Here is a 196,648-nt window from a genome sequence, read left to right on the forward strand (position 1 = left end):
TGCGCGATGCGATGCCAGACTACCTGCACGATCCTCTCACGTTCGCATTCCGCACAGGATGGCGTATAGGAGCCGTCAGAGGATTGCGCTGGAGTTCAGTCGATTACGACAACCGAATGATCACGCTTGAGAGGAGCAACAGCAAGAACAAAAGGCCTTGGCTTCTGCCTCTGGATGATCCAGAGCTGTTCGCCGTCATCGAACGCGCTTGGCAGCGCCGTCGACTGGACTGCTTGCATGTCTTTCATCATGAGGGTCGTCCCTTGGCTGAAAGCACCTTTAGGAAGTATTGGCCAAAAGCCACCGCAGAAGCAGGCCTCTCCGGACTGCTGATTCACGATCTCCTGCGCTCTGCAGCGCGCAATCTGGTGCGCGCAGGCGTTCATGAAAATGTTGCAATGGCAATCACCGGTCACAAGACGCGCGCGATCTTCGACCGCTACAACATCATCGCTGAGGACGATCTGCGCGAAGCTATGCGCCGTCAGAGCGCGTACCTGGCAGCGCAGACGAACCGCCCCAAAGTGATGCCGATCAGGGAGGCCTGTGATCAAACTGTGATCGAACCGCGCGCATTTCGCCGCACGCTGATGCCTGCGAGTCGAAGAAAAGCTCCCGCAAATGAAGCGGTTTCTTGCGCAGCAATGCGTGCCGATGCAGATACTTTCGGACTCAAAATCCTCCGTGGGCAACCACGTGCGGGTTCAAGTCCCACCCTCGGCACCACCCCACGACGTTTTGCGATTTGTGATCGACCTACGAGCCGGGGATTTCTGGCAGCCCTTGCCGGATGCGGGCGGAGAAATCGGGGGAGTCATCTGAGGCTTTTGCTTTGTCGGTGATGTTGCTGCGTGCTTTGAGCTCCGCGAAGGGCAGGCTCGTCTCGATCTGTTCGCGTTCGTACAGGAGTTGATCGAGGTGGCCGTTTGCGAGCAGTCTCCAGTCGAGGCGCCGGCCGGCGCCGATGTTTTGCGCGTGGCCTCTGATCGCCGTCGTGCAGTTCTGCGTCAATGCGTTGTACCACTCTGGATGATCGGCGAGCCGGTTCACCTGGTCGAGGTAGTCAACCAGCAATGCCCGCGCATCCGCGGCGGGAACGCGGATCCGATACAGATAGACCTGCTCACCGCGGTAGTTGGTTCGCAGCCCGACCAGGTCGCGTTCGTCGGCGACGACATAGTACAGCTCGTACTGGCGGAAGAAGCCGCGAACGGCTGAGTAGGATTCGCCTTTCTCTTTGCGCGTCTCGATCGAGATGGCCAGGTGTTGGCCGTCGTCGAAGTCCCAGCTGACGATCGTGTGGGCGATTTGGGTCGGTCCCCAAAACGACAAGAACAGGTCCAGGCCACGAATCCTGTCGAGATCGTAGGTCCGCGTCTCCCAACGCTCGTCGTAGTCCGATTCCGATCGATATTTGAAATTCCGCACGTTCTCGATCGTGACGCGGTTGCTGTCAAAAGTCGCGCGCGCCGTGCGGGCGACATCCGGAGTCCAATCGCGGGCGTTGCTCGCCGGAATCGACGTCCACCAGAGTGCGACGACAATCACCGGGAATAGCGCGACCGTGAGGCCTCGCAAAAACGGGTGAACGATAGCCGCCAAAATTATCGAGACCAGCGCCACTCCCGCAGCAATCGCCCCCGCGAGCACGCGCGAGTGTGGTCCGTCAAACCAGATCGCCATCACGCCCCATGCGACCGCGGCAGTGACAATCACCGACATCGCGATCGTCGCGAGCAAGCGGACTGCGCGCCGGAGCATCAGTGGATTCCCGCGTGCTCGTAGAGGATGCGGCGGACTTCCTCGATCGTCTCGGGCGTGGCCTGCGTCGAGTGCCCCGAACGTACGACCAGCTCAGACTCGACGCCGTCGATGTGCGCGCTCTTGTACTCGACGACGCCATCGTCGCCTTCCTCGACCGGCCCCGATCCTTGCACAGGAATGATCGAGTGCGCGTGCACGCCGGGCGCGATCGGCAACGAGGAGAGCGCCTTGATGAAAGGATTCGAGCCATCCATGTTGTCCAGCGCGGTCGGTATCGTGAAGGGAGTTCCCATCATGCTGGGCTCGCGAAGCTTCCCGATCGCAATCGCGGACTTGGCAAGACTGCCCGGCAGGTTGATAAATTTGTTTCCGAACTTAACTATCGGATTGCTGGCCATGTAACTGCCGCGATGCGGTGTCGCGATGAAGATCACGCGTGTCACGTACGGCTGTGGTTTGAAGAACATCGCGCGCGAGGCCAGGTCGCGCGTCTCGGGATCGAGTTCCGCCTGGTCAAACGGGACCGACGTGACATTGTTCCAGAAGCGATTGCCGCTATCGACGACCATCATCTTCGTCAGAAGCCCACCCTGGCTATGGCCGATGACTACCATTTGGTTGAGCGCAGGATCCTTGTCTTCTGGATCGAGGTCTTTGCGCGCGGCGATCAGCGATTCCCGCAAACGCATCGCAGACAACGCGATCGGATTGCCGCTGTTATACATGAAGAACCAAAGCTGATAGTGCGAGGCGATCGCGGGATCGCCGAGCAGCTCGTTCGCCATCTCAGCCCATCGCGCGGGGCTCGACGCCGTCCCGTGAACGAACACCACCGGAATCATGTTCGGGTGGTATGGATGCAACATGTAGAGCCCGTTGACGTCGCCGCCGTTGCCAACGCCCAGAAAAGAAAAGTCCCCCTGACGAAAGCCGGCGAGCTCGAAATCCCAAATCGGCGCACCTTCCAGCCGATAGGCGAGCGCGGCGCTGGGGTCCGACTCGAGGGGCACGGAATAAGAACCGACTTGCACCGCAGCCGTCCTGTCCTCGTCGTAAAGTTCCACGGTGCCGTGCAGACGCCCATTGCTCATCGCGAGGCGCGGATTGTCGAAGCGCACGAAAGCGGTGACCGGCACTTTCGCATTCGCCGGAATCCATTGGCTCCCAGGGCTGCCCGGCAACGGCTCGACTCGCGCCGAGAGCGCCGCACCAATACCTGGTCTGCGGTAAGTGTTGCGCAGCCCGCGAACCTCCAGGTCCGCGAGCGACACGAACTTCGTCAGGTGATTTCCGCCGTAGTTGAATCCTTGAGGCTCGATACTCAAATTGAGCGACGCAAAGGGCAAACTCAGTTGACGCTCACTAAGGTCAACTTCCTTTCCGTCCTTTGTCGCAAGTCCCAAAGCGATGCCTCGATTGTAGAGGTCAACCGCGAGCCGCAACCGTGGATCGTAAGGACCAGGCGCGTCGGCCGGATCTGCCGGAAACAGGAACGCGTACGCATAGGCGGCGGATGCCAGGTAATAGGATTGATTCCCCGAGTCTTCCGCATACGCAAACGAGAGCTCGGATAGCGCGAACAGCCGGTTGCGTTCGTCAGGTTTGCCAAGTCCTGAATTCAACTCGGCTAGGACTGTCTGCGGATCGCTTTCGAAGCGGTCGCTAAGCGCGGTTCGCTCCAGGAGCTGCGTCGAGTAGTCGCTCGACTTGCCCGTCGAGAGCACATTCGCGTTGAGCTCGCGATGCGCTGCTTGCTCGCCGAGTCGCGTGACCCCGACCGGTGTGGCGCAACCGCCGCTGAATAAAACTACGAATGCTAGAACGACACTCCAGATGCCTAGCGACAGGTCTGCCCGTAGTGGCGCGCCAGAGACTTGCGTATCGGTCGAAAGCAACTGACTTCTCATCGAGCGTTTTGCCGTGAATTCCGGACTGCTCAACTATGCACGATTTTGAGTTCTCCAGATAACCCGGCGGCCAAGCAATTTTCTATGCTCGCAGCTTCTGGTTTGCCCATACTTGGGGGATGAACGGCGAACGAATCGCAGTCACGATGCGTCAGCCCGCGATCATTGCCGCAGTATGGATCTGCGCGCTCCTGATGTTGGCGGGTGCCGCGACGAAGATGCCCGGACAGTGGCACCGCCGCGACTTCTCGAACTACTACGAATCGGCGTGGGCGCTCCGCCATGGAATCGATCCGTACTCCGCGCTCTTGACGCCGATCGGCGCACAGCTCGGCCTCGAGACCGGCGGCCTGCTGCACGCTTCCGAGACGCCGCCGTTTCTGCTTTGCTTCGAACCTCTCGCGCGGTTGCGGCCGCGCGCCGCTTTCTGGATCTGGACCGCAATCAATTTTTCCGCATTGGCAATCGCCATGTATCTGTTGCTTGCGCATCGACGCGGACTCTCCGGTCGCACCGCGTGGCTGCTAGCGGGACTGCTTCTGATGTCCGCGCCGGTGAGTTTGAATTTTTTACTGGGGACAATCGCAGCTCATCGTCCTGGCCCTGATGGTAGCCGCGATGCGCGCGATGGAACGCGACCGCGACGGCACGGCAGGTCTGCTGATCGCAATCGCCGGACTGTTGCGTGCGTACCCCCTTCTGCTCGTCGGCTATTTTGTCATCCGTAGAAAATGGCGGGCGGTTGTGCTCGCGACGACTGGAATCGCGGCAGGAGTGTTAGTAACAGTCGCCGCCTTGGGCTCAACCCAAACTCTCAGCTTCGTTCACGGTGCATTGTGGCTCACTGACTATTCAGTAGTGAACCGGGTGGACAATCTTTCGCTCGGACCATTCGTATCGCGGACATTCTGGGCACTCACGGGTACCGCGTCCGGCTCAGCGCACGACTGGATCAGACGCGCCTGCATCGCCGTCGGGGACCTAATAGTACTCGGAGTGACTATTCGCGCGACACTGGCCGACGCGAACCGCGGCGATCCCGACTGGAGAATCTACTCACTGTGGATCGCGACCTCGCTCATGCTGACGCCCGTCGGATGGCATCACTACCTGGTGTTGCTGGCTATTCCGTTCGTGCAACTGGTCGCGTCCGCAGCGGATGGGCGGTCAAGCTCGCGGGCCGTCTGGATGGCTGCGTTGTCCTATAGTCTCGGCGCGTTTTCGCTCCGCGTCTTCAACCGCTTCCTGGTGCCTCCCCCAACCGCGTTTCAGCTCAGCTTCCCATGGCTCGTGCGCGCGCTAGAGGAAACGAGCTTCATCGCTTTACTCACGGGATACATCGCGTCTTATTGGTTCGCGACTGACCACGCCCGCGCTTTGCCCGCAATTCAGCCAACGACCGTAGCCGTGCGACCGCTCACGCTCGATCCGCGTTCCCTCACAGCCCCAGCATCCTCCGCAACTTCACCGCACTGAATCCCAGCATCGTTTCGTTGCCGACGCGAATTACTGGAACCGCGCGAAAGCCCATGCTGGCCAGCTCGTTGATGAGCGAAGGATCCTTGGCGATGCTCTTTTCGACGAAGCTGACGTTGTGCTGCGTGAGAAACTCTTTCGCCTGATGGCAGGCCGAGCATCCCGTATTGGTGTAAATCACGACTTCCATGGGACCTCCTTTTTTCGGCCGCGCGATGCACGCATCGGCGCACACTCTCCGCCACACGCCTCGACCATCTTGCGCAGCGTGAGCCTTAGCCGCAGCAGCCGATCGATCTCCTCGTTCATCTCAGTCAGTTTTGCTTCGGCCTTTCGCGTGACTGGACCGCATTCCGCCGTCGATTTCACGCCTTGCGAAAGCAACTCCTTGATTTCCTTCAGCGTAAATCCGAGCCGCTTCGCGTCGCCGATGAACCGCAGCCGGTCGAGCACGTCGTCGGAGTAGCTCCTGTAACCCGATAAGCTTCGCCGCGGTTTTGCGAGCAGCCCTTGCCGCTCGTAGAACCGCAGAGTGTCTATACTAACTCCCGCCGCAATAGCGACTCGGCCAATCGTCATCCGCGCCTCACGATAGACCCTTGACTATGGTCCAGAGTCAAGCGTGTCGATTAATTCTCCGGCAACGCGGTCACGTACTCGAAGTCCAGGGCCTGATGGTTGATTCCGCGCGTGGGCGGTGCGATCCAGCTCGCGAATTGACCGGGCGCGGTGACAGGCTTCATAAGCGACGCCACGAATTCGCGGTCGGCCTGCGTCGGTATCCACTCCGCTTTGCGCCGCTCCCACTCTTCATCCGGGATAATCGGTCCATCCGGCGTCACGTTGACCCCCGCGAACTCTCCGATCGAGCGCCGAAACCCCCGATGCGGCAGCTTGAGCTCAAAGCTGACCCCGGCTTCCCGAATAACCTTGTTCCATCGCGCTAGAGCCCGCTCGCAATCGGTGATGTACGAGTCGCGAAGAGTCTCATTCAACGCGATCAGCGCCGGCTGTTCGGTTTGGATGATTACCCCGTTGTCCGGCTTGAATACTCTGTAGCCGCTTTGCGTCAGTTGATGGTCGTCCTCGCGGTCGGTCTCCTTGAAGCGGCCTTTCAGACCCGCGCTGTAGTAATTGGCCGCATTGGTCGATAGTTCCGAGCCGAACAAGTCGAGCGATACTGAGTAATGAAAGTTTATATACTTTTGAATGAGAGTCAGGTCGATGCCGCCATACTCACTTACTATGTCGGTGTTATGCTCTTTCATCAATTGACAAGTGCGGGCAATCACGCGGCTCACTCCCGATTCGCCGACGAAAAGGTGATGCGCCTCCTCGGTCAGCATGAAGCGGCAGGTGCGCGCCAGCGGATCGAATCCCGATTCGGCCAGGCTCGCGAGCTGATACTTGCCGTCGCGGTCCGTGAAATGCGTGAACATGAAGTACGACAGCCAATCGGGCGTCTTCTCGTTGAAGGCGCCGAGGATGCGGGGGTTGTCCGCGTTGCCCGACCGCCGCAGGAGCAGCGCTTCGGCCTCTTCGCGGCCGTCGCGTCCGAAGTAGGCATGCAGCAGGTAGACCATCGCCCACAGATGGCGTCCTTCTTCGACGTTGACCTGGAAAAGATTGCGCAGGTCGTAGAGCGACGGACAGGTCCGGCCCAGATGCCGCTGCTGCTCGACCGACGCGGGCTCGGTGTCGCCCTGCGTGACGATCAGGCGGCGCAGGACTCCACGATGCTCGCCCGGCACTTCGCGCCAGACCGGTTCGCCTTTGTGCTCGCCGAACGGAATCTTGCGATCGGGCTCGGGGTCGGCCAGGAAAATGCCCCATCGATAGTCAGGCATCTTGACGTAGCCGAATGTCGCCCAACCTTGTGCGTCAGTCGAAGTCGCAGTCCGCAAATATACCTCGCAGCCCTGGAATTTCTCAGGGCCCATCTCGCTCCACCATTGCAGGAACCCGGGTTGCCACGCCTCGAGCGCGCGCTGCAGGCGGCGGTCTTCGGCTAGATTCACGTTGTTGGGAATTCGCTCGGAATAGTTTATCGGCATCAGACTCTCCTCGGATCGAATTCCGGCCGCGCTCCTGTGCCGTAGAGTTTCAACGCGCCTTTTTCACCGACCGCGTTGGGACGCTGGAAGATCCAGTTTTGCCAAGCCGACAGACGGGCAAATATTTTCGACTCGAGCGTCTCCGGCCCGCCGAATCGCAAAGACGCTTCCATGCCGGTCAGCGCGTCCGACGAAAAGGCCGCGCGTTCTTCGATAGCGAGACGAACCTCGTCGTCCCAGTCGATATCGTCCGGCGTGAAGGTCACGAGGCCCAACCCATCCGCCTGCGACGCATCGATCTGCTCGCCAATCCGGCCGCGCAACTTCTCGACGTGCTCCGGTTCGCCCTGAAATCTGCTTGCCAGCCGAGTCAAGCCGTTGCACATCGGCATCGCGCCAAAGTTCATTTCCGTCAGCCTGATATTCGCCGGCAATGACTCATCACCTTCGCGCAATCCGCTCAGCATGTACGTGCGGTCCGAGGCCAGCGCGAGCTCGAGCAGAGTTCCGCAAAAGCACGACCCCGGCTCGATCAACGCGAAGATCGATCGCGAGCTGACGTCGAGCCGCTTCAGCGTGCGCTTCAGGTAGAGGCGAATCTCACGCACCAGCCAGTCCTCGGCGTTCGCGGCGAGGAACGCGTCGTGCGACCTCACCAGCGCCGAGTCGCCCCGCGTGCGGAAGATCCACGTCCGCAGGGTTTCCTCGTTGAACCGCAAATGCAGAATCGCGTCTTCGAGTTCGCGCGCTATCGCCAACGGCCAGAAGTCCGCGCCGATTGAATGAGCCTCTTCGACGTTGCGCGGCGCCGGCTTTTCTGGAGCCTCGACCACAAACGTCGCGGTTGAATTGTCGCGATCGATCTCGATCGTCAGGTGCGCATACTTGACCCTTCTCTCTTCCACCTCACGCGATAGCCGGCCGAGCGATATTCCGCGCGCATGCGTAGCCACACCCGAACGCGCCGCAAACTCGAGCGCTCTTTGCGACGCCGACTCAATCAGTCGCGAGCGGGGAACGACTTCATCGACCAATTGCCATTCCTCGGCGCGCTTGCCCCGCACTCCTTCCTCGGTCGCGCAGAAAAAGTCCGCGCGGTCGCGCCGAACGCGGCGCTTGTCGACCAGCCGAGTCAATCCGCCCGTGCCCGGCAGCACCCCGAGCAGCGCGACCTCGGGCAGCGACACACTCGTCGAGCCGTCGTCGGCCAACATTATATAATCGGTCGCGAGCGCGAGTTCGTAGCCGCCGCCCGCGCACGCTCCGCCGATAGCAGTCATGTAGTACTGGTCCGAGTTGAGCGTAGCGTCCTCGATCGCGTTGCGAGTCTCGTTGGTGAATTTGCAAAAATTTACTTTGAACGGATGACTCGACAGGCCAAGCATCCTGATGTTCGCGCCGGCGCAAAATACGCGCTCCTTGCCCGACGTGACGATCACGCATTTTACTTCGGGATGCTCGAAGCGGATGCGATTCACCGCGTCGTTGAGTTCGATATCGACGCCGAGGTCGTAGGAATTGAGCTTCAGCTCATAGCCCGGCGCGAGTCCGCCGTTTTCGTCCACATCCATCAAGACCGTCGCGACCGGCCCGTCGAAGTTCAGACGCCAATGCCGATAACCGGAGGGCTCCGTTCGAAAGTCGATCATCGCGAAATTCTCCCGCCTGGAAGAGATGCCTTACGTACAGTATAGACCGTGCGTGAGCATCCGATTCAACAATCGGCTCGCGTCACGCAACCCGCCGCAACACGACCATTGCATGTCCGGCCACGTGAACCCGCTCCTCGAACAAGTGCGGTTGTGCGCGATCCGGCGCCGTCGCATCCCCGGTATCGAGCACGACCGTCCACTGCCGCCCCCACTTCTTCGGCGGCAGCTTGAATTCCATCGCCTCGCGATACGAGTTGAACATCAGGAAGAAGCTGGCGTCGGTGATTTTGACGCCGGCGCCGTCGCGTTCAGTCATCGCGTTTCCGTTCAGGAACGCGCCCAGCGTTTTCGCATATCCGACGCCCCAGTCGGCGGAGGTCATCTCGGCGCCGTCGGGCCGAAACCATTCGAGATCTTTCCGCCGGGCGCCCCTTGCCGGATCGCCCGTGAACCATCTCCTGCGCCGGAAGATCGGATGCGCGCGGCGGATCTGAATCAAGCGCCGCGTGAAATCGATCAGCGTCGCGTCGGCGCTCACCCAATCGATCCATGAAATCGGATTGTCCTGGCAGTACGCGTTGTTGTTGCCGCGCTGCGAACGTCCGAGCTCGTCGCCCGCCGTGATCATCGGTACGCCCTGCGACAGCAACAGCGTCGCGAGGAAGTTGCGCTTTTGCCGCTCGCGAACCGCACGAATTGCGGGATCCTCGGTCGGCCCTTCGACGCCGCAGTTCCACGAGTGATTGTTGTTGTCGCCGTCGCGATTATCCTCACCGTTCGCCTCGTTGTGCTTGTCATTGTGCGAAACTAGATCGGCGAGCGTGAAGCCGTCGTGCGAGGTGACAAAGTTGACGCTCGCGAGCGGTGCGCGGCCGTCGGCGCGGTACAGATCCGAACTGCCGGTGACCCGCGACGCGAATTCGCCCATCGAATAGTTCGCGCCCCGCCAGTAATCGCGCACGCCGTCGCGGTACTTGCCGTTCCATTCCTTCCAGTTGACCGGAAAATCCCCCACGCGATAGCCGCTATCGCCGACGTCCCATGGCTCCGCGATCAGCTTGGCCGCCGATATCACGGGGTCCTGCGCGATCGCCGCAAAAAACGGGCTGCCCGCGAATTCGCCGCGTGGACCGCGCGCAAGCGTGGTCGCAAGGTCGAAGCGAAATCCATCGACGTGCATCTCGAGTATCCAGTAGCGCAGGCTTTCCATCACCATTTGGAGCACCCGCGGATGCGTCGTATCCAGTGAGTTGCCGGTGCCGGTGTAATCCTCGCATCGGCCACTGCCGTCAGCGCGCAGCCGATAGTAACTCGCGTTGTCGATCCCGCGAAAACAAATCGTCGGCCCGTTCTCGTTTCCTTCCGCCGTATGGTTGTAAACAACGTCGAGGATCACCTCGATCCCCGCACGATGGAACGCCTTCACCATCGACTTGAATTCGGTGACCGAACTGCCCAGCGCGCTCCCGGATGCAAAGCGGATGTCCGGCGCGAAATTGCCAATTGAATCGTATCCCCAATAGTTCGTCAGCCCGAGTTTCTTCAGGCGGTGTTCGGGAAATGTCTGGTGCACCGGCATCAACTCGATTGCGTTCACGCCGAGCGAGGTGAGGTGCTTGATCACGGCCGGCTCCGCAAGCCCCGCAAATCTGCCGCGAATCTTGCGCGGCACTTCGGGATGCATCGCGGTCATCCCCTTCACGTGCGCCTCGTAGATGACGAGGTCCGACCACGGAATCGCGGGTTTGCGATCGCCCTCCCAGTCGTACGCCGGATCGACCACCACGCACTTGGACATTGCGCGCGCGCTGTTCCGCGAATCCAGAAGAGGCGCGGTGCCAACGGTGACCGAGCGATAACCCATCATCGAATCGTGCCACCGAGGAATTCGATCGAGCGTGTGCGCGTACGGATCGAGCAGCAGCTTGGCCGAGTTGAAGCGATGCCCCGCGGGAGGATCGTACGGACCGCTCACACGATAGCCGTAACGCTGGCCGGCGCGAACTCCGGGAACGTAGGCGTGCCAGACGTGTTCGGTGCGCTCTGCCAGCGGTATTCGAGCAATCTCGGTATTGCCGCCGATGCCCCCGAAGAGGCAGAGCGTCGCGCCGGTCGCATGTTCGGAAAATATCGCGAAGTTCGCACCCGCGCCGTCGAAGGTGGCGCCGAGCGGATACGGCGCGCCGGGCAGAATCTCAAATCTGGTTTTCGGCATGATGAAAATGTCACTAATGGCAAGCCGCAACGATAGTGGCAACCGTTGCGGTTGTTCCGGCGGCTCGCGCTACAATCGGGGCGGCTTGCTCATGCGCTTCGTCGATTTCTACTTCGATTTCTCCAGCACCAATAGCTACTTCGCCGCGTTCCTGTTGCCTGAGATTTGCGTCCGCAACGACGCGCGCGTGAACTGGATGCCGGCGCATTTCGCCGCACTCTTCCGCGGCACCGGCTTCGACGTGATGGCCATGACGCCGCCTAAGGCGCGTTACCTGTGGCGCGATCACGCGCGCTACGCGGAACTGACGAGGTTGCCGTTCAAGAAGCCCAGCCGCTTTCCGATCAAGACGTCGTCCGCCCTGCGCGCGGTCCTGGCCGCTGGTCACACAACTCAGGTGGACGATGACGGCGTTTCGCGCGAGCGCGCTCAGCGCACGCTCTCGCAGGCAATCATGCGCGCTTACTGGGAACGCGACGAGGATATCAGCGACCGCGACGTGCTGGCTTCGATTGCCACGAGCGCCGGTTTCGACGGCGAGAAGCTTATGCCTCTTGCCGATGCGAAGTCGACTCGCGACGAACTCGCCGCATTGACCGAGACTGCGGTTGCGCGCGGCGTCTTCGGCGCGCCCACCTTTTTCGTCGGCGACGAGATGTTCTGGGGCAAGGACCGCCTCGATTTCGTCGAACGATGGCTCAAGCGACCGGAATGACTGCCTTTTTTCTCGGCAAATGCCCGCTCTCGCGGCCCGGCGCGAGTGATTCGACCAAACGCCCCGACGACCTGAGCGCGCCAAAGCGGCATCAAAGCCGTCCTACAGTTCGTAGCTAAAGACTTGACAGGTTGTAGGTAAAGTTAAACAATACGACCCATGACAGCGTCGGGGATAGCAATATCGCGCAACAAGACTCCACAGGTCACAACACGGATGACTAGCGCCGAAGAACTCGAGATCCTGCCGCTCCCGTGGCCGGCGCCCGGAGCCGATTTGCGCCTGGCGCGCCGCCCGCACCGCCATCGATGCGTCAACTGCCCCAGCCATTATCTGTGCGCCGGACCGGACGAGACCGGCGAATGCGTGCCGCTTTGCGGCCCGTGCTTGTGGGTCGAATTGGGCTCACAACTGAAAATGTATCAGTCAATGGCGAATGAAATCGATCGGCGCCGCCGCAAGATCGAGGAACAGATTGGCTCCGCTGAATGCCGGCGGGCGCAGATGCTCCGGCGCAATCTGCTGCGCGACAGCAGCGTGGTCGCCGGCTTCGGGCGTGTCGTTCTTAAGCGCGAGGAAAGTGGCTCGAAGGCGAGCGACTGAATTTTTGACTATTGCGCGCCAGGGACTGTGTACCTGAACGCGATTTGATTTTGGCCGTGATGGTAGAGGGGATCAAATGACTTCGGCAGCGCCGGATTGGACCCCGGTAGCCTCGAAGGACGCGTCAGCGTCGCTCGCGACGCGTACCGATTGCGGGGCGGCCAGCCGGAACTTTCGGACACTTCCGGCTGGTTCGTCGTCGTATGTTTGGTTCAAAAATGCGCTGGTCGCGTTGCAAAAACGCCCCTTCGGCGAGTTTTCCACACTACCCTTGGTATGGCCTTTGATTGCATTGACTATAGGTGGTGTGGCATACGGTTTGCTCGACTTATTGTCCGTAGATGGGTATTGAAAAGCATCGCGAGTCACCTAATATAGGGCGCCGGTCATGCCAGCCAGCCTGGCATTCGCCCAAGTAGTATTTAATGAGCGCAGCCCTCACTTCATCGCCAGCCATCGCCAAACGGATCCCGCGCGAACCGGACGCGCTGGTAACTCGCGAAGTCGATCATCTCGTTTCCAAGTTGCTCGGCGAAATCAAGGTCCCCTACGCCTCGCTCGGCACCCGAGTGCTCAATCAGCTTTCCGATCTTAAGAAGATTCTCTCCGCCGACTACGCCGACGTCCCCGCGCTTCCATCCAGGACCCTGGCCAGGGATTTGGCGCAGATCGTCGAGAAGGACATCAAGCAACACATCCCGACTTACGGCAGCTTGGAGGATCTCGGCAGCCCGCAACTGCTAGGTCACCTGGGTAAATTGTTCGGTCCGCGCGAACTCGAATTGCGTGCCGAGCCTTATACCACCGGCGCCGGCCTGTCACTGCGCGGATTTTATTGCCGTGCCGAAGTCGGCGAAAAAAGCAAGTTCGTGATTTTCGTCAACACCGCGCATCATCGCGGCGCGGTCGGCGCGACCCTGGGCCATGAACTCGGCCACTTCATCTACGGCTCGTTGGTCGGCGAGAAGGCCGCCCACACTGCCTTTATGGAAGGCGCGTTCGCCAATCACCTGGCCGAAGAGGACGAACTGTTTGCCGACAGCCTCGTCGCGCTCGCAGCCTACAGTCCGGAATCGATCAGAAAGATCGGCGGCATCACGCATCTCAAGCCGGGTTCCTCGGACGATCTGTTCAACAGCATAAAGTACGCCTACGACAGGATTGGAACGCGTTACGACCTCGACCTGAGCAAGGGCAAGATGGGGGCGGCGTTGCGCGTCCGCTACCTCACCTCGATGGCGCACTTCTTCAAGCTGCGCTGCGCGCTCCACAAGACGGCCGGAATCTGAGCTTCGAAAAAAGGGGACAAGGCGGGCGCTCGCCGAAGCCAGGCGGGCGCCATCGTTTTTCTCGGCTCCAGGCTTGCTCGCGCTCAATCTGCGTCTACTTCAACTCTCCGCTGCTGTAGTTCAGGATCTTCCGCGCCACGATCAACATCTGCATCTGCTGTGTTCCTTCATAGATGTCGTTGATCTTCGCGTCGCGCATCCACTTCTCCAGCTGCAGCCCGCGCGAATAGCCCAGCGGTCCCAGCATTTCGACCGCCTTCTGCGTGACCTCGGTCACCACCAGCCCGGCCTTCGCCTTCGCCATTGAAGCCTCGAGGTGGTTGGGCTTGCCCATATCGAGCATCCAGGCCGCGCGCCACGCAAGCAGCCGCGTTGCCTTGAGATTGGCTTCCAGCGCGATGAAGTCACGTTCGACCGCGGAAAGCCTGGTCGGGGCGATTCCGTAGCGGATCGGCACGCCATGTTCACTCAGAAACTCGCGCACGCAATCCAGTGCCGCGCGCGCCACTCCGATCGACATCGCTGCAACGATCGTGCGGGTGGTATCGAAGGTCGGCATGATGTCGCGAAATCCCGTGTCGCGCGCAATCTCCGCGCTGCCCAAAAGATGGTCCGCGGGTATGCGGCATTTCTCGAACACCAGCACCGCGGTGTCGGAAGCGCGGATTCCGAGCTTTTTCTCCACCCGGCTCACCGTCATCCCAGGCGTGTGATGCTCGACCACGAACGGCTTGATGCCAGCGCGGCCCGCGCTCGGGTCGATCGTCGCCCATACCACGACGAAGCCCTCCGACTTCTCAGCCGCCATCTGACCTGAGGTGCAAAACATCTTGGCTCCGTTGAGCACCCAACAGTCGCCGTCGCGCGTTGCCGTGGTGGCCATCGCGGCCGGATCGGAGCCGCATCCCGGCTCGGAGACTGCCATAGCGCTCCACTTCGGTCCGCCCTCCCGGAAGCGTTGCAGGAATTTTTCTTTCTGTTCGGGCGTCCCCGAGGCCGCTACCGCAGCGCCGCCCAGTCCGGCGTTGGGAATCGAAATGAACAACCCGGCATCGCCCCAGCACAGTTCCTCGGCAGCCAGTACCAGTCCGAGATTGACGACTTTGCGCGGCGATGTGCCGCCGCCACCCGACGAAGCCTGGTCGCGTCCGACGCGCAGTTGCAGGTTGCCGGCGCGCGAGGCGGACCACATCGTTTCATAAAAGCCCCAGGGCTTTTCGCCTTCCCGCTCGTCGAACTCGCGCGAGAGGGGACGCATCACCTGCTCCGCCACCGCGTGATACATGCCGCACAACCCGGCTTCCCGCGGTTCCCACTCGAATTCGATCAATTTGACTCTCCGCTAACCAACGGCAGATGGGTTACCACTTCGATATTCCTCTGGCTAGAGCGCCTCAAACATCGCGTTGAAAAGGAATCGCGGTGCGCCGTCAACGATGCACCCGTCTTTCCATTTACCTTCTAACAGGGACGAAGTCCCGCATCTCTTCTTTTCTTAACACCGGGTGCAGGGGTCACCCCTGCCCAAGGAAGTGTGAAACCCATGGTGGGTTTCACATAAAAATGGATTTATTCTCCGGCGCGATCGCGTAGGAGAATGTTCTACAATGCCGCGAACATCGCGTTGAACAGCGACGAGGCCCGCCCGTCGATCAGCGCGTCCGAACCCATCTGGTTCATCGTGTAGCCAAACCCGACGCGCGCGTCGGGATCGGCAAATCCGATCGAGCCGCCCGCCCCCGGATGCCCAAACGTGCGCGGATTCGGCCCGAGTGGCGCCGCCGGCTGATTGAGCGCAAATCCCAGTCCCCATCGCGACACGACGCCCAGCACAAGGTCGGGTCCGTTCGCCTGTTCCGTATGCGCGCGCTTGATACTCGCCGGCGTCAGCACGCGATAACCGTTCAGCTCGCCGCCGGTCGCGAGCGCGCCATACAGCGCCGCAAGCGCGCGCGCAGTCGCATGGCCGTTGGCAGCGGGAACCTCCGCGCCGCGCCACGCGCGGCTGTTGACCAGCGCGGGATCGACCACTGGCCGCGGATTCGCGATCGCCTTGTACGTCATCGATTCCGGATCGGCGCTCATCGTCGCGATTTGATCGGGCTTGCCCGGCTGTGGCGGCGGCGCGCCGATCAGTTCCGCGATTCGCGGATCGAAGCTCGCGTCCACGCCGATATGAATATCGAGCTTGAGCGGTCCCGCGATTTCCTCGCGCAGGTAAGTGCCCGGCGTCTTGCCCGTGATTCGCCGAATCACTTCGCCGACCAGATAGCCGAACGTGATCGCGTGATAGCCGTGCTTGGTGCCCGGCTCCCACCACGGCTCCTGCGCCGCCAGCGCCGCGCACATCACGGGCCAGTTCGTGTATGCGTCCATCGGCAACTGCTTGCGCACGGCCGGCAGCCCCGCGCGATGGCTCAGCAGATAATTTACGGGAATCTTTTCCTTGCCCGCCTGCGCAAACTCGGGCCAGTACTTAGCCACCGGCGCATCAAGATCGAGCTTCCCCTGATCGACCAGCCGATGCGCACACATCGACGTGATCCCCTTGGTAGTCGACCAAACATTGACGAGCGCATCGCGCGTCCAGGGCTTGGTCTTAGCCTTGTCTGCGTACCCTCCCCAAAGATCAAAAACCGTTTTCCCATCAACGACAGCAGCAACCGCCGCCCCAACCTCGAGCTCATGCTCAAAGCTATTCGCAAAAATGTCACGCACGCTGCTAAATCGCGGATCACAGGTACCTTCGATCTTCACGGACATATCTCTCTCCTCGTCGATCAAGCCTCCACATACCATGCAATCTGGATCGCCACCAAGTCGCAGCTAAGGTGACCGTTGCCCTCTGGTTCCCTCGCTCGTTCGGAAGAGGGCTGCGGTGAGGAACCGTTGTGTCCGGATCTTCTCCTCTCCCTGTGAGACCCGGGTTCAGGGATGAACTGTTCAGCCTGACCGCGCCGCGCTCGACGTGTCTAGCATCCCGTTGTGCATGACACTCACTACCTGATGCGAACTTCCTTGCCGCTGGCCGCGATCCACCATCGGACGACCTCCGCTCTCGAAATATTAATTTTTACGGAACGAAGCTACGCTTGGTGGTGCTTTGATCGATCAACCACAACAGGTGGTAGAAAATGCCCCTCGCCGCACGATCTGCCTTCGCCATTTGCTGCGGTTTCCAATCAGGCGGGCGGGCTCGTATACTTCCGGACGCGTAACTGATGCCATCATCGACCACTTTTGCCCGCGTTAGTCGCGTCGCAAGCCGGATGTACGGACGGCTGTTCTCGGCGAATCCCTATCCGCTCTATAGATTCCTGCGCACGCGATATCCGCTGCTAAGGACGCCGATCGGGTTCTGGATTTCCACGCGCTACGACAACTGTCTCGACGTGCTGCGCGATAAGCGATTTCTCGCGTTCGATCTCAACGCGCTCGACGCCTTTCCGCCTGACGACGGGCTCAAGTCGATGCGCGAGGCGCTGAAGCACGCGATCGTTTTTCGCAATCCTCCCGACCACACCCGCTTGCGCCGGCTGATGACCACGTTCTTTTCGCCGCCCGTCGTTAACGGCTTACAGCCGCGGATTCAGAACATCGTCGATTACCTGCTCGACGCGGTCCAGGCTCGCGGCTCGATGGATTTGATCAAGGACGTCGCGTTTCCATTTCCGATCGACGTGCTTGCCGAGGTGATGGGCGCTGACGAAGCCGACAAGCCGATGTTTCGCGACTGGATGCGCACGCTTGGCGTGCCGCTCGACCCGGTTATCAGCGCGAACGATCCCGGCGTGGAAGTGCGCCAGGCGATCGCGGACGTGCGGCGCTACTTCTCGGAACTGGCCGCCGACCGCCGGATACATCCGCGCGAAGATCTGATCAGCATCATGGTGGCGGCCGAAGGACGCGGCGACCTGCAGACCGAGGAGGAACTCGTCTTCAGTGCGATGTTCACCCTGCTGGCCGGCCACGAGACCACGATGAACATGATCGGGAACGGGATGCTGGCGCTGTTCCGCAATCCCGACGCGTTGGCGCAATTGCGATCAGACCCGTCGCTTATCGAATCCGCGCTCGACGAGTTCCTGCGCTTCGACAGCCCGGTGCAGGTGACTTTTCGTACCGCGAGCGAAGATATCGAGCTGGGCGGCAGGACGATTCCGCGCGGCGAGCACGTGGTTGTCTTTATGGGCGCCGCCAATCGGGACCCGCTGCGATTTGCCGATCCGGACAAGCTCGACATCGCGCGGCCCGACAACCATCACCTGTCTTTCGGCGCCGGACCCCATCGATGCATCGGCGAAGTGCTCGCCAAGGTCGAAGGGCGGATCGCGTTCGAAACGATTCTTCGCCGGATGCCCAAGCTGGCGCTCGCCGATCCGAATCCGAAATGGCGTCCCGCGATGAGCCTGCGCGGCCTGCAGTCCTTGCCGATGACTTTCTGACGCCCCGCGGCGCGGAGATACGCGAACCCTAACCCCTAACCCCTTCCCGCGCGGGAAGGGGAACCGGTAGCAGAGAAGTCTTCCCCCAACCAAGTTCCAAACAGGGACGAAGTCCCGCATCTTCTCTTATCACTGGGTGCAGGGGTCACCCCTGCCCAAGGAAGCGTGAAACCCACGGCCGGGTTTCACATTAGATCAAGTGATTTACCATTCCCCTACAACGATGCGTAGACGGCGTCGATTAGCGCGGTCGCGCGCTGATCGATCAGCAAGCTCGTCTGCATCTTGTTCATCGTGTAGCCGAAGCCAATCTTCGCCTCGGGATCGGCGTATCCGAGCGAGCCGCCCGCACCCGGATGGCCGAACGACTTCGGATTCGGCCCGAGCGACGCGCCCGGTTGCGACATCATGAAGCCCTGCGAGAAGCGCGTGTTGAGCATCAGCAAGGCGTCGGGGCCGTTGGATTGCTCGAGCGAGCACTTCGCGATCTCGTCCTTCGACATCACGCGAACGCCGTTCATTTCGCCGCCGCGCGCGAGCGCGCCGTACAACTGCGCCAGCGAGCGCGCCGTGCCGTGCCCGTTCGCCGCGGGAATTTCGGCCGCGCGCCACTCGCGCGTGTTGACCACTCCCGGCCTCATCCCGCCCGGCGGATTCATGAATGCCTTGGCAGCCATCGATTCGGGATCCTTCATCACCTCGGGGAACATGTTCGGCTCGCCCGGTGTCGGCGGCGGCGCGGCGATCATGTCCGCGGTTCGCGCGTCATGCTTCGCGTCAAGACCGATATGAAAATCCGCACCGAGCGGACCGGCGATCTCGTCGCGCAGATACGAGCCCGGCGTCTTGCCCGAGATGCGCCGAATCACCTCGCCGACCAACCAGCCAAAAGTCAGCGCGTGATAACCGTGCCTGGTGCCCGGCTCCCACCACGGCTCCTGCTCGGCGAGCGCGGCCGTCATCGTGTTCCAGTTGAAGAGCGCGTCGTCGTCGAGGAGTTTGCGCACGGCGGGAAGACCCGCGCGATGACTCAACAGATACCGCACCGGCAGCTTGTCCTTGCCCGCCTGGGCGAACTCGGGCCAGTACTTCGCCACGGGCGCGTCGATGTCGAGCAGGCCCTTGTCGGCGAGGCGATGCGCGCAGATCGCGGTGACGCCCTTGGTGGTCGAGTAGACGTTGACGAGCGTGTCGCGCGTCCACGGCTTGGTCTTCGCCTTATCAGCATGTCCCGCCCAGATATCCACGACGCTTCTACCGTCGAGCATAACTGCCGCGGCGGCGCCGACCTCGTTTCGCTTCTCAAGATTCTCGGCGAACGCGTCCTTGACACGATTGAACTTAGGATCGCAGGTGCCTTCGATTTTCACCGCCATGAACAATCTCCTTGTCGAGAGCCGCGCCGTCGCGGCGAGCACTTGTCATATCACGCACATGAAATCAGGACCAAAAGGCGGGCTGCCTTACGCGATCGCGCCGCCGCAGCTCGAGCCCGCGCCCGCGGTGCATCCGAAACAATGCGAGGCGGTCGCGATGCGCGCGCCCACAAGCTCGCCGACGTCGTCGATATCCCAGATTGTCGACACGGCGCTGCCGCCGAGCGGGATTTCCAGCATCTGGTTGAAGTCGCAGTCGTAGAGCCGTCCGTCCCATCCGACGCTCACCAAGTCGCGGCACATCAGCGCTTCCACGGTCGCCGGGTTGAAGTGATTCACCAGCAGGCTCATGTACGCGGAATGGTTGCCGGCGCTGCGCAGTTGGTTGGCGAAGCGGGCGATCGGCATGTTGGTAATAGTGAGCAGGCGATCGAATACGATCCCGAAATTGCGCGCGAGCTCGTCGCGATACTGCGCTTCAAGCTCGGCCTGCGGCGGTGGAAGCGCCGCGCCGATCGGGTTGTACACGAGATCCAACCGCAGCTCGCCGCGCCCGAATCCGGCTGCATTGAGATGCTTCAACGCCGCGATGCTCTTGTCGAACACCCCCGCGCCGCGCTGACGATCCGTGTTCTCCGCCGTGTAGCATGGGAGCGAACAAACCAACTCGACGCCCGCGCGCCGATAGAACTCCAGCAGCCATTCCATGCCGGGTTCCAGCGTCACCGTCAGGTTGCATCGTACGATAACCGTGCGGCCGAGCGAGCGCGCCCGCTCCACCAGCATCGCGAAGTTCTCGTTCAGCTCCGGCGCGCCGCCGGTGATATCGAGCGTCTCGACTCGAGGACTCGCCGCCAGCACGTCGAGCACTCGCGCCGCCGTCGCACGCGTCATCCGCTCGGTCCGCCGCGGGCCCGCATCGACGTGACAGTGATGGCACGCCTGGTTGCACAGCTTGCCGACGTTCACCTGTATCGTTGCGGGCGATTTACGGCTGAGCGCGCGAATTCCGTGACGCGCCAACGTCGCCTCGAAGTGCGGGCCGGAGAGTGACTCAGGTGTCGCCGCCATCGCGCGATTCTAACACGCGCATCGCGCGGGCGTCACTGGCAAATCGCAGCCTGGTCGAATTTACGCGCTCCGAATCGCGCCAGGGGCAACTCGATTTCGTACGCCGGCGCAGTTTCCTTTGTGACATCGGCTAAGTTAAAGAAAGCGTTCATGAAGAAAAAAGAAAGCGAAAAGAAAAAGCCAAGCGAACGAACCTATCGCGGCGGATGCCACTGCGGACGCGTCCGCTTCGAGGTCAGGGGCAGTCTCGAGCGCGTCTCGGAATGCAACTGCTCGATTTGCACGAAGAAGGGCTACCTCCACTGGATCGTCGAGCGGACCGCGTTCCGGCTGCTTACGCCGTCCGACAATATCGCGGCGTACAGCTTCAACACGAAAACCGCGAAGCATCTCTTTTGCCCGAATTGCGGCGTCGCATCGTTTTATATTCCGCGCTCCGACCCCGAGGGCATCGACATCAACGTGCGATGCCTTGAAGGTGTGAATCTCAGCAAGCTCGAGCACACCCATTTCGATGGGCGCAACTGGGAGAAAGCCTTTCAGGAGCGCGAGCGAGTCGCGAAGTGAGGTCGAAGCCAGATTGATGGCGACGCTGGGTTTTCTGCGCCGCGATTTTGAAGTGTTCGCGATCGAAGGATTCAGCGCGCGCCTCGCGAAGATCGACGAACTGATCAACCCGCGGCTGAAAAGGCTGGGCAACGAGCTGGCGCCGGAACTGTCGCGAACACTGCGCATGGAATTCTTTCCGCACGTCGCCAAACACATGCGGCGCACAGCGAATCCTCCCGCTGAGACCTGGGTGGCGTTCGGCCCATCGCGCACGGGATACAAGCGCCACGGATATCTCGCACTGTGCATCTCAGCAGCGGGCATCCATGCGCGCGCGGTGGTGAAGACCGACGCCGACCAGCGTCCCGAGATGGCGCAGGCGATCAAGTCGAAGTCGGCTGACTTGGAGAAATCCTTTAGCGGGACGAAGATCCAGCAGTACCAAAACTGGGACTGTCGCGAATTGCCGCGGTCAATCGCTGCCGCCGCCGTCTTCTTCGACGGGCTCGCGGACGCGCTCGCGAGGAAATCCGGCGGCATCGACGTCGGCTTCGGATGGCCGGTGCGCGACGCTCTGACAGTCGATCGCGCCGAAGTGTTCGACGCGTTCCGCGAGCTCGAACCCCTCTACCGCGTGCTCTGCTCGGTCGCATCGTGACGTTGCGCGTCGCAACATTAGATAACGACCAATTGCTGAGCCGCGAGGGAACGATCACCCGGCTGGCATATTCCTGCCTGCTGATGGTGGGCATCAACAGTGGCTGGCTCGGCCCGTTTCTCCCGCAGATCTCTCGTACCGCTCATCTGCCGATCGAACGCGCCGGCTTGATCGTCAGCGCCTCGGCCGCCGGTTACTTCATCTCGGTGCTGATCGCCGGCGAGATCAATCAATCGCTGAGCGCGCAGAAAATCCTTGTCGGCGCGATGGTGCTGTTCACAGCCGGTCTGGCGGGACTCGCCGTCGCTCCCGGACTCGCGGGACTGCTGAGCGCCGGATTTCTGATCGGCTTGGCCAACGGCGGTATCGACATCGGCGCCAATGCCCTCATCGTCGAGCTCAATCGCGAGCGGCTCGCCTCCGCGCTCAACTACCTGCACGTGCTGTTCGGCGTCGGCGCATTGCTCGGACCTCTGATCGTGAGCGCCGCCTTCGCCAGTCGCGTGCCGTACTGGTGGGTGTTCGGCGGCGGCGCGATGGTCTGTGCCGCTATCGGACTTCGTCTGGGAACGACTCCGGCGCACGAAGTTCGCACGGCGCCGGCGCCCGGGGACGGCAAAGGACTCATCTCGATGCTCTCGCGTCCGCTGATTTGGGCGATCAGCGCAGTGATGTTCCTTTACGTCGGCGCCGAGATCGGAATTGGCGCGTGGCTCTTTCTTTACCTGCGCACGGCGAGCGCTTTGGGCCCGATGCTCGCGTCGTCGGGCGTCTCGCTGTATTGGCTTGGATTGGTATGCGGGCGCGCGTTCGGCGGACGATTAGGGCACCGCATCGCATTGCCGCGATTCACGATGCTGTCCTCGGCCCTATCTGCAGTTGCACTGCTGATATTGATCGCGGTCCCCACGGCAGGTGTTCTCGCCGCGACTTCCATCTTCCTTATCGGCTTCGGCTACGGCCCGGTCTTCCCCAACATGATCGCAGTTGGCGCGGCGCGGTTCCCAACCGAGGTCGGCAGGATGACATCGATCGTAGTAGCGGCCGGCGCGCTTGGCGCAATCCTCGCGCCGTGGATCATGGGCCATGCGATCGCCGACATAAGCCCGCGCGCAAGCATGGAAGTCGCACTGGCAGCCACGCTCGCAATGGCCGCACTAGCGCTCTCGCTACGCACGCTTGATCCCAGCCCTCTATGAAGCGGCGGCGGCAAACACTATTGTAGATGAATTGCTCAGCCGCGATTTTCGGCGCCCGCGTCGGGAAAACGGCCTCCAAGAAGGGATTCATGGCGAACAAAGGAAACTGCAAAGCGAAAGATTGCGCGCGCGAAGCGGTCGGCAGGGGCTACTGCCGGCAGCATTTCCGGCTCTGGAAAGCCGGCGAGATGCCCAAGGCGCGCTACAAAACCTGCACCTTCGAGAAATGCCGCAAGCATCGCCACGGCACCTCGAGCCTGTGCGACGAACACTTCAAGGCCAAGCACGGCAAGGCGGCCGAAGCGGCGGCAGCGCCCGCAGCCGAAGCGGCGCCCGCCGAGGCTCCGGCTTCCTGATATCGCGATAGCGTCCGCATCGCGCCCGCGTCGCGCGGGCAGCGTGAAAAAGTGACTTCCGATGGCTAACCTAATCATCGTGGCTGGAGCAGCGGGCCGGATGGGGCGTCTGCTGGTCGCGCTTGCGTCGCGCGATCCGGCGCACAAAATTGTCGGCGCGCTCGAAGCGCGTGGTAACAGCGCGCTCGGCACCGACGCCGGCGAGCTCGCCGGCGTGGGCAAGCTCGGTGTGAAGATCACCGACGACTATGCGTCGATCGCAAAGCCCGACACCGTCACGTTGGACTTCACAACCGCCGCCGCGTCGATGGAACATCTCGAAGTCGCATCGAAAGCGGGCGCCGCGATTGTCATCGGCTCGACCGGTTTCACGCCCGAGATGGAAGCGCGCGCGCGCGAGCTGGCGCAGAAAACGCGCACCGTGATCGCACCCAATATGAGTATCGGAGTCAACGTGCTTGCAAAGATCGTCGCCGAGGTGGCGGCGATCCTCCCCGACTTCGACGCCGAAGTTCTCGAGATTCATCATCGCACCAAGATCGACGCGCCCAGCGGGACCGCGCTTTCGCTCGGCAAGGTGATCGCGTCGGCGCGCGGCGTGGAATTCGCGCCCAATGCGGTCTTCGGCCGCGAAGGAATCACGGGCGTCAGGCCCGATGGCAAGATCGCGGTGCTCGCGATGCGCGCAGGCGACGCGGTCGGCGATCATACCGTGATATTCGGCGGGCAGGGCGAACGCCTCGAGCTCACACATCGCGCGCAGAGCCGCGACTCGCTCGCGCGCGGCGCGCTTCGTGCCGCCGGCTGGCTGGCAGGCCAGAAGCCGGGGCTCTACACGATGCGCGACGTGCTCGGAATTTAATCTCTCTTCTCACCCGTTCCCCTTTCCACCATTTGAAGGGGAACGGCAAAGTCCGGTCCCCCTTTCCGCTCGGGAAGTCTCGCGTTGCTCGCGTCGTCAAGATGACAAACAAGTGCGATGAGACCGCAACCTGATGAGGCAAAAGTGGCGCGCGAGGCGCGTCTGTTGGATCTGATCGCGCGTCTCGTCCACAAGCTGTGGATTCGCGTCATCGGCGCCATTTGAAAAGCCTTGGTCGGGCAGCCGATGATACTCTCTCGTCCGTGCTGCGCTGTAGGGAGGGGAAATGTCCTTCGCGTCAAATTGGCTAGAGGAATTAGTCGCGGAATGGCTCGAGCTTGAGGGATATCTGGTCATGATGAGACCTCCAGTGCATCTTCCCGGTTCGCACGGCGGACGTTTCGAACCCGACGTAGTCGGTGCGCGAATTCGAGAAGGGAAACTCCAAATTCGTCATTGCGAATCAACTGTGGCGTTCGCAGGGAATCCCGAGTACGAGGAGCAGCGGGTCAACAAGAAGTTTCAGCTACCACTCAAACAGCGAGTATATGAGCTGTTCTGTGTTCAGTTCGGAATTCAGAAAGACCCGGGCTATGACTACGCGCTGAACTATGAGACCTGGGCAGTTTATGGTTACGCGTCACGACCCGTAGAAGCTCGCTTGGGGGCGATTCAGGGTTTGATCCTTAAGAAAGTAGACGATCTGATCGCAGATGAGGTTATCGAAAGCCTTGCCAACTGGGGCGAGGAGCGTCAGACCGACCAGTACGCCACCCTCGATCCCACAAGACAAGTGGCTGCTCCAGATGCTCGATTACTTGGTAGTCAGAAGCAATTACACGTGGGGACCAAGAGGAGGAAGCGAAAAGGTTTAGGTGGCGAGAAAAGCATAGCACGAAGTGGAGACTAGGCGGGAATGGCCTACAAGACGCACGGAAACTTCGCATCTACGTCAGACCGGCTTGCGAAAATCTCCCTCTTCTATCACCGCGAGGCCGAGCGCTGCGCGAATAGTCGGGCCTATTTCGCCGCGTGCATCCTCACTGGCGCGGCGCTCGAAGCGTTCTTGCTGTCGATGTGTTACGTAGAAGACCGTGCGGTTAGGCGCACGCTAACCCATAAGAAAAAGAAATTCAGATCCAAGAGGAACAGATTTTTCGAGTTCAATCTATATCAGCTTATCAGCATTGCTGGTGAGCTGAAGTGGATTCCGGCCAAGGAAATTCGGTTGAACGGACGTAAGACGACTCTGGAAGAATTGCTGCACGCCGCAAGGCAGACAAGAAACACGATCCATCCTGCCGTGTGGGCCAAGGAAGGCGGACCGAGTAGGGCGCACAAGTCGACCTACGAATTCGTCTTCGAGGTCTTCGACGTGACGCGGGAATGGCTGCTCCACCCTGTGCACACTAGTCTGCGCCGCTCGCTATACCGATCAGAGATGATCAAGGGCTCTGCCGAGTCCTTAGTCCTCGAGCCTGTCGCGCCGGAAATTGCGGGCGCTCTTGTTGACACTCATGACTGAAGCCACATCGGTTATCCTGGGCGCGCTGGTCGGCGCGGTGGCCGGACTCGCGGGCGGCGGATTTGCGGCCATCGCTTCATTACGCGCGAGCCAATTGGCAGCGCGCGCCCCTTTGGGTTCGATTTTGCACGAGATCAGCAATGCGCTGATAGGAATGAACGCAACGAGAAACACACCGTCATACTGGGAGCCCCGCCGAAAGTTCGAGCGGAGATGGCAAGAATTCTCAATCCAACAGCGAATCCTCTGCCCGAGTGAGAGGATCTCGAGCCTCATGGACCTCGTGCGCGCAATCGGGAGGAACGAGTCAGACCCTCCCGAGGCCCTTTTGAATCTGGCTGGCCAGACGATGGAAAAGATTACGCAGATGGTTGGTGCTTATAGTAATTCTCTCTTTCGATTTCGGGCTCGGAGAGAAGAAGCCCGAATCATTCGGCGCTGGTTAGCAAGCGAGCAAGCTAAATTGCTCAGCGAAGTGGTCCGAAAACAACTCGCAAAATTGGAATAAGAAACAACGAGTCATCGCGCTCTCTTCCGACGACGCTGAGCCGAGTACGCTTGCGCCGCGGGACTTCCGTGAAACTGCCGGAGCGTCTCTTCCACAGGCTTTGGATTTACGTCATCGGCGTCATTGTAGGCTCGCCCGCTGCCCGAGATCCTTCTTTGCGCTCGCGTCGCTCGCTTCGTCAGGATGACAGATGAGACGCTCTAAAGATGCGACGTGTGACTAGGCTCGTGCTCAGGCGGCACGTGCGGCGCGGGCGGCGGTTCGCCCATCTCGGCGCCTTCGTGATCGAGCATCGCCCATCGCTCGACCAGCTTGACGCCGAGTCCGCGATGGCCGCGGATGAAGTAGGTCGCCATCGCGATCAGCGCGAGGATATTTCCCGCTACGATCTTCCACCATCCTAGGACCTCGAGCGCCGACTGATCGATCAGCGAAACGAACCCAACAAAGAAAACTTCGAACACCGCCAGCAGCAGCAGCGCGCCGAGCACCATGAACGGTTCCCACTCCGAGGCGGCGAGCAAAATCGCGAGCGCCAGCCCGAACATGACGAACGCGAAGAAGTGCAGAATCGAGTAGCCGAGCACCAGCGGCAGCGTCGCCTGGATGCCGTCGCTCACACCCGCGCTACGAAAGACCATCGCGCCGAGAATCGTCGGCGTGTGAAACGAATTGCCCGAGGCGAGGTCGTAGGCCATGAACCAGATGGCGACGACGATCCCGCCCACCAGTCCGGCCGTGATGCCTTCGCGTGCGACCGCGATCCAGCCGCCGAGCAGATCGAACGCGAGCCTGGGATGTCGCCAGAAAAAGTACGAAAGCATCGCGCCGGTCGCCAGCAGGTTGCCGACGATGATGCCCCACCACGTGAGTTCCACCATCACGTTCGGCCCGAGGAACAGCACCACCGCGATGAAGAACACCTCGAAGGCGACGAAAAAAATTGCCAGCGAGAAGAGCAGCGACGATTCGGTCTCGCAGGCTTCGAGCAGCAATCCTCCGGCGATGCCGAACGCGATGAAGGCAGCGAAGTGGATCAGCGAGTATTCCAGCGCCAGCAGCCTCAGCCCGTGTTGAACCTCGTGACTGTGCGAGCCGTGAAGAATCGTCGCCGCCAGCAGCGCGGGCGTTTCCAGCGCGTGGCCGCGAATGACGTCGAAGATCAGAAACCAGAAGGCGACGACCAGCGCGCCGAGTAGCCCCGCGACCGCTCCATCGATGATGATCCGCGTCCTCGAGTGTTCCATCTTCCTCGTCACGCGACGGCCCGGACGGACCCGAAAACAACCTCGTGCTACTCAACTAGTAACGCACAAGATCCGCACCCGGCAAGCGTCACGAACGCGCCCGCACGATGCGCAACTCCGGCGTCGAAGCGGGCACGACAGGAATGTCGCGGTCTTCGCGCTGCTGCCATTTATAGAAGATGAAGGTGAAGACGATCATCAGGTAGGTGCCCTGCCCGATCCACATGATCAGGCCGCCGAGCACCTGGTCCTCGAGCGGCTTGAGGCCCCATCCGTGCGCGCCCTCGGTGTACCACGGATAGATCACGCGGGTCGCGAGCGTGATCGGCGCGGCGACCGCGGTCATCGGGATCATCAGGAGGAACAGGTAAAGGATTTGCGCCGGGTACGGCAGGCGTGGCAGCTCTGGGAGAGGACTCAGGATCGGCCACCACAGCAGAATGCCGGACACCATGAAGAGCAGATGCAGGAAAATGTGAAAGTTCTCGTCGCGGCACATGCGATCGAAGATCGGCGGAAAGTGCGCGCTGACGAAGACTGCCGAGAAAATCAGGAACGCGACGACCGGTTGCGTGAGTAGACGTGCGACGGGCTTGATCGGTTTGCTGAGTACCCACGGCCGCAGCATCCAGCCCGGCGTGCCGAGCAGAAGCAGCGGCGGAATCACGAACGTCTGCATCAGATGCTGCAGCATGTGCATCGAGAAGATCCGCGCGTCGGCGAGCTCGTCAAGCTCGCTGTGCGCGTAGAGGATCGCGCCCATAGCCACGGCGAACCACATCGCCTGACGCCGCGTCGGTCTGCGGCCGGCCGCACGGCATGCGCCAAGGTAAATCGCGATCAAGATCGCGACGCCTATCCGTATGCTCGGATGTTCTCCGAAAATATCCATTGCCAAACGAGCCGCTATCCGAGCGGCGCCATGTGATTCGACAGATACGCGAACAGCAGGATCAGCGAGACGAGCAACAGCGTCGCAATCATCAACGGAAAGATGAACACTCCCGTCAGCAGCCATCCATCGTACTTCAAGTGCATGTAGAACATCGCGACCAGCGCGAACTTGGCCGCGGCCAGCACGATCAACACCGGCACCAGCACGGGACGGAGCGCGTGCACGTAGAAGACCGTGATCTCCATGGCAGTCAACACGACCAGGAACGCGGCGATGATCAGATACGTCGCCGCTCCGGGATGATGAACCTGCCCGCTGTGGGCGTCCGCAATATCGCTCATGCTCCAGGCACCGCCTGCATCAGATAGACGAGAGTAAAGATGATGATCCACACGACGTCGACGAAATGCCAGTAAAGCCCCGCGAGCTCGACCGACGTCGCGCGCGACTTGCCGAGGTTGCCCGTCATCGCAGCGACCAGCAGCACCGACAGCCAGAGGACTCCGATCGCAACGTGCGCGCCGTGAACCCCGACCAGCACAAAGAACGACTGTGAGAACAGGTTGGTCGTGAGTCCCATGCCCTCGTGCATGAAGCTCGTGAACTCATAAACCTGGCCGCAAAGAAAAATCAGCCCGAAGAGTACCGTGCCGCCGAGCCAGATTCGCTCCCATCGTTTGTCGCCGCGCTGCGTGGCCGCGAGCGCCAGCACCATCAGCAGCGAACTCATTAGCAGGATGTAGGTGCTGAATGAGGTCAACGGGATGTTGAGAATTTCCGGCCCCGGTCCGGTGACGCTGCGCGCTTTGTAAACGATGAAGGTCGAGATCAAGCTCGCGAAGAACACGCACTCCGAGCCGATGAATGACCAGATGCCAATTTTGCGCACGTCGATTCCGCCCGACGACGGCGCATGCTCCGGATCGTGCGACTCTTCGCCGAAGTCCGCGTACTCGAATCCCATCCCGATAATCGACAGCACTGCGACCACCGCACCGATGATGACGATGCGATACCAGTCGATGATTAGACCGAGGCCCATCATGCCCACGCCGAGACTCAGCACCAGCGGGTAGATCGAAGGCGCCGGCATGTGAATGTGCTCGACGTCGAGCGGCTGACCGGGATGCGGTTGCGACGGTGCCTGCCCCGACATATACGCTGCGACGCCGCGCGAGCCGGCTCGCCCGTATTTGATTATCCACCATGCGTCGCGGCCGCGGATTTGCGGAATCGTCGCGAAGTTGTACGCCGGCGGCGGCGACGGCGTGGACCATTCGAGGCTGCGTCCGTCCCATGGATCGGCGGGCGCGCGCTCTCCGCTGACGAGACTTTTGAAAATGTTGAAATAGAAAAACAGGAACGCGATGCCGAGGATAAACGCGCCAACGGTCGCGAGCTGGTTGAGATGCGTCCAGCCCATGTCGGCGCCATACGTGTACGTGCGCCGCGGCATCCCCCACATCCCTAGAAAGTGCATCGGGAAAAACGTGATGTTGAATCCGACGACCGTCAGCCAGAAGTGCCACTTGCCCAGCCGCTCGCCGAGCATGCAGCCGGTGACCTTCGGCCACCAATAATAGAATGCCGCCATGATCGCGAACATCACGCCGCCGAACAGCACGTAGTGAAAGTGCGCGACAACGAAGTACGAGTCGGTCTGCTGGAGATCGATCGGCGCCGACGCGTGCATGATTCCGCTGAGTCCGCCAATAGTGAACTCGAGGATCATCCCGAGCGCGAAATAGAATGCGGTCGTCATGCGCAGCGAGCCGCCCCAGACGGTCGCGATCCAGCTGAAAATTTTCACGCCGGTGGGAATCGCGATCAGCATCGAGGTTACCGCGAACGCCGAATCCGCGACCGGCCCCATCCCCGTCGCGAACATGTGATGTCCCCACACGCCGTACGACAGGAATGCGATCAGGCAGATCGAATACGCCATCATCGGATAACCGAACAGCGGCTTACGCGAGAACGCCGGAATGACTTCCGAGATGATGCCAAAGGCCGGCAGCGCCATGATGTACACTTCGGGATGTCCGAACAGCCAGAACAGATGCTGCCACAAAATCGGCGTCGCGCCGGCGGATACGATGTAGAAATGGGTGTCGAAGAAACGATCGAAGAGCAGGAAAATCAGTCCGATCGTGAGCGGGGGAAACGCGATCAGAATCAGGATCGACGTCACCAGTAGTGACCACATGAACATCGGCATGCGCATATAGGTCATGCCCGGCGCGCGCATTGCGATGATCGTCGTCAGAAAATTCAGGCCTGTGAGCACCGTCGAGGTGCCCGACACGAGCAGCCCGATCACCCACCAGTCGATCGCGAGACCCGGCGTGAAGTAGCGCTCGGTCAGGTTCGCGTAGCCGAACCATCCCGCATCGGGAAGGCCTCCGCGAATCCAGCCGAGATGCAGCAGGATTCCCGCGACCAGCGCCATCCAGAAGCTCAGTGCATTGAGCCGAGGGAACGCAACGTCGCGCGCGCCTATTTGCAGCGGAATCATGAAGTTGCCGAAAAATCCGAGCAGCAACGGCATCACGACCAGGAAGACCATCGTCGTCCCATGCATCGTGAAAAACGCGTTGTAGACCGCCGCCGACAGTGCGTGATTGTCGGGAGTCCACAGCTGTACGCGAATCGCCATCGCTTCGAGTCCGCCGAACGTCATGAAGAATAGCGCACTGGCGAGATACATCACGGCGACGCGCTTGTGATCGATCGTGGTGAGCCAACCGACGATTCCGCCGCCTTCGAGGTAGCTCGGCTGATGCACTGGCAATGGTTTCGGTTGCGCAGCCATTCGGCGCTCCCTATTTCAGACTCTCGAGATACGCGACCAATGCGTTCAGCTTCGGCCCCGGTAGCAGCAACGGCGGCATGTTCGCGCCCGGTTTGATTTCCTGCGGATTCTCGATCCAGTTCGCGACATTCTCGGGCGTGTTCTTCAGTACCCCGGCGGCCAGTGTGGTGCGGCTGCCGAAATGCGTCAGGTCAGGTCCGATGTATCCTTTTGAGACGCCCCGGATCATGTGACAGGTTGTGCACGGACTGTCGGCGAAAACCTTCGCGCCATCCGTCGCCAACTGATCGCTCGCCGGAGTCGTGACAGGCCCCGCCAGCTGGTCTCTATCCCACTTCGCGAAATCATCCAGCGAATCGACGAAGGTCCGAAAGCGCATGTTCGCGTGCGACAGGCCGCAAAACTCCGCGCATTGCCCCGGATACATTCCCGGCACGGTCGCGACAAACGTCAGCTCGTTGATTTGGCCGGGCACCACGTCGCGTTTGCCGCCAAGTTGCGGCACCCAGAAGCTATGGATGATGTCGGCGGATTCCAGCGACAGGCGAATCGGCCGGTTGACGGGAATATGCAGCTCATTGCCGGTCTTGGCGCCGTCCGGATAGTCAAACTCCCACCACCATTGATGCGCGAATACTTTGATCTCGAGCGCGCCCGCGGGTGCGACCGCCGGCTGCGAGCGAAAGATCGTGCGTATAGTCGGCACCGAGATCATCAACAACACCAGCGTAGGGCCGAGCGTCCAGGCAATCTCAAGGCCCAAGTCGGACGACGCGGTCGAGGCAGGCGCCGCTTCGCCCACTCGCGAAGAGAACACAAACACTGCGAGGATAAACGCGGCTACTACGATCGCCAGGATGATCCCGTCCCAGACCGTCACATCTATGAAAAGACTATGAATCCACTGCGCCAGATCCGACTTCGGCGCGAGAGTCGTCATCGGGCGGTCGGCGTCCGAGCATCCCGAAATAGCCAATGCAATAGCCACTCGCATAGCTATCGAGGGGATCGAGTACCTATTTGAACCGCGCCCGATCATTCCGCGCCGTCTCCAAACGGCTCTCCGGAGGTCGCCGCCTGCGCGACGCGGTTCAGTCCCGGCACCGCCGAAATGAGGAACGCGCCAAGGAAGGCGATCGAGATCAAAAATTGCGTCAGCCCAAACGGAATCGCGTCGAGCGAGAGCGACGGAACTACCAGTACGTAGCGTTCCAGCCACATCCCGACGAGTCCCAGTCCTGCCACCGAGCCGAGAATCAGTGGCCTCTTCTTGGCGCGCACGCTCATCAGCGCCGTGAACGGAATCAGCCAGATTAAAGCGAGGCACGCCACGGACAGCGGCGACCACGGCATGTGATGTACTCGCTGAACGACAAAGAAAGTCTCGACCGGCAGATCGCCGTACCAGATCACGATGTACTGCGCGAACACGAGATACACCCAGAACACCGAGAACGCGAAGACCATTTTGCCAAAATCGTGCATCACGATGGGATTCGTGAAGAGGTTGTTCTCCCCCAGCCGAGCGCGCAGGACGACCGCTGTGAGAGCCATCGCGGTCAGCGCGCTCCAGAAAGCGCCGGCGAAAAAATACCAGCCGAAAAGCGTGCTGCGCCAGACCGGCGCGAGCGACATGACGAGATCGAATGAGATCAGCGTGTAGACGACCGCGAACAGCACCGCGACCAGCGGGGCAAGCACTCGTATCGAATGCGGTGGCAACTCAATGTCGTCGGTCGCGATCGTCCAGGCACGCGCGTCATCGCCGCGCGAGACGCGAATGAACGCGAAGCTCGCGGCCGCCATCACCCCAAGCCCGATTCCATCGCGCGCAAAAAGAAACGGAGTGTTCAGCCATGCTGCCTTCTGCGCTATCGGATGCGTCACCCACGGAAAGATCGCGCTTCGGCCGAAGTACAATCCAAAAAAAAGAAAAAATCCGACCCACAGGAATGGCGCGAAGGCTTCGCCGAGGCGGTACAGCGTCGAACCGCCCCACTTCGCCTGCGTCAGGTAGAACGCCGCGGATGCGACGACTCCGCCTTGCGCGACGCCGAGGAAGAACAGCAGATTGACGAGATAGGCCTCCCACGCGATCGCGGCAGCGCCTCGGATTAACGCCGACGCGAACGCGATCACGCCGATAGCGATCATCGCACCTGCCACGGTTTGCAGCGTCATATCGGCCACCGACTCGACTGCCTGCGGCTTCGCGGCTGCGCGCTCGCGATGCGCCCGCTTTGGATTGGTGCTCATCGCTGTTTACTGGACACCTTCACGAACGATCTCTTCCGCCCCCGATTCCCTCATCATCGACTCGACGCGCGCCGCTTCCGCCTCGTCGCATCGAACCATGATCCCAAATCGATCCTCGCCGAAGCGCCCGTTGTATCCCGGTGCGATCTCTGTCGCGGGAATCCCCGACAGCATCAGCACTCCCAGGAAGCCAAAGATTCCGCCGAACAGGACCATCAACTCGAAGCAGATGATGATGAACGGCGGCCACGACAGCAGCGGCTTGCCACCGGCGTCGAGGCGCCACTCGTAAGTCGTTCCGATCGTTATCGCGAGACCGGTAAGGATGCCCGAGATTCCGCCCATCAGCACGATCCATCTCACCGGGCTCTTTTTCCGGCCGATTGCATGTTCGATTCTGTGGCTTGGAATCGGCGAGAAGGTGTTGAAGTCGCCGACTTGCGCCGCGCGAAGCTCCTCGATCGCATGCGCGCATTGTGCGTCATCGGCAAACGAACTTATGATCGCAATCGTGCTCATGCGGCTTTGACCCGATCCATCTTCAGCGCCTTGCGCAGCCAGACGATCCCCTCTTTCAGTTCCGTCATCGAAATGATCGGCAGGAACCTAGAAAACAATGAGAACAAACCGAGGAACCACGCGAAGCTGCCGATTGTGATCATGATTTCAGTAACCGATGGACGGTAGCTCGCCCACTGCGAAGGCTCGAAGTTCGCCGTCAGCGAACCCGCGATAATCACGAAACGCTCGAACCACATCCCGATGTTCACGAAGATTGTGATTACCCACAGCGCCCGCAGGTTAACCCGGATGCGCGGTGAGAATAACAACAACGGGATTACGCAGTTGCACAACACCATTACCCAGTACATCCATCCCCACGGCCCGAAGTAACGCATGTGGAAGGTCATCTGTTCGATCGGATCGCCCGTGTACCAAGTCATGAACGCTTCAGTGATGTACGCATACGAGACGACCAGCGAGGTCAGCAGCACGACTTTTGCGAGATTGTCGAAATGCCACTCCGTGAGCAAATCCTCGATCCCCAGCAGCCTGCGCATCGGGATTAGCAGCGTGATAACCATCGCGACTCCGGAAAAGATCGCGCCGGCGACGAAGTACGGAGCGAAGATCGTACTGTGCCAGCCGGGGTTTATCGCCATCGCGAAATCCCATGACACGACCGAGTGCACCGACAGCACCAACGGAGTCGCCAGACCGGCCATTAGCAAGTACGCCATCGAGTAATGGCGCCACTGGCGATCGGTACCCTGCCATCCCATGGCCAGCACCGTGTAAAATTTCTTGCGCCAGCCGGTCGCGGCCTCGCGCGTGTTCGCGATGTCGGGAATCAGTCCCATCGTCCAGAACAGCGAACTGATCGTCAAATAGGTACTTACTGCAAAAGCGTCCCATACTAGTGGCGACCGGAAATCGGGCTGTAGGTATCGCTGATTGGGGTATGGCAATAGCCAGTAGAACAACCACACGCGGCCTAGATGGATTAGCGGGAACAGCCCCGCAGTAGCTACTGCAAATATAGTCATCGTCTCAGCGGCACGGTAAACCGCGGTGCGCCACTTGGTGCGGAACAGGAACAAAATCGCGGAGATCAGCGTCCCCGAGTGCGCGATACCGACCCAGAAGACGAAGTTAGTAATGTAGATTGCCCACATCACGGGTTGTTGAAGGCCCGTCACCCCCAGCCCCGAGTATATCTGCCGCAACCAGAACCCGGCCGCGATCGCCACCAGCGTGAAGCAGAATCCGATCCACGCCCAGTACGCCATGCTCGCCGGTTCCATGATACGCAGCACGCTGCGGTCGATGTCGCGGTAACTTGGCTCGATCGGTATTTTTGGCGCCGCTGCCACTCAGGCCTTGCCTTTCTCGCGATAGAGATCGCGCAGATAGGTGATTGCCGGTTGCGTGTTGAGTTCTTGCAGCGCGCGATAGTTGCGCAGCTTGTTGTCATCGCGCCGCCGCATCATCGCGCTCGCAGGATCGTTGCTGTCGCCGAAGGTGATTGCGCGCGTCGGACACGCCTGCTGACACGCCGTGACGATTTCGCCGTCGCGCAACTGGCGGTCCTCTGTCTTCGCGTTGAGCTCGGCGAACTGGATTCGCTGCACGCAGAACGTGCATTTCTCCATCACGCCGGCGCCGCGCACCGTCACGTCGGGATTGAGTTGCAGGTTGAGCGGCGCGGGCCACTCCGGCACGAACCAGTTGAATCGGCGCACCTTGTACGGACAGTTGTTTTCGCAATAACGCGTGCCGACGCATCGATTGTAAATCTGGCCGTTGAGGCCTTCCTGAGTGTGATACGACGCGAACACCGGGCAGACCGGTTCGCACGGCGCGTGATCGCACTGCTGGCACAGCATCGGCGCGAGGTACAGTTGCGGCGCCTCCGTAGCTTCCCTTTCATTCGGGAAGTAGCGCTCGATCCGAATCCACGACATGATTCGCCCGTTATCGACCCCTTCCTTGCCGACCCACGGAACATTGTTCTCCGCGTAGCACGCGGTCACGCATGCGCTGCACCCGGTGCACGCATTGACGTCGATCGTCATGCCCCATTTGTGCCCCGCGTATTTCCACCGCGGGTACATCTCAAACGGCCCGGTGACCTCTTCCGCCTCGCTTTTCGGGATCTCGCCGCCCGCGAGCTGCTCGATACTCATCGCCTCGACAATCGAGCGCCCCATCATGTCGCTCTTGCCCAATGGCGAAACGAGCTTGCGCTTCTCGCCCGTCGCGCGCGCTATCACTGCCGCATAAGTCGCACCCGCTGCCAGTATCGCCCACGCATTTGCGCCGACGTCTTTCGCATAACGGCCGTACGCGCGATGGCCTTGCCCAATCGGCACCGCGATAACGCCGGGGCGCACTGTGCTCTCGACCAGGACTGGCGCCTCGATCACGCCGTGCTCAGTTTTGATCTCAATGATGTCGTCCTTGGCAACTCCCAGCTTGCGTGCGGTCTCGGGGTGTATCTCGGCCCAGCTGTCCCACACGAGCTGCGTGACCGGCTCCGGCAATTCCTGCAGCCAAGGCTTGTCCGCGCCGCGCCCGTCGTAAAGAAAAATGTGCGGATATGCGTACACCGAAAGATCCATCTGCGCCGCGGTCGGAACGGGCGCTTTGAACGGAGACGTGTCGAGCTTGAGCGCGGATAGATGCTGCTCCTCGAACAGTCCGCCCTCGCGCCGGACTTTCGTCCAGAAATCTTTGGGATCCGTGCTGTCCGCTTTAGAAGCCAGCGCGAGCCATTCAGCCTTGACCGCCTCTGCGGTGTTGGCCCATGGAATTTTCGCGCTCGATGACTTGGCGGCGGCCGCGAGCAGGATGTCGCCGACCGGCTTGCTGTCGAACACCGGCTGCATCACCGGCTGTCCGAGTCCCCGAATTCCCGAGCGCGGCGCCGTGTCGCGCCATGATTCGAGTGGATGATGCGCCGGCAAAATAAGATTCGCCATCGCAGCCGTCTCGTCCGGCACTCCTCCCGCCCACACGACGAGCGGCACTTTTTGCAGCGCCTCGGCAATTCGCGCCGACGCGGGCATTGTGAACACCGGATTCCCGCCCGCGATGAACACCGCATCGATCTCGCCGCCGCGCATCGCGTCGATCACCGCGTCCACTTCATCCGGCGTATTGGTGTCTTCGGCCGGCGAGCCTTCGAAGAACATTATAGTCTTGCTGAAATTGCCGGTGACCGAATTGAGGATCATCGCGGCAAGATGCGCCGACGAGTCGTCCGTGCCTGCGATCGCCAACGCACCGTCCGCCTTGCCGAACGTCTCGCCGAGTTGCGTGATCGTCTCGACCGGCACTCCGGTGCGCGCGCTCGTCGCGGCGGGATCGAAATTCTCGACCGCCTTGCCGAGCGCCGCGAGATCGAAGCCCGAGTTCTGCGAAACTTTGCCCTGCTTGAGCAGGACGTTGAGCACACTCCAGGCAACGTCGGCTTGCGCTCCAGGAGCCGTCGCAATCCATTCGTCGCACTTCGACGCCGTCATGCTGAGCCGCGGGCCAACGTACGTCGCGCGTCCGATAGTCAGCGTGCCGCGCCGCTTCTGCGGCGTGCGGAACAGCGAATATTGGCGCGCGAGTTCCACCGGTGATTGCCACGTCTCAAGAAAGTCCGCGCCGAAGGAAATCAGCACTACGGCCTGATCGATTCGATAGGCAGGCAGATCGCGACGGCCAAAGAGTGTCTTCGCCGCAACCCGCGCCGGTTCGTTGTTGATTGCCTCGTAAAATATCGCGCGCGACGAATTGTGCGCGCCGACGAACTCGAGTGCGATCTTTCTGAACGTCGGCCCCTGCGGCGCACCGAAGAACGCGACGCGATCCTTGCCCGCCTTCAACGCCGCCGCCAGCCGCTCGCCGAGCATCTTCTCAGCCTCGTCCCACGACACAGTTCGCAACGTACCGTCACCGCTGCGAACCTGCGGATGCGCCAGCCGGTCCGGACTATACAGGCCTTGCGGGGCAGCCTGCCCTCGCGCGCACAAAGCGCCCTGCCCAATCGGATCCGCTGGATTTCCCTCGAGCTTGACGACGCGCCCTTCGCGGATTCGCGCTACTACGCCGCATCCTGCCGGGCACTCCGCGCAGGTCGTCGCAAAAAAACTCGGGACACCAGGGACTACGTTCTCGTCGGGCACCACGTACGGAATCAATTTGCGCGCTGCGGGCTCGCAGCCGGGGAGCGCCGCCGCCGCGCCAGCAGTCGCGGCCAGCTTGATGAACGCTCGCCTGGATATCGACGGTCCTTCGCGCATCCGATTCCTCACTCAGTGATGACAGCCCACGCAGTCGAGCGTCGCCTTTTTCTCGGTATGACAGTCCACGCAAAATCCCATGTTGATCTCATGCACCGGCACGACACGATCCATCGTTTGCACCGGGCCGTGACAACTCTGGCATTCGATACCCGCATGAATATGCGGTCGATGCGTGAAGCGCACGAAGTCAGGCAGTGTGTATACGCGATTCCACTGGATCTCGAACGCTGCCGGCGTATCGTCCGTCCACGGCCGCATCACCGGCTGGATTCCCCCGCCCGCAATCCCGTTGCCGTGACATCCCACGCATCGCGCGACTGCGGGAATCCCCGGTTCCGACGATCGCCCCGCATAGGCATGGCAATACTGGCAGGGAATTTTGTTCACTCCGGTGTGTACCCGATGGCTGAAAGGTATCGGCTGGACGACGTCCGCCCGCGGCGCCCACGGCCGCTGCGAGAGAGCAATGGTTGCCGCGCCCAGAACGAGCATCGAGATGGCAAGCAGCAGCACTATCCGGTTTATGCTCACGATCAGGCTTGTGAATAATCCCAAAGAGCGCCACTGCGCCACCACGCGATAGTTAAAATTTCTAACAATACGATCGTTCTCAATCAAGTAAAGTTAATGCTACCGGCTGTACGCGACCCTCAGATCGTCGCGCCCGCCTGTGGATTCCCATTGTGCGAGAACGACGATTTATTGCGGCAGGTAGTTCCGGCGGTGTGGAAAGTATGTTACTTACGAGTAGTTCATCGTGGTCTAAGGCTGTTTCGACAGGTGCAAATCAAGACTGCTTCCCGACTAAGATTTTTGCCGCCCTACCTTTTCGCGGAACTTGACCGCCTGAAGAAGGAGGTCGCGAGCAAAGGCGTTGACGTTATCAGTCTCTCGATTGGCGACCCCGACCTGCCGACTCCGCGCCACATCGTCGAGTCCCTCAAGCGCGCCGCCGACGACCCCAAGAACCACCGTTATCCTGACTACGAAGGACTGCCGCAATTTCGCGAGGCCTCCGCGCAATGGTACCGGCGCCGTTTTGGCGTCGGCTTCGACTCTCAGCGAGAAGTCTGCGCTCTGATTGGCTCCAAGGAAGGTATCGCTAACTTCTCGACCGCCGTCGTCGATCCCGGTGACATCGTGCTGATTCCCGATCCCGGTTACCCAGTCTACTACTCGGGATGCGTCTTCAACGGCGGCGAACCGTATTTTCTGCCGCTCAAAAGAGAGAACGCATTCGTTCCCGATCTAGCCACGATCCCCGCTGAGGTCGCGCGCCGCGCGAAGATGCTCTGGCTGAACTATCCCAACAATCCTACAGCGGCGACCGTTGAGCTTTCTTTCTTCTGGGACGCCGTCAAATTCTGCCTCAAGCACGACATTATCCTCGCGCACGACAGCGCCTACTCCGAAATCGCCTACGACGGTTATCGCTCGCCAAGCGTTTTCCAGGCCGACGGCGCGCGGGATTGCGCCATCGAATTCCACTCGCTCTCCAAAACCTTCTCGATGACCGGGTGGCGCGTCGGTTTCGCAATCGGCAACGCGGATTTGATCGGCGCGCTCGGCAAGGTCAAGACCAACATGGATTCCGGCGTCTTCCAGGCCGTGCAGGAAGCCGCGATCACCGGGCTGGAAGGCGGCGACGGCGACAAGCTTGCCGAGTATTGCGCTATCTACAAGGAACGCCGCGACCTGCTCGTCACAGCGCTGCGCGCGCTCGGCCTCGAATGCGAGAATCCGCGCGCGACGTTCTACATCTGGACCAAAGTTCCGCGTGGCTACACCTCGGTTTCATTTACCGAGCGCGTATTGAAGGAAGCCGGTGTCGCTATTACGCCCGGCTCCGGGTTCGGCAAGGGTGGTGAGGGATGCGTCCGCTTTTCGCTCACGAGCGGGCGGTTGGTCGAGGCGGTGGACCGACTAAAAGCGCTACGGTTGTAACGGCGGGGATGCCCAATCGGGCTTTCATCGGAATAGGCAGTAATCTAGGCGATCGAGCCGCCAATTATCGCGAGGCGATTCAACGGATCGCGTCGATCCCGGACACGAGGGTCGTGCGCCAATCCTCGATCTACGAGACCGAGCCGATGGGCGATCTCAAGGGCGCGTTCCTCAACGGCGTCATCGAAGTCGAGACCGAGCTATCCGCCGAAGTCCTGATGCGCCGCCTGCTCGCACTCGAGCGCATCATGGGCCGCAAGCGCGTCAAGGGACGCAAGCAGACGCGCGGCAAGTACCGCCCGCGAATCATCGATCTCGATTTACTGTTCTTCAACAAAGAAACCATCGACACGCGTATTCTGAAAGTGCCGCATCCGCGCCTTCATGAGCGCCGCTTTGTGCTTGCCCCGATGAGCGAACTGGCGCCCGCGCTCATCCATCCGAAACTCAACGCGTCCATTTCCGAAATGTTGGCGGGACTCAAGTCGCCATTTCGTGTTACCCTTGCGAGAGCGGACCTGCTGAGGCCGCAACCCACGAAAAAAGAGGCATCCCGATGAAATACTTTATCGATACAGCAGAAGTCGCCGAGATCCGCGAGGCCGCCAGCTGGGGACTAATCGACGGCGTCACCACCAATCCATCGCTGATGGCGAAAACCGGACGTCCATATCACGACGTGCTGAAGGAGATTTGCGAGATCGTCGACGGCCCAATCAGTGCGGAAGTAGTAGCGACTGAAGCGTCCGCGATGATCGATGAAGGCGAGAAACTCGCCAAGCTCCACAAGAACATCGTCGTAAAATGTCCGATGATAGTGGAGGGCCTCAAAGCCACCCACGCTCTCGCCAAGCGCGGCATCCGCGTAAACGTAACTCTGATCTTCACCCCGCTCCAGGCATTAGCGGCCGCAAAGGTAGGCGCCTCGTTCCTGTCGCCATTCATCGGACGCCTCGATGACATCGGCCAGGACGGCTTCGAAATCGTAGCGCAGATGCTGCAAATCCTCTCGAACTACGACTACCCAGCCGAAGTCCTGGTAGCCTCGGTCCGCAACACAACTCACCTCCTGCGCGCAGCCGAAGTAGGCGCCGACATCGCAACAGTCCCGTTTGCAGTGCTCAAACAGACGCTGCACCACCCGCTGACAGATCTGGGCCTCGAACGCTTCCTGGCCGACTGGCGCAAAACCAACCAGAAGATCTGAATCGCGCGGCTCCGCGTCCGCAGCGCTCTTTGCCTCGCCCGTGAACCTGTATGGACCGGAGTGAGACGAACTCCGCAAGGATGGTACTAGTTCAGCGTGCGGCCGCGGATTCCGCCTGGAACGCCTTTGAGCTCTGGCTCAGCTTTGGCATTACGTGCTTGCCGATCAGGTCGATTGTCTGCATCACCTTTTCGTTGCGGCACCGCGCCGACCTGCACCAGCATCAGGAGCAAATCGATTCCTGCCGATTCGTAAAACTTTGCGACCTTCAGGCAGTCTTCCGGATCGCCGACCATCACGGCGCCCGCTTCGATCCGCTTGTCCAGATCCGCGAGCGACATCCGGTAGTCGCCGATTGCAACCGCCTACTCCGCCATCTTCTTGTAGTACTCATAGCCCTTCACTTCCTGCTTGGCGAAAGGCGTGAACAGCTCCGCAGCTTTGCGCGTGGTGAAATCGATCGCGTCCTTCGCGGTCACCTTGGCTTCCTCGCGCGTCGGCGCGCATACGCACACCGTCGCCGCGGCCGTGCGATCGTTCACGAACGCGCCGACCGGCTCGCAGGTGCTGATCGCTTTCTTGTAAATCGCGATCAGCTTGTCGAGCATCCCCGGCTCGGAAATTCCAAAGCCGAGCGCGCCGATTCCTTTCTGACCCGCGATTTCCCAGGTCGAAGGCTGCGTCGCCGCCACCCACATCGGCGGATGCGGTTTCTGGATCGGTTTGGGGATCACCTCGCGCTCCGGCATCTTGAAGAACTTGCCGTCGTGGCTGAACGTCTCATTCATCCACATTTTCGGGATCGCCGCGACCGACTCTTCCCACATCGCGCGCGAATCTTCCGGGTTGACCTGGAAGCCGCCGAGTTCCTGCTCGGTGATCGAGCGGCCCGAGCCGAATTCCACGCGCCCATTCGACATGATGTCGAGCGCCGCGATTCGCTCTGCCACCCGCACCGGATGGTTGAACGGGATCGGCAGCAGGCAGATGCCGTGGCCGAGCCGAATCCTGCTCGTCACCTGGCTGAGCGCGCCGTACCAGACCTCGGGCGCCGACGAGTACGACCATTCGCTGAGAAAATGATGCTCGACCGTCCAGACCGAATGGTAGCCGAGGCGGTCCGCGAGTTTCACCTGCTCAGTCGCCTGCTGGTAGATGTCGTACATGAAGCCGGGGTAATGCGGGCGGCTCCGCTGAAGCTCGTACTGCAGCGCAAATTCCATCGACTCGTTCCTCCGTCAGTATTTCAGGCGTGCGCCGCTTCCGGGCGCGCGGCGGGTTGTGCTGCCGTGATTCCGCCCGGCGTTTTCCACGAATGAATCTCGCCAAGCGCGTGACGGCCGATGAGATCGATCGACTTCATGATGCGATCGTGCGGAATACCGCCGTACTGCAGAAAAAATAAAACCTGGTCGGCGCCAAGCTCGCGATAACGCTTCGCGACGCGCACCGCCTCGTCAGCCGCACCGACCGCGATCAGATCGCCGTCTTTCAGGAAGTCGTAGTAGTCGAGCGTGAACTTCGCCGGATCGAACTTCGACGCGGTCTTCAGATACTTGTACGAGTCGTCGGTCTTGCTCGCCGCCGCCACGCTCGACACCAGCTCGAAACCCTTGCGCACGTACCACAACACCGCTTCGCGCGCGATATGCTCGGCCTCGTAAGGGTCGTCGCCGACGAGACCCATGATGTTCATCGAGACCTGGTTGTTAATCGTCTGCCCAACCGGCCGCGCGTTCTTGATTCCCGCGCGATAGACGTTGATTCGCTCCGCTACTTGCGCGAGCTCGACGCCGAGCGTGAAGCAAAGCACCCCCAGCCCGCGCTCCGCGGCGAGCTCGAACGTGGTGGGATTCGTCGCCGCGACCCAGATCGGAGGATGCGGTTTTTGAATCGGCTTCGGAATCACGGAGACCGGCGGCTCGACGGTCCAGTACTTGCCATGCATCGTGAACGGATCTTCGCGCCACATCCGAGGGATCGCCTCGACCGCCTCGGCCCATCGCGGCCGTGTCTCTTCGGGGCGCACGCCGAAACCGAGTAACTCGTCCATCGTGGTCGCGCGCCCGGTGCCGAACTCGACGCGCCCGTTCGACATAATGTCGAGCACCGCGATCCGTTCCGCAACGTGGATCGGATGGTTGAACGGCAGCACCACGACGCCGTGGCCGACCCGAATCTGCCTGGTGCGCTGCGTAACGCAAGCGAGGAAAACTTCGGGCGCCGAGCAGTACGAAAATTCGTTCAGGAAGTGATGTTCGACGGTCCACACCGAGTCGAAGCCGAGCCGATCCGCCAGCTCGATCTGCTCCATGGTTTCCCAGAACACACGATATTCGTGATCGGCAGCGTGCGGCTTGACCGACTCGATTTCGTAAATGAGTCCCGCCTTCACTTGGCGATGCTCCATTGGCGCATGAACTCGCGCGCCTGTCGGTGCAGCGAGCGGCGCAAATCGAAGCGCGGCCCGTGCAGATACCAGAGCATCGCGAGTCCAAGGTAACTCGAGAAAATCTGCGTCGCCGCCCAGCCCGGATCGAGCGCCGCGTCAAAAATAAGAAGCCGCTGCCCGCGCTCGACCAGTTCGCGAAAGCTCGCGATGCCGTGCAAGTTCGCCTTGCGCATCGAGCGCAGCACGCGCGGCCCAATCTTGTGCGACTCGAGCGCGATGATCAGCAGCAGCCGGCTGACCCACGGATTCTTCTCGTTGAGCGCCGCCATGGTATCGAACATCCGCCCGAACTCCGCGCGGAACTCGACCGCATTCGTCGCGTGCGCCGATTTCTCGAAAACCAGTTCCCATTCACCAAGCACCTTGGCGACGACCGCGATGAAGAATTCTTCCTTGTCGGCGAAGTGCCAATACAGCGCGCCCTTGGTGACGCCCGCCGCGCGCGCGATTCGCGCCAGCGAGGTGCCGCGATATCCGTACGACGCGAACAGATCCATCGCCGCATCGATCACCACCTGGTCGAGCGAGCCGCGCCGACGCACCGGCTGCGGAGCCGGCGCCGCATTCTTGCGAGCTGGTGAAATCATTCTGAACGATCGGTATGGTGAGGCACTGCGGGTGCAAAGGTCAAGGGCGAGGCGCAACTGCGAGGTGAAACAAGCGCGCCTCAAATTGAAGCGCGCAACTATCCTGCGACGGATACTATTCCGATTCCGCGTCCGCGCTGTCGGACGCAGGTGACTAGACTATCAGGTGCGTCAGTTCTGGCTGGAAGTGCCGCCGTCCGGACCTTTCATGTTTCGCTCCAGGCACCAGCGATCTATCACCTCGGCGTTGAAACGCCAGTCGGTGCCGATCCTGAATCCCGGAAGCTCTCCGCGACGCAGCAGCTTGTAGATTGTTGATGGATGCACGCGCAGATATTCGGACAATTCCTTGACCGTCATCACGCGCGGCAAGCTATACTTTGCTTCATTAGCCATGATATCTCCCGGTAACGTAAGCCCCGTCTGCCGCCTACTGCCTGGATTTGATGCCTTTTTTCGCATCGTTCAACTGATGGTTCATCCGCCCCTTACGCCCACCATGAGTCTCTTAGAAAGTCTCAAAATCATCGCTGGCGGTCAAGAGCAGCCTAAGAGGATTTCTGATACTTTTCGCTATTTTTCCTTATTTTGCTATGTAGGAAGTCACTTCTTACTTGCAAAGATATCCATACAAAATGCACGTCAAAGCTCTAAACTGCCTCTGCGAGCCTTGAAATGATCATAAGTATGTCAAATCTGCGGAGAATCTCAATTGCACTCATTTTTACTACATTTGCTCATGTTGGTCCAGCCCAGGCCCAGCTAGCGCTAACCAGCCCGGCGATCGCTCCCGGAGCCGCGATTGCCGCGGACTTTGCATGCACTGGCGCCGACCAATCCCCCGCACTCGCGTGGAGCAACGCGCCGCAATCGACAAAATCGTTTGCGTTGATCTTTGAAGATCCCGACGCTCCCGGTGGCACATTTATTCATTGGGTGGCGTACAATATCCCGGCTCGCGAAACCTCACTGCCCGCAGGCGTGCCGCAAACCACTGAAATTGCGGACGGCGGAACAAATGGAGTCAACGGCTTCGATCATCTCGGCTACAATGGACCGTGTCCACCACCGGGGAAAATGCATCACTATCATTTCCGTCTCTTCGCGCTTGACTCGGCGTTGACTCCCGGTGACAAAGCAGATGCGGCCGCCGTCGAGTCCGCGATGAGAGGTCACGTCCTCGCGACAGCGGAATTGGTCGGCACATTCGAACGATGAGGTAAAGCGGATTCAACGATGAAGACGGTACTCAAAATCCTGGGTGGAGTGATTGTGCTCGCGGTTGTCGCGATCGTCGGATGGCACTACTATCAACTACGTCGCGCGCTGCAGGCCGGCCTCCTCACCGAGGACATCACGCATGACGGCGACGTCTGGAAGGCCGACTTCACCGCGCGCATCCCGGCTCCCGAGCAGACCGTGTTCGACACGATTCGCAACGTCGAAAACACTCACAGCGACCAGGTCAAGTCAGTGCGTGTCGTGTCGCAGAGCGGAAATAAAAAGACTGTCGACATGGATATCGCGGGACCGGGCGGACAGGTGATTACCACCGAGCTCCAGTTCGAGTACCTGCCCGACGAGAAGAAGATCGTTTACAACACCGTCAACAATCCGATGCTCGAGACCCATGCCGTGTACCAGCTTTCCGATGAAGGGGCGAGCACGTTTATTGACTACCATCAGAACACCCATATGCTGCAGTCGCTTCCTGTCCCCGACGGCGTGATCAAGCAGGTCATTCGCGGTATCTTTGTCTCGCAGCTCGAGACCTTGAAGCGCCAACTCAACATCAAGACCGCGAACGATCCCGACAACGACGACGACTGAGCATCGGTCCTCCTTTTCGCGCGAGCATCAGGATGAACGAAATCGACGCGCAGCTGGCCCTCGGCGTCGAGCTGTTCAATAGCGGCGAATTTTTCGAAGCGCACGAAGCGATGGAAGATGCGATGAATCTGCTCGAAGACGACACCAACGATTGGGACTTCTGCCTCGGGCTGCTGCGCGCGTCGGTCGCCAATCACAAACTCCGCGACGGTGAACTGTCCAGCGCTCGATTGCATCTGCGCGCCGCGCTGAAATTTCTCGCGCCATATCCCGACCGCCATCGCGGCATCAAGCTCCGAGAGTTTCGCAGCGCGCTGACGGCGGAACTGGCGCGCCTCGATTCCCCGGCAACCACCGTCATCCCGCCGCGCATCGAGCTCGAAGGCTGATGATTCCCTTCTCCGCGGAATTCGTGGCGTCCGCATTCGCGCTCGACGGATGCCCGCGATGGAAACGCGCGGAGGTCGCGCTCGCGGGCCGATCCAACGTCGGCAAGAGCTCGCTGCTCAACGCGCTAGCGGCAGTTAAGGGCCTCGCGCGCACCAGCAAAACTCCCGGCCGCACGCGATGCCTCAACTTCTTCGCGGTCGGCGGCACGCTCGCGCTGTGCGACCTGCCCGGCTTCGGCTACGCGAAAATGAGTCACGAGGACGCGGCCAAGATCGCGTCGATGATGCACCAATATATCCACGGCCGCGCCAACCTCGCCGCCATCGCGATTCTGATCGACTGCCGCCGCGGTCCTCAGCCCGACGAACTTGATCTGGCTGCGATGGCCACAGAGCGCGGCATCGAAGTCATTCCAGTCGCGACCAAGTGCGACAAGCTGCGCCGCTCGGACCGCGCCCCCGCACTCAAACGTTTCGACTCGATGCACGTTGCGCCGATTTTCTGCTCGGCAACTTCCGGCGAAGGAATCGACGACCTGCGCCGCCGAATCCTCGCCGTTGATCGCTCCGACCACGTCAAACGCGCGGTGGCGCGATGACTCCCGAAGTCTCGGTGATCATTCCGACCTACAATCGGCGCGCGATGCTGCTCGAGGCGATCGATTCCGTTCTCGCCCAATCGGCTAACGCGCTCGAGTTGATAGTCATCGACGATGGCTCGACCGATGGAACTGCGGAACACCTGACGCTGCTCGCCAAAAACATTCGATTCGAGCACATCGATCATCGCGGTCCCGCGGCGGCGCGAAACCGCGGCGTCGCGATGGCGCGCGCGCCTTTGATCGCATTCCTCGATTCCGACGATCTGTGGGCGCCGGCCAAGCTCGAACGCCAGCTCGTGTTCATGCGCACGAATCCCGCCTGCGCGATCTCGCAGACCAACGAAATCTGGATCCGCAACGGACGCCGCGTGGCTCCCGGAGTCCGCCATTGCAAGCGCGCCGGCGATATTTTTATCGACTCGCTCCGCACCTGCCTGATCACCACCTCTGCGGTGATGATGCGGATCGATCTCTTCCGCTCGTTGGGCGGCTTCGACGAGATCATGACCGCCGCCGAAGACTACGATCTGTGGCTGCGAATTCTCATCGACCATGACGCCGGCCTGCTCGACGAGCCGCTGGTCACGCGCCGGGGCGGGCGCCCCGATCAGCTCTCGGCGAAGACTCCCGCCCTCGATCGCTTCCGCGTTTTAGCGCTCGCAAAATTGCTCGCCGGCGACCGGCTGTCTCCCGCGCGGCGAACCGCAGTCGTCGAAGCGCTCGCCGAAAAATGCCGCATCTACGCGCGCGGCCTCCGGCGGCGGGGCAGAATCGATCAGGCTTGCCTGTACGAATGGGTCGCCGACCACGCGCACGGCTGGGATACGCGCCCGGTTCCTGAAATCGGATGCGCACTTGAATCGATGCAATCCATGCTTCGCGAATTTCCACATGAACGCTGACGAGATCGACGCGCAGATTCGGGCGATCGCTGCCGAGCGACGGCTGCCGCCGAGCCATCTAGAGCGATGGCTCGCGATGGACCAACCATCGCGCGCCGCGATGCTCGAAATCGCCAACACATTGCGGCTTCGCACCGGGCAGTTGGTTGCCGCGCTCGACACGCTCGAAGAGATCGCTGTGCGCGAGCACGTCACTGTCGCCGCCGTTCTCGACCATCCCGAAATTCGGCGCATCTCCCGCCGTTCCGGCTCCGCGCCGTCGCGCGCGAGCGCGCTCCTGGAGCAACTTCGCGCGCTTCGCTACCCGCTCTTAAAAGAAATGCAGGACGATCTGCGCGCTGAAGTCTCGGCCCTGAACCTTCCACGCGGCATTTCTCTGGACTTGCCCAAAGAGCTTGGCTCTGATGAGCTCACGGTTTCGCTTCGGGTGCGGAGTGGCGCTGAACTGGCGCATCTGCTTGAAGCGCTCGATCGAAAGCGCGCCGGACTGACGCGGATTGTTGAAATGCTCGGCGGCAAACGTGAAAAGAATGAAATTTGATCTCGACGCCGTCCATGTCGAAGGGGAATGCGCCGATTCCGCACTCGCGACGCGCGTCCTTCGCGCGCTTCCGCGCGACGTGCCCGTGACGCATCTACCCGACGCGCGCGGAGCTACCAAGCCTGTATCCGGCGCGCGCGATCCGTTCGGGGCCGGCAAACGCCGGCTTGTGATCGCGCGCCGCAAGACTCCGTTCCTGATACCGTGTCCCGCTGGTTCCTCGAAGTTCGCATGCTGCGGATACCTCGTACTCACGCTCGCGTCGAACTGCCCGATGGATTGCTCGTACTGTTTTCTGCAGGAATATCTGGCTGACAATCCCAGTTTCCAGGTGTATGCGAACTACACCGATTCATTCGACGAGCTTGACCGGCTCGCCGACAACGCGCGCGGGCGCAGCTTTCGCGTCGGCACCGGCGAGCTGGCGGATTCGCTCGCGTTCGACTCGCTCACCGCTATCAGCCGCGACCTGATCAATTTTTTCGCCGCGCGCGAAAATCTGACGCTCGAGCTCAAGACCAAGACCGACGAAATCGGAAATCTTCTTGCGATGGACCCCCGCGGCCGCGTGCTGGTCTCGTGGACGCTATCGCCGGACGCCGTCTATCGCAGCTCCGAGCATCTCACCGCCTCGCCCGCGGCGCGAATCGCGGCGGCGCGCGCCGTGCTCGACGCCGGCTACCGCGTCGCGTTCCATTTCGATCCGCTGATCGCGTATCCCGATGCCGAGCGCGACTACCTGCTGTTGATCGACGATCTGCTGGACAACGTCCCGCCCAAGCAAATCTCGTTCATCAGCATGGGCGGCCTGCGGATGACGCCGCGGTTGCGCGGTGCCGCGCGCAGCCGTTTTCCCGGCGATCCGATGCTATGCGGCGAGGACGTGCTCGCGTCCGACGGCCGCTTCCGAACCTTCACGCCGTTGCGGCTGAGTCTCTACCGCACGCTTGCCGAGCGTTTCCGAAAGGTGGGCGCGGAAATCCCCGCGTACCTGTGCATGGAACCGGCCAGCGTCCACGAACACGTCTTTGGCGCGCCGCCCTCGAGACCGGCTACAATCGGCGAGCGCCTCGCGCGCGGATAAGATGCCAGGACGAAAAAAATCTACGGCACGCCCAAGTTCGATCGCCGCTTCAAACGGAAATCTGCGCGGCTCGCGCGCGGCGATCGACCGGCCCATCGGCGTCTTCGATTCCGGCATCGGCGGACTCACCGTGCTGAAAGCGCTGACTGCGGCCCTGCCCAACGAAGACTTCATCTATCTCGGCGACACGGCGCGGCTCCCCTACGGCACGAAATCCAACGAGGTCATCGTCCGTTACTCGAAGGAGAACACCAGCTTCCTGCTGGCCAAGGGAATCAAAATGCTGGTGGTCGCGTGCAACACTTCCAGTGCGGTCGCGCTCGACGCGATCGCGTCGGACACGATGGTGCCCGTCATCGGCGTGATCGAGCCGGGCGCGCGCGCGGCGGTTAGGGCCTCGCGCAACTTGAAGATCGGGGTGATCGGCACCGAGGCGACGATCGCGTCGGGCGCGTACACACGCGCGATCCAGCGGTTAAGCCCGCGCGCGGAAATCTACACTCGTGCGTGCCCGCTGCTGGTGCCGCTGGCCGAGGAAGGATGGACCGACAACGCGGTGGCGGAACTGACCGTCGCCCACTACCTCGAGAGCCTCAAGCAGAGCGGCATCGACACGTTACTATTGGGATGCACGCATTATCCTCTGCTGCGCGAAATGTTCGCGCGAATTCTTGGGCCCCGCGTTAAGATCGTGGATTCCGCGACTGCGACCGCCGCCGACGTTCGCGATCGGCTGCGGACGCTCAAGCTCGCCAGGCGCATCGGCCACGGCAGTCAGAGTTTCTTCGTCACCGAGACTCCCGACCGCTTCGTCCGCGTCGGCCGCAGATTTCTGGGCCCGCAGGTAGAGTCCGCCGTCCGCATTGAGCGCTAGCGAAGCCCCTCTCCTGTCGTCCGATTTCCCGATAAGATGATTTCCAGCTAAACTTGCGGATCACATCGCGCCCATAACCTAACCTCAAACTTGCCGCATAAGTCGCTCATATAAGATGGCTTCAGCTTTTTCCCTCGTAGCGCGAAAAATCTTCGGCTCGAAGAACGAACGCGAAATCAAACGCCTCCGCCCTGACGTGGACGAGATCAACCGGCTCGAACCCGAGATCTCCGCGCTGAACGACGACGCACTGCGCGCCAAGATCGCCGAATGGAAGGCGAGCATCAGCGCGATCGAAGAGCGAGAGCAGCGAGACGAGGCGATGCTCGAAATTCTGCCGCAGGTCTTTGCCGTCGTGCGCGAGGCCTCGAAGCGGACCATCGGCCAGCGCCACTTTGACGTACAGCTCATCGGCGGGATGATCCTGCATCAAGGGCGAATCGCCGAAATGAAGACCGGCGAGGGCAAAACGCTCGTCGCGACTCTGCCCGCCGTGCTCAACGCGCTGTCGGGACGCGGCGTACACGTTGTAACCGTCAACGACTATCTGGCGCGGCGCGACTCCGAATGGATGGGGCGAATCTACAGCTTCCTGGGCCTGACCGTCGGCGTCGTCGTCCACGGCCTGACCGACCAGGAGCGCAAGGTCGCCTACCGCGCCGACATCACTTACGGCCAGAACAACGAGTTCGGCTTCGACTACCTGCGCGACAACATGAAGTTCAATATCGAGGACTACGTCCAGCGCGAGCACAATTTCGCGATCGTGGACGAAGTCGATTCGATTCTGATCGACGAGGCGCGCACGCCGCTGATTATTTCAGGAGCGTCCGAAGAGTCCACTGATACATACTACGTTGTCGATCGCGTGATCCCGCGCCTCAAGCCCGAAGAGCATTACACCATCGACGAGAAGATGCGCACCGTTGCGCTGACCGAGGACGGCGTGACGCGCGTCGAGCAACTGCTCGGCGTCGAGAACCTGTACGACCCGCGCAACATCCTGCTGCTGCATCACGCCAACCAGGGACTTCGCGCGCACACGCTGTTCAAGCGCGACGTCGATTACGTCGTCAAAGAAGGCGAGGTGATCATCGTCGATGAATTCACCGGGCGGCTGATGCCGGGACGGCGATGGAGCGACGGGCTGCATCAGGCGGTCGAGGCAAAAGAGAACGTCAAGATCGAGTCAGAGAATCAGACACTCGCGACCATCACGTTTCAGAACTACTTCCGCATGTACAAGAAACTGTCGGGGATGACCGGCACGGCCGACACGGAAGCGGTCGAGTTCAAGGAAATCTACCACCTCGATGTAGTCGTGATTCCGACCAATCAGCCGATGATCCGCATCGACAATCACGACGTCGTTTACAAGACCGAAGTCGAGAAGTTCGACGCCGTGATCGAGGAAATCGCCGACTGCCACGAACGCGGCCAGCCAGTGCTGGTCGGCACCGTCTCGATCGAAAAATCCGAACGCGTCGCCGACAAGCTGAAAAAAACCGGGATCAAGCACTACGTGCTGAATGCCAAGAATCACGAGCGCGAAGCGGAAATCGTCGCGCAGGCGGGCCGCTTCGGTGCGGTCACGATTTCGACCAACATGGCCGGTCGCGGCACCGATATCGTGCTCGGCGGAAATCCGGAGTTCATGGCGGCGGCGGACGCCGGGACCAAGGAACCGACCGATCCGAATTTTCGGGCCGCGCTCGCGAAGTACGTCGAACAGTGCAAGGCCGAGCGCGAGAAAGTACTCGAGGCCGGCGGCCTGCACATCCTCGGCACCGAGCGTCACGAGTCGCGCCGAATCGACAACCAGCTCCGCGGCCGTTCGGGACGCCAGGGCGATCCAGGCTCGTCGCGATTTTACATGTCGCTCGAAGACGACCTGCTCCGCATCTTCGGCGCCGACCGGCTCAAGGGCCTGATGGGCCGAATCGGGATGGAGGACAACGAGCCCATCGAGCATCGATGGATTTCGCGCGCGATCGAAAACGCGCAGAAGAAGGTCGAGGCCCACAACTTCGACATCCGCAAGCATCTGCTCGAATACGACGACGTCATGAACAAGCAGCGCGAGGTGGTTTACCATCGCCGGCGCGAGCTGCTCAGCGGCGCGTCGCTCAAGGCGGACGTGCTCGACATGTGCGACGCGCTAATCGAGGAAATTGCGGCGGCGCACGGGAACAACGAAATCGATCCCGCGGAATGGGACTGGAAGGCGATCGACGACGCGTTTTTCAAGCAGTTCAAGTTCCGTCCCGGCTTCAGCGCGCAGATCGAGGTCGGCGGCAATCCGATCCACGGCTCCGACGATCTGATCGAGATTGGTTCCGAGCGCGTGCATCAGCTCTACGATCAGCGCGAGACGGAATTCACCGAGCCGGTGATGCGCCAGATCGAAAAGATCGTGATGCTGCAGACGCTCGACTCGCTGTGGAAAGACCACCTGCTCGCGATGGACCATCTGAAGGAAGGAATCGGGCTGCGCGGCTACGCCCAGGTGAATCCGCTGGTCGAATACCAGAAGGAAGGGTTCACGATGTTCGAAGCGCTTATGGCGGTGATGCAACAGGACGTGGTCGAAAAAGTTTTTTCGGTCCAGGTGCAGCGCCAGCAGGACGTCGAGCAGATTCAGCAGCCCAAGCCGCAGCGCGTCGTGATGAGCCACGGCGGCGAGACCGAAGTGCCGCCGGCGGCGACCCCCGTCAAGCGCGAAGCCGAAAAAGTAGGCCGCAACGATCCATGTCCGTGCGGCTCCGGCAAGAAGTACAAACGCTGCCACGGCAAGTGACGCAGCGATTCGCATTCAGATGAAAGTCGCACTCGAGCCCGCCGCTGTGCGCGGATTTCGATTCGCGGGCGTCAGCGCGGGCCTGAAGACCAAGGCGGGCGCGCTCGACTTGGGTCTTATCGTCGCTGATCGCCCGGCCGTCGCGGCGGCGGTGTTCAGCGCCAATCGCGTGAAAGCCGCGCCCGTCTATGTAACGGCGGATCGCGTCAAATCGGGCTGTTTGCTGGCAGTCGTCGCGAACTCAGGATGCGCCAACAGCTTCACCGGCGTAGCGGGGATGCAACTCGCGCGCGATTCATGCGCGCACGTCGCGCAACTTCTCGGATGCGCGCCGGAGCTCGTCGTTCCGTCCTCGACCGGCGTGATCGGCCATCTTTACGACTTCGCGAAATTCAAAACCGGCGCTGCCGATGCGGTACGGTCGCTGCGTGAAGACGGGCTTTCCGATTTCGCGCATGCGATAATGACTACCGACACGCGGCCCAAGACCGCCTCGACGACCTTCAAGGCGGGCGGCTCGACCCTCACGCTCGCCGGCGCAGTAAAAGGCGTCGGGATGATCTCGCCGAAGATGGCGACGATGCTGGGGTATCTCGTGACCGACGCCGCGATCTCTCCCGCGGCGCTCAAGCGATCGCTCAAGGCCGCACTGCCCACGAGTTTCAACGCGATCACCGTTGACGGCGATATGTCGACCAACGACACGGTGATAATCATGGCAAGCGGCGCCGCGGAAAATCGTGCATTCGGCGCGCGCGATCAGACCACATTCGATCGCGCGGTTTCGGAAATTTCGGCGGCGCTCGCGCGCGAACTCGTGCGCGACGGCGAGGGCGCGACCAAGCTCGTCACCGTCGAGGTGCGCGGCGCTCGCAATCCCGCGGACGCCGAGCACGCGGCCCGTCAAATCGCTAACTCGCCGCTGGTCAAGACTGCGTTCTTCGGATGCGATCCCAACGTCGGGCGAATCCTGATGGCCGCTGGATCGTCTGGCGCGTACCTTGAGTCCGACAAGCTGGTGCTGTGGATTGGCGGCGTGAAAGTCGCCGCGCACGGGCGGCTGCTGACCGACGCGCTGCCCGACGCGGGCGCAGCGATGAAAGCGCGCGAATTCATGGTGCGGCTCGATCTGCGATTGGGGAAATCGACCGCCACGATTCTGACTTGCGACCTGAGCTACGATTACGTGCGAATCAACGCGGAGTACACGACCTGAACGGAGGCGATTTTCGATGGCAAGCTTCATCAAAGTTGCGAAGGTGGCGGACCTGCCCGAGGGCAGCGGCAAGCTGGTCGCAGCCGGCGGCAAACAGATCGCACTGTTCAACGCTGGTGGAAAATTCTTCGCGGTCGACAACACCTGCAAGCATCGTGGCGGCCCGCTCGCGGAGGGCGAGCTCGACGGCACCACCATCACCTGCCCCTGGCACGGATGGAAATACGACATCACGACGGGCGCGAACCTCGACGACCCGAGCGTCAAGCTCGGATGCTACGCGGTGAAGGCCGAGGGCGACGACATACTCGTCGAAGCATGACGCGTGCGCCCCGCGTGATTCAGCGCGCGGCAAACATGCGGCCCGCGATGTACGTCGCGCCCGCGGCTGCCACGCCGACGAACATGCTTTCGAGTCCGCTGCGCCACCACGAACGGCTGGTGATGATCGTCTTCAGCGCGCCCACTGCGAACAGCACCGCGACCGTCGAGATTGCGGAAACTTTCAGAGCCTGCCCCGGTTCGAAGAAAACATACGCCCACACTGGCACTGCCGCGCCCGTGAGATACGACAACCCGACTGCCGCGGCGGACCGGACCGGGCTGTCGAAGGAATCCACGTTGAAACCCAGCTCCTCGCGCATCATCACGTTGCTCCATCGCTCCGGGTCCGACGTGATGTGCGCGACGATCTGCTCGAGCAACGGCCCCGCGAATCCCTTGTTTCGATAGATGCTGCTGATCTCGTCGCGCTCGCGTTCGGGCCATCGCCGGATTTCGTCGCGCTCGCGTTCCACCTCGCTTTGATAAAACTCGATTTGCGAACGCGCTGAGATGAACGCCGCGAGTCCCATCGCAACGGCGCCGCCAAGCATCTCCGACAGCCCAGCCATCATCGCCGCGTTGCCGGTGACGAATGCGCCCGCGACGCCGGAGGTAACGGCAAACGACGCGACCAGTCCGTCGTTCAGCCCGAGCATCACGTCGCGCACCCAGCTTCCGCCGGCGGCGTGGACCTGCTCGGTGTGATGGTCGTACTCGCGGCTGAAGATTGAAAAAGCCACTACCGGGTCCCCCCGGCGAGGGGAGCCACGACCCGCTCCGTGGCCGGCGCACTGCGGCGCTTGCGGCGATCGATCGAGTCGCGCGCCGCTTTGACCTCGGCGATCATCTTGCGTGCGCCCGCGCGGTCCGGCCGTTGCCCAAGGTAGGAATAAAAGAAGTCGAGCCGCGCCGCGCGACAGAGAAATCGCCCAATGCTGCGATCGAGATGCACCAGGTTTCGAATTCGCCGATCCCACGAGACGTTAGCTGCGTGACGAAAATCCTCGAGGTCGATAAAGTACATGTTGAAGCCGCCGGATTTGTCGTCCTCGACCATGATGTTGGTCTCTTGCAGATCACGCGTATAAAGGCCGGACTCGTGGAGGCGCCGGATCTGCGCGGCCACCGTGTCGGAGATTTGTTTGCGGCGACGCACGTTGCGTCCCTTGATTTCCCCGGGACCAAGCATGAAGCGGCTCAGTGAATCGGCGTTAATGAGCGCGCGGCTGACGAGATAGGACGCTCGAATCGCGCCCGCTTTGTACGAATCCATCGCCGCGAGCGGTTCCGGATGCGCGATGCCGTGCGCTTTCAGCATCGCAGCGCCGGCGAGCGATCGCGCGACGCGAGATCCGCGGATTCGCGCATAGACGCCGCGGCTCCATGAGGAAATCTCGACGCGCTTTATGAACGCGGGGCCCGCGCCGGGGACATCGATGAATCCTGCGCGCGTGCGGGCTTCAGATTTAAGCACGCGAAATCCTGGCGACGCCATCAACTCGTCGGCGCGCTCGACGACTGCGCGCCACTCCGGCGAGCGCGCATAGAGAACTACCGTGCGCATGCGCGATCAAGCCTAACCCTTTCGCGCGCCGATGGCATCGGGGGCGTGGGCGCCGGGCAGAGCCGACCGGCTACTTTTTGGGTTCGACGATTAGCGAACCGCCGATATGCGCTGGATGCAACTGACATGAAAACGGGAAAACTCCCGCCTTGTCGGCGACGAACGTGATCGTCTTGGGCTCGCCGCGCGTCACAACTTCGGTGATGTTGTAGGCCGGGATCGTAAAGCCGTGTTGATTTACCGCGCCCGGCACGAGGTTCTTGAGTGTGAGCTTTACCTTGTCGCCCTGCTCAACCGCGATTACGCTGGGCAGCCAGATTTTCGCGTCATCAACTTCGACCGACACGAGCGTGAAGCTCCGGGTGCCGGGCTCCTCCATCGCTGGCGCCGGGGCAGCGGCCGCGGAGGGTGCTGCGCCTTGCGCCATCGCGATTCGGTTCGCGCCCAGAAGCATCGACACTGCCACGGCCGCAATCGCGCCCATCGTTTTCAACATTACCTTAGTCATCGAAATTATCTCCTTGTTCAGCAGGTCATCAGAATCTATCACGACAACGGCGAGACTCAGCCATTAAATCGTTTCGCGAGTTTTGCCCATTCGGCGTCATCGGTCCCCGCGCGATACGGAAGATAGAACGCAACGCGATCGAGCAGCCCGTCGTAGCGCTCCCGCACCTTGTCCGCGATTTCGTCGAACGTGCCCGAGACCGTGTACACGTCGAGCATCTCGTCCGTGATCTCTTTCGCCATCGCGACCCACTCGCCCTTGGCCGCCTTCTCGTTCAGCCGCTGCGCGACGTCACCCCATCCGTGCGTGTCGAGCACGATCTTGTAGGTTCGCGTCGAGGCATAGAACGAGATCTGCTGGCGGACGGCTTCGCGCGCTTTTTTAATTTCGTCCTGGTTGCGGCCGACGATCACGAACGCCGTCGATTGGATCTCGAAGTCCTTGCGCGAGCGCCCGGCCTTTTTCAGACCCTTCTCGACATTCGGCAGCACGTATTCGCGCAGGTACTTGGGCGAGTTGAACGGATGCGCGTGCAGGCCTTCGCACAGTTCTCCGGCTAGCCGGATAATATGTTCGTTCACGCCCGCGATGTGGATCGGCACGTTCGGGAAGTTGTGCCTCGCCGGCGTGAAGAATGGCGTCATCAATGAGAAGTTGTAGTACTTGCCCTGGAACGAAAGCTTCGCTCCGCCCTCCGACCAGCATTTGAAAATCGCGCGCAGCGATTGCAGGTACTCGCGCAGGCGCGGCACCGGCGCTTCCCACTTCGTGCTGTAGCGGCGCTCGATATGACCCTTCACCTGCGTGCCGAGCCCGAGGATGAAACGGCCCTCGGAAAGTCCCGCGAGATCCCACGCGGTCGCCGCCGTGATCATCGGGCTGCGCGGAAACGCGATCGCGACCGACGTTCCCATCTTGATTCGCCTGGTATGCTCCGCGATCAGCGCGGCCGGAAGGAAGCCGTCGTTGCCGGCCTCGGGAATCCAGATCGCATCGAATCCCGCAGCCTCAGCCGCGCGCGCAGCGGCCGGAACATCGCGCAAGTTGCGCGTCGAGAGACCAGTGTCGAGTTTCATAATTTTCGCTCCCGCGTGAATTTTTCGACGAGCGGGCGGAATCGTAACAAAGCCCGCGCCAAACTGGCAAAGCCGGCGGCAGATAGAAAAGAGTGCGCTCAGCGGCGCGCGGCTGCGCGACGGCGAATCACGTCGAGCGCGCGGCTCGGGTAGTCGCTGATCAATCCGTCCACGCCCATGTCGAGCAGCTCCGACATCTCGGCTTCCTCGTTCACCGTCCAGACGTGCACTTCGACTCCGAGTCGATGCGCGAACTCGACACTTTCAGGCGTCACGAGCTCCCACGATTCGTGCCGGTGCGGGATTTCGACCGCGTCGGCGGGCGGCCGATAGTTGGCGTCGCGAGTCCCCATCGCATTGATGAACACGCCCGATTCGAGGTACGAGAAGTTGGTGGGGATCTCCGGCGCTACCCTGCGCACTTCGTCGAGCGGTTCCTGCTGCTCGCTGGCGACGAGCACGTTTCGGCGCATCCCGGCGCGATCGATCACTGCGAGCATCGGCGCGACCACACTCGGCGCGATCTGCTTGACCTCGATTATCATCCGCAGTTGCGGAAACGCCGCGAGCACTTCGGCCAGGCGCGGCACGCGGATTCCCTTGTCTCTGAATGGAAACGTGATGCCGTCGAGCGTGAACATCCGGCCCGCGTCGGCTGTCGCCAGGTCCGCGTATGTCATCTCATGGATGACGCCGGCGCGACCGCAATTGCGCTCGAGATGATCGTCGTGACTGACAACAACTTCGCCGTCGCGCGTCGTGTGAATGTCCAATTCAAGATACTGAACGCCGAACGCGGCGGCAGCCGCAAATGATTCGAGCGTATTTTCGGGATGCGTACCGGCGGAACCGCGATGCCCAAAGACGCGCGGCAACGCGGGCGTGAAGAAATCGGTGTCGAGATGTTCGCGCATTTCAGATTGCGACACGTCGTGATCTCAGCAGTAGCCGGGGAAATTACGAACTGGCAATGGCGGAAAAGGTTTTAGCGAAACCGGTAAGACGTTCAGATCAAAGCGCGCCGTCGGAGCTGTAGCGGCTGCTCGAGATTCTCTGCCCTCGTACATGCCTGATTCTTCCCAGGCTGCGATCGAGCGTCACGTGATACATGTCGCCAAACTTCGAGATCGCGGGCTTGCGCTCGCCCGCCGCGATGAAATGGCTGCCGAGGTCCGGCAATTCGGCCAGTGCGGACTGGTACTGATCCTTGATCTCGTCGAATATCGCCTTCATCCGCGGCGACACCGCGTGATTTTCGCCGAGTTTCTCGGTCAGAGGATTAACCCATGCGCCGTCTTTTTCCATCGCGAAGTGGAGATGCGGTCCGGTCGAAAGGCCGGTCGAACCGACATTCCCGATGACCTGCCCGATGTGAACGTAGCCGCCCGGCTTCACCTCTGGACTGATCTTCGACAGGTGACCGTAGATGCTGACCATCTGATGCTGATGCTGGATGCGAATGCAGTTGCCCAGCTCGCCCTGCCATCCCGCGCTTATGACGCTGCCATCGGCCACTGCCTTGACCGGCTCGCCGTATTTGGCGACCAGATCGACGCCCACGTGCGGGCGGTACTCGTGCAGGATCGGATGATAGCGATGGAAGGTGAAACCAGACGAGATGTACTGGAAATTGAGCGGGAACTTCAGCGACTGCGGACCGAGCGCGTGGCCTTGTTCGTCATATAGATGAGGGCGACCGTGCTCGTCGCTGAACGAGATCGCCGTCAGTGTGCGACTGCCAAAGCGGATTTGCGCCGCCTGCACGTCGCCGACGAGCGTGTACGAGCCGTCACGGCTGATCTTCTCTTGGTAAATCAGCTTGACTGCGGACCCCGGCGCGAGCCGGTTCAGATCGTGGCGGTCCGAAAACGCATCCTGCAGCGATTCGACGATTGGCTTGGGGATACCGTTCTCGGCGGCCGCGCGCTGGAAGTTGTCCTTGACCGCAAAAGTCATCTTGATAGGACGAATGTAATACTCGATGGGCCGAATGGCGGCCTTCAACACGCCCGCGCCGAGGCTCGCGCCGATGACGGTGCTATTTTCGTCGAGGTCGTACTTGAGGCCGCGCATCTCGCCGGTCTCGGGATCCTTATATAGCGTCAGCGGATGCCCACTCTGAAAATACCGGTTGGCCGTGATGCGCTGGATGTACGATGCCCATTGATGCGCATCGCCCGGCTCCATCCCAGCTTCGCGAAGATAGCTCTCGATAGGTGCGGTGCGGTCGAGCATCGTGCTGATTGTGATCGACGGGGGAGCGGGTTCGGCGGATTCGGGCTGCTCGACTACGTCGGGACCGTCCTTACCGGCGTCCAGTTGGGAGCTGAGCGTATCGAGCGGTGAGGAAAAAGGCTGTGGATTTGCTTGGAAAAAAAGGAACAACGCCGTGGTGGTCGCAATCAGGGCAACGACCAATCCCACCAGCGCGCGTGGATATCCCACGAAGCTTCTCCCCCGAGCCGCCATCGTTAGCGAAGCTAAGTGATTTGACTACCCAACGCAACCCCAGCATGTCCTCTGTTTGCACATCCTGTTACGGCAGCGACGCGAATTCACGCGTTTTCGGTTACAATGGGCACAGATAAACTGGGTCGCGGGTGACAAGCTCCTTACGGACAGTTCCGCGCCGCTCGGTAGCCCTCCCGCTCGGCAGGCTCGCGGCTCGGAAACAGGACCCGATTCTCCGGCGCCATCGTGTCGTAGCTGCCGCATCCGGGCCACGCGTAAATCTTGCTTCGTCGATTGCCGATAATTTGGAGGGCGAGCGTCTTCGACGAAGGAAGCGGTGCAAGGTACGGATTCGCCGGATTCCTCACATCTTTAGGACCGACGGGCTGCGTCCAGATTTCATTCAACAGGCTTGCCAGCCTGAACCCTGCCTTCGCAAGCTGATGGCCCGCGGTCGCGTCGGCATGTTCGAGGTAAGAGGAGTCCAGTTCGATGGCTCGCCCCAAGGGATTGAGGCAGACATTGACTGTGGGTTGGCAGGGTTCGACGGGGATGCGCAGCGCACCGTAGATATCCGAACGCGCCAATTGATTCGATTCCCAAGCGATATCGTCCGCGGCAATCCATGAATCGGCCTCTCGCTCCTCCGCGTAGGTTCGTTCCAGCTTGTGAGCCGTCGTCTCGGGCCTTCCGGAATCGATGCTGTATTCGAGGCGGCGTACTATAGTGGTGTCCCAGACCGCGTGAAGATTTTTCGCCCGCGAATCTACCTCTATACAATTGCCGCCCTCGTCGGCGTCGGTCGCCGCATGCAGGGGTTGATGGATGTCGCCGACAAAGTGGATCAGGAACGCCAAATCTCCGGCGGCGCCGAAGTGGTCGTAGTTCCCATCTTTCAGGCGCTTCGAATATTCGTCGATTTTTCCGGTAACGCAGTTGCCGCCGGGGCATCGCGCCGCCACGTCCGTTCGCCGGTCCTGCAGACAGATGTCGATGAAGTGCCAGGGCTCCGTCCGACGATCTTCATCGCGGAACTCGGTATCCGGCCGGATAGAAGCCGCCTCCATAGCAGTCGCAATCGCTCTTTTTTCGCCGGACGCGCCAAGGATGCTCGCCACATGACTCTGCGCCGCGGGCGTGAGATTGTCCGCCGCGATGACCGCTACGATTTTGTGCCCGTCAGTCCCCCAAGCCGACGCCGATACGGGACAGAGAACCGCCAGTACTACAATTGCAATCCAAGGCGCCGGTGAACGCATGCGGTATCATAGCACCAACGGTCATGAAAATTTGTTACCGTCATCGGCCACGTATGAACGCTGAACATCAACTGCGCGCGATGCGAGTGGACGGGACCACCGATGGCGATTGCTGCACTTGACCTTGGGCGGCGGCGAATTGGGGTCGCTGTTACCGACGCGGCCTCGATGGGGGCGCATCCGCTCGGTATCGTCGAGCGGCGCGCGCTCAAGCACGACCTCGACGCGATTGCTGCGATGCTGCGCGACCGTGACGTAAGCACTATCGTCGTCGGGCTGCCGCTTAACATGGACGGCAGCGAAGGGCCTGCTGCGCGCGTTGCGCGGAAGTTTGCCGAGCGCCTGTGCGAAGGGCTCCGCGTCAGCGTCGAGATGTTCGACGAGCGGCTGACGAGCTTCGAGGCGCGCGATCGCCTCGAAGACCTGCCGGTCGGGAAGGGAAAGCGCAAAACAGGCATCGACGCGCTTGCGGCAGTCGTTATTCTCGAAGGCTGGATGCAAGCGCATCGCGACAAAATCCCGCCCGCTCCCAGTTAGCGTACTGCACCCGTCGCGGGCGTCGCCTCTCGCGAGTCAAGCGACCTCGCGAGTCACCGCATGCACCGGCGCGGTCGGCGCCGCAGGGACTATCTCCTTCGGCACCCGCGCGATCAACTCGCGCAGCGTCTCCTTAATCCGCGACTTCATCAAGCCCACGTCCGGCATCAGATTCGGCTCCGCCATCAGCCCCAGGTAGAGATTGCGATTGTAGCTCAGGATGGCGACGCCGTAGCCGAGCGTTGCGGTGAGCGGAATCATGCCGACCGTCTCGGCCATCTGATGGCCCGCAAGATAGACCGGCACCGGCGAACCCGGGACGTTGGTCGCGATGAAGTTGATGCCCGTGCCGACCATAGGCGCGAAGCGCGCGAGCCGCGGCGCCGCGCCAGCGAGCCGTCCGGCACCTTCGATCGCCGAGGTCAGCAGCCGCGAGGCCGTCCCGAGCGTGATCGGCGGAACGTAGTCGAGGACAGCCAGCAGGTTCTCGAACGCGAGCGCCTCCTTGTTGGCCTTGATCTGCGAGGTTTCCTCAATGACGGCCTCGAGTCGATCGACGGCATTCATCGTCCGGGCGTCGAACTCGGGGAACATCATCGAGACGCGGTTGCCGAGCTTTCCGTATTCGTCTTTCGCGCGCACGTTCACCGGACATCCGATTCGGAGCGGCCGCCCCTCAGTCGGGCATCCGTGAAACGCCAGGTAGCGCGCGGCGCCCTCGCTCAGGATGGCCAGCACCAGGTCGTTGACGGTGCCGCCGAAAGTGGCGCGGATACGCACAACGTCACGGAGCGGGAATTGCAGCCAGGCCATGGTGCGTGCAGCGGTCACAGTCGCCGTGTTCCATGGGGCAGCTACGATCGGCTGACTGAATCGCCGGAAAGTCTGCACAGCCGCCGCCGGCGCGGACACGTCCGCGTCGAAATCGCGGAGATGTGCGATCGTGCCGGCTGCCTGGCGGGCCAGTTCGATTCGCGAGCGGGTGAAGTCGGAAAGCGCCGAGGCAACTTGTTCCGCGCGGCCGGGCAGCGGCGCGGGCTTCCAGGGCTCGTCTGGAGGCGTCGGCGCGGGAGCATCGGGACGCGTGCTCGTTGTCACGGCGAGCAGTTCCATTCCTGAAACTCCGTCCGCAAGGCAATGATGAATCTTGGTGAGGATCGCGCTGTGGCCGCCTCTCAGGCCAGTGAACAAGTGGAGTTCCCACAACGGCTTGCCGCGATCGAGCGGCTTTTCATAGACCTGCATCACTTTCTTCATCAGCACCGCTTCGGACGAGTCTGGCGGCAACTCGTGGCAGAAGAGGTGATTCGCAAGGTCGAAGCCGGGATCGTCCTCGAGGCTCGGATGGGCCAGGTTGAACGGCGCGAACACGACGCGCTGACGATAGCGCGGCAGCAGATGCATCCGCGCTTCCATGTGCGCAAGCAGGCTCCTGAATTCGATATGGCTGCGGAACGTCTCCATCATCGCCATCGTCAACGGCCCGTTGGCCGCCTCGCCATAGAGGAACGACGCATCCTGAGTGCTGAGCCGGAACGATTCTTTGGATGGCGTCACAGCTGCTGCCTCCTCGGCGGCGGGCTTCGCGCCGCCAACTCGCGACAAGCTCGCGAGCAATTCACTTTCCCTTTGCTTCCCGAACACAGAGACGCAAGAGCCACGCCAAAAGCATCGCGGAGGGTAGTAGAAGTCAAAGAAAAAAATGAGTCGGCAACGGTTGGATCTGCAGCCCGCACGCGATGCGTGCCCGTCCTACGGCCAGCTCAGGTGGCTCCGATGGCGACAGGATGTAACCGAACGAGTCATATAACCGTCGATCGCAAAATCCGTAGCCGCAAACTCGGGTTGATGAAAAATTGCGGCGTGAACGATATCCTCGGATTAGATGAAGCTGGCGGCTGCAATTCTTGTAATCGCGATCATCATCGGCGCGTCGTACGCTGCGTTCTCATATTACTGGCTTAGCCCCACTGAAAAATTCGCGCCGCCGCGCGAAGTCACGATTGAAAAGGGCGAGTCGTTTCGACAAATCGCCCGGGCGCTTGCGGATGCCGGTGTCGTTCGCAGCGAGCTCGCGCTGCGCCTGTACGGCCGGATGAGCCAGACCGCGAGCCAAATCAAGCCCGGCGACTATGCATTCAAAGGCGGCGAGCGGATTCCCGACGTGATGCGCCATCTGGTCAGGGGTGATTTCATCGTCGTGACGATTACGATTCCCGAAGGCCTGACGGTCCATGAGATTGCGGAGCGGGTGGCGCAGACGGGCCTGGTCTGCGAGGACGAATTCGAGAATGCCGCGCGCGACGGCGCGATTGTCCGCGCGCTCGGCCTGATGCCGCTCGGCGCGGAAGGCTACCTGTTTCCCGCGACCTACAAATTTTCACCGCATGCGAAGACCAACGACGTGCTCGCCGCGATGCTCGCGCGGTTCTACCAAGTGCTGACGCCGGATGTAGAGGAGCGCATGTTCGCGGTCGGCCTCGACGCGCGCCGGCTGGTCACGATGGCCTCGATCGTCGAGAAGGAAGCAAAGGCGCCCGCCGAGCGCCCTCTCATCGCAGGTGTCTTCTACAATCGGCTGCGGCTTAAAATGCCCCTGCAATCCGACCCGACTGCCGAGTACGAGCTGGACGGCGCCAGGGAGTCGGCCGCGAGCGCGGTCCATACGACGTCGGCCTTTAACACGTACGACTTCACCGGCTTGCCGCCGGGGCCGATCGCGAATCCCGGCCTCAAGTCGATCGAAGCCGCGCTACATCCGACGCAGACCGACTATCTCTATTTTGTCGCGCGCGAAGGCGGCACTCACGTCTTTTCGAAGTCGTACGACGAGCATCGGCGCGCGATCGCGCTCGAACGGAAACTGGCGCCCGCCAAACCAGCCACAACGCCGGTGAAATAAGGTCCTTCGAGCCGCCGATTGAACGGTCGCATCTGGGTCAAGTACGCTATAATTTCATCCTGTGGACAATCCGGTCGAGACAATCGGCACTGCCAGCGCGCGGATAGCGAGGCTGGCCGCAATTCGCATGATGTTGTGCGCGGTAGCGCCGGCGCTCACCGCGATTGCACTCGGGTTGTTGCTCGAACCGATCGGCGACGTGACCTGGGCGCGATACGGATACGCGCTCGCCCCCGATCGCGCCAACGTGCTGAGCCTCGCATTAATCGGCGCCGGCATCGCAGTGCTCGTCGCCGGGTCGGTCATGGCATTTCGCGCGTATCGGCGCGCCAACGACTTCGTCGCGGCCGCCGCCGAGCTCGATGATCGCCTGGAATGCGACCAGGAGATCGTAACGTTCGCCACGCTGGCCGATCCGTCGGCGCCGGAGAGCAGCCGGGCGCGGCGTACACCGCTGTTCCCGGTTTTGTGGCGGCGCGCGATCGCGATGTTCGTCGGCCTCGACGTGCGCCGCGAATTCAGACTCGAAGTCGGCGAGCCGCTCAAGCGCTCCTCGATTTTTGCGGGCGTGGTCGCGCTCGCGATGGTGCTTGCGACACTCGGACTGGTGCGTGCGCCGACGCCCGAGAATACCGAGGCCGCCAAGCTGCGCTCGATCGCCGAGGAGATCGCCAAAACCGCGACGAGTTCCGACGATACCGTTCTGGCAGACAAGATTCGCCAGGCCGCCGACGCGCTGGAAAATTCCAAGCTGCCGCCCGAAGAGAAAAAGAAGCGCATCGAGGATGCGATGCGGGAGGCTGACAAGGCCGCACAAAAGCGCAACAACAGCCAGTCCGGAAAGAATCAAGGCACCGGCAAATCAACGGCCCAGAGTGGAAAGGGCAACGGCAAGGGCCAGGGTAACTCATCGGGCTCCGGCAGCGGCGAGGGCAAGAGCGGCACTGGAGTCGGACAAAACGCGGGCGGCAACAACCCGGGAGCGGGCAAAGGCGGCACGGGCAAAAATTCAGGCAAGAACGACGGCGGCAAGGGGTCGGCGAAGAACGATCAGAACAAGGGCGACCAATCGAACATCGAGCTTCAGAACGAACTCGCCAAGGCCGAAGCGCAGGTCGAGACCGCCAACGCGAAAAATCCCGGCCCCGAGAGCAAGCCCGGCAACGACAAGAACCAGGGCGGCGCCAACAAGCCGGGCGAGAAAGTCGATCAGAAGAGCGGTAGTCAGCCCAATCCCAACCGGCCCGGCGAGATTCCCAAGCCCGGCGCTAGTGGCGATCGTAATATTCCGTCCGCCGGCGGTAATCCCAAAAATAACAAGGACCTGGGATCGAACATGGGCGATACGCATCTTGGCGAGATGCCGACTTCAACCAATGCGCAACGCTTCCTGAAGCCCGGCGAGAAAGGCTCGACGGTTGATATAAAGGACGCGCGTTACGTCATGTTCCGGCTGCCGGGTGCGCCCACTTCTGGCAACGGCGGAAAAACTGTCCTCGACACCGATCGGCCCACGGCGACGACGGCTTACGTCAATGCTCCGCTCGCGCCGACCAGCGACAACGCGCCGCCCGACGAACGACAACTGGTACCGCCTCGATATCGCGACATGATTCACTAGGAAAATTCATCAAAGGAAGGACAACGGATGGGAGCGGCTCCTCAACAGGTTTCACCCGACCAGCGGGTGGCGGATTTTCGCAAGATTTTTTCGCGCGCCGAGAGCGAAGTTGCGCGCGTAATTGTCGGCCATCGCGACGTCGTTCGTAAGCTGCTGACCGCGCTGTTTTGCGGCGGCCACATCTTGATCGAAGGCGTGCCGGGACTCGGCAAGACGCTGATGGTCAAGGCGGCCAGCGAAACGCTCGGTCTCAGCTTCAAGCGAATCCAGTTCACGCCCGACCTGATGCCATCCGACATCATCGGCACCCAGGTGCTGACCGAGGCCGACGGCCATCGTGAGTTCCAGTTCAAGCCCGGCCCGATCTTCGCACACATGGTATTGGGCGACGAGATCAATCGCGCCACGCCGAAGACGCAATCGGCCGTGCTCGAGGCGATGGAAGAGCATCAGGTCACCGTGTTCGGCACCACCTACGTGCTCGATCCTCCATACATAGTGCTGGCGACGCAGAATCCAATCGAGCTCGAAGGAACCTATCCACTGCCCGAGGCGCAGATGGATCGGTTCATCTTCAAAGTCGTGATGGGCTCGCCCAAGCCCGACGAACTGCGCGAAATCCTCGACCGCACCACCGGCACGACGCATAACAAGATTCAGCCGCTGTTCGAGCCGGCGCGCGCGCCGCAGGCTATCGAGGACCTCAAGGCTCTAGTGCGCGAGGTGATGGTGGCCGAGCCGCTCGAGCGTTACATCATCAGCGTGATCGGCGGATGCACTCCCGGTGGACCCGGCGCGATTCCCGAGGTCTCGCAATATTTGCGCTTCGGACCGAGTCCGCGCGGTGCGCAGGCGCTGATTCTATGCGCCAAGGTTAACGCATTGCTCGCGGGCCGCGTCAGTGTGAGTTACGACGATATTGACGACGCCATCATCCCCTGCCTGCGCCATCGCTTGCTGCTCAATTTCCAGGCCGAGGCCGAGAGCGTTTCCGCCGAATCGATCCTCGAGCAGGTGATAAAGCGGCTCAAGAAGCCGCGCACGTAGCCGATGTTCGGACTGCCGGATGAGTTTACGCCGGGATTTCTTGCCCGGCTCGAAAAGCTCAGGATCAGAACCCGCCAGCGCTATGCCGGGCTCGGCCGGGGCATGCACCTGTCGCCCAAGCGCGGCTCGTCGCTCGAGTTCAACGATTTTCGCCACTACTCGCCCGGCGACGACTTCCGCTACATCGACTGGGGCCTCTACGGGCGCAGCGACAAACTTTACATCAAGCTGTTCCAGGAAGAGGAAGACCTGCTCACGTACATCTTCGTCGATGCGAGCGCGTCGATGGGTTATCCGGCGGGCGACCGCAAATTCGAATCCGCGATGCTGACCGCGCTCGCGCTCGCCTACGTCGCTCTCGCCAGCGGCGATCGCGTGATGCTGCGCGTGCTCGGCGGCAAGGGCGCGAAGGTCAATCCGTCGTTCGTCAACGGGCGCCATCGAATCGTCGAGCTTGCGCGGCGCCTTCATGATCTCAGGCCGGGCGGGCAGTTCGACTTCGCGACTTCCCTCGCCACCGAGCTGCTCTCGATTCGGCGCGCCGGCAAGGTGTTTATTGTTTCCGACTTCCTGATGCTGCTCAACTCGGTCACGCGCGGCCTTGGGATGTTCACAGCCGCTTCGATGGATCTCACTGCTGTGCAGATTCTCGGCGGGCGCGAGCTTAATGGACAGGGCCTCGACGGCGACGTCGAGGTTGTCGATTCCGAATCGGGCGAGCGGCTGCGCGTGTCGATCGGCGAGCGCGAACGTACGCAGTATCGCGACACGATGCTACGCCTGACGCGCGAAATTAAATCGTTCTGCCTCAAGCGCGGGCTGCATTACGCGCTCTACACGACCGACCAGGATTTCCAGCAATTTTTCGTCCGCGCCGTGCGCGACCTCGGTCTGGCGCACTGAAGAGTCATCCGATGGGACTCCTATACCCAGGCGCGCTCGCATTTTTCGCTCTCATCCCGGTGCTCGTGCTGGCGTATCTGGCCAAGGAGCGGCCGTCGCGCGTGACCGTCTCGAGCGTGCTGGCGTTCCGTGCACTGCGCGGTTTTCGGCGCGAGCGTTTCGGCGGATGGCCGCGGCTGGATTGGATGTTCTTCGCCGAGGTTTTGATCCTGAGCCTCGTGGTGCTGGCGCTGGCGGGTCCGTTCATCTGGAAGAGAACCGCGCCGCTCGCAGTCGTGCTCGACAATTCCGCCGCGATGCAGGCCGCGACGCGCCTAGGCAAGAGCCGTTTCGACATCGCGCGCGAAAAGCTCGACGCCGAATTGTCGGCTGAAGATGGCGGCGGCGAAATTTCCGTTTATGTCACCGCGCCGCAGCCGCGCCGCGTCGCGCCGCCGTTCAGCACGCTGACTGAGGCGCGTCTCGCGCTGTCGCGAATCAAGCCGACCGATGCGCCCAACGATCAAACGACGCTCGAAAACTTTCTCAGCAACCTCGCCTCGGAAGCGCGCCTCGCGAAGGTGATTTTCGCCGGCGCCAACGCGCTCGCCGCTCCGGTCCCCGCCCGCATTCATCCGATTGCGGTGGGTGACGCCGTCGCGAACGTCGCGATCGGCTCGTTCTCGCTGCGGCGCGAAGTCCTTGGCGCGGAAGCACTTCACGCCAGTATCACTATCGCCAACTTCAGCCCCGATACCCGCACGCTCGACCTCGTCGTGACAGGCGACGGCAAGGAAGTCGCCCACGCCAAGGAGGCGCTCGGCGCGCGCGAGACTGCGACGCTCGAGTTTCCCGCGATCCCGCCGGCGCGCATCTACGAGGCCAAACTCGCGCCGGACGACGCGCTCGCACTCGACAACGTCGCTTACGCGACGGCGGGCTCGGTCAAGAATGTGTCGATTCTCTTCATCAGCCCGACGCCCGCCGATGCCGAGGGACTGAATTCGATCCCCGGCGTCGCAGTCACCGCAAAAAGCCCCGATTCCTATTCGCCCGACGAACTCGGCACCTACGATCTCGCCATCTTTGAATACGCCGCGCCCAAGGAACTGCCCGGCGTGAACACGATGCTCGTGATGCCGCCGCCCGGCGATCCCGTTTTCGGGTTGACAGTCACGCCGACCGCGAAGGTGGAGATTGCGGGATGGCGCACGACCGACACGCTCACCGACTCGGTGAATTTCAGGCTGCTCAGCCTGCGCGGCGGCGAGTATTTCGGGGCGCACCCGTGGATGAGTCAAGTCGTGGGCGGCAATGGCGGCGCGCTAGTGCTGAAGGGCGAGCGCGGGGCGCATCGCTTTGTCGCGACCGGCTTCAACCCGTTCCCATATCTCGGACGCCGCAACCTGCCGATGTCGGTACTGACGCTCAATGCGATCAGCTATCTCGCGGGACTGGGCGGCAGCAGCAGCGGCTACCGGACGGGACAGCCGTGGCTGGTGCCCGCGGGTGTCGCGCGCGTGATACTGCCGTCAGGAAGAAAAGTCGGCGCACATCCCGGCACGCTTTTCACCGATGTGTCGGAGCAGGGAGTCTATGAGCTCGTCGGCGCCGGCGGAGCACAGACCCCGCGCGCGGTGAATCTTGCCGACCTGACCGAGTCCGATCTCTCCAGCTCGCCGTTGCTCAAAGTCGAGGCCGCAAACTCGGGTTCCACCGCCGAGCCGGTGATGGAAAAATCCTCGGTCAGCGACTACCTGCTTTTCGCGATCATCGCGCTGACGGCTCTGGAAGCGCTTATCCTCTATCGGCGCCACCGCACAATCGAGGCCGCGCCGTGATTCCCGCCGGCATGCCGCACGATCTAACGTTCGCTCATCGTGAGGTGCTGTACCTGCTCGCGATTCCCGCGGTCGTCTTGCTCTGGGGTCTTATCAACGCGCGCGAGCTTCGGCGCGTGTTTGCGCCGCTGATGCGCGCGATAGTGCTCGCTCTGTTCGTCGTCGCGCTCGCAAATCCGCAGCAAGTGATGCATTCGGAGGGCGCGGCGCGGCCGGCAATCGTCGATGCGAGTGCAAGTATCACGCCTGCCATGCGGGCGTGGACGCTCAAGCTGCTCCGCGACGACCTGGGGCTGCGCGCTGGAGATCCCGCGTGCATGTTCGCAACCGATGTGGCGCCGCAATCGATCGGCGGCGTCGAATCGGCTTTTGCCAACGGAACCGGATGCGCCGAATGCGGGCCCGGCGCGACCAATCTCGAAAGCGCGCTTTACCGAATCGCCGCGGATCCCGACGCGCACCGCGGCCCGGTCGTGATGGTCACCGACGGATGGCAGAATCGCGGCGACGCCGACCGCGCGGTAAGCGCAATCGTCAACGCCGAGATTCGCCTCGACATCTTCACGCCCCCCGGCGCGCGCTCGATTCCCAACGTCGCGATGACGGCGCTGTCGCTACCGCCTGCGCTCGAGAAAGCCGCGCCGTTCGAGCTCGGCGTCACGATGGAAAATCTCAACGACGCGCCGGTGACCGGTACAATCGCAATCGAGCGCGACGGCGCGCTGATCGATGAGCGCAAAGTGACGCTGGCGCGCGGCTCGCAGCGCTTCGACTTCCCCGTGCGTACCGAAACCGCCGGCCTGGTTTCGTACTCCGCGACCTATAAGCCCGACAATCCCGCGCTCGACGCGTACCTCGAAGACGACTCGCTAAAAGGATGGGTGGGAGTGGGCACGCGGCGCAAAGTTCTGATTCTCACCGACAGCGCCCGCGACGCGAACTATCTCGGCATCGTCGTCAATCGGATGGGACTCGAGCCAACTGTAGTGCCCGTCACCGGCGGGAGTTGGGACGGCACCGTCACGGGATATGACGCGGTGCTGATCAACAACGTGCCGAGCGAACGGATCGCGCCGGCCGCGCAGAACGCGATGGCGGCGTACGTGAGTCGCGGTGGCTCGCTCGCGATGGTCGGCGGCGATTCGAGCTTCGGCCTTGGCGGCTACGCGGACAGCCCGCTCGCGCAGGTAATGCCAGTGACGATGAAACCGCCGCAGCACAAGGAAAAGAAACGTGCGCTCGTTCTGATTATCGACAAGTCGGGCTCGATGGGCCGCAACGACAAACTCACCTACGCCAAGGCCGCGGCCGAGACCGTCACGAAAAATCTCAAGGACAACGACCTGATCGGCGTCATCGGATTCGACTCGCAGCCGTTCGTTGTCATCCCGTTGCAGTCGGTCGGACAGAGCCGCGCGTATTTCAATCAGATGATCGACCGGCTCTCGGCGCATGGCCAGACGTTCCTGATTCCCGCGCTGCGCGAGGCCGAACGAACGCTCGGCAACAGCGGCGCGCAGGTCAAGCACGTCGTGATCCTGACCGACGGCGAGACCGGCGGCACTGCCGAGATGTACTACGACCTCGTCTCGCGGATGCATCACGACGCGGACACGACGATCTCGACGATCGCGATCGGCCCGGACGCCAACGTCGATCTGCTGCAGGCGATCGCCAAGTACGGCGGCGGCTCGTACTACCAGACCGACAGCCCGCGCAATCTCCCGCAGCTTTTCGTCGAGGATTTCAAATCACACGGCGGCGAGATCACGATGGTGGAAAAAGAATTCACGCCGCGCACCGAAAGCCCCGACCCGATCCTGAAAGATCTCGCGGCGCGCCAGATACCGCCGCTGAAGGGCTACGTCTCGACCGAGATCAAGCCGCGCGCCACGATGGACATGTACGTCGATCGCAGCGGCACCCACGAGCCCGTAATCGCGAGCTGGAAATACGGCGCGGGCAAGGTGATGGCGGTGACGACGGACGCGAGCGGGCGATGGTCGGGAACGTGGGTCACCACTAATCTTTTTACGCCGTTGTGGGATCGCCTGCTCGCATGGATGACGCCGGAGATGCCGGCCGAGCCGAAGATCGACGTCGCACTCGGCTACAACGCGGGGCGCATCAATATGAAGCTCACCGACTACAACGCAGAGCCCGGCAACGCGGCGCGACTCGTCACCGTGCTCGTGACGCGTCCCGACGGCACCACGACGGAAACCGCGCTGACCGAGGAAGTGGTCGGCGAGTTGGCGGGATCAATCGACGCACCCGCGCCCGGCAATTACTACTTCGAAGTGCGCTCGCCTGCCGGCAAGGACAAGAAGTTCCCGCCGCTCGCGTTTACCGTCAGCCCTTCTGTCAACTCAGAGTTGCCGCGCCCCGAACCCAACTACGGGCTGCTCGAAAAACTCGCGTCCGCGACCGGCGGGCGTCTCAATCCGTCACCGGCGGAAGTCTCGACTGAGCGCGCCACACTCGAGCACCGCGCCTCGATGAATCCGTACCTGCTGGTCGCCGCGATGATTTTGCTTATTGCTGAAGCACTCGTCCGCCGCCTCACTACATGAAGAAGCACGATCCGATTCACCCCAACCATGGCGTGCAGCGCGACTATCCCGCCAAGGTAAAATTCTGTCCACTGTGCGGTGCCGCGATGGAATCGCGCATGCTGATGCTCGAGAACGGCGAGCGCAAAGTCTGCACGCGATGCAGCTTCGTCCTTTTCCCCGGACCCAAGCTGGTCGCTGGATGCTTCGTCATTGACGACGGCCGGGTGCTGCTGCTTCGCCGTGGTATCGAACCCGCCGTCGGTAGGTGGACGTTCCCGGGCGGCTACGTCGATTTTGGCGAAAACTCCGCCGACGCCGCAATTCGCGAGACGCTCGAGGAAGTCGGGATGCGAGTCGCGCTCGGCCCGCTGCTCGGAGTGTTCACTGATTCGATGACTCCGGCGATCACGGTCGTCGTTTATCTAGCCAGGCCCGGCAAAGAACCACCGTCGAAATCCGACGAGGCAAGCGAGGTCCGCTACTTCGCGCGCGACGACATTCCATGGCACGACGTCGCCTTCCCCACAACGACCGACGCCCTGACCGCATGGGTCGCCTCGACCCGAAAACCCCGCCAATCATCTTAAATTTCAGGCTTTGAGCATTAGCAATACTGACGTAACTGTGCTAAATAATTTATCTTGAACTCCCGGCACCTGCGGCCATTCCAAGTCAGGAAGGTGGCTTTTATGGAACGGGTTGAAGTAGTAGGCGGAAATATCTTCATCTTGCGGACGCGCCAGGTCGGTCCCGACTGGTGGTGTTGCGACCTCTACGAGAAAGTCGAAACCGACGCCGGCGTCGAGGCGTTCGTGCTCGAAGATTTCGGCCAATCGGAAATCGAGGCTATCGGGATGGCGCTGAGCGACGCGCACGAGCCCAACCACGTCCAGCATCACCACCACTGATTCGCGGCGCGCTGAATTTCAAACTTTCCCTGCCGACGGTAGTATTTTCTGCCGCTCGTAGTCCGCAGTAACAGTCTCGATTGAATCCGCCTGCTCAGGCGACTTGTCGTCGCGGATGCGCACGATACGGGCAAATCGCAACGCCATCCCGGCGTCGTAGTTCGGACTGCGCTGAATATCATTGTACGCAACCTCGACGACGACCTCAGGACGAACGGTCACCACTCCGTGCGACTCCGCAGTCTTGAGCGCGAGCAATCGCTCGGTCATCGCGCGGAATTGCTCATCGCTCAGGCCCTTGAAGGTCTTGCCGAGCATTGCGAACCCGCCGCTCTTCGCGCGTGCCGCGAGATGATAGTTGGAGAGCCACCCATGACGGCGTCCGTAGCCCCACTCTGCCGCGACGATCACCAGGTCTAGCGTGCGCGTGTGTTTTATCTTGAGCCATCCGCGCCCACGCGCGCCCGGTGTGTACGCGCTCGCGAGCGACTTCGCCATCACGCCTTCATATCCGGCGGCGACGGCGGCAGCGTAGAATTTTTCGGCGTCGGCGAGATTCGGCTTGATGATTCGTTCGACTATTTCCAGGCCGGCTGAGGACTGCAACGCTTCGAGCATGGAAATTCTGTCCGCCCACGGTCGATCGATCGTTAGAGCGCCGTCGAGCGCGAGCACGTCAAACACGTACAGTTTCAACGGTTGCTCGGTGCGCGCCTTCTCGACGTCGCGCGTGCGTCCAAAGCGCCGCATCAGATCCTGAAATGCGGCCGGACGCCCCGACGCATCGACGCCGATCACTTCACCGTCGAGGATTGCGTGGCGCGCGCCGATTCGCTTCACAACCTCGATCACGTCGGGGATGCTCTCGGTGATCTCGTTCAGCCGGCGCGAGAAAATTCGCACGCCACCATCGGCCGCATGATGAATCTGCACGCGCGCGCCGTCGAGCTTGTGCTCGAACGACAGTTCCGGGCCGAGCGTGGCGAAGGCTTCCGCGATATCTGCAACTGGAAACGCGAGCATCGGCTTGAGCGGCTTGACGGCGGTCAAAGATTTCTCAGCGACGGATTTTCCCGCGCCGGGCGAGCGGATTATTCGCACCACGCGGCCAAGGTCTGCCTCGAGCATGTGAATCCGGCGAACTTCACTGACCGGCCGCGCGCCCATCCGGGCGATTGCCTCCAGCATCAGCCCTTCGTTCACGCCGTGCCGCATCTCGCCGATCAAGATTTTCGCGATGTACTTGCCCTCGAACGCCGACGCGCGCGTGAACAGCTCGCGCAGCGCGTCGAGCTTGCGGTTGCGCGCGTGGCGCCCCTCGATCGCGGCAATCTCGGCGAATTTTTCGTTGAGCTCGCGAATCGTAAGCGTTTGTTCAGGGTCGGCCGCACGAAACTTGAGCGTCATCTCGACCGCCTCGCCGAAATCTTCGGCGGCGGTGAAGATGTCCTCGCCCTGGTCCGCGCTGTCCGTCATCTCGGCAACGATTTTCCAGATGGCGCGGCCGCTGATCTGGAGGCGCTTCTCCTCGCCCTGCTCGACCGCGCGGCCGACCATGAATCGCGCCGCGATCTCGGCTTCGTCGACGTCGAGCGCGGCGAGGAACGTGCCGACCGTCTCAGCCATCTGCAGCCGGCTCTGAGTCTGGCTGAGCGACTGGCATACGATCGCGAAGTCGTGGAACGAGGGCACGTACGAGATTAATGCCGCCCACCACGCATCGCGCAAGCGCCGCGACGATCGGCGCCTACGCGGCCATCGGGTGCGACTTCACGAACGGCAGAAACACCTTCAAAAATTCCTCGCGAGCATCCATGAACGCGTGGCCTACTTCCGGGATGATGTGCAATTTCGCGCCGGGTATCCGCGCCGCGATTATCTCGGAGTTTTTCGCCGGGAGCAGCACGTCCTCGGCGCCCGTGATAACCAGTGTCGGCGCCTTGATTTGCGGCAGGCGATCGAAGGTCTTCAGCGTGTAGGTCGCTTCGAGCTGGCGCTGGAACGCATACGGTGGAGTCGGATACTTGAGCAGGCGCGGAATCGCGGCCTCGAGCGTGGAGCGATTCTCCGCGATGTATTTCGGCGTATGCCCTAGCGGCCATCCGCGCCGAATCACGTCCGCCGGCGACACACCTTCGCGCGGTGCGGTCAGAATTTTTAACGATTCGGGCGGCGGCGGCACCGAGTGCGTTCCGCCCGCCGTGGTGCATCCGAGCGTGAGCGTCGCCGCACGCTTTTGGTGCCGAAGACCGAACTCCTGCGCGATCATCCCGCCCATCGAGACGCCAAAAACATGCGCCCGCGCAACCTCGAGCCGGTCGAGCACCCCCGCCGCGTCATCGGCGAACATCTCGATCGAATACGGCGCGTCGGGCTTGTCGCTCTGCCCGGTGTCGCGATTGTCGAAGGTGATCACGCGAAACGTGCGCGCGAGTTCGGCTACCAGCTCGGGATCCCACTGCGCCGAGCTGGCGCCGAGGCCCATGATCAGCAGTAGCGGCTCGCCTTTCCCGGCCACGTCGTAGTTGAGGTTGAGTTCGCCGACTTGAATCTTTGGCATTTCGATTTCCTTTCCGGACTGCGCCGCCGGCCGTCCGCGCTATTTGTTAGTGCAGAATCCCTGCTTCTTCATGTACTCGACGGAGTTTCCGGTCAGCGGGGATTGCGCCGTCGCGTCGGCCCGATAGACCGAGTTATGCTGCGGATCGTAATAGCACATCAGCTTGATAGCCTGGCCCGCAGGAATCTGAAACTCGATCGACTCGGGAGCGTTAGGCGACCCGTATGAACCCATCATCGAGGGCTGCGGCGACGGCGCCGCGGACCCTCCTTCTGCCTGGCACATCTTGACCGCATCGATCTCGCAACTGCCGGCTGCGGCGGGCGATATCTGCATGCTTGCGAGATCCATCCCCGGCGGTTGCGCGTTCTTGCTCGAGCACGACGCGGTGCAAATCGCGAGCGTCAGCGCCGCGGCCCCGGCAAGTCTCAAGATGTAGTGCTTTTCCATCACCACGGCTCGATCTCCGATTCAGGCTGCGGTCGAGGCATCCGCGCTTACGGCGGCCACGGCACGCTTCTCGCGTCCAGCCTTGCGGCATCGCAGGATCAGCTCGCTGCGCGCGATGTAGGCGGTCTCCTCGATCACGATTCCATAGCGCGCCAGGATCTCGCGGAGCATCTCCAGAGTGTAATGCGTGATGTGCTGGTCCTTGTATCCGCCCGGCATCAGGAAGCCGTAAACCGGCTCGATAATCCGCCAGCCAATCGTCGCGTAGTCGGGCGTGCCGAGGATCAGCGTGCCACCGGTCCGGAGCACCCGGTGCATCTCACCGAAAATCGACTCGTCGTATCGAATATGTTCAATGACCTGGGAGCTCATCACGCAGTCGAACGAACCGTCCTTGAATGGCAGCGCGAAGGCCGAGCCGTTGACCAGCGGGATTTCGTAGCGGCGCAGGAAGCGGAGCTTGGCGTAGTTGAAGTCCATGCCCACCACGTTGTTGAGGCTCTGCACGATCAGGCTCGAGCCGCATCCCGCATCGAGCACGCGGCCCAGGCCGCGCGCCCATAGCACGGTGATCCGATGGCGGCGGCGTTGCCAGTAACGTTGCGGCGGAATCAGGCTGTAGTAGGCGCGTTCGTCGTAGTCGGCGGACGCCAGCGAGTTGCGGATTTTCCACAGCGATAGCGAAGAACGGAAAATCTTCCATCCGAAGCTGAACAGCTTGGCGTGCGAGCGCCCCGCGCCGCGCGGAAAATAGGTGAACGGAATTTCCACGACGCTGAAGCCGCTGGCGTGGGCTTTGACCAGGATTTCTTCCTGCACCTCGAAATTCGCCGACGTGAGTTCCAGCTCCGCGAACACCTCGCGTCGGTACAGGCGATATCCGCTGGACATGTCGAGCACCGGTATCGAGAGCATCCGCCGCAACGCCTGGTTCAGAAACCAACTCGTCGAGCGGCGGATGAAGTCGGAGTAGGCGACACCGCCAAGCACGTAGCGCGACGCGACCACGATGTCCGCGCGCTTTCGGGCCCGCCACATCTTGATGATGAAATCGGGATCGTGCGACTGGTCGGCGTCGAGCGTCAGCAAGTAGTCACCGCGCGCCTCGGCAATCCCGGTCTCCAGCGCGCCCGCATATCCGCGCTTGCGTTCCCCAACGACTCGTGCACCGAGCGCCTCCGCCGTTTCGCGAGTGCCGTCCGTCGAGGGACCATCCACCACGACGATCTCGTGGGTAAGCCGCTCGCGCTCGAGCGACGCGATGAGCCTGGGGATCAAGACCCTCAGGTTCTCGGCCTCGTTCATGACCGGTAAAATTACGGAGACATCCATGCGGGCTCAGTTTCCTTTATGCTCGAAGAAAAGGGAATAAGCGGAACGTCGCGCGCCGGGCGCTCGCGTAGTAATCTCTTGAGTCAGATGAGAACGGGCGTGCGGGAAAAATCAATTTTGAAAACTATTGCCGTTGCCGCGATCGCGATTCTGGCGGCGAGTTCCACTCCGTCGTTTGCAAGAGTCATTCACCGTCATCCCACCGCGCCAAAGCACGCGCCCGAAGAAGCGCCCGCCGTTCCGCTGACCGCCATTCACGTGCTCGGAGACCGGCCTGCGCCGTTCGCCCTCGACGCAAAGGCCGCCATCATGATCGACGCCGACACCGGCGCGGTGCTGTACGCGTACAACGAACATGAGAAAATGCAGCCCGCCAGCCTCGCCAAGATCATGACGTTCTATATCACCCTCGACGCGTTGAAGGCCGGCAAGATCGCGCCTACGACCGACGTCACGATCAGCGAAAAGGCTTGGCGGCTCTCGATGAACGACACCGTCTCGCGGATGTTTCTCGGCGTCGGGCAGAAGGTCGCCGTCAACGATCTCCTCTTTGGCCTGATGGTGTCGTCGGGCAACGACGCCGCCGTGGCGCTCGCGGAATGTCTCGCTGGCAGCACCGACGCGTTCACGCAGATGATGAACGACAAGGCGAACGAAATCGGACTCAAGGAGACGCACTTCAACAACCCCGATGGATTGCCCGAGGAAGGCGAGTTCACGACCGCGGCCGACATGGTCGCGCTTGCCCACTCGCTCGTGAATCATCATCCGGAAGCGATCACGTACACGTCGGCCAAGGAATTCACGTTCGACAAAATCTCGCAGCCCAACTTCAACAAGCTGCTGCTCCACGACCAGCGGGTTAACGGGATTAAGACCGGCCACGTTGACGAAGCGGGCTATCACCTCGTCGCCTCGGCGTCCTCGAACGGGATGAATCTGCTGTCGGCCGTGTTGGGCGCGCCGAGCGAGGCGCGGCGCGTCACCGAATCCGAAAAGTTGGTCGATTGGGCGTTTCGCACTTTCGTCAGCTACCGGCCGGATTTGAAAAAAGCGATGCCCACGACGATACCGGTGCACGATGGCGTCGCCGAGACCGTCGCGATAGGGCCCAACGGCGACGCAGTGTTCACGCTGGGCCGCGGCGAAGAGACCAAGGTGACCGTCCAGTTCGAGCCCGCGGTGAGATATGTGGAAGCTCCCGTTCAGCCCGGCGGCTCGGTTGGCGATCTGACGGTCCTGCTCGGCGGCAAGCCGCAAGCGACGATTCCGATCATAACCAAAGCGGGAGTCGCTCGCGCTGGATTTTTCGGCCGCCTGCGTCAGAAGATCGGCCGGATGCTGTAAAGGCGCTAAGCTTCCAATTCCTCGAGTAGCGTTTTCGCTTCGCGCAGATCGCTGGTATAGAATCCCTCGGTGAATTGCGCGAAGGCCGGCGCCAGTATCGCACGAGCGTCATCGCGTCTGTCCGTTTTCATCAACAACCGGGCGAGGCTCGTCGCTGCTCGAAGTCTCCACGAGTTCGCTTGCTGGCTCACAGCAATCTCGATTGCGCGCCGGAAACATCGCTCGGCATCGGCGGCGCCGTCCCGGCGCAGTAGCATCGCCTCGCCGCGGAGCCTGTGAACTTCAACCTCGAGCAGCCGATGGTCCTTCTGCTCGATCCGCTGCGCAATCTGGTCGAGCGCTCGCAGACATTCGTCGATCCGCTTCATCGTAAGATACACTTCCGCCAGCATGACGAATGAGAACGTGTAGATCAGATCGGCGCCGCTTGCGGCCAGGCTCTCGACAGCCTCTTTCAGCATCGCCAGTCCGGACGTCATCGCCGCTTCATCGCCGCGAAACTCGCCTTCGCCGGCAATCGTGCGCCCAAGACACATCTTTCCCGCCGCCAGCCAGAAGGGAAGTCCGTTTTCGCGCGATAGTTCGATCAGCGCCTCCGAACGGGGCCGCACGTCGGCATACTCATGCCGGAAATGCATCAGCACGATAGCGTACAGGTTGGCGAACGCGACGCTGAAGGGACGGCGAAGGTGCACCGCCATTTCGTTTGCCTCATCCATCCGGCGTTTCGCCTGATCCGGGAAACCGGCCATATGAAGCGCCCACGCAAGATTGCAGCGCGACGGTGTGACCGGCGTCTGCATCATCGGCAGGTAGCGTGGAAGATCGCGGTCGAAGACTGTGCCGGCGATCTCCAGGTGTTCGCGCGCCGCGGGAAATTCACCCATCCAGAGCTGCGTCGCTCCCATCGCGTTGTGCGCCACCCCCAACGCGAGATCGGTCTGCATGCGCCCGGCCATCGCGAGCAGTCGATCCGCGAGCACGCGGCTCTCGCGCAATTGTCCGTTGGCATGATCGAAGCTCCACAGCGCCGCCAACACGCCGAAGACCTCGGGCGTCTCGCCGGCGCGGCGGCAGAGTTCCTGCGCGCGTTCGATGTTGATTGCCAGCTCCGGTGAAGAAAATCCCTGGACCGCGACGATCAGCGGCCCCAGCATCATCTGGATCTTGAGCTCAACCTGATCGCGCTCGCGCGATTCGGGCATCGTAGCGATCAGGCGCAACGCCTCGCGCGCGTAGCCGATCGCATCGTTGTATGCCGACCGCGCCCCCGCCTGCTCGGCCGCGCGGCGCAAATATTCGATCGCCTTGGATGCGTTGGCGCTGCGGCTGTAGTGATGCGCCAGTTCTGCCAGGTGATCATCGAGCGTCGCGCCAAACATCTCTTCGAGCGCCGCCGCTGTGCGTTCGTGAATAGTCCTGCGCCGTTGCATCAGCACGGAGTCGTAAGCAACTTCCTGCGTCAGCGCGTGCTTGAAGGTGTATTCGTTTTCTGGAAACGCCGGCTGCTCGTATATGAACTCCGCCGCCTGCAGGTTCGACAGCATCGGCGCAAGCTCGTCGTCGGGCTTCCCGACCACGCGCCGCACCAGCCCGATTGGAAATTCCTTGCCGATCACCGCCAGCGATTGCAGCAGGTCCTTGTCCGCCGCCCCCAGCTTGTCGATTCGCGCGGCCAGGATTCCCTTGACAGTCGACGGTATTTCGATCGACGTGAGCGGCTTGGCAAGCGACACCGCGCCGTCGCGCACCAGCACGCCCTGGTCGAACAACACCTGCGCCATCTCTTCCATGAAAAACGGATTGCCCTGGGTGCGCTCGATGATCGTCGCCTTCAACGAATCGAGCGCGGTGTCGTCGCCCAACATCGCCCTCAGCAGCTCTGCCGCGTTGTCGGGTTCCAGCGGATCGAGCCGCATCTGCGTGTAGTAGGTTTTGTTGCCCCAGTTGTGGCGGTACTCGGGCCGATAGTTGACCATCATCAGGATTTGCGCAGTGCCAATCGAGTCGGCCATCAGGTTGAGCAACGCCTCCGACTCCGCATCGACCCAGTGCAGGTCCTCGAAAATTAGAATCAGCGGCTGGTTGAGGCTCTCGCGCACGATGAGACTCTTGACCGCTTCGCGCGTCCGGCGGCGCCGAATCGAAGGATCCATTTCGTCGAGCCGCGCGTCGCCCGACGGAATTCCGAGCAGCGCGAATAGATGCGGCAGCGTATCTTCCAGCGCGCGGTCGAGCGCCAGCACTTTGCCCGTGACCTTCTCGCGCCGCGTCCGCGCATCGTCGCGATCGGCAATTCGAAAGTAACTCTTGAGCAAATCGACCACCGGCAGGTACGCCGACGCCTTGCCATGCGAGAACGAGAACGCCTCGAGCACCAGGCACTCGCTCTGCCGGCGCATCTTGAATTCGTGAAACAGGCGCGACTTACCGACGCCCGCCTCGGCCATCGCCGCCACGATCTGACCATGTCCGCCGCGCGCCAACTCGAGCGCTCTGTCGAGTTGCTCCATCTCGGCGCGCCGGCCCACGAACTTCGACAACCCGCGCGACGCCGACCTCTGCAGCCGCGTCCTCAGCGGGCCGATTCCGATCACTTCGTACACGTTAATCGGCTCGCTCACGCCCTTGATTCGCGCCGGGCCGAGCGGCTTCAGGTCGAAGTAGCCGGCCGTGAGTTTTTGTGTCTGCTCCGTGATGACGATTGACCCGGTCGGCGCGAGCGTTTGCATCCGCGCCGCCAGGCTCATCGAGTGCCCGATTGGCGTGTACTCGGTGTGCGCGTCGTCGGTGCGGATCGAGCGCACCACCACCTCTCCGGTATTGAGCCCCACGCGAATTTCGACCGGCGGATTTCCCGCCGCCCGCAGGCCTGCGGAATATTTCGCCATCTCCTCTTGCACGCGCAGCGCCGCGAAGAGTCCGCGCTGCGCATGATCTTCATGCGCCACCGGCGCACCGAACAGCGCGAAAATTCCATCGCCGGTGGATTGCACGATGTACCCGTCGTAGCGATGCATCGCGTCGATCATCAGCTTCAGCGCCGGATCGACGATCGCCCGCGCCTCTTCAGGATCGAGCCCTTCCATCAGGTCCATCGATCCCTTGATGTCGGCGAACAGCGCCGTTACCGTCTTGCGCTCGCCGCCGGCCTCGTCCGCGGCGGCCTGTTCGAGCCGCACCCGCACCGAAGGTCCGACAACTGGCGTAGCGCCCCTCTCGCTCGCGATGGCTTCCTGAGCCCCCGTCAACGCCATCCCGCATTCACCGCAAAATTTGAACTCGGGCGGATTCCCCAGTCCGCAGCGCGGACACCGGTTACGAAGCGCAGCCCCGCAATTGCCGCAGAACTTCATCCCGCCCGGATTCTCCGTCCCGCAACTAGAGCATCGCATCGCGAATGAGCTTATCTCGGCAACGAGGGTTTGGCCTATCGGTCTAACTGAAGAGCGCAACCGCCTCTCTGTCTCCTCGCCCATCGAGGAGAGTTACGCGTACCCCACCTCGAAGCTCTTCCCCTCTCCCTGCTAGGGAGAGGATTAAGGTGAGGGTCGAATTAGGGTGTCGCGTTCCGCGCCACCGATTACCCGCCTCGCCCGCTTAGTCGCGGGAGAGGCCACGCCGAAGGCGCGGGTGAGGGGGATTACAGCGCGCGATTTTCGCGCGCGATTCAAGATTCTGTTTCTGCCCGAAATCCGACAAATCCTCAGGGGGGTGAACTTTTCAGCCTGCCAAGTCGCGCACAGAACGCGCTATGCTTAACCGCATGGACTGCTCTCAGGTTACTCCAAACGTTCCGGCCTCAAGCACCTTCCTTCAGCGCCTGACGCCATGATTTCCGAAAACAAAATTTGACGGAACGAAACTACCGATGGTGGTGTCGCCACCATCGAACCACTATTAGTGGTAGAAATTAGGGTATGGCGGCCATGACGGATCGCGCGAACTCACCACTTGAGGCCCATCGCCTCGGTAAGGAACTTCATGAACGGTGCCGACGATGCGCACGCTTTGGAAAACAAATCCATGAACTCCGCCGAGCAGACTTCCTTGCGCGTGAACTCTGTGCCGCCGATGAAGTCCTTGCGCTTGAGATCCTCGATCATCGGATGCTCGGGACTGTAGCCCTTCGGTGGACGCGACAGCATGTCGCCCATCATTTCGAATCGCGCCTTGAATTTACGATCGTCGATGGCGCCCTTCCATTTCGCGGGCCGCGCGACGATCGCGTCGCGAATCTTGGCGACTGTGTCCGCCTGCGGATGCCACACGCCAACGCCGGCGAAAGCCTCCGCCGGCGACAGCGACAGATAGAACGACGGCGAATTGAAGTGCGCGCCGTCGCGATGACCGAACGCCGCCGACGCATTGGTGTGATACGGCGTCTTGTCGCGCGAGAAACGCAGGTTGCGGTAGATGCGCATCATCGATCCGCCCGTCGGGCGCGGATCGGCGACGTAGTTCGGGCTGATTTTTCGCAGGCGCGGCGCGAAGTCCGCGATGAATGCGAGCATCGGCTCGCGCACGTCGCGCTCGTAGCGCGGCTTGTTCGCCATGAACCAGTCGCGATTGTTGTTGCGGCTCAGTTCCTCGAAAAATTCAAAAAATCGCGGAGTGAAGTACCGCTGTGCCATCGCTCCGACTCACGCCTCAATGAATTCGTTGAAGATTTTGAAGAAGCGGTCCGGCTGATCGCGATGCACCCCGTGACCCGCGTTCTCGAACACCTCGAGCCGCGCCATACCCGGCGTCATCGCCGCGGCGATATCTTTCGAGTCAGCCACAGGCAGGATCGGATCGAGTTCGCCCGCGGTAATCAACGTCGGGCACTTTATCTTTCCAAGGTCGGGCAGAAAGTTGAAGGTGTGCGATTCGTGCAGGAAAAATTCCGCCATCAACTTCGGATTCATCACCGCGCGCTGAATAAACTCGGGCGGCGACGGAGTCCGGTTGTACAGCGGCAGACACTTTTTCTGATAGTCGGCCATCGCTTCCGGCCCTGGATTGTCGAAAAATCGCCGCGCCACCTCGCGCACATCCGGCCCGCCCAGCTTCTCGAACATTTCCAGCGATCGATCCTGCCGCGATACTGCCGCCGTGCTGCTCAGCACCAGCTTGCCGGGATGCTCAGGATGGCGCGTCGCATACGACATCGCGACCATGCCGCCGAACGAGACGCCGAGCACGATCGGGTGCTCGATCTCCAGCGCCGCGCAAAACGCGCGCACGTCGTCGCCCCATTGCGCGAGATTCCATTTCGCCGGATCGCCGTGATCGCTGCGCCCGTTGCCGCGATGGTCGAGATAGATGACCTGCGCGGCCTCCGCGAGCCGCGAGAAGTCAGGCTTGAAGTTCGAATGATCGAAGCCGGGTCCGCCGTGCAGCAGGACTACGGTCGGCACCTCGCGCATCTTCACGCCGTCGGGCCGCAGCTTCGCGCCTTCTACATCGAAGAACAGTCGAACGTCGCCAATACTTACCCGCATGGGCGAAATCACTAACGCGAACGCCCGCCAGGTGCAAACCGTTCGCTACGCGAACCAGTATGAGGAGCTACCGCTCGATGCGCAGGTGGAAGATGCCGTCGCGCGCCGTCGATTCAAGCACCGCGTAGCCCTCCGCCTCCGCGGCGCTCGGGATGTCGCGCGCGCCGCGCGGATCATCGAGCGTCAGTTCGAGCACCTCGCCGCGTGCCATCTGCTCGAGCCGTACTTTCGCACGCGCCCAGTTGAGCGGACACTTGACGCCTCGCAGGTCGAGGCGAACGGTTTTGTCGCGCGCTTCCATGCCTGCATGATTCTTACCACACCGCGCGCGCCCGTGAATCTGCCGCGCGAAATCGCTAAGCTGGCGCGATGTTTCTCGAAAGCTCCGAGCTCTACGACGCCATCTATCACTTCAAGAACTACGCGCGCGAGTGCGAGATTCTGCGCGCCGTGATTGCGGTGGCCGCGCCGGGAGCACGCACGATTCTCGACGTGGCGTGCGGCACCGGCGAGCACGACAAATTTCTGAAGGAGCACTACGCGGTCGACGGCGTCGATCTCAACGAAAACTATCTTGGCGCCGCGCGCGTGAAGAATCCCGCCGGACGCTACACGCGCGGTGACATGACGGATTTCGATCTTGCGACGACTTACGACGCGGTGACCTGCCTTTTCAGCGCGATCGGCTACGTGCGCACCATCGATCGCATGAATCGTGCGATCGCAAGCATGGCGCGTCACGTAAAGCCCGGCGGCGTGCTCATCGTCGAGCCCTGGATTACTCCGGACGGTTGGAAATCCGGCAATACTTTCATTCATGCCGGCGAAATCGGCGCTGACAAAGTCTGCCGCATGAGCCTCAGTGGCCGGGAGGGCAATCTATCCGTCGTGCTCATGCACTATCTCAGGGGCACGCCCGACGGCATCGAGCACTATAGCGAGCGGCTCGAGCTCGGTTTGTTCACGCGCGACGAAATGACCCGCGCATTCGAGTCGGCGAAGATGCAAGTGCGCTACGACACCGAGGGCCTGATGGGCCGTGGCCTCTACATCGCGCACCCACGGCAGGGGTGACCCCTGCACCCAGTTTTAAGTGGGCTACACTTTGCGGCTTTGGCCTTTTGCTTCGGCCCATCCTTGTTTGAGTGGGACCACGTGATGGAAAAACAATTTGCGCTCGACGAAGCGCCATCGCCCGCGCTCGCGCCGATATTTATCTTCGTAGTAGCCAGCCGCCGTGACGCTTTCGCCGTTGCGCGCGAAGCGGGCCTCAATCGCGCAAGTCCCGCGCGCCTCGTCGCCGCTCAGCTCGATTATGTGATTCTGGATGAACGGCAATGCGACCTCCGGCTCGCGTACCGACGCGCGATAGAACTTCAGCAGCGCCTCGCGCCCGCGCACCGGTTTGAAGTCGCCGCCAGTCACGTCGAGCACGCCGTCGTCGGTGAACAGGTTCGCAGCTGCTTCGCCCTCGCCGTGCGCGACGTGCCAGCAATATCGCGCCGTCAGTTCCTTGATCTCGTCGCGATCCTCCAGCTCCCGAACGCGCTGCTCGATTGATTTTGCCATTGTCGTCAGCTCGCGAATCTTTCGGTCGCACGTTTGAGGATCGCGCGCATGGCGTCGAGGCTCTGCGCGCCCACCAGCGGGAATTCGCCGATGAAAAACGTCGGCACGCTGCTGACTCCCCGCTGATGTGCGGCCAGCGAATTGTTCTTCAGCCGCAATTCATACTTGGGCGATCTTATCGCATCCGCCACCTCGCCCTCCTCGAGTCCCGCTTCTCCCGCCAGCCGCGCAACGACGCCCGCGTCGCCGATGTTCTCGCCGTCGTTGAAGTACGCGCGGTAGATTCGCTCTTCGAGCGCCTCATCGCGTCCCGACTCGCGCGCGAACTCGGTCGCCGCCAGCGCCGCGCGCGAGTTGGTGAACACGGTGGGCGGCTTCATCGAAAATCCAACCGCCTCGGCCATACCGCTGATCCGCTTCCAGAGCGCCTGTCGCGTCGCGCCGTCACCAGCCCCACGTAACTTGTCGGCCGGAATTCCTTCGGCGGGCCAGTCGGGATGGATCTGAAAGCCGCGCCATTCGATCTGGAAATCGAATTCCGGCTTCAGCCGCCGCATCGTCTCGAAGCCGACGTAACAGAATGGACAGATGTAGTCCGAGAACATCACGATCTTCAGCGCCATAACTCGATCCTCTCCGCACAATATAGGGCCCACACTTGAGCGCCGTCAAAACCGCCGCGCAGTCTTAGCCGTCATTTTCCGCAATGTCGCGGCTATGTTAATTAGCTGTCAAGGCCGCGGCGCGCGATTTCAATTGAGGTGACGCAATGATTCTCGATTCTCTCAAGCTCGACGGCAAAGTCGCCATCATCACCGGCGCCGGCCGCGGCCTCGGCCGCGCGATGGCGGTGAAGTTCGCCGAGACCGGCGCCGACATCGTCGCCGCCGCGCGCACCCAGTCGCAGCTCGACGAGACCGCCGAAGCCGTGAAAAAAACCGGGCGCAAGTGCCTCATCGTGCCGACCGATGTGACCGTCTCCGTCCAAGTGAACGCGCTCGCCGAGGCGGCTCTCAAAGAGTTCGGCAAAATCGACATCCTCATTAACAACGCCGGCGGCGGCGACGGCACTCTCGGCAAACAGCTCCCGGAAATCACTGACGACGAATGGCGCCGTGGCATCGACACCAACCTCAGCAGCCAGTTCTACGGATGCCGCGCGGTGATCCCGCACATGGTCAAGCAGAAGCGCGGCAAGATTATCAACATCGCGTCGGGCTACGGGCTGCGCGGCGGCAAGCACAACTTCATGTACGCGTGCTCGAAGGGCGGCACGATACAGTTAACGCGCTCGATGGCGCTGACCTACGCGCATTTCAACATCCAGACCAACTGCATCGTCCCCGGCATCTTTCCTCACAATCAAGAGATGATGGTGTTCTTCAAGGGCGGCAAATTTATTCCGATCGGCCGCGGCGGCGACGACAGCGAACTCGGTCCGCTCGCCGTATTTCTCGCCTCCGACGCGTCCAATCACGTCAACGGCGAATTGATCGCGATCGACGGCGGCGGCTTGGCGGGCGGTATCACGCCGACCGGAGTGTCGCCGGAAACTTCGAACTAGAAACAGCGGAGGTAAAGATGGCCTCGTCCAACGCGTCGAATGATTTCTCCCTCGAAGGCAAAAGCGCGTTGGTCGTCGGCGCCGAGCATTCTGTCGGCCGCGCCGCTGCCGTCACTCTCGCAGAGGCGGGCGCCAAGATCGTGCTCGCGTCGCAGGAGCCCGGCACCGACAAGCAGATCAAGGAAGTCGCCAAGCTCGTCAATGCGGCCGGGGTCAAGCCCCTCATTCGCGTGCAGAGCGCGTCGATGCGCGCTGACCTTTCCGCCACCGCCGATTTCACCGCCAAACAGCTCGGCGCATTGGACATCCTGGTCAACACGCTCGACACGCCCGCATACGGACCGGCCGAAGCCAGCGACGACACCACGTTCGACAAAGTCATGGAGAACAATCTCAAGACGGTGTGGATGTCGTGCCAGGAAGGCGCGCGCGTGATGCTCACCCGCGGCGGAGGTGTCATCGTAAACGTCACTTCCGTGCTGGCCGAACGCGGCGTCCCCAATGCGGCGCTCTACTGTGCGGCCAAGGCCGCGGTCCTGAACCTGACACGCGCGCTCGCGCTCGAATGGGCGCGCAAGGGTATCCGCGTCAACGCAATTCAGGCCGGATGGCTCGACGACGAATCGAGTCCCGCCAACAAGAACGATGAGTTCAGCAAGAACCTGCTCAAGTACCTACCCGATAATCGTCTGGTGAAGCCCGAGGAACTCGGCGGCGCCCTGCTCTACCTATGCTCGCCCGCCGCAGGCTTCGTAACCGGGGAATCGATCGCAGTGGACGGCGGCCTCCGCGCCCGCGTATAGGTCTTCGCGCTATCGCTCAGCGACAGTGAACATGTAATCGCCTCCGTCGTACGCGAACTTGCGAATCACATCGTTGATGCGCCCCGATTCGATGTCGTCGGCGATACGCTTCACGCCGCGCGCGATTTCTTCCTGATCGGGGGCGTCGGCGAAACTCGAGATACCGCTTCGGATGCGCGGATCGAGATACCGTTCAGGCTGATGCTTCCCGCAATAGAGAAAAAGGTCCTTCAGGTCGGGAGTGACGTCGTATTTTTCTTCGCATACGATTCGGAATCTCACCGACTCAAGAACGTCGACGGTCACGAATCGCTCGTACGGCGCTGTCGCTTTTTCGGTCATCATTCGCGGAAAATACTCGTTCAACCAGCAATGCCGCATCTGGTCGGCTGTCGCGTTGAAAATCACGAACCGCGCACCTGGCGTCAGCACGCGATGGACTTCCTTGAACGCCGCGACCGGGTCAGCCATATGATGATGCACGAAGGTGCAGGTGGCGCCGTCGAAGCTGCCCGATGCAAACGGGATCGCCTCGGCGCGGCCGTTGTGCCATGCGATCTCCGCGCACTTCTCCTTCGCCCTCGCGAGCATCGCCGCCGAAAGTTCGAGTCCGCGAATCGGCACGCCCGCCTGATGCATCGCGATCGTGTAATTCCCGGTCCCCGATCCGATATCGAGGTAGCGTCTGTCGGCTCGCGGACGCAGATGATGGATCAATCGCGAAAGCAGGTACGGATCGCCTGTCGCGTCGTGTCATACCCGACTCCAATCCGTCATACAGCGCCACCTACATCTGCTCTCCGCCAACGGTCAGCACGATCGCGCTTTCCTCGAGCGCCTCGACCGAATGTTCGATCGCGCGATCAAGCGCGACAATCATCCCCGCGGTCGCAAGCTGCGTCCTGCCCTTCGCGACAAAATTAATTTTGCCTTCGATCACCTGCACCGTGATCGGCGCACGCGTGTGATGCTCCTGCAGCTTGGCGCCCTTCTTCAGCATCATCAGCGCGACGTTGATGCCGTCGCCCTTGACCAGCGAGCTGCCGTGCCGATCGCCGCTGGCCCACGCCGGCTCGCCCTTGAGGCGCGCAATCTCCGCCCGAATATCGACGGCGACCGATCCGCCTTGCGCTAGAAAATTTTCGTTGTGCGGATGCCTTGCTTGATGCTTTGCCTGATCGGCCTGTCGCGCACGATCGGAGTCTTTAGTTTGTTGCGCCATGGGAGCCCTCCGCTACGACCCATTGTTTCCCCACCCGCGGATCGGCGCAATCACCTGCGCGGTGGGCGGTAGGGCTGAGCCCTGCACCCAGTGTCCATTGCGATAGAAACTGGGTTGCAAGGGGTCACCCTTGCCGCCCACCGCGAAGGTGATTCATCATTCCGTATCCAGTATCTTTTCTCGCATGAGCAAGACCGCAGCCCCGTCCGCCAACCAAATTATCGAGTACTCGAACTTCACATCGGTCGTCACCGGCGAGGGCGACTGGATGCCCGCCGGCTTCCCGCTGCCCGACGGCGGCTTCTGGCAGTATCGCGAGCCCGACGCCGTGGTGATCGTGCAGGACGGATTTCTGCGCGTCGCCGCGGTGCCCTACACGCGCGGCCACGGCACGATCCAGTTTCTCGACAACGCCAAGCACATGTACTTCAGCACGCGCACCTTCGCATGCCCCGACGGCGGTACGATCACGTTTTCGATCGACCTCGCCGCCACCATCATCGACGGCGTGCCCGGCGATCTGTACGACGGCTTCGTTTCGTTCAACGTGCTCGACTTCTCTACTGGCGCGGCGCTCGATTTCTTCGTCGGTAACGAAACGATCGCGACGGTGTATGGCAAACTGCCGTTCCCCGGCGTGCCGATCGTCGATCCCGCGCACGGCCCGCGCCACTTCTGCCTGTTCGAGGAAATTCGCGACGCGACCGCGCCTGGCCAGCTCCATCATTTTGAAATCGCATACGACTCCGCCGCCGACCGCGTGACCTTCTCGATTGACGGCAAGCAGGTGCGCCAATATTCCAACGTCCCGTTCAAGCTCGGCCCGTGCACGCTCGCGCTCGGCCTGATGAGCGAAAAGGATATCGCGCCCGGCAAGGGCAGCGTCTCTTGCCACGGCCAGGGCGCAGTCGGCAAATGGGGCAACATCCGGATCACAACGACGGCGCGCTAAGAACAAGGGGTACTCGAATGGAATTCGCCGGGTTTGGTCATATCACGCTGACGGTCAGCAACTACGATGCGTGCCTGAAATTTTACGATCGCCTGATGACTCACATCGGGATGCGCCGTTACTTCGAGTCACCGCTAGGAGTCGGATGGTTCGCGGACGAGTACATGTTCGTCATGGGACATGCGGCGCCGGCCGGCGACCGATTTTCGCAATGGCGCACCGGACTGCATCACCTGTCGTTCCGCGCGCGCAGCCGCGCCGAAGTTGATTCGTGCTACGCGATGCTCAAAGAAATCGGCGCGAAGATTATCTTCCCCGCCGAGCCCGGCCCGTTCTGGCCCGGCTACTATTCGTTGGTCTGCGAAGATCCGGACGGCACCCGCCTCGAAATGAACTACATTCCCCCCGAAGGATGGCAGGCAGTCGCAGCCGCCGCCGACGCCATCGCGCAGCGCAAATCTCAATCCTGAAATCGCCGCGGAAGACGGCTGCCAGCGAATTGCGACCACATCTAATTTCTAGGGAGCCATCGTATTTGCTCGATTTCAGATGCGAGTGTTTCACGTGAAACTTAGTCGTCGCGTCCAGCTCGCCGCGGTCGTGGTGCTCGCGTTTATCCTTCGCGCGATATGGCTGCTGCGGCCCGGCTCCGATTGGGCGGTCGGCGCCGACTCACATCTCTATCTCGCGCTCGCTCGTGGACTCAAAGCTGGCTGCGGCGTCGCACCGTACATCGAGCGCTGCGGCCCTCCCGAGCTGATGCGCACGCCGGGATATCCGGTCTTTCTATTTCCCTTTCTCGCCCATCTCCGTCTTGCGATTGCGATACAAGCCTCACTTGGCGCGCTGGTATGCTTGTGGGCCGCCAGTTTTACCGGACGCCGCGCCGGCCCGGTCGCTGGAATCCTCGCCGCGGCGATCGTCGCAGTCGATGTCCCGACGATACTGAATAGCAAGGAGTTCATCACCGAAGCGCTTTTCCAGGCGGTGCTGACGCCCGCGATCTTCGCCGCGCTCGAGGGCAGTCCGTTCGTTGCCGGCGCGGCGCTCGGTATTGCCGCCCTGATTCGTCCAGTCGCCCTGGTGCTCGTCCCGCTCGTGGCGATGCCGTTTATCGCGAAACGAAGTTGGCGGGGCGCGCTCGCTGCTCTGTCGGCAGCAATTTTGATCATCGCCGCATGGGCGGTTCGCAACGAGCGCGTGGCTGGCGTCTTTACCTTGACCGTTGAAGGTCCGATGAATCTCTATTTGTACACGGCGCCTGCGGTTATCGCGCGTCACGATCGAGTGCCGCTTGAAAGTGTCCAGCTTTCGTTCGCTCACGATGCCGCAGTGCTGGTGCCCGCGCGAGAAATCCCCGGCGATGCTGAATTCGGGCAGCTCTACGGCTCCGACCCTACTATCTCAGCGCTCGAAAACGATCCTGCACTTTCAAATTTCATGCTGTCCAGGTCGGTCTCGGTAATTCTCGCGCATCCAATCGACTTCGCGATCAACACTCTCGCGGGATTCATCAGACTTGCGATTGAACCGTACAGGCTGCAAACGGGTTGGCAGGGATTGATCACAAACCCTCGTGCATTGGCGTCGATTCAATTTGCCGCGACCGCCTTCCAGGGCGTCGTGCTCGCCGTGATGTGGATTGGAGTATTTTGCGCGGTATGGCGCCGGCCGCGAGATTGGGAGCAATGGATACTCCTCGGCGCGGCGTTGATGCTGATCCTGACGGCCTCGATCTACACGGACGCGATCTCGATGCGATTTCGCTCGCCGGCAATTCCATTCCTCGCCGTGCTCGCCGGCATCGGCTGGTTTCCCTCAAGCGTTAAACGGCCGCAAGCGAAGCTGTAAGCGGATTCGGCGCGATCCAGCCGAATTACGGCTAATTTCTCGAAAATCGCGTTATTTCCTAGGATCCAGGCGTGAAGGTTTCACGTGAAATGTTTTTACTTCAGGTGACCAAAACACGAATCAGCGGGGGTCACCTCACGCCGGGGAAGCTCAACGTGAAGCCGCCGTCGACCATTATGGTTTGGGCGGTCAGGTAGCTGGCGGCTGGGAGGCAGAGCAGGCAGGCGACGGCGGCAATCTCATCGAGGGTTGGCAGGCGCTTCAGGGCCGAGCGCTCGGCGCATCGGCGCTGAAAGTCTTCGTAGTTGTCGCCCAGATAGTTGGCGTAGAAGCGCGCGGAGTCGGTGTCGATGTAGCCGACGTTGAGGCCGTTGACCGTGATGCCGCGCGGGCCGAGCTCGAAGGCGAAGTCGCGCACCATGCTCTCGAGCGCGGCCTTCGCGGCGCCGAGCACGCCGTGGCCGGGCAGATTGCGAATCGAGTCGATGCCGGAAATCATCAGCACGCGCCCGCCGTCGCGCATCACCTTGTTCGCTTCCTGGACCGCGGCGACGAAGCCGTTGACGCTGAGCGCAAAGGTGCGCGCGAGATTGTGCGGCTTCGTTTCAAGCAGCGGTTTGAACGCGGTCGCGGCCGCGTTCGCGATCAAGATGTCGAGGCCGCCCAGCTCCGAGGCGGCGCGCGTGACCATCGCGCGCACCTGCGCGTCGTCTTCGAGGTCGGCCTTGATGAGAATCGAGCGCGGCGCAATCGCGCGGACGTCTGCGAGCGTTTTCTCGGCGCTCGCTTCGTCGCGGCGATAGTTCATCGCGACGGTCGCGCCCAGGCGCGCGAGGCCGAGCGCGATTGCGCGGCCGAGTCCGCGCGTGCCGCCTGTTACAATCGCTATCTTGCCTTCGAGGTCGTGGTCGCCCATCAGCTTTATGAATTCAGATTCGCGTAGAGGATTTGGCGGATATCTTTGGCGAGCGAGGTGCCGTCGGCTTTCAGCTTGCGAGAGTTGAAGCCTTTCAGCTCGACGCTCACCGTCAGTTCGGCGTCGGAGACGTCGGCCGGCGTCGCGAATGCGACGCGGCCGCTCTCGGGCGTTCGCGTTTCCGCGATGACGGCGCCGCCGCGGCCGTGGATCGTGACGCGTGCGCCGGCGACCGGCGGATGCTCGCCGTCGGGCAGGTGATCGTTGTCCAGCACGGTGACGCGGAGGCTGCGCAGGTCGCGCGCGCGTTCGAGCTCGACGCGCAGGTCACGAAGGTAGATCATCGGCTCGGCAAACACGCCCTGGATCCCCGCGCGCTCGGGCTCGCGCGCCGGGTTCGCCTTTAGCTCGATGCGCTGCGCTGCCATCCCATGGTCGGAAGTGACGACGAACAGGGTGGATTCCAGCAGGCCGCGCGCGCGGAACAAGTCGAGCACGGCGCCGATTCGTTTGTCGGTGCGATAGAGCGCCTCGCGCAGGCCCTCGTGATGCGGGCCGTAGTCGTGACCGGCGCCGTCGGTAATCACGAACTCGTGCGCGACGAACACAGGCGCATCGCCGCCGCAATGGTCGAAAAGATTGATCACTTGCGCCATGCCGCGGATGTCCACGATTTCTTCGCGCGTCATCGCAGGCATGTTGTCCGCGGCCCATCGCGGACTTACGTCGGAAATCATTTCCGCTGTGAGCGCTTTGAGGCGAGCCTTGTCACCAACGATGCGCCGCTCGAACACCGCGTGATCGGCGCCGCGTCCCTGCGGCTCGTGGATCGACGCGGTGATCGTGCCGTCGCCACCGGCGCGTTTGAAGGCCTCGTAGAGCGTCTCGACGTCGTGATTCAGAAAGCGCTCGGTCTCGAAGACGTTGCCCTGAATCGGCACGGTCTCGCGATGCTCGCGCAGGTGGAAGGTGGGATTGACGACATCGTGATGCCCGCACCATGCACCGGTCAAAATCGTCGAATGGCTGGGCCACGTGATGCTCGGGAAGTTGACGATCGAGCCGTGCGAGAGCATCGCGCCGCGCTCGACGAGGCCGGCGAGATTTGGAATCACGCCAGGATTGGTGTCGAGCTGATGGCGGAGTTCCGAATGCGACTGGCCATCGAGCAGGAACATGTACACACGCTTGGGGCGCTCGGCCTTGCCGTCGATTATTTCGTCAAGGGGATTGCCGTCCTGGCGCTTCAGGTAAACCTCGGCGGGCGAGCCCGACGCGTCGAGGCCGGCGATTTTCGGGATTCCCGCGAGGCTCGCGATCGTCGGCGCTACATCGACTTGCCGGGCGTTCAGCTTGAAGAGTCCGCGGCGGACTCCCGGACCGCTGAACACCAGCGGCGCGCGGCATTGCACGACGTCGAGCGCGCCATGCTGCCCCGGCTGGATGCCGTAAGCGTAAGCCTTGGAGCTGACGATCAAGTCGGGGGCGCGCGGGCTGTCGAAGAGCTGCGCGATTCGCTCGTACGCGTACGGATGACTCATCACGTGCGGCTCGAAGTACGCGCGATTGGGATCGTCGGTGCGATTGCCACTGCGGTCGGCGGCGTCGAGTTCCTCGTCAATGGTTGAGACGATGAACGGATCCTGATTTGCGATCGGGTTCTCGCCGATCTGCTCGACGACTTCGAATGACAGCGCGCCTTGTACGCCGGCGAAGCGCTTGAAGCGAATCATCCCGCGGCGCGACCACACTTCGTATGCGTCGGCACGCCACGTGATCGCGAGATCGACGTGGTCGGCGGCCGGGGTCTCGGCGAGCAGCGCGAGGATCGTCGCGTCGCCGGAATCGTACTGATGCGGATCGAGTCCATTGCCGCCCCGGCGTTCAGGTCCATGCTCGCGCAGTTGGTCGGATTCACGATTCATTTTTTTCGCAAGTCTCCTTGTCAAAAAACATTGCGCCGCGCGAGATGACGCGTGCAAGACAATTACGGCGCACTACCTGACGTTTCGTTCACATCAGCGAGCTAGCCTGCGCGTTTGCGTGTGCGCGCGCATTCCCGCAATAGTGAAACCCCAAACCGGGAAAGGCAATCAGTATATGGCGCTCAACGAAGAATTCGAATCGAAAATCGGAAAAGGCACCAAGGCCTCGGGCAAACTCAACTTTCGCGGCCCGGTAAAAATCGAGGGCGAAGCGGAAGGCGAGATCAGCGGGGATGAAGTTGTAATCGCGACCGGCGCGGTGGTGAGCGCGCGAATTTCCGCGGGCAAGGTGACGATTGCGGGCGCGTTCAGCGGCGAAGTGACAGCGCGCGAGCGGGTCGAGTTGATGGCGACGGCGCGAGTGCAATGCACGATCAGCACGCCGAGCCTGGTGCTCAACGAGGGCGCGCAATTCGACGGCGATTGCAAGATGCCGACGAAGAAGCTTGCGGCGTAGGGGGAAGCGTCACTAATCGAATGTGAAACCCGCGGTGGGTTTCACACTTCCTTCGGCAGGGGTGACCCCTGCACCCAGTATTCAGAAAAAATGCGGGACTTCGTCCCGGTTAGAACCGTTTTGAGTGGAGCCGTCCGACTCTTACCTCGCCCGTTATTTTCACGGGAGAGGCGGACGGCCGCATCGCGGCCGGTAGGTGAGGGTTCTGCGAACGCGTCAGCAAAGCCTGACTACTCACTAACTGGGGTCTTAGAAACCAAAATCGTTTCGACGCCGCGCGAGTCGCGGCGGCGCACCACGTGCCCTGAGTCGTCAATTTCAATTTCCTCGGCGTCGCCCATCCGCGGCTCGTAAATCCACACATGAGGGTCGCTGCTCCGCTGGCGGCACGACTGTTTGCCGGTGGCAGCAACTAGAGTGTTCGCATCGATTGCAGCGACGCGTCCGGTCCATCGCGTCTGCTTCCGGTCGCGAATATGCGCGATGATCAGCGCGCGGAAGATGACTAGGTCCGCATCCACTTCGCTGTAGCGGCCGAGCTTGGTGGTCAAGTCGTTGCGGCTGCCTCCAGCGCTGATGTTGCCGCGCAGAAAATTGTCTGCGGCTACGTAGGTGGCATTGCGACTGAACGGGCCGCGGCTGTAGCTCACGACTACGCGCCGCACGAGGCCGGCGTCGTCTAGTTCGGCTTCGACTTCGTAGACGTTGGAGCCGCTCGCGGGACGCCGGACGCCGCGAATCATCCCCCATGCGAGCGTTTCAGTTTCGACGGCTATCAACTCGCCGGCTTTGCGGATGTCGTAGCGGAACTCGCCGTCGGCAATCAGCATGCTCGAAAGCTAACCGCTCGGGTGGAAGCGAACAAGTTTGCCAGCGTTCGCGAGTTGGGCCATTGTGGCGGCTCGAAGACCCTACTTGCCAAGAGGAAACGCGGAATGAACTGGCAGGAGTACTACCGATCGCGCACGATTTCGGCGGATGAAGCGGCCGCCATGGTGAAGCCGGGGATGCGGGTGGATTTTCCGCTGGCGGCGGGGACAGTGATACAACGCGCGCTGGCGGCGCGGGGCAAGCAGCTCGACGGCGTTGTCGATCTCAGGATGTCGTCGCCGCTTACCGATCCGGGATGGCTGGGCGGAGACATCGCGGCGCGTTTCAGGATCGAGTTCGAGCTGTTTATCGGCAACCTCGGACGTCCGGCGCACGACCGGCAGCAGGCGACGTACCTGCCCAATTTGTTTTCGACCGCGTTCAAGCCGCACGATGAGCGGCCGGCCGAAGACAAGCCGATTGATTTCACTTTCGTCAACGTCACCACGCCCAACGCGAAGGGATTCGTCAGCTTCGGGCCGCATCAGTGGAACAAGCGGATGTACGCGCGGCGCGCGCGGCACGCGATCGCGGAAGTCGACGCGAGCATGACGCGCACCTACGGCGACGTGTACATGCACGTGTCGGAGTTCGAGTATTTCGTCGAAGGAACTCCGCCACCGCCAGATCATGCCGTGATCGAAAGTGCGCTTGCTACCATGGACACTGAAAAACGCGAGGGCATCCGCACCATAATCGCAGACGTGGGAGTCGAGCGTATCTGGCCGATCGTTCAGTACCTGCAACGCACACCGCTTGCGAATCTGCGCGTGCTGCTCGGCCTGACGCCGCCGCCCGCGGAGTTCAAGGCGATTGCGGGGTACCTGGGCGAGCTGGTCGAGGACGGCGTGACGATTCAGATCGGGGTCGGCGATCCCAGCTCGCAGATGCCGCGGATGGGCGCGTTCGACGGCAAGCACGACTTGGGGCTGCATACGGAGATGGTCGCGCCGGGAATCGCGCGGCTGGTGGACGCGGGGATAATCAACGGGCGGCGCAAGACAATACATCGGGGCAAGGCGGTCGCGGTCGCGTGGTCGGGCTCGGATCCCGACGACCTGCGGATAATCGACGACAACCCGGCGTTCGAGATTTACGATCCCGAGGACGTGCTCAAGATTGAGACGGTTGCAGCGAACTATCGGCAGACGTCGATCAACAATGCGATCGCGATCGATCTGACGGGACAGATTAATTCGGAGAGCGTGCTCGGCGCGCGGATGATGAACGGGACAGGCGGGCAGCCGGAGACGCATATCGGCGCGTTTCTATGCCCCGGCGGACGCGCAATTACGCTGCTTCAATCGACGGCGGTGGGTGGCGCGATCTCGCGTATCGTGCCGCAACTCGAAGCGGGCGCATTGGTGACGGTGCCGCGCTACTTCGCCGATACCGTCGTGACTGAATTCGGAATCGCGCGGTTGTTGGGCAAGAACCACCGCGAGCGCGCGGCCGAGTTGATCGCGATTGCCCATCCGGACCACCGCGCCGAGCTGAGAGAAGCCGCCAACCGGTTGTTCGGTTGAATCGAGATTTTGAAGCCCAGCTTTTGATAGAGCGGGACGTCGAGCCGAACAGCAGCGTGCGCGGCTGAGGCTTTATTCCGCGAGACCTCGCGGTTAAATTTACCGTTCGAGTAAATATTTCCGATTCACGGAAACCGCCCCGATTCAGTGCTGAATAGCACAATGCCGCTTGGTATATCCCAGCAAGGCTTGACCTTGTGCGGGAAATAGTCCAATAAGAGGGTCTATAGCGTAGTTCAACTTTTATGATAGTCTGTTTGCCAGCCTAAGAACGGGTAGGCGCATTAAAGAGGAAGTGAACGGATGCCATCCTCCACCAAAGTACTGACAGTGAACGAGCTAGCCGAGTATCTGCGCGTACATCGCTCGACGATCTACCGCCTGCTCAAGAAGGGACAGTTGCCCGGTTTCAAGATCGGCAGCGACTGGCGCTTCAACGTCGAAGTAATCGATGAATGGCGGCTGCGCCAGGGACCCGGCGTGCTGGAAGAGGAAGCGGCGGATTAGCGGACGGCTTCGCAACTCTGCGGCGGTCTGCCGTCGAATTTTCAAAACCGTCCGAGTATCGCTGAACCCGATCTGTCGCTGAAGTCACCTCCAGTCCGAAATTCGCAGACTGATTCTGGATTTCAAGCTGACATGCAAAATCGCGTAAGTTGTCGCGCGCACTCGTGCGCGGCTAGACTGCGACCTCGCGCGGTAATCTCGCAGAGTCATGCCGACTGATCTTTCTTCCAAGACGCGCCTATTCACCGAATCGGTAATCCGCGAGATGACGCGGCGGGCGCTCAAGTGCGGCGCGGTGAACCTGGCGCAGGGGTTTCCCGACTTCGCGGCGCCGGCTGAAATCAAGGAAGCGGCGAAGCGCGCGATCGACGAAGAATACAATCAGTACGCGATCACTCACGGCTCGCCGAATTTCCGCCGAGCAATTGCGGACAAGGTGCGCAGTTATAACGGCATCGCGTGCGATCCCGACCGCAACATCACGGTAACCTGCGGCGCGACCGAGGCTATGATCGCGACGATGCTGGCGGTGATCAATCCGGGCGACGAGGTGATCATTTTCGAGCCGTTCTACGAGAACTACGGGCCCGACGTGATCCTGGCGGGCGCGACGCCGCGCTACGTGGCTCTGCGCGATCCGGATTTTTCGATCGATCGCGCGGAGCTGGAGGCGGCGTTCGGGCCGCGCACCAAGGCGATCGTGATCAACACTCCGCACAATCCGAGCGGCAAGGTGTTCACGCGCACCGAGCTCGAGGTGATCGCCGCGTTATGCCAGCGGCATGATACGCTGGCGATCACCGACGAGATTTACGAGCACATCATTTACGGCGGCGCGCGGCATATCTCGATCGCGAGCCTGCCCGGGATGGCCGAGCGGACGGTGACTATCAGCGGGCTGTCGAAGACCTACTCGATTACGGGCTGGCGCCTGGCGTATGCGATCGCCAGCGAGCGGATCACGACGGCGATTCGCAAGGTGCATGATTTTCTGACCGTCGGCGCGCCGCATCCGCTGCAGGAAGCCGGCGCGGTCGCGCTGCGGCTGCCGGAATCGTTTTATGCGGAGCTGACCGCGATGTACGAGCGCAAGCGCGGCGCGCTGTACACGGCGCTCACGCGGGCGGGCCTGGAATCCAGCAATCCCGACGGCGCGTATTACATTGTGTCGGAGATCGGCGGCTTGGGATTCAAGGACGACTTCGCGGCGGCGGATTTTATCCTCGATGAAGTCGGGGTCGCCGCGGTGCCCGGCTCAAGCTTTTATCATCGCGCGGAATTGGGGCATCGGAAGATTCGATTCACTTTTTCGAAGAGCGACGAGACGATTGCGGCGGCCGCCGAGCGATTGAGCCATTTGCAGGAGAAGCTGGCAGCGCGCTAAGCCGACTTCTTGCCGCCCTGGATTGTGCGCAGGCGCGGGCGTTCGATGCCGCCGGAGAGATAGACCAACACCGTCCAGGCGCTGCGGGTGAGCGGGTAGCAGAGCAGCACGCTGCCGCATGCGATGGCGCACAAAATAAAAATCTCGACGATATCAGAGAGGTGCGTGGCGAAGGCGAGAATCGCCCAGCATACCAGGAACGAGCCGGCGGCCACCGCGAAGTCGAGATACATCGCGCCGAGAGTCTCGCCGGGATCCTTCCAGAACACGACGTGGCATCGCGGGCATTCGCGATTCATCCTGAAGTGCGAGCGGAAAATCGCGCCGCTGCGGCATACCGGGCATCGGCAGTTGAGCGCGCACTTGATCAGCGCAGATGGGGAATCGTTGGCCACGATCCTGATATAACTCCGCGGCGCGCGTGAGGCCAGCGACAATGTCAGGCGAAGATCAGATGCTCCAGTTGAAGCCGACCTCAGGACCGAACAACTGCACGCGCAGGAAGTTGCCGACGCCCGCGGAAGTCTGCGTGTACTTCGTGTAGTTGTAGTTCAGGCCCGCGAACGGGGAGAAGCCGCGGTACTGGGGGTTCGAGTAAATGATGCGCCAGTGAGTTTCGAAACCGGACTGCGAGTCGTAAACCGTTCCGCCTTCGCTGCGGCCGGAATTCCACTTGTTGGCCCAGTAGCCCTGCGCAGTCGCCTCGAACGCGAAGTTGTAACCCAGCCAATGCCGCTCCTCGATGCCGATTACCGGTATCGGCAATCCCTTGTCGTGGAAACGGATGCGGGCTTCGAACGGCGAGACCTGGCTGAAAAGCGGGGTTCCGTCGTTGATTCGGAAATCGTTGTAGGTGAACTCGAGTCCGATCCGCGCGCGCGAGTCCCATCCCTGGAGAAACTGCGGCAATCCAGATTCGTAATTCTCGTATAGCGGTGTGAGGCGGCGCTCGTAATATCCGCCGAACGTGTACCATCGCGTACCGCCGGGATTCAGCTTCTGGGTCTGTTGCGCCTGGGTTGCGGACGCCGTCGGCGGGGCGATTATCGTTCCGCCAAACGCCAGCGGCTGCGTCTGAGGTTTGCTGCCGTAGATGCCGTAGTACCTGAATTGGAAATTCACCGCATTGACGCTGTCGAACCAGTAGGTGAGCAGCACCTCGGGCAACTGCAACTGCGAGACGCCGAGGTCGTGCTGCAGGCTGATCGCGCTGTCGGGAAACGAGTTGATGCGCGCCGCAGCGTGTTGGAGCCGAGTAAGTACATGTAGGCGTCGTCGGCTTCGAGGTCGATTTGATGTGGCGCGGGCGTCAGCAGATCAAAACTCGGATCGCGCAGCGAGAACAGGTCACTCGCAAAACAGTTCGCACTCGCCACCAGAGCGGTAACGACCAAAGCGATAGCCAGTCGAACTAAACGCATAGGGCGGCATGCTGGCTTAATAGCAGCCCAATTTCAAGACGCGTTCTATTGGGCGCTGGCGGGTTTTGGCTTCTCGTCGGGAAGGGGCACGGGAGTGCCGGGCGCGGACTGGAATCCGTCAGGCAAATCGCGCGCCGGCGAAATACGAATGACGACGATTTGGCCCCGGTTCAGTTTGGCGCGAGACGGACGCGCAAAGCCGATTCGGGCGAGCAGATATTTCTTTGGGTACTCCGCGATTACCTGATCCTGCAGAGCAGTATCTGTGACAATTTCCGCCTTGCCGATGAATGCCGGGCCGGTGCGCGTGCCGATCCAAATCATTGCCGGGCTGCCGCGCTTGATTCGCTTGGCCTTCCAACTGGAGGGCGAAGTTTCGATGAGGACCTGGTTGTCGGCGGTCGTGATGAACCAGACGGGCGCGGCCTTGCTCTGGTTGCCGTCTTTGCGAACCGTCGCGATATAGATGTAAGTGGCCTTGGCGAGAGCGTCGACGTCGCGCGGTGACGCGGCAGCGAGGGCGGTCGCGGCGGGAGCGGCAAGCGCGAGCAGGAGCGCGGCGGCGGCCAGGAAATGAGGAAAATTGGCGGCGGAAATTTTCACGATCGGCTCCATCGTCAATTTCAATCCCCGAGATAACGGCGACGCACGAAAACTTCGCCCAGGAAGAGCATTATCACAACCGGAATCAGCCACGGATCCGCGCTGCGGCGAAACGCCACGGTCTGACTGCCGTGGCGCGCGATGCTCGCGGGGGTAGCGTCGAAGGCACCGTGCGTCGCGGTCGACAACCGGCGCAGCAGTTCGAGATTGGGCGGCTTGATGCGCAGTTCGGCGGTGTCGGCCGGAATCGATCCGGCGGTGGCGAATTCGCGCTGCTCGAGGACTTTTTCGGAATCGCCCGCCTTGAACATCAATGTCGCAACGTACTTGCCGCGCGGCAATGGCCCGACTTCGCCGCGATAGATCGAGGCGTCGGCCTCGGTCATCGCAACGTCGATAGCGCGTCCCGGGCCGGTGATGCGGCAGACCAGGTTGCTCACGGGATCGGGATCGGCCTTTTCAGCCTCGACCGTGATCGATCCGTCGGGCGCGCCGTGGACGCGCATCGTGAACATCCCGGAGTCGCCCTGGCGCATCGTCCAGTTGGCGAGCTGCGACCAGAATTCCACGTAGCGGTTCCATCGAATCCAGCTCAGCGTCGCGAGTGAATCGGGATCGGCGGCGAAAATCGCGGTGCGGCCGAGTCCGTATTGCCACGACGCGAGCAGCGGTGCAGTCTTGTCGGCGCGCGCGACCTTGAGCGCGACTTGCGCACCGTTTTTTGGCTCAGTCGCCGCAAAAAAATCGATCGGCGGAATCTCCTTGATGTCGATGCCGGAGAGCATCGCGGTCGCTTCGCCGGCCTCGACGCTGGTGCGATCCTGCTTGCGCCGGTTCATCGCTTCGCGCGTCAATCCGACCAGCAGCAATGGCAGCTTCTCGATATCCTGCACGCGATAGAAGATGCCGCCGGTCGCCTGCGCGAAGTCCTGCAGCAGCTCGAGGTTGGCGAGGTCGGGGCCGATGCGGATGGTCGAGACGGGAATGTGCTGGCGCGCGAATTCTGCGATAAGATCGTCGTGGTCGTGATACTGGCGGTTGGTGTCGCCGTCGGTGAGCAGGATTACCTGGCGCACCGGGATGCCGCTCTGCAGAATCTCGCGTTCGGCGATTTCGAGCGCGTCCTTGAAATCGGTGCCGCCGCCGGGTTGCAGGCGGTCAATGCGATTTTCGAGCTCGCCGCGATCCTCGCCGAGCGGCTGCAGATGCGCGAGCACGTACGGCTGCGAATCGAACGCAATCACACCGGCGAAGTCGGTATCGTCGAGCTGGCGCAGGAGTGCTATCGCGGCTTCCTTGGCGTAGCGAATTCGCTCGCCGTCGCGAACGGCGGGATAGCGCGAGTCGTAACTCATCGAGTTCGAACGATCGATGCACAGGTAAACGGCGATCGGCTCGCGCGACGGTGGCGGCGGCTGCGGCAGGAACTTCACCGGCAGCGCCTTTTCCAGCTCGCTGCCGGCCAGGCTCTCCTCGCGCAGCGTGTCGCCCGTCGCGACCAGTCCGCCACCGTAATCGGCGACGTAGCGATTGAGCGCGTGCTGCGCGGCGGGCGTCAGCGAGCCCTCGGGCACGTCGTCGAGGATCACGAGCTGATAGGGCAGGTAATCCACCGGATGTTCGCTCAGGCTGCGCGGCGACACGAAGGCAATCTGGTACTTGCGCATCTTGAGCGCGGTCACGAGACTTTCCGGCGGCGCGACCGAGACGATCAGAATCCGTGGCGCGCCGGTCACCGAGATCGCGGCCTCGACCCGCGGATTCAGCGCCACGCGCGGCGGCGCAATCGAGACTTCCGCGCTCATCAGGTACGCGCCCGCGCGGTCGAGCCGATACGGAAGCTCTAGACGGTTCAGTCCCGGCTTGAGCGTGATCGATTCTCCGCCGACAGCAGTGTCGTCACTGTAGAGCTTGAGCTTAGCGGCGACTGGAGACTGCGATTCGCTATGGACGTCGATCCTGAATGCAAAGCGCTGATCGGCGCGGACCGCGTCCGGCGAATAGAAGTTGGTGACCGCGACTCTCTCGGTAGACGACGGCGGCGGCGCGGCGGCGAAAATTCGCACGCCGTCCTCGAGCATCGCGGGAACCTCGGTCATCGCGGAATCCTTGGTCTCGTTGCCGTCGCTCAGTAGCACGATTCGCTTGTCCGCTTCCGGCGCGAACAGGCTCTCAGCCGCGGTCAACGCGCCGGCGATATTGGTGGCGCCGCCATCGGCGCCGTCGCCGAAATTGCCCATCAGCCGCGGATCGGTCAGAGGCGCAAGCAGCCGCGCGTCGCGTCCGAAGCCGACAATCCCAAGCTGGTCGGTCGGACCCATCGCAGCCTTCAACTGTTCAACTTGGCCGCGCATCCATTCGTGTTGATCGGGCGACACCGAGTGCGACTCATCCAGCACCGCGACCACTGCGACGCTTTGCGCAGCGATACGCCCCGGAATGCGCAGCCCCGCGAGCATCGCGACCAGAGCGACGACGCACAGCGCGCGAAGGGTCGCGGCCGCCGCGCCCGCCAGCCGCAATCCACTACGCATCGCGACAATTCCCGGCGCCGCGGCCAGCGGCACGAGCACGAGCAGCCAGAGAAGATGCGGCCGATCAAACATGACGCATCCCCCAGCGGCAGGTGTGGCCAATCAGCATCGCGGATTCAACTGTCAGCGCGATCAACGCGAGCGCGATCAAAATAAAGACCAGCGGCTGCACTTCTTTGGCTGATTGCGCGTTCGATGCCGCCGCGGCCTTTCGCACCGGCGCGCTCGGCTCGGCTTGCGGCTTTGCGCCGACGTCGGACTCGGCGGCGTCGTAATAGTTGGCGAGCACCTGCGTCGTCACGCCGCCCGATTCGACCGTGTAGCGCCCGGCTTGCAACGGACGGATTCGCACGCGGCCCCATTTGTCGGCCGCGACGGAGCGCACGCTTGCGTCGGGTTGGATAACGCGCGCGGTTCCGGTCGCGGGCACGCTCACATCAGCGCCAGTCGGCACGATCAAAATGTCGTGCGGCGCGGTCAGTTGCTTGATCAGATCGACCGTCAGCACCAGCGCGTCGAGATGGTCGGGGGCAAGCAGAAGATGATCGCGGACATCGTACGCCAATACGCCGACGGGACCGTCCGCAGCGCGTCCGACTGCGGCAATCGGAATCGACGAATGGCCGGTGGCGGTCGCGGTCGCGAGCAGATCCATCCATTCGGGGATCGCGACGATCCGCGTCGCACCCAGCGCCAGGGAATTGAGCGCGGTCGATTCGCCGGTCGCGTCGCCGCGAATATCGGCACTCACCAAAGTTCCATCGACCGAAATTCCGATTCCGTTCTTCGCAGCCCGCGGCGGATATATAAGGAGCGTGGACTCCGCCTTGACCGCGGGCAGGTAGCAATCGTGCATCACAGCCAGTTCGAGCGGCTTCGCATTCGGCCCGGATGGCGCGACATACTTGGCGGGATCGGCGGTCTCGATCTGGAAATTTGCGTTGACGGCGAGCAGCACGCGCGCGATGTCGTCGCGCACCGCGGCGTCAGGCGAAAGGACCAGGACTTGCGCCGCAACTTCGGACGGCGCGTACGCGTAGCGAGTGTTATCCGCGTCGATCGCATCGGGAGTCAGGATTCGCGCGCGCAGCAGACCGCCAGCCGGGAGCGGTCCAAACCCCACGACGACCTGTTCGCGCGGCGCGAGCATCATCGTCTGATGGAACTGCTCGCTGTTGCCGAGATCGATAGCCAGTTCTGCCGGAAGGGGCCGCGCGGAAAAATTGCGAATCTCGGCGCGGGCGCGGGTCGAACCCGGGATGCCTGGATCGAGCGACACGATCGCCAGGTTGGAATCGCCGGAGCCGACCGGGTGGAAATTTACGCGCGCCGTCGAGCCGGCATCGACCAGAATCGCCGGTGCGGGCGGCCGATCGGCGAACAGATCGATTTCCGACGCGCTGCGGGCTCGAATCAGCGCCGCTCTGAGAGCCGCCGTGCGTGCGGGTACCGCCATCGGAACGAGGTCCCCGAGCGCCTTGCGCAGATCGGCCAGGTTCGCCGTCTGCGGATGCCGCATTTGTGCTTCCAATGCGTATGCGATGACGCTGAACTCGTCTCCCGGCGGCGCTTGATCAATGACCTCCACCGCCTGTTGGCGCGCCTGGTCGATTCTGGTGCCGGCGCCTTCACGCGCACTCATCCCGGCGCCGAGATCGAACACCAGCGCATGGCTGCGGCCGTGACCGGGCGAGGGCGGGCGCATCACGTATAATCCCGCGATCGCGAACGTCAACGCCGCGAGAGTCAGCATCTCAAGCCAGAACAACGGGTCGATCCGCACGTGACGGACGCTCGCGGCCGGGGCGGGCGCTTCGTCGAAAAGCATCAGGCTTGACACTTCAATCGTCGGGCGGGAGCGCGAGCGCAGATAAATCAGCACCAGCAGCGCGAGGCTGAGTCCATAAATGACGTTCTGCGGATTGAGGAGGCCCACGGTTATCTCACGATTCCCAGCAGCGGAAGTTCACGTTCCATGAAGCTTTCCAGGTTGACCGCGCCGAATGCCTGCGCGTAAGTGATCGCGTGCGCCATGCAGATCTCGCGGATGCGCGCGGCAATCTTCTCGACACTGCGCCGCAGCGCGGCGACCCCCGCCGGGCCGAGCACGGTCTCGCGAACTTCACCAGTCTCCGCGTCGCGTACGCGATACAGTCCCGACGGATACGCGGCGGTGCTCTCCTGCTCGCCCATAACGTGGACCACTTTTACATCGTGCCGCGCCGCGACCAATCGCTTGAGCGCGTCTTCGACGTCGCCTTCGTTCACCAGAAAATCCGAGATGACCACGACCGTCCCGGCCGGCCGGCGCTGCAGCAGCAATTCATCGACGGCTGCACCAAGCCGGGTCTCGCCGCCCGCCCTCACCGATGTCACAAACGGTTTGAAATTGAGGTACGACTCGCGCCGCCGATGGAACGGCGTTGCTTCGAGCTTCATCGCCCCCCGATGCATCGCGAACGCGCCGATTCGCACCGCGTCGTTGTCCGCCATCCCGATGTAGGCGAGCGACGCGCCTATAGCCAGCGCGAGCCCGAGCTTGTCGTCGCGCTCGGGCAATCCCATCGACGCACTCGCGTCGACCAGCGCGGTGATCTCGACCTGGCGATCGGCGCGGTAGGTTCGCAGCATCAACTCGTCGAGCCGTGCGAATGCGTTCCAATCGAGGAAGCGCAGATCGTCGCCGGGTGCGTACTCCTTGAAATTTTCCGGTTCGATTCCGAGCCCCTGGATTCTGCCCAACGTGCGCTGGCCCGAGCGCACGGTACGGGCCCGCTGGATACCCAGAACCAGGCGGTCGAGCTTGCGCAAATACTCGGGCTCGAAAGCGCGCGCCTCGAGCATCGTCGGCCGCCTACACTTTCGCGGCGCGAACCGACTTGATGACGCGCTCGACAATGTGCGCGGCGTCGATTCCGTCGGATAGCGCGGCGTAGTTGAGCATAATGCGATGCGCGAGCGCGGCGACCGCCACCTGCTCGATATCCTCGCGCGCGATATTCGCGCGCCCGTCGAGCAGCGCGCGCACTTTGGCGCCCAGAATCAGCGCCTGCGCGCCGCGCGGGCTCGAGCCGAACATCACATAGCGATTGACCATCTCGTCGTGCACGGCCCTGGCCTCGTCGGTCACGAAGCGCGAATTCTGCGGCTGCGTCGCGCGCACCAGCCGCGCCGCGTAAATCTCCATCGCAGGCGCCGCCATCACTTCGCGCACCAGCCGTTTCAGCGCCTCGATTCGCTCGGGCGCTTCAGCGGCGTGGAAGATCGGCTCGATGCCGGCGTCATCGGGGCCGGTCGTCGACGCGATGATTCGCGTCAATTCGCCTTCGTCGGGATAGTTCAAGCGCACTTTGAAGAGGAACCGATCGAGTTGCGCCTCAGGCAGCGGATAGGTGCCCTCCATCTCGATCGGATTCAGTGTCGCCATCACGAAGTACGGCGGCTTGAGTCGGTAGGTCGTGCCCGACACGGTCACCTGCAACTCGGCCATCGCCTCGAGCAGCGCGGATTGCGTCTTGGGCGTCGCGCGATTGATTTCGTCGCCGAGCAGGATGTGGCAAAACGCCGGCCCCGGCTGAAAGGTGAACTCGCGCCGCCCGTCCTCGCCCGACAAAATTACGCGCGTACCGGTGATATCGGCGGGCATCAGATCGACGGTGAATTGAATTCGATTGAAACTGAGATTGAGCGCCAGCCCCAGCGTCTTTACCAGCGTCGTCTTGCCGGTGCCGGGTACGCCTTCGATCAACACGTGACCGCCCGCGAACAGGGCAGAGAGCAACTCCTCGACGGCCTGCTCATGCCCGATGATCATCTTGTGGATCTCGGCCTGGATACGCCGAAACGTCCGGGCGAAATCCGCCACCGTTGGCGTTTCCGCCTGCACGTCGCTCATCTTTCGAATACCCGTTTGATTGTGGTTCGATCTTCGGCCGGCACGGCGGCGCGCGCGACCGGCTCGTCCGGCTCCTGGTTCAGGCTAAGAGGAGTGCGCACCTTGGGCGGGACGTAGGCGTGACCGGCGCCCTTCGCGCCGTGATCGACGGGCCGCGCCTCGATTGCTATCTCGAAGCCCTCGTTGCCGAGCTTCGACGCCGCGGGCGCGCCGAACAGGCTGTCGGGATCGGCGCCGATTCCATGCGCCTCGCCGCCGTTGTTGCTGTTCTCGCCGCTCTGCTGGATGCTGCGATCGGTCGCACTGTCATCCTGATTTGGGTTGTCCTTGCCGGCGTTGGATTCAACGCCCGCCTCACCGGTGCCGCCCGGCGAAGGCTGCGAATTAGGCTGGCGCGAATCGTCTGCCTGCGGTAGATCGAGCTCGGCCTTGGATTTCGGCTGGTCCTGTTTGAACTGTCCCGCGACGTCGCTGTGCCGATTCTTCTGCTGATCGGGAGCGCGATGAATTTCATTCCGATCCTGATCGCCGCCCGCATCGGCCAGCCGCAGGTTGAGGCGCTGCCTCGAGGCCGCCGGCTGTCCGGTCAGCTTGTTCTGCAGGTTTCCGGCCATGTCGCGCGCGCGATTCATCAGTTGGTTCAGCGAATTGCCGGCTGCGTCGCCGCCCGCCGCGCCCTCGCGAGCCAGCTTGTCCTGGAGCCGGCGCATGGTGGCGGCGTCGGCCGTGACCTGCATCCCCGATTCATCGCCCGGATCGGCGGGCCGCAGGTGCAGGTCATCGAGATCGACCGTCAGGTCGTCCTGCCCGCTGCCCGAAATGATCTGCGGCGCGTGCTTGATTTTTGAAATCGGATACGCGAGCGCCGCCAGCACGAGCGCCCCGGCCAGCGGATAGATCCCGCGCGACACACGGCGCCGCTCGATCCTCGCGGCCGCGAATTCGTCCTCGCGACCGAGAGTATCTTCGACGAGGTACGCCCACAGCGAGCCGCGGTTCTCGCTATGCGCGAGCGCGACGATTGTCGAGAGGCGCCCCTTCAGCTCGGCGCGATCGTCGGCGATTGCCGCGGCACGCGCCGCGCTCGCACGCATCCGCCACGCGGCGCCAATTGCGCCTGCGATACCGATGACTGCAATTACAAGGAGCGCCGCGCTTCCAACCAGGAAGACGAGCGGCGTCAGCACGTATGCACCGGCAAAGACCGCGGCGCCGCCCGCGATCGCGATCGCGAGGGTGTAGAAAATCGCGTGCTGTATCGCCAGCGAGTTGAGCCGGACGCGAACGGAACCGACCCGGCCGATGATTTGCCGGAGTTTCTCGTCAGCTCGCTTGTCTTGTGAGGGAAACGACATCGAATGCGCCAAGCGCTTGAAACTAGGTTAGTTTAGCTCCGCTAGTCGCGCAACGATGGATCTCCAGCGGGTTCGCGGCATCCAAAAAACCTAAAACGTCCAGCCAACGATCGATTTCAAAAATATTCCGTTACTCGCGCTAGTCAGTCCAATTCCCACGCCGAGGTTGAGCTCGAGCTGCGGAATGAAAGCAAAATTCAGCGCCGGCACGATGAAGTGCTGCTGCTCCTGCACCTTCGCGAGCGGCTGAATCGAGCCCATGTCGCCGTAGTATTCGACCGCCGGTGAGAGCCAGTCGTTGAGCTTGTAGACCAGCATGCCCGACGGATCGAATTGCATCCCGTGATGCGCCCCCGGACCGCTGAATGGATCCTCGAACGCGAAGTTCCCCACCAGCCGAAATCCCTTGTAGCTCGCGCCGGCAATCGGCCGCAGCTCGAGCGTCGTCGGATTTTCCTCGGCCGCATGCCGCATGTAGTCGAGTTCGATATTGCCGCCGAACTGCACCGGCCACTCGAACGTCTGCGGGATTCCGAAATGGACTTTCGTGCGCGAGCCCGCGTATTCGTAGTCGCCGTTGGAGAGCTTCGCGGTGCAGAAATACTGGCCGACCTCCAGCCAGCGCAGCACCCCGTACGTGCCCTCGACCGTTTCGTGCACCTGGTAAACGTCCATCTGGCTCTTCGCCAACTGCCCCGTCGCCGTCGAGGTCGTGTTCGAATGCAATTCGAGCATCAGGTGGCCGACGGGCGCGGTATCAGTGTCGTAAATCTGGATTTCGTAGAAGTCGATCGCGTGCGACGGACGCACCGCCGCAAGATTCGCGACGATGAATATAGCGAGCGCAGCAATATGACGGACGTACTTCGTCACGGCGTCTCGGATGAGATTCTCTAGCGCGATTCCGTGAGTCCGGCGTCGTCAGCCGCTCCCAAAGCAATCGCGGACCAGTCCAGGTCGGCACGCCCCTTGGCAATCGCCGAGACGAATCGATCACGCAACAGGCTCGCCGTCGGCATCGGCGCATTCGCCGCGGTCGCGGTCTGAATCACGAGGTCGATATCCTTGAGTCCGAGCGGCAGCCGGAAACCCGCCGGCGTGAAACGCCCGTGCGCGATGATAGGACCGTAGCCTTGGTACACCGGCGCCGCAAAGATCGTCTTGGCGAGCATCTCGAGCGCCGCCGCGGGATCGACGCCACTCTTTCGCATCATCGCGACCGCCTCACCCATCGCCTCGAGCGCCGCAGCAATCATGAAGTTGCCTGCGAGCTTCACCACGTTGGCCGCGCCGACATTGTCGCCAAAATCGAATACCTCCTGCCCCATCGCCTCGACGATCGGTCTCACCCTGGCCTTCGCCTCAGCCGGCCCCGAAACGCAGATCCGTAACTGCTTCGCATGTGCGGCGTTCGGCCGCCCGAACACCGGCGCCGCAACCATCACGCTCCCGCGCGCCGCGTGATAATCGGCCAGCTCTCGCGTGGTCGCCGGAGACACCGTACTCATCGAGATATGAATTCCATCCGGCGCAAGATGCTCGGCGAGCGCGTCCTCGCCCGTCACCAGCGCCTTGACTGAAGCGTCATCCGCCAGCATCGAGACGACGATACCCCCCGGACGTGCGACATCGCCGGCGCGTACCGCCCGATGCGCCCCCTTCGCAATGAGCGGCTCCGCTTTCGACGCCGTGCGGTTATAAACTGTCAGATGGTATCCGGCGGCGAGCAGGTTCGCCGCCATCGGCAGACCCATCGCACCCAGTCCCACGAATCCGATTTTCTGTGTCATAAGCTCAGGCTACCACTCGGCCCGCCTGTCGCAATGAATTTGACTGCGCTGCGACTTGGAGGACTTGGGGGGGTCAGCGCGAATGAGTGACTCCGATCCGCGGGCATAGCGGCGCGATTTTACATCGCGAGCACCACGGCGACGTCGGATGGCAAATAGTCTGGCCGAACGCGACCAGGATTCCGTTGTACCCAATCCAATGCCGCGAGGGCAGGACAGCGCGCAGCGCAATCTCGGTCTTGTCGGGCGTTTTCGTCCGCACGAGGCCCCATCGATTCGAAATGCGATGCACATGTGTATCGACGCAGATGCCGGGCTTCGAGTACGCCTCGGTCACCACCAGGTTCGCGGTCTTGCGCCCGACTCCCTTGAGCGTCAGCAGCTCATCGATCTCGTCCGGCACGCGTCCGTCGAATTTTTCGATCAGGTCGCGGCAAATTCCCCGGATGACGCGCGCCTTGGTGCGATAGAACCCCACCGGATAGATCAGGCGCTCGAGCGTCTTCGGCGCCAGCGCGAGTATCGCCTCGGGCGTATGCGCGCGCGCAAATAAACGGCTCGACGCCGCCGCGGTGGTGGCGTCCTTGGTGCGCAGACTGAGGATGCACGAGATCAGCGTGCGGAACGGATCGCGATGCTGGATCGCGATGAAGCTGACAATCGGTGCATTCCACGACGGCGCCTCGCGCCTGAGCACCCGCAGCACACGGCTGACGCCGCGCGCATCGATCGCCGAGCGCCGTGCTCTTTTCTTAGCGGATTCCATCCGCCGATCTATCGATCTGGGTCGGTAGTTCAGGCGGCCCGCTGCACCTTGATCCGCCTGATCGCGTCAGGCCTGAGATTCTTGCGCGCCATCTTAAGATCATAGTGCGTCTGCAAATTCAGCCAGAACTCCGGACTGTTGCGGAAATACAAGCCCAGCCGCAGCGCCGTATCGGCGGTTATCCGGCGACGGTTGTTCACGATCTCGGCGATCCGGTTGGGAGAAATACCAATCGCCTTCGCAAGCCGGTTTTGCGGCAGACGGTACTCCGCCCAAAATTCCTCTTTCAGCATCTCACCGGGAGTGACCGGTGCAAATTCCTTCATCGAAACTCTCCTTAGTGGAGACCTCGGCATAGCCGATGTCGGTGCCGGAGAGACACGCTGGCGCGTGAGATCCTCCGCTTTGCTCAGGATGACACAAAAGAACGATCAGCGCTCGTGTCATTCTGGGCGAAAGCTGCTGTAGCGAAGAATCTCGACGAACGCTACGGCGTCCGTCGCAGGCACGCTCACCGCGAATATTCACCGCGCTTCACTTTCGACCTCTGAGTGGTTGACGGCGCGCCCGCGACGTAGTTCCTTCATGGCGTGATCGAAGTATTCAACTGCGACCCACAATGACCCACGCATCCTCGACTGCGATTGCCGCGGCCTCGCTGCTGGCCTGCGTCGCGATTTCCGGCTCTGCTTTCGCGGCCTCCCCTTCTGCCTCGCCTAATGTCCTGCCCGCTGGGTCGCAGGGGGTGACGCAGGCGCCGCCGCCGCAGCCGATCAATTGGGACAAGGTCACGCAGGAAGCGACCGACTTGCTGTCCAAGTACGTCCAGATCGACACCACCAATCCGCCCGGTAACGAACTCGGCGCGGCGCGGATGCTCAAGGAGAAATTTCTTACCGACGGCATTCCCGCCACGACCTGGGAGCCGCAGCATGGACGCGGAATTGTCGCGGCGCGCCTGCGCGGGATCGGCAAGCATAACAAATCGATCATCCTGCTAAGCCACATGGACGTGGTGCCCGCGAATCCCAAGGAGTGGGAGGTGCCGCCGTTTTCGGGCGCCGTCAAGGACGGAAAAATCTGGGGCCGCGGCTCGATCGACGACAAGGGCCCCGGCGTGATCGAGCTGATGGCGATGCTCGCGATCAAGCGCGCGGGCATCCTGCTCAATCGCGACGTGCTGTTTGTCGCCACCGGTGACGAGGAGGAAGGCGGCAAGAATGGGGCCGGATGGTTTGTCGATCACGAGAGCAGCGTCTTCTCCGACGCCGGCTATCTGATCAACGAAGGCGGCGGTATCCGCGCGCTATCCGACAACAAGCGCAAGGTTTACGTCGTGTCGGTCACCGAGAAGACGCCGCTGTGGCTCAAGCTCACGGCCAGCGGCCCGCCCGGGCACGCGTCCGATCCGCCAGCGGAAACCGCGGTCACGCGGCTGGTGCGAGCGCTGGAAAAGTTGAGCGAGTACAAAACGCCCGTCCACGTCATCGGCCCGGTGCAGGACTACTACCACACGATGGCGATGCTCGATCACGGCCCCAAGCAGCAACTCGATCTCGCCGCCGCTCTGAAGGATCCCGCGTATCTCCAGAAATTCCTTGACGACCCCAGCCAGAACGCGCGGGTCCGCGACACGATCACGCCAACAGTGCTGTCGGCCAGCCAGAAGACCAACGTGATTTCCGAAACGGCATCAGCCGAAATCGATTGCCGGCTGCTGCCCGGCAGCGATCCCAAGAAGGTCATGAATGACATCAAAAAAGTGATCGGCGACGACACCGTAAAGATCGACGTAATCCTGAATTTCCCGCCAATCTCGTCGCCGTCGCGCTCGCCCCTGATGACCGCGATCGAGAGGCTCGCCAGAGAGCACGACCAGGCCAGCGTCGTGCCGTCGATGATCATCGGATTCACCGACAGCCACTACTTCCGTCAGAAAAAGGTCGTCTCCTACGGTTTCATTCCGGTCGATGTGAATCCCGCGGAAGCCAAAGGCGTTCACGGCATCAACGAACGAATCGGCGTGAAGGAACTCGCCGACGGAATCCAGCGGATGGTAGAGTTGCTCAAGATTTTCGGGGGCCAGAATTAGGTGATGCGATGATTCGAGCCGGCGTCGGTTTCTCGACGGCGCTCAATCCGCGGATCGCCGCCGCCGAGGCAACGGCCGCCGCGCTCACGCAGGCCGGGATTAGCCGTGCGAAGGGCGCGCTCTGTTTCGCGACTACTGCGTACGGCGCCGCCTATCCGATGATCCTGCGCGCGGTGGCTTCCGCAGCGCACACGCGCGAAGTAGCGGGATGCTCGAGCATGGGTGTCATCGCCGGCGAGACCGAAATCGAGACCGGCCATGCGCTCGCCGTGCTGGTGTTCGGCGGCGAAGATATTCAGGCAACGCGATTCTTCGTGCCTACCCTTCGCGGCCGCGCCGCGGGCGTGGCGGCGGAAGTTGCATCCGCGGTGCGCGCCAAGCTCGACAAAACGAACCTGCTGATTCTCTTCGCCGATACTTACAACTTCGAAGCCGAGGCGACCCTCGAGGCTCTCGGGAAAGAACTGCCCGGGGTGATGATAGCGGGCGGCGGTGCGAGCGAGGATGGCTCGATCGGCGAGACGTTTGTTTTCTGCGGCGACACGATAAGCTCGAACGCAGTCTCTGGGATGCTGCTCTCGGGCGACTTCTACCTGACTCTCGCGAGCATGATCGCATGCGGGCTGATCGGCACGGCGCATCGCGTGACTGCCGCGCGCGACAACATTCTTATAGAGCTCGACGGCCGGCCCGCTTACGAAGTCTTCGCCGAGGCGGCCGGACCGCTGGCCGCCGATCTGCGCCGCGCGCTCGCCTACGTCTTCGTTGCGATTCCGGTGTACGAGAGCGCAACGACCATCGAGCGCGGGCAATTTGTCGTGCGCAATATTGTCGGCGCCAGCGAGGAGCATGGCGTTATCGCGGTCGCATTCCAACCCAAAGTGGGCGATACGCTCGGTTTCGTGCTGCGCGACGCCGAGCGCTCGCGCGAGGACTTGAAGGCGACGCTGGACGAATTGAGCGACCGCCTCGACGTACCTCCCGCGTTCGGTCTGTACTTCGATTGCGTCTCGCGCGGCGCCGGGCTGTACAACATCCCGGGCCACGATTCCGCGTACATCAGGCGCGCGCTCGGCCCGGTTCCCATCGCCGGGTTCTTCACCGGTTTCGAAATCGGCTCGCTCGCCGAGCAGACCGCTTTGCTTCAATACTCAGGCGTCCTCGCGCTCATCTCCGGGAAAAAAAACTAAGCCGTGCGCGTCGGCAGCTTGCGCGTTACCAGCATCGCGATTCGATACGTGAAATACAGTTCACTGTCGATTCGCACTGGACGCGCGCCGCTTAGATCTTCGGCCGCGTCGCGCTCGACCATCGCCATCGCTTTCGCTGCACGCTCCGGCGACGCATTTGCCGCCTTGATCCACTGTGAGACCGGAGTGCGGTATCCATGCGACGCGAACCGCACTATTTCGAGACCCGCCGCGCCCATCATCCGTACCAGTTCGCTCATCGCGAGCGCGTTGGTATGCGACGTGTCGCGCAGCCGCTCGAATTCGTTGTAGTACGCCGCGCGCTCGGGCTGTTCGCTGGCGATCAAAATCCTCGACCGCCACCAGTCCGTCAGCCCGACACACCCGCGCCATCTCGGAAATAACTTTCACTGGAAAAGCGAAATGATGAACCGCAAACCGGCATACGACGACGTCGAATTCGCCGTCCTTGAACGGCAAGCGCGACTCGACGTCGCCCTTCTGGAAGCTGACGTTGGCGAGTCCGCGCTCGGCGCGCATCTTCTCGGCAATCTTGAGCGGCGCGTCGGTCAGGTCGATGCCGACGACTTCGCGACAGACCGGCGCAAACGCCATCGCGACGTGCCCCGGCCCGGTCGCGACTTCCAGCACGCGCGCGCCAGCCGGCGGCGCGACAATCTCGACCAGCTTGCGCAGATGCTCCGCGTCGCGAATCGCGGGCGCGGTGGCGTAATCATTAGCCTGTCGTGTGAATTCTTCGCGGACCAGATCTTTGTGTTCCATTTTTTCTTTTTCAGTGTTCAGGTGACGATTGTCGCGGTTCCCGCGAGCGAATCAAGCGGGCAACCCGCGGTGTTGCGGCATTCCCGGCGCTTGCACGGCTGAAAGCCTTAATGGTACCTGAAACATGGATCTGAGCGGCTTCAAGCCGCAGGATTCCTCATCGAAAAAACGGAGGAACGCAAGTTGGATTTCGGATTTTCTGAAGAACAAGAGATGCTTCGGGACGCGGCCAAGCGCTTTCTGGCCGACAACTGCCCGACCAAGTTTGTCCGCCAGATGATGGCGGATCCAACCGCACACGACGCCGCCTTCTGGAAGAAGCTGGTCGAACTCGGCTGGCCAGGGCTGCTAATCCCAGAAAGCTACGGCGGCCAGGGCGGCAGCTTCCTCGACATGACGGTGATCGTCGAAGAGGCAGGCAAGGCGCTCGTACCCGGACCCTTCTTCACCTCCGCGCTGCTCGCGGCGCCATTGCTTATAGAAGGCGGCTCCGACCAGCAGAAGAAAGACCTGCTACCGCGCATGGCGAAGGGTGAGTTTATCGGTACCGTCGCGATCGCCGAAGCCGCGGGCCGCTTCGACGCCGACGGAATCCAGCTCAAGGCGGCCAAGAGCGGCAAGGAATACACGATCACCGGCGAGAAATTTTTTGTGCCCGACGCGCACGTAGCCAACGGGATGGCGGTGGCGGTCCGCACCGGCGGCAGCGGCGAAAAGGGAATCTCGATCCTTGCGATGAATGCGAAGACCAAGGGCGTCACTATCACTCAGCTCAAGACGGTCGATATGACGCGGCGGCTGTGCCACGTGAAGTTCGACAATGTGAAAACTTCCGAGCTCGTCGGCAAGGAAGGCGAGGGATGGCCGATTCTACGGCGCACCCTCGACATCGCAACTGCAGGTCTCGCGGCCGAGATGGTCGGGACGGCGCAACGCGCGCTCGACATGTCGGTGGATTACGCCAAGACGCGCGTGCAGTTCGGCAAGCCGATCGGATCGTTTCAGGCCGTCAAGCACAAGTGCGTCGACATGATGGTCGCGGTCGAGAACGCGCGCTCGCTGACCTACTACGCGTGCTGGACCGTCGATACCAAGGGCGCCGAAGCAGCGACCGCGGTGCCGATGGCGAAAGCGTACGCATCCGACATGGCAAAGAACGTCACGTCGGAGGCAATCCAGGTGCATGGCGGCATCGGCTTCACCTGGGAGCACGACATGCACCTGTTCCACAGACGCGCCCTGGCAGGCGAAGCAAACTTTGGCAATGCCCCAGTACATCGCGAGACAGTGGCAAAGTCCCTGCTCGGCTGATCGCGACAGCCAAAATCGATTGATAGAGGGCCGCGGGTGGCGAACCCGCGGCCCTTTTGGTTTTGTGTTTCGTCTTCGTGCCGCTCCGAATCCAAGACCTCTCCTTGTCCGAGGAGAGGTTAGAGTCTTCGCTGCGCTCAGAGTGTGAGGAGGCCCCTACGCGATGGATTTTGCTTTTTCTTCTTCGGCCGCGGCGCTGCGAGCGTTCAGCCGGTCGCGCATTGCGCGGTGGCTTGCACGCGTGATCGGGTAGCGCGAGAAGACCAGCGCGCTCATCAGGTAGATCGACGCCGGGCCGAGCGCGAACAGCGCGCGCAGATTGTCGCCCGCTTGGGGTGTGATTCCGCCGCCGCCCGGCTTGTAGCCGACCCAGCTCAGGACGGGACCGACCATCAGCAGCGAGACCGCGACCGCCATCTTTATCGACATCGAGGTAATTCCGCCGTACGCGCCTTCCTGGCGCTGGCCGGTGCGCTCCTCGTCCCATTCGATCACGTCGGCCGCCGCCGAAATTTGCGTGACCCAGATTCCGATCGCCGAGAAGCCGCTGAACGCGAACAACAAATAAAGCCCCAGCGCGCTTTGCCGGCTCATCAGCATGAATCCCAGCGAGCCCATCGCGTTGCAGATCATCGCGACTACGAAGGCTGGCTTCTTTTCAAACCTGAGCGTGATCCTGAACCAGAACGGATACGAAATGACCGAGCCGGCGAAGTACGCCATCAGCCATCGCGCCGCCGCGTTCTCGTCGTGATACCAGTACTTGGCCAGGAAGCGGATGAGTACGGTCGGAATGTTGATCGCCATCACGGCCAGCGTCGTGGCGATCAGCAAAATGACGAATGGCCGATTGCCTGCCACCGATTTGATTGACGCGAGCAGCTTGGAGCGCTCGAGCGTGGAGAACTCGGCACGCTCGCGCAGGCCCGTGTATGCGACCATCGCGCCGCCTGCGACCACCAGCCCGCAGACCGCGCCCGTCACTTTGAAATCGGTGCCGCGCGCGAACAGGTAGCTTGCCGCGAACGGCAGCAGCGCGCCGCTGATGTCGCCAACGGTGCCGAGCAGTTGGCGAAACGTCGAGAGCTTGGTCCGTTCGTCGTAGTCGAGCGTAAGTTCCGGCATCAGCGCGCCGTACGCCGTCTCGTAAAACTTCCGCGACGTGAGCATCAGGAAGTAGAAGCCGAAGAACCATACGAACAGCCCCGCGTTCAGCCGCGGCGGCGACAGCAGCAGGAAGTAGCAGAGCGCCATCGGAATCGACGCGATGAAAAATGGCCGCCGGCGGCCCGACTTGAAACGCGCGCGATCGGAAATATTGCCGACCAGCGGGTCGGTCATCGCGTCCAGCACGAGCGCGAGAAAGAATGCAAGTCCGGCCAGCGATGGAGAGAGCCCCTTGCGATCGGTATAAAAGTAAAGCAGGTGAAGCCCGAGCAGAGTCGCGCACAGGTTGAGGCCGGTCTGCGCCTGCGCGTAGATTAGCAGAGGACGAAGGCCAATCTTCTCGCTCGAATCCCGGTTTGCCACAGTCCGCAAAGACTACTCGATGCAGACGACCATATACAAAGCGACCGCGATTCCCCGGCTACTGCTCTGGTCCGCCGCGCTGATTCTGACGCTCGCGCTGGCTGCGCAGGGATGCTCGACCGTCTCGTCGAAGGTCAAGTCGATAATGGGTTCCTCAGACGACGACTCGATCGATCTCGACGACGCCGCCAACGCCAACGAAGGCGAACCGCTGCCACCTCCCATAGCGAATGTCGCGATCAGTTATCGGCGTCCCGGCGATGCGCTCGCACGCGCCACTGTGATCAAGTTCTTCGGAGCCGAAGTGATCGCGAACCATCAGCGCGACGCGTCGCATACCGAGTCTGTCGTACGCTTCGACGGCGGCGTTCCCATCTGGGAGTTCAAAGCCGATGAAAGCACATTCGGCTCTCTCACCGGCGTCGGTGCGACGAAGTACACGCTCAAGAGTATCGAGTACTCGAAAGTGCCCACGCACTTCACGCAGATGCTGCCCGAGGAAGGACCGCCCGAGCCGCTCGACCGCGGCGCATACTACGTCTTTCAGATCGAGCGTGTCTCCGGCTCCGTCAGTTATCAGGCGGTCAAGGTGCTCGCCGACGGCTCGCTGCAGGCTTACAACGCTCAACCTCGCGCGGGAAGCAGTTATCTGCTTTGTTGCAACGTGACATCGGACTTTCCCGAGCCCGTGATTCTTCCGGATACGACTCAGGATGCGGGAACCGAAAACCCGCCGCCGGACCAGTCTCCCGATCAGTCCGGCGCTCCACCGGATCAGTCGGGGCCGTCGCTCGATCCCAACGGTGGCAGTGGCTCACCCTAGCGCCTTTATCGTTCTTGTTCGGCCCTTCTCTGTTTGATTGCAGTCCACGCCGATCTCGAAATCCTGCAATGAATTTAACTCGTTAGTCGAAGTCGAAGCTCAACTCACTTATGAATGTAGATTCAGTAATGAAACAATAATCGTAATTGACACACAATTCATTTTGCACTAAAAGAGCACCTTGTGGGTCAAGTTGCTCGACAATCCTGCGATGCGCCGAACCGGTTCGATCGTCGGCGCGAAAAAACGCGCGTCGATCTGATCCAGGCCGCCGAACGCGTCATCTCAAGCAAGGGCTACCATCAGACGCGCATCGCCGACATCGCCACCGAAGCCGACGTCGGGCTTGGCACCTTCTACCTGCATTTCAAAACCAAGAACGAAATCTTTATCGAGCTGATCGAGCATGGCGCGGCTGAACTGCGGCGCAATCTCGCCGAGGCGAAGACCGGCGTTCACTCGCCGGCCGAGAAGCTCAAAACCACAATCGACACGATTCTCGATGCGGCCGCGCAGGCGCCGGAACTGTTCCGCATAGTCTTCGGTCATAGCCCCGCGTTCCTCGATTTGATGGTCCGGGTCCACGAGGTATTCATCGACGACCTGCGCGATGATCTCGCGCCCGCGGTCGGTGAGCGCGCCGACGCGATCGCGCATCTCACGATCGGGATGTTGTCGCAGGCGATTTCGTGGCTGCTCGCGAGCCGCGATCTTTCTCACGCCGAACTGAAAAATATAACGGTAAATTTTGCCCTGGGCGGACTCGAGCGCGCGGCACGGCTCGGCACCCAGTGAAAAGTGAATCTGGAGGATTCCCACAATGGCTCACGACCACACTGTTGTTAACACCGACCTCGAAAGCGTTTTCCACTGGGACTACAGCGTCAAGTTCCCCCAGATGGACCGCCTGTACGAGAACGCCAAGCGCGATCAGTGGAACGTCTCGACCACCATCAACTGGGACCGGCCGATCGAGAAGGAAGTCCTGGACATGACGATGATGCCGATGTTCCAGACCGAGCTCTATCGCTCGCTGAGCGGCGAGAACAAGTACCAGCTCGGCCGCAAGTTCGCGGCATGGCGCCTTTCGCAATTCCTGCACGGCGAGCAGGGCGCGCTGATGGTATGCGGGCAGTTGGTTGACGCGGTGCCGGACCTCGACGCCAAAATGAACGCGGCGGCACAGGTCTTCGACGAGGCGCGTCATGTCGAAGGCTTCCGCAAGTACATCACCAAGCTCGATCGTATCTACCCGATCGACCCCACGCTCGAGCGGCTGCTGACCACGGTCATGGAGCACGATCGATGGGAGCCCAAGTACGTCGGGATGCAGGTCGTGGCCGAGGGCCTCGCGATCGCGGCGTTCCGCTTCATGCAGCGCGAGACCAAGGACGAGCTGCTCAAGGAGCTGCTCGAGTACATCATGAAGGACGAGGCGCGCCACGTCGGCTTCGGGATGTTGGCGCTGCGCGATGCCGTGACCAAGCTCAAGGGCAAGGACAAGAAGGACCTCGAGGACTTCGCTTTCGCCGCGTGCGACATGATGGTGACGAAGGTCGTCGATGGCGTGCCCAAGGACGGCTTCCTGTCGGGCGCGTCAGTGTTCGAGGAAGTTGGCATCTCGATGAAGGACATCGAGGAAGAGATGCACCGCAATCCGGCCTGGGCGGCCGCGGAAAACGACATGGAGAAGCAGTTCAACTCGTTCCTGTTCGTCGATACGATCATCCCATGTCTGCGGCAAATCGACCTGATCAACGACCGCACGGAGTCGTGGTACCAGCAGCTGGGCGTGATGCAGATGGCATCGGCAGCGTAGCTCGCGAGCAGCACAATCTGAATGATGAAGGGCCGGTCGTCAGACGACCGGCCCTTTCTTTTTTCTCGATGTCATCCTGACCTGAGCGAGCAACGCACTCGCGAAGTCTGAACGCGCGATGCGCTACTTCCGAAACTTCGCGAGTGCCTCACCACTCAGCTTGTAGTTGGGCTCGCCGAATTCTTCATCGACGTTGCCTGTCGGCTCGAAGCCCAGGCTTACGTACAACGCAGCGGCGTTAAGGTTAGTTCGAAAGCAAGTTAGTTGCACCGCTTCGCATCGCGGATAACGTGCGGCGATCATTTTGATCAACTCGACCATTGCGGCGCGGCCGTAGCCTTTGCCCTGTTGGTCCGTGGCGATCATGATGTCGTCGATCCAGTAGTTGTCGGGGCTGTCAGGGTCGCACGCGGTCGTTGTGTAGCCGACTACCTCATCGCCGGCGCGGATTAGATGCGGCAGATGCTCGAAGTTGTCACCGAAAAACCGCACGTAGCATCGCGCGAGCGTCCATCGCGGCGGCGTGACGAATTTGGTCTGCTCGGGCCGAAGCTGCATGTTGAACAGCTTCATGAAATTGCTCCGATCGACTGGTTCGAGAATTACTTTTTGGTCCTTGGTCTTCACGATTGCAGGTGGAGGAAAATGTCGCGGGCGTGTTCGTCGCTGATGCGTTTGACCGAGGTGATTCGATCCGCGAACTGCGCGAGCGACGATGTCTCGGCTGAGCCCACATCAACCAGCACCGCAAAGATAGAGAAATCCAGCTCGTCCTTACGCTCGCGCAACCGCGCCAGCCATTCCGGACTGACCTGCGACTCGCCGTCGGTGATAATCACGATGTCGCCGCGCTTGAGTTTCTTTTCTCCGAGCAGTTTGACGGCCGCGTCGATCGGAGTCTCGAAGTCGGTGCCGCCGCCGGGAAAGTATTCGGCCATCTCGACGACCTTGTTCAAGTCGGGCTGGTAGCGCCGCTCGCGATTGAGATCGAGCACTTTCAGGCTCACTTCCCCCGACGAAAACATGACGGCGCGAAACAGCCGGCGCTGGCGTCGCGCGATATCCATCAGCGTCAGCGCGACCGCCTTCGACCACATCTCCTTGTCACCCTGCATCGAGGAGCTCACGTCGATACACACGACCATCGGGCCTTTGCCTTTCTGCTCGTCGTCGCGCAGCCGGTACTGAAGGACGGTGCCTTCGAGCACGCGGCGATGGAAATCGCGCTTGAGCACGGGGTGATGCATCGCGAGCAGCTCGGCGGGAATCAGGCGCCCGAGCTCGGAGCCGAGCTCGATGTCGTAGGCCTCGGCGACGCCGCGCTCGAGGGTTTTGCGCTTGAGCGCGCGCGCGTCCTGCTTGAACCGCCCGACCATCCGCGCCAGCTCGCCGAGCTTCTTGTTGCGCGCGAGGCGCCGCCCTAGCTCGAGGCGCGCACCGGCCGCAACGCGTCCGCCCTGCCCGAACTCGCGGCTAAAGTCGCGACTGTCCTCGGCGGCCTGATCGATTTCTCCGGCCAGCTCGGCCGTCTTGAGCTGCATACGTTTGAGCGCCGTCTGATCCGCGCCCTTGAGTTGCGTTTCGAACTGCCGCGACTTCTGATTGAGCCGCGCTTCTGAGACCTTGGCCGCACGCTCGGCAGCATCGGCCATCTCCGCGAGCTCTTTCCTTGTGGCTTGATCTTTTTTCTCTTCGCCGGGCGCGGATTCGCCTTCTTCCTTTTCCTGGATTTCGTTGACGGCCTTCACCGCCTCGGCCCGCGCTTCGAGATCCTGCTCCTGTCGCGCGAGGTCCCACAGATCGAGCATCTCGCTGCGATTGATGAGCTTTTCGGATTTCATCATCTCGAGCGCATGCTCGCTCATCACGATCGCGGCGATCGCGGCCTTGTCTTCTTCGAGCGCGGTACGCGATCGCAGCGCCTGGAACGGCGCCGACGGCACGATTTGCTCGAGGACGGTGCGGTTGAGCGCGGCCGCCAGGCGCACGTCGCCGGCCCTGCGGAACACCGGGTTCATCTTGAACAGCGCGAGAAAGAGGTCCTGCACCAGCGCGCCGAAATGAGGCACCAGCCGCTCGCCAGTCTCCGCGAGGTCGGCGATCGACGGCGCGTCGGCCACGATTTCATTCCACGTGCGCCGATCGTAGCTGTCGCTCTCGAACCACGACGCATTGGCGGGCACGACCGGTACATACAAGCGTCGCGGCTTGACGATTTTGGCTTTGCGCGCCATCGGCATCGATCCTACGTCACAGAAAACCGGCTCGCCATGACCCGGTTCCCGCCATTGCGTTACGATGGCGCTTGAATATATCGCTGGATGAGTAACAGAATTGTAACAAGGGCGTGCCGCGCGACCCACCAATAAGATGACGCAGGAATCGAACACTCTCTCGAACCGCCAGCACTCGCTGATACTCGCGGCGGTGCAGGAGTTCATCTCGACTGCCGAGCCTGTGGGTTCCGCGCAGATCGTCGCGCGGCATCAGCTGGGCGTGCGCGCCGCGATGGTCCGCAACATGATGGCCGAACTCGAAGACGGCGGCTACCTGCGCCAGCCGCACACGTCGGCGGGCCGCGTCCCGACCGAGAAGGCGTTCCGCTATTACGTCGATCATCTCGCGGCTGCAACGCGAATCGGCTTCGAGGATCGTGCGCAGATCGAGCTCCATTACTCGAGCGCCGTGCGCAATCTCGGCGAGGTCCTGCGCGACACGCCAAGGTTGCTCTCAATTCTGACCGGACAGGCGGCGCTGGTGATGGCGCCGCGGCTGGAGGCTTCGATCATCGAGCGCGTCAACTTCGTGCGCATCCGGAACAACCAGGTGCTGGCCGTCTTCGTCGCCTCGAAAGGCGCGATGCAGAACCGGATCGTCGATACCGAGCTCGACCATTCGCAGGACGAGCTGGATCGCATGGCGCGCTACCTCAACGAGTCGCTCGAAGGACGCACGCTCGACGAGGCGCGACGATGGATCGAGGCGCAACTGCGCGAGGAGCGAGCGAACTACGATCGCTTCATGCATGATGCGCTCGCACTCGGCGAGGCGATCGCCGACTCCGTCGGGCGTCCCGAGCTGTACGTCGAGGGCAGTTTGCAGGCGCTCGAGCAGCCGGAGTTTTCCGATCGCGGCAAGATGCGCGAGCTGTTGCGCGCGCTCGACGACAAAACCGCGCTGCTCGAATTGCTCGAGCGCAGCCTCACCCACGCCGGAATGACCGTGTCGATCGGCTCGGAGAACTACGACCCGCGCCTGTCGTCGCTGAGCGTGGTCGCGGCGTCGTACGCGAGCGGCTCGAGCGCGCTGGGCAGCCTGGCGATCGTCGGCCCGGTGCGGATGGACTACGACCGCGTGATCCCGCTGGTCGAGTACACCGCGCGCGCATTGTCGCGGCTGATGGAATACTGAGAGAGGAACTTGATTGTGTTGAAACCCGCGTGGGTTTCACGCTTCTTTCGGCAGGGGTAACCCCTGCACCTTAGTATCTAGGCCTCCGAAAATCTGCGAAAAATCTAACGATTTCGGCCTTGCCGGCAGTGGCATGGGCGAAAATCATGCTTAAGTTTATTTTCGGTTCGGTCTCATAAGATGAACAAGCGACACAAGCATCCTCAGGACGGAAATCCCGGCATGGATGGCGAGTTCGATCAGACGGACGCCGGCCCGGAATCAGCTCACGGCGAGGGCGGCGGCGACCTGGATGCCTTGCGGACACAGCTCGCCGAAAAGGACAAGGAAATCGCCGAGCTGAAGGACAAGTATCTTCGCGCGCTCGCCGACTCCGAAAATGCGCGCAAGCGAATCCGCCAGCAGAGCGAGGAATCCGTCCGCATCCAGCGCGAGGCGATTCTCCGCGACCTGCTGCCGATCATCGACAACCTCGAGCGTGCGCTGGCGGCGGCACGCGCCGGTACCAACGTCGGGACGATAGTCGATGGCGTCGAGATGACGGTGCGGGCGCTGATCGATTTTCTGCGAGCACAAGGCGTCACGCCGCTACAGTCGGTCGGCCAGGCGTTCGACCCCAATCGGCACGAGGCGGTCGATCACGTGGCGTCCGAGGCGCATCCGCCGAATACGGTTGTCGATGAGTTCCATCGCGGCTATCTGATCGGTGATCGGACTTTGCGTCCAGCCCGGGTGTCGGTTGCCAAACAGACCGGTACCGATTCCGGAAAGCGAAACGGAGGCGAAATCGACACCTCCGACATTGAAAATAGCTAAAGCGTGATTATCTCTATCTTAAGTTCTATATCAGGGGACCTTTAGGAAAATGGCAAAAGTTATAGGTATCGACTTGGGCACGACGAACAGTTGCGTCGCGATCATGGAGGGTGGCGACCCTGTAGTTATCGCCAACTCCGAAGGCAGCCGCACGACGCCGTCCGTCGTCGCATTCACGGAGGCTGGCGAGCGGCTCACCGGCCAGATCGCCAAGCGCCAGTCGATCACCAATCCAACCAACACGGTATTTGCGATCAAACGCCTGATGGGCCGGCGCTACGACGACGCCGAAGTTCAGAAGGCGCTCAAGGTGCTGCCGTACAAGGTCGTGAAGAACGAAGACGGCGCGGCGTGGGTCGAAATTCGCGGCAAGAAATACAGCCCGCCGGAAATCTCGGCGTTCATTCTCCAGAAGATGAAGCAGACGGCCGAAGATTATCTCGGCGAGAAAGTCACCGAGGCGGTTATCACCGTGCCCGCGTACTTCAACGACAGCCAGCGCCAGGCCACCAAGGACGCGGGCCGCATCGCGGGATTGAACGTGCTGCGAATTATCAACGAGCCGACGGCGGCGTCGCTGGCTTACGGTCTCGACAAGAAGAAGGACGAAAAAATCGCGGTGTTCGATCTCGGCGGTGGCACGTTCGACATTTCGATTCTCGAACTGGGCGAGGGCGTCTTCGAGGTCAAGGCGACCAACGGCGACACCTTCCTGGGCGGCGAAGATTTCGATCAGCGCGTCATCGACTACCTGGCCGACGAATTCCGCAAGGATCAGGCAATCGATCTGCGCAAGGATCGCATGGCGCTGCAGCGGCTCAAGGAAGCCGCCGAGAAAGCCAAGACCGAGCTGTCCACCGTGACCGAGACCGACATCAATCTGCCTTTCATCACCGCGGACCAGTCGGGACCGAAGCATCTCAACATCAAGCTGTCGCGCGCGAAGCTCGAAGCGCTGTGCGCCGACCTGCTCGACCGGCTGGATGCGCCATGCGTGACCGCGTTGCGCGATGCCGGCCTCAAGGCGAGCGACATCAACGAGATCGTGCTCGTCGGCGGCATGACCCGCATGCCTGCGGTGCAGGAGCGCGTGAAGCGCCTGTTCGGCAAAGAAGGACACAAGGGCGTCAACCCCGATGAGGTCGTCGCGATCGGCGCCGCAATCCAGGCGGGCGTGCTCAAGGGCGAAGTCAAAGACGTGCTGCTGCTCGACGTGACTCCGCTGTCGCTCGGAATCGAAACGCTCGGCGGCGTGTTCACCAAGCTAATCGAAAAGAACACGACGATTCCGACGCGCAAGAGCCAGACGTTCTCGACCGCGCAGGACAATCAGACGGCGGTCACGATTCGCGTCTTCCAGGGCGAGCGTGAGATGGCGTCGGACAACAAGCTGCTCGGGCAGTTCGACTTGATCGGAATTCCACCGGCTCCGCGCGGGATGCCGCAGGTCGAGGTCACGTTCGATATCGATGCGAACGGAATCGTGAACGTGCATGCCAAGGACCTCGGCACCAACAAGGAGCAGTCGATCAAGATTACCGCGTCGTCGGGACTCAACGAGGAAGAGATCAAGAAGATGGTGCGCGAGGCCGAGGCGCATGCCGCCGACGACCATGCTCGCCGCCAGCAGGCCGAGGCGCGCAACAAGCTCGACAACCTGATCTATACGACCGAGAAGACGCTCAAGGATCATGGCGCCGAAGTTGACGATGCCGGGCGCAAGCAGGTCGAGGACGCGCTGGCGGAGGCCAAAACCAAGCTGGAGTCCAAGGACGCCGACGAGATCAATCGCGCGGCCGAGGCGCTGCAGAACGCGTCGCACAAGCTGGCCGAGGCGATGTACAGCAAGACCAAGGCCGGGGCGGGACCGCAAGCAGGCGCTGGTGATGGCGCGAGCGCGCAGTCTGGCTCTCAGAGCGGGAATGGCGAGAGCGGCAAGAAAGAAGACGTGGTCGATGCGGACTACAAAGAAGTCAAAGACCAATAACGACAAGCGGGGCCGCGCAAGCGGCCCCACTCTTCCGAAGACGACAATGGCGTCGGCGACTGTGTTCGCATAGAATCGTTGCGCGATGCCGCCAGCAAACAAGCGAGACTACTACGAAATCCTCGGCGTCAATCGCGGCGCCGGTGAGGCCGAATTAAAAAAGGCCTACCGTAGTCTCGCGATACAGTTTCATCCCGATCGCAATCCCGGAAACAAGGACGCCGAGGAGCGCTTCAAGGAACTCAACGAGGCGTACCAGGTTCTTTCCGATCCTGAGCGGCGCGCGCAGTATGACCGCTTCGGGCACGCCGCCTTCCAGGGAGCGCAGGGTGGTCCGGGCGGATTCGGCGGTTTCGACTTCAGCCAGGGTTTCGAGGAAGTTTTCTCCGACATCTTTGGCGATTTCTTCGGCACCGGCCGTGGACGCTCGCGTTCGCGCACCCGGCGCGGCGACGACCTGCGCTACGATCTCGAAATCGAATTCGAAGAAGCGGCGCGCGGGATCGAGAAAGTCGTAAAGTTCCAGCGCCTGACCCAATGCGAGGCCTGTAACGGCACACGCGCTCGCGGCGGCTCCAGCGGCGCACGCCAGTGTCCCAACTGCCGCGGCAGCGGCCAAGTGCGCACGCAGCAGGGATTCTTTTCGATCTCGACGACCTGCGGGCAATGCCGCGGCGAGGGGATGATCATTTCCGACCCGTGCCCCAAGTGCCAGGGACAGGGCCGAATCCGCAAGCACGAATCGCTCGCCGTGAAAATTCCGCCGGGCGTGGACAACGGCTCGCGGCTAAAGTTGCGCGGCGAGGGCGAGGCCGGCTACGGCGGCGGACCGCAAGGCGATCTCTACGTCGTCATCCACGTCAAGGAGCACGAGATGTTCGTGCGCCAGGACAACGACGTGATAATCGAGGCGCCGATCAGTTTCCCGCAGGCGGCGGTCGGTACCGAGATCGAAGTGCCGACGCTCGAAGGCAAAGTGAAGCTCAAAATTCCGCCGGGCACGCAATCGGGAAAAATCCTGCGCCTCAAGGGCAAGGGCATCGTCGATCTCCACGGCTACGGACGAGGCGATCAGCTAATCAAGGTGATCGTCGAGACGCCGCGCAGCCTGACCCCGCGTCAGCGCGAACTACTCGAGGAATTTGCCAAGCTCGACGGCAAGGCCGTCAATCATCCGCTCTCCAAAGGCTTCGTGGACAAGCTCAAGGAGATGTTCGGCTAGTGCGGCGTGCAAACGCCATCCCCCGAAGGAGCTGAAGCTATGGCCTGCAACTCATGCGAGAGCAGCGGAAGATTCCGGGCAAGCTATTGCGATGATTGCGAGCGCTGGACTTTCCACGTCGATAAGCGCGACCTCTTGATTGCGGCGGGTCTCGCGGTGGTTGCCGCGGTGATTGTCCTTCAACCTGAGCTGCTCGTAGCGCCCGCCGGCATCATGTTTGCGCGGCGCGCGTTCGGCGTTCTCGTCTAGGGAATTCCCGCGCCGCTCAGCGCGGGACGTGCACCAACTCCAGCTTAAGACCGTCAGGATCGGTGAAAAACACCGCATAGTATCCCGGCAGGTAGTCGTATTCATTTGGCGGATCGGTGACCTTGCCGCCGTTCGACGAAATTTTTGCGGCTAAATCATCGATCTGCCGCCGGCTCTCGGCTGCAAACGCAATCTCGCACAATCCGACGCGATGGCGATGGAACTTGTCGGCGCGAAATTCCGGATCGGACGGCCGAATCCAGAGCGAGCCGTGGTCGCCGAAATAGCCGGTGGTAACGTCGGTATCCGCCTGATCGTAGGACATCGCCTTCGGATAGCCGATCTGCGGCATCAGCCACGCGTAAAACTTTTTCGCCGCCGAATAGTCGTTGACGTTGACGATTATATGGTCGACTCCCGCGCGCATGACGACACCTCCGTATGAGCTAACTTTGTATCCGGCCAAGCGCATTGAACAAAGCTGCGCGCATCACGCCGGCCGGCGGCGCGACTCGATTGAACAGCTTGAACGCGAGTTCGCCCTGATTCACCAGCATCCCGGCGCCGTCGGTCGCGCGCCGGCCGGCAGCGAGGGCGGGCTTCAGGAACTCGGTCGGCTCCGCCGAATAAATCAGATCGTAGAACAGGCAATCGGCGGCGGTTGAGCTGTAGTCGAGGCGCGCGAACCGCCCCGTGGTCAGACCCATCGAGGTCGCGTTGACGATCAATCGCGCGTCGGCGAGCAGCTCGGAGTCGATCAGCGCGTCCAGCCCGCGAGGCTCGCCCGCCGCGCGCGCGCCCTTGGCCGAAAAGCGCCGCGCAAGCGCTGCGGCGCGAGCGGGCGTACGATTCGCGATCACGACACGATTCGCGCCCAGCCTGATGCACGCGAGCACCGACGATGCCGCGCCGCCGCCCCCGCCTATCACGATCGCGAGCCGCCCGCGCAACTCGCATCCGAGATCGCGCAAGTCGCGCTCGAGCCCGCGCGCATCGGTATTATCGCCGCGCAACACGCCGCGCCGATTCAGGACGCAATTGACCGCGCCCAGCATGCGCGCCTCCCCGCTCAGGTCCTTGATCAAGCGGGCCGCGGCTTGCTTATGCGGCACGGTCAGATTTACGCCGATGATTCCGAGCGGATGAATCGCGCGAAGTGCCGGAGCCAGATTGCCGGCCGTTACGCGAAACGCCGCGTACGTTCGGCTCATGCCAAGCGCCGCGTAGGCAGCGTTGTGCATCGCGGGCGATTTGGAATGTTTTATGGGATCGCCGAAAATCGCCGCGACTGCGGTGTCGCTCGTGGTTGGCAAGTGAAGTCAGCCGACGGCGGGATGAGCGGCGCGCTCGGCGCGCACCTCTTCCGCAGTGAATACCCAGCTATATTTCAGCCCCGCGCGCGCGAACGCCTCCATCGCGCCCTCGCCGCGTTCCACCAGCGCGATTGCCGCGATCACATTCGCGCCCGCCTCGCGCATCGCAGCCACCGCTTGCAGGCTCGATCCGCCGGTCGTGATCGTGTCGTCGATTACGGCCGTCTTGAGGCCCGGCTTGAACGCGCCTTCGACGATCTGTTGTAGCCCGTGCGGCTTGGTTTCCTTGCGCACGAAAAAACCACGAAGATCGACGCCGCCGCGATGCGCCGCGGCCATCACCGCGTCAGTCACCGGCAACGCACCGGCCGCCATGCCGCCGATCTGCTCGACGCCCGCCGCTTTCACGAGCTCGAGCACCAGTTCGCCTGCCAGGTACGCACCGCGCGGCAGGTACAACGTGCGTTTGCAATCGACATAGTAGTTGGACGCGCGCCCCGACGAGAGAGTGAGTTGGCGCTCGAAATACGACTCCCGGGCGAGCATCGCCAGCAGTTCGCGGCGTTCTTCGGATTTCATAATTGAAGGGTGATCTTAACCGATGCAGCGCGGGGCACAAGAGCGATATAATATTGTTCGCGAGGGTGATAGCGTCAAAGATGTCCGGAGGGAACAATGGACCGCGCGTTACGGTCCGCCGGGCACCAAAAGGAGAGGCAGCGATGTCGCCACGAGTTCCGCGACTCGGGCGCCACGCGATAATAAGTGACTAGCAACGATTCCCCCCGTGTGATCGGAACCGGCACCGCGTTACCCGACAACTACGTCGATCAGGAACAACTGACCTTGCGCCTGCGCGAGCTATGGGAGCGGCGTTGGTCGGATCTGCGGCGCTTCGACAAAATCCAGGGCGCGCTCGGAATCACCGGGCGTCATCTCGCCCTGCCTATCGAGCAATACATCCCGCTCGACACCTTCGCCAAGACCAACGACGCGTGGCTGCGCGTTGCACCCGAAGTCGGGACCGCGGCGGCCGAAATCGCGCTCGAACGCGCCGGCCTGAAGCCTCGCGATGTCGATCATTTGTTCTTCGTCACCGTCACCGGCATCGCCGTGCCGAGCATCGACACTCGCGTCATCAGCGCGCTCGGGATGCGCAAGGAAATCAAGCGCACTCCGATCTTCGGCCTTGGATGCGTTGCGGGAGCGGCCGGGACTGCACGCGCCGCCGACTACATCCGCGCGTTCCCGTCGGAAGTCGCGATGCTGCTGTCGGTCGAGTTGTGCTCGCTAACGCTGCAGCGCGAGGATCTTTCCATCGCGAATATCATCGCGTCCGGTCTTTTCGGCGACGGCGCTGCCGCGATGCTGATAGGCGGTACTGCCCAGACGACGCCCGGTCCGCAGGTAATCGCCACGCGTTCGCTCGTGTTCCCAAACACCGAAGAAATTCTCGGATGGGAAATAGTCGATAGCGGATTCAAGATCGTCTTGTCGTCGAAGCTTACCGACCTCGTGCGCGCCAACATCCTCGACGAAGTGGATTCATTCCTCGCGAAGCAAGGCATCGACCGCTCGCACATCAAGCACTGGATCGCGCACGCCGGCGGGCCCAAGGTGCTCGAGACTCTCGAAGGCGCGCTCGCGCTGCCCGAGGCGGCGCTGGCGCGTTCCTGGCGTTCGCTGCAATCGGTTGGAAATCTTTCCTCGGCATCGGTGATGTTCATCCTCGACGAATTGCTCGAGGACCACGCGGCCGCTCCTGGAGACTACGGCATGATCATCGGGATGGGTCCCGGGTTCTCGGTCGAGCTCGTCCTTCTGAAGTGGTGATCTTCCTGAAGTGGCGATCTCGCTCCGCACGTATCTGATCATCCTCGCGTTGCTAGTCGTCGAGCGCATCTTCGAGCTCGATCGTGCGCGACGCAACGCGCGCCGCGCGTTCCAGCACGGCGCAGTCGAGGTCGGCCAGGCACACTACCGCGTGATGGTCGCATTTCACGCGCTGTTCATCGTGTCATGCGCCTTCGAGGCCACGTTTTTCCCGCGCGCATTCCCCCCAGTCGTCGCGTGGCTCGCGCTCTTCGCCGAAATCGTCGCGCAGGCACTTCGCTACTGGGCGGTCGCGACGCTCGGCGATCGATGGAACACGCGAATCATCGTCAGTCCCGACCGCGCCCCCGCGACCGACGGTCCGTATCGCTTCATGCGCCATCCCAACTATCTTGCTGTCGTAATCGAAATTGCTGTGGTGCCGATGATTGGCGGCGCAATTTTCACGGCGATCGTATTCTCCATCGGCAACGCACTGATTCTCGCTGTGCGAATCCCGGCGGAAGAACGCGCGATGGGCGGGCGCTACGCCGACGCAGTCGGCTCGCGCCGCCGTTTCTTCCCCGGCTTGCGCCACGGCTAAGATAGTCCGGTGTTTTTCGCGCCCTTCCTCGCCTTCTACGCGATCGTCTTCTTTCTCGTCCTAGCGTTCCTTTTTGTTCTGCTCGAAATCCACGTCATCAACTACGCGTTCGTGACGCTCGGCCTGCCACCCGAGCTGGCCTTCACCGCACTTCTCGTGAGTCTGGTTGGCAGCTACATCAATATTCCCATCACGCGCGTCGCCGGTGGCCAGCCGCATCCCGCGGAGATAGTTCGAAGTTTCGGCATTCGCTACCGAGTGCCGACTCGTTACGCCACCGACTCGACCATCGTCGCGGTAAATGTCGGCGGTGCGATCGTTCCAGTGCTGATCTCGGTGTATCTGCTGATGCAAATGCCCACGATAATCGTGCCGGCGCTGGTCGGAGTCGCGATCGTCACCGCTATCGTTCATCGTTTCGCGATGCCGGTGCCGGGGATGGGAATCGCGACCCCGATGCTGATTCCGCCGATCGTCGCCGCTGCATGCGGCTACTTCCTCGGCTCTTCGCAACACCATCGAGACGCCGTCGCATTCATCAGCGGCGTGATCGGCACTCTCATCGGCGCCGACTTGCTCAACCTGCGCAACTTGCGCGATTTGGGCGCGCCCGTCGCTTCGATCGGCGGGGCAGGCACCTTCGACGGGATCTTTCTGACGGGAATAGTCGCGGTGTTGCTGGCGTGAATGCGAACCGCTACGCCGGTTTGAATTTCACGAGCGTGTGATCCGGCGTCACGTCGTCGAAGAAGACTTGGACCGGCATCTCGACGCGCACATTCTCCGGCGCCGCGACGATATTGCTCGTCATGCGCGGCCCCTCGGCCAGTTCAACGATCGCCAGCACGTATGGCGCGTCCGCAAACGCCCGGCTCGACGCTCGCCGCACGACAGTATAGCTGTACACTTTGCCGCGCCCGCTCACGCGCTCCCACGCCAGCTTGTCCGAGAAGCACTTCGGGCATCGATCGCGTGGATAGTAGATGTACTCGCGGCATGCGCCGCATCGCTGAAGCGTCAACTCGTGGCGACGCGCCGCCTCCCAGAACGGACGGCTCGTTGGCGACGGCTTCGGAAGCGGTTTGGAGTATTCGCTCATGATCTGCGCTCCAGCACGAGACTTACCTGCTCGCTCATGATTCCGCCGTTGCCGTTGACGTAGCCGAGCGCCGCCTTTTTGACCTGGCGCTCGCCGCCACGCCCCATCAATTGTCTTATCGCTTCCGTCACGTGACTCATGCCGCCCGCCAGCCCCGGTTGTCCGAACGACAACTGCCCGCCATGCGTGTTGCACGGAAAGTCGCCCGCGTACGTCAGGTCATGCTCCATCACGAACGGTCCGCCCTGCCCCTTCTTGCAAAAGCCCGCGTCCTCGAGCGTGACGATTACGGTGATCGTGTAGCAGTCGTACGGGCACACAAGGTTCATGTCCTCCGGCTGCAGGCCGGCCATCTTGAACGCGTTCTCGGCGGCGGGTTTGATCGGCGACGTCGTGATCGACGGCGCATACGTTATCGTCGAATGGTTGGCCGCCTCGCCCGCGCCCAGCAGCCATATCGGGGGATGCTTCGCGCGCTTCGCCATTTCGGGCGACGCGACGATTATCGCGGCGCCTCCACTCACCGGGCTTACAATCTCATATAGATGTAGCGGATCGACGATCATGCGCGAGTTCAGCACGTCGTCGATCGTTAGCGCCTTGTCATTGAACGTCGCCAGCGGATTCTTGAGCGCGCTGGTTCGCTGATCGACCGCGACCTTCGCCATCTGCTGCGCCGTGGTGCCGTACTCATGCATGTGGCGATGCGCGATCATCGCGTAGCCGCAGTTCGCGCCGATATTTCCGTACGGCGCTTCGAACTCGCGTTGCACCGAAACTACTGGCGGGCGCTGGTCTCCCGCCTTGTTCAAATCCGCGACGATGCACAGCACCGCGCTGCACATGCCCGCGTCGATCGCGGCCGCCGCGCGCCAAATCATCCCGGCCCCGCTTGCGCCGCCGATATCGACCTGGTTCAGCATCCGCACGTTCAGCCCAAGCACCTCGGCCGCGCTCGCCGGATAAATCATCCCGGGGTCCGAGAACGGCACACCGACCAGGAAGCCGTCGACATCTTTTTTCTCCAGCCCCGCATCTGCGATCGCCTCGGCCGCGACCCGCGCCATCAACCCGAGCGCGGTCAGGTCGCCAGGTTCCTTGACCGGTTTGAGTTCGCCAATTCCAATCGCCGCGGCTTTTCCTTTCAGACTCATCGCATCGACTCCCGCGTTTGCGTCTCGCCTCTCGATGACGATTACCACAAAATGCGGCTCGCGAGACCGCCGCCGCGCGGTTCAATTCAGAGAAAAAATCTTATAGCTTGGTTCGTTCGAGGTGCTTTTAACGAAATGGCATTTATTATCTGTGATGACCACAACCTTGACGTCGAAGCCGACGGAGTCGACAACGCCATCGCGAAGCAACTGATGCTCACGGACGAAAAGCCCGGCGCGACTCCGCTCGAAAAAGAGATCATCGAGTTCGGAAAAACGCATCGCCACTGCAACATCCGAATTCTCGCCGGCTAGTTTTCAGCTTCGCGACGCGATCTCAGGTTCGCATGAGATCCTCGCTTTCACACGCCCGCGCGCATTTTACGCCTTCGATGTTGACCGGCTGAGCAACCGGCAGATACACTGCCAAGGCGGGGTGGAGCAGTCTGGTAGCTCGCCGGGCTCATAACCCGGAGGTCGAAGGTTCAAATCCTTCCCCCGCAACCATTCGGCTCAGTTTCCCGCCGATCAAATCTGCTTGCCCCACGTATCCAGGTACGCGAGTTGCTCGACGGGTCGCCGGATCAGCGGACCGTGTCCGCGGCCGACCGGATAGCCGATCGGTATCGCCGCTGCCGTGTACCATGGATCCGGAATCGCGAGCAGCTTGCGCACTTCCGGCTCGCATTCGCATAGCAGCGTCGTCAGCACACAGCCGAGTCCTTCGGCGCGGCACGCGAGCAACAGGTTCTCGACCGCGGTGTAAACCGATCCGCCGCCCACCACTGAGACCCGGTCCTGCTTCGCGTCCGTGATCGCCATGTTTTTCGGATTGAAGCAGAATACCGCGACGACCGGCGTCTCGCCGAAATGCGTTCCCAGGTAATCGCCCGCCGCCAGCGTGCGCTCGGCCCGCGCGCGCGCTTCCGGCGTCGCGCTAGCGGAGATCGCGCCGCGGTATTGCTTCGAGTACGCGATCCATCGCTCGTTGTAGAGCTTGCCGAGCGGTTCCTTGAGCGCGCGATCTTTCACGACAACTATCCGCCACGGCTGCACGTTTCCGCCGGTCGGCGCCCAGGTCGCCGCTTCGAGCACGCGATGAATCACGTCGTCCGCTATCGCATCGGGCCGTAACCGGCGCACGGCACGCAGCGTGCGCATCGTTTCGTAGATTCCTATTTCCGCCATGTCTGATTTCTCCTACAAAGAGCGCGAGTTCATCCAGCGCCGAGGTGAGCGCTCAACACTCCGATTGCCGCCAACGCGAATAACGCGACGTCCATCGACGCGTGCGCGATGATCGACGCTTCCAGCCCGCGCCGCAAATACAAGCGCCCGAACACCACTCCTTCCCACGTCTGTGGCATCACCAATCCGCCGAGCAGAAGTCGCGACATGCTATGGAACAGCGTCCCGGCCAGCGGCGCGAGATGAATTAGTCCGAACGCGTAGCCTTGCGCCAGTGTCACGATCCAAAGTGCGCGGCGTCCCGGATGACCCCGCGAGTCGCGCGACATCAGCCCCACGATCCATCCGAGTATCGCGAACAGCACAAGTCGAAACTGGATCTCTTCGCTGACCGCCGCCGCGATCGCGACCGACGCTCCGACGAACGCAATACGGCCCGGCGCCACCGTCAGCATCGGCATATTAGGGAGCTTGAGGCCGGGGCCGCCGTGCTGAATCAGCATCAGCGGCACGATCACGATCGCCAGCACGCTCGCGCCCGCCACCGCGGCCAGGAATGCGTAGCCAAACGAGACTCGCAGCAAGCTGCGAATCGAGAAATGTAATCTCTCGCCCGCGAACTTTGCCGTAATCAACGGCGCGCCCGGCAACCCAAGTTCGTCGTTGAGTCGAAGTGAGAGCGGTATCAACGATGCGAGCACCAGCGTGACGCCCAGGAACGGCAGCGCGCGCACGAGTTCCGATCGGTCGAGCGACTTCAGTGCGAACGCGAGCGGATACTCGACTATCGCGCCGGCTATCGCCAGCGCGGCCAGCAGCGCCGACTCGCGCCGCCGCGCTGCGCGATCCGCGACGCGGTCCGCTCGAGCGTCGCCGCAGGCTTCTGCGGCCGGCTCGGTCACTTGATCGTCGGGATAAATTCGGGGATGTCCTTCGATGGCTTCATCTTCCACTTGGGCTTGCGTTTCTCGACGAACGCGCTGACGCCCTCGTATGCATCCGGCTGCTTGCCCGCCCACACGAACGCGCGCGTATCGGCAGCTTGCGCCTTTTCGATCTCCGGTTCAGCGAGCAATCCGTAGATGAGCCGCTTGGTTATCGCGACCGACACCGGCGCCGTGTTATCCGCGATGTCCAGCGCCATCTCGCGCACCTTCGTCATGAACTCGGCGTCGGGCCAGACGTGGCTCACGATTCCGAACTCGAGCGCCTCGCGCGCGCTGAGAATCCGCCCGGTCATCAGCAACTCGTTGGCCTTGGCCACGCCGATCATGCGCGGGACGGTCCACAGGCTGAGCGCTTCCGGCACAACTCCGCGGCGCACGAACACGAATCCGATTCGCGCGCTCTCGGCGGCGACGCGGATGTCCCATTGCATCGGCAGCGTGATTCCCATTCCGACCGCCGGCCCGTTGATCGCCGCGATGATCGGCTTGCGCACGTTCCACGGCCGAATCGCCGGCGCTGGACGCCCGCGACGCTCCGCACGTGCGTCGGCGTCGAACGTATTTCCGCCACCTGACAAATCCGCGCCCGCGCTGAACGCGCGCCCGGCACCGGTGACGACGATCACGCGCACGTCGTCATCCTGGTCGTACTCGGCGAACGACGCGTAAAGCTCCGCGGCCATTGTGCCCGAGAATGCGTTCAGCTTCTCCGGGCGATTGAGCGTGACAGTAGCGACTCCGTCTTTGACTTCCTTCAAAATATGTCCGCTGGCCATCTGACTTGCTCCTTGCAGGGGTGACCCCTGCAACCCAGTGTTAAGAAATATGCAAAGCTGCGCTATTTCTTCGCGGTTGCGGCTTGCGTGTCGGCGAACGCCATCATCTGAACGATCTGTTCGCGGACCAGCTCCGGATTGTTGCCCGCCGCTTTGTCGAGATCGCCGATTTCCTCCGGGACGTACCAATGCAGCTTGTCGGAGTTGTAGGCCTCCCAAACGATCTTCGCGACTTCGATCGGCTGAATGAGCCGGAACATTCCCTCCTTCGGTGCGCGCTCCGCCGTCCCGGGCGGCAGAATGGCGGTATCTATCAGACCCGGCAGCGTGTCGGCAGCGCGAACGCCGTAGCGGCGGAACTCGATCGACAGCGCCTCGGTCAATCCCTTCACGGCATGCTTGGTGGCGGAATAAACGGCGATTCCCGGCATCCCGTAGGTGGCGGACGAGGACGACGTGGTGAAGCAAAGTGATCCCGGCGTCGCCTTGAGCAGGCCGATCGCGGAATGAATGCCGTTGAGCACGCCGATGAAGTTCACGCGCACGACGCGCAGGATGTCCTCGAACGGCTGTTCGTCGAAGAAGCCGCCGACGCCGATGCCGGCGTTGTTATAGAGGATGTCCATCTTGCCGCCGGTAGCTGCGCCGAATTCCACGAGCGCCTTCTCGTAGTCGGCCTTGTCGGTGACGTCGAGCCGCCGCACGACGCAGTTGTCGGCGCCCAATTCCCTTTCGAGTGCGCGCAGGCCGTCGGCGTTCACGTCGTAGCCGCCGATGAACCATCCTTTGTCGCAGAACAGGCGGGCGGTCTCGCGGCCCATGCCGGATGCGGCGCCGGTGATAAAGATCGATTTGCGGCCGTTGGCCTTTCCCATAGAATTCACCCCGATGTCGTTGCTTCGGATTGAACATAGTCGAAACGCCAAGCCGCTGGCGAATGCTCGCGCGGCAGTGAAATCGATGGGATGCTTCGTCTATGTTCTAGGCAGCAGCGGCCCCGACGGGTATCGAACCTACGTCGGATGGACGAACGATCTCGAGCGGCGCATCGCCCGTCACAACGCCGGCACCGGTGCGCGCTCAACCCGCGGCCGCGTCTGGTTCCTGCTCTATGCGGAGCGGCATGACTCGCGAGGGGAAGCGATGAGCCGGGAGTGGCATTTGAAGAGGAATCGAACGTTCCGGAAAAGATTGATGCTTCAGTAGCGCGAAAAGCCAAAGAACGGTATCCAAGGTGTGGCGTATCGACCCGTAATTCGGTCAATTGCGGAGTTGTCAATTTAGTGAAAAACGCCATTTTCTACCATTAGTTGTGGTCCAGCGATCACCGTACCACCACGGGTAGTTTCGTTCCGTCAAACTAGTATTTCGGAAAACTGATGGGCTGATGCGGAGTCAGGTTTGCGATTTGGAGATTCGTGAATGGTGTCCATAGATGATCGAGTAGCATGCAATCGGCGGGAGCGTCAGGCTGAATAGTTCATCCCGGAACTGAGTGGTTGCAGGTAGCGAGCAGGCACGAGGGCACGTTCGACGCGCGGTCATCATCTTGTGTCATCCTGACCGAAGCGAGCAACGCGAGCGGATGGAAGGATCTCACGCGCGAGCGCGTCTCGTTCAGCACCAATATCTGATTCTATTTCCTTAAATCTATCGGTTGGGGGCAGGCGGAGCCGGCGGCGTTGTAGGCGAAGACCATTTCGCCTCCTATGTCAGCGCCTGCTGCTATCAACACCATCACGGCGATGAGGGCGATTAGGAAGACGTAGCGGAATCGGGTTGGCATGGGGCGGGTTGTTAGCGCCCAGATTGTTAGTGCGCCGGTTACTATCGACGCTGCGACCATCAGATGTTTGTGATGTTGCAGCAGCTCGTCGCGGACTGATTGCGAGACCATCAGGCCGGGGGCTGCGTAGAAGCCGCTTATCAGCGCGGCGGCGGCGCCGAGCGCGCCTAGCATCAGCATCCACAGCGCGGTCCACTGAAGTTTTTCGCTCGCGGTTATCCATGCGAGGAAATACATAAGCGACGCGCCGTAGATGAACGCGATCGGGAAATGAACCAGCAGGGGATGGTAGTTCTGTAGCTGCGAGGCGCCCGGCAGAATGCGTTCCAGCACGACGCTGTAGGCCCGCCGCTACTTCACTATTTCACGGACTCGACGACGATATATTCCGTGCCGTTCTTGTTGTATTCCTTGCCGGTCACCGTCACCTCGTCTTCCATTCGCGAAATCACGCTTTGGGGGAGCGGCGACGCGTCCTTGGGGGGCAACAGGATGTAGGACTTCTCGGTGCCCTTTTCGATGAGCGTCACCGGAATGCCGGCGGACGCGCACTTGATTGCGCATGCCTTGTGGCCCGCGCCCTTCGCGCCCATCGTGCCATAGCAGTACGCGTCTTCGAGATTGCCGGTGACAGATTTCTCACCGCCATCGGCCGCGAGCGCGACTGGCGCGATAGCTATAGCAGACAGTCCGATCGCAGCAACTATTCCTAGTCCGAATTTCGTCAGCCGATTCATCATTCACTCCTGGAGGTTTTGGATAACGTGCGCACAGGCGTTCAGGACAGAAGCAGAATCTTAGTTCGCGCGCGAAAACGCGCGCTGTATAAGGACCCTCACCTTCATCCTCTCCCTTGCAGGGAGAGGGGAAGAACCGTTCAATGCGTCGCCGCGTGGAGCATGCAATGCGCGCCCATGCCGTGGCTGCCGCCGGTGCAGCATGACGAGCGCGGGCAGCAGCTCTGCTTCTTCACGCAACACTCCGGAGTATCCGACACGCGCGTACCGCCGGCGGAGGACATTGCGTACGGCGCAACCATCACGGTTGCCAGGATTGCCATCAGTGCGAATTTTTTCATGATGAAGCTCCTCTCAGAGTTTTAGTCTAGCGTCGATACGAACGTGCTTCGACCGTCGAGCCGACGTCGCCGCCGCCGAACATCTCGCGCCATCCCTTGCGCCGCGCGCCGGGCAATTTCGCACCCAGCCGCTGCAAGTGCAGTTCGAGAATCTGCTTGAGCTCGTCGTTGAGGCGCTCGATTTCGACTTCCTCGGGCATCTTGGGCCGCGGCTGCCCCTCGGTGATACCGCCGCGCCGGCGGCCGTAGAGCTGCTGCAACCGCAACTCCGCCTTCGCGAACATCGCCTTGTATTTGTAGTCGAGCCGGCTGAGCGCATCGGTCATCGCGGCCAGCGCGACGAACCTGCGGCGCATCCGCCACCATTCGAACAGCGTCAGCAGCATCACGCCGAACATGAACAGCGCAAAGATCCCCAAGCTGACGGCGGTCGCTCGCCACCACGGCAGCAGCTTGACGCCAAGCTGCAAATCCTGGTTGTCGCCGGTGAGTTCCTGCACCTGTGTCTGGAGCGATTTGACCTGGCCCTCCGCCGAGTCGGACTTCTGCTCGGCCGCCTGCTGTTGCGCGCTCAGCGTCTCGATTTGGGACTTGAGCGTGTTGACCTCGGTGGTGAAGGGATGAGGAACCTTCAGCACCTCGTCCACCTGCAGCTCGTCGTCAACGTGCATCCGGTTGGCGCGCGCGAGCTCGTCGGGCGTGATCCCGAACATCTGCGCGATTGCGCCAATCGAATCGCCGGGGCGAACAGTGTACGGAATGATATTCGCGGGATGAGCGGGCTTAGGCGCGGACTGATCGGCGGGTGCCTCGGTGTCGCGGGCCCCGGAGGTGTCAGTCTCGCTCGGCGGACTCGTGACTCGCGAGGGCGGCGAGGAAGGCGGAATCGTACTCTCGTTGAAGTCTGTTTGCGCGAACACAAGTCCGCAGCCGGCAACGATAAACGCCACCGCGAGGGCAAGTCCTGAAAAAGTCGACCTGTACTGTCGCGCGCTCATAAGGAACCCTTGGCCTGCGAACCCATTCCAGTATCTATCAGATCCGGTTCAGGGTCTAGAATGTAGCAAAGATGCTACGAGCGCGTCGGTGGATGCAGGGCCGCGTAGGCGGCGCCCACCACTCCGCCGCGCGGACCCAGGGCAGCGCGCACGATCTTCGCCTGCGCCGCCATCGCGGTGAAGGCTCGCGCGCGGACCTGTGCGGTCATGGTTTTGCGCATATAGGGCAGCGCGGCGGCAACGCCACCGCCAAGCACGACCAGCTCGGGATTGAAGGTGTTAATAAAGGAGGCGATCGCGATCCCCAGGTAATGGCCTGCCGTGGCGAAGGCCTCGAGCGCGAGCTTGTCGCCGCGGCGCGCCTGGGCCGAGAGTGCGCGCACTGAGAAGTTTTTTTCAGAATCGAGCATTTGCGGCGGTAACGGCGTACTTGGCGGCAGTCCGAGGCGATCCTCGATGAGACCGCGGAGGCCCGACGCGGAGGCGTACGACTCAAGGCATCCGTACGAGCCGCAATCGCATCGCGGGCCGTTTGGATTGACCGTCACGTGTCCCAATTCTCCCGCCATCCCGCTGCGCCCGTGAACCAGCTTGCCGCCGACGATCAGTCCGCCGCCGACACCAGTGCCGAGCGTCAACAGTACGACGTCGCGCCGTCCGCGCGCCGCACCGCGCCAGTATTCGCCGAGCGCCCACGCGTTCGCGTCGTTCTCGACGACGACCTTGCGCCCTATCAACGCTTCGAGCCGGTTGCGCAGCGGATACCCGCGCCATGCGGCGACGTGCGGCGCCTGCATCACGGTGCCGGTGTATACGTTCAGCGGGCCCGGCACGGCGACTCCGATCGCGCGCGGCGAGCCGAGTCCGCGGCGGCGCGCGGTAGCGAGCACATGAATGGTCTGTGCGGCGATATTCTCAGCGACGGCGCCGGCCTGTCGCGACGCGAGCGACGGCCCATGCTCGATCAGCAACACGTCGCCGGCCACGGACACGGCTGCGCACCGGATATTGGTGCCACCCATATCCAGGCCGACCGCCCATGCGCGCGTCATTTTCCGGAGGTGCCCGGGAATTTCATCAGCGCGAGGTATTCGCGATTTCCAGCCGCGCCTTCAATCGGCGATTCGAGCGTGCCGACGACGTCGAGCCCGATCTTCTCGGCGAACTCGACGATTCCCGCCACCGCTTCGCGCCGCAGCTTTTCGTCCTTCACGACGCCTCCCTTGCCGACCTTGCCCTTGCCGACTTCGAACTGCGGCTTGATCAGCGCGACTATCTCGGCGCGCGGCGCGACCAATGCGAGCACCGCGGGAATCACCAGCCGCAGCGAGATGAAGCTGGTGTCGATCGTCACGAACTCGGGCGTGTGCGGGAGGTCGGTGGGCGAGGCGAGCCGGATATTCATGCGATCGAGCACGGTGACGCGGGGATCCTCGCGCAACTTGAGTGCGAGCTGGCCGTAGCCGACGTCCATCGCAATGACGGCCTTGGCGCCGCGGCGCAGCAGCACGTCGGTGAAGCCGCCGGTCGACGCGCCGACGTCCATCGCGAGCTTGCCCTCGACCGAGAGGCCGTAATGCTCGAGCGCGGCGATGAGTTTGTAAGCTCCGCGCGAGGCGAATTGCGGCGCACCGGCCATCAGCGCGATGGGCGTTTCGGAATCAACCTTGAGGTCGGCCTTGTAGGCCGGGCGCGAATTGACGCGCACGCGTCCCGCCATGATGAGGCGCTGCGCGATTTCGCGGCTGTCGGCGAGACCACGGCGCGCCATCTCAGCGTCGAGCCTGAAGCGTGCGAGTGGGGCGGAAGAGCGTCGCGCCCGCGGCTTGGGCTTCGCGCCGGAACCGTTGTTAGAAGGGTGTTTCGTCGTCGTCCTTTGCGCCGGCGGGATGTTCGTCATCAGACGATGCTTCAAAGGGCGCCGTGCGCAGTTCGCCGCCGGCGCTCCGCGTTAGCAGTTCGACCTTGCGCTCGACTTCGTCGAGTTTCCCATTGAGCGCCTTCACCAGCATCACGCCGCGTTCGAAGGCCCCGATCGATTCCTCGAGCGTAAGCTCGCCCGAATCGATCTGACTTACGATCGTTTCAAGTTCCTTGAGTTCATCCTCGAACTTTTTTGTCTTCGTAACCATCGTTCAGCAACCAAACTCTAGATTGTCCGGCCGGTCGCGCGCGCGCTAAGGCGCCCCTTCGCCAGCCTGATATCGAGTTCATCCTCGAACTTTACCGACGCCGCGTCGAGCACCGCGCGTGAGTCGCTCTTGTTGATCACGACGGCGTAGCCGCGGTCGAGAACTTTCAGCGGCGACAAGGCGTCGAGCCGCCCCGCCATCGCACCGAGCTGGCGGCGCCGGGCTTCCAGAGCCGTCGTGGCGCCATGCACAAGATTCATCCTGAACCGCGAGGTCGCAAGGCGCAGCTCCCGCAGCTTCGCATCGGGACTGCGCAGCCGCAGCCGCAATTCGCGGACACTGCGCCGCCTATCCGCGATACCCGACGACACCGCTTGCGCGAGTTCAGCGCCAATTTCGGCAACGCGTTCGCGCGCCTCGGCGACGATGTTGCCGGGATGGCGTATGCGCTCAGCCAGGTCATCCACCGATTCGCGGCGGCCCGACAGTTCCCGCTCCATCACGCTCGCGAGCGACGCGCCGAGCGACTCGACGCGTTCCTTCAACTCGTCAAGACTGGGCACGACCATCTGGGCGGCCGCGGTGGGGGTAGGCGCGCTCAGATCGGCGACAAAATCCGCGATGGTGTAGTCAACTTCGTGGCCAACGGCCGAAATCACCGGGATCGCCGAGCGGAAAATTGCGCGTGCGACAATCTCCTCGTTGAAGGCCCACAAATCTTCCAGCGAGCCGCCACCACGTCCGACGATCAGCACCTCGGCGCGGCCGTCGCGATTGAGATCGGCGATCGCGTCGGCAATTTCCTGAGCCGAGCCATCGCCTTGGACTTTCGCGGGCCGGAAAATGACTTCGAGGCTGGGGAATCGATCAAACAAAATGCGCAGCATGTCGCGCAGCCCAGCGCCGCCGCGTGCCGTTACGATTCCAATCCGGCGCGGCAGGAACGGCATCGCGCGTTTGCGCGCGCGGTCGAACAGCCCCTCGGCCTCGAGCCGACGCTTCAACTGCTCGAATGCGACCTGCAGCGCGCCGATGCCGCGCGGCTCCATCTCCTCGGCGTAAAGTTGCAGCGCCCCGCGCTGTTCGAAGACTTGCACGCGGCCGCGCACGATCACTTCCATCCCGTCAACGACTTTGAAGCGCATCCGCTGGAACGCCGACTTGAACATGACGGCATTGATCGCGCTGTGGGAATCCTTGAGCGTGAAATAAAAGTGATTCGACGGGGCCAGCCGCGCGTTCGAGATCTCGCCGACCACCCAGCTCTCGCCGAGGCTGGCGTCGAGCGCGTCGCGGACCGTCCGCACCAGTTCCGATACGGTGATCAGGCCGGTGCGATGGCCGCGCAGCGAAAGATCGAGCTGCCCATTCATGGTCGCTTAGCTTATCAGAACGAGTTGCCGGGCACCTATATGGCGCATTAGATGAGCTTTTCGACGATCGCCTTGGCTAAAGGCTCGAGATGGCGCATCCGGCCGAGGTAAGAGGCACCCAATAACTCTTGCAGCGGCGCATCGTTGATTTCGGTTGCGAGATCGCAATCGCAAAGGATGCAGCCGGCGACTTTCAGTCCGCGGCTCTCGCAGCGCTCATCGTAAGCATTGTCGCGTCCATACAGCCGGGGCGATTGCCTACTACCACGATGACTTCGAGGTTGAGCATCGCGGCGAGGTCGGCGAAATCGATCGTGCCTGCGCTTTCGACCAGGACGACTTCGTTTTGCGCGGCGATTTTGCGGAAGCATTTCGAGATGTGAGAGAGGTCGGGCGCGTCTCCTGGTGTGAGCGTTAAGCTGTAGCGATATGGGCAAATCAACTCCATCGGCATGATCGAACCGACTGCGAGCGCCAGCGCTTGCGCATCATGTGATTCTGGCGTGTCGACCGGTTTCATCACGCCTACGCGTATCCCGCGCGCCCGCATCGCGAATCCTAGTGCGCATCCGACAGTGGTCTTGCCCACGCGTGCGCCGGTGCCGGTGATTAGTAGTTGTCGTCCCATCGCGTAATTGCACCGGATATTGAGGCTACCATCAAATCGATGCTCCTGAAAAAAAACGCGCCGGACATCATCACGATGCCCGGCGCGTTGCGCTCTCTTCTATGGCCCTCGCCTAGTCGCCTTTGGTCTTGGCGCTGTCGCCCTCGGCGGCGGATGCGTCCGGCGGCGTCTCACCCTTGGCAAGCTGGAGCTTGAAGCTGTTCCAATGCTTCAGGATGTCGATCGCGCGATCCAACTGCACGTCCTTCTCTTCTTTGGCCTTGGCGCCCTTCGCACCCGGTCCCTTGTCGCCCTTATCGGCTCCTGGAGCGGGTGCCGTACCGGTGCCGGGCGCAGGATTCTTGTCGTCCTTCTTTTGCCCGTTCTGGAAATGATGCGGCAGATCAGCCTCGTGGATTTCAGGGTTCTCGTCGAACTCGCCGCCTTGCTGCGTTATCGCCGCGAGCGTTTCCTTGGGCGGCTCGACATCGACGTCGGGAGTGATTCCCACCGCCTGGATCGAACGGCCGGTCGGCGTGTAGTAGCGCGCCGTCGTCAGCCGCAGCGCTGAATGATCGTCGAGCGGCAGAATGGTCTGCACCGAGCCTTTGCCGAAGGTCTGCGTGCCGAGAATCACCGCGCGCTTCTGATCCTGCAGCGCGCCGGCGACGATCTCGCTCGCGCTGGCGCTGCCGCCGTTGACCAGCACCACCATCGGATAGTCAACGAAACCCGGCTTCTTGTGCGAGAAATATTTCTGCTGCTGATTTTCCTCGCGGCCCTGCGTATACACGATCAGCCCGCCGTCGAGAAAATCGTCGGAGACCTTCACTGCCTGATTGAGCAATCCGCCGGGATTGTCGCGCAGGTCGAACACGACTCCCTTAATCTTGCCGTGGTCCTTCGCTTCGAACTCGTCGATCGCCTTCTCGACGCCGTCGCCCGTGTTCTCCTGGAACGTGGTGACGCGGATGTAACCGTAGCCCTCAGGCAGCATCTTCGACTTGACCGACTGAATCTTGATGACGTCGCGCGCGAGCGTCACGGTGAACAGCTCGGGCACGCCGTTGCGATGAAGCGTCAGCTTGATTTTGCTGCCCTTGGGCCCGCGCATCCGCTTGACGGCGTCGGTAAGCGACATGTCCTTGGTGAAGTCGTCGTCGATCTTGATGATCTGATCGCCGGCCTTGAGTCCCGCGCGATACGCCGGCGTGTCCTCGATCGGCGCGACAACGGTCAATGCGCCGTTCTTGATCGTTATTTCAATTCCGAGCCCGCCGAAGCTGCCGCGCGTCTCGACTTCGAGGTCGCGGTACAGGTCAGGCGTCAGGTACGCGCTATGCGGGTCGAGCGACGCCAGCATCCCGCTGATCGCGCCGTCAATCAGGCGCTTGGTGGTGACCGGCTCGACGTAGTTTTTCTGCACGATGGCGAGCACGCTCGCGAACGTGTCGAGCTCCTGGTAGGTGTCGTTCGAGAGCGCCTGCGCCCGGCGTACCGCTACTTCCTGTAGGACGAGGAAACACGCGACCAGCGAGACCGCCAACGTGATGGACCATCGATGTCTTTTAATCATGAAATTTAGTTACTGCCGAAACCCGTGATTGTGAGTTATTTATTTAAGCAGATGTTGCGCCTTGATGCATACGCCCACGAAACTGCGCCGTTACGTCGATAATCCTCTTTTCACCCTTGCTTCGAGTTGAGCAGTTGCTGCAATGCGTCCTTGACGTCTGGCCGAGACCAATCGAACGCGCCCATGTGATGCGCGACAATCTGCCCCTTGCGATCGATTATAAACGTCTCGGGCACGCCGCTTATTTCATAAGACTCCATCACTTTGTTCTCGGGGTCGAGCAGTATTGTGAAGTGATAGCCATTCTTCGCGACATACGGCGCCACCGCCGCGCGGCCCTTGGTGTCCTGGCTGACCGCAAGCATCACGAAATCCTTGTTGGCCTTGAAGTCGTCGTACAACGTCTGCATCGAGGGCATTTCCTCGCGGCAGGGCTCGCACCACGTCGCCCAGACGTTGAGAAATACGACTTTGCCGCGCAGCGATTCGAGCGAGACGGTGGTCCCGTCCAGCGTCTCGAGATTGAAATTCGCCGCCTGGCTGCCGGCCGCCACTGGCGCCTCGGACTGTTCTGAATTGGTAGTGATACGCGCGCCGCGATGCCCGCTGAGCACGACGAGCGTCAGGCCAGTCACCACGACGATGGCGGCGACCAGGTACAGGACTCTGTCCTTGATCTCCATCGATGTCATGCCCGCGCCGCGCGCATTGCGCTCCTGTCTTTTTCGCCGGACCGCTGATCTCTTTCCGCTTGATCTTTTCCGCTGGTGAGAAGCAGTGCGACGCCGCCGAGTACTACCATCGCGAGCGCGATCAGTTGCGCCTCACTGAACATATAGAAAACCCGCGGATTGATTCGCCAGAACTCGACAAGGAAGCGCGCGCTTCCCGCCAGCACCAGGTACCAGTACAGCAGGCGTCCCGCGGGACGAGACGTCTTGCGCATCGACCACAGAATAGTAAACACGCCGAGGTACAGAATGGTTTCGTAGACCGGCGCCGGATGCACCCGCACGCCGGGGAAGTATCCCGACACGAGCCGGTAGTGCTCGTCGAGTTTCAGCACCGTGTCGGAGTTCCAGCCGACGATCGCGCGCGGATACGCCATCGCCCACGGCACTGTGGACGGCAGCCCCCAGTCGCCATCGCCCGCGAGCTGGCATCCCATTCTGCCGATTGCCTGTCCGATCGCTAGCGCGGGCGCGCACATGTCCATCGTCGCGCCAAACCCAATTCGATACCACCGCGAAACGAGGTAAGCGCCGAAGATTCCGCCGATCATGCCGCCGTAGAACACGAAGCCCGAGCCCGAAAAAATCATCGTCTTGGGATCGGCGAGGTAGGTCGGCAGATCGTCGAGAATTGCGTAGAGGCGCGAACCGACGAGCCCCATCACGGCCGCCGCGATCACGATCGACGACGAATATTCGGGATCATAGCCGCGCCGGATGCATTCGAGGCGGATAACGTAGTCGGCCGCCAGGAATCCAAGCGCCATCATCAGCCCGAAGCTGTAAACGGTCAGCGGGCCCAGGTGGAACAAGACAGGAATCATCGTTGCCTGGAATTATAGTACGCGACGCCCCTCAACGACCACAAAGGCCTTCAGCTTGCGGCAGTCACATACCCCTCTATTATAGGACGCAACTATGCGGGCAGTTGTTCAACGCGTCAGCCGTGCGGAGGTACGCGTCAGCGGGCGCGTCGTCGGAAAAATTGCACGAGGGTTCGTCGCGCTGCTGGGAGTCGCGGGCGGCGACAGCGAGGCGGACGCGGCTTATCTCGTCGATCGAATCGTCGGGATGCGCGTATTTGCCGACGAGGCCGGCAAGATGAATCTCTCACTCGCGCAAGCGGAAGGCGCGCTGCTGGTCGTGTCGCAGTTCACGTTGCTCGCAGACACCAACTCGGGCCGCCGCCCGTCGTTCACCAAAGCCGCCGCGCCGGAAGAAGCGCGCCGCCTCTACGAGCACTTTCTCTCGCTCGCGCGGACTCGCGATGTTAAAGTCGAGACAGGCGAGTTCGGCGCGATGATGGACGTCGAGCTCGTCAATGACGGCCCGGTGACGATAATTCTCGACAGTCGTGAGAAATAGAAGGTAATGCCGCGGGCGGGTTTCTATACCGTCGAATCGGGAAAAATCTCGTTTCGGCGCGACGGCAACTGGTACAGCGACGACGAGCGGATCGACAATCCGCGAATCGCGCTGCTGTTCAGCCAGAGCCTCAAGCGCAATCCCGACGGCAGCTACTATCTGCAAGTCGCCGAAGAACGCGCGACGATCACCGTCGAGGACACGCCCTACGTCGTCAAGGCGCTCGAGGATGACGAGCTGGGCGGCTTCGTGATGGTGCTGAACGACGACACGCGCGAGCCACTCGATCCCGCCGCGCTCGAGGTCGGCCCGAACCACGTGATGTACGCGCGGGTCAAGGGCGGCGATGCTCGCGCGCGCTTCCTTCGCTCCGCCTACTACCATCTGAGTGACCGCTTCGAATCCGACGATGCCGGCCGCTTCTACGTCAATCTCAGGGGTCATCGGTATCCACTCGGGGCAGCTGATAGCAACTGACGATGGATCCAGCCGAGCCGAATCTGCACATCGTCCTGGTACGCCCCGAGATTCCGCAGAACACCGGCTCGATCGCGCGTCTCGCCGCCGCAACCAAAGCCCGGCTTCATCTAATAGGTCCGCTCGGCTTCTCGCTCGAGGATCGTTATCTCAAGCGCGCGGGGCTGGACTACTGGCCGCTGGTTGATTTGCGCACCTACGAAGGCTGGGAGCAGTTCGCCGCGTTACGTCGCGACTCGCCGCGAACGAAATCAAAATTTTTCTCGACCCACGCCCCCGCGTCCTATCTCGACGCACACTACAAGCGAGGCGATTTCCTGTTCTTCGGCGGCGAGACTGCCGGACTCGGCCGCGACTTCCTGGCGGAGAGAAGCGACCGCGCGTATCGGATTCCAATCTTCGAGCCAGGCGTGCGCAGCCTGAATCTCTCCAACGCAGTGTCGATCGTAGTGTACGAAGCGTTGCGCCAGACCGGCACGCTCAGGACTTCTTGACGCCGCAGCTGCCGCATCCGGTGCTGCAGCCGCCCTTTTCGCTCTCTGCAGGCGGCGGGCCGAAATAGTAACCGGCCTGCTCGAGTTCGCCGGGCGATACCCACTTGAGATTTTCGGCAACCGCAGTGTCGCAGTGCACGCAGATGCGCCGTTCTGCGCCAGCGTCATCGAGCGCGACATACGTCAGCACCGGCTTCCCGCAAAGCGCGCAATCCGCCATCGGAAATGACGCATCTCGGGGCGCGGAAGTAAGCGTGGGCATCGCCGACTATCCTACATCATCGCGCAACTTAATTCAGGCCGTCCCAGACCTGGATCAGCACGCCGAAGGCAGACTGCGGCGAGATGAAGTATTGGCGTTCGCCGCGCCAATTGCGCTTCTCGTCCACCACGCGAACGCCGTCGCGCTTGAGCTTTTCGCGCGTCTCGTCGAAATTCTTGAGGTCGATCGACACGTGATGCATCCCCTCGCCGTAGCGCGCGATGAACTTGCCGACGAAGTCGTTGTCGGTCTTGTGTGGCGGGCTCTGGATGAATTCGAGCTTGAAGCCGGCGACCTCGAGATGCCCGAGTGAGAAGTTGCCCTCGGAGTTGCTGATGTGAATCTCGTGCGTTTTCGTGCCGGGAAAGTAGCGCGTGAAAAAGTTGTAAGCTGCCGCGATGTCCTTGACGGCGAGCGAGACGTGATCGAAATGCGCGAGGCTGTCCGGCGCAGGCTTGGGGTGCGCCTGTTCCCAATTCTGGGTGTGCCAGAACTGGATCAGCGCGCCGAAAGCCGAGCGCGGCGAGATGAACGCGGTCGCGGAGCCTGATTCGTAGTTCTGCTCGTCGACGACGCGCACTCCGCCCGCCTTCAGATTGGCGACGAGCGCGTCGAGACCGTCGGTCTCGATCGACAAGTGATGCATCCCCTCGCCGTGTCGTTCGATAAAATTGGTGACGAAGCCGGGCTTGCCGGGTGGATCCTCGATCAGCTCGACGACGAATCCGCCGAGATGGAAATCCTGCCAGTAGAACGAGCCGCTGACCTGCTCGTCGATCGATTTGGCGCTGCGCAATTTGATCGGAAAATATTTCGCGAAGAACTCGTACGCGCGGTCGATTGACTTCACCGCGATCGAAACATGATCGAACCTCAAGCGAACATCGTCAGTCGCAGCCATGCTGAAAAGAATCTCCCTTCGACAAAAATGTGCGCCCTATTTCGACGGCGCGTCCGGGCCGGAAGCGCCACAGTAGCCGGAACGAGTTGCGGATCACCAGCGGCCATCCGTTGGCGATTTTTCCGGCGTACATCCGACGCGATTGATCGGCGCGGGACAATGCGGGCACGTCAAAGAAACTCAAGCCTCGCGTCAAGCCGCCCGCCGCTCCCGTCAATCGTGCGTACTACTATATACCCGCCGCCCTTGAACGGGCCCGCGTTGAAAATCTGCGTCGGGCCGATGCGATCAACGCCGGCGGATTCGTGGATGTGCCCCGAGATGCAAACGTCGGGCTTCACCTCTTCGATGAATTGGCGCGCGGCGGTGCTGCCGACCGGCTTGCCGCTCATGATTCGATCGCATTTGGTGTCGAACGGCGGCGTGTGACAAATCATCAGGAGCGGGCGCACGTTGCGGACGAAGTCGTAACCGGCGCGCAGGGTCGCGTAGATTTCATCTTCGCTAAGTTCGGTCGGCGTTCCGAAGGGCGTGATGTTCGAGCCGCCGCATCCGAAGATCCCGACGCCGCCGGTGACGCGGCCCTTGCCATGCAGCGCGATTCCGTCCTCCTCGAGAAACGGGATCACCTCGCGCCGGTCGAGATTTCCCGGCAGCGCAAGCACGGCAGGACACGCGCGGCGAACGTCGGCGAGCACTTTGCGCGCGTCGTCGACGCCGCCGAAGTTGGTGAGGTCTCCCGAGATAATCACCAGATCGCAATCGCGCATCACCTCGCCCATCCGCTCGAGATTGCGAGTCGCCATGTGAACGTCGCCAAAGCAGATTATCTTCATAACAGCGAATCCACTTAATCTTAGTGAAACCCACCGTGGGTTTCACGCTTCCTTGGGCAGGGGTAACCCCTGCACCTTAGTATTAAGAAAGGATGCGGGACTTCGTCCCTGTTCGAACTTTTTTTGGTTTCATCCGGTTGCTCTTTTTTTGTGTCATTCTTAGCGCAGCGAAGAAACCCGGTGCTGTACTCGGCGCCGCACTACTATTAACAACAGCAACTATTCCAACGGCCTCTTCCTTTCAGATGTTGTCGGTAACCTCATAACCAGATCATGGCGTCGCGAAACAAATTTGCGTTCGTGCTGTATCGGCCGCAGTCGGCCGGCAATATCGGCGCGGCGGCGCGAGCGCTCAAGAACATGGGCTTCGACGATCTGCGACTTGTCGGACACGGTCCCTTGAACGATCGCGAGGCCAAAAAGTTAGCGGTGCATGCTGATGATCTCCTCGCGAGCGCGACTGTCTATCCCAGTCTCGCTGACGCACTCGCGGATTGCTCGATCGCGGTCGGCACGACCAGCCGGCGCGGCGGTTATCGCAGCCGCGCGACCCCCCTGCGCGCGGCAGCGGCGGAACTCGATGCGCTGGCCGGCGCGAACAAGATTGCGATTGTCTTCGGACGCGAAGATCGCGGGCTCACTAATCGCGAGCTCAAGCTGTGTCATCGCTTGATCACGATCCCGACCGCATCCGAATATCCGTCGCTCAACCTGGCACAGGCAGTGATGATCGTCGCGTACGAGCTTATGATGGCAGCCAATGCTGCGGTCGAATCCGGCCGCGCGCCTGAGTTCGTGGCCGCATCGATCAGCGACCCGATGCTCGACCGGATGGCGGAGGCGCTGGTCTCGATCGGTTTTATTCCCGACGACAACCCGGACCATATCATGCTCGCGATCCGCGAAATTTTCGGACGGAGCGGATTGACTGCGCGCGAGGTCGAGATTCTCAACGGGATGGCGCGGCAGATGCGATGGGTCGCCGAGGGCGGGCATCGCACGCTCGCGGAGAAGCGGCGCGCGGGCAAAAAGTTGAGATGACAGTTTCCACCCATGTGCGCCATGCGCGATAATTGCAACGAAGTGTGAAATCACAGATGGCCGAGATAATCGATTTTGCGGAGATACAGGAGGCGCGGCGCAAAGCCCGCGCGCGCATCCCCGAGCGCGAAAATCTGGAGCGCGCGGTTCAACTGATGCGCGAGAACCTTGCCGCCGTTGCCGCCGAGCTGGCCGAGGCGCCGCGCGACGAGCAGGCGGAACTGCTGACGCGGGTCGAACGGCTGGCGGCGATGATTCGCTACGGAATGCGAATGCTCGGCGAGCCGAGTGACGCCCGCCGGAACGCGGGCGCTTGAAATTGGACGAAGGGCTGACGCTCAGAATTACCGGCGTTGAGCCGGGTGACGAGATCGCGGGCGCGCGCAAGGTCACGATCGCGACGACGCGCGGCGCGATTCCGCTGATGCTGCATTCGGCGCCCGAGAAGGGGCGCGCCGTGCTATGCGTCAGCGGCGCGATAGGCGGTTACGACGGTCCATCGATGCTCTATCCGCGGCTCGGGCTGGAAATGCCAAAGCGCGGACTCACGATCGCGCGGTTGGACTATCGCGCGCCCAACGAGTTCGGCGAATGCCTGGTCGATGCAATGGCGGCGCTCACGTTCCTCGGAGGGATCGGCAACCAGCGCGTCGCGCTGATTGGGCATTCGTTCGGCGGTGCCGTCGCGATCAACGCGGGCACGCTGAGCCCAATCGTCACCACCGTGATCGCGCTATCGAGTCAGCTCGCGGGCGCGCATGTGGCGGGCGAGCTGGCACCCAAGCCGTTGCTGCTGATTCATGGCAGCGCGGACACGATTCTCTCTCACGAAAGCTCGCAGGCGCTCTACGATCGCGCGGGCGAGCCCAAGACCATCAGGATTTTGCCCGGCGCCGGACATGGATTGGCGGAAGCGCAAGCCGAAGTATTCGATCTGGTCAGCGACTGGCTGACGAAGCAACTACGGTGATCGTTCGCAATTCGGTTTCTGACCCTCTCTGCGTCCCCTCTGATTTCCTCCCACGTTCGTCGGGGGAGGGTTAGGGTGGGGGACCACTGCGCCGCGCGGATGTCTGTCGCGCGTCGCACTCTGCCAGAATCTTCAATCCGCACTGTCCCCCACCCGCCGCTCGAGGACGAGCGTCGGCCTCCCCCGACGAACGTGGGAGGCGAGGAAATGCTTCACTCGAATGGCAGCATCACGATAGAATCGCCCGATGGCTGATGGACAGAGAATCGCGGTGGTCGGTGCGACGGGCGCCGTCGGCCAGACCACGCTGAAAATCCTTGAGCAGCGCAAGTTCCCGGTGCGTGAACTGCGCGTGTATGCGTCGGCGCGATCGGCGGGCAAGACGGTGACGTTCGCCGGCGAGTCGATAAAGGTACAGAAGCTCGACGCCAACTCGTTCAAGGGAATCGATATCGCGCTGTTCTCGGCGGGCTCGGAACAATCGCGCGAGTTCGCGCCAATCGCAGTCAAGGCGGGCGCGATCGTCGTGGACAAGTCGAGCGCGTTTCGCATGGACCCCGACGTGCCGCTGGTGGTGCCCGAGATCAACGGCGCCGCCGCTCGCAGTCACAACGGAATCGTCGCATGCCCCAACTGCACGACGATCGTCACCGTGATGCCGCTGAAGCCGATCCATGACCTCGGGCGGCTGCGGCGCGTGGTCGCGACCAGCTTCCAGGCGGTCTCGGGCGCGGGCGTCAACGGTATCGCGGAGTTGCGCGAGCAGACGATGGCGTGGTCAAGGGGCGAGGCGATCAAATCGAAATTTTTTCCGCATCAGATTGCGTTCAACCTGATTCCGCATATCGATAAATTTGTCGAGGGCGGATACACCGGCGAGGAAATCAAGCTGGTCAACGAGATCAGGAAAATCCTCGAGCAGCCTGAGTTGCTGATTTCGCCGACCACGGTGCGGGTGCCGGTCTTCACCGCGCATTCGATTTCCGTCAACGCCGAGACCGAGACGAAAATCGCCGCGGCCGATGCGCGCGAGGCGTTCGCGCATTTCCCGGGAATTCGGCTGTTCGACGATCCCGCGCAGAATCGCTACCCGATGCCGATCCTCGTCGAGGGTCAGGACGACTGCTTCGTCGGCCGCATCCGCGAGGACCTGAGCTGCCCCAACGCGCTGAACTTCTGGGTCGTGGGCGACCAGTTGCGCAAGGGCGCGGCGCTCAACGGCGTCCAGATCGCGGAACTGCTAATCGACGCGCGCTAGTTACTCCGCGACAAAAGTCACCAGTCCAGCCGGCAGCGGGCTGTTCACGACATGACCCGTTCGCGGCGCGCTCAGCAGTCCCTGGAGATCGACAATGGCAACGTAGGTGAAGTCACGATTCTCGAGCACACCGTAAGCCTTGTGGGTGTTGGGGCTTACATAAGCGGTTACAGTATGAGGATCGCCCCCCTCCGACCAACCTTCCTCGGTTGGAGGGCTGGGCACGGTGAACGCCACGTAGTCAACGATCGAGGGCGTTCCGCTTCCCGAGGTGGCCGGCAGTTGGATTACGCCCTCCAAGGCGCCGCCAAACTCGCCGGTCACTACGCCAAGGTGCGTGCCCGGAGCGATGGCGATGCCGCAGGTTCCCGCAGCCATGGTTGCAAATTCGGGGAAGCTCTGAACCTGACTGGCCGTGTCGGTCCAGGTGCCGGGTGTTCCCGGCGTGAAATTCGCTTGAGTCAGATCGGTGATGAAGAGAGCGTCGCTAAATTCAAGCGTGGACAGCGCGATACCAGTCGTACAATCTTCGCCTGCCGAGTCGGGTTCGCCGGGAAGTTCCCCAAGATCATTGTTGAACAGGGCCGGGGTCGAGGTGGTGGTGATATTAACCAGTTGGTAATTGCCTTGCTCGTTAGGCGACAACACCAGATGGCGGACCGGGTCGATCGAAACGTCTTCAGACGTCGTCGCTCCGGCTGGAATGGGTGTTTCAAAGGTCGAGGTGTCAAGGTCGAGGAATTGGTAACCACCTGTCTCCGTGTCGTCGATTTCCAGACCCATCGTGATCAATGCCTTGTTAGTTGAGGAATCCACCACTACGCCGCAGTTTGAGCAGAAGCCGCCCGTGAAGTCTTGTTCGGCGGTCGCGCCACTGGTCAGCGTGTTGTTTAGGGTCGTGCCGCTGATGAGATAAACGTCGGTGTCGTTGGCGACGCATACCGTCTCGCCGGTCGTGGAGTTGGAGGAGCAGGAGTTCACTACGCCTGCGGTCGTAATTGAAGTTGGCGAACCGCCGGTGCCGAGACCGCTGCTGGTTTCGACAGGTACGACCTTGATGCCCGTTGTGCCTCCCTCCCAGTAACCTTGTGGAAGGTAGGCAGTGGCGTTCTTGCCTTGAACCAATATCCCAACGGAACTGGACGGTAAGCATGCATTCGGTGCAGGCGTCGGCGTACCGGTGGGCTTGCCGCTACTGGAACAAGAGCCGCACGGATCGCATCCCGTGCCGAGAGACAACCCTGCAGCCGCGACTAGCAGACAAACAGCCAGCCCCGCCCATCGAGAGTTCATAGTCGGTCTCCTCCGCAACTTAGCCCGCACAATCCGCAGTCCATTCGTGCGAAATTCGGTTCCCCACCAAATAGCTCCGCAAGGTTGCGGCGAACATAGACAAAAGCAGGGGGAGTAGCAAACGAATTTAGAAGGCGGCTGACCGATTGGTCCGGCGATTGACAACGCCCGCGCTCGCATATTACCGTTAGGCAACTGCAAGCGATTGCAGCCTTATCGAGAGCGGCGGAGGGACATGGCCCGCTGATGCCGCAGCAACCGGCCCGCGATGGGTGCTGGTGCTAACTCCTGCAGGGTTTCTTCGCTCGACGCGAGAATCTCCTGGTAGATAAGGCGAGAGTGTTGAGCCCTCGTCTCATCGTATCCGCAGGATTTTTCACCGACATCCCATCGGCACTGAGCACGTTGCGTTCTCGACAGGCGGGAGAAGCGAGGAAGTGGCAACGGAGCGAATATTGATCGTCGGCGTCGGGGGACTTGGCGTCCCCGCATTGTGGGCGCTCGCGCGTGCGGGCGCGCGACGGCTGACGCTCGTAGATCCCGACCCGGTCGAACTGTCGAATCTTGCGCGCCAAGTGATTTTCAGCACCGCTGATATCGGCACACCTAAGGTCGAAGCGGCCGCGCGATGGCTTGCCGAACGATTCCCAGACGTCAGCGTCGAGCGGCATGCGATCGCGCTCGACGCGTCCAACGCCGCGCGTCTCGTCGCCGCACACGACTTTGTAATCGACGCGACCGACAGTCCGGCCGCGAAATTTCTGATCAACGACACCTGCATCGCCGCGCGGACGCCGTTCGTTTATGGCGGCGTAGTCGGGATGACCGGACAGGCGATGACGGTGATTCCGAGCGAGACCGCGTGCATCCGATGCGTGTTCGAGGCTCCGCCCGATGAAGACGAAATCCAGAGCTGCCGCGAGGCGGGGATCGTCGGACCGGTCGCGGGCGCGATCGGCGAGATTCAGGCGGCGGAGGCGATGCGCGCGTCGCGCGCGCAGACGTTCTTGCTCTCAGGAAAAATTCTCACATACGACGCGTCCGGTTCGGCCCGGGTGCGTATTGCGGAGGTTAGTCCGCGCCCCGGATGCGGTTGCGGCGCGTGGAAGCAGGAGCATCGCGAATCGCACGCGCCGGGCAAGTAACAGGAATCGAGGAAACGATGAGCTACATCACCAATTTGAAATGTCGCGAGTGCGGCCAGGAGTATCCGATAAGTCCGCTCCACGTCTGCGAGACGTGCTTCGGTCCGCTCGAAGTCACCTACGACTACGCACGGATTCGCGCGGCGATCTCGCGCTCGACAATCGAGAAGCGTCCGCACAATCTGTGGCGCTATCGCGAATTGTTGCCGGTCGATGTCGACGACAAGTCCGATCTCGTCGGCCCCAACTCGGGCTTCACGCCGTTGCTGCATTGCAAGCGCCTCGGCGCGGAACTCGGCCTCAAGCATCTCTATATAAAGGACGACACCGTCAATCATCCGACGCTTTCGTACAAGGACCGCGTCGTTTCGGTGTCGATCACCAAGGCGCGCGAGTTCGGCTTCACCACCGTGTCGTGCGCGTCCACCGGCAACCTGGCGACCGCAGTCGCGGCACACGCGGCGCGCGCAGGGCTGCAATGCTACATCTTCATGCCCGAAGGCGTGGAGGCCGGGAAAGTAGTTGGCTCGACAATCTACGGCGCAAAGGTGATCACGATTCGCGGCAACTACGACGACGTCAACCGTCTGTGCAGCGAGATCGCGGACAAGTACGGGTGGGCGTTCGTCAATATCAACCTGCGCCCCTTCTACACCGAGGGCGCAAAGACCTTCGGCTTCGAAGTCGCCGAGCAGCTCGGCTGGCGTTTGCCGGATCATATAGTAGTGCCGACAGCGGGCGGCACGATTCTGCCGAAGGTCGCTAAGGCGTTTAAGGAGTTGAAGGAGGTCGGGCTGATCAAGAGTGGCGAGTTCAAGATTCATTCGGCGCAGGCCGCCGGCTCCGCTCCGGTAATCCACGCGCTGCACAAAGGCACCGACCTGATAACGCCGGTCAAGCCCGACACGATCGCCAAGTCGATCGCCATCGGAAATCCGGCCGACGGCTTTTACGTGCTCAAGGCGGTGCGCGATTCCGGCGGATGGGGCGACGTCGCCACCGACCCGGAGATTATCGACGCGATCAAACTGCTCGCACGCACCGAGGGAATTTTCGCCGAGCCCGCCGGCGGCACCACGCTCGCGGTCACGATCAAGCTCGTCAAGCAGGGTCGCATCAAGCCCGACGAAACTGTAGTCGTGTCGATTACAGGCAACGGCTACAAGACTCTCGAAGCGGTTGCGAGTGCTATCGAGCAGCCGTCGATCATCGACGCGCGGCTGAAAGATTTCGACGCGTTGTTCGATCGGCTCACGAATGGAAAACGCACCGCCGACAGCGCCGCCTGAGACTTGTTTGGGCTATGCGGCGAGCATAAGTGTAGCAATTCAACCAGGAGGCTAGTCCCCAATCATGGCAGTACGCGTCAGAGTTCCAACCCCACTTCGCAGGTTCACCGCGGGCGTCGACGAAGTCCCCGCCGACGGCGCGTCGATCAAGGCGGTTATCGAAGACCTCGAACGGCGGCATCCGGGGATGCGCGAGCGGCTGCTCGATGAAAAAGGCGACATCCGCCGCTTCGTCAACATCTATCTCAATGGCGACGACGTCCGCTTCCTCGATGCGATCAACTCCAAGGTTAAGGATGGCGACGACATCTCAATCGTTCCCGCGATTGCCGGCGGACGCTGACGCCGGCGCGCTCGCGGACGGCACCAGCGAACGCGTGGCGCCGTTGAGTGAGATCGTCCCGGTCGGACGCGCTCAAGGCGTGCTCGATCTCGTCGGCAACACGCCGCTGCTCGAAATTACGCGGCTGACTGCGGGACTAATTCCCGCAGGCGTGCGGATTTTCGCCAAGCTCGAGGGCTTCAACCCCGGCGGCTCGGTCAAAGATCGGCCGGCGAAGAAAATGCTCGAGGTGGGAATCGCCGAAGGCAAGCTGAAGCCCGGGAAGGTGATCCTGGATTCGACCTCGGGCAACACCGGAATTGCGCTCGCGATGCTCGGTGCGACGCTCGGCTATCCGGTCGAGCTCGTGATGCCGTCGAACGTGAGCCGCGAGCGAAAGAAAATCGTCGAGGCTTATGGCGCGAAGATCCATTTCTCGGATCCGATGGAAGGCTCCGACGGCGCCATCGTCATGTGCCGCAAGCTGATCGAGGATCACCCGGCGCGCTACTTCAAGCCCGACCAATACAACAACGAGGCCAATGCGCTGGCGCATTTCGAGACCACCGGCCCGGAAATCTGGCTCCAGTCGCGCGGCAATGTGACGCATTTCGTCGCCGCGATCGGTACCGGCGGCACCGTTATGGGCACCGGCCGATTTCTGAAATCGAAAAACAGCGCGATCAAGGTGATCGCAGTCGAGCCCGACGACGCGATGCACGGGCTCGAGGGCCTCAAGCACATGGCGAGCTCGATCGTCCCGGGCATCTATCACGAAAAAGAGCTCGACGACAAAATCCAGGTCGGCACCGAGGAGGCGTATGAGATGGTGTACGCGCTCGGGCAGACCGAGGGCATCCTGGTCGGGCAATCGTCGGGCGCCGCGATGATTGCGGCGCTCAAGGTGGCGCGCTCGATTCGCGAAGGCACGATAGTCACCGTGTTCGCCGACTTCGGCGACAAATATCTCTCGACGAATTTGTGGATCGGTTGGCAGGAGTGGCGGCGCGAGCGCCTGCAACAAGTTATCGCCAAGTGGAAAAACAAATAACGCAAATGGAACGTATCCACGAACGCTACTACCTGAGCTATCCGCGCACGCTGATCAAGGAGCCGATCCTTTACCAACTGGTGAAGAAGTTCGACCTCGTTTTCAATATCCGTGGCGCAAGCGTGTCCGAGGAAATGGGCCTGGTCGCCGTTGAATTCGAAGGCACCAACGATCAGATCGAGCGCGCACTGGCGTGGCTGCGCAGCACCGGCGTCACCGTCGAGCCAATCGAAAAGAACGTGATCGAGTAGGTCGCGCGTGCGCGATGACCCTGACTGACGCGCAAATCGATCGCTACAGCCGGCAGATAATCGTGCCGCGCATCGGCGGCCGCGGCCAGGAACGTTTGCTCGCCGCGCGGATCCTCCTTTCGGGCGATGCGCGCGATATCGAAGCACCGCTCGCCTACCTCGTCGGCGCAGGCGTCGGAAAGATCCGTGTCAGAGCCACCGGAATCACTGAAAAAATTGCCGAGATGCGCGAGTTGAATCCCGACGTATCAGTCACCATCGCAAATAAATCACAAGGCGGCGTCGACTTGGCACTCATGATCGTCGGAAGCGAAGTGGCGCGGAAAGCTGCAGAAGAGCTCGTTAGCAATCGCGATGCGCGAGTATTAGTGATCGCGCGCCTCGACGCGGCAGGGAAAATCGTCGTGATTCCCGACACGCAAAGGCCGAGAACCGCCGACGCAACATTCGGCGCGCGCGCGGACGCCGCGGATTTTATCGCGGTGCTCGCGACGGCGGAGGCGCTCAAGCTAATTGCCGGCTACGTGGAAAATCCGACGCGGGCAACCATCGAGTTCGGCGGTTACGAGACCAAGGTTCGCGTTCATCCGTAATGTACAAACTCTGCATGTTCGATTTCGACAATACGATCGCGCGGCTCGAGCCCGAGGTCGATTGGGCCGGCGGCCGGCTCATCCTCGAACCCTACCTGCGATCGATCGGCGCGCCCGACGAACTGTTCGCACGGATTCCACGCGGCAATCTCCCGCTCTACGACGGGTATCGCACTCTCATGCTCGCGGAGTCCAAGCGCGACCAGCTAACCGAAAGCCTGCATCACGCTTCAGAGATAATAGAGAAGATCGAATTGGCCGGAGTCGATCGCGCGCAACCGCTCGAAGGAGCTATCGAAATACTCGCGGTCCTGAAAGCGACAGGTGCCATGACCGCGATCGTGACATCCAATTCCTCGAAAACAGTTCAGCGATGGTTCGACAGGAACGGCGTCGCGTCCGTCGATGCGATAGTTGGGCGCGACACTCTGCTCGGACTCAAGCCGGCACCCGACATGCTGATCCGCGCACTCGAATTGTTTTCCGTCGATCGATCGGAGGCCGCGTTCGTCGGCGACAGCGAAGCCGACGTCCGTGCCGCGCAAAGTTGCGGCGTGCGATTTTACGGAATCGCGCCCACCGACAGCGCGCGTGATCGATTGCTCGCGGCAGGCGCCGCGGAAATTTTCGGCTCGCCCGCCACGCTCGCCTTTCACCTAAATTTGCCGGCTGCGCGCACCTGAAATGAGCCGAGTGTGCGAGCGGAGCGCTTCGCGCTTCCGGCGGGCGTCTTGATGTGGAGGATTCCGGCAATGCGAACCCGGACGATGGTCTCCGCTTCGACTCGACACTTGGGACCACTTGCGGCTACATCTTCAAAGAATTACCAAACGAATTCGTCAGGCAGCTCAATTCCGCTTGACAAAACGTGGTGAGCCAAGCGGAATTGTTCAAGTGGGGAGAGGAGCAAGGCTGCCGGTGCTAGCCCGGTAGCCAGAGGGATGGTGCGGCCAGCCGTGCTGGTCGCGCTCTTGCTGATTATTCTACCGGTCTGCATCCTGATGGTTCGCCGTTCGCTTTATGCCGGCGGCGGCAGCGTCACTATAACGGGATCGGTTAAGACCGGAACCACGGCGATCAGCGGTTCGGCGGTTACACTCTACGCGGCGGGCGACGCCTATGGATCGGGCGCCTCGATGCTCGCGACCGCGGTCTCAGCCGGAGATGGCACCTTCAGCCTGACCTTCAGCTGCGCCGGCAATCAGGAGACATATATCACCGCGACCGGAGGAAACGCCGGCCAGGGCTCCAATTCGGCGATCGGGCTGATGGCTGCGCTGGGTCCGTGCGAGTCGCTGGTGTCGGGCACCTCGAGCGCCACGATCAACGAACTGACCACGGCGGCGGCCGAATGGTCACTGACGCAGTTCCTCGACTCCAACGGCCGTATCCTCGGCGCGCCGCCGTCCAACACGCTCGGGTTGCAGAACGCGTACGTAGGATTTTCCAACCTCGCGGACATCAACGCGAGTTTCGTAGTGAGTGGTAATCCGTCGAGCTTCTTGCCGAGCGCAGGGTCGTGCCCGGGCGTGCCCAACTGCGACGGACTCCAGCGGCTGAACACTCTCGCCAACATCATTGCGGGGTGTACCGAGATCAACCCCTCGTCAACGGCATGCCCGCAGCTTCTATGCGACGCGACCCCCGGCGACATCTACAGCAGTTCATGCTCGGGGACGCCCGTGATTATCGACACGCTGGGCGCCGCCTACCAGATAGTAGCCAACCCGGCGAATAATGTGAGCGCCCTGTTCGGACTTGCGTCGGTGAGCACCCCGTTCAGCCCGGCGCTGGGCACGGCGCCCGACGGCTGGGAGATGGCGCTCAACTTCGCCGATGCGGGCGCGGCGTTCAATTCACCTCATGCGATTGCGCTGGACGGTTCGGGCAACGTGTTCGTGGCGAATCAGGGTAGCTCCTCCGTGAGTGAACTAACGGCTGCCAGCGGCTACAGCGTGGGATTCAACTTCGCCCCCACCGGTATCAGCCTGAGTACGCCGAGTGCGTTAGCACTGGACAGCTCGGGAGACGCATTCACGGCGAATTTTGGCAACAACAGCGCCAGCGAGTTGACGGCGAGCAGCGGATATAGCATGGGCTCCAGCTTGGCTGCCGCGGGCGCAATGTTCGACGGAACAGAAGCGATAGCGCTTGACGGGTTGGGTAACGTCTTCGTTGCGAATTCGTCTAACAACGGTAGCGTGAGTGAGCTGACTTTGAGCAGCGGTTACACCATCGGCTTCAACTTCGCGCCCACGAACGCAATGTTCGCCGGACCCCAAGCGTTAGCGCTGGACGCGTTGGGCGACGTCTTCATCGCGAATCTGAACAACAACAGCGTGAGCGAGCTGACGGCGAGCAGTGGTTATAGCACGGGCCTCAATTTCGCTGCCGCGGGCGCGTCGTTCAGCAGCCCCGTCTCGATAGCGCTGGACGGGTTGGTCAACGTGTTCGTGGCAAATCTGGCCAATAGCGTGAGCGAGCTGACTGCTGGCAGCGGTTACAGCACGGGCGTCAATTTCGCTCCCGCAGGCGCGTCGTTGAACAGCCCGTCCTCGATGGCGCTTGACGGGTCAGGCAACCTCTGGTGGCCAATGCCAACAACAACACCGTGAGCGAGCTGCTGGCACTGGGCGCGCCGGTCCTCACGCCGCTGCAGGCCAATTTGCAACCGACGGCAACCCCAACGGCGACCACCACTGCGACTGCGACCGCGACTGATACGGACACGCCAACCGCCACGGCCACCGCAACTGATACCGCGACCGCGACCGACACCGCAACTGCGACCGCTACCGATACTCCCACAGCCACCGCAACCGACACACCGACCGCCACCGCAACGGCAACCGACACACCGACAGCGACGGCAACTGCCACAGCGACGGAAACTGCTACAGCGACTCCGACCGCCACCGCGACTCCCAAGCCGCCGCCGATCAAACTTACCATCTCGCCGACCTCGCTGAGCTTCGGTGACGTGAAGACGGGAAATGCCCCGATCAAATCGATCACGCTGCACAACAAGAGCAAGAGGAACGATCTGATCACAAACCCGCAGGTCACCGGTCAATTCTTCAGCCTGGCGGGCAACAGCTGTGATGCGGCCGGAGTCCCACCGGGTGGAACGTGCCAGATCGGCGTGAGCTTTGCCCCTCAGGCAAAGGGCAAGAAGTTTACCGGCAATCTGACATTCACCGATCAATCGAAGAACAGCGCTCACAAGATAAAGCTCGACGGGAAAGGCGTCGCGACGCGCACCGCGACGCCGACCGCGACCCAACGGTGACCGCCACCCCGACCGATACTGCCACCGCAACCGAGACTGCGACCGCAACACCGACTGCGACGTCGACCGGCGGCGCCACCCCGACGGCGACGACGACCGCGACGGCGACTACGACCGGGACACCGACTCCGACCCCCACGTCGACCACTACCTATTCTCTCCAGAGTATTTCCGAGACGGTGTCGGGCGCTGTCTATTTGAACAACCCGAATGCGACGCCCAACCCGATTCAGACTGCGCAGTCAGTCGCGGTCTCGACACCCTCATTCACCGACAGCGTCAGCGGTAAGCGATACGAACGTCGTTATATCGGGGTCGGTGTCGGCATCGCAGTCCTCGGCGGCCGACGGTTCGACGATTTCAGTCAATGAATCCGCAGCCGCCGACGCGGACCTCTCGTTGTGTCCCGAGCTATCTCCTCTCTGCACTGCGGTGAACGAGGGTATGACGCAGGTCCAGGCGGAATTCTGCATTGCGTCGACACGACCTATTCGCTGACCGGTTCGGTACAAGCGAGCGCGAGTGAGGATGTCGGTACCATCACTGCCACGGGAGTTGTGAGCATAGAAAACGTCGGCTCGTCGATGTTTATTTACGATGAGCAGGCCACCGATGGCCAGAACGTTCCGCTATCGATGAGTCTGCCGTTGTCCGCGGGATGCTACGATATCAACGTAGAGGTTTATGTCGATGCGTTGCCCAGCGGAACGGGGTCAGGAAGCGCGTCGGCGAATTGCAACTTCTTGCTGAGTCCGTCGTCGTAGCAGCGGCGGCCCGCGTCACGCGCCCATCTTGATGCCGGGCGGGAGTTTCCACTCGGCGGAATCAAGCTCGCGATCGCGCTCTGAAAATTCCCAGTAGTGGCCTTCGAGATCCTTGGCTTCGTAGACGCGTCCGCCCCAGAATTTGTCGCCGGGCTCGGAGATGATTACGGCGCCGGCGGCCTTGGCGCGCGCGAAGTGGCGATCGATTCCGTCGACGTACACCTTCACCGATTGGGTTATCGTGCCGGCGCTGCGCGGACTATTGCGCCCGTGTCCACCGGCAGTGCTGAGCGAGATGAGCGCGTCGCCCACGTCCATCCAGGCCAGCACGAACCCATGGCCATTCAGCCGCGCGCCGGCGCGCTCGCGAAAGCCAAACGCACGAGTGAGGAATTCCACCGCCGCGGGCACGTCTTCGTAGGCGAGTGCGGGAACGACAGTCGGTGTGCGCCAAAGTTTCGATGCCATGCGGACTCCTCCTCTCGACGCGTGTGCTCGCAGTATAAACCGCTTAGGCATCCAAAGGTTACGCCAGACCCCGGAGCCTCCTCGAGGTTCTTTCCCTTTCCACTAATGGGAAGGGGTTGGGGTTAGGTTTGCACGGATCGTTCGCCAGGTCCGCGCCGTCACTTTTTTGTGTCATCCTGACCGAAGTGAGCAACGCGAGCGCAGTGAAGGATCTCGGACAGCTTCGCGCCAGCGAAGCCGGTTCCGGTTTTGAAATCGCGCGTCAGTGGCTCCAGGAGCGGGCGCAGCTTAGGATGTCGATGGGGATTCCGTTTTCTACTGCGCGGTATTTTTCCAGGAAGCTGGAATCGATTTGCTTGAGGGCCGGTGGTTCGCGCCGGCGCCATCGATTGCACGCGCCCGGGCCGCCGTTGTAAGCCGCGTAGGCCGAGCGCGCGAGATGGCTCGCTACGGTCGCCGGATCGAAACGCGGCTGCACGGCGGTCGCATAATGCATCATGCGTGCGAGGATCTCGCAGCCGGCGCCAGCATTGTAGAGCACGTCCCACTCGAGACGGTCGAGATCGTAAAAGCCGCGCCAGACGTGCTTGTTCACCTGCATCAGGCCGATGTCGCCGGTGGCGGATTCGAGCCATCGGATGCGCTCGCCGTCCATCACGAATTGCCGCCAGCAGCTTTCCTGCCACGCAGTGCTGAGCACGAGCGTCATGTATGTGCGTGCGTCGTTGGCGTCGATTGCGCCCGCGCCGGTTGCGACCGCGCTGAGTTGGTGTGCGGCGCTCAGATTGAGCAGCAGGTTCATGTCGTTGCGATAGGAGTCGGCGTTCGCTTCGTTGACAACGAGGCGGTAGAGGCGGCCGGCGACGTTTTGCAGCCGAGGCATCAGCGCGGTGTCGTTCTCTTCGGCGGCGTCGGCCTCGGGCGGTGAGAAGAGGCTGAGCAACCTAACCCCTAACCCCTTCTTTCGAGGGAAGGGGAACAATCGCGAAGAAGTGGTGGGAGACGGCGATGGTGTCGGAGTGGACGCACTGGTTGAGCTTGGAGATGCGGCCGGGGTCGAGGGCGGGATGTTCTCTTCCTCGATTGGGTGGTGGCTTGTCGGCGGCTCGGGGATTGCGAAAAGTCTTTTCAGGTCGCGATCTTCGGCGTAGTTGAATTGAAGCGGGTCGCCGGTCGCGCTCGGCGCCATAATGTGCGCGAGCCGGCGAAGGTCTGCCGCCGAGATGCGCATTCCGAGCGCGGGCGCCGCCTGGTCGAGCGCAAACAACGCGTCGCCGGCCGAAATGAACGACATGAATTCGAGCGCGCGCGCGCCGAGCATCCCACGCCGCGCCGCGGCGCGTACCGCGTCGTGCAACTGAGTCCATTCGTCGAGGAACAGCACGCGCACCGGGTCGGGCTCGGCAGCCGATGGTGGATTTTTAAGCGCCTGCACTAGCCGATAGCGGCTGTCGAGCAGGATTTGCAGCAATTGGTCGCGGAACTGCTGGTCGCCGACCGCGTCGCCAAGCTGCTTGATCGAGAAAACCAAAAACGCGTCCCATTGATCGAGCGTGTCCTGGAAGGCTTTGAGCTCGGCCGGCGTGGGCGACGCCGCCGCGCCGGGAATCGCGGTGGGAGTGGGCACGTCGGGGATGGTCATCATGAGGGTGACGCGGATACCGTCGTCGAGCGCGGCGATATTCGGCTCGGCGGTGAGGCTCGCGATCGCGGCGCGAACGCGTCCCGCGGCGTCAGCGGGAATCGAGTCGGTGATCATCGCGGCGAGTTGCTGCACGGCTGGATTGAGATCGTAAGAAAAATCGTCGAGCCGCGGAATCAGGTAGCTCTTGATCAGATCGAAGCCCTTGCTTACGAGCTGCGTTTTCTGATGCGCGGAGTCGTACAGATTCAGATCGGTGAAATGAAATTTTAGCTGCAGGCCGGGCGCAATGTACGGGACGCCGAGCGCCTCGACGAGGCCGCTCCATTGGATGGCGCCGAGGCATTGCGAGCCCATCGCAACGCCGAGCCCGAGGCTGTTCGCGGTTTCGAGTTTCACGGTTGCCGCGCCGCCAGAGGTCGCGCGCGAGAACTCGGGATTTTCGGCGTACAGAAACTGACAATCGTCGAGACCGTTCCATAGCTCGGCGCGTCCGCCGGGCGCAGTGTAAAGTTTGCGCTTTAGCGCTTCGCGCAGCGTGATGTAGTCGATCGTGAGCGGAATGCGGACCTGCGCGGCGCGCGCGGGCGCGGGGCGCGCGATGAAGACTGCGACGATCGTGGTGACGATTATCCACAACCTAACCCCTAACCCCTTCCCACTTGGGAACAGGAACAATCGCAAGAAGAGGAGAGATCGGTCGAGGATGTTCATGAATTGGTGGTTTTGGTCACGCATGCGACTTGTCGCGCGGACATCGGCGGCGCGCCGCTGTCACGAGTCAACTATTATGGCAACTCTGTTTGTCCTTGAAAGCCGTGGCGGCGGTCATGATAATCAAATCAGAACAATCACCGGAAATTGCGGGTAAGCCCGATGAGTACTGAACGTCAGGCAGACTTTTACGAAGCGGAACCGCCCCAGGCGTCGCGCGAACTGGCGAAGCTGCGCACCTCGAGCGACTACGTGGCGCCGTTCGAGATCGTGCGGCGGCGCGTGATCGACGACGTTTACGACGGCAAGATGACGGTCGATGCGACGCTCATCATAAGGATTGGCGACGTCGAGGAAACCGAAGCGGCGTCGGGCGTCGGAGTGCTGCATGCGCTCGACGTGGCGCTGCGCAAGGCGCTGCTCAAATATTTTCCCTACCTCGAGCCGGTGAAAGTTATCGAAACCTACCAGCATGCGACCGGCGCCTCGACCGAGGCGGACGTCGTGTCGGTGAAGAAATTTGCCGACGGCGATCTGGTGTGGACGACGCTGGCCAAGTCATCGAACACGATGGAGGCGGCATGGGTATCGCTGCTCGACGGTTACGAGTGGCGGATTATCCACGAGAAAGCGCGGCTGCGGCGGATGAATGCAAATCCAAGGTGGTCGAAGCGCTAACGCCATCGCAATGAGTGCGGGTGAGCAAGCGACAAGCGTCGGCAAGGCGTCGGCAGGCAAACTGGCGATTTTGTACGACGGCTCCTGCGAGATGTGCCGCGCGAGTCTCGATGGAATCCGTCAATTCGACAATTCGGGGAAAATGGAGCCGCTGGATCTTCATCTCGAGGAAGTGCGCGCGCAGTTCCCCGACTTGAAGATGGAAAATCTGCTCGAGGAATTGCACGCGGTGGACGAGAATGGGCGCGTGTATCGCGGTGCTCGTGCGATCAACGAAATTCTGCGCCGGCAGCGCGGGCTCAAGGGCTATCTCGCGTACCTGTGGTACATCCCGGGCTACGCGTGGGTTGCGGATCGGCAGTACAAGCGGATCGCATCTTCGCGATACGCACGCGACGCCCGCGGCCGCCTGAAAGGGCAGCCGGCCGCGGAGCAGCAGCCTCTCCCATAAAGTCCCGCATCTTTGTATTAACATTGGGCGCAGGGGTCACCCCTGCTAAGCTTGACGCTCGCACTCGTGAAGCCATTTTACATTTTCAATTCGCTGACCCGCGCGGTCGAAGAGTTCGAGGCGCTCAAGCCTCCCGCGGTGACGCTGTATTCGTGTGGACCGACGGTCTATCTGCCGCAGCACCTCGGCAATCTGCGCGCCTACGTATTCGTTGATAGCCTGCGCCGCACGTTGGAGTTCAACGGTTACAAAGTACGGCACGTGATGAACGTGACGGACGTCGGGCACATGACGGGCGACATGGACGGCGGCGAAGACAAAGTCGAGAAAACCGCGCGCGCGCAGGGCAAATCGCCGCTCGAAGTCGCAAACTACTATCTCGAACAGTTCCAGCGCGATTGCGCGGCGCTCGATCTCGAGGCGCCACACGTGTGGTCGCGTGCGACCGATCATATCGGGGAGATGATCGCGCTGACCGCCAGAATCATCGACGCGGGCGTTGCCTATGTCACAAAGAGCGGTGTGTACTTCGACGTCGAGAAGTATCGCGGAGAGAATCGGTTGGGCAGGCTCTCGCGCCAGAGCCTCGACGAGCAGAACGCCGCGCAGCGCCTCGAGCATTCTGCCGACAAGCATAGCCCGCACGATTTCACGCTCTGGGTGCTCGGCCAGCCGGACCATCTGATGCAATGGGACAGTCCGTGGGGACGCGGCTACCCGGGATGGCATATCGAGTGCTCAGCGATGGCGATGAAATATCTCGGCGAGACTATCGACATCCACACCGGCGGAATCGATCACATCCCGGTGCATCACGAGAACGAGATCGCGCAATCGGAAAGCGCGACGCACAAACCGTTCGCGCGGTATTTCGTACACAACGCGTTCCTGGTCGGCAAGGAGGGAACCAAGATCAGCAAGAGCGCGGGCAAGTTTCCGCTGCTGAGCGATCTTGGGCCGGCGGGAATCGATCCGCTGGCGTTCCGGATTTTCTGTTACGGCGCGAAGTACCGTTCCGAGATCGCATTCAACGACGATTCGATTCGCGCGGCGCAGAGCAATCTCGACTATTTTCGGGAGTTCGCGCGCAGCGTGCCCGACGACGCGGCGGCCGAAGGAGTCGAGGCGGCGGGCTGGGCGGCCGAGTACTACGAGCGCTTTCACGACGCGATCAACAACGATCTGAACACGCCACAGGCGCTTGCAGTGGCGCTCGAACTGATCGCGGAAGCATACCGCCGCAAGGATTTCCGCGCGTGGCCGACATTGCGAGCGCTCGACGCCGTGCTTGGGCTTGAACTGGGAAAGCATCGCGCGACTGCACGCACGAGCACGATCGAGGCGGACGTGCAGCAACTGATCGACAATCGAGCGGCAGCTCGCAAGGCGAAGGACTTCGGACTCGCCGACGAGCTGCGCAAGGAAATCGAGCGGCGCGGCTACGAGGTCAAGGACGATCGCGACGGCACCGCCACCTATCAGCGTCGCACGTGACCTACAAGCAAAAGAAATATCCGCGTTTTTCTTAATACTGGGTGCAGGGGTCACCCCTGCTGCCTTGAATGGTTGCGCGAAAGTCTCTTAGAATCGCGCCTTGACGCATGAATCGTGTACCCAGAAGGAACAGATGGGGATTGAGTTAAAGAAGTTTGACACCAGGCTGCAGGCCGAGGGGCCCGAGGTGAAGCATCTCGACCCGGCCGCGGCGCCGTTCTACCTGCCGATTGGCGATGAAGTGGAAATCTTCACCGCCGCGTACAAGGCGCGCCTGCCGTTGCTGCTCAAGGGACCGACCGGATGCGGCAAGACGCGCTTCGTCGAGCACATGGCGCATCAATTGTCCTCGCTCGCCAACGGCCCCAACGAGTTGATCACGGTCGCGTGTCACGAGGATCTCACCGGCAGCGACCTGGTCGGGCGCTTCCTGATCCAGGCCGACGAGACGGTGTGGGTTGACGGTCCCCTGACGCAGGCGGTGCGGCGCGGCGCGATTTGCTACCTGGACGAAGTGGTCGAGGCGCGCAAGGACACGACGGTGCTGATACATCCGCTGTCGGACCATCGGCGGATTCTGCCAATCGAAAAGCGTGGCGAGACCATCGAGGCGCACGAGGGATTTCTGCTGGTGATTTCGTACAATCCCGGCTACCAGAGCATTCAGAAAAATTTGAAGCATTCGACGCGCCAGCGCTTCGTGACGATCGAGTTCACCTATCCGCCGGCGGACAAGGAAGTCGAGATTATCGCGCACGAGGCGGGCGTCGAGCAGGATATCGCGCTGCAACTCGCGATGCTGGGCGAGAAGGTGCGTCATCTGAAGGCGTCGGGATTGGAGGAAGGCGTCTCTACACGCCTGCTGATCTACGCCGGCGAACTGATCCGGCAGGGAATTGCGCCACGGCGCGCGGCGACGGTCGCGGTCACCTGGTCACTGACCGACGAGGCGGATAGCAAGCGCGCGATCGACGAAGTGGTAAAAGCGATCTTTCCATAAGTTGCGGCAAGATTCGTGAATCGACGCGAATGACCCCCAACCAATTCAGCGAGGTCGCGTAAATGAGATTCTCCGCAAACTTCAAATTCTTCCTGGCTTCGGCTGCGACGCTCGCGATACTTGGCGTCGGCACATCCGCGAGGGCGCAAAATCTGGAAGGGATTCAGGCGCAATCGGGACCGCGGCTGGATTTTCCCGCCGGGCTGGCGACCGACGGCCGCGCAGTGTATGTCGCGAACAGCCGCAACAATACGCTCGAGGCAATCGACGCGGCGACGAGATCGCTGCGAATCGTCGCGGGCAAGCTTTTCCAGGAAGGCAGCAACGACGGCGTCGGCGATTCCGCGCGCTTCAACAGTCCTGACGGGATGACGATGTCAGGGCAGGATCTTTATCTTTGCGACACCAATAATTCCGACATTCGCAAAATCAGCGTGAGCGGGACGGTTACCACGGTTGCGGGCACGGCGAATATCTCGGGCACCGAAGACGGCACCGGCCCGGCGGCGCACTTCAACCTGCCCACCCAGATCGCGACCGACGGCACCTCGCTGTACGTGGCCGACAGCGGCAACAACACAATCCGGCGCGTCACCCTCGCCGACATGAAGGTTAAGACGATCGGGGGACAGGCGGGCACTGCGGGCAAGACCGAAGGTGGTCCAGACAAGTCACTATTCAGCAGCCCGCGCGGGGTCGCGGTGGACAAGAAAGCGATCTACGTTGCCGATACCGGCAATGACGTGATTCGCATGATCGATATCTCGACACTCCAGACCAGCACGCTCGCTGGCACCGGTGAGGAAGGAGACAAAGACGGTCCCGCCCTACAGGCGCAGTTCAACGATCCCGGCGCATTGTGCACCGACGGGACGATGCTCTACGTGCTCGACGCCGACAATCATTCAATTCGAAAGATCGATCTCAACGCCAAAACCGTTACCAAGCTGACCCTCGTCAACGGCCATATCGGCTCGGGTTGCGCGCTCACCAGCGACGGCAAGCAACTGTACTTCTCCGACACCACGGAAAACGCGGTCGAGGTCGTCGACACGACCAGTGGCAACTTCACCACGCTCTTTCCGCCGGGGCAGTAGGCCCGCGACAGGCATCGCGTCTTGATCGATCTGCGCAGCGACACCGTTACGTTGCCAACGCCCGAGATGCGCGAAGCAATCGCGCGCGCCGAACTGGGTGACGACGTTTACGGCGAAGACCCCACCGTCAACCGGCTCGAGGCGATGGCGGCGTCGATGATGGGCAAGGAAGCGGCGCTGCTGGTGCCGAGCGGCACGATGGGCAACCTGGCCGCGATGCTGACGCACTGCGCGCGCGGCACCAAGGCGCTAGTCGGCTCGCAGTCACATACCAATCTTTACGAAGCGGGCGGCGCGTCGGCTCTGGGAGGCATCGTGCTCACCGCGGTCGCCAACACCGAAGACGGCGAGCTTGACATGGGTGAACTCAGGCGTGAGCTCGGGACGCCGGCCGACGATCACTTCGCGCAGCCTTCGTTGGTGGTCATCGAGAACACGCACAACCGATGCGGCGGCGCGCCGATCAAGCTGTCGCACATGGCGGAAGTTTCAGACGCCGCGCATCAACGAAACAGAAAAATTCCGCTGCATCTCGACGGCGCGCGAATCTTCAACGCCGCGCTCGCGCTCGAGACGACGCCGAAGGAAATCGCGAGCGGCGCCGATACCGTATCGTTTTGCCTGTCGAAGGGACTCGGATGCCCGGTGGGTTCGCTTCTGTGTGGGAGCCGCGAATTTATCGCTCGCGCGCATCGGACCCGCAAAGTGCTCGGTGGCGGTATGCGGCAGGCGGGAATAATCGCGGCGGCGGGAATCGTCGCGCTGACCACGATGGTCGATCGGCTGGCCGAGGATCATCAGAATGCGCGCGCGCTGGCGCAGGGATTCGCGCTGGTCGCGGGACTCAACGTGCGGCCGGTCGCAAATCGCACCAACATGGTCGTGTTCGACGTGGACGGCGACGCGGATGCGTCGCGGCGTTTCGCGGCGGCGATGAAGGAGCGCGGGGTTTTGATCTCGCCGCGCGAAGCGACCTCCTTCCGCGCCGTGACGCATCACGGAATTTCGCGCGCCGATATCGATCGAACGGTCGCAGCGGCTGCGCAAGCCGCCGGCGAAGTTTTCGGCGACTGATGGATTCGCTCGAATCGCTGTTCTCCCTGCGCGGCCACCGCGGACTGGTCACCGGCGCATCGTCGGGGCTGGGAGTCGAATGCGCTAAGGCGCTGGCGATTGCGGGCGCCGACGTTGCTCTCGTCGCGCGGCGCAAAGACCGCGTCACGCGAGTTGCGGGCGAGCTTGCAAAAGCGCACGGCGTCAAGACGATCGGAATCGGCGCCGACGTGACGCGCGAGGCGGACCTCGATCGAGTGATGACTGAGACGACGGCGGCTCTTGGCGACGTCGACATCCTGGTGAACAACGCGGGCGTGTCGCCGACCGGGCGTGCCGAGAATTTCAAGCGCGAGGCGTGGGACGAAGCAATCGCGGTGAACCTGACCGCGCCGATGATGCTCGCACAGCGCATCGCGCGCCGCCTTATCGAGATCAAACAGCCGGGCCGAATCATCAACATGGTTTCGATCTATGCGTCGGTGGCGAGTTCGGTGTACCGGCTGTCGGCATACGCGGCGACCAAGGCGGCGTTGGCGAATCTGACGCGCCAGTTGGCCGTGGAATGGGCCGGCTACGGAATTTTGGTCAATGCGATCGCACCCGGATGGATTCCCACCGAGGCCACCGAAGGCGGAATCGCCAAGCCCGCGAACAAGGAGCGGATGGAAGCGTTCACGCCGATGAAGCGGCTGGGTCTGGCGCATGAGATTCGAGGCGCTGTGATCTTCCTTGCCAGTCCGGCTTCAAGCTACGTTACGGGGTCGGTAATTTCGGTGGACGGCGGATACCAGGCGTGGTGAACGGCACCGGGCTTCGAGCGCAACTCTTCAGGCGCAAGCCGGCCGCCGCCCTGATGGCGGAGGCGGAGTCGCACTCGGGTGGCCTGAAGCGGGCTCTGGGAGCGCTCGATCTCACACTGCTCGGAATCGGCGCGATCGTCGGCGCGGGAATTTTCGTGCTGACCGGCGTCGCCGCCGCAAAGTACGCCGGCCCGGCGATCGTGTTGTCATTCGTGGTATCGGGATTCGCGTGCGCGATGGCGGCGCTGTGTTACGCGGAGTTCGCCGCGATGATCCCGGTGGCCGGCAGCGCGTATTCATACTCGTACGCGACGATGGGCGAGCTGGTCGGCTGGATCATCGGATGGGACCTCGTGCTCGAATACGCGGTGGGCGCTGCCGCCGTTGCGGTGGGATGGTCGGGTTACCTTACCGTCATCTTGCATGGCGTCGGGATCCACTTGCCGGTCGCGATAACCAGCGCGCCCGGATCGGCATCTGGCGCAATCATCAACCTGCCCGCGCTCCTGATCGTGATGCTGATCACCTACGTGCTGTACATCGGAATATCGGAGAGCGCGCGGCTCAATTCGATCATAGTGGGGATTAAGCTCGTCGTAATCGCCGCCGTGATCGTCGTCGGCGCGTTCTTCGTCAGGCCGCCGAACTGGAGTCCGTTCGCGCCGATGGGATGGTCAGGAGTGATGAAAGGCGCGGCAGTGATCTTCTTCGCGTACATCGGATTCGATGCGGTATCGACGGCGGCGGAAGAGGTCGTCGATCCGAATCGCGACCTGCCGCTCGGCATCCTGGGCTCGCTGTTCGTCTGCACGTTGCTCTATATACTGGTCGCGGGCGTGTTGACCGGGATGGTGCCGGCGCACCTGATCGACGTGAATGCGCCGCTGGCCTCGGCGTTCGTACTGCGCGGGATGCACGCCTTGTCGGGCTTTATCTCGCTCGGCGCGGTCGCCGGCCTGACCTCGGTGCTGCTGGTGCTGATGCTCGGGCAATCGCGCGTATTTTTCGCCGTGTCGCGCGACGGCCTGCTGCCGCCCGCCTTCAGCCGGATACATCCGAAGTATCGCACGCCTTACGTCCCGACCACGCTGACGGGATTCGCGGTCGGAATCACGGCGGCGTTGCTGCCGATCCAGGAAATTGCGGAGTTGACGAATATCGGCACCCTGTTCGCCTTCGTGCTCGTATGCTTCGGTGTCTGGATTCTGCGCCATGTCGAGCCCGACATGAAACGCCCGTTCCGCACGCCCCTGGTGCCGCTGGTGCCGATTCTCGGCGTCGTGTTTTGCGTCTACCTGATGGCGAGTCTGCCGGTCGTGACGTGGATTCGTTTTTTCGTGTGGCTGGTGATCGGGTTGGTTATCTATTTCAGCTACGGCCGCTTCCACAGCAAGGTGCAGCACAACGTGGTCAATCAGGCGGCCGCGTCAGGAAGATAGACAGCGCACACATCCCGAGTCGCGTCCTTTTCTTGTGTCATTCTGAGCGCAGCGAAGAATCCCGATCCTAATCTCTCCTCGCACACGGAGAGGCTAAGATTCGCGGGCTCTTTATTGCCCGGAGCGGTCTGCCGCTTTCTGCGCGGCTGCGGCCGCGGCCGCTGCTGCCGCGTGGGTTTGGGCGGTTTTTTCCATCGCGGCCTTGCGCTGCTCGCCGTGGGCGAGATTCTGCCTCATTTGCGCCGCGCCCGCGGCGCCGAGGTTCTGCGTTTCCCACTTCGGTTTGGCGACCGACACCCATTGCCCGTTCTCAAGCGCATACGTGAAGACGAGATATTTGAGGTTGCCGGTGGCGAGGCCTTTGGCCGTCCCGGGCTTGGCCGGGTTGTACTCGACGCCGCCCAGCTTGCAGCTGACGACCAAGTGATTGTGCGGGCCGTAGGTCGGCAGGTACTCGAATTTCTGCAGGAGGTCTATGTACACCTGACCCTTGGCTTTCTTTTCATCCTGCTCGTCAAAGTAGGGTCCTGATACATCGGAGAGTTTATCCTGCAGTGACTGCTGTAGCGCCGGTGTCAGATCTTTTTGCGCGCGCGCGTGTTGCAAATCCGTCGCATACGCCCGCGGCGGATGCAGCGGAAAAAAGAGCGCGGCCGCAAGGGCGACCGCGCTGAGTATCTTGAGATTTTTCATGCCGTCCCGGTCGTCATCATATTAGACGATTGACCGGACGCAAATATTTACGGGCTCGAGCTGCTGGTGTTCAACCCGCGGCCGAAAGCAGCGACCTGCGACTGCCACTGGTCGCCGAACGCGAGAATCAGCACCTGCTGGTTGATGTGCGCGTCCTTGGTCAGCGATTTCATCGAGCCACCACCCGCCGTCGCGAGCACTTTGTACGCCGCCTGCGTCTGCCGATAGAAGGCCGGCAGCGGCGAGATCTTCGGCGGCTCCTCGCGATGCACCTTGAGCCAGAACTCGCGCTCGAAACGCTCGTGCTCCTCGGCCGCCACGTCCACCGTGTTGAACGTCCCGTTGTTGCTCTTGAACTGCCGAATTAGCGCCAGCAGCGGGGCAAAGTCCTCCGTGCGCGGGGGCGAATCACCGACCAGCACCACCACCTTCTTGGCGTACGGCTTCCAGTCCATCTTGTTGATGCCGGCCTCGACCGCGCCGAGCGTATCCTCTTCCCACTCGCCGCCACCCATCGCCTGGATACCGTTTAAGAACTCGCTCAGCTTTTGCGGCGACAGCGTCAGCGGCTGGACGTTCATCTTCTCGCCCTTGCCGCCGAACACGATTATTCCGATTCGCGCGATCGGCACCAGCCGGTGAATCGATTGCACCAGCTGCTGCATCTTGGCCTTGACGTCCTCGATGATCAGTTTCATCGAACCGGTGCCGTCGATCACCAGCACCACATCGAGGCCCTTGCGTCTCAGCTCGCCGATGAACCCGCCGAAGCCCGAGCCGATACCGTGGCCGTAGCCCGAGCCCATACCGCCGCCGCGCCCGATACCGATACCGCCACCGCCGGCTGCGCGCACGTAGTCATTGGCCAGGCCGACAGCCTGCGAGGTGTCGACCGCGGTCGGCTGCTCCATCTGCTGCGGCGCCGTGTCAGGCATCGGCACTTCGGGCATGTCGAGATCCTGCATCTCGTTGCCGCCACCGCCGCCGCCGCCCGCCTCGAGGTTCACCATGATCAACTCGCGCCCCCGCTGCTCGTGCACCGTGATTATCAGGAACAGCAGGGCGAGTACGTGAAGGGCGACCGACAGGGGAAAGGGCCCGATCAACAGACCGAGCGCATCTTTCATCTTCTGCAGGCGGGTCGCGTCGGCTTCGTCATCGTCGCGGTTTGCTTCGGCCTCGAGCTCTCGCTTGCCGATGATGCGGTAGAAGATGAAAGCGACGACGAACGTCGAGAGAACAAGCAAAATGATAATTGCTGCGATCATATTAAAATCCTACGCTCCGCCTCCCGGCGCCGGAGCACCGCCGCCGCCTGGAGGTAGCGAAGATACTGCTATGGCTATCGCCTCGGCGCCCGCTGACTTGGCCAGGTCCAGAATCCGAACCATGTCACCTAGTATAACCTTTGGGTCGCCTTGGAAAATCACAATTTTATCGGTCGAATTCTGGAGCGCGTCATGAAGCTGCGGCACCAACTCGGGCTCGGTGACCTGCTTGTCATTCAGATAGATCAGATGCTCCGCGGTGTAGGTAACGATGATGCCCTTGGGCTTCTCGTTAGGGTTGGCCGCAGCTTCAGCTTTGGGCAAATCGACGTGGGCCGCGGACTCGATCGTCACTGCCGTCGTCACCATGAAGATGATCAGCAGGACGAGGAAGATATCGGTCAACGGGGTGATGTTGATGTCGGCGAACACCCCGCCGCCTTTGTTACTGCTCATTTTTTTTGCCATGCGCAAATACCTCTACGGGTGTCGATCAACTTCCCCCACCCGAGGAGTTGGCTAGTTGCGCACCCGTGACCCGCTTGGCCGCGATTGCAATTTGTTCGGCGCCGGCCGCCTTGGCGATATTAAGGATCCGCACCATGTCGCCCAGCAGCACTTTGCGATCACCCTGGAACACGACGATCTTCTGATCCACCTTGCCCAGCGCGTCGGCCAGGCTGGAACGAAGTTCGCGCTCGGGCACGTCGCGCGAGTTCACGAACAGCTCGTGCTGGGCGGTGTACGTGACGATCACGCCCTTGTTCTCCGGCGCGGTGTTGGTCGCGTTGGGCAAATCGACGTGAGCGGCAGACTCGATAGTGACGGAGGTGGTCACCATGAAGATGATCAGCAGCACCAGAAAAATATCGGTCAGCGGCGTGATATTGATGTCGGCGAAAACGCCGCCAGCCTCGCCGCCATGTGGTCCGCTAATTGCCACGCGTCTGTCTCCCCTGAAGTGCGGCGTCGATCAGGCGGTCGTCGTTGATGTGCTGGATGGCGCTGATGTTCTCAACCTTGACCGAGAAATAGTTGTAGAAAATAACCGCGACGATCGCGACGGCGAGTCCAAGCGCCGTGGAGATCAACGCTTCCGAAATACCGGCTGCGACGACCGAGAAACCGCCGGTGCCCATAATTGCCATCGACTGGAACGCCACGAGAATACCAACCACCGTGCCGAACAGCCCGATGAACGGCGCCGACGCGCCCGCCGTCGCGAGCACCCAGATGTAGCGCTTGAACTCGAGGCCTTCCTGGTAACGCCGCTCGTCGTCGAGCTCGAGCAGGTGATCGCGGTCCATCGTCTGCGCGCCCGAAATCAGCGTGTGAAAGATGCGCTCGGCGGCCGTCGCGCGCGCCTGCGTTGCCTGCAAGGCTTCGTTGAACTTGCCCTGCCGCAACTGCGGGATCAGCGAGTCGGCGAGCTTGGCGGTCTTGGGTCCGACGCCCCACAGCACCCAAATGCGTTCGAAAATTATCGCCAGGGCGATGACCGAAATGAAGAGCAGGGGATATGTTGCGTAGTAGCCCTGCTGAATCATCGACAAAATTCCAAAGTTGCTTTGCATCTCTTATCCTCTCGAGATTGAAACAAATTGAGCGGCGAAATTCTGGCCCCGCTCGAACCATTACGATAACTGCCCCAAACTGCCTTAACGGCTCTCCCCCGAACCGGTCGTTAGCCCAATTTTAATGGACTGGGCTCCCACCAGCCGGTCAAAGTCGTCCGTGAAGGCGCGGAAAGTTTGAATGCAACAATAGAAAGTATTTGTCAAGAGTCGCCGCGCGGAAGCAAAAATGTTGAACGCTGCGTCCACGATTGCGAATGCCACCGGCGGCTTCCCACGCCGTGCCTTGTTGCGCAACCCTCGCACCACGCTCGACTATCGAGTCCCTTTACCACTTTACTCTATAGCCGTTGGCCATGCTGGCGACTACCTCAATCTGGTCGCCCGCGGCACCACCCGCCGCCCTTGTCGCCTTGACTTCTTGGCTGCTCGCGTCTATCCAGAAGCTTGCCACAGCATGCCGCAGGTTGACCGCGACGCGGTCTTTGTTTTTTTGGGCGATTGACGCTTTTGAGAAATCTGGACCCACTCTGTATTAAGACGCAGAATGCACCCGATCTGTTCATGCGGGCAGTTCTGGCTGTCTTGCTCCTCGTCGGATTCGCAGCCTGCAAATCTTCGCCGGTGGCCGCGCCCGTCGCGCCCCCCACCGTGCAGACCGCGACCGGCCCGACCGACGAGCCCAGCAACGCGTTACCATCGGACCTGTACAAGGCGATGCCGATATATCCGGACGCCAAGATCGAGCACGTCCGCAAGCCCAAGGGCGCGATGCGCGAAATCATGTTCAGCTCCGACGCGCAGATGCCCGAGATGGTTGCCTACTACAAGGGTGAGCTGAAGAAGGACGATTTTCACATCACCTCGTCGCTGATCATGCCCGCGCGCAAGACCTGGTCCTGCGATTTCAACTACAAGGGGCGCCCTGGCAGCATCATGCTGTACCCGAGCGATGAGGATAAGGCGAAGATGACGATCGATCTTATCTATGAGCTCCCTGCGCACATCGACGAGTCCCTGATCGAACCCACGGAAAACTTCGATATAGAAGGACCGGGCGAAATGGCCCAGCAAGCACCGAATCCAAATCCAAGCGAGAAGGCAGAGAGGAACTAGCGAAATGGCACTACTGACAGGCAAAGTTGCGGTAATCACGGGCGCCGGTCGCGGCATCGGGCGCGAAGAGGCGTTGCTGCTGGCGAAACACGGCGCCAAGGTGGTCGTGAACGACCTCGGCGGGCACTTCGACGGCACCGGGCAGTCGCGCTCGCCGGCCGAGGATGTGGTCAAGGAAATCCGCTCCGACGGCGGCGAGGCGGTCGCCAACTTCGAGAGCGTGACCGACTTCAAATCCGCCAAGCGGATCATCGATTGCGCAATCGACAACTTCGGCAAGCTCAACATCGTCGTCAACAACGCGGGCATCCTGCGCGACCGCATGATCTTCAACATGAGCGAAGAAGATTGGGACGCAGTCGTCAGCGTCCATCTGAAGGGCTCGTTCAACGTCGCCCGCCACGCGGCCGCCTACTGGCGCGAGCAGCACAAGGCCGGCAACGTTCTCAACGGCCGGCTCATCAACACCAGCTCCGACTCGGGCATCCTGGGCAACGCCGGGCAGAGCAACTACGGCTCGGCGAAGGCGGCGGTCGCCGCGATGGCGATAATCGTGGATCGCGAGATGAGCCGCTACGGCGTCACCGCCAACGCGATCGCGCCGGTCGCGCGCACGCGCCTGACCGTCGACGCGACTCCGCAGACTGCCGGCGGAATGGCGAAGAAAGAAGGCGAGTGGGACGCGTTCACGCCTGCGCACGTTGCGCCGCTGGTCGCGTGGCTGTCGAGCGACGACGCCAAGGACGTTCACGGCGAAGTGTTCCGCGTCGGCATGGGCAACGTATGGCTGATGCGCGGATGGCACACCGGCGCCAAGGTCTCGAAGAAAGGCTCGATGTGGGAGCCGGCGGAACTCGGCGCCAAGCTCAAGGAAGAGCTCGCCAAGGGCGTGACCAAGAAGGAGAGCATGGGCGAGGTGATGGGCGGGGGCGTGTAGATTTTTGACCGCTGAGAAGAAACCGAAAAGCGCGGTTCCTCGTGAGCCGCGCTTTCGTTCCATCCTGTTCATTTGCGCCGCCAACACCGCACGCAGCGTGATGGCCGAGCATATCCTGCGCCGCGAACTCGACGGGCTCGATTTCGAGCATCAGATAACGATTACCTCGGCCGGCATCGCGCCGTACGCCCGCGACGGCGCGTTGGTCTCGCTCGACACCCGGATGGCGCTGCGCGAAGTCGGCATCGACATCGGCGACGAGGCTACTTCCACCGACCTCAAGCGGCATCCCGAGATGCTCGAGCAGACCGATCTCATAATCGCGATGACCGAGCAGCAGGCGCGCGAGCTGGTCGAGCGATTTCCCGGCGCGAGCGAGCGGCCGGTGTTCACGCTGCGTTCGTTCGCGGGCGAGGCCGGCGATATCGACGACCCCTACGAAAAGGGCGACCTGGTATTCGCCGAATGCCGCGAGGAAATCCATCGCCTCGTCCCGACCATCATCGAACGCCTGTTTCATCGGTAATCAGATGGCACTGGAATTCAGCAATCCGAGTGACGCCGGGATTCGCGCGATTCTGTCGAAGCCAGCCACGGTCGCAGTCGTAGGATGCTCCGACAATCCAGCCCGCGACTCTCTCAAAATCGCAAAATTGCTGAAAGACCATGGCTTCAAGGTGATTCCGGTAAATCCCCAAATCGACGCCGACGCGCTCCAGAGCGCCCTCGGCGAGAAGTGCTACCCCGACCTGGCGTCGATCCCCGAACCAGTCGAGATGGTGGACGTATTCCGCCGCTCGGAATTCGTGCCGCAAATCGTCGAAGAAGCGATCACCAAAGGCGCGCGCATACTGTGGTGCCAGTTGGGCGTAATCCACCTCGACGCCGCCCGCCGCGCGCAGCAAGCCGGCCTGACGGTCATCATGGATCGATGCCCGGCAATCGAATACGCGCGACTGTTCTGAGGCAAGGCGGCGGTGCCGCAATCTTACGATGAAGCCGCGCAAGTGGAAGACCCTCGGCAGCGACGTCGCATACCGGACACCGATCTTCGATCTCCATCGCCGGCGCTCGATACATGCGCAGCGCGGCGAGCGCGACTTCTTCATCCTCGACGCGCCCAACTGGGTGAATATCATCCCGCTCGCGAAAAACGGCGATGTCGTGATGATTCGCCAATGGCGTCACGGCATCTCGGAGCTCACGCTCGAAGTGCCGGGCGGCATGGTCGATCCCGAGGATCTGTCGCCAATGCATGCGGCGCGCCGCGAAATGATCGAAGAGACCGGATTCGACTCCGACACGATCGTCGAGCTCGGCAAGGTGCATCCGAATCCCGCAATCCAGGGCAACATCTGTTACTCGTTCCTCGCCGAAAACGTGCACGAAGTGGCAAGAGTGGTATCGCTCGGCGACGAAGAAACCGAAATCGTGCTGGTTCCGATGCGCGAAATCCGCGGCCTGATTGCGTCGGCCAAAGTCATGCACGCTCTGACGATCGCCGCATTTTCGTTCCTGCACCTGTACAACCCTCCGCCCAAGCGGCGTCGGAAGAAGTAGCCGCGCCCGCAGTCTGCGCGTTCCTTTATCCACAGTTCGGTCGATTTTTCCACAAAATGAGGCCTTCAGAACTTCGCTCTCCAACTTCTCCGCACTATGATTCTCGCTCAAATGACGAAGAAGGAAGCGATTCGGCGCCTTGAAAACCTCGCGCTCGAAACGGGGCACAAGCGGAATCACTACGTCAAGCGGGCGCTAAACGAATTTCTGGACCGCAACGAGCATCTTCTCGGCCACAGGCCGATGCGCACGATCGGTTTCTCGACCCTCGACCAAATCCCCTGTCGCCCGAACAGGTTTCCGTCCTGACTCGTCGACCATTCCGTCGCGATACTTGCTCCACTCTTGACACCTCGCCCGTTCCATCCGGCCGTTGCGGCCTCCTATACCTCGCCCGTTATTTTCACGGGAGAGGTTAGGTGAGGGTTCTGCGATTCATCGCGACGTCGGATTACTTCACTGACTGATTTCCCGCCCTGAGCACACCACTGACCTCCTGAATGACGCCTTCAGTTTCCTGCAACACTTCGCTGTTCCAAAATCTCATTACTCTAAAACCCCGCGCTTCCAAGTCTCGCGTCCGCGAATCGTCGTAACGCTTTCAAGCGTCTGAGTGCTGCTCTCCATCTAGCTCCACGATCAGGCGCGCTCCGATGCAGCAAAAATCGACAATGAAAGAATCGATCGGTACTTGCCTACGGAACTTCCAACCGTCCAGATTTCGATTCCGAAGGATCGCCCAGAGACGCTTTTCGGCTTCGGTGGAATCGCGCCGAAGAGCGCGGGAGCGGGTCAGTGGTTGCTTAGCAATCACTCGCGACGGCGTAAGGTCAGCCATCGATCGAGAGTGACACTTTTCGGGTTGATGTGAAACTGGGAGTTAACAGGAACGGACCGGGCGAGATCGCGTAGGTGGTCGCTGCACCAGGCGGGCATGCTGAATCCCAGAACCCTCACCTACCGACCGCGACGCGGTCGGCCGCCTCTCCCGTGAAATAACGGGCGAGGTATTCGGAGGCCGCGGCGGCCGGATCTTGAGCATCCAGAAAAATAATTCGGGGGCTGGGATTGCTCCCAGCCCCCTGCCGTCACCACATCCGCCGCCCCACCACATCCTGTTAGGGCGCGAGTCCTGCCGCGCCTTGCTTAGTAAGTGGGTCCCGGAGAATCCGTCATCCCCATTTTCTCCGAGGACTGGCTGAAACCTTTACCGGCCGCCGCTCAGCTACCTTCCCCCGCATCAACCTCATCATCGCCAGTCTCTCGAAAGCCTCCCCTCCAATCCTCCGGGACCCTTAAGACTCCTTGTTTATGAGCACCCGCTCGTAGTGCCACAGTTCATGCATTTGTAGCAGGCGCCGTTGCGCACCATTATGCTGCCGCAGTCGGGACATGGCGGCGCGTCGGCTTGGTTGATGAATGCCTGCCGTATCCCGCCGTCCTTGCCATCGCGCAAACTGGCTACTGGAGCCATCGCTACGGGCGCCACTTCTGATTTTGCCGACAACGTTTTCTCCGACTCGACAATCCCGACTTCGCGCTTTGCTTCTTCGTCCAGGAACTTCGACGCCATCCAGCGGAAGAGATAGTCAACGATCGACTTGGCGTACGGGATTTGCGGATTCTTGGTGAAGCCCGACGGCTCGAAGCGCATATGCGAGAACTTGTCCACCAGGAACTGCAGCGGAACGCCGTACTGCAGCGCGAACGAAATCGCCGTCGCGAAGGAGTCCATCAGGCCCGAGATGGTCGATCCCTGCTTCGACATCGTGACGAAAATTTCGCCCGGCGTGCCGTCCTCGTACATGCCGACCGTGATGTAGCCTTCGTGGCCGGCGATATCGAACTTGTGCGTGATCGATTTGCGCTCGTCGGGCAGCTTGCGCCGCTGCATCCGATCGTCAGCCGCCGCTATCACCGCCGCTGCGACCGTCTCCACCGCCTTCTCGGTCTTGCCGGTGTTGAGCGGCTGCGTGCGTTTAGAGCCGTCGCGGTAAATCGCGACCGCTTTCAAGCCGAGCTTCCACGCGGTGACGTAAGCCTCGGCCACTTCGTCCACGGTCGCTTCCGCCGGCATGTTGATCGTCTTTGAAATCGCGCCCGAGATGAACGGCTGCACCGCGCCCATCATCTTGATGTGACCGTTGTAGTGAATCGTGCGGGCGCCGGCGCGCGGCTTGAAAGCGCAATCGAAAACCGCAAGATGCGCGTCGGCGAGCTGCGGCGCGCCCTCGATCGTCTCGTTCTCGTCCAGGTACTCGACGATCTCCTGCACTTCCTTCGAGTCGTAGCCCAGCCGCTTCAACGCGCGCGGGACCGTACCGTTGACAATTTTCAGCATCCCGCCGCCGACCAGCTTTTTGTACTTGATCAGCGCGATGTCAGGCTCGATGCCGGTGGTGTCGCAATCCATCATGAATGCGATCGTGCCGGTCGGCGCTATCACCGTCGCCTGCGAGTTGCGGTAGCCGGCCGCCGTGCCGACCTTGAGCGCGTCGTCCCATGACTCGCGCGCGGCGCGCAGCAAATCGAGAGGAACGTACGACGGATCGAGCTTGTAGGCGTACGATTTGTGGCGCTCGATCACTTTCAGCATCGGCTCGCGATTGGACGCGTAGCCGGCGAACGGTCCCATCTGCTCGGCAATGCGCGCGGACTGCAGATAGGCCTCGCCCGTCATCAGCGCGGTGATCGCGGCGGCATAGCTGCGGCCCTGGTCAGAGTCGTACGGCATGCCGAGCGCCATCAGCAGCGCGCCGAGGTTCGCGTAGCCAAGCCCGAGCTCGCGGAACGCGCTGGCATTCTTGGCGATCTCGTCGGTCGGATACGAAGAATTGTCGACGACGATATCCTGCGCCGTGATCATCACGTCGACGGCGTGGCGGAACGCGCGGACGTCGAACTCGCCGCGCTCGTCGATGAACTTCATCAGGTTGAGCGACGCGAGATTGCAGGCCGAGTTGTCGAGATGCATGTACTCGCTGCACGGATTCGACGCGTTGATGCGGCCGCTGGCGGGGCAGGTGTGCCACAGGTTGATGGTGGTGTCGAATTGCATCCCCGGGTCGCCGCATGCGTGCGCGGCCTCGGCGATCATGTGGAGTATCTTGCGCGCAGGACGGGTCTCGGCGACTTCGCTGGACTTGACGAAATGCGTCTGCCATTCGGCGTCGTCGAGCACCGCCTGCATGAATCCGTCGGTGGCGCGCACGGAATTGTTGGCGTTCTGGAAAAATACGGAGCCGTAAGCGGGGCCGTCGAGCGAGGAGTCGTAACCGGCCTCGATCAGCGCCCACGCCTTCTTTTCCTCTTCTACTTTGCACTTGATGAAATCGACGATGTCGGGATGGTCGGCGTTGAGCACGACCATCTTGGCCGCGCGGCGCGTCTTGCCGCCCGACTTGATTACCCCGGCGCTCGCGTCCGCGGCTTTCATGAACGACAACGGTCCCGACGCGGTGCCACCCGACGAAAGTTTCTCGCGGCATCCGCGCAGCGCCGACAGGTTCACGCCCGCGCCGGAGCCGCCTTTGAAGATCATGCCCTCGTTGCGGTACCAGCTCAGGATCGAGTCCATGCTGTCCTCGACCTTGAGGATGAAGCATGCGGAGCACTGCGGCTTGGCCTCGATACCGACGTTGAAATAGACCGGGCTGTTGAACGACGCCTTCTGGTTGAGGAGCAGGTACTTCAGCTCGGCATGGAATGTTTCGCGCGCGTCGCCGTCGGCAAAGTAACCCTGCTTGTCGCCCCATCCGCTGATCGTGTCGACGACACGGGAGATCAGTTGACGGACGCTGGTCTCGCGCCGCGGCGTGCCGAGCGGTCCGCGAAAATATTTCGACACAACGACGTTGGTCGCGGTCTGCGACCACGCTCGCGGCACCTCGACGTCTCTCTGCTCGAAGACCACGCGCCCGTCTTCGCCCGAGATAACGGCGCTGCGCAGATCCCAATCGACCTGGGAATATGGATCGACGCCGGCCGTCGTGAAAAACCGCTCGAGCACGACACCTCGTCCCGGCGCGACAGAATTGACCGGGACAGCATTGGGAGCTGGTGCGCGGTCGGTTATTTTGGCCTTCGAATCCATCTCAAAGTCAATCGCTCCCCCGCCCATCACCGCATCCTCCCCACCTCGTTACATGCGCGTTAAGCCCGCATTCAGTTCCACTAGCATCGTCTTCGCTGCGCGGATGGCTCCTAGCCAATCTAGAGTCGCCATGTGATACGTATTATGCAGCGTGGGCGACAATATCGCTCGGCCCGTTCGGCTTGTCAAGCCCCGACCCCCTACAGGTAGCGTAGGACGATCTGTTAACAACCCATATGTTAGGTTGTTGATAGCTTTTGGTAAATCTTCGCTCCTATTAACGATTATGACTGACCGACTAAGTCGAATTAGCTCGACTAATGAAAATTGCCCTCGGAGAATGCCGCCGAACATACGGTCGGTATGCGTCGCGGCAGCAGTGGAGCTATCGTTTGCAGGTCATGCCAAATCGACGCCGTAAGGCTCCGGAACAGATCGGCGCCACGATGCAGCCCCTGCTCGATCGGATCGACCGCGAGGGTCATTTCGCGATAGTGCGGCTCGCGAAAGCGTGGCCGGAGATCGTCGGCGAAACGATCGCGCGTCGCACGGAAATCGTCTCGCTGAAATTCCACACCGCGGTCGTGAAAGTATCGGGCGCGATGTGGATACAAGAACTGAATCTGATGAAGTCGCAGATTCTCGCGCGCGTGACGGAGCGGATCGGCAACGACGTCGTGCGTGAGCTGCGCTTCGTGCAGGGGCGTTTGAGCCGGCGCGAGCGGCCGAAATTGCGCACGGTCCCGCGCGCGACGCGGAAATCGATCGAGCTCCCGGAGTTGAAAGATCCCGAGCTGCGCAAGGCCTTCGAGCGCCTGATCGAGGCCTGGGGGCGATCCGAGAGGTAAACGAACACGGCGCTGGTTACGTCACAATACTGTGAATCCGCTGGCGGGCGGTTTCGTAGTACATAGACGAGAGACCTGTCGTGGCTCTGGAAGTTTCTAAGCAAGATCGCATTCTCCACGTTCTCAACCGGCTCGCGTTCGGGCCGCGGCCCGGTGACTTCGAGCACGTAAGCGCGATCGGCCCCGAACGCTACGTGCGGGAGCAATTGCATCCCGAGTCGATTGCGATTCCGAGCGACCTGTCCGAGCGGGTCAACGAACTTCGAACGCTGCACATGAGCCCGATCGCGCTGTTCATCGAGTATCAGCGGCCGCTCAAGATGGCGCGCAAGGACGCCAAGGCTGAGGATGGCGGCGACAAGGCATCGATAAAAGACGCGACCAAAGATTTGAGAGTCAAGCAGCGCGTCGTGATGCGCGAGGCGGTCGAGGCGCGGATGATGCGCGCGATCGAAGGGCCACGGCAGTTGCAGGAAGTGATGACCGCGTTCTGGTTCAATCACTTCAACGTTTTCGCCGGGAAGGGCCTCGACCTCATTTGGACGGGTTCGTTCGAGGAGACTGCGATTCGGCCGCATACATTCGGCAAGTTCCGCACGCTGCTCGGCGCGACCGCGCATCATCCGGCGATGATGTTCTACCTCGACAACTGGCAGAATACCGCGCCCGGCAGCCCCGGCTCGAAAGGCAAGTTCGAGGGCATCAATGAAAACTACGCGCGCGAGCTGATGGAGCTGCATACGCTCGGCGTCAACGGCGGCTACTCGCAGGCCGACGTAATCGCGCTCGCGCATATTCTGACCGGATGGGGACTGCCCAAGCAGGGTGGCGGAAATCCGATGCGTAGAGGCGAGGGCATGGCTGGCGGCGAGACGGGCGGGGTTTTCCCATTCATGCGACGCCGCCGAAACTTCATGCCGGCTGCGGTCGATCCGAGCGGATTTTATTTCGACGAATCGCGTCACGACTTTTCGAGCAAAACTCTTTTGGGGCATCGAATCGAAGGCGGCGGGATCGATGAAGGCGAGCATGCGCTGGACATACTGGCGCGCAGCCCCGCTACCGCGAAGCATCTGAGCTTCAACCTGGCGCAATACTTCGTCGCCGACGATCCACCAAAAGCGCTCGTAGAGCGGATGGCGCAGCGTTACCTCGCGACTGACGGCGAGACTCGCGCAGTGCTCGAGACGATGTTCACCAGCGCGGAATTCTGGGACCCGCGATACTACGGCGCCAAGTTCAAGACGCCGTACGAGTACGTGGTCTCATGCGTGCGTGCGACCGGCGTGCCGGTTCGCAACTACCGGCCGCTGTACGGCACGATGCAGATTCTCGGCATGCCGCTGTACGGATGCCAGACGCCCAACGGCTACGCCAACACACAGGACGCGTGGCTCAATCCCGACGCGATGATGACGCGGCTCAGCTTCGCGAGGGCGCTCGGCTCGGGAAATTTGCCGCTGGAAAATCCGCCATTCGAAGAAGACGCGGACGGCGGCGGCGAGATGCGCCCCGAGCCTCCGGTGATCCCGCGCAATGGCGTTGGCAAGGTGAATATCAAGTTCGATCCCGGCCCGCATGGACCGAAGATGACGCCGCCCGACCCCGTGCAGCTCGCGGCGACGCTCGGCGATTATTTTTCGCCCGCGACGGCCAGCGCTGTGGAGGCGGCGCCTACACAACTGCGCGCGCCGCTGATCCTAGGCAGTCCGGAGTTCATGAAGCGCTGAGAGTTTTACGATGAAAATTTTTCAGGAAAGTAATTCGTGCATCGAGTGCAGTTCCGCGGTTGCGGCTCCCATCAGCCGGCGGGCTTTCCTGCGACGCGCCGCGATTCTGTCGGCGTCGGGAATCGTGCTGCTGAGCCCGCATGCGTGGGCCGCCCGCTCGGTCGATTCGAGCAGTAAGCGCCGCCTGATCGTGGTGTTCCTGCGCGGCGCGGTGGACGGCCTGAACGTGGTGGTGCCGCATGGCGAGTCGGCCTACTACGACGCGCGCCCGACGATCGCGATCGGACGCATGGGCGCGGGCGACGGAGTGATCGATCTCGACGGGCATTTCGGATTGCATCCCGCGCTCGCACCGATGGAGCGCCAATGGCGCGACGGCACGCTGGCGTTCGTGCATGCGTGCGGCTCACCGGATCCGACACGATCGCATTTCGACGCGCAGGATTTCATGGAGAGCGGCACGCCTGGCGTCAGGACGACGCAGGACGGATGGCTTAATCGGACGCTCGCTGCGATTCCTGGGACGCATGGCCCGACCGAGGCGTTGAGTCTGGGTCCGACGGTGCCGCGGATTCTGAGCGGCAAGGTGCCGGTCGCGAATATTGCGCTCGGCCGCGCTGCTGAAAAACCGATGCCGATGGACCGGCCGGTAATCGAAGCGGCGTTCGACAAGATGTATGTCGGCAACGATTCGATCAGCCGAGCCTATCGCGACGGACGCCAGGCGCGCATGCGCCTGATTAGCGAACTGACGCAGGACATGACGGAGGCCAATGCGGGCGCGCCGTCGCCGCAGGGTTTCTCCGACGACACCGACCGGCTCGCGCGGCTCATCGGCCGCGATCCCACGATTCGGGTCGCGTTCATGGCGCTCGGCGGCTGGGATACGCACGTCAGCGAAGGCGCGGCCAGCGGCCAGCTCGCAGGACATCTGAAGCCGCTCGGCGAGGGCCTCGCGAGTCTCGCGAAGTCGCTCGGGCCGAACTACCAGGACACCGTCATCTTGGTGATTTCAGAGTTCGGGCGCACGATGCATGAGAACGGCAACGGCGGCACCGATCACGGTCACGGCAACGTGATGTGGGTGATGGGCGGTCCGGTGAAAGGCGGCAAGGTTTACGGTGAGTGGCCGGGTCTATCGACGGCGAGCCTCTACCAGGAACGCGACCTCGCAGTGACGACCGACTTCCGTGAGCCAATCGCGACGGTACTGCGATCGCACATGCAGTTCTCAGAGGCGCAGATCGATCGAGTATTGCCCGGCCGCCCCCGCTCCAGCCGCAACGTGGACGGTTTGGTCAGAGTGTGAAAGAGCGGACGGGTTTGCGCCGGACGCTGCGAGTCGCGAATAATCGCCGGCATGGAATATGACGTAGTTGTTCGCAATGGTGTCGTCGTCGATGGTAGCGGCGCGCCTCGCTTCAGGGCTGACGTCGCGATCAAAGATCGTAAAGTTGCAGCGCTGATCGATCCGGGCGATACCGCGAGCGCTTCCGCAGCGCGCGAGATCGATGCGACCGGGCTTGCGATTGCGCCCGGCTTCATCGACCTGCACTCGCACTCCGACTGGGTGCTGCCGATCGCCGATCACGGGCAAATTCTGAAACCGTTTCTGCTGCAAGGCGTGACGACCTTTGTCGGCGGCAATTGCGGATTCTCGGTCGCGCCTGTCATGCGCGAGCGGCAGCGGATGCTCGACGAGTCGGGCCGTCTATGCGCCGAGCGGAAGTTCGATTGGGAGTGGGACGACGTGGCGGGCTTCGCCACGTACCTGAAGCGCCGGGGACTCGCGCTCAACGTCGCGCATCTCGCGGGGCACGGCAGTATTCGCCTGAGCGTGATGGGCTCAGACGCGGGCGAGCCGTCGGCGGAGCAGTTGCGCGCGATGAGTGCGATGGTCGAGCGCGCGATGGCTGACGGCGCGGTCGGGCTGTCGTGCGGGCTTGGCTATTTTCCGGGGATGATCGCGAAGCCGGCCGAACTCGCAGCGCTTGCGCGCGTGGCCGCGGCCGCAGGCGGAGTGCTGACGTCGCATCTGCGCGCATACTCGGCGCGCTCGGCGTTCTTCGACAGCAACGTTCCCCACAACATCCTGGCCGTGCGCGAGATGGCCAACGTCGCGCGCGAGGCGGGCGTACCGCTGCAAGTCTCGCATCTGATCTTTGTCGGCCGGCGCACGTGGAAGACAGTCGACGACACGATTGCCGAAGTCGAGCGCCACAGAGACGACGGCGTCGATATCGCGTTCGACACTTTCCCCTACACCTGCGGTAACACGACGATTCGCATCAGTTTTCCCGCGTGGGCGCAAACGGGGCTGGAGGATTTGCTCGATTCATCGGACGGCTGGAAAAGATTGCGCGACGAATTGGAGCCAAGCGGCCGATATATCGCCGAGTCGGTTCAACTTATGTGGGCGGTCAAGCCCGAACTCAGTCATCTCGAGGGTATGTTCTTCGGTCAGATCGCAGATGAGCTGAGACTCGATCCGATCGACGCGTACCTGACGATCACGCGTGAGAGTGGGACGCGCGCTCGCGTGCTGAACCATCTATACAGCGGCTACGATTACGGCGACGAGCACGCGCTGCAGGAAGCGATGAAGCATCCGCTGAACCTGTTCGAGATGGACACGATTCTGACCTCGCACGGGCATCACAACCCCGCGAGCTTCGGGACTTACCCGCGAATCCTCGGGCGCTACGTGCGCGAGATGAAACTGCTGACGCTCGAGGATGCAGTCCACAAGGCAACCGGGATGGCGGCGAAGCGGATGCGCCTCGGCGCGCGCGGCCTGGTGCGTCCCGGCTATGCGGCGGACCTGGTGATATTCGATCCGGAAACGATCGGATGCGCCGCGGATTCGAGGACGCCAACATTAACGCCGGTAGGAATCGAGCTCGTGATGGTCAACGGCACTGCGGTGGTAGCGGACGGCAAATGGTGCGGCGATGGAGTGATGGCGGGAGAGTGGATCGGGAGGAGCTAAGGGGAAGAATCCCTTGAGATTGCGCCGCAGAACCCTCACCTAATCTCTCCCCTTAAAATAACGGCGAGGGATCAGAAGAGGGCGCTTAGCGCTCCATGTCTTCCATCTTCTTCTCCATTTCGCGCAGCTTGGCGAGTTTCTGATCGGTCGGCTCGAGCTGCTGCTTGGTCGAAGCCTGTGCCACCGTCTTGGCTCGCTCGGTCGGCAACTCGCCGCTGACTTTTTGCAGCGCCTCCTTTGCGAGGCGCCGGACCATCGAGCTTCGATCCTGCGCAACAACAGCGTTCAGCAGCGGGATCGCTTTGTCGCTTCCGATTTCGCCAAGCGCGAAGACCGCGGTGCCGCGACCGCGCTCGTCCTGATCTTCGCCAAGATACTGCATCACCGGTACCACGCCCTGCGCATCGCCAATCCTGCCGAGCGCCGCCACCAGGTGCAGCTTGACGATGGGCTCGGTGGAGCGCAGGAAGAGCATCGTCGACATCGGTGGCACGGCCTCGTTGGCTTCGCGCGCGCCGAGGATATCGATGGCCTTCACCTTGACGCGCACGTCGGGGTCGGATATCGAGTCAATCAGTATCTGATTGACTTCGGGATCCTGGAGAAAGCGGAGTTTCACGAGTTCGGAGACCCGCACTTCGGGGTCCGCGTCCTTAAGACCGAGTTTAACGTCTTTGATGATCTTGAACGGTGTCTCCTGAGCCGCCTGACTCGCGATATCGTCGACGCCGGCCTTCACCTGGCCCTGATGCGACATCGGATTGGAACTGAGTGCGCTGCCCAATCCCTGGCCCCCATACTGCGCAAAGCCGAGGTGCGGAACGGCAAGCGCGGCGCCAAGCGCGAGCGACGCAAATAAATTTCGCTTGATAGTCATTTCGCGCACCTCCGCAATCGGCCAAAATTATTGGCGATCATGAGCAGTATTGCAAGGAACCACGCCGCCGCGGAGAGGCGCACGGATGTGCGCCCTAATGCGCTGGCGAGCGTTGTAGTCACCACGTTCATGCTGGTTGCGGGCGCCATCGCGGCACCGATACTGGTATCGGCCGCATCATCGGATTCGAATCCGCCGGCGGCGGCCGTGCCGTCGCATCCGCACAAGCATCGCCATTTACCGACTCCCGCGCCGACCCCGATGGCGCTGCCGCCCGAGGTCAAGGCAAAGGTGCCGGCCTACAAGCCGGGGCCGATACCGTTTCACGACGGCGAGCAGTTGATCTACCAGGCCTCGTGGGTCGGGATTCCGGCCGCGCAGGCGCGCCTCGAGTTCCACAAACAGCAAAAGAACGATCAGCCGCGATGGCTGGGCGAAGTCTGGATCGAGACTAACCCCTTTGCGGATGTGTTCTACAAGATGCGCGACTACATGAAGGAGAGCATGGCCGACGACACGCTCCACACCAGCGGCGTGTACCTGGTCCAGCACGAAAAATCGCGGCTCAATTATTACGACGTGACGATCGATCGGCCCGCGCAATTGGTCACGATGACCAAGAAGAATCACAAAGGGACGCAGAGCAAGGAGTACATCGCGTCGGATCCGTGGGGACCGATATCGGGCGCGATGATGGCGCTGACGCAGAACTTCGAGCCGGGCAAGACCTACGCGTTCGACGTGTTCAGCGGCAGCCAGCGCTATGTCTTCGCGTTCGTCGTCGACAAGCGCGAGCGGATTCACCTGGATATGGGCGATTTCGACGCGTGGAAAATCGTGC

The 196,648-nt window shown here is 61.8% G+C and carries 201 protein-coding genes, 1 tRNA gene, 3 pseudogenes and 1 riboswitch; of the genes and pseudogenes, 103 read left to right on the top strand and 102 right to left on the bottom strand.

Features of this window, described 5'->3' with window-relative positions; genetic code table 11:
• Window positions 1-842: tyrosine-type recombinase/integrase (locus VJX68_RS03045; protein WP_324094173.1), on the top strand; the 842-nt coding region annotated here is incomplete at its 5' end.
• On the opposite strand, the gene VJX68_RS03050 is transcribed toward VJX68_RS03045, so the two are convergent.
• A complete protein-coding gene (locus VJX68_RS03050) occupies window positions 757-1,761 on the bottom strand; it encodes an Lnb N-terminal periplasmic domain-containing protein (protein ID WP_324094174.1) in 1,005 nt (334 codons plus the stop codon). The genes VJX68_RS03045 and VJX68_RS03050 overlap by 86 nt on opposite strands.
• A complete protein-coding gene (locus VJX68_RS03055) occupies window positions 1,761-3,659 on the bottom strand; it encodes an esterase/lipase family protein (RefSeq protein WP_324094175.1) in 1,899 nt (632 codons plus the stop codon). The genes VJX68_RS03050 and VJX68_RS03055 overlap by 1 nt, the downstream gene beginning before the upstream one ends.
• Before the next feature lie 230 nt (window positions 3,660-3,889).
• On the opposite strand from VJX68_RS03055, the pseudogene VJX68_RS19265 reads away from it, so the two are divergent.
• Together VJX68_RS19265 and VJX68_RS03060 are read left to right on the top strand one after the other, a co-directional pair.
• A pseudogene (locus VJX68_RS19265) lies at window positions 3,890-4,225 on the top strand (hypothetical protein); the annotation flags it as partial.
• A gap of 10 nt (window positions 4,226-4,235) precedes the next feature.
• Window positions 4,236-5,147: a glycosyltransferase family 87 protein gene (locus tag VJX68_RS03060; RefSeq protein ID WP_324094373.1), complete on the top strand. Its 912-nt coding sequence runs from the start codon at window positions 4,236-4,238 to the stop codon at window positions 5,145-5,147.
• Here VJX68_RS03060 and VJX68_RS03065 read toward each other — a convergent pair.
• The 5 genes from VJX68_RS03065 to glgX all read right to left on the bottom strand — a co-directional run bounded on the left by VJX68_RS03065 (window position 5,110) and on the right by glgX (window position 11,068).
• Window positions 5,110-5,337, bottom strand: coding sequence for a glutaredoxin family protein (locus VJX68_RS03065; RefSeq protein WP_324094176.1), 228 nt, complete (start codon window positions 5,335-5,337; stop codon window positions 5,110-5,112). The genes VJX68_RS03060 and VJX68_RS03065 overlap by 38 nt on opposite strands.
• On the bottom strand, window positions 5,325-5,726 hold the full coding sequence (locus VJX68_RS03070) for a MerR family transcriptional regulator (RefSeq protein ID WP_324094177.1): 402 nt from the start codon (window positions 5,724-5,726) through the stop codon (window positions 5,325-5,327). The genes VJX68_RS03065 and VJX68_RS03070 overlap by 13 nt, the downstream gene beginning before the upstream one ends.
• A 50-nt stretch (window positions 5,727-5,776) precedes the next feature.
• A complete protein-coding gene (gene boxB / locus VJX68_RS03075) occupies window positions 5,777-7,204 on the bottom strand; it encodes a benzoyl-CoA 2,3-epoxidase subunit BoxB (RefSeq protein WP_349255881.1) in 1,428 nt (475 codons plus the stop codon).
• Window positions 7,201-8,850 carry a 2,3-epoxybenzoyl-CoA dihydrolase gene (boxC, locus tag VJX68_RS03080; protein WP_324094179.1) on the bottom strand — a complete coding sequence of 550 codons (1,650 nt, stop codon included), beginning with the start codon at window positions 8,848-8,850 and terminating at the stop codon, window positions 7,201-7,203. Before boxC ends, boxB begins: the two co-directional genes overlap by 4 nt.
• 82 nt (window positions 8,851-8,932) lie before the next feature.
• On the bottom strand, window positions 8,933-11,068 hold the full coding sequence (glgX, locus tag VJX68_RS03085; protein WP_324094180.1) for a glycogen debranching protein GlgX: 2,136 nt from the start codon (window positions 11,066-11,068) through the stop codon (window positions 8,933-8,935).
• A 16-nt stretch (window positions 11,069-11,084) separates the two neighbouring features.
• Here glgX and VJX68_RS03090 point away from each other — a divergent pair, with 16 nt between their 5' ends.
• The 3 genes from VJX68_RS03090 (at window position 11,085) to VJX68_RS03100 (ending at window position 13,675) form a co-directional block, all read left to right on the top strand.
• Complete coding sequence (locus tag VJX68_RS03090; protein WP_324094181.1) at window positions 11,085-11,783, top strand: 2-hydroxychromene-2-carboxylate isomerase; 699 nt, start codon at window positions 11,085-11,087, stop codon at window positions 11,781-11,783.
• Between the two features lie 216 nt (window positions 11,784-11,999).
• Window positions 12,000-12,386 carry a hypothetical protein gene (locus VJX68_RS03095; RefSeq protein ID WP_324094182.1) on the top strand — a complete coding sequence of 129 codons (387 nt, stop codon included), beginning with the start codon at window positions 12,000-12,002 and terminating at the stop codon, window positions 12,384-12,386.
• Between the two features lie 425 nt (window positions 12,387-12,811).
• Window positions 12,812-13,675 carry a hypothetical protein gene (locus tag VJX68_RS03100; RefSeq protein WP_324094183.1) on the top strand — a complete coding sequence of 288 codons (864 nt, stop codon included), beginning with the start codon at window positions 12,812-12,814 and terminating at the stop codon, window positions 13,673-13,675.
• 94 nt (window positions 13,676-13,769) lie between these two features.
• Here the strand turns inward: VJX68_RS03100 and VJX68_RS03105 are convergent, their stop codons facing one another.
• Both VJX68_RS03105 and VJX68_RS03110 read right to left on the bottom strand, forming a co-directional pair.
• Window positions 13,770-15,005 carry an acyl-CoA dehydrogenase family protein gene (locus VJX68_RS03105; protein ID WP_324094184.1) on the bottom strand — a complete coding sequence of 412 codons (1,236 nt, stop codon included), beginning with the start codon at window positions 15,003-15,005 and terminating at the stop codon, window positions 13,770-13,772.
• A 272-nt stretch (window positions 15,006-15,277) separates the two neighbouring features.
• Window positions 15,278-16,474 (bottom strand): serine hydrolase domain-containing protein, encoded by a 1,197-nt coding sequence (locus tag VJX68_RS03110; protein ID WP_324094185.1) that lies wholly within the window; start codon window positions 16,472-16,474, stop codon window positions 15,278-15,280.
• A gap of 422 nt (window positions 16,475-16,896) precedes the next feature.
• Here VJX68_RS03110 and VJX68_RS03115 point away from each other — a divergent pair, with 422 nt between their 5' ends.
• Entirely contained in the window at window positions 16,897-18,120 is a 1,224-nt protein-coding gene (locus VJX68_RS03115; protein ID WP_324094186.1) for a cytochrome P450, read from the top strand.
• 215 nt (window positions 18,121-18,335) lie between these two features.
• Here VJX68_RS03115 and VJX68_RS03120 read toward each other — a convergent pair whose 3' ends face one another.
• Both VJX68_RS03120 and arsS read right to left on the bottom strand, forming a co-directional pair.
• Window positions 18,336-19,496 carry a serine hydrolase domain-containing protein gene (locus VJX68_RS03120; protein WP_324094187.1) on the bottom strand — a complete coding sequence of 387 codons (1,161 nt, stop codon included), beginning with the start codon at window positions 19,494-19,496 and terminating at the stop codon, window positions 18,336-18,338.
• Between the two features lie 87 nt (window positions 19,497-19,583).
• Window positions 19,584-20,567: an arsenosugar biosynthesis radical SAM (seleno)protein ArsS gene (arsS, locus tag VJX68_RS03125; RefSeq protein ID WP_324094188.1), complete on the bottom strand. Its 984-nt coding sequence runs from the start codon at window positions 20,565-20,567 to the stop codon at window positions 19,584-19,586.
• Between the two features lie 150 nt (window positions 20,568-20,717).
• Here arsS and VJX68_RS03130 point away from each other — a divergent pair, with 150 nt between their 5' ends.
• From VJX68_RS03130 to VJX68_RS03160, 7 genes are all read left to right on the top strand, one after another.
• Window positions 20,718-21,134: a GFA family protein gene (locus VJX68_RS03130; protein WP_324094189.1), complete on the top strand. Its 417-nt coding sequence runs from the start codon at window positions 20,718-20,720 to the stop codon at window positions 21,132-21,134.
• 16 nt (window positions 21,135-21,150) lie between these two features.
• Window positions 21,151-21,774 (top strand): DUF1054 family protein, encoded by a 624-nt coding sequence (locus VJX68_RS03135; protein WP_324094190.1) that lies wholly within the window; start codon window positions 21,151-21,153, stop codon window positions 21,772-21,774.
• 32 nt (window positions 21,775-21,806) lie between these two features.
• Entirely contained in the window at window positions 21,807-22,973 is a 1,167-nt protein-coding gene (locus tag VJX68_RS03140) for an MFS transporter (protein WP_324094191.1), read from the top strand.
• An 89-nt stretch (window positions 22,974-23,062) separates the two neighbouring features.
• Complete coding sequence (locus VJX68_RS03145; protein ID WP_324094192.1) at window positions 23,063-23,329, top strand: hypothetical protein; 267 nt, start codon at window positions 23,063-23,065, stop codon at window positions 23,327-23,329.
• A gap of 61 nt (window positions 23,330-23,390) precedes the next feature.
• On the top strand, window positions 23,391-24,191 hold the full coding sequence (gene dapB, locus VJX68_RS03150) for a 4-hydroxy-tetrahydrodipicolinate reductase (RefSeq protein WP_324094193.1): 801 nt from the start codon (window positions 23,391-23,393) through the stop codon (window positions 24,189-24,191).
• Between the two features lie 286 nt (window positions 24,192-24,477).
• Window positions 24,478-25,101, top strand: coding sequence for a hypothetical protein (locus tag VJX68_RS03155; RefSeq protein WP_324094194.1), 624 nt, complete (start codon window positions 24,478-24,480; stop codon window positions 25,099-25,101).
• 6 nt (window positions 25,102-25,107) lie between these two features.
• Window positions 25,108-25,716 carry a hypothetical protein gene (locus VJX68_RS03160; RefSeq protein ID WP_324094195.1) on the top strand — a complete coding sequence of 203 codons (609 nt, stop codon included), beginning with the start codon at window positions 25,108-25,110 and terminating at the stop codon, window positions 25,714-25,716.
• Between the two features lie 708 nt (window positions 25,717-26,424).
• Here the strand turns inward: VJX68_RS03160 and VJX68_RS03165 are convergent.
• The 10 genes from VJX68_RS03165 to VJX68_RS03210 form a co-directional block, all read right to left on the bottom strand.
• Window positions 26,425-27,471: a hypothetical protein gene (locus tag VJX68_RS03165; RefSeq protein ID WP_324094196.1), complete on the bottom strand. Its 1,047-nt coding sequence runs from the start codon at window positions 27,469-27,471 to the stop codon at window positions 26,425-26,427.
• Window positions 27,472-27,559: 88 nt separating this feature from the next.
• On the bottom strand, window positions 27,560-28,363 hold the full coding sequence (locus VJX68_RS03170; protein ID WP_324094197.1) for a cytochrome c oxidase assembly protein: 804 nt from the start codon (window positions 28,361-28,363) through the stop codon (window positions 27,560-27,562).
• Between the two features lie 14 nt (window positions 28,364-28,377).
• Window positions 28,378-28,707 carry a cytochrome C oxidase subunit IV family protein gene (locus tag VJX68_RS03175; RefSeq protein ID WP_324094198.1) on the bottom strand — a complete coding sequence of 110 codons (330 nt, stop codon included), beginning with the start codon at window positions 28,705-28,707 and terminating at the stop codon, window positions 28,378-28,380.
• The gene (ctaD, locus tag VJX68_RS03180; RefSeq protein ID WP_324094199.1) at window positions 28,704-31,178 is read right to left on the bottom strand and encodes a cytochrome c oxidase subunit I; all 2,475 of its coding nucleotides are present in this window, start codon (window positions 31,176-31,178) and stop codon (window positions 28,704-28,706) included. Before ctaD ends, VJX68_RS03175 begins: the two co-directional genes overlap by 4 nt.
• Window positions 31,179-31,188: 10 nt before the next feature.
• Window positions 31,189-32,166: a cytochrome c oxidase subunit II gene (coxB, locus tag VJX68_RS03185; RefSeq protein WP_324094200.1), complete on the bottom strand. Its 978-nt coding sequence runs from the start codon at window positions 32,164-32,166 to the stop codon at window positions 31,189-31,191.
• Between the two features lie 47 nt (window positions 32,167-32,213).
• Window positions 32,214-33,434 (bottom strand): hypothetical protein, encoded by a 1,221-nt coding sequence (locus VJX68_RS03190; RefSeq protein WP_324094201.1) that lies wholly within the window; start codon window positions 33,432-33,434, stop codon window positions 32,214-32,216.
• Between the two features lie 6 nt (window positions 33,435-33,440).
• Complete coding sequence (locus tag VJX68_RS03195) at window positions 33,441-33,953, bottom strand: DUF3341 domain-containing protein (RefSeq protein WP_324094202.1); 513 nt, start codon at window positions 33,951-33,953, stop codon at window positions 33,441-33,443.
• Complete coding sequence (gene nrfD, locus VJX68_RS03200) at window positions 33,950-35,308, bottom strand: NrfD/PsrC family molybdoenzyme membrane anchor subunit (protein WP_324094203.1); 1,359 nt, start codon at window positions 35,306-35,308, stop codon at window positions 33,950-33,952. The genes VJX68_RS03195 and nrfD overlap by 4 nt, the downstream gene beginning before the upstream one ends.
• A complete protein-coding gene (locus tag VJX68_RS03205; protein WP_324094204.1) occupies window positions 35,309-38,227 on the bottom strand; it encodes a molybdopterin-dependent oxidoreductase in 2,919 nt (972 codons plus the stop codon).
• Window positions 38,228-38,239: 12 nt separating this feature from the next.
• Window positions 38,240-38,761 (bottom strand): cytochrome c3 family protein, encoded by a 522-nt coding sequence (locus VJX68_RS03210; protein ID WP_324094205.1) that lies wholly within the window; start codon window positions 38,759-38,761, stop codon window positions 38,240-38,242.
• 249 nt (window positions 38,762-39,010) lie between these two features.
• Between VJX68_RS03210 and VJX68_RS03215 the strand changes: the two genes are divergently transcribed.
• From VJX68_RS03215 to fsa, 3 genes are read left to right on the top strand one after another with little or no spacing between them, the layout of a single operon-like run.
• On the top strand, window positions 39,011-40,174 hold the full coding sequence (locus VJX68_RS03215; protein WP_349255880.1) for an LL-diaminopimelate aminotransferase: 1,164 nt from the start codon (window positions 39,011-39,013) through the stop codon (window positions 40,172-40,174).
• Window positions 40,175-40,182: 8 nt separating this feature from the next.
• On the top strand, window positions 40,183-40,734 hold the full coding sequence (gene folK, locus VJX68_RS03220) for a 2-amino-4-hydroxy-6-hydroxymethyldihydropteridine diphosphokinase (protein WP_324094207.1): 552 nt from the start codon (window positions 40,183-40,185) through the stop codon (window positions 40,732-40,734).
• Entirely contained in the window at window positions 40,731-41,381 is a 651-nt protein-coding gene (gene fsa, locus VJX68_RS03225) for a fructose-6-phosphate aldolase (RefSeq protein ID WP_324094208.1), read from the top strand. The genes folK and fsa overlap by 4 nt, the downstream gene beginning before the upstream one ends.
• 86 nt (window positions 41,382-41,467) lie before the next feature.
• Here fsa and VJX68_RS03230 read toward each other — a convergent pair whose 3' ends face one another.
• From VJX68_RS03230 to VJX68_RS03250, 5 genes are all read right to left on the bottom strand, one after another.
• On the bottom strand, window positions 41,468-41,722 hold the full coding sequence (locus tag VJX68_RS03230) for a hypothetical protein (RefSeq protein ID WP_324094209.1): 255 nt from the start codon (window positions 41,720-41,722) through the stop codon (window positions 41,468-41,470).
• A 24-nt stretch (window positions 41,723-41,746) separates the two neighbouring features.
• On the bottom strand, window positions 41,747-42,604 hold the full coding sequence (locus tag VJX68_RS03235; RefSeq protein ID WP_324094210.1) for an LLM class flavin-dependent oxidoreductase: 858 nt from the start codon (window positions 42,602-42,604) through the stop codon (window positions 41,747-41,749).
• 23 nt (window positions 42,605-42,627) lie between these two features.
• Window positions 42,628-43,776 (bottom strand): LLM class flavin-dependent oxidoreductase, encoded by a 1,149-nt coding sequence (locus VJX68_RS03240; RefSeq protein WP_324094211.1) that lies wholly within the window; start codon window positions 43,774-43,776, stop codon window positions 42,628-42,630.
• A complete protein-coding gene (locus VJX68_RS03245) occupies window positions 43,773-44,420 on the bottom strand; it encodes a TetR/AcrR family transcriptional regulator (RefSeq protein ID WP_324094212.1) in 648 nt (215 codons plus the stop codon). Before VJX68_RS03245 ends, VJX68_RS03240 begins: the two co-directional genes overlap by 4 nt.
• 171 nt (window positions 44,421-44,591) lie before the next feature.
• A complete protein-coding gene (locus VJX68_RS03250) occupies window positions 44,592-44,816 on the bottom strand; it encodes a helix-turn-helix domain-containing protein (protein ID WP_324094213.1) in 225 nt (74 codons plus the stop codon).
• A gap of 291 nt (window positions 44,817-45,107) precedes the next feature.
• On the opposite strand from VJX68_RS03250, the gene VJX68_RS03255 reads away from it, so the two are divergent.
• From VJX68_RS03255 to VJX68_RS03305, 11 genes are all read left to right on the top strand, one after another.
• Complete coding sequence (locus tag VJX68_RS03255; RefSeq protein ID WP_324094214.1) at window positions 45,108-45,638, top strand: YbhB/YbcL family Raf kinase inhibitor-like protein; 531 nt, start codon at window positions 45,108-45,110, stop codon at window positions 45,636-45,638.
• Between the two features lie 18 nt (window positions 45,639-45,656).
• Entirely contained in the window at window positions 45,657-46,250 is a 594-nt protein-coding gene (locus VJX68_RS03260; protein WP_324094215.1) for an SRPBCC family protein, read from the top strand.
• A 32-nt stretch (window positions 46,251-46,282) separates the two neighbouring features.
• On the top strand, window positions 46,283-46,639 hold the full coding sequence (locus tag VJX68_RS03265) for a DUF309 domain-containing protein (protein ID WP_324094216.1): 357 nt from the start codon (window positions 46,283-46,285) through the stop codon (window positions 46,637-46,639).
• A complete protein-coding gene (yihA, locus tag VJX68_RS03270; protein ID WP_324094217.1) occupies window positions 46,639-47,238 on the top strand; it encodes a ribosome biogenesis GTP-binding protein YihA/YsxC in 600 nt (199 codons plus the stop codon). Before VJX68_RS03265 ends, yihA begins: the two co-directional genes overlap by 1 nt.
• Window positions 47,235-48,143 (top strand): glycosyltransferase family 2 protein, encoded by a 909-nt coding sequence (locus VJX68_RS03275; RefSeq protein WP_324094218.1) that lies wholly within the window; start codon window positions 47,235-47,237, stop codon window positions 48,141-48,143. The genes yihA and VJX68_RS03275 overlap by 4 nt, the downstream gene beginning before the upstream one ends.
• Window positions 48,133-48,684, top strand: coding sequence for a hypothetical protein (locus VJX68_RS03280; RefSeq protein WP_324094219.1), 552 nt, complete (start codon window positions 48,133-48,135; stop codon window positions 48,682-48,684). The genes VJX68_RS03275 and VJX68_RS03280 overlap by 11 nt, the downstream gene beginning before the upstream one ends.
• The gene (locus VJX68_RS03285) at window positions 48,674-49,768 is read left to right on the top strand and encodes a spore photoproduct lyase family protein (RefSeq protein WP_324094220.1); all 1,095 of its coding nucleotides are present in this window, start codon (window positions 48,674-48,676) and stop codon (window positions 49,766-49,768) included. The genes VJX68_RS03280 and VJX68_RS03285 overlap by 11 nt, the downstream gene beginning before the upstream one ends.
• A gap of 1 nt (window position 49,769) precedes the next feature.
• On the top strand, window positions 49,770-50,642 hold the full coding sequence (gene murI / locus VJX68_RS03290; protein WP_324094221.1) for a glutamate racemase: 873 nt from the start codon (window positions 49,770-49,772) through the stop codon (window positions 50,640-50,642).
• Between the two features lie 115 nt (window positions 50,643-50,757).
• Window positions 50,758-53,439 (top strand): preprotein translocase subunit SecA, encoded by a 2,682-nt coding sequence (gene secA / locus VJX68_RS03295; protein WP_324094222.1) that lies wholly within the window; start codon window positions 50,758-50,760, stop codon window positions 53,437-53,439.
• Between the two features lie 19 nt (window positions 53,440-53,458).
• Window positions 53,459-54,655, top strand: a complete 1,197-nt coding sequence (gene argJ / locus VJX68_RS03300; protein WP_324094223.1) for a bifunctional glutamate N-acetyltransferase/amino-acid acetyltransferase ArgJ — start codon at window positions 53,459-53,461, stop codon at window positions 54,653-54,655.
• Between the two features lie 16 nt (window positions 54,656-54,671).
• A complete protein-coding gene (locus VJX68_RS03305; RefSeq protein ID WP_324094224.1) occupies window positions 54,672-54,977 on the top strand; it encodes a Rieske (2Fe-2S) protein in 306 nt (101 codons plus the stop codon).
• 19 nt (window positions 54,978-54,996) lie between these two features.
• Here VJX68_RS03305 and VJX68_RS03310 read toward each other — a convergent pair whose 3' ends face one another.
• From VJX68_RS03310 to VJX68_RS03340, 7 genes are all read right to left on the bottom strand, one after another.
• Window positions 54,997-55,719, bottom strand: a complete 723-nt coding sequence (locus VJX68_RS03310) for a VIT1/CCC1 transporter family protein (protein WP_324094225.1) — start codon at window positions 55,717-55,719, stop codon at window positions 54,997-54,999.
• Window positions 55,719-56,543, bottom strand: coding sequence for a lipopolysaccharide kinase InaA family protein (locus VJX68_RS03315; protein ID WP_324094226.1), 825 nt, complete (start codon window positions 56,541-56,543; stop codon window positions 55,719-55,721). The genes VJX68_RS03310 and VJX68_RS03315 overlap by 1 nt, the downstream gene beginning before the upstream one ends.
• Before the next feature lie 70 nt (window positions 56,544-56,613).
• Window positions 56,614-57,051, bottom strand: a complete 438-nt coding sequence (locus VJX68_RS03320; RefSeq protein WP_324094227.1) for a cupredoxin domain-containing protein — start codon at window positions 57,049-57,051, stop codon at window positions 56,614-56,616.
• Window positions 57,052-57,107: 56 nt separating this feature from the next.
• Complete coding sequence (locus VJX68_RS03325) at window positions 57,108-58,127, bottom strand: TIGR03617 family F420-dependent LLM class oxidoreductase (RefSeq protein ID WP_324094228.1); 1,020 nt, start codon at window positions 58,125-58,127, stop codon at window positions 57,108-57,110.
• Between the two features lie 98 nt (window positions 58,128-58,225).
• Window positions 58,226-59,056, bottom strand: coding sequence for a glycerophosphodiester phosphodiesterase family protein (locus VJX68_RS03330; RefSeq protein ID WP_324094229.1), 831 nt, complete (start codon window positions 59,054-59,056; stop codon window positions 58,226-58,228).
• Between the two features lie 82 nt (window positions 59,057-59,138).
• Window positions 59,139-60,572, bottom strand: coding sequence for a M23 family metallopeptidase (locus VJX68_RS03335; protein WP_324094230.1), 1,434 nt, complete (start codon window positions 60,570-60,572; stop codon window positions 59,139-59,141).
• Between the two features lie 167 nt (window positions 60,573-60,739).
• Window positions 60,740-61,837 (bottom strand): S1/P1 nuclease, encoded by a 1,098-nt coding sequence (locus VJX68_RS03340; protein WP_324094231.1) that lies wholly within the window; start codon window positions 61,835-61,837, stop codon window positions 60,740-60,742.
• A 102-nt stretch (window positions 61,838-61,939) separates the two neighbouring features.
• Here VJX68_RS03340 and ruvX point away from each other — a divergent pair, with 102 nt between their 5' ends.
• The gene (gene ruvX, locus VJX68_RS03345) at window positions 61,940-62,374 is read left to right on the top strand and encodes a Holliday junction resolvase RuvX (RefSeq protein WP_324094232.1); all 435 of its coding nucleotides are present in this window, start codon (window positions 61,940-61,942) and stop codon (window positions 62,372-62,374) included.
• 36 nt (window positions 62,375-62,410) lie between these two features.
• Here ruvX and VJX68_RS03350 read toward each other — a convergent pair whose 3' ends face one another.
• A complete protein-coding gene (locus VJX68_RS03350) occupies window positions 62,411-63,931 on the bottom strand; it encodes a wax ester/triacylglycerol synthase family O-acyltransferase (protein WP_324094233.1) in 1,521 nt (506 codons plus the stop codon).
• A gap of 328 nt (window positions 63,932-64,259) precedes the next feature.
• Between VJX68_RS03350 and mltG the strand changes: the two genes are divergently transcribed.
• From mltG to VJX68_RS03390, 8 genes are all read left to right on the top strand, one after another.
• On the top strand, window positions 64,260-65,276 hold the full coding sequence (gene mltG / locus VJX68_RS03355; protein ID WP_324094234.1) for an endolytic transglycosylase MltG: 1,017 nt from the start codon (window positions 64,260-64,262) through the stop codon (window positions 65,274-65,276).
• 61 nt (window positions 65,277-65,337) lie between these two features.
• Entirely contained in the window at window positions 65,338-66,897 is a 1,560-nt protein-coding gene (locus VJX68_RS03360) for a dermokine domain-containing protein (RefSeq protein WP_324094235.1), read from the top strand.
• 27 nt (window positions 66,898-66,924) lie between these two features.
• On the top strand, window positions 66,925-67,944 hold the full coding sequence (locus tag VJX68_RS03365; protein ID WP_324094236.1) for an AAA family ATPase: 1,020 nt from the start codon (window positions 66,925-66,927) through the stop codon (window positions 67,942-67,944).
• 3 nt (window positions 67,945-67,947) lie between these two features.
• Window positions 67,948-68,847 (top strand): DUF58 domain-containing protein, encoded by a 900-nt coding sequence (locus VJX68_RS03370; protein ID WP_324094237.1) that lies wholly within the window; start codon window positions 67,948-67,950, stop codon window positions 68,845-68,847.
• A gap of 11 nt (window positions 68,848-68,858) precedes the next feature.
• The gene (locus VJX68_RS03375; RefSeq protein WP_324094238.1) at window positions 68,859-70,667 is read left to right on the top strand and encodes a vWA domain-containing protein; all 1,809 of its coding nucleotides are present in this window, start codon (window positions 68,859-68,861) and stop codon (window positions 70,665-70,667) included.
• A complete protein-coding gene (locus tag VJX68_RS03380) occupies window positions 70,664-73,240 on the top strand; it encodes a VWA domain-containing protein (RefSeq protein ID WP_324094239.1) in 2,577 nt (858 codons plus the stop codon). Before VJX68_RS03375 ends, VJX68_RS03380 begins: the two co-directional genes overlap by 4 nt.
• Window positions 73,237-73,809, top strand: a complete 573-nt coding sequence (locus VJX68_RS03385; protein ID WP_324094240.1) for an NUDIX hydrolase — start codon at window positions 73,237-73,239, stop codon at window positions 73,807-73,809. The genes VJX68_RS03380 and VJX68_RS03385 overlap by 4 nt, the downstream gene beginning before the upstream one ends.
• A 102-nt stretch (window positions 73,810-73,911) precedes the next feature.
• The gene (locus tag VJX68_RS03390; RefSeq protein WP_324094241.1) at window positions 73,912-74,130 is read left to right on the top strand and encodes a hypothetical protein; all 219 of its coding nucleotides are present in this window, start codon (window positions 73,912-73,914) and stop codon (window positions 74,128-74,130) included.
• 18 nt (window positions 74,131-74,148) lie between these two features.
• Here the strand turns inward: VJX68_RS03390 and VJX68_RS03395 are convergent, their stop codons facing one another.
• The 4 genes from VJX68_RS03395 to VJX68_RS03410 are packed head-to-tail and all read right to left on the bottom strand — an operon-like array spanning window position 74,149 to window position 78,472.
• A complete protein-coding gene (locus tag VJX68_RS03395; RefSeq protein ID WP_324094242.1) occupies window positions 74,149-75,822 on the bottom strand; it encodes an ATP-dependent DNA ligase in 1,674 nt (557 codons plus the stop codon).
• Window positions 75,823-75,877: 55 nt separating this feature from the next.
• On the bottom strand, window positions 75,878-76,690 hold the full coding sequence (locus tag VJX68_RS03400; protein WP_324094243.1) for an alpha/beta fold hydrolase: 813 nt from the start codon (window positions 76,688-76,690) through the stop codon (window positions 75,878-75,880).
• Window positions 76,691-76,729: 39 nt separating this feature from the next.
• Complete coding sequence (locus VJX68_RS03405) at window positions 76,730-77,140, bottom strand: hypothetical protein (RefSeq protein WP_324094244.1); 411 nt, start codon at window positions 77,138-77,140, stop codon at window positions 76,730-76,732.
• A gap of 21 nt (window positions 77,141-77,161) precedes the next feature.
• The gene (locus VJX68_RS03410) at window positions 77,162-78,472 is read right to left on the bottom strand and encodes a glycosyltransferase (protein WP_324094245.1); all 1,311 of its coding nucleotides are present in this window, start codon (window positions 78,470-78,472) and stop codon (window positions 77,162-77,164) included.
• Between the two features lie 117 nt (window positions 78,473-78,589).
• Between VJX68_RS03410 and VJX68_RS03415 the strand changes: the two genes are divergently transcribed.
• Window positions 78,590-79,819 (top strand): D-alanyl-D-alanine carboxypeptidase family protein, encoded by a 1,230-nt coding sequence (locus VJX68_RS03415; protein ID WP_324094246.1) that lies wholly within the window; start codon window positions 78,590-78,592, stop codon window positions 79,817-79,819.
• Window positions 79,820-79,824: 5 nt separating this feature from the next.
• Here VJX68_RS03415 and VJX68_RS03420 read toward each other — a convergent pair whose 3' ends face one another.
• The 5 genes and pseudogenes from VJX68_RS03420 to VJX68_RS03435 all read right to left on the bottom strand — a co-directional run bounded on the left by VJX68_RS03420 (window position 79,825) and on the right by VJX68_RS03435 (window position 85,606).
• Complete coding sequence (locus VJX68_RS03420; RefSeq protein ID WP_324094247.1) at window positions 79,825-83,076, bottom strand: adenylate/guanylate cyclase domain-containing protein; 3,252 nt, start codon at window positions 83,074-83,076, stop codon at window positions 79,825-79,827.
• Between the two features lie 12 nt (window positions 83,077-83,088).
• Window positions 83,089-83,298: pseudogene (locus VJX68_RS19270) on the bottom strand (zinc ribbon domain-containing protein); the annotation flags it as partial.
• A gap of 468 nt (window positions 83,299-83,766) precedes the next feature.
• Window positions 83,767-84,453, bottom strand: a complete 687-nt coding sequence (locus VJX68_RS03425) for a DUF2461 domain-containing protein (protein WP_324094248.1) — start codon at window positions 84,451-84,453, stop codon at window positions 83,767-83,769.
• 9 nt (window positions 84,454-84,462) lie between these two features.
• Entirely contained in the window at window positions 84,463-85,305 is an 843-nt protein-coding gene (locus VJX68_RS03430; protein WP_324094249.1) for an alpha/beta fold hydrolase, read from the bottom strand.
• Window positions 85,306-85,372: 67 nt separating this feature from the next.
• Window positions 85,373-85,606 (bottom strand): sulfurtransferase TusA family protein, encoded by a 234-nt coding sequence (locus VJX68_RS03435; RefSeq protein WP_324094250.1) that lies wholly within the window; start codon window positions 85,604-85,606, stop codon window positions 85,373-85,375.
• Between the two features lie 68 nt (window positions 85,607-85,674).
• Between VJX68_RS03435 and VJX68_RS03440 the strand changes: the two genes are divergently transcribed.
• Window positions 85,675-86,379, top strand: coding sequence for a class I SAM-dependent methyltransferase (locus VJX68_RS03440; RefSeq protein ID WP_324094251.1), 705 nt, complete (start codon window positions 85,675-85,677; stop codon window positions 86,377-86,379).
• A gap of 24 nt (window positions 86,380-86,403) precedes the next feature.
• Here VJX68_RS03440 and VJX68_RS03445 read toward each other — a convergent pair whose 3' ends face one another.
• Together VJX68_RS03445 and VJX68_RS03450 are read right to left on the bottom strand one after the other, a co-directional pair.
• Window positions 86,404-86,874 carry a nuclear transport factor 2 family protein gene (locus tag VJX68_RS03445; protein WP_324094252.1) on the bottom strand — a complete coding sequence of 157 codons (471 nt, stop codon included), beginning with the start codon at window positions 86,872-86,874 and terminating at the stop codon, window positions 86,404-86,406.
• Between the two features lie 5 nt (window positions 86,875-86,879).
• Window positions 86,880-87,497, bottom strand: a complete 618-nt coding sequence (locus VJX68_RS03450; protein WP_324094253.1) for a DsbA family oxidoreductase — start codon at window positions 87,495-87,497, stop codon at window positions 86,880-86,882.
• Window positions 87,498-87,643: 146 nt separating this feature from the next.
• On the opposite strand from VJX68_RS03450, the gene VJX68_RS03455 reads away from it, so the two are divergent.
• Both VJX68_RS03455 and VJX68_RS03460 read left to right on the top strand, forming a co-directional pair.
• Window positions 87,644-88,438, top strand: coding sequence for an SDR family NAD(P)-dependent oxidoreductase (locus VJX68_RS03455; protein WP_324094254.1), 795 nt, complete (start codon window positions 87,644-87,646; stop codon window positions 88,436-88,438).
• 17 nt (window positions 88,439-88,455) lie between these two features.
• A complete protein-coding gene (locus VJX68_RS03460; protein ID WP_324094255.1) occupies window positions 88,456-89,241 on the top strand; it encodes an SDR family NAD(P)-dependent oxidoreductase in 786 nt (261 codons plus the stop codon).
• A 9-nt stretch (window positions 89,242-89,250) separates the two neighbouring features.
• Here VJX68_RS03460 and VJX68_RS03465 read toward each other — a convergent pair whose 3' ends face one another.
• Both VJX68_RS03465 and VJX68_RS03470 read right to left on the bottom strand, forming a co-directional pair.
• Window positions 89,251-89,970: a class I SAM-dependent methyltransferase gene (locus VJX68_RS03465; RefSeq protein WP_324094374.1), complete on the bottom strand. Its 720-nt coding sequence runs from the start codon at window positions 89,968-89,970 to the stop codon at window positions 89,251-89,253.
• Between the two features lie 58 nt (window positions 89,971-90,028).
• The gene (locus tag VJX68_RS03470) at window positions 90,029-90,463 is read right to left on the bottom strand and encodes a cupin domain-containing protein (protein ID WP_324094256.1); all 435 of its coding nucleotides are present in this window, start codon (window positions 90,461-90,463) and stop codon (window positions 90,029-90,031) included.
• A 184-nt stretch (window positions 90,464-90,647) separates the two neighbouring features.
• On the opposite strand from VJX68_RS03470, the gene VJX68_RS03475 reads away from it, so the two are divergent.
• The 3 genes from VJX68_RS03475 to VJX68_RS03485 all read left to right on the top strand — a co-directional run bounded on the left by VJX68_RS03475 (window position 90,648) and on the right by VJX68_RS03485 (window position 93,266).
• Window positions 90,648-91,415 (top strand): DUF6081 family protein, encoded by a 768-nt coding sequence (locus VJX68_RS03475; RefSeq protein ID WP_324094257.1) that lies wholly within the window; start codon window positions 90,648-90,650, stop codon window positions 91,413-91,415.
• A 17-nt stretch (window positions 91,416-91,432) separates the two neighbouring features.
• Entirely contained in the window at window positions 91,433-91,885 is a 453-nt protein-coding gene (locus VJX68_RS03480; RefSeq protein WP_324094258.1) for a VOC family protein, read from the top strand.
• A gap of 94 nt (window positions 91,886-91,979) precedes the next feature.
• The gene (locus VJX68_RS03485; RefSeq protein ID WP_324094260.1) at window positions 91,980-93,266 is read left to right on the top strand and encodes a hypothetical protein; all 1,287 of its coding nucleotides are present in this window, start codon (window positions 91,980-91,982) and stop codon (window positions 93,264-93,266) included.
• A gap of 130 nt (window positions 93,267-93,396) precedes the next feature.
• Here VJX68_RS03485 and VJX68_RS03490 read toward each other — a convergent pair whose 3' ends face one another.
• Window positions 93,397-94,182 carry an SDR family NAD(P)-dependent oxidoreductase gene (locus VJX68_RS03490; protein WP_324094261.1) on the bottom strand — a complete coding sequence of 262 codons (786 nt, stop codon included), beginning with the start codon at window positions 94,180-94,182 and terminating at the stop codon, window positions 93,397-93,399.
• 5 nt (window positions 94,183-94,187) lie between these two features.
• Window positions 94,188-96,107: an alkaline phosphatase family protein gene (locus VJX68_RS03495; RefSeq protein WP_324094262.1), complete on the bottom strand. Its 1,920-nt coding sequence runs from the start codon at window positions 96,105-96,107 to the stop codon at window positions 94,188-94,190.
• A 175-nt stretch (window positions 96,108-96,282) separates the two neighbouring features.
• On the opposite strand from VJX68_RS03495, the gene VJX68_RS03500 reads away from it, so the two are divergent.
• A complete protein-coding gene (locus VJX68_RS03500) occupies window positions 96,283-96,624 on the top strand; it encodes a bactofilin family protein (RefSeq protein ID WP_324094263.1) in 342 nt (113 codons plus the stop codon).
• 230 nt (window positions 96,625-96,854) lie between these two features.
• On the opposite strand, the gene VJX68_RS03505 is transcribed toward VJX68_RS03500, so the two are convergent.
• A complete protein-coding gene (locus tag VJX68_RS03505; RefSeq protein WP_324094264.1) occupies window positions 96,855-97,454 on the bottom strand; it encodes a hypothetical protein in 600 nt (199 codons plus the stop codon).
• Between the two features lie 105 nt (window positions 97,455-97,559).
• Here VJX68_RS03505 and VJX68_RS03510 point away from each other — a divergent pair, with 105 nt between their 5' ends.
• The 3 genes from VJX68_RS03510 to VJX68_RS03520 all read left to right on the top strand — a co-directional run bounded on the left by VJX68_RS03510 (window position 97,560) and on the right by VJX68_RS03520 (window position 100,911).
• Window positions 97,560-99,020: an acetyl-CoA hydrolase/transferase family protein gene (locus VJX68_RS03510; RefSeq protein ID WP_324094265.1), complete on the top strand. Its 1,461-nt coding sequence runs from the start codon at window positions 97,560-97,562 to the stop codon at window positions 99,018-99,020.
• A gap of 303 nt (window positions 99,021-99,323) precedes the next feature.
• Window positions 99,324-99,527, top strand: a complete 204-nt coding sequence (locus VJX68_RS03515) for a helix-turn-helix domain-containing protein (RefSeq protein WP_324094266.1) — start codon at window positions 99,324-99,326, stop codon at window positions 99,525-99,527.
• A 208-nt stretch (window positions 99,528-99,735) separates the two neighbouring features.
• Window positions 99,736-100,911 (top strand): pyridoxal phosphate-dependent aminotransferase, encoded by a 1,176-nt coding sequence (locus VJX68_RS03520; protein ID WP_324094267.1) that lies wholly within the window; start codon window positions 99,736-99,738, stop codon window positions 100,909-100,911.
• Here the strand turns inward: VJX68_RS03520 and VJX68_RS03525 are convergent.
• The 12 genes from VJX68_RS03525 to VJX68_RS03580 form a co-directional block, all read right to left on the bottom strand.
• The gene (locus VJX68_RS03525) at window positions 100,908-101,306 is read right to left on the bottom strand and encodes a hypothetical protein (protein WP_324094268.1); all 399 of its coding nucleotides are present in this window, start codon (window positions 101,304-101,306) and stop codon (window positions 100,908-100,910) included. The genes VJX68_RS03520 and VJX68_RS03525 overlap by 4 nt on opposite strands.
• A gap of 55 nt (window positions 101,307-101,361) precedes the next feature.
• Entirely contained in the window at window positions 101,362-102,084 is a 723-nt protein-coding gene (locus VJX68_RS03530; protein ID WP_324094269.1) for a hypothetical protein, read from the bottom strand.
• A 293-nt stretch (window positions 102,085-102,377) separates the two neighbouring features.
• Complete coding sequence (locus VJX68_RS03535) at window positions 102,378-102,947, bottom strand: pyridoxamine 5'-phosphate oxidase family protein (protein WP_324094270.1); 570 nt, start codon at window positions 102,945-102,947, stop codon at window positions 102,378-102,380.
• Window positions 102,948-102,955: 8 nt separating this feature from the next.
• Window positions 102,956-105,541: a VWA domain-containing protein gene (locus VJX68_RS03540; RefSeq protein ID WP_324094271.1), complete on the bottom strand. Its 2,586-nt coding sequence runs from the start codon at window positions 105,539-105,541 to the stop codon at window positions 102,956-102,958.
• On the bottom strand, window positions 105,534-107,405 hold the full coding sequence (locus VJX68_RS03545) for a BatA domain-containing protein (RefSeq protein ID WP_324094272.1): 1,872 nt from the start codon (window positions 107,403-107,405) through the stop codon (window positions 105,534-105,536). The genes VJX68_RS03540 and VJX68_RS03545 overlap by 8 nt, the downstream gene beginning before the upstream one ends.
• A 2-nt stretch (window positions 107,406-107,407) precedes the next feature.
• Window positions 107,408-108,313 (bottom strand): DUF58 domain-containing protein, encoded by a 906-nt coding sequence (locus VJX68_RS03550; RefSeq protein ID WP_324094273.1) that lies wholly within the window; start codon window positions 108,311-108,313, stop codon window positions 107,408-107,410.
• 10 nt (window positions 108,314-108,323) lie between these two features.
• Entirely contained in the window at window positions 108,324-109,364 is a 1,041-nt protein-coding gene (locus tag VJX68_RS03555; RefSeq protein ID WP_324094274.1) for an AAA family ATPase, read from the bottom strand.
• On the bottom strand, window positions 109,361-110,719 hold the full coding sequence (locus tag VJX68_RS03560; RefSeq protein ID WP_324094275.1) for a hypothetical protein: 1,359 nt from the start codon (window positions 110,717-110,719) through the stop codon (window positions 109,361-109,363). Before VJX68_RS03560 ends, VJX68_RS03555 begins: the two co-directional genes overlap by 4 nt.
• 90 nt (window positions 110,720-110,809) lie before the next feature.
• On the bottom strand, window positions 110,810-111,592 hold the full coding sequence (locus VJX68_RS03565) for a hypothetical protein (protein WP_324094276.1): 783 nt from the start codon (window positions 111,590-111,592) through the stop codon (window positions 110,810-110,812).
• A gap of 20 nt (window positions 111,593-111,612) precedes the next feature.
• The gene (locus VJX68_RS03570) at window positions 111,613-112,509 is read right to left on the bottom strand and encodes an NAD(P)-dependent oxidoreductase (protein ID WP_324094277.1); all 897 of its coding nucleotides are present in this window, start codon (window positions 112,507-112,509) and stop codon (window positions 111,613-111,615) included.
• A gap of 73 nt (window positions 112,510-112,582) precedes the next feature.
• The gene (locus VJX68_RS03575) at window positions 112,583-113,275 is read right to left on the bottom strand and encodes an endonuclease III domain-containing protein (protein ID WP_324094278.1); all 693 of its coding nucleotides are present in this window, start codon (window positions 113,273-113,275) and stop codon (window positions 112,583-112,585) included.
• 29 nt (window positions 113,276-113,304) lie between these two features.
• Entirely contained in the window at window positions 113,305-113,601 is a 297-nt protein-coding gene (locus VJX68_RS03580) for a HigA family addiction module antitoxin (protein ID WP_324094279.1), read from the bottom strand.
• A gap of 419 nt (window positions 113,602-114,020) precedes the next feature.
• On the opposite strand from VJX68_RS03580, the gene VJX68_RS03585 reads away from it, so the two are divergent.
• Window positions 114,021-115,367, top strand: coding sequence for a M20/M25/M40 family metallo-hydrolase (locus VJX68_RS03585; RefSeq protein WP_324094280.1), 1,347 nt, complete (start codon window positions 114,021-114,023; stop codon window positions 115,365-115,367).
• A gap of 8 nt (window positions 115,368-115,375) precedes the next feature.
• Window positions 115,376-116,557 carry an FIST signal transduction protein gene (locus tag VJX68_RS03590; protein ID WP_324094281.1) on the top strand — a complete coding sequence of 394 codons (1,182 nt, stop codon included), beginning with the start codon at window positions 115,376-115,378 and terminating at the stop codon, window positions 116,555-116,557.
• A gap of 60 nt (window positions 116,558-116,617) precedes the next feature.
• Here VJX68_RS03590 and VJX68_RS19275 read toward each other — a convergent pair whose 3' ends face one another.
• Window positions 116,618-117,340 (bottom strand): class I SAM-dependent methyltransferase, encoded by a 723-nt coding sequence (locus VJX68_RS19275; RefSeq protein ID WP_414643447.1) that lies wholly within the window; start codon window positions 117,338-117,340, stop codon window positions 116,618-116,620.
• Between the two features lie 183 nt (window positions 117,341-117,523).
• Here VJX68_RS19275 and VJX68_RS03605 point away from each other — a divergent pair, with 183 nt between their 5' ends.
• Entirely contained in the window at window positions 117,524-118,651 is a 1,128-nt protein-coding gene (locus tag VJX68_RS03605; RefSeq protein WP_324094284.1) for an acyl-CoA dehydrogenase family protein, read from the top strand.
• A 156-nt stretch (window positions 118,652-118,807) separates the two neighbouring features.
• On the opposite strand, the gene VJX68_RS03610 is transcribed toward VJX68_RS03605, so the two are convergent.
• Window positions 118,808-120,181, bottom strand: coding sequence for an MFS transporter (locus VJX68_RS03610; protein WP_324094285.1), 1,374 nt, complete (start codon window positions 120,179-120,181; stop codon window positions 118,808-118,810).
• A 19-nt stretch (window positions 120,182-120,200) separates the two neighbouring features.
• On the opposite strand from VJX68_RS03610, the gene VJX68_RS03615 reads away from it, so the two are divergent.
• The 3 genes from VJX68_RS03615 to VJX68_RS03625 all read left to right on the top strand — a co-directional run bounded on the left by VJX68_RS03615 (window position 120,201) and on the right by VJX68_RS03625 (window position 122,823).
• Window positions 120,201-121,004 (top strand): hypothetical protein, encoded by an 804-nt coding sequence (locus tag VJX68_RS03615; protein WP_324094286.1) that lies wholly within the window; start codon window positions 120,201-120,203, stop codon window positions 121,002-121,004.
• Between the two features lie 183 nt (window positions 121,005-121,187).
• Complete coding sequence (locus VJX68_RS03620; protein WP_324094287.1) at window positions 121,188-121,799, top strand: TetR/AcrR family transcriptional regulator; 612 nt, start codon at window positions 121,188-121,190, stop codon at window positions 121,797-121,799.
• 25 nt (window positions 121,800-121,824) lie between these two features.
• Window positions 121,825-122,823 carry a ferritin-like domain-containing protein gene (locus VJX68_RS03625; RefSeq protein WP_324094288.1) on the top strand — a complete coding sequence of 333 codons (999 nt, stop codon included), beginning with the start codon at window positions 121,825-121,827 and terminating at the stop codon, window positions 122,821-122,823.
• 123 nt (window positions 122,824-122,946) lie between these two features.
• Here VJX68_RS03625 and VJX68_RS03630 read toward each other — a convergent pair whose 3' ends face one another.
• Both VJX68_RS03630 and VJX68_RS03635 read right to left on the bottom strand, forming a co-directional pair.
• A complete protein-coding gene (locus VJX68_RS03630; RefSeq protein ID WP_324094289.1) occupies window positions 122,947-123,450 on the bottom strand; it encodes a GNAT family N-acetyltransferase in 504 nt (167 codons plus the stop codon).
• Window positions 123,447-125,057: a vWA domain-containing protein gene (locus VJX68_RS03635; protein WP_324094290.1), complete on the bottom strand. Its 1,611-nt coding sequence runs from the start codon at window positions 125,055-125,057 to the stop codon at window positions 123,447-123,449. The genes VJX68_RS03630 and VJX68_RS03635 overlap by 4 nt, the downstream gene beginning before the upstream one ends.
• 136 nt (window positions 125,058-125,193) lie before the next feature.
• On the opposite strand from VJX68_RS03635, the gene hrcA reads away from it, so the two are divergent.
• The 5 genes from hrcA to VJX68_RS03660 all read left to right on the top strand — a co-directional run bounded on the left by hrcA (window position 125,194) and on the right by VJX68_RS03660 (window position 130,508).
• On the top strand, window positions 125,194-126,234 hold the full coding sequence (gene hrcA / locus VJX68_RS03640) for a heat-inducible transcriptional repressor HrcA (protein WP_324094291.1): 1,041 nt from the start codon (window positions 125,194-125,196) through the stop codon (window positions 126,232-126,234).
• A gap of 180 nt (window positions 126,235-126,414) precedes the next feature.
• Complete coding sequence (gene grpE / locus VJX68_RS03645) at window positions 126,415-127,050, top strand: nucleotide exchange factor GrpE (protein WP_324094292.1); 636 nt, start codon at window positions 126,415-126,417, stop codon at window positions 127,048-127,050.
• Between the two features lie 49 nt (window positions 127,051-127,099).
• The gene (dnaK, locus tag VJX68_RS03650) at window positions 127,100-129,037 is read left to right on the top strand and encodes a molecular chaperone DnaK (RefSeq protein WP_324094293.1); all 1,938 of its coding nucleotides are present in this window, start codon (window positions 127,100-127,102) and stop codon (window positions 129,035-129,037) included.
• Window positions 129,038-129,122: 85 nt separating this feature from the next.
• Window positions 129,123-130,259, top strand: a complete 1,137-nt coding sequence (dnaJ, locus tag VJX68_RS03655; RefSeq protein ID WP_324094294.1) for a molecular chaperone DnaJ — start codon at window positions 129,123-129,125, stop codon at window positions 130,257-130,259.
• A gap of 39 nt (window positions 130,260-130,298) precedes the next feature.
• The gene (locus tag VJX68_RS03660) at window positions 130,299-130,508 is read left to right on the top strand and encodes a hypothetical protein (protein ID WP_324094295.1); all 210 of its coding nucleotides are present in this window, start codon (window positions 130,299-130,301) and stop codon (window positions 130,506-130,508) included.
• 16 nt (window positions 130,509-130,524) lie between these two features.
• On the opposite strand, the gene VJX68_RS03665 is transcribed toward VJX68_RS03660, so the two are convergent.
• The 3 genes from VJX68_RS03665 to pyrE are packed head-to-tail and all read right to left on the bottom strand — an operon-like array spanning window position 130,525 to window position 132,400.
• On the bottom strand, window positions 130,525-130,935 hold the full coding sequence (locus tag VJX68_RS03665; protein ID WP_324094296.1) for a VOC family protein: 411 nt from the start codon (window positions 130,933-130,935) through the stop codon (window positions 130,525-130,527).
• A gap of 19 nt (window positions 130,936-130,954) precedes the next feature.
• The gene (aroE, locus tag VJX68_RS03670; protein ID WP_324094297.1) at window positions 130,955-131,821 is read right to left on the bottom strand and encodes a shikimate dehydrogenase; all 867 of its coding nucleotides are present in this window, start codon (window positions 131,819-131,821) and stop codon (window positions 130,955-130,957) included.
• Window positions 131,822-131,827: 6 nt separating this feature from the next.
• Window positions 131,828-132,400 carry an orotate phosphoribosyltransferase gene (gene pyrE / locus VJX68_RS03675; RefSeq protein WP_324094298.1) on the bottom strand — a complete coding sequence of 191 codons (573 nt, stop codon included), beginning with the start codon at window positions 132,398-132,400 and terminating at the stop codon, window positions 131,828-131,830.
• Between the two features lie 186 nt (window positions 132,401-132,586).
• On the opposite strand from pyrE, the gene VJX68_RS03680 reads away from it, so the two are divergent.
• Genes VJX68_RS03680 through VJX68_RS03690 form a run of 3 tightly spaced genes read left to right on the top strand, consistent with a single transcriptional unit; the run spans window position 132,587 to window position 134,924 of the window.
• The gene (locus VJX68_RS03680; RefSeq protein WP_324094299.1) at window positions 132,587-133,654 is read left to right on the top strand and encodes a type III polyketide synthase; all 1,068 of its coding nucleotides are present in this window, start codon (window positions 132,587-132,589) and stop codon (window positions 133,652-133,654) included.
• 10 nt (window positions 133,655-133,664) lie between these two features.
• Entirely contained in the window at window positions 133,665-134,237 is a 573-nt protein-coding gene (locus VJX68_RS03685; protein ID WP_324094300.1) for an isoprenylcysteine carboxyl methyltransferase family protein, read from the top strand.
• A 9-nt stretch (window positions 134,238-134,246) separates the two neighbouring features.
• Window positions 134,247-134,924, top strand: coding sequence for a DUF1614 domain-containing protein (locus tag VJX68_RS03690; RefSeq protein ID WP_324094301.1), 678 nt, complete (start codon window positions 134,247-134,249; stop codon window positions 134,922-134,924).
• 10 nt (window positions 134,925-134,934) lie between these two features.
• Here the strand turns inward: VJX68_RS03690 and VJX68_RS03695 are convergent, their stop codons facing one another.
• Together VJX68_RS03695 and VJX68_RS03700 are read right to left on the bottom strand one after the other, a co-directional pair.
• Window positions 134,935-135,336 (bottom strand): Zn-ribbon domain-containing OB-fold protein, encoded by a 402-nt coding sequence (locus VJX68_RS03695; RefSeq protein WP_324094302.1) that lies wholly within the window; start codon window positions 135,334-135,336, stop codon window positions 134,935-134,937.
• A complete protein-coding gene (locus VJX68_RS03700; protein WP_324094303.1) occupies window positions 135,333-136,490 on the bottom strand; it encodes a thiolase family protein in 1,158 nt (385 codons plus the stop codon). Before VJX68_RS03700 ends, VJX68_RS03695 begins: the two co-directional genes overlap by 4 nt.
• A 135-nt stretch (window positions 136,491-136,625) precedes the next feature.
• Here VJX68_RS03700 and VJX68_RS03705 point away from each other — a divergent pair, with 135 nt between their 5' ends.
• Window positions 136,626-136,805 (top strand): hypothetical protein, encoded by a 180-nt coding sequence (locus VJX68_RS03705; RefSeq protein ID WP_324094304.1) that lies wholly within the window; start codon window positions 136,626-136,628, stop codon window positions 136,803-136,805.
• A gap of 115 nt (window positions 136,806-136,920) precedes the next feature.
• Window positions 136,921-136,997: transfer RNA gene (locus VJX68_RS03710), tRNA-Met, on the top strand.
• 21 nt (window positions 136,998-137,018) lie between these two features.
• Here the strand turns inward: VJX68_RS03710 and VJX68_RS03715 are convergent.
• From VJX68_RS03715 to VJX68_RS03730, 4 genes are all read right to left on the bottom strand, one after another.
• Entirely contained in the window at window positions 137,019-137,678 is a 660-nt protein-coding gene (locus tag VJX68_RS03715; protein ID WP_324094305.1) for a nitroreductase family protein, read from the bottom strand.
• Window positions 137,679-137,707: 29 nt separating this feature from the next.
• Complete coding sequence (locus tag VJX68_RS03720; protein ID WP_324094306.1) at window positions 137,708-138,631, bottom strand: CPBP family glutamic-type intramembrane protease; 924 nt, start codon at window positions 138,629-138,631, stop codon at window positions 137,708-137,710.
• On the bottom strand, window positions 138,577-139,401 hold the full coding sequence (locus VJX68_RS03725; protein ID WP_324094307.1) for an enoyl-CoA hydratase-related protein: 825 nt from the start codon (window positions 139,399-139,401) through the stop codon (window positions 138,577-138,579). The genes VJX68_RS03720 and VJX68_RS03725 overlap by 55 nt, the downstream gene beginning before the upstream one ends.
• Window positions 139,402-139,463: 62 nt before the next feature.
• Complete coding sequence (locus VJX68_RS03730; protein ID WP_324094375.1) at window positions 139,464-140,276, bottom strand: SDR family oxidoreductase; 813 nt, start codon at window positions 140,274-140,276, stop codon at window positions 139,464-139,466.
• 85 nt (window positions 140,277-140,361) lie between these two features.
• Here VJX68_RS03730 and VJX68_RS03735 point away from each other — a divergent pair, with 85 nt between their 5' ends.
• Window positions 140,362-140,607 carry a GIY-YIG nuclease family protein gene (locus tag VJX68_RS03735; RefSeq protein ID WP_349255882.1) on the top strand — a complete coding sequence of 82 codons (246 nt, stop codon included), beginning with the start codon at window positions 140,362-140,364 and terminating at the stop codon, window positions 140,605-140,607.
• Window positions 140,608-141,037: 430 nt separating this feature from the next.
• On the opposite strand, the gene VJX68_RS03740 is transcribed toward VJX68_RS03735, so the two are convergent.
• From VJX68_RS03740 to VJX68_RS03795, 12 genes are all read right to left on the bottom strand, one after another.
• Entirely contained in the window at window positions 141,038-141,520 is a 483-nt protein-coding gene (locus VJX68_RS03740) for a DUF2231 domain-containing protein (RefSeq protein ID WP_324094309.1), read from the bottom strand.
• Between the two features lie 26 nt (window positions 141,521-141,546).
• Window positions 141,547-141,924, bottom strand: a complete 378-nt coding sequence (locus tag VJX68_RS03745) for a hypothetical protein (RefSeq protein ID WP_324094310.1) — start codon at window positions 141,922-141,924, stop codon at window positions 141,547-141,549.
• Between the two features lie 140 nt (window positions 141,925-142,064).
• A complete protein-coding gene (locus tag VJX68_RS03750; RefSeq protein WP_324094311.1) occupies window positions 142,065-142,265 on the bottom strand; it encodes a hypothetical protein in 201 nt (66 codons plus the stop codon).
• Window positions 142,266-142,291: 26 nt separating this feature from the next.
• Entirely contained in the window at window positions 142,292-143,263 is a 972-nt protein-coding gene (locus tag VJX68_RS03755) for a LysM peptidoglycan-binding domain-containing protein (protein WP_324094312.1), read from the bottom strand.
• A gap of 74 nt (window positions 143,264-143,337) precedes the next feature.
• Window positions 143,338-144,315 carry an ROK family protein gene (locus VJX68_RS03760; RefSeq protein ID WP_324094313.1) on the bottom strand — a complete coding sequence of 326 codons (978 nt, stop codon included), beginning with the start codon at window positions 144,313-144,315 and terminating at the stop codon, window positions 143,338-143,340.
• Window positions 144,312-145,163 carry a TlyA family RNA methyltransferase gene (locus VJX68_RS03765; RefSeq protein ID WP_324094314.1) on the bottom strand — a complete coding sequence of 284 codons (852 nt, stop codon included), beginning with the start codon at window positions 145,161-145,163 and terminating at the stop codon, window positions 144,312-144,314. The genes VJX68_RS03760 and VJX68_RS03765 overlap by 4 nt, the downstream gene beginning before the upstream one ends.
• The gene (locus VJX68_RS03770; protein ID WP_324094315.1) at window positions 145,114-145,395 is read right to left on the bottom strand and encodes an exodeoxyribonuclease VII small subunit; all 282 of its coding nucleotides are present in this window, start codon (window positions 145,393-145,395) and stop codon (window positions 145,114-145,116) included. Before VJX68_RS03770 ends, VJX68_RS03765 begins: the two co-directional genes overlap by 50 nt.
• 17 nt (window positions 145,396-145,412) lie before the next feature.
• Window positions 145,413-146,768: an exodeoxyribonuclease VII large subunit gene (gene xseA, locus VJX68_RS03775; RefSeq protein WP_324094316.1), complete on the bottom strand. Its 1,356-nt coding sequence runs from the start codon at window positions 146,766-146,768 to the stop codon at window positions 145,413-145,415.
• A gap of 193 nt (window positions 146,769-146,961) precedes the next feature.
• Window positions 146,962-147,396, bottom strand: a complete 435-nt coding sequence (gene bioD / locus VJX68_RS03780; protein WP_324094317.1) for an ATP-dependent dethiobiotin synthetase BioD — start codon at window positions 147,394-147,396, stop codon at window positions 146,962-146,964.
• A gap of 112 nt (window positions 147,397-147,508) precedes the next feature.
• Complete coding sequence (locus tag VJX68_RS03785; RefSeq protein ID WP_324094318.1) at window positions 147,509-148,951, bottom strand: S41 family peptidase; 1,443 nt, start codon at window positions 148,949-148,951, stop codon at window positions 147,509-147,511.
• 110 nt (window positions 148,952-149,061) lie between these two features.
• Window positions 149,062-149,643, bottom strand: a complete 582-nt coding sequence (locus VJX68_RS03790) for a TlpA disulfide reductase family protein (protein ID WP_324094319.1) — start codon at window positions 149,641-149,643, stop codon at window positions 149,062-149,064.
• On the bottom strand, window positions 149,640-150,506 hold the full coding sequence (locus VJX68_RS03795; protein WP_324094320.1) for a prolipoprotein diacylglyceryl transferase: 867 nt from the start codon (window positions 150,504-150,506) through the stop codon (window positions 149,640-149,642). Before VJX68_RS03795 ends, VJX68_RS03790 begins: the two co-directional genes overlap by 4 nt.
• Before the next feature lie 94 nt (window positions 150,507-150,600).
• Between VJX68_RS03795 and dtd the strand changes: the two genes are divergently transcribed.
• The 3 genes from dtd to VJX68_RS03810 are packed head-to-tail and all read left to right on the top strand — an operon-like array spanning window position 150,601 to window position 152,018.
• On the top strand, window positions 150,601-151,047 hold the full coding sequence (dtd, locus tag VJX68_RS03800) for a D-aminoacyl-tRNA deacylase (RefSeq protein WP_324094321.1): 447 nt from the start codon (window positions 150,601-150,603) through the stop codon (window positions 151,045-151,047).
• Between the two features lie 6 nt (window positions 151,048-151,053).
• On the top strand, window positions 151,054-151,524 hold the full coding sequence (locus VJX68_RS03805) for a DUF1285 domain-containing protein (protein WP_324094322.1): 471 nt from the start codon (window positions 151,054-151,056) through the stop codon (window positions 151,522-151,524).
• 2 nt (window positions 151,525-151,526) lie between these two features.
• A complete protein-coding gene (locus tag VJX68_RS03810; RefSeq protein WP_324094323.1) occupies window positions 151,527-152,018 on the top strand; it encodes a tRNA (cytidine(34)-2'-O)-methyltransferase in 492 nt (163 codons plus the stop codon).
• Here the strand turns inward: VJX68_RS03810 and VJX68_RS03815 are convergent.
• Genes VJX68_RS03815 through VJX68_RS03830 form a run of 4 tightly spaced genes read right to left on the bottom strand, consistent with a single transcriptional unit; the run spans window position 152,005 to window position 154,017 of the window.
• Window positions 152,005-152,280, bottom strand: coding sequence for a hypothetical protein (locus VJX68_RS03815; RefSeq protein WP_324094324.1), 276 nt, complete (start codon window positions 152,278-152,280; stop codon window positions 152,005-152,007). The two genes, VJX68_RS03810 and VJX68_RS03815, sit on opposite strands and share 14 nt — an antisense overlap.
• A 28-nt stretch (window positions 152,281-152,308) precedes the next feature.
• Window positions 152,309-153,181: a VOC family protein gene (locus VJX68_RS03820; protein WP_324094325.1), complete on the bottom strand. Its 873-nt coding sequence runs from the start codon at window positions 153,179-153,181 to the stop codon at window positions 152,309-152,311.
• Complete coding sequence (locus VJX68_RS03825; protein WP_324094326.1) at window positions 153,168-153,314, bottom strand: hypothetical protein; 147 nt, start codon at window positions 153,312-153,314, stop codon at window positions 153,168-153,170. The genes VJX68_RS03820 and VJX68_RS03825 overlap by 14 nt, the downstream gene beginning before the upstream one ends.
• Before the next feature lie 37 nt (window positions 153,315-153,351).
• On the bottom strand, window positions 153,352-154,017 hold the full coding sequence (locus VJX68_RS03830) for a metallophosphoesterase (RefSeq protein WP_324094327.1): 666 nt from the start codon (window positions 154,015-154,017) through the stop codon (window positions 153,352-153,354).
• Window positions 154,018-154,290: 273 nt separating this feature from the next.
• Here VJX68_RS03830 and VJX68_RS03835 point away from each other — a divergent pair, with 273 nt between their 5' ends.
• The 4 genes from VJX68_RS03835 to VJX68_RS03850 all read left to right on the top strand — a co-directional run bounded on the left by VJX68_RS03835 (window position 154,291) and on the right by VJX68_RS03850 (window position 157,286).
• Window positions 154,291-155,058, top strand: a complete 768-nt coding sequence (locus tag VJX68_RS03835) for an RNA methyltransferase (protein ID WP_324094328.1) — start codon at window positions 154,291-154,293, stop codon at window positions 155,056-155,058.
• Window positions 155,059-155,114: 56 nt separating this feature from the next.
• On the top strand, window positions 155,115-155,375 hold the full coding sequence (locus VJX68_RS03840) for a hypothetical protein (RefSeq protein ID WP_324094329.1): 261 nt from the start codon (window positions 155,115-155,117) through the stop codon (window positions 155,373-155,375).
• Window positions 155,372-156,028 carry an alpha/beta hydrolase gene (locus VJX68_RS03845; protein WP_324094330.1) on the top strand — a complete coding sequence of 219 codons (657 nt, stop codon included), beginning with the start codon at window positions 155,372-155,374 and terminating at the stop codon, window positions 156,026-156,028. The genes VJX68_RS03840 and VJX68_RS03845 overlap by 4 nt, the downstream gene beginning before the upstream one ends.
• Window positions 156,029-156,275: 247 nt before the next feature.
• Window positions 156,276-157,286 carry an aspartate-semialdehyde dehydrogenase gene (locus VJX68_RS03850; RefSeq protein ID WP_324094331.1) on the top strand — a complete coding sequence of 337 codons (1,011 nt, stop codon included), beginning with the start codon at window positions 156,276-156,278 and terminating at the stop codon, window positions 157,284-157,286.
• Here the strand turns inward: VJX68_RS03850 and VJX68_RS03855 are convergent, their stop codons facing one another.
• A complete protein-coding gene (locus tag VJX68_RS03855; RefSeq protein WP_324094332.1) occupies window positions 157,287-158,411 on the bottom strand; it encodes a hypothetical protein in 1,125 nt (374 codons plus the stop codon). It abuts the gene before it with no gap.
• 378 nt (window positions 158,412-158,789) lie between these two features.
• Window positions 158,790-158,914: riboswitch (SAM riboswitch) on the top strand.
• A gap of 102 nt (window positions 158,915-159,016) precedes the next feature.
• Between VJX68_RS03855 and VJX68_RS03860 the strand changes: the two genes are divergently transcribed.
• The 11 genes from VJX68_RS03860 to VJX68_RS03910 all read left to right on the top strand — a co-directional run bounded on the left by VJX68_RS03860 (window position 159,017) and on the right by VJX68_RS03910 (window position 167,283).
• On the top strand, window positions 159,017-159,724 hold the full coding sequence (locus tag VJX68_RS03860; RefSeq protein WP_324094333.1) for a HesA/MoeB/ThiF family protein: 708 nt from the start codon (window positions 159,017-159,019) through the stop codon (window positions 159,722-159,724).
• Window positions 159,682-161,013: a threonine synthase gene (locus tag VJX68_RS03865; protein WP_324094334.1), complete on the top strand. Its 1,332-nt coding sequence runs from the start codon at window positions 159,682-159,684 to the stop codon at window positions 161,011-161,013. Before VJX68_RS03860 ends, VJX68_RS03865 begins: the two co-directional genes overlap by 43 nt.
• Window positions 161,014-161,077: 64 nt before the next feature.
• On the top strand, window positions 161,078-161,356 hold the full coding sequence (locus VJX68_RS03870; RefSeq protein WP_324094335.1) for a ubiquitin-like small modifier protein 1: 279 nt from the start codon (window positions 161,078-161,080) through the stop codon (window positions 161,354-161,356).
• The gene (locus tag VJX68_RS03875; RefSeq protein ID WP_324094336.1) at window positions 161,310-162,386 is read left to right on the top strand and encodes a PLP-dependent cysteine synthase family protein; all 1,077 of its coding nucleotides are present in this window, start codon (window positions 161,310-161,312) and stop codon (window positions 162,384-162,386) included. Before VJX68_RS03870 ends, VJX68_RS03875 begins: the two co-directional genes overlap by 47 nt.
• Before the next feature lie 5 nt (window positions 162,387-162,391).
• Window positions 162,392-162,637 (top strand): NIL domain-containing protein, encoded by a 246-nt coding sequence (locus VJX68_RS03880; protein ID WP_324094337.1) that lies wholly within the window; start codon window positions 162,392-162,394, stop codon window positions 162,635-162,637.
• Between the two features lie 14 nt (window positions 162,638-162,651).
• Entirely contained in the window at window positions 162,652-163,230 is a 579-nt protein-coding gene (locus tag VJX68_RS03885) for a hypothetical protein (protein WP_324094338.1), read from the top strand.
• The gene (locus VJX68_RS03890) at window positions 163,230-163,913 is read left to right on the top strand and encodes an HAD family hydrolase (protein ID WP_324094339.1); all 684 of its coding nucleotides are present in this window, start codon (window positions 163,230-163,232) and stop codon (window positions 163,911-163,913) included. Before VJX68_RS03885 ends, VJX68_RS03890 begins: the two co-directional genes overlap by 1 nt.
• 258 nt (window positions 163,914-164,171) lie before the next feature.
• Complete coding sequence (locus tag VJX68_RS03895; protein ID WP_324094340.1) at window positions 164,172-165,845, top strand: hypothetical protein; 1,674 nt, start codon at window positions 164,172-164,174, stop codon at window positions 165,843-165,845.
• On the top strand, window positions 165,818-166,519 hold the full coding sequence (locus tag VJX68_RS03900; protein WP_324094341.1) for a choice-of-anchor D domain-containing protein: 702 nt from the start codon (window positions 165,818-165,820) through the stop codon (window positions 166,517-166,519). Before VJX68_RS03895 ends, VJX68_RS03900 begins: the two co-directional genes overlap by 28 nt.
• Window positions 166,516-166,890, top strand: a complete 375-nt coding sequence (locus VJX68_RS03905; RefSeq protein ID WP_324094342.1) for a hypothetical protein — start codon at window positions 166,516-166,518, stop codon at window positions 166,888-166,890. Before VJX68_RS03900 ends, VJX68_RS03905 begins: the two co-directional genes overlap by 4 nt.
• A 186-nt stretch (window positions 166,891-167,076) precedes the next feature.
• The gene (locus VJX68_RS03910) at window positions 167,077-167,283 is read left to right on the top strand and encodes a hypothetical protein (protein WP_324094343.1); all 207 of its coding nucleotides are present in this window, start codon (window positions 167,077-167,079) and stop codon (window positions 167,281-167,283) included.
• Window positions 167,284-167,298: 15 nt separating this feature from the next.
• Here VJX68_RS03910 and VJX68_RS03915 read toward each other — a convergent pair whose 3' ends face one another.
• Window positions 167,299-167,751 (bottom strand): VOC family protein, encoded by a 453-nt coding sequence (locus tag VJX68_RS03915; protein WP_324094344.1) that lies wholly within the window; start codon window positions 167,749-167,751, stop codon window positions 167,299-167,301.
• Window positions 167,752-168,013: 262 nt separating this feature from the next.
• Complete coding sequence (locus tag VJX68_RS03920; protein WP_324094345.1) at window positions 168,014-170,032, bottom strand: lytic transglycosylase domain-containing protein; 2,019 nt, start codon at window positions 170,030-170,032, stop codon at window positions 168,014-168,016.
• Window positions 170,033-170,269: 237 nt separating this feature from the next.
• On the opposite strand from VJX68_RS03920, the gene VJX68_RS03925 reads away from it, so the two are divergent.
• The 8 genes from VJX68_RS03925 to VJX68_RS03960 all read left to right on the top strand — a co-directional run bounded on the left by VJX68_RS03925 (window position 170,270) and on the right by VJX68_RS03960 (window position 178,122).
• Complete coding sequence (locus tag VJX68_RS03925) at window positions 170,270-170,785, top strand: alpha-isopropylmalate synthase regulatory domain-containing protein (protein WP_324094346.1); 516 nt, start codon at window positions 170,270-170,272, stop codon at window positions 170,783-170,785.
• A gap of 10 nt (window positions 170,786-170,795) precedes the next feature.
• Window positions 170,796-171,236, top strand: a complete 441-nt coding sequence (locus tag VJX68_RS03930) for a thiol-disulfide oxidoreductase DCC family protein (RefSeq protein WP_324094347.1) — start codon at window positions 170,796-170,798, stop codon at window positions 171,234-171,236.
• Window positions 171,237-171,302: 66 nt separating this feature from the next.
• Window positions 171,303-172,730 (top strand): cysteine--tRNA ligase, encoded by a 1,428-nt coding sequence (gene cysS / locus VJX68_RS03935; RefSeq protein ID WP_324094348.1) that lies wholly within the window; start codon window positions 171,303-171,305, stop codon window positions 172,728-172,730.
• 133 nt (window positions 172,731-172,863) lie between these two features.
• Window positions 172,864-173,730, top strand: a complete 867-nt coding sequence (locus VJX68_RS03940) for a CbbQ/NirQ/NorQ/GpvN family protein (RefSeq protein ID WP_324094349.1) — start codon at window positions 172,864-172,866, stop codon at window positions 173,728-173,730.
• 62 nt (window positions 173,731-173,792) lie between these two features.
• A complete protein-coding gene (locus tag VJX68_RS03945; protein ID WP_324094350.1) occupies window positions 173,793-174,827 on the top strand; it encodes an NHL repeat-containing protein in 1,035 nt (344 codons plus the stop codon).
• A 21-nt stretch (window positions 174,828-174,848) separates the two neighbouring features.
• Entirely contained in the window at window positions 174,849-175,901 is a 1,053-nt protein-coding gene (gene ltaE / locus VJX68_RS03950; RefSeq protein WP_324094351.1) for a low-specificity L-threonine aldolase, read from the top strand.
• Window positions 175,901-176,683, top strand: a complete 783-nt coding sequence (locus VJX68_RS03955) for an SDR family NAD(P)-dependent oxidoreductase (RefSeq protein ID WP_324094352.1) — start codon at window positions 175,901-175,903, stop codon at window positions 176,681-176,683. Before ltaE ends, VJX68_RS03955 begins: the two co-directional genes overlap by 1 nt.
• Before the next feature lie 53 nt (window positions 176,684-176,736).
• Window positions 176,737-178,122, top strand: coding sequence for an amino acid permease (locus VJX68_RS03960; protein ID WP_349255883.1), 1,386 nt, complete (start codon window positions 176,737-176,739; stop codon window positions 178,120-178,122).
• 111 nt (window positions 178,123-178,233) lie between these two features.
• Here VJX68_RS03960 and VJX68_RS03965 read toward each other — a convergent pair whose 3' ends face one another.
• Genes VJX68_RS03965 through VJX68_RS03985 form a run of 5 tightly spaced genes read right to left on the bottom strand, consistent with a single transcriptional unit; the run spans window position 178,234 to window position 181,657 of the window.
• Window positions 178,234-178,815 carry a hypothetical protein gene (locus tag VJX68_RS03965; RefSeq protein WP_324094354.1) on the bottom strand — a complete coding sequence of 194 codons (582 nt, stop codon included), beginning with the start codon at window positions 178,813-178,815 and terminating at the stop codon, window positions 178,234-178,236.
• A 47-nt stretch (window positions 178,816-178,862) separates the two neighbouring features.
• On the bottom strand, window positions 178,863-180,083 hold the full coding sequence (locus VJX68_RS03970; protein WP_324094355.1) for a vWA domain-containing protein: 1,221 nt from the start codon (window positions 180,081-180,083) through the stop codon (window positions 178,863-178,865).
• A gap of 9 nt (window positions 180,084-180,092) precedes the next feature.
• Complete coding sequence (locus VJX68_RS03975) at window positions 180,093-180,539, bottom strand: ExbD/TolR family protein (protein ID WP_324094356.1); 447 nt, start codon at window positions 180,537-180,539, stop codon at window positions 180,093-180,095.
• Between the two features lie 37 nt (window positions 180,540-180,576).
• Window positions 180,577-181,026, bottom strand: coding sequence for an ExbD/TolR family protein (locus VJX68_RS03980; RefSeq protein WP_324094357.1), 450 nt, complete (start codon window positions 181,024-181,026; stop codon window positions 180,577-180,579).
• The gene (locus VJX68_RS03985) at window positions 181,016-181,657 is read right to left on the bottom strand and encodes a MotA/TolQ/ExbB proton channel family protein (protein ID WP_324094358.1); all 642 of its coding nucleotides are present in this window, start codon (window positions 181,655-181,657) and stop codon (window positions 181,016-181,018) included. Before VJX68_RS03985 ends, VJX68_RS03980 begins: the two co-directional genes overlap by 11 nt.
• Before the next feature lie 229 nt (window positions 181,658-181,886).
• On the opposite strand from VJX68_RS03985, the gene VJX68_RS03990 reads away from it, so the two are divergent.
• From VJX68_RS03990 to VJX68_RS04020, 7 genes are all read left to right on the top strand, one after another.
• Window positions 181,887-182,162, top strand: a complete 276-nt coding sequence (locus VJX68_RS03990; RefSeq protein ID WP_324094359.1) for a hypothetical protein — start codon at window positions 181,887-181,889, stop codon at window positions 182,160-182,162.
• A gap of 119 nt (window positions 182,163-182,281) precedes the next feature.
• Window positions 182,282-182,773: a hypothetical protein gene (locus VJX68_RS03995; RefSeq protein WP_324094360.1), complete on the top strand. Its 492-nt coding sequence runs from the start codon at window positions 182,282-182,284 to the stop codon at window positions 182,771-182,773.
• A gap of 4 nt (window positions 182,774-182,777) precedes the next feature.
• Window positions 182,778-183,710: an SDR family oxidoreductase gene (locus VJX68_RS04000; protein ID WP_324094361.1), complete on the top strand. Its 933-nt coding sequence runs from the start codon at window positions 182,778-182,780 to the stop codon at window positions 183,708-183,710.
• A gap of 4 nt (window positions 183,711-183,714) precedes the next feature.
• Window positions 183,715-184,236, top strand: a complete 522-nt coding sequence (locus VJX68_RS04005; RefSeq protein WP_324094362.1) for an arsenate reductase/protein-tyrosine-phosphatase family protein — start codon at window positions 183,715-183,717, stop codon at window positions 184,234-184,236.
• 4 nt (window positions 184,237-184,240) lie between these two features.
• Window positions 184,241-184,675 (top strand): CoA-binding protein, encoded by a 435-nt coding sequence (locus VJX68_RS04010; RefSeq protein ID WP_324094363.1) that lies wholly within the window; start codon window positions 184,241-184,243, stop codon window positions 184,673-184,675.
• A gap of 28 nt (window positions 184,676-184,703) precedes the next feature.
• Complete coding sequence (locus tag VJX68_RS04015; protein ID WP_324094364.1) at window positions 184,704-185,270, top strand: NUDIX hydrolase; 567 nt, start codon at window positions 184,704-184,706, stop codon at window positions 185,268-185,270.
• Window positions 185,271-185,366: 96 nt separating this feature from the next.
• The gene (locus VJX68_RS04020) at window positions 185,367-185,579 is read left to right on the top strand and encodes a hypothetical protein (RefSeq protein WP_324094365.1); all 213 of its coding nucleotides are present in this window, start codon (window positions 185,367-185,369) and stop codon (window positions 185,577-185,579) included.
• A 142-nt stretch (window positions 185,580-185,721) separates the two neighbouring features.
• Here VJX68_RS04020 and VJX68_RS19070 read toward each other — a convergent pair.
• Window positions 185,722-186,108, bottom strand: a pseudogene (locus VJX68_RS19070) (endonuclease domain-containing protein).
• A gap of 471 nt (window positions 186,109-186,579) precedes the next feature.
• A complete protein-coding gene (locus VJX68_RS04025) occupies window positions 186,580-189,363 on the bottom strand; it encodes a vitamin B12-dependent ribonucleotide reductase (protein WP_324094366.1) in 2,784 nt (927 codons plus the stop codon).
• A gap of 401 nt (window positions 189,364-189,764) precedes the next feature.
• Here VJX68_RS04025 and VJX68_RS04030 point away from each other — a divergent pair, with 401 nt between their 5' ends.
• The 4 genes from VJX68_RS04030 (at window position 189,765) to VJX68_RS04045 (ending at window position 194,930) form a co-directional block, all read left to right on the top strand.
• Entirely contained in the window at window positions 189,765-190,211 is a 447-nt protein-coding gene (locus tag VJX68_RS04030) for a DciA family protein (protein WP_324094367.1), read from the top strand.
• Between the two features lie 80 nt (window positions 190,212-190,291).
• Entirely contained in the window at window positions 190,292-191,941 is a 1,650-nt protein-coding gene (locus VJX68_RS04035; RefSeq protein ID WP_324094368.1) for a DUF1800 domain-containing protein, read from the top strand.
• Window positions 191,942-191,951: 10 nt separating this feature from the next.
• Complete coding sequence (locus VJX68_RS04040) at window positions 191,952-193,250, top strand: DUF1501 domain-containing protein (protein WP_324094369.1); 1,299 nt, start codon at window positions 191,952-191,954, stop codon at window positions 193,248-193,250.
• Window positions 193,251-193,301: 51 nt separating this feature from the next.
• Window positions 193,302-194,930 carry an N-acyl-D-amino-acid deacylase family protein gene (locus VJX68_RS04045; RefSeq protein ID WP_324094370.1) on the top strand — a complete coding sequence of 543 codons (1,629 nt, stop codon included), beginning with the start codon at window positions 193,302-193,304 and terminating at the stop codon, window positions 194,928-194,930.
• 85 nt (window positions 194,931-195,015) lie between these two features.
• On the opposite strand, the gene VJX68_RS04050 is transcribed toward VJX68_RS04045, so the two are convergent.
• Window positions 195,016-195,807: a HEAT repeat domain-containing protein gene (locus tag VJX68_RS04050; RefSeq protein ID WP_324094371.1), complete on the bottom strand. Its 792-nt coding sequence runs from the start codon at window positions 195,805-195,807 to the stop codon at window positions 195,016-195,018.
• Window positions 195,808-195,894: 87 nt separating this feature from the next.
• Here VJX68_RS04050 and VJX68_RS04055 point away from each other — a divergent pair.
• Window positions 195,895-196,648 (top strand): DUF3108 domain-containing protein (locus VJX68_RS04055; protein ID WP_324094372.1); only part of this gene is annotated, 754 nt, incomplete at its 3' end.

This window comes from Binatus sp. (SeqCode) (genome assembly GCF_035272065.1).
Lineage (GTDB): Bacteria > Desulfobacterota > Binatia > Binatales > Binataceae > Binatus.

What these genes read in the sequence shown, in the direction of transcription:
- VJX68_RS03050 (WP_324094174.1), bottom strand. Translation starts at nt 1,761, where the DNA reads ATGCTCCGGCGCGCAGTCCGCTTGCTCGCGACGATCGCGATGTCGGTG.
- VJX68_RS03065 (WP_324094176.1), bottom strand. Translation starts at nt 5,337, where the DNA reads ATGGAAGTCGTGATTTACACCAATACGGGATGCTCGGCCTGCCATCAG.
- VJX68_RS03070 (WP_324094177.1), bottom strand. Translation starts at nt 5,726, where the DNA reads ATGACGATTGGCCGAGTCGCTATTGCGGCGGGAGTTAGTATAGACACT.
- boxC (WP_324094179.1), bottom strand. Translation starts at nt 8,850, where the DNA reads ATGATCGACTTTCGAACGGAGCCCTCCGGTTATCGGCATTGGCGTCTG.
- glgX (WP_324094180.1), bottom strand. Translation starts at nt 11,068, where the DNA reads ATGCCGAAAACCAGATTTGAGATTCTGCCCGGCGCGCCGTATCCGCTC.
- VJX68_RS03090 (WP_324094181.1), top strand. Translation starts at nt 11,085, where the DNA reads ATGGCAAGCCGCAACGATAGTGGCAACCGTTGCGGTTGTTCCGGCGGC.
- VJX68_RS03095 (WP_324094182.1), top strand. Translation starts at nt 12,000, where the DNA reads ATGACTAGCGCCGAAGAACTCGAGATCCTGCCGCTCCCGTGGCCGGCG.
- VJX68_RS03100 (WP_324094183.1), top strand. Translation starts at nt 12,812, where the DNA reads ATGAGCGCAGCCCTCACTTCATCGCCAGCCATCGCCAAACGGATCCCG.
- VJX68_RS03110 (WP_324094185.1), bottom strand. Translation starts at nt 16,474, where the DNA reads ATGGTATGTGGAGGCTTGATCGACGAGGAGAGAGATATGTCCGTGAAG.
- VJX68_RS03115 (WP_324094186.1), top strand. Translation starts at nt 16,897, where the DNA reads ATGCCATCATCGACCACTTTTGCCCGCGTTAGTCGCGTCGCAAGCCGG.
- VJX68_RS03120 (WP_324094187.1), bottom strand. Translation starts at nt 19,496, where the DNA reads ATGGCGGTGAAAATCGAAGGCACCTGCGATCCTAAGTTCAATCGTGTC.
- arsS (WP_324094188.1), bottom strand. Translation starts at nt 20,567, where the DNA reads ATGGCGGCGACACCTGAGTCACTCTCCGGCCCGCACTTCGAGGCGACG.
- VJX68_RS03130 (WP_324094189.1), top strand. Translation starts at nt 20,718, where the DNA reads ATGAAGAAAAAAGAAAGCGAAAAGAAAAAGCCAAGCGAACGAACCTAT.
- VJX68_RS03135 (WP_324094190.1), top strand. Translation starts at nt 21,151, where the DNA reads ATGGCGACGCTGGGTTTTCTGCGCCGCGATTTTGAAGTGTTCGCGATC.
- VJX68_RS03145 (WP_324094192.1), top strand. Translation starts at nt 23,063, where the DNA reads ATGGCGAACAAAGGAAACTGCAAAGCGAAAGATTGCGCGCGCGAAGCG.
- dapB (WP_324094193.1), top strand. Translation starts at nt 23,391, where the DNA reads ATGGCTAACCTAATCATCGTGGCTGGAGCAGCGGGCCGGATGGGGCGT.
- VJX68_RS03155 (WP_324094194.1), top strand. Translation starts at nt 24,478, where the DNA reads ATGTCCTTCGCGTCAAATTGGCTAGAGGAATTAGTCGCGGAATGGCTC.
- VJX68_RS03160 (WP_324094195.1), top strand. Translation starts at nt 25,108, where the DNA reads ATGGCCTACAAGACGCACGGAAACTTCGCATCTACGTCAGACCGGCTT.
- VJX68_RS03165 (WP_324094196.1), bottom strand. Translation starts at nt 27,471, where the DNA reads ATGGAACACTCGAGGACGCGGATCATCATCGATGGAGCGGTCGCGGGG.
- VJX68_RS03170 (WP_324094197.1), bottom strand. Translation starts at nt 28,363, where the DNA reads ATGGATATTTTCGGAGAACATCCGAGCATACGGATAGGCGTCGCGATC.
- VJX68_RS03175 (WP_324094198.1), bottom strand. Translation starts at nt 28,707, where the DNA reads ATGAGCGATATTGCGGACGCCCACAGCGGGCAGGTTCATCATCCCGGA.
- ctaD (WP_324094199.1), bottom strand. Translation starts at nt 31,178, where the DNA reads ATGGCTGCGCAACCGAAACCATTGCCAGTGCATCAGCCGAGCTACCTC.
- VJX68_RS03190 (WP_324094201.1), bottom strand. Translation starts at nt 33,434, where the DNA reads ATGAGCACCAATCCAAAGCGGGCGCATCGCGAGCGCGCAGCCGCGAAG.
- VJX68_RS03195 (WP_324094202.1), bottom strand. Translation starts at nt 33,953, where the DNA reads ATGAGCACGATTGCGATCATAAGTTCGTTTGCCGATGACGCACAATGC.
- VJX68_RS03205 (WP_324094204.1), bottom strand. Translation starts at nt 38,227, where the DNA reads ATGCGCGAAGGACCGTCGATATCCAGGCGAGCGTTCATCAAGCTGGCC.
- folK (WP_324094207.1), top strand. Translation starts at nt 40,183, where the DNA reads ATGCCCAATCGGGCTTTCATCGGAATAGGCAGTAATCTAGGCGATCGA.
- fsa (WP_324094208.1), top strand. Translation starts at nt 40,731, where the DNA reads ATGAAATACTTTATCGATACAGCAGAAGTCGCCGAGATCCGCGAGGCC.
- VJX68_RS03230 (WP_324094209.1), bottom strand. Translation starts at nt 41,722, where the DNA reads ATGTCGCTCGCGGATCTGGACAAGCGGATCGAAGCGGGCGCCGTGATG.
- VJX68_RS03235 (WP_324094210.1), bottom strand. Translation starts at nt 42,604, where the DNA reads ATGGAATTTGCGCTGCAGTACGAGCTTCAGCGGAGCCGCCCGCATTAC.
- VJX68_RS03245 (WP_324094212.1), bottom strand. Translation starts at nt 44,420, where the DNA reads ATGATTTCACCAGCTCGCAAGAATGCGGCGCCGGCTCCGCAGCCGGTG.
- VJX68_RS03250 (WP_324094213.1), bottom strand. Translation starts at nt 44,816, where the DNA reads ATGGCTAATGAAGCAAAGTATAGCTTGCCGCGCGTGATGACGGTCAAG.
- VJX68_RS03255 (WP_324094214.1), top strand. Translation starts at nt 45,108, where the DNA reads ATGTCAAATCTGCGGAGAATCTCAATTGCACTCATTTTTACTACATTT.
- VJX68_RS03260 (WP_324094215.1), top strand. Translation starts at nt 45,657, where the DNA reads ATGAAGACGGTACTCAAAATCCTGGGTGGAGTGATTGTGCTCGCGGTT.
- VJX68_RS03265 (WP_324094216.1), top strand. Translation starts at nt 46,283, where the DNA reads ATGAACGAAATCGACGCGCAGCTGGCCCTCGGCGTCGAGCTGTTCAAT.
- yihA (WP_324094217.1), top strand. Translation starts at nt 46,639, where the DNA reads ATGATTCCCTTCTCCGCGGAATTCGTGGCGTCCGCATTCGCGCTCGAC.
- VJX68_RS03275 (WP_324094218.1), top strand. Translation starts at nt 47,235, where the DNA reads ATGACTCCCGAAGTCTCGGTGATCATTCCGACCTACAATCGGCGCGCG.
- VJX68_RS03280 (WP_324094219.1), top strand. Translation starts at nt 48,133, where the DNA reads ATGAACGCTGACGAGATCGACGCGCAGATTCGGGCGATCGCTGCCGAG.
- VJX68_RS03285 (WP_324094220.1), top strand. Translation starts at nt 48,674, where the DNA reads ATGAAATTTGATCTCGACGCCGTCCATGTCGAAGGGGAATGCGCCGAT.
- murI (WP_324094221.1), top strand. Translation starts at nt 49,770, where the DNA reads ATGCCAGGACGAAAAAAATCTACGGCACGCCCAAGTTCGATCGCCGCT.
- secA (WP_324094222.1), top strand. Translation starts at nt 50,758, where the DNA reads ATGGCTTCAGCTTTTTCCCTCGTAGCGCGAAAAATCTTCGGCTCGAAG.
- argJ (WP_324094223.1), top strand. Translation starts at nt 53,459, where the DNA reads ATGAAAGTCGCACTCGAGCCCGCCGCTGTGCGCGGATTTCGATTCGCG.
- VJX68_RS03305 (WP_324094224.1), top strand. Translation starts at nt 54,672, where the DNA reads ATGGCAAGCTTCATCAAAGTTGCGAAGGTGGCGGACCTGCCCGAGGGC.
- VJX68_RS03315 (WP_324094226.1), bottom strand. Translation starts at nt 56,543, where the DNA reads ATGCGCACGGTAGTTCTCTATGCGCGCTCGCCGGAGTGGCGCGCAGTC.
- VJX68_RS03320 (WP_324094227.1), bottom strand. Translation starts at nt 57,051, where the DNA reads ATGACTAAGGTAATGTTGAAAACGATGGGCGCGATTGCGGCCGTGGCA.
- VJX68_RS03325 (WP_324094228.1), bottom strand. Translation starts at nt 58,127, where the DNA reads ATGAAACTCGACACTGGTCTCTCGACGCGCAACTTGCGCGATGTTCCG.
- VJX68_RS03340 (WP_324094231.1), bottom strand. Translation starts at nt 61,837, where the DNA reads ATGCGTTCACCGGCGCCTTGGATTGCAATTGTAGTACTGGCGGTTCTC.
- ruvX (WP_324094232.1), top strand. Translation starts at nt 61,940, where the DNA reads ATGGCGATTGCTGCACTTGACCTTGGGCGGCGGCGAATTGGGGTCGCT.
- mltG (WP_324094234.1), top strand. Translation starts at nt 64,260, where the DNA reads ATGAAGCTGGCGGCTGCAATTCTTGTAATCGCGATCATCATCGGCGCG.
- VJX68_RS03365 (WP_324094236.1), top strand. Translation starts at nt 66,925, where the DNA reads ATGGGAGCGGCTCCTCAACAGGTTTCACCCGACCAGCGGGTGGCGGAT.
- VJX68_RS03370 (WP_324094237.1), top strand. Translation starts at nt 67,948, where the DNA reads ATGTTCGGACTGCCGGATGAGTTTACGCCGGGATTTCTTGCCCGGCTC.
- VJX68_RS03375 (WP_324094238.1), top strand. Translation starts at nt 68,859, where the DNA reads ATGGGACTCCTATACCCAGGCGCGCTCGCATTTTTCGCTCTCATCCCG.
- VJX68_RS03385 (WP_324094240.1), top strand. Translation starts at nt 73,237, where the DNA reads ATGAAGAAGCACGATCCGATTCACCCCAACCATGGCGTGCAGCGCGAC.
- VJX68_RS03390 (WP_324094241.1), top strand. Translation starts at nt 73,912, where the DNA reads ATGGAACGGGTTGAAGTAGTAGGCGGAAATATCTTCATCTTGCGGACG.
- VJX68_RS03400 (WP_324094243.1), bottom strand. Translation starts at nt 76,690, where the DNA reads ATGCCAAAGATTCAAGTCGGCGAACTCAACCTCAACTACGACGTGGCC.
- VJX68_RS03405 (WP_324094244.1), bottom strand. Translation starts at nt 77,140, where the DNA reads ATGGAAAAGCACTACATCTTGAGACTTGCCGGGGCCGCGGCGCTGACG.
- VJX68_RS03410 (WP_324094245.1), bottom strand. Translation starts at nt 78,472, where the DNA reads ATGGATGTCTCCGTAATTTTACCGGTCATGAACGAGGCCGAGAACCTG.
- VJX68_RS03420 (WP_324094247.1), bottom strand. Translation starts at nt 83,076, where the DNA reads ATGGCGTTGACGGGGGCTCAGGAAGCCATCGCGAGCGAGAGGGGCGCT.
- VJX68_RS03425 (WP_324094248.1), bottom strand. Translation starts at nt 84,453, where the DNA reads ATGGCACAGCGGTACTTCACTCCGCGATTTTTTGAATTTTTCGAGGAA.
- VJX68_RS03430 (WP_324094249.1), bottom strand. Translation starts at nt 85,305, where the DNA reads ATGCGGGTAAGTATTGGCGACGTTCGACTGTTCTTCGATGTAGAAGGC.
- VJX68_RS03435 (WP_324094250.1), bottom strand. Translation starts at nt 85,606, where the DNA reads ATGGAAGCGCGCGACAAAACCGTTCGCCTCGACCTGCGAGGCGTCAAG.
- VJX68_RS03440 (WP_324094251.1), top strand. Translation starts at nt 85,675, where the DNA reads ATGTTTCTCGAAAGCTCCGAGCTCTACGACGCCATCTATCACTTCAAG.
- VJX68_RS03445 (WP_324094252.1), bottom strand. Translation starts at nt 86,874, where the DNA reads ATGGCAAAATCAATCGAGCAGCGCGTTCGGGAGCTGGAGGATCGCGAC.
- VJX68_RS03450 (WP_324094253.1), bottom strand. Translation starts at nt 87,497, where the DNA reads ATGGCGCTGAAGATCGTGATGTTCTCGGACTACATCTGTCCATTCTGT.
- VJX68_RS03455 (WP_324094254.1), top strand. Translation starts at nt 87,644, where the DNA reads ATGATTCTCGATTCTCTCAAGCTCGACGGCAAAGTCGCCATCATCACC.
- VJX68_RS03460 (WP_324094255.1), top strand. Translation starts at nt 88,456, where the DNA reads ATGGCCTCGTCCAACGCGTCGAATGATTTCTCCCTCGAAGGCAAAAGC.
- VJX68_RS03470 (WP_324094256.1), bottom strand. Translation starts at nt 90,463, where the DNA reads ATGGCGCAACAAACTAAAGACTCCGATCGTGCGCGACAGGCCGATCAG.
- VJX68_RS03475 (WP_324094257.1), top strand. Translation starts at nt 90,648, where the DNA reads ATGAGCAAGACCGCAGCCCCGTCCGCCAACCAAATTATCGAGTACTCG.
- VJX68_RS03480 (WP_324094258.1), top strand. Translation starts at nt 91,433, where the DNA reads ATGGAATTCGCCGGGTTTGGTCATATCACGCTGACGGTCAGCAACTAC.
- VJX68_RS03490 (WP_324094261.1), bottom strand. Translation starts at nt 94,182, where the DNA reads ATGGGCGACCACGACCTCGAAGGCAAGATAGCGATTGTAACAGGCGGC.
- VJX68_RS03495 (WP_324094262.1), bottom strand. Translation starts at nt 96,107, where the DNA reads ATGAATCGTGAATCCGACCAACTGCGCGAGCATGGACCTGAACGCCGG.
- VJX68_RS03500 (WP_324094263.1), top strand. Translation starts at nt 96,283, where the DNA reads ATGGCGCTCAACGAAGAATTCGAATCGAAAATCGGAAAAGGCACCAAG.
- VJX68_RS03505 (WP_324094264.1), bottom strand. Translation starts at nt 97,454, where the DNA reads ATGCTGATTGCCGACGGCGAGTTCCGCTACGACATCCGCAAAGCCGGC.
- VJX68_RS03510 (WP_324094265.1), top strand. Translation starts at nt 97,560, where the DNA reads ATGAACTGGCAGGAGTACTACCGATCGCGCACGATTTCGGCGGATGAA.
- VJX68_RS03515 (WP_324094266.1), top strand. Translation starts at nt 99,324, where the DNA reads ATGCCATCCTCCACCAAAGTACTGACAGTGAACGAGCTAGCCGAGTAT.
- VJX68_RS03520 (WP_324094267.1), top strand. Translation starts at nt 99,736, where the DNA reads ATGCCGACTGATCTTTCTTCCAAGACGCGCCTATTCACCGAATCGGTA.
- VJX68_RS03535 (WP_324094270.1), bottom strand. Translation starts at nt 102,947, where the DNA reads ATGGAGCCGATCGTGAAAATTTCCGCCGCCAATTTTCCTCATTTCCTG.
- VJX68_RS03540 (WP_324094271.1), bottom strand. Translation starts at nt 105,541, where the DNA reads ATGTTTGATCGGCCGCATCTTCTCTGGCTGCTCGTGCTCGTGCCGCTG.
- VJX68_RS03550 (WP_324094273.1), bottom strand. Translation starts at nt 108,313, where the DNA reads ATGCTCGAGGCGCGCGCTTTCGAGCCCGAGTATTTGCGCAAGCTCGAC.
- VJX68_RS03555 (WP_324094274.1), bottom strand. Translation starts at nt 109,364, where the DNA reads ATGAGCGACGTGCAGGCGGAAACGCCAACGGTGGCGGATTTCGCCCGG.
- VJX68_RS03560 (WP_324094275.1), bottom strand. Translation starts at nt 110,719, where the DNA reads ATGTCGTTTCCCTCACAAGACAAGCGAGCTGACGAGAAACTCCGGCAA.
- VJX68_RS03570 (WP_324094277.1), bottom strand. Translation starts at nt 112,509, where the DNA reads ATGACACAGAAAATCGGATTCGTGGGACTGGGTGCGATGGGTCTGCCG.
- VJX68_RS03575 (WP_324094278.1), bottom strand. Translation starts at nt 113,275, where the DNA reads ATGGAATCCGCTAAGAAAAGAGCACGGCGCTCGGCGATCGATGCGCGC.
- VJX68_RS03580 (WP_324094279.1), bottom strand. Translation starts at nt 113,601, where the DNA reads ATGAAGGAATTTGCACCGGTCACTCCCGGTGAGATGCTGAAAGAGGAA.
- VJX68_RS03590 (WP_324094281.1), top strand. Translation starts at nt 115,376, where the DNA reads ATGATTCGAGCCGGCGTCGGTTTCTCGACGGCGCTCAATCCGCGGATC.
- VJX68_RS19275 (WP_414643447.1), bottom strand. Translation starts at nt 117,340, where the DNA reads ATGGAACACAAAGATCTGGTCCGCGAAGAATTCACACGACAGGCTAAT.
- VJX68_RS03615 (WP_324094286.1), top strand. Translation starts at nt 120,201, where the DNA reads ATGCAGACGACCATATACAAAGCGACCGCGATTCCCCGGCTACTGCTC.
- VJX68_RS03625 (WP_324094288.1), top strand. Translation starts at nt 121,825, where the DNA reads ATGGCTCACGACCACACTGTTGTTAACACCGACCTCGAAAGCGTTTTC.
- VJX68_RS03635 (WP_324094290.1), bottom strand. Translation starts at nt 125,057, where the DNA reads ATGGCGCGCAAAGCCAAAATCGTCAAGCCGCGACGCTTGTATGTACCG.
- hrcA (WP_324094291.1), top strand. Translation starts at nt 125,194, where the DNA reads ATGACGCAGGAATCGAACACTCTCTCGAACCGCCAGCACTCGCTGATA.
- grpE (WP_324094292.1), top strand. Translation starts at nt 126,415, where the DNA reads ATGAACAAGCGACACAAGCATCCTCAGGACGGAAATCCCGGCATGGAT.
- dnaK (WP_324094293.1), top strand. Translation starts at nt 127,100, where the DNA reads ATGGCAAAAGTTATAGGTATCGACTTGGGCACGACGAACAGTTGCGTC.
- dnaJ (WP_324094294.1), top strand. Translation starts at nt 129,123, where the DNA reads ATGCCGCCAGCAAACAAGCGAGACTACTACGAAATCCTCGGCGTCAAT.
- VJX68_RS03660 (WP_324094295.1), top strand. Translation starts at nt 130,299, where the DNA reads ATGGCCTGCAACTCATGCGAGAGCAGCGGAAGATTCCGGGCAAGCTAT.
- VJX68_RS03665 (WP_324094296.1), bottom strand. Translation starts at nt 130,935, where the DNA reads ATGCGCGCGGGAGTCGACCATATAATCGTCAACGTCAACGACTATTCG.
- pyrE (WP_324094298.1), bottom strand. Translation starts at nt 132,400, where the DNA reads ATGAAATCCGAAGAACGCCGCGAACTGCTGGCGATGCTCGCCCGGGAG.
- VJX68_RS03695 (WP_324094302.1), bottom strand. Translation starts at nt 135,336, where the DNA reads ATGAGCGAATACTCCAAACCGCTTCCGAAGCCGTCGCCAACGAGCCGT.
- VJX68_RS03700 (WP_324094303.1), bottom strand. Translation starts at nt 136,490, where the DNA reads ATGAGTCTGAAAGGAAAAGCCGCGGCGATTGGAATTGGCGAACTCAAA.
- VJX68_RS03705 (WP_324094304.1), top strand. Translation starts at nt 136,626, where the DNA reads ATGGCATTTATTATCTGTGATGACCACAACCTTGACGTCGAAGCCGAC.
- VJX68_RS03715 (WP_324094305.1), bottom strand. Translation starts at nt 137,678, where the DNA reads ATGGCGGAAATAGGAATCTACGAAACGATGCGCACGCTGCGTGCCGTG.
- VJX68_RS03725 (WP_324094307.1), bottom strand. Translation starts at nt 139,401, where the DNA reads ATGGCCAGCGGACATATTTTGAAGGAAGTCAAAGACGGAGTCGCTACT.
- VJX68_RS03730 (WP_324094375.1), bottom strand. Translation starts at nt 140,276, where the DNA reads ATGGGAAAGGCCAACGGCCGCAAATCGATCTTTATCACCGGCGCCGCA.
- VJX68_RS03735 (WP_349255882.1), top strand. Translation starts at nt 140,362, where the DNA reads ATGGGATGCTTCGTCTATGTTCTAGGCAGCAGCGGCCCCGACGGGTAT.
- VJX68_RS03745 (WP_324094310.1), bottom strand. Translation starts at nt 141,924, where the DNA reads ATGAATCGGCTGACGAAATTCGGACTAGGAATAGTTGCTGCGATCGGA.
- VJX68_RS03750 (WP_324094311.1), bottom strand. Translation starts at nt 142,265, where the DNA reads ATGAAAAAATTCGCACTGATGGCAATCCTGGCAACCGTGATGGTTGCG.
- VJX68_RS03755 (WP_324094312.1), bottom strand. Translation starts at nt 143,263, where the DNA reads ATGAGCGCGCGACAGTACAGGTCGACTTTTTCAGGACTTGCCCTCGCG.
- VJX68_RS03760 (WP_324094313.1), bottom strand. Translation starts at nt 144,315, where the DNA reads ATGACGCGCGCATGGGCGGTCGGCCTGGATATGGGTGGCACCAATATC.
- VJX68_RS03765 (WP_324094314.1), bottom strand. Translation starts at nt 145,163, where the DNA reads ATGACGAACATCCCGCCGGCGCAAAGGACGACGACGAAACACCCTTCT.
- VJX68_RS03770 (WP_324094315.1), bottom strand. Translation starts at nt 145,395, where the DNA reads ATGGTTACGAAGACAAAAAAGTTCGAGGATGAACTCAAGGAACTTGAA.
- xseA (WP_324094316.1), bottom strand. Translation starts at nt 146,768, where the DNA reads ATGAATGGGCAGCTCGATCTTTCGCTGCGCGGCCATCGCACCGGCCTG.
- bioD (WP_324094317.1), bottom strand. Translation starts at nt 147,396, where the DNA reads ATGGGACGACAACTACTAATCACCGGCACCGGCGCACGCGTGGGCAAG.
- VJX68_RS03785 (WP_324094318.1), bottom strand. Translation starts at nt 148,951, where the DNA reads ATGATTAAAAGACATCGATGGTCCATCACGTTGGCGGTCTCGCTGGTC.
- VJX68_RS03790 (WP_324094319.1), bottom strand. Translation starts at nt 149,643, where the DNA reads ATGACATCGATGGAGATCAAGGACAGAGTCCTGTACCTGGTCGCCGCC.
- VJX68_RS03795 (WP_324094320.1), bottom strand. Translation starts at nt 150,506, where the DNA reads ATGATTCCTGTCTTGTTCCACCTGGGCCCGCTGACCGTTTACAGCTTC.
- dtd (WP_324094321.1), top strand. Translation starts at nt 150,601, where the DNA reads ATGCGGGCAGTTGTTCAACGCGTCAGCCGTGCGGAGGTACGCGTCAGC.
- VJX68_RS03805 (WP_324094322.1), top strand. Translation starts at nt 151,054, where the DNA reads ATGCCGCGGGCGGGTTTCTATACCGTCGAATCGGGAAAAATCTCGTTT.
- VJX68_RS03810 (WP_324094323.1), top strand. Translation starts at nt 151,527, where the DNA reads ATGGATCCAGCCGAGCCGAATCTGCACATCGTCCTGGTACGCCCCGAG.
- VJX68_RS03815 (WP_324094324.1), bottom strand. Translation starts at nt 152,280, where the DNA reads ATGCCCACGCTTACTTCCGCGCCCCGAGATGCGTCATTTCCGATGGCG.
- VJX68_RS03820 (WP_324094325.1), bottom strand. Translation starts at nt 153,181, where the DNA reads ATGGCTGCGACTGACGATGTTCGCTTGAGGTTCGATCATGTTTCGATC.
- VJX68_RS03825 (WP_324094326.1), bottom strand. Translation starts at nt 153,314, where the DNA reads ATGTACGCCGGAAAAATCGCCAACGGATGGCCGCTGGTGATCCGCAAC.
- VJX68_RS03830 (WP_324094327.1), bottom strand. Translation starts at nt 154,017, where the DNA reads ATGAAGATAATCTGCTTTGGCGACGTTCACATGGCGACTCGCAATCTC.
- VJX68_RS03835 (WP_324094328.1), top strand. Translation starts at nt 154,291, where the DNA reads ATGGCGTCGCGAAACAAATTTGCGTTCGTGCTGTATCGGCCGCAGTCG.
- VJX68_RS03840 (WP_324094329.1), top strand. Translation starts at nt 155,115, where the DNA reads ATGGCCGAGATAATCGATTTTGCGGAGATACAGGAGGCGCGGCGCAAA.
- VJX68_RS03850 (WP_324094331.1), top strand. Translation starts at nt 156,276, where the DNA reads ATGGCTGATGGACAGAGAATCGCGGTGGTCGGTGCGACGGGCGCCGTC.
- VJX68_RS03870 (WP_324094335.1), top strand. Translation starts at nt 161,078, where the DNA reads ATGGCAGTACGCGTCAGAGTTCCAACCCCACTTCGCAGGTTCACCGCG.
- VJX68_RS03875 (WP_324094336.1), top strand. Translation starts at nt 161,310, where the DNA reads ATGGCGACGACATCTCAATCGTTCCCGCGATTGCCGGCGGACGCTGAC.
- VJX68_RS03880 (WP_324094337.1), top strand. Translation starts at nt 162,392, where the DNA reads ATGGAACGTATCCACGAACGCTACTACCTGAGCTATCCGCGCACGCTG.
- VJX68_RS03885 (WP_324094338.1), top strand. Translation starts at nt 162,652, where the DNA reads ATGACCCTGACTGACGCGCAAATCGATCGCTACAGCCGGCAGATAATC.
- VJX68_RS03890 (WP_324094339.1), top strand. Translation starts at nt 163,230, where the DNA reads ATGTACAAACTCTGCATGTTCGATTTCGACAATACGATCGCGCGGCTC.
- VJX68_RS03895 (WP_324094340.1), top strand. Translation starts at nt 164,172, where the DNA reads ATGGTGCGGCCAGCCGTGCTGGTCGCGCTCTTGCTGATTATTCTACCG.
- VJX68_RS03915 (WP_324094344.1), bottom strand. Translation starts at nt 167,751, where the DNA reads ATGGCATCGAAACTTTGGCGCACACCGACTGTCGTTCCCGCACTCGCC.
- VJX68_RS03925 (WP_324094346.1), top strand. Translation starts at nt 170,270, where the DNA reads ATGAGTACTGAACGTCAGGCAGACTTTTACGAAGCGGAACCGCCCCAG.
- VJX68_RS03930 (WP_324094347.1), top strand. Translation starts at nt 170,796, where the DNA reads ATGAGTGCGGGTGAGCAAGCGACAAGCGTCGGCAAGGCGTCGGCAGGC.
- VJX68_RS03940 (WP_324094349.1), top strand. Translation starts at nt 172,864, where the DNA reads ATGGGGATTGAGTTAAAGAAGTTTGACACCAGGCTGCAGGCCGAGGGG.
- VJX68_RS03945 (WP_324094350.1), top strand. Translation starts at nt 173,793, where the DNA reads ATGAGATTCTCCGCAAACTTCAAATTCTTCCTGGCTTCGGCTGCGACG.
- VJX68_RS03955 (WP_324094352.1), top strand. Translation starts at nt 175,901, where the DNA reads ATGGATTCGCTCGAATCGCTGTTCTCCCTGCGCGGCCACCGCGGACTG.
- VJX68_RS03960 (WP_349255883.1), top strand. Translation starts at nt 176,737, where the DNA reads ATGGCGGAGGCGGAGTCGCACTCGGGTGGCCTGAAGCGGGCTCTGGGA.
- VJX68_RS03965 (WP_324094354.1), bottom strand. Translation starts at nt 178,815, where the DNA reads ATGAAAAATCTCAAGATACTCAGCGCGGTCGCCCTTGCGGCCGCGCTC.
- VJX68_RS03970 (WP_324094355.1), bottom strand. Translation starts at nt 180,083, where the DNA reads ATGATCGCAGCAATTATCATTTTGCTTGTTCTCTCGACGTTCGTCGTC.
- VJX68_RS03975 (WP_324094356.1), bottom strand. Translation starts at nt 180,539, where the DNA reads ATGAGCAGTAACAAAGGCGGCGGGGTGTTCGCCGACATCAACATCACC.
- VJX68_RS03985 (WP_324094358.1), bottom strand. Translation starts at nt 181,657, where the DNA reads ATGCAAAGCAACTTTGGAATTTTGTCGATGATTCAGCAGGGCTACTAC.
- VJX68_RS03990 (WP_324094359.1), top strand. Translation starts at nt 181,887, where the DNA reads ATGTTGAACGCTGCGTCCACGATTGCGAATGCCACCGGCGGCTTCCCA.
- VJX68_RS04000 (WP_324094361.1), top strand. Translation starts at nt 182,778, where the DNA reads ATGGCACTACTGACAGGCAAAGTTGCGGTAATCACGGGCGCCGGTCGC.
- VJX68_RS04010 (WP_324094363.1), top strand. Translation starts at nt 184,241, where the DNA reads ATGGCACTGGAATTCAGCAATCCGAGTGACGCCGGGATTCGCGCGATT.
- VJX68_RS04015 (WP_324094364.1), top strand. Translation starts at nt 184,704, where the DNA reads ATGAAGCCGCGCAAGTGGAAGACCCTCGGCAGCGACGTCGCATACCGG.
- VJX68_RS04020 (WP_324094365.1), top strand. Translation starts at nt 185,367, where the DNA reads ATGATTCTCGCTCAAATGACGAAGAAGGAAGCGATTCGGCGCCTTGAA.
- VJX68_RS04025 (WP_324094366.1), bottom strand. Translation starts at nt 189,363, where the DNA reads ATGGATTCGAAGGCCAAAATAACCGACCGCGCACCAGCTCCCAATGCT.
- VJX68_RS04030 (WP_324094367.1), top strand. Translation starts at nt 189,765, where the DNA reads ATGCCAAATCGACGCCGTAAGGCTCCGGAACAGATCGGCGCCACGATG.
- VJX68_RS04040 (WP_324094369.1), top strand. Translation starts at nt 191,952, where the DNA reads ATGAAAATTTTTCAGGAAAGTAATTCGTGCATCGAGTGCAGTTCCGCG.
- VJX68_RS04045 (WP_324094370.1), top strand. Translation starts at nt 193,302, where the DNA reads ATGGAATATGACGTAGTTGTTCGCAATGGTGTCGTCGTCGATGGTAGC.
- VJX68_RS04050 (WP_324094371.1), bottom strand. Translation starts at nt 195,807, where the DNA reads ATGACTATCAAGCGAAATTTATTTGCGTCGCTCGCGCTTGGCGCCGCG.